Below are 175,544 nucleotides of genomic sequence, written 5' to 3' on the forward strand. Positions count from 1 at the left end.
GCGCACACGGGCCGCGCGCACACGGGCCGCGCGCACACGGGCCGCGCGCACACGGGCCGCGCCCGACGCGGGCGGCCCACCCGGAGCGGTCGGCACGCGGAACAGCGTCTCCTTCCCTGGTCCCTGCGGGGTCTGGTCCGTGCCACCCCCTTCGATCAGTGAACTTTCCTTCCAGTCCTCCCCGGCCTCCCGGCCCGGCCGGCCGAACCTCGGTGCGACCCCCGCCCGGGCGTGTGATGCACTGGGCGGGCGGGGAACGCACCATCAGCGACCACACGGCAGGAGCGCGCAGTGACCAGCTACCGGCAGCCGGGCCTCGTCCTCACGGATCGCCACTTCACCGTTCCCCTCGACCACGCCGACCCCTCGGGGGAGCAGATAGCCCTCTACGGCCGTGAGGTCGTCTCCAGCAGCCGGGCGGGAGCGGACCTGCCCTGGTTGGTGTATCTGGAGGGCGGACCCGGCTTCGGGGCGCGGCGCTTCCCCGGCAAGCAGGCCTGGCTGGCACGCGCGGTGCAGGAGTTCCGCGTGCTCCTCCTCGACCAGCGCGGCACCGGACTGTCCTCGCCCGCCAACCGGCAGACGCTGCCGCTGCGCGGCGGCCCCGAGGAGCAGGCCCGCTACCTCTCGCACTTCCGGGCGGACAGCATCGTCCGTGACTGCGAAGCGGTCCGCGCACGGCTGACCGGCGGGGCGCGCTGGACCGTCCTCGGCCAGAGTTTCGGCGGATTCTGCGCCACCCACTACCTCTCGACCGCACCGGAAGGGCTGAGGGCCGTCCTGATCACCGGCGGTCTGCCCTCGCTGGACGCCCGGGCCGAGGACGTCTACCGCGCCGCGTACCCCCGCATCCAGCGCAAGAACGACGCCCACTACGCCCGCTACCCGCAGGACGTCGAGCGGGCCCGGCGCATCTCCGAGCACCTCGCCGCCCGGCGGACCGTCCTGCCCGGCGGCTACCTCCTCACTCCCGAGGCGTTCCAGTCGCTGGGGATCCAGCTCGGCACCGGCGACGGCAGCCACCAGCTCCACTACCTGCTGGAGAACGCCTTCGTCCGCACGGCCGACGGGGACGAACTCTCCGACGCCTTCCAGCAGGGCGTCCTCGCCGCGCTGTCGTACGCGGCCCATCCGCTGTACGCCGTCCTGCACGAGGCCATCTACGCCCAGGGCCAGGCCCCCACGGCCTGGGCGGCCGAGCGGGTGCGCGCCGAGTTCCCGCAGTTCGACGCGGAGAAGGCGCTGGCCGGGGACGGACCGGTGCTCTTCACCGGCGAGTCCGTCCACCCCTGGCACTTCGAGACCGACCCCGCCCTGCGGCCCCTTCGCGACGCCGCCGAGATCCTGGCCGCCCGCACCGACTGGCCCGCGCTGTACGACACCGAGCGCCTCGCGGCCAACGAGGTCCCGGTCGCCGCGGCCGTCTACCACGACGACATGTACGTCGACACCGCCCACTCCCTCGCGACCGCCCGCGGCATCCGCGGACTGCGCACCTGGGTCACCGACGAGTACGAGCACGACGGCGTGCGGGCGTCCGGTTCCCGTGTGCTAGACCGGCTGCTCGCCCTGGTCCGCGACGAGGTGTGACGAGAGTGCCGTGACCCGGCCCCGGCGAGCGGGGCGGGAACGGCGGCGGCACGCCCCCCACCGTTGCTCGGAGACCACGCCGGGACGCGAGGCCACTGCGGATACGCTGCCCGTGTGACCGAACTGACCGAACTGACCGAACCTCAGCTCGCACCGGTACCGGACGACTGGCAGCGGGCGCTCGCCGTCGTCGCCCACCCGGACGACCTCGAGTACGGCTGCGCCGCGGCCGTCGCCGGCTGGACCGACGCGGGCAAGGAGGTGACGTACCTTCTCGCCACCCGGGGCGAGGCCGGGATCGACACCATCGACCCCGCGGAGTGCGGGCCGCTGCGCGAGCGGGAGCAGCGGGCGAGCGCCGCGGTCGTCGGCGTGAGCGCCGTCGAGTTCCTCGACCACCGGGACGGCGTCATCGAGTACGGCACCGCGCTGCGCCGCGACATCGCGGCCGCGATCCGTCGGCACCGCCCCGAACTGGTCGTCACCCCCAACCACCGCGACACCTGGGGCCCGGCCGTCGGCGGCGCCTGGAACTCGCCGGACCATCGCGCCGTGGGCCGGGCCGTGCTGGACGCCGCCGGTGACGCGGGCAACCGCTGGATCTTCCCCGAACTCCTCACCGAGCAGGGCCTGCAGCCCTGGAGCGGCGTCCGGTGGGTGGCGATCGCCGGCTCGTCGACCCCGACCCATGCCGTGGACGCCACGGCCGGGCTCGAGCGCTCGGTGCGGTCGCTGCTGCAGCACCGCAGTTACATCGAGGTCCTGACGGACAAGGACCCGGAGGCGTACTGCCGGGAGTTCCTGGTGGGCAACGCGCAGGCGGTGGCGCCCCGGTTCGGCGGGGTGCCGGCGGTGGCCTTCGAGCTCTTCGGCCGGTAGCGGCCGGGCTCCGGACGGGCGGGTCGCCGCCACGGCCCGCCGTGCTCCCGGCCGGGAGGGCGTCGCCCCGCCCAGGCGGCCGGGCACACCGTCTCGCGACGAGGCGGCCGTGGGTGCCGGGCGGTTCCCGCCGCAGCGCTCACTCGGTATCGCGGCGCGGTTCCGAGGCCCGCCCGCCGTTCGCGTCGAGCTTGAACGCCCGCACGAGCAGGACTCCGAGGACGATCAGGGCGATGCCCAGCCAGGCGGGTCCGGAGCCGAGGGCCAGTACGACGATCCCCACGGGCACCAGATAGCCGGCGAAGGGCATGAACAGGGAGCCCACGGACGTCGGGCCGCCGCGGGACGGCTTGCCGCCGTGGATGCGCTCCCGTACGACCGGTGGGTACCACTCGGTGAAGCGGAGGGCGACGATGATCGCCCCGATCTGGACGACCCAGTTGGTCCAGATGTTGTCCGGCTGGCGCAGCACGAGGTCACCGATGAGCCCCGCCACCGCCGCCACCAGGAACGCGAGCCCCCACACGGCGGTGATCACGTAGTTGGTGTGCATGAAGCCGCGGGTGGTCCACAGCGAGCGGTCCACCCGTTCGCGGGCGTACTGCACGGTGAAGGGCTCGCGGACCACGATCGAGCCGAAGGCGATGGCCACCAGGGCGAAGTTGGAGAGTTCCCCGGAGTACGTCTCCAGCCAGCGCAGCGTACCCAACGATGCGACGAGGCCGACGATCGTGAGGGCCGCGAAGAAGGCGACGTCGGAGACCTCGAGGATCTTGACCGAGGTGCCGGGGCGTCTCAGCCGGTCCACGACGAGGACGAAGACGGCGATCGCCAGGGAGACCCCCACGGCGAACTCGAACCGGCCCGGGCCGACCAGGACCGAGAACATGATCCACGGGAGCATCCCGACGACGGGGTTGTCGAAGAATGCGGCGAGACGGCGCCCCGCCCCGGTGTCGGTGATGGCGTTCATGGACACGCCCTCCGGGAGACGGCCTACTGTCCAGCGTGCTCCCGGACCCGCCGTCCCGCGACGGGGCCGAACGGGCGGGCGTGCGGCCCTGGGGCGGGGGACCGGCGGAGGTCCGGACGGTCGCCGCCGTGCGGCGGGGGCTCCAGGCGGGGTGTGGCGGTGGTGGGGTGCGGAGCGGTGGAAGGGGCCGGGGAGAGAGGGAGCGGCCAGCCGGGAACGGGGAGGGGCCGGGGGCCGGGTGCCCCGGCCGGACGCGGCTGTTCCCAGGAGAGCAAGCGACCGCTTAGTATGCGGGGAGCAGTGGTACGCCCTACACACCGCGGAGGCCCGAATGCAGGCATGGCGAGTGCACCGGAACGGCGAGCCGGGCGAGGTGATGCGCCTGGAGGAGACCGGACGCCCGCAGCCAGGCGACGGGCAGGTCCTGCTCAGGGTGCGGGCCGCCGGCGTCAACTTCCCCGACGCGCTGCTCTGCCGCGGCCACTACCAGGTCACGCCGCCGCTGCCCTTCACTCCCGGGGTGGAGATCTGCGGTGAGACCGAGGACGGCCGCCGCGTCATCGCCACCCCGGCCCTGCCGTACGGAGGGTTCGCCGAGTACGCCGTCGCCGACGAGGCCGCGCTGCTGCCCGCTCCCGACGCCCTCGACGACGCCGAGGCCGCGGCACTGCACATCGGCTACCAGACGGGCTGGTTCGGACTGCACCGCCGCGCGAACCTCCGGGAGGGCGAGACGCTGCTCGTGCACGCGGCGTCCGGCGGCGTCGGCAGCGCGGCGGTGCAGCTCGGCAAGGCCGCCGGCGCCCGCGTCATCGGCGTCGTCGGCGGTCCTGAGAAGGCCGCCGTGGCCCGCGAGATCGGCTGCGACCTCGTCATCGACCGGCGTGAGGACGACATGGTCGCCGCGGTGAAGGACGCCACCGGCGGCCGTGGCGCCGACGTCGTCTACGACCCGGTCGGCGGAGACGCGTACGCCAAGTCCGCCAAGTGCGTCGCGTTCGAGGGCCGCATCCTCGTCGTGGGCTTCGCGAGCGGTGGCATCCCCAGCCCGGCGCTCAACCACGCGCTGGTGAAGAACTACTCGATCGTCGGACTGCACTGGGGCCTCTACAACCGGATGGACCCCAGTGCCGTGCTCCGCTGCCACGAGACACTCACCGACCTGGCGGCCGCGGGACTGATCAAGCCGCTCGTCAGCGACCGGGTCGCTCTCAAGGGCGCCGCCGACGCCGTCCAGCGCGTCGCCGACGGCACCACCACGGGACGCCTCGTCGTCCTCCCGGAAGGAGCGGCCGCATGACCGACGCCGCCGAACTGCGTGTGCGCACCCGCGAGTTCCTCGCGGAGCACCCGCCCGCCACCACCGGGCGGACCGACTTCCTCAAGGCCCGCTTCGACGCAGGTCTGGCCTGGGTGCACTACCCGGTCGGACTCGGCGGACTCGGCGCGGCCCGCTCGCTGCAGGCCGTCGTCGACACCGAACTCGAAGCCGCGGGAGCTCCCGACAACGACCCCCGCCGGATCGGCATCGGCCTCGGCATGGCGGCGCCCACGATCCTCGCGTACGGCACCGAGGAGCAGAAGCAGCGGTTCCTGAGGCCGCTCTGGGTCGGCGAGGAGGTCTGGTGCCAGCTGTTCAGCGAGCCCGGCGCCGGCTCCGACCTGGCCGCGCTCGGCACCCGCGCCGTCCGGGACGGAGCCGACGGTGACTGGGTGGTCAACGGACAGAAGGTGTGGACCTCCAGCGCGCACCTCGCCCGCTGGGCCATCCTCATCGCCCGCACCGACCCGGACGCTCCCAAGCACCGAGGCATCACCTACTTCCTCTGCGACATGAGCGACCCGGGCGTCGAGGTCCGGCCGCTGCGCCAGATCACCGGCGAGGCCGAGTTCAACGAGGTCTTCCTCACCGACGTGCGGATCCCCGACGACCGCCGGCTCGGCCCCGTGGGCGAGGGCTGGAAGGTCGCCCAGACCACCCTCATGAACGAACGCGTCTCCATCGGCGGCATGCGACTGCCGCGGGAAGGCGGAATGATCGGGCCCGTCGTCCGCACCTGGCGCGAGCGTCCCGAGCTGCGCACCCACGACCTCCACCAGCGGCTGCTCACCCTGTGGGTGCAGGCCGAGGTCTCCCGGCTCACCGGCGAACGACTGCGCCAGCAGCTCGCCGCAGGCCAGCCCGGCCCCGAGGGATCGGGCATGAAGCTCGGCTTCGCCAGGCTGAACCAGGAGATCAGCGGCCTCGAGGTGGAACTCCGCGGCGACGAGGGCCTGCTGTACGACGACTGGACCATGCGCCGTCCCGAGCTGGTCGACTTCACCGGCCGTGACGCGGGCTACCGCTATCTGCGCTCCAAGGGCAACTCGATCGAGGGCGGCACCAGCGAGGTGCTGCTCAACATCGTCGCCGAACGGGTGCTCGGACTGCCCGCCGAGCCCCGCAACGACAAGGACGTCCCCTGGAAGGACCTCGCGCGATGAGCACACAGCCCGACCTCCTCTACTCCGAGACCGAGGACGACCTGCGGGCCGCCGTTCGCTCCCTGCTCACCGGACGTTCCGACCACGCCGCCACCCTCGCCCGCGCCGAGTCGGGGTCGCCCTACGACGACGGGCTGTGGCAGTCGCTCGCGGCCGGCATCGGCGCGGCCGGACTCCTCGTGCCCGAGGAGCTCGGCGGCCAGGGCGCCGGGCATCGAGAGGCCGCGGTCGTCCTCGAGGAGCTCGGCCGGGCGGTCACCCCCGCGCCCTACCTCACCAGTTCGGTCATCGCCACCGAGACGCTGCTCGCGCTCGGCGGGGCGCGCGACGGGGCCACGGGCCTCCTGAAGGGACTGGCCGCCGGCCGGACCGTCGCGGTCCTCGCCCTCCCGCTCTCCGCCTCCGCCGGTACCGGCCGCCCGGGCGGAACGACCGTCACGGGGGTCGCCGACGCCGCCGCCGCCGATGTGCTCCTCGTGCTCAGGGAAGACGGTCTGCACGCCGTGGAGCGAGGCGACGCCACGGTCGAACCGCTCACCCCGCTCGACCTCACCCGCCCCCTCGCCTCCGTCACCACCGCGGAGGGCTCCGGCACCCTGCTCGCGGACGCGGAGCAGGCTCGCGCCGCGGTGCGCCGTGGACTGCTCGCCGGCGCCGGACTGCTCGCCTCGGAGCAGCTGGGGATCGCGGAGTGGTGCCTGGAGGAGACGGTCCGGTACACGCGCGACCGGTACCAGTTCAACCGGCCCGTGGGCTCGTTCCAGGCACTGAAGCACCGGATGGCGCAACTGTGGCTCGATGTCGCCGGAGCGCGCGCCGCGGCGCGCAACGCGGCGGACGCGCTCGCGACCGGAAGCGCCGAGGTGCCGCTCGCGGTCTCCGTCGCCCAGGCGCACTGCTCCCGGGTGGCGGTGCGCGCCGCCGAGGAGTGCGTCCAGCTCCACGCCGGCATCGGCATGACCTGGGAGCACCCCGCGCACCTGTACCTCAAACGGGCCAAGGCCGATGAGATCGCCCTCGGCACCCCGGGCCGCCACAAGGAGGTGCTGGCGGAACTCGTCTCGCTGCCCGGCCCGAGGTGACGCGCGGGCCCGGGACCAACGGACTCCACCGGCTCCGTCGTCTCCACCGCGGCGGACCGACGCTCCGAGGCGTACGGCCCGGCCGGGAGTCGTCCCCACCGGGCCGTCCGCACACGAGCAAGGGTCAGTGGACCGTTCTCCGCCCAGGCCGGCCTGCGGGGAGCTGACGCAGTGCTCGACGCCTCCGCGACCGCGGCGCTGGTCGCGGTCGCGGAGGACGACGGCGCCGCGCCCGGCGCGGGGCTGGTCGCCGCCGGCCACGATCGCACACTCCTGCGGCGCCGGTGCCCCGTGGAGATCCCGAGCATTCGCCACGCCTTCTACGACGGGCGCCTCGACGACCTCGCCCGGACCGGGTCCCGCCTCCTTCATCCCGCTGGTGTCCGGCAACTGGACCCAGAGCTCCACCTGTCAGGCGACGGGGCGTTCCCGCAAGCCGAGCGCACGCGGCTGAACTCCATCGTCTCCACAGCGCATTCCCGAGGGCGGCGCGTCCGCTTCCGGGGCACCCCGGCGCTCCGGGTGCCGCGCCCGCGACGCCGTGTGGCACGAACCGCTCGCGGCGCGCGTCGACCTCGTCAACACCGACGACCCCGCCGGTCTGCGGCGCTTCCTCCTCGCCCACGACCGCTGGTCCACGACAACGCCCGAAGTCAACAACGGATTTGACGACCACCCGATCGGCGGACACGCCAGTCGGCGGTCCGGCGCCTCGGCTCCGCCACACTGGCGCCCGAATGCCGCACACCGGGTGTGGCGGAGGGAGGCCGGTCCATGGCCGTTTCGGTTTCAGTGGTGCTGCTGTTGCTCGTCCTCGCGGTGATCTTCCTCCGCAACGGCGGGTTGAAGCTCTCGCACGCACTCGTGTGCGGCCTGCTCGGGTTCTTCCTCGCGGGTACGAGCATGGCGCCCACCATCCACGACGGCGTCTCGGCGACCGCCGAGGTCGTCGGCAAGCTCAAGCCCTGACGGTTCGGCCGCACGACGGCGGGCCTCCGTCCGCTCACGGGCGGACCCCCGCGCACGACGGCACTTGCCGGACCCGACCGTTCCGGGGCGGGGGGCGGGGACTGGTGGTCTCGCGTCTCGAGGTGTCGCGCACTCGGGCCGGCCGGCCGCGGCGCGCGGGGAAGCGGATCGCGGCGTGCCCTGCACCGTGGGCGTCGGCGTTCCCAGCACGGTGCGTCAGGGGGTGACGACGGCGAACCGGGGGTCGGGGGTGTCGAGGAGGGAGAAGAGCCGGTTCAGGACGGCGGGGTCGCCGTCGACGGTTGCCCCGTCCAGGCCGCGGCCGTCCAGGACGCGGAGGAGTTGGGGCTTGGTCAGGGTCAGCGTGAGGTCGGCGGGTCGGGCGGGAGTGGCGTTCAGGTCGCGGGCGCGGTAGGTGAGGGCTCCGTTGGAGAGGGTGAGGCGCCAGGCCCGGCTCTGGTCGGTGAGCCGCCAGTCCAGGGTGAGGCGGGTGTCCCAGGCGCGGGGGCCGTTGACGCGGATGGCGAGGGAGTCGATGAGCTGGTCGACGGTGAGGGCCATGGCCATCTCGGGGGCGTTGATGTCAACCGCCACCTTGGCGAGGGTGCCGCGCAGCTCCATGGCGGCGGTGAGGTAGTAATTGCGCCAGGTGCCGTTCTCGGCGCCGTGGCCGAGCCGGTCGTAGACCTCGGCGAGGGCTTCACGGGCCGGGGTGTGGTCGGGGTGGGCGAAGACGGCGTGGTTGAGCAGGGTGGCGGCGAAGCGGAGGTCGCCGGCGGCGGCGTACTGCCGGCCCTTGGCGGTGATCGCTTCGATGCCGCCGTAGTCGGCGGTGAAGCGGCGGGCCTGCTCGACCGGCGGGTGCTGCCACAGGTGGGCGGGATTGCCGTCGTACCAGCCCATGTAGCGCTGGTAGATCGCCTTGACGTTGTGGCTGACCGAGCCGTAGTAGCCGCGTGCGGACCAGGTCCGCTCCAGCTCCGGCGGAAGCGTTACCTCCTCCGCGATCTCCGTGCCGGTCAGCCCCTGGTTGAGCAGGCGCAGGGTCTGGTCGTGCAGGTAGGTGTACAGGTCGCGCTGGGCGGTGAGGAAGGCGCCGATCGCCTCGCGGCCCCAGGTCGGCCAGTGGTGGGAGGCGAAGACCGCGTCGGCCCGGTCGGCGAAAAGCTCCTCGGCCTCGCTGAGGTAGTGCGCCCAGACCCGCGGGTCGCGGACGACCGCGCCGCGCAGGGTCAGGATGTTGTGCAGGGTGTGGGTGGCGTTCTAGGCCATGCACAGTGCCCGGCTCCGGGGGAAGAGGAAGTTCATCTCCGAGGGCGCCTCGGTGCCGGGCGTGAGCTGGAAGACGATCTCCACCCCGTCGACGGTCTCCCGCTGCCCGGTACGGGTGATGTCGACGGTCGGCGCCACCAGGCTGATCGTGCCGGTGGAGGTGGTGGTGCCCAGCCCGCACCCGATCTGCCCCGCCGGGCCCTTGGGCAGCCCGCTGCCGTACATGAACGCGGCGCGTCGCGTCATCGCGGTGCCGGCGTACACGTACTCACCGACCGCGTGTTCCAGGAAGCCGGTCGGCGCCGGCACCGGCACCGACCCGTCCGGAACGATCGCACGGGAACCGCCGAAGTGGTCGCCGTGCGAGTGGGTGTAGATCATCCCGGTGACCGGGCGGTCGCCGCGGTGCTCACGGTAAAGCGCCAGCGCCGCGGCGGCGGTCTCCACCGAGATCAGCGGGTCGATCACGATCACACCGGTGTCGCCCTCGACCAGCGTCATGTTCGACGGATCCAGGCCGCGCACCTGGTAGATCCCCTCCGTCACCTTGTAGAGGCCGCCGTGGTGCTGCGCAACGACACGCTGGTGAGAAACCACGACTACGAGAAGGGCAAGGCGGTCGGCTTCGACGCCCTGCTGGAAGCGGGCATCGCCGTCCTGGTGGACGCCTACGGCAAACCGGCCGTGCAGTGCAGTTGCGGCAACCCGCTCGGTACCTTCGAGCACGACGTCGACAGCGCCGACGTGACGTTCCAGGACAACGGCAAGAAGTGGACGGCATACGACCCCGAGAAGGTCGTCAAGATCGAACCCGTGGCCGAGGAGCGGCCGGTCACGGCGTACGAACTGGTCGACATCGAGGACGAGGACGCGGGCCTGGAACGGCGAGCCGGGACGGACGGCGCGCAGGACATACCGCTGCGGAACGATCCCGGCGCCGATGACCGCCCTCGCGGATGAGACGGTCCGCGAATCCCCCTCGTCCACCAGCCCCGGGGTCAGCTCCGTGGCGGCGGGAGACCGGTACCCGGCAACGTGCTACGGCCACGGCGAAACCACCACCGCTCACGGCTCGACGAGCGCGCTATGGGTGCGGCTCGGGCTCAAGTCCGGGGGCCTGGGCTGGGTCACGGCCACCGCGCTGCAAGAGGACCCGGCCGCCCGGGGACTCGGCCAGTGCTGAACCGGGCCTGATCCCCGTGCCGCCGGGGACCGGCGCAGCGGCCCGTGCTCCGCCTCCCGTCCCTGTCGCCGCACACCGCACGGTCGCACACGCATGGTGCAGGCCGCCCGCGGCCTGCACCATGACCACGCACGAGGGCGACGACACCTCTGTGGCCGGGGCACCCGCGGCCGCACCGGATGGCGGCTCGGACATCCGGGGCCCGGCCGGAGGGCTTCCGGCGCGAGGCCCGCCCCACCACCCATGTCTGCGTCGAGCGGCAGGTCCGGGACGGCCGGGAGCGGCAAGGGCATTCCGCGCATCCGACCCAACAGCGACCGATACGACTTCGGCCAGGTCCGCCTCTGCCTCCGTCGCAGCAGCGACAACGGCGTCCTGTGGTCCGACAAGGGGGCCCGACGAGGCGACCGGGCACGCGGGCTTCGCCGGCGGCAGCTTCGGCATGCGGGCCGACCGGACCGACGCTCCAACCACCGCGGACCGAACGGCGACGCCCAGCGGAAACGCGGGCGGGCCGGCCACGGCCCGCCCGCGGCACGAAGGCGGACCGGGACGGTGCCCCACCCGTGGGAGGGCCGGTTGCCGCGGCGGCCGGTCTCCGGGCGACAGTGCCCCGTTTCGGGCGTTCAATGGTTCCATGCACGCCGCGAAGGGCCTGCGGCCGCGCCGCGGCCGCCCGCTCGCCGCTTCGGGCCTGGCCGTACTGCTCGTCGCGGCGACGGCCCTCACCTCGGGTGCCGTTGGTCAGGAGCCCTCGCCCACCCCCACACCACCGCCGTCCCAGGCCGTACCGAAACCCCCGACGGACCAGCCTCCGCCGCTGCTCACCCGGGCCGACGTGGACCGCGCCGCGGCCCGGCTCGACGGCGTCGTGCAGGGCATGATGAAGCAGACCGGCGTCCCCGGCGTCGCGGTCGGCGTCGTGCACAAGGACCGCGTGCTGTATCTGAAGGGCTTCGGCAAGCGGCACGTCGGCCAGCCCGCGGCCGTCGACCCCGGGACCGTCTTCCAGCTGGCCTCCCTCTCCAAGCCGATCGGCTCGACCGTCGTCGCCGGGGCCGTCGCCGACAAGGACGCGGACGGCCGCGGAGCCGGCTGGGACGAACCGGTCACCCGCCACCTTCCCGGCTTCGCCCTCAAGGACCCCTGGGTGTCCGGGCATGTCACCGTCACCGACCTCATGTCCCACCGCAGCGGCCTGCCCGACCACGCCGGAGACCTGCTGGAGGACCTGGGCTACGACCAGGCGTACATCCTGGGCCGTCTCCGCGACGAGCCGCTCGCCCCCTTCCGCGCCTCGTACGCGTACACGAACTTCGGCTTCACCGCAGGCGCGGAGGCCGTCGCCCGCGCGGAGGGCGTCAGCTGGCAGAAGCTCGCCGAGGACACCCTCTTCCGACCCGCCGGCATGGACTCGACCAGCACCACCTTCGCCGACTACGAGAAGGCCGCGAACAAGGCGGTGACCCACGTACCCGGGCCCGACGGCACCTGGCAGGCCAAGTACGTCCGCGACACGGACGCCCAGGCGCCGGCCGGAGGCGTCAGCTCCACCGCGGCCGACATGATGCGGTGGCTGCGGCTCCAACTCGCCGGAGGCAGGCTCGACGGCAGGCAGCTGATCGACGCGGCGAGCCTGCGGCACACACATCTGCCCGAGATCGTCTCCCAGCCGCCGACGGCCCCCGCGGGCCGCACCGGCTTCTACGGGCTGGGCTGGAACGTGAACTACGACAACCAGGCCCGGTTGCGGCTCAGCCACTCCGGTGCCTTCGAGCTCGGCGCCAACACCAACGTGACCATGCTGCCCGGTGAGCAGCTCGGCATCGTCGTGCTCACCAACGGCAAGCCCGTCGGACTGGCCGACGCCGTCGCCCAGGACTTCTTCGACACCGCCCAGTACGGCAAGCCCACGCGCGACTGGCTCGCCCTGTTCGCCGCGCTGTACACCGAGATGGACGACGCCGGTGTGTCGCCCACGGACTACGCCGATCCGCCCGCCGCCGCCAAGGCCGCCCGGCCCGACGGCGCCTACGCCGGCACGTACGGCAACGCCTACTACGGCAACGCCACCGTCACCACCGGTCCGGACGGTCTCGTGCTCGAACTCGGCCCGGAGCCGAAGCGTTTCCCGCTGCGCCACTACGACGGCGACACGTTCAGCTTCGAGACGGCCGGCGAGAACGCCGTGGGGCGGACGGGCGTCACCTTCTCCTTCGGAGAAGGGAGCACGGCGGCGCGGACGCTGCGCGTCGAGTACCTCGACGAGACGGGTCTGGGCACCTTCACACGCGGCTGAACAGGCCCCTCGCCCGGCCCGGCGTCGTCGACGGCACCCTCGTCGTACCGGACCGCGCCCGCGAACGGCCGGCCTGCCGGGCCCGGCGCACGCGATGCCCGGCACCGGTCGGGGTGCGGTGCCGGGCGTCCCTCCGCGCGTCAGGTGAACGTCGGCATCTCGCCCTCGGTCGTGGTGGTGTCGATGACGGCGAACGGTGCGCCCTGGGGGTCGATCACGGCCGCGAACCGGCCGAAAGGCATCGACATCGGCCCGAACACCAGCCTGCCGCCCAGCTCCTGGACCTTCGCCACCGCGGCGTCGCAGTCCGCGACGGTCCAGTAGACCTGGACGTAGGAGGGCACCTCGGGCGGGAACTCCTCGTCCGTCATCCTCATCCGTCCGAGGACCGGATCGCTGCCCAGGTCGAACACCTTGAAGTCCATCGCGGGGTCCGCCACGGCCTTCACGCCGTAGCCGAAGACCGCGGGGAAGAACGCGTCCGACTTCCCGGGCTCACGGGTGAAGACCTCCGCCCAGCAGAAGGAGCCGGGGACGTTCGTCGCCTCGAAGCCCTTGTGCGTACCCGGTTGCCAGACGCCGAAGGCGACACCGCTCGGGTCCTGCGCGAGGCACATCGTCCCGAAGTCGCCGACCTGCATCGGCTCCATGACCACGGTGCCGCCGTTCTGCCGGATCTTCCCGGCGGTGGCGGCGGCGTCCGGGGACGCCAGGTAGAGGCACCACTGGGAGTGCCCCTCCTGCCCGGGCATGGGCGGCACCACCGCGGCGACGGCCTTGCCGTCCGCGTACGCCTGCGTGTAGTTGCCGTACTCCGACGACGACTCGCCGAACGTCCAGCCCAGGACCTCGCCGTAGAAGGCCTTGGCCCCTTCCAGGTCGGAGAACATCGCGTCGGCCCAGATCGGTGTGCCTTCGGGTGCGTCTGCCATGACGGTGACTCTCTTCTGTGCGGACTGCTGTGCGGATTGTCGGGGGTCGGGGCACCCCGCGAGTCACGCTAGTCACCGCCGCGCCGTCCCGCGCGGTGGCGCGGCGCGGCACCACCGCACGAGCCCCCGACGCCGCCCGGCCCGGGGGAGCCCCCTCCCGGCACGTGGCCCGCCCTCTCCCCGCCGCACCGGGGAGTCGCGGATCAGGCCAGGGGTCAGTGTGTGCCGAGTATCCGGGAGCGGATCAGGAACCGCACGCCCTCGGGGGCCTCAAGCGAGAACCCGCTGCCTCGCCCCTCGACGACGTCGACGATCAGACGTGTGTGGCGCCACGCCTCGTACTGGCTCACCGACATCCAGAAGGGCACCGGTGCGTCGACGCCCTCGACCACGAGCTCGGCCAGCAGTACGTCCGAGCCCCCGGTGCGGAACTCGCCCGCCGGGTAGCACATGGGGGCGCTGCCGTCGCAGCAGCCTCCCGACTGGTGGAACATCAGGGGCCCGTGGGCCGCGGTCAGCCGGCGTAGGAGGCCGGCCGCGGCGGGCGTGAGCTCCACGGGTGCGAGCGCATCCGTTCCGGCGCTCATGACGAGGGAGCCGGGGGCCGAGGTGCCCACCCGCGCACCGGGCGCTCCGTATGACGCAGATACACGTTCCGCCCCTTCCCCGCCGCGGCGCTTCCGCGTGGCGTGGTGGCCGAGTCAACACCCGGGGACGTTGCGACGGGGTTGCGCCGGGGCCGGCACGGCGGCCTCGTCACGTCGCCCGGAGTCCGCCGGAGCACTCGACGACCACGGCCACACCGCGGTCGCGGAGGGCGAGCGCCAGGAACTCCATCTCCACCCGAGTGCCGAAGAGGCCGGGACCGGACAGTTCGCCGGCCCGGGTGCGTGCCTCCGCGACGGTCAGGTCCTCCGTCATGCGCAGTGCCCTGAGTACCGGCACCAGGCCGCTCCGGGCGTCCGCCAGTCCGAGCCTCACCGGTCCGTGCGCCCTCAGCATCGCCGTTCTGACCCGATCGGGAGTCACCGGACCGCGGTCGCGCTCGCACCACGCATGAGCGCAGTGCTCGCACCGGCCCTCGCTGCCCCACCACACCCTTCCGCGGTCGATCCACTGACCCACCTCGTACACCGTGGAGGCCCCGCATTCCGTGCAGAACCCGGTGATCCACGCGCCCTGTGTGATCACGTGGTGCCGTTCGTGCCGTTCGTGCCGTTCGTGTCCTGCGCGTCATCCGACGCCCGGGCCGCGCGCAGGGCGTCGATCAGCTCCCGTTCCCGCGCGGCGCTGAGACCGGCGCGGCGCTCCCGGTCGAGGCCCTTCTCCCGCTCCCAGCCCAGCAGGTCCGCCAGCAACTCCTGCCGAGGCCGGTGACGCAGGCCCGCGGCCCGTGCCGCAGCGCCGCTCCGCGCCGAGAAGCCCTCCCAGCCCGGCTCGTCCAGCCACATCGGGAGGGACTCGTGTCCCATGAACCCGGCCACGTCGTTGGCGAGCAGCCATGCCGCGTCGGCGGTCACCACCGCCGCGGTGTGCCCGCCGACGGCGCGGGACAGCCCGATCCACTCGCCGAACGGAACGACCGGGCCGACGGCGTCGTAGGTGCCGGTCGTCCCCTTCTCCGCGGAGTCGAGCAGCCAGTGCGTCAGGTCCCGCACGTCGACCGCCTGGGTGGGCATGCCCAGCGCGTCGGGAACGAGCATCGGCTCTCGTGGTGCACGGGCTGCCCGGGCCACCCAGTAGCCGGAGCGCCCGCTGTGGTCACCGGGGCCGCCGATCAGACCGGCGCGCGCGATGAGGAGGCGGTCGCCCACGGCGGCCTGCGAGGCCTGCTCGCAGGCGGCTTTCGCCTCGCCGTAGAGCGAGCGGTCCACCTCGTCGCGATCCGTCGGAGGCAGCAGTGCCGCCGACTCGTCCGCGTCGGCGGCGGAGTGCGAGCTGTAGGTGCTGACGGAGGACACGTACGTCCAGTGCCGGGCCCCGAGGGCCAGGGCGTCCAGGGCGCCGCGGACGAAGCCCGGCTGCCACGACACCTCGAAGACCGCGTCCCACTCGCGGTCGAGCAGCGGTTCGTACGCCGAGGGGTCACGCCGGTCGGCGGCCACCAGCCGGGCTCCGTCGGCGACGGCCCCGCTCTCGCCCCGGGCGAGGCAGGTCACCCGATGGCCGCGCTCGATCGCCCGTGCCGACAACTCGCGGCCCACCCAGGCCGTTCCACCCAGAACCAGGATCTCCATGCGGACACCCAAACACCCTCGTCCTCCGGTGCGGGAGGCAGGTTCGCGGAGAGCGGAGAGCGGAGAGCGGAGCCGGTGGCACGCCCGCCACGGCGCCGTTCCTGAACACGCCCCGAAATGCTCAGCCGTCCCGCCCCTCCGGCCGCTCCAACCCCTCCAGCAGCCCTGGCACATCGGCGAAGGAGTCCAGGACGTGGTCCGGCGTCCCCGACGCGTCCCGGTGGGTCTCGGGGCGGTACTTGCCCGTCCTGACCAGGACCCCGGTGAGCCCCTGGCGCTGTGCCGCGAGGACGTCGGACTCGATGTCGTCGCCCACCATGAGCGTCCCGGCGGGATCGGCGCCGATACGGGCCAGGGCCGCGGCGAAGAAGGCCCTCGACGGCTTGCCGAGCACCTCGGCCTCCGTGCCGGCCGCCCGTTCCAGGCCCGCCAGGAACGCGCCCGAGTCCAGCTGGAGTCCCGCGTCGGTCCGCCAGTACAGATTGCGGTGCATGGCGACCAGGCGTGCGCCGCGCTGGAGATGGGCGAACGCGCGGTTCAGCGCCGCGTAGCCGAACTCGGGGCCCGCGCCCCCGACGACGACCACGTCCGCCGGGGCCTCGTCCTCCGGGCTCACGACGGTGACCCCTTCGAGGTCCCCGGCGATGTCACCGCTGTTGAGCAGCAGGCACCGCGCCCCGGGAAACCGCGCGGCGAGATATGCGGCGGTCGCGGCGGGCGCGGTGACGATGTCGTCCGCGGTCACCGGGAAGCCGGCGCCGGCCAGTGCGGCGGCGACGGATTCGCGGGTGCGCGACGTGGTGTTGGTGACCAGCGCCAGCGGGACGCGTCGCTCCCGCAGGCGCTCCATCGCCTCCACCGCGCCCGGCAGGGGCTTCCAGGAGACGGTGAGCACACCGTCGATGTCGATCAGTACCGCGCCGACCCGTTGCATGGGTCCGACGGTACCCACCGGCGCGCCCCGGGGCACCGTGGCATGGGGCCGCGGCGCGAGCCCGGCTCGGGGGTACGGGCTCGCACCGCGGCGTTCCGGATGCCGCCGCTCAGGAGGCGGCGGGTTCGAGCACGACCGGCAGTTCCGTGAGGCCGCGGAAGGCCGGGAACGGCACCTCCATCCATGCCGGCCCGGCCTGCGGGTCGGCGAGTGCGATCCTCGGGAACCGGCCGAACAGGCCGTTCAGCGCCAGTTGCGTCTCCAGCCGGGCCAGCGGCGCTCCCAGGCAGTAGTGACCGCCGTGCCCGAAGCCGATGTGGGCGGCGGTGCCCTGGCGGTGCACGTCGAACGCGTCCGGGTTCTCGAACTTCAGCGGGTCGCGGTTGGCCGAGAGCAGCGAGATCTGCACCAGCGCGCCCTTGGGGATCCGGGTGCCGCCGATCTCCATGTCCTCGGTCGCGTACCGGAACGTCGCGCTCTCGACCGAGCCGTCGAAGCGGACCAGTTCCTCCACCGCCGGGCCCGTCAGCTCCGGGTCCGCCTGCACGGCGCGGAGCTGTGCCGGGTTGGAGAGGAAGTGGTACACGGCGTTGCCGATGAGGTACGCGGTCGTCTTGTGGCCGGCGAACATCAGCAGGAAGGCCGTGGATACCAGTTCGTTGCCGGTCAGCCCGCCCTCCTGGTCCTGGGTCGCGGCGAGCGCGCTGAGCAGGTCGTCACCCGGCCGACTGCGCTTGCGGGCGATGAGATCGGTGAAATAGGCGTGGAGGTTCTCCTCCGCCTGCTGCTGGGCCCGCTTGAACTCCTCGCCGAAGCCCGTCTGCGCCACCGTCGTCGACAGTTCCTGCATCAGCGACCGCTCCTTCGGCGGTACGCCGAGCAGCTCGCAGATCACCGTGATCGGCACCGGGAAGGCGAACGCCGGAAGCAGGTCGAACGGCTCCCCGGCCGGACACGCGTCGAGCAGCCGGTCCACGATGTCCTGGATCTTCGGCCGCAGGGCCTCGACCCGGCGCGGGGTGAACTCGGAGTTGACGAGCTTGCGCAGCCGGGTGTGCTTGGGTGCGTCGGAGTTGAGCATGTTGTCGTCCAGCGCCACCGACGAGTCACCGAAGATCCTCCGGTAGGCGTCCATGGCCCCGTACATGTCCTTGCTCAGCCGGGGGTCCGACAGCGCCGCGCGCGCGTCCTCGTACCGGGTGATCAGGTACGTCTCGATGCCGTGCGGCGGTGTCATCGGGCAGACGGGAGCGGTGTCCCTGAGGTGCGCGTACACCGGGTGCGGGTTCCGCCGGAACTCCGCGGTGCACCGCTCGGCTGCGGCGACGGGGTCGTGCGTCGTGGTCACGGACGGCTCCTGAGGTCGAAGAGGGCCTCGGCGTTGCCGCCGAGGATGCGCTGCTGGGCCGCCTTGTCGACGGGCAGCTTCTCGATCATGCGGATGAGGTCCTCGAGCGGCACGGACAGCGGCGGCGAGTCGGTGCCGAAAAGCATCCGCTCGGGCCCCAGGACCTCGGCGTTGAGGCCCAGGTGCGCCGGGCTGAACGGGCTGGTGTCCACGTACATGCGCTGCAGCGCGGCGCCCGGGTCGGGCGACGCGGGGACGGTCGGCTCGGGGCCCCCCGCCGGCCGGCCGGCCGGGGGCCGTCCGGCCCCCTTCCGGCCGGCCGCCGACGGGGCGGAGGGCGGCGCGCCCCCGCCCCAGTGACGGGGGCGCGCCGCCATCTGGAGACGCTCCGGCAGCAGGGCCATGGCACCGCCGCCGGTCGCGCCGATCAGTCGCAGACCGGGGTACTTGTCCAGCCACCCCGCGAACGCGATCATGGCCATGCCCATGGTGACGTCGCCGAAACGGCCGATCTGCTCGACGAAGGCGATGTTCTCCACCCGCTCCGTGCCGACCGGCTCCGCCGGTGCGTGCACCATGACGGGCACTCCTGCCTCGGCGGCCAGCGCGAAGAAGGAGTCCGCCCGCGGCGAGCCGAGCAGCTCGCCGTGCACGCTGGAAGTGGTGATGAGGCCGACGAAGGCGGGGTCCGCCAGCGTCTCCCGTACCCCTTCCAGATGGTCGTCGTCCCCGAACGGGTTCGCGTAGACGTACCCGCGCAACTGGTCCGGGAACGTGCTGATCAGACCCGACATCCACGCGTGGAAGCCACGCAGCCGGTCGCGCGGTTGCTTGTAGTTGTCCACGCCCGGGACCCGTGCCATCGCCCCGGCGCCGACGGGGCTGCCGATGATGGTGAGGTCGATTCCGGCCTGGGCCCGGGCGGCGAGCATTCCGTCCACGTCGGTCAGGCTGGGGGGCATGGGGAAGCGTTCGGCCGCCTCCGGCGGGGACAGGTGTCCGTGGATGTCGATGATCATTTGTCGGTTCCCGGTTTCCGTGTGAGGGCGCGGGTGACCGCGGCGCAGTCCTCGTCACCGAACCCCTGCTCGATGGCGCGGACATGGGTCTCCGCGGCCGCCGCGGTGAGCGGCAGGCTCAGGCCGGAAGCTGCGGCCTGCTCCGTTGCGAGCATGAGGTCCTTGGCCATCAGCCGCAGCCGGAAGTCCGGCTCCTCGAAGCGGCCCGCGGCGAGGCGCCGGGACTTGAACGACATGACCGGCGACGCGAAGCCGCTGCCCGCTATCGTGCGCAGGACCTGCTTCCGGTCGAGTCCGGAGGCGGCCGCCAGCTCGGCGGCCTCGGCCATCGCCTGCACCTCTATGCCCATCAGCAGGTTGAGGAGCAGCTTCATCCGCATGCCGGAACCGAGTGCGCCCAGATGGACGACCTCCTTGGCCAGCATCTCCAGCAGCGGACGGCCTGCGGTGAAGACCCGCTCCTCGCCGCCGACGAACAGGCGCAGTTCGCCGTCACGGGCGTGGTCGCGGTTGCCGAGCATGCCGACGTCCAGGACGGAGGGTGCGTCACCGGCGAGCCGGACGACCTCGTCGGGAGCGACGGTGCTGGCGCAGATCAGGGCTCCGGGATAGCCGTCCCGTGCCAGGATCCCGTCCGGGCCGCGCAGTACGGTCCGCAGGGCGTCGCCGTCGGCGACGGTGCAGATGGCGGCACTCGTGCCCTCGACCGCCTCGCTCGGGCGGGACGCGGCGAAGGCGCCCGCTCTGGCGAGGGACTCGGCACGCTCCGGGGTGCGGTTCCACACCCGCACCTGTATGCCTTGATCGAGGAGGCGTGAGGCCAGGCCGCTGCCCATGGTGCCGAGACCGAGGACGGCGACGGGGCCGTTCGTGGCGTGTGTCATGACGTCTCCTTCACGGTCTCCTTGACGACCCGGAACCTGAGGGACTGCGTCGAGTCGACCCATTCGCGGAGCGGGGCCACCAGGGCACGGTGGTCCTCGCTCTGCTGCCAGGCGAAGAAGTGTTCGGGAGTCTCCCACTCGCTGGTGATCACCCACTGGCGGGAGTCGTCGACGGGCTCACCGAGCCGCTCGACGATGTGGCCGGGAGTGCCGGCTACGGACTTCCGGAGCTTGTCGTACATCTCCAGGAATCCCTCTTCGCCGCCCTCGATGACCCGGACCGCGAAAACCACGGACAGCCTGTCGCTCCGTCGGCTGTTCTGCACAGTGCCCATGTCTCCTCCTGATGGTGAGAACCGGCGGGACACGCTTTCCAAGGACTCATGGCCCATGGGGGGCTGCAACTCCGAATGGCGGACACCCCAATGGCCGCAGGGGCTCTCGCTCCGTGATTAGTCCATGCGGGTGAGTGACCAAAGGGCCCCGGACGTGGGGTTCGAGGGCGCTCGTGAACCCGTGAACCGGGTTCTGTTCCCCTTATGGCGACCTGTCGCCACAGAGATGGGCGGCCTGCCCACCGTTCGGCCGTACGAAAGACGCCCGATGGGCCAATGTCCGGGCTCGGGCGTCCTCGGTGGGGACGGGGCGGGTGTGGCGTCCGCGCCGGGTGCGAGCGGATCAGCCGCTCGGACGCGTGCGGGGTTCCAGCGGACCGGCCGCCCGGGCGTCTCCGCGTCCGCCCTCCGGCGCTGCACCCGGTTCCCCAGCGCGACGGCGAGGCACAGCGCCGCGGCCGTGGCAGCCAACTGGGTCGGTGCGGCAGTGAAGAGGCCGAGCGGGACGGTAGCGAGGGCCGCCGCCGCGGCGGCGGCCCGCAGCCAGGGGCCGCCCAGGCGCAGGACGCGCCGGAACCACGCGTGCCCGCACAGGAAGAGCGCGAGTCCCACACCCACGTACAGCGCCCCGGCGGTCGTGGCGGGCTCCAGGGCGTGTCCGGGCATCTTCTTCACACCGGCGGCGAAGACGAGCACGCCGAGCAGCAGCGGGATGTGCGCGTAGTTGTACGCGTTCACGGCGGCTACGGCGCGTGCCGTGTCGCACTGACGGGCGAGGGCCGCCTCGGCCGCACCACGTCCGGCCGGAAGTGGATCCACCACAGGCGCGCGGCGACGACCGGCGTCAGCACCGCGGTCGCGACCAGCGAGAAGTCGAACGGCATTCCGGAGGCGCCGATCGCGATGGCGATCAGTGACTCCCCGGACGCGATGATCATGATCAGTCCGTGGCGCTCGACGAAGTGTTCCGGCCGGATCGTGAATCCGGCGAGCCGGCCGTGGAGCCGGGGCGCCAGTGCCTCGATCAGCAGCGCGGCGGTCCAGAGCAGGAACTGTGCCGTGCCGCCGAGGAACGCGCCGAGCAGGACCAGCGCCGCGCTGGTGAGGTTGAACGGCGCGAGCCGCAGGATGGCCCGGCTCGCCGCGGCGCTGCTGGTGCGCGAGAACAGCCCCGCGTGGACGAGCGCGACCAGGGCGTAGCCCGCCGCGAAGACGTTGGCCTCGGCGCCTTGCTCGAGGGCCCGCGGGATGGCGAGCGCCATCACCAGGAACCCGACCATGCTGGTGAAGAGCAGCATCCTGCGGCGATCCGTGCAGGGCGGGAGCTCGTTGGTGAGCCAGACGTAGGCGTTGAACATCCACCGGATCAGGCCGAACACCACGACGGCCCACGCGGCTCCGCCGAAGCTGGTGTCCTCGCCCAGCACCTCGGTCAGCTGGGTGGCGGTGACGACGAAGACGAGATCGAAGAAAGGTTCGATCGTCGTGGCGCCGTGCGGGCTCGACCCCGCGGGTGGTCGCCGACGGAACGGACATCACCACTGCTCGCCGGACCGGTCCCGTACCGCCGGCCCGGGCGGGCCGGGGCGCCCGAACCACCGTCCGGCCAGGGCCGGTTCCCCGGCGAGCCGGAGTGCCGGCGCCGACAGTCGCGCGGCCTGGCGGTCGAGATGGAGGAGGTACTCGTACACCCACCAGGACCGGCATGTGCGGGGCGTGACCCCGGACAGCGCGACACGCTCGTCCGGCGGCCCGCCCGCCGGGTCCCGCACGTCGGTCCGCTCCAGCCGGTCCCCGAGCCGGGTGTAGAACGTGGCGAGCTGCGACGCGAGGTCGCCGAGCCGGAAGCGGTCGGGGTCCTGGTCCAGCACGACCTGCGACTGCCGGGCGAGCCCGCTCGTCGTCATCCGCAGCCAGACGGCGGAGGAGGACAGGAAGCACAGGTCCGCCCGCTCCATCCCGCGGGAGACGGGCTCGGCCAGGAAACCGCGCAGGGAGTCGTGCATGTGGCGGGTCTCGGGCGACGACGAGGTCAGACGCACGCACGGACGGGTGGTGACGAAGCCCAGCGCCCATCCGGTGGACGCGGTCAGGTCCCGGCCGCCCAGTCGGAACACCTCGGCCATGTTGCTCCGCAGGACTCCCGCGGCGCCGCGGGGCCACATGAGCGCCCCGACGAGCAGGCTGACCGCGGCCCCGACGGCCACGTCCTGCAACCGGACGAGCCCCAACTGCCAGCCCGAGGGGGAGATCAGCGTGTAGAGGCAGAGGACGACCACGGTGAATGCCGCCTGGCCGACCGCGTCGGGCAGGGCGCCGGGGCTGAACGCGGCGAGCCACACGACGACGGGGAACACCGCCCACACGACGGCCGAATCGCTGCCCGCGAGACCGATCAGGACACCCCCCACGACGACGCCCGCGACCGTCCCCAGCAGGGCGACCACGGCCCGGGACCCGGTGGAGGCGACGCTCGTGCGCAGCACGGCGAGCACGCCGAGCAGCGCCCAGAAACCCCGGTCGAGCCCCGCCAGGTGGACGACGACGATGGTCAGCGCCATGGCGACCGCCGAGCGCAGCGCGTTGACGAACCAGATCGAGTCCATGGTCGCCGAGTCCCGCCAGGCCGTGACGACGCTGCTGTGGCGCGCCCGGCCGGCCACGTGCCGCAGCGACGACGACCCGCACGGGGCGACGGCCCGGCGCCAGGCGATGTGCGGCCGGTGGGAGGGAGGCCGGCGCACCGCCCGCACGGTCTCCACCGCGGTGGTCGCCGCCGCTTCACCGATGTTGGCGGTGTAGAAGGCGTGGGAGACGAACGTCCCGGACGGCGGGGACTCCTGGTCCATGCAGTCCACCCGCGTCCCGTACGCCGCCAGGAGCCGCCGGAGCTGCGTCACGTCGGGCTCCGGGCTCTCGCCGTCGAGGAAGTCAGCGGTCCTGCACAGCAGTTCGGCGGACGCCTCCAGGAGTTCGGTCTCGGGCCCGTCCGCCCGGCTCAGACCTCCCACGCACCGGTTCGCGGCCTCGCCGATCAGCCCCTTGGCCCAGAGGAGCGCCCCGACCACGTCCGTCAGTGCCCGGTCGGCCGACCTGGTGCCGCTCGGCTGGTGCATCCCGGAGGCGAACTCCGTGAGCATCGTCCCTACGGCCTTCTCCGAGGACCTCGCCTCGTCCGGCCCCGACGTGCCGTCCAGCAGCGCCGACAGATGGCCGCCGAGCGCCCGCGTCGTGCGCGAGACCGCCAATCGGAAGGAGTCCTCGCCGGAGGGGGCCCTCACCAGCAGCGCGGCGATGCCTCCGGCCGCGACCCCGAGGCACCAGCCGCCGACACGCACGGGCAGTTCGGACAGCGGCGCGGGGGTGGAGGCCGCCAGCACGTAGCCCAGCAGCGCGGCCGTCGCGCCCGACCCGCCGTGTGGGCCCTCGATCGCGAAGTAGTAGGCGAGGAAGGCCAGCGGGAGCGTCACGAGCACGGCGGAGGCCAGGCTCAGCGACGCCAGACAGCCGGCGGCCACCATCAGTCCCCCGACCGCGAGCAGCAGGGCGAAGGCCAGGGCCCCGGCACTCCGGGAGCCCGTGAAGGACGCGATGACGAGGGAGGCGAACGCCCCGAATGCCGCGAATCCCGCCAGCTCCGGGTCCCCCACGACCAGCAGACCGAAGGCGAGCACCGCGGGCAGCACGACGGCGGCTCGGAAGCCGCGGAGGACGGCGTGCGCGGGGAACCGGGTGCGCAGGCCCGTCCGGTGGGGCTCCTCAGGCGGTTCCCCGGCGCTGGGCGTGACTGAATGTGCCATCGGACTCCTCTGCGTCCCACGAGGAGGCTCGGTCTCGGCCCGACGACCCCAGTCTGCGCTCCCGCCGGAGCTTCCGCCCGTGCTCACCCGGGTGCTCCCGCGCGGGCCGTGCCGTCCGGACAGGGACCCCGTACGACCGCGAGAACCGGTCCCGGCCCTGATGCCTGCCAGCGCCTCTCCCGGCCCGTACGTCTGCGCGAGCGCCCGCGGAGAGCCCACCCCCGGCACGTGCCCGCACCGGGCGGATGCCCGGAGAGACGCTGTCCCGGCAGGCGGCCGCAGGACCGCGGGCGCATCATGAAGAGATGGCTAAGGCGACGATCCTGACCGTCGACGACGATCCAGGAGTCTCCCGGGCCATCGCCCGTGATCTGCGGCGCCATTACGGCGACCGCTTCCGCGTGCTGCGCGCCACTTCGGGCGACGAGGGCCTCGAAGCCCTGCGCGAGGTCAGGCTGCGGGGCGAGGCGGTCGCCGTGATGATCGCCGACTACCGAATGCCCACCATGAACGGCGTCCAGTTCCTGGAGGCCGCCATGGACCTGTTCCCCCGGGCGCGGCGGGTGTTGCTCACCGCGTACGCGGACACGGGCGCGGCGATCGACGCGATCAACGTCGTCGATCTCGACCACTATCTGCTGAAGCCCTGGAGCCCGCCGGAGGAGAACCTCTACCCCGTGCTCGACACCCTGGTCGACATCTGGGACGCGGCATCCGACCCGGAGACGCCCGAGACGAGGCTGGTGGGCCATCGATGGTCCGCCCCCTCCTTCGCCGTACGGGAGTTCCTCGCGCGCAACCTCGTGCCGTACCGGTGGATGGCCGCCGACGAGCCCGAGGGCGCCCAGCTGCTCGAGGCGGCCGGGCTCACACCGGCGGACGTCCCCCTCGTCGTCACCGCCGAGGGCAAGGCCCTGCACGCGCCCACGGAGGCGGAACTCGCCGCCCACGTCGGCCTGCGCACCAGCCCCGCGGCCGACTTCTACGACGTCGTCGTCATCGGCGCCGGCCCGGCCGGGCTGGGCGCCGCCGTGTACGCCGCCTCCGAGGGGCTGCGCACCGTGCTCGTCGAGCGCAGTGCCACCGGCGGCCAGGCGGGGCAGAGCAGCCGGATCGAGAACTACCTGGGCTTCCCCGACGGGGTCACCGGCGCGCAGCTCACCGACCGGGCGCGACGGCAGGCGTCCCGGTTCGGCGCAGAGATACTCAGCGCCACCGAGGTGGTGGCGCTGGAGGTCGCGGGGTCCGGACGCGTCCTGCGGTTCGCGGACGGCACCTCGGTCGGCGCGCACACCGTCGTCCTCGCCACGGGGGTCACCTACCGGCGCCTCGCGGGCGCCCAGCTCGACGGCTTCTGCGGCGCCGGCGTCTTCTACGGCTCGGCGGCCTTCGAGGCGGCCAGCTGCCGCGGCGACGACGTGTACATCGTCGGCGGCGCCAACTCCGCAGGGCAGGCGGCGGTGTACTTCTCGCGCTTCGCCGCGAGGGTCCATGTGCTGCTGCGCGGCCCGGACCTGACCCACTCCATGTCCGCCTATCTGATCCAGCAGATCGAGGCCGTGCCCAACATCGACATCCATCCGTGCACCGAGGTGGCCGCCGGGGACGGGGAGGGCCATCTGGAGCGGCTGACCCTGCGGGACAACCGCTCCGGGGCCCTCAGGGAGGTCGACGCCACCTGGCTGTTCGTGTTCATCGGGGCCGAACCGCAGACGCAGTGGCTGGACGGACTGGTCGCCCGTGACGACCGGGGATTCGTCCTGACCGGCCCAGACCTCCCCGAGGCGGGCGGACGGTCGCCCCGCTGGCCGCTGGTGCGGGCGCCGTACCACCTCGAGACCAGTGTGCCCGGGGTGTTCGCGGCGGGGGACGTCCGCGCCGAGTCGGTCAAGCGCGTGGCGTCGGCGGTCGGCGAAGGAGCGATGGCCGTCACGCTCGTGCACCGCTATCTGGAGGCCCAATGACCGCCCCGGTCTCACGGGAGGTGCTCACCCCGGACGAGCTGCGCACCCTGTTCCTCTTCGAGGCGCTCGACGACGGCCAGCTGGCCTGGCTTTCCGAGCGCGGACGCGTGGAGGTGCGCGAGGCGGGAACGCCCGTGTACGCCCAGGGCGAGAGCGCGACCTGCTTCTTCGTGCTGCTCTCCGGCACCGTCGCGATCAGCCGCCAGCTCCACGGCGACGAGATCGAACTCACCCGCAGCGAGCAGCGCGGCGCCTACGGCGGGGCCACTCAGGCCTACCTCGGCGACCGCGTGGACCAGGTGTACCCGAACACGATGCGTGCGGTGACCGACGTGGAGCTGTTCGTCCTGCCCGCGTCCGAGTTCGCCACCGCCGTGCGGACCTGGTTCCCCATGGCCCTGCATCTGCTCGAAGGACTGTTCCTCGGGCTCCGGGCCAGCGACATCATCGTCGGGGAGCGCGAGCGGCTGGTCGCCCTCGGCTCGCTGACCGCCGGCCTGACCCACGAGCTCAACAACCCCGCAGCAGCGGCTGTCCGCGCCACCGACACCCTGCGTGACCGGGTGACCCGCATGCGGCACAAGCTGGCGCTGATCGCCGACGGCCGCGTCGACGGCAAGCGCCTCCACGAGCTGGTGGAGATGCAGGACGCCGCGGTGCGGCGTGCCCGGGACGCCCGCCAGCTCACGGCGATCGAGGCGGCCGACGCCGAGGACGAACTGGGCGACTGGCTGGAGGAGGCAGGGCTGGAGAACGCCTGGGACATCGCCCCCACCCTGGTCTCCGGCGGCATCGACGCCGACTGGCTCGCCGAGGCCACCGCGGAACTGTCCGACGGGAACCGCCGGTCGGCGGTGGCCTGGCTGAACTACACGGTCGACACCGAGATGTTGATGGGTGAGATCGAGGACGCGGTCCGCCGCATCTCCGGACTGGTGGAAGCGGCCCGGCAGTACTCCCAGCTGGACCGCGCCGCCCAGCAGCCCGTCGACGTCCATGAACTCCTCGACGCCACCCTGGTGATGCTCAAGGCCAAGATCCCCGCCGGAGTGCGGGTGGAGAAGGAGTACGCCGGGGACATGCCACTCGTCCCCGCGTACGGCGCGGAGCTCAACCAGGTGTGGACGAACCTCATCGACAACGCCCTCTCCGCGATGGACGGCGACGGCACCCTCACCCTCGCCACCTGGCACGAGGACGGCAAGGCGTACGTCGAGGTACGGGACACGGGCACGGGCATCGATCCCGGGATCCGCCCCCGCATCTTCGAACCGTTCTTCTCGACGAAACCGGTCGGCGAGGGGACGGGCCTCGGGCTCGACATCTCGTACCGGATCGTGGTCAACAAGCACGGCGGTGACATCCGCGTCGCCTCGCTCCCGGGCGACACCCGCTTCCGGGTCTGCCTGCCCCTCGTCCGGCCCTCCGGCGGCGAACCGCTCTGACGGCACGGCCCCGTCGCCCCGGAGGGATCGGGGCGCCGGTGCCCGCGACTGGCGATCACCCCCACCCGGCGCGAGCCTGGGGGGGGAACGAGCGCCGGCCGCGCCCACCGGACCGCGCCGGCGGCACCGAGGAACGACCGAGGAGCGGCGCCATGGCGGACGACCGGATTCCCGGGATCGACCCGACCGCACGACCCAGCGGCACCGGCTGCGCCGAGTGCCTCGCCGGGGACGGTCCGGGCTGGTGGATGCATCTGCGCCGGTGCGCCGAGTGCGGGCACATCGGGTGCTGCGACTCGTCCCCCTCGCAGCACGGCACGCGCCACGCCGTCGACGCGGGACACCCGTACCTGACGAGTTTCGAGCCGGGCGAGGACTGGTTCTGGAACGTCCGGACCGAGCAGTACTACGAGGGCGGTCCGCCGCTCGCCGAGCCCACCGCCCGCCCGCTCGGGCAGCCGGTTCCCGGCCCCGCCGGCGCCGTGCCCGCCGACTGGCAGCGGCACCTCCACTGATCCTCCCCGCCGGCCGGCGGGGAGGGCCGCCCCGGCTCAGCCGCGCAGAGCCGCCGCCACCACGGACCGGGCCTCGTCCTGGACCCTCGTCAGATGGTCCGGTCCGAGGAACGACTCGGCGTACACCTTGTAGACGTCCTCCGTGCCCGAAGGCCGCGCCGCGAACCAGGCGTTGGCGGTGGTCACCTTGATGCCGCCGATCGGTGCGCCGTTGCCCGGCGCACGGGTCAGCACCGCGGTGATCGGCTCCCCGGCCAGGGTGTCCGCGGTCACCTGCTCGGGGGAGAGCCGGCTCAGCACGGCCTTCTCCTCACGGGTCGCGGGAGCGTCGACCCGGGCGTAGGCCGGTTCGCCGAACCGCTCGGTGAGCGAGGCGTAGTGGCGGCTGGGCGACACCCCCGTCACGGCCAGGATCTCGGACGCGAGCAGGGCGAGCACGATGCCGTCCTTGTCGGTCGTCCACACCGAGCCGTCCCGCCGCAGGAACGAGGCGCCGGCGGACTCCTCACCGCCGAAGCCGAGTGAGCCGTCGAGCAGCCCGTCCACGAACCACTTGAACCCGACCGGTACTTCGCGCAGCTCCCGCCCGAGGTCGGCCGCCACCCGGTCGATCATGCTCGACGACACCAGCGTCTTGCCGACCGCCGCTCCGGCCGGCCACTGGGCGCGGTGGCCGTAGAGGTACGAGATCGCCGTGGACAGATAGTGGTTGGGGTTCATGAGCCCGCCGTCCGGGGTGACGATGCCGTGCCGGTCGGAGTCGGCGTCGTTGCCCGTGGCGATCTGGAACCGGTCGCGCTGCTCGATCAGCGACGCCATCGCGTAGGGGGAGGAGCAGTCCATGCGGATCCTGCCGTCCCAGTCCAGCGTCATGAAGCGCCACGCCGGGTCCGTGAGCGGGTTGACGACGGTCAGATCGAGGCGGTGCTGCTCGGCGATGCGGCCCCAGTACGCCACGGAGGCCCCGCCGAGCGGATCGGCCCCGATGCGCACCCCCGCGGCGCGCACCGCGTCGAGGTCGAGCACGGACGGCAGGTCGGACACGTAGGAACCCAGGAAGTCGTACCGTCCGGTCGTCGCGGCTGACAGCGCCCGGGCCCAGGGGACGCGCCGTACGTCCTTCAGCCCGCCGGTGATGATCACGTTGGCGCGGTCCTGGATCCAGCCGGTCGCCTCGGAACCGGCGGGGCCGCCGTTCGGCGGGTTGTACTTGAAGCCTCCGTCCGACGGGGGATTGTGCGACGGCGTGACCACCACGCCGTCGGCCAGACCGGAGGCGCGGCCGCGGTTGTGGACGAGGATGGCGTGCGAGACGGCCGGGGTGGGGGTGTAGCCGTCGGCCTCGTCGACCAGCACGGTGACGCCGTTGGCCGCGAACACCTCGACCGCCGTGACCTTCGCGGGTTCGGACAGCGCATGGGTGTCGGCGCCGAGGAACAGCGGCCCGTCGATGCCCTGCCGGCTCCGGTACTCGCAGATCGCCTGGCTGGTCGCGGCGATGTGGTCCTCGTTGAAGGCCGTGGCGAGCGAGGACCCGCGGTGCCCCGAGGTGCCGAAGGCGACCCGCTGCGCGGGGTCCGCCGGATCGGGGTGCAGTGCGTAGTACGCCGTCACCAGCCGAGGCACATCGATGAGGTCCTCCGGCCGCGCCGGCTGTCCTGCGCGCTCGTTCGGCATCCGTTCCACTCCTCCGCATCGGTGGGCGCGATCAGTGCACCTGCCATGATCGCTCGTCAGTCGCCCCTCGTCCGGTTGCCCCTCCGCACGTACGTGCCGGGGGCACCCGCAGTCGGGCATGCCCAGCGTGCGCCCACGCACGCGCCCCGCACCGGCGATTCTCCGGAATCCTGCCCCGTCCCACCCGCGGGCGGCCGCCCGCCCTCCCGAATGTCTCCGCCCGTCCGGGGCGCATCGGCCCTGATCACCTACACTCGCCGGATGGCGAAGTACTTCGACGTCCATCCCGAGAACCCGCAGCGCCGCACCATCAACACCGTGGCCGACACCATCCGGTCCGACGGTCTCGTCGTGTACCCGACGGACTCCTGTTTCGCCCTGGGCTGCCGCCTCGGCAGCCGGGAGGGCATCAACCGGATCCGCTCGATCCGCGACCTCGACGACCGCCACCACTTCACCCTCGTGTGCCGGGACTTCGCCCAGCTCGGCCAGTTCGTGCACGTCGACAAGGACGTCTTCCGGGCGGTCAAGGCAGCCACCCCCGGCAGCTACACGTTCATCCTGCCGGCGACCAAGGAGGTGCCGCGCCAACTGCTGCACCCGAAGAAGAAGACAGTCGGCGTCCGCATCCCCGACCATGTCGTCGCGCAGGCGCTCGTCGAGGAACTCGGCGAGCCCCTGCTGTCCAGCACCCTCCTCCTGCCCGGCGAGGACGAGCCGATGACGCAGGGCTGGGAGATCAAGGAGCGGCTCGACCACGTGGTGGACGCCGTGCTCGACTCCGGCGACTGCGGCACCGAGCCGACCACCGTCATCGACTTCTCCGGTGGCGAACCGGAGATCGTGCGCCGGGGCGCCGGCGACACCGCGCGGTTCGAGTAGGCCCTCGGGGAGTGTTCTGTCTCATTCGATCTTGCCCATCGGTGGAGCTCTGACCAGGGGTGATGCAAGGGCAGGTGAGGCGGGGCTTTGACGGATTCCCATTGCGCCGGCGGGACGTGTTCGCTGGGGACGGCGACCGCTGGGGCGCCCCCCGTGCCAAGCTGCTGGCCGGGGAGAAGCGGACGGCGGCCGAGCCGACGGTGCTCACCGCCCTCAAGCCGGAGAGGGAACAGGCCGGGCGCCTCGCCGAACTCGCCTCTGCCCTGCACGTACGTCCAGGGCGCCGACGGGCTGCCGGGCAACATACCGGCGCATGGTCGGCGCGCAGCTCGACCTGAATAGCCCTCGCGCAGCGCACACTGGGCGGCCTTGCCGGTCAGCCACTTCAGCGACAGCTCGGTGCTGTGCCGGTAGTGGTAGCGGACCGGGAGGGGCAGCAGGTCGTCCGGGCCGTGGGCGATCCGGTGTCGGGTGATCACGGGTTCGACGCCGCGCTTCGCCGGCGCTGAAGACGTTCAGCGGTCCTTGACTGATCTAGCGCGGGCCATGCCGGGCTCACGGCCTGCACGGGCGCCAATCGTCTCCAACAGCAGCAGATCGGCTCCAGACTGGGCGAGACGGTCCTGCAGGAGTCGGTGCGGGAAGGAGAAGCCGCTTCCTAGGCGGTAGACCAGAACATGGCTCTCCGCTTCGTGGAGCAGACGGGCCAATCGCAGTGGAGTACGCTTTCGGGCGACCAGCACCAGCCTGATACTCCAGTGGTACACGGCGGCCGAGCCTCCTACGCGCAGCGCGCGCCCCATGGCCATTGCGGCTCCGAGTAGCACCCCCACCACCGACGCTTGCACCCTCGGCCCGGCAGGACGAGCAACGCCAGTGTCAGTGTCGTGGCCGTGGTCACCAGGGCCAGGGCGGCGAGGCCTGCTGCAAGAGCGAATCGGGTGGATCTGTGGATTCCTTCGTTGGGCACGCGTCTGTGCTCTCGCAGCGCTGGCAGCAGACGGTCACCAGCGGAAGTCGGCGTGATTGCTGGGCACAGTCTTGCCGTGCGGTCATTCCTCAAGGGATGACTTGTTGAGCTTTCTCCTCTGCCCTGCTGCGTGTCTGACGAGACTCTCGTACGTGGGACTGCCCGCGTTCGCGTAGAGCTGCTCCAGGCTCCGCCGAAACCTGCTGACAGCCCTGCCCTCGGCACTCGACATGGCCGGCCTCCGTCGCCAGTCGCGCTCCCGGAAGTCTCCGGAAGACTCCCATTGCGGCTCTGACCGGGCTAAAGGCTGTACCAGCGCTCCGCGGCGAATCGCCGGAAACACCTCCGGAAGTCTTCACTGCCACTACGACGGCAAGTCGTTGTCATGGCACGTCAGTTGAGGAGACGACGTCATGAACGACACTTCTTCACCTCGTACCGGCAAGGGCAGGCAAGACGGACCCGCTCTATGACGCAGTACCTGGTTGAGCTCGGTGCCCTGGTGACCTTGCTGGGCGCGGCAACGACCATGTACGCAGTGGCAGGCGTCGAGGCCTTCTCCATGGTGATCAGCGCTGGAGTGGGGCTCTTTGCCACCTGGCGATCACGATGCTGACCGACGTATCCACCGCTGAACCTGGCAGCGTGGCCACCGCTCGGGTCACGGAAGCGGTGCAAGCGCAGGGTTCGCAACTGACGGGGCTCCCGTGCTGTTGCGAGAGGTGCTCGGTGCCTCAACCACCGGCACAGGAGCCCTGTTGGCTCTCTCCTGCCGCACTCGGCCTCCCGCGCACCCGTCCGTGGGCCAGATGCTCTTCGTCGACCTTTGGGAAGAATAGTCAAGACCTGTGGATTCGGTGTGGTTCAGCGGTACGACGCACTCGCGGTGAGCGCGCTGACCGGCCCCGCCGACGAGCCCCTGCGCTACACCCCGCATGACTTCCGAAGGATCTTCGTCACCGACGCCCTGCGCTCCGGCCTTCCCGCGCACACCGCCGCCCGCATCTGCGGCCACCGGGCCGTCGGCTCCGCGCTCGGGCATGCCCGATTTCCGTGGCGTCGTCGCGCGCATCGACTCCGAACAGCGAAACGAGGATGCGGAGCAGCAGTCATGAGGGCTACAACGAGGGGATGACCGTCTTCCTCTGTTCCAAGTGCGGAACCGCGATCACGCCGGAGCCGGCCGAGCTTGCCGCCATCCCTGACGTCTCCGACGACGAGCGTGACCGGGACAAGGAGACACGCCGGGCACCTTCGACCGTTCCGCGGGGCTGCTACGTGATCGATCCAGAGCCCTGGGGACCTCCCTACGTCGTGCAGGAGGATCAGGAGGACCCGAAGCCGGCTCAGTCGCGCGGACCTGTGGTCTGCCGGGAAGAAGGCTGCGTCATCTCGGCGGGCAGCCGACAGGCAGTGCTGCTGCATCCGGATGACGCCGCCGGCCTGCAGCCACTGCCCAACTGGGAGAACAGCAAAGGGTGCTGCGGACCGACAGGCGACGAGGGGCTCAACCGAGCCTGCCCCTGCGGTGCTCCGGTCGCGACCCTCACGGCCGATTGCTTCGGGCCCTACGAACTGCGCCTCGACCCCGTCCGGACCTACGCGTTCTCCCAGTAGGACCGCGAAGCGCACGAAACGCCCGGCGGAACACGTCCACCTGACTTCTTCGCGATTGCTTTCCGTTCGTGCACTTTGGCTCGCAGACGGATGCGTCGCTGAACTGGGCTGGACAGGGCCGCCAACCGGCGGTAGCCGATGAGGGCTGCGGCTATGCCGACGAAGGCGAGGAAGTGTTCGGCCTTACGTTCGTAGCGGCGGTGCAGGCGTCGGCACCCGGCGAGCCAGGAACCCGTCCTTTCGGCCACCCAGCGGTGGCGGACCAGCCGCTTGGAGGACTCGATGCCCTTGCGGGCCATGCGATGGCGGATTCACCGCTGACGGAGCCATCGACGCAGGTGGTCGTAGTCGTACCCCTTGTCGGCGTGCAGCTTCGCGGGCCTTCGGCGCCGGGGCCGCGGCGGGAGCGGTGGGCGGGATACCGCGCACGAGCGGCTTCGGGCCGTCACGGCCGGGCCTGCTCGTACGAGATGAACCCATCACATACAGAACGGTGGTTCTGCTAGCGTCCTCCACAAGAAGAACAGCTATTCTTTTTGTAGGAGGTGTGGTGCCTCGGCTCACCGACGCGCGCAAGGAACTCCGGCGTACTCAGATCGCCGAGGCCGCTGTTCGTTGTTTCAGCCGCAACGGGCTGGAGCGGACCTCGATCGCCGACATCACCGCCGAGTCCGGCCTCTCGGCCGGCTCGATCTATGCGCACTACCGCAACAAAGCCGACCTGGTCGGGGCCTCCGCCCGCGAGGTGCTTGCCAGGCGCGCCGACGTCCTCGGCGAGTACGCCGCGTCCGACGCCCCACCCGGCCCCGACGAACTGCTCTCCCGCCTGATCGCAGCGATCGACCCCGCCGAGGCCCGGGTCGGCGTGCAGACCTGGGGTGAGGCGACCACCGACCCGGCCATCCACGGCATCGTCGTCGACATGACCGACCGGATGCGCGCGATGCTGCACGACTGCGTCACGGCCTGGCTCATCAAGGTCGAGCACCACGAGCCGCCCCGAGCCCGGGAGCGCGCCGTCCCGATCGCCCACCGGGTCATGGCGCTCTACCAGGCCGAACTGCTGTACACCGCCTTGCGAACACCGACCGAGGAGACAGCGTCATGACCACCCCGACCGCTTCCTTAGCCGCCCGTACCGTTTTCCGGATCGGCTACGGCGCATTGCAGCTCGAGCGCCTGCACGATCGCCGCGGCGAGGCCGTCGCGTTGCTGCGCCGCGCGATCGAGCTGGGCGTCGACCATGTGGACACCGCCCAGTTCTACGGCTTCGGTTTCGCCAACGACGTGATCCGCGAGGTACTGCGCCCCGAGGACGGCGTCCTGGTCGTCACGAAGGTCGGCGCCGACCCCGACCCGGGCGGGGATCTGCCGTTGCGTCTGGCCCAGCGGCCCGAGCAGCTGCGCGCCGGTGTCGAGGACAACCTGCGCAGTCTCGGTCTCGACCGGCTCCCTGTGGTCAACCTGCGGCGCCTCGACTCCGGCCCCGGGCTGCGTCCCGAGGGCGACCAGGTCGTCGACCTCGACGACCAGCTCGCGGTGATGACCGCCCTGCGCGAGGAGGGCAAGATCGGCGCGATCGGCCTGAGCGGCATCACCCTCGACGTCCTGCGCCGCGCCCTGCCGGCGGGCATCGTCTGCGTGCAGAACGCGTACAGTCTCGTCTCCCGCGATGACGAGGACATGCTGCAGCTGTGCGCGTCCGAGGGCATCGCCTGGGTGCCGTTCTTCCCGCTCGGCGGAGCCGTCCCCGGCGTGCCCAAGGTCACCGACGAGCCGGCGGTGCTCGCCGCGGCCGGGTCCCTGGGCGTCACGCCCTCCCAAGTCGGCCTCGCCTGGCTGCTGCACCACGCCCCCAACGTGCTGCTCATCCCCGGCACCGCCAACGCCGCCCACTTGGAGGCCAACGTGGCGGTCGGCGTCATCACCCTCGACGCCGAGACCCTCGCCACCCTCGATGCCATCGAGTCCCGCTCCAGCGAAGTCCCCATCGGCTGACCGGAGCGGCCCGGGCCGCGACCACGCCCCACGCCGGACACCCCTGACGAACCGTCAGGCAATGCCGGGAAACCCCGCTCCACCAGGCTCCAAGGACGGATCATGAAGGCCATCATCTACCGCGACAACGGCGCCCCCGACGTTCTCCGGTTCGTCGACCGCGACCTGCAGGCGCCCGGCCCCGGCGAGGTTCGCGTCCGGGTCGCCGTGTCCGGGGTCAACCCGACCGACGTGCAGGCGCGCTCCGGCGCCGGCCATCCCAAGCGCTTCTCCGAGATCACCCCGCACCTCGACGGCGCCGGCACGATCGACGCTGTCGGTGAGGGTGTCGACCAGAGCCGGGTCGGTCAGCGGGTCTGGCTGTTCATGGCGGCCGCCGGGCGGCCCACCGGCACCGCCGCCGAGTTCACCGTCGTACCCGCCGGCCAGGCCGTGCCGCTGCCCGACGAGGCCGGCTTCGACGTGGGCGCCGCACTCGGAGTCCCCGCGTTGACCGCGCACCGCGCGCTCACCGTCGCCGAGGACGGGCCGCGTCGGCTGCGGCCCGGGGCGCTCGATGGAAAGGTGGTGCTCGCCGCGGGCGGGGCCGGAGCGGTCGGGCACGCGGTGATCCAGCTCGCCCGATGGGCCGGCGCTACCGTGATCAGCACGATCAGCAGCCCGGAGAAGGCCAGGCTGGCCACCGCCGCAGGAGCCCACCATGTGATCAACTACCGCGAGGGCGACCCGGCCGCCGAGATCCGCAGTATCGCCCCGGACGGCGTCGACATCGTCGCAGAGGTGGCGCTGGGCACGAACCTCGCACTGGACCTGGCCGTGCTGCGAACTGGCGGCACGATCTCGACCTACGCCAACGACGGTGGCAAGCCGGTCGAACTGAACGTGCTTCAGAACATGGTGCTGAACACACGCCTCCAGTTCCTGGTGCTCTACACGGCCGGTCCGGAGCCGCGCGCCGCGGCCGCCGAGGACGTCGCCGCCGCAGTGCGCGACGGCGCGCTGCCGGTCGGCGAGGAGCACGGCCTGCGGCTGATCCGCTTTCCCCTCGACCGCACCGCCGACGCGCACCGGGCGGTCGAGAGCCGCGCGGTCGGCAAAGTCCTTGTGGACGTCGGGCCCTGACGTCCAGTCGGCCTCCGCGCGCCCACCCGGCTGCCCCGGGGAACCCGGTAGGGAGCCGCAGGGTGGGCGGTGTCACCTCGACCTCTGTCCGGCGCGCGGCCGGTGCCCACCCCGGGCGGCCGTGGGCCGGTCGGCCGTGACGGCCCGGCACCCGCCTCCGGCCGACGCGGACGCTCCGGGCGCGGACTTCCGCATCGGTCACGCCCGACAGCCGGGCATGAGAGGTGTCCGGCGCGCAGGCCAGAACCCGTCCGTCGCCGGCATCCACCGGGCGCTCGCCGAGCTCGCCGAGCGCGAGGCGTACCCCGAAGCCGTCGAGCAGGCGCATGCCGACTTCGCGGCCCCAGGGCAGGTGAACTCCCCGGCCCGCGAGCCGCCACAGCGGAACCGGCGCGGTGACACAAGGCTGCGTCGACGGCTGCCGCTCGTTCCCGTTCCGGTACTCCCCAAGGGACGAGTGACCGCAGGGGCCCGGACGCCTCCCGGGCCCCGCCCCGCACCGTCCGTGACGCCCGTGCGGCACCGAAACCCCTCCGCGCCCGGGGCTCCCGCACCGGCCACGGTCCCGCGCGCCGCCGGGTGCCGCGCCCGGGGCTCCCGCACCGGCCGGGTCACGCCCTGCCGTGCGCCTTCTGCGAGTGCCGTGCCAACGAGTCGAGGACCACCGCGGCGAGCAGCACACACCCCGTGATCACCGACTGCATCGGCGTCGGGATGCCCAGCAGGACCATGCCCGACGCGATCGACTGGATGACGAGCATGCCCAGCAGCACGGACCATGTCGTCCCCCGCCCGCCGAACAGGCTGACCCCGCCGATCACGGCCGCGGCGATCGCGTTGATCAGGAGGATGCTGGAGCCCGACGTCTGGCCGACCGCGGCCACTCTGGAGGCCAGGAAGAGCCCGCCGACCGCGGCCAGCGTCCCGGACACCATGAACGCCGAGATCCGCAGCCACACCACGTTGACCCCGGCACGGCGGGCCGCCTCGCGACCGCCGCCGATGGCGACGATCTTGCGGCCGTAGAAGGTGCGACGCAACACGAAGTCCAGGCCGACGACGAAGGCCAGGAAGATCAGCAGGGCGAGCGGCAGGCCCTGGAAGCGGTTCAGGACGTACGCGGCGGCGAACGCGACCACCGCCACCGCGGCGGTGCGCACGACGACGACGCTGAGCGGCCGGTACATCACACCGACGGACCGGCGCCGGCGGGAGTCCCGGTACGACGCGAGGAAGAACACGGCCACGCTCAGGGCGGCCAGCCCGTAGGCGACCGCGGTCTCCCGGAAGTAGTAGCTGGTCAGGGCATGGATGAAGCCCGTTTCGGGGAGGTTGATGGTGCCGCTGGCGCCCAGGACGTACAGCATGAGCCCGTTCCAGGCCAGCAGACCCGCCAGTGTGACGACGAAGGCCGGGACGCCGAGCCGGGCCGAGAAGAAGCCCTGGGCGGCGCCGATCGCCGCCCCCACCACCAGCGCCGCGAGTACGGCCGCCCACTCCGGCATGCCCTGGTTCACGTTGAGCACGGCGAACACGGCCGCCGTGAGCCCGCTGACGGAGCCGACGGACAGGTCCACGTCGCCGAGGAGCAGCACGAAGACCAGACCGAGCGCGATCATGCCCGTGCCGACGATGTCGATGCTGAGGTTGGACAGATTGCGCGGAGAGAGAAACTGCTGGTCCAGGCTCTGAAAGATGATCCACAGCAGGGCGACGGCGGCGACTCCCGGGACCGCGCCGAACTCGCCGCTGCGCATCCGGCGGGCGAAGTCCCGGGCGTGGCTCGTGAAACCCCTGTCGGCGTCCGCGCGGCTCCGGTCGGCGCGCGCGGGGGTGCCCCGGGCCGCGCCCCCACCGGGTCCCGTGGCCCCCGTGCGCTCCGACGCCCCGGTCCGCTTCACCGCAGCACCTCCCCCCAACGGTCCCGGCGATGGGTCACGGCGTTGTTCGTGGCGCCGGTCATGGAGGAGACGATCTGCTCCTGGGAGGTGGTCGGCACGCTGAAGAAGCCGTTGTTGCGGCCGAGGTGGAGCACCGCGACCTGGTCCGCGACCGCCTTGACGTCGCCGAGGTTGTGGCTCACCAGGAGCACTCCGAGCCCTCGGTCCCGCAGCCGTTCGATCAGGTCCAGGAACTGGGCGGTCTGTCTGACCCCGAGCGCGGCGGTGGGCTCGTCCAGGATGAGCAGCCTGGGTTCGCCGAGCAGCGCGCGGGCGATGGCGACCGTCTGCCGCTGGCCCGCGGAGAGCGAGGCGACGGGCACCCGGAAACTGGGGAGGCGCGTCGACAGCGACTCCAGTACGTCCAGTTCCTGCGCCCGTCGCTCCATGGACACCTCGTCGAGGATCCCGCTCCCGCCGAGTTCGTGCCCCAGGAAGATGTTGCCGACGACGTCGAGCGTCTCGCACAGGGCGAGGTCCTGGTAGACGCTGGTGATGCCCAGGGCCTGGGCGTCACGGGGGCGGGAGATCCTCACGGGGCGGCCGTTCCACTCGATGACGCCCTTGTCGGCGGGTCCGACCCCGGTGATCACCTTGACCAGCGTGGACTTGCCCGCCCCGTTGTCGCCGACCAGGGCGACGACCTCGCCGGCGTGGATCTCCAGCTCGATGTCGGTCAGTGCCCACACGGCGCCGTACCGCTTGCTGATCCCGCGCATCGCCAGCAGTGGGGGGCTCGGCACGTGAACCATCTCCTTCGCCCGTCCCGTCCGTCGCTCCGGCAGGACGCCGCCCCGGGATACACGGTGCGGTGTCGGGCCGGCTATCCGGTGAGTCCCGCTTTCCGGCAGGCGGCTTCGACCGCCGGGGTGCAGATCTGGTCGACCGTGTAGAGGCCGTTCTCGACCACCGTGTCCTCGATGTTGCCTGCGGTCACGGGCACCAGAGGCCCCAGGACCGCGGGGATGTCGTCGTCGGTGTCGTTGCGCACCCGGTCCTGGGCGACGTCGTCGAGCTTCTCGCCGCGTCCCAGGGCGACGGCCATCTCGGCGGCGGCCTCGGCCTCCGCCTCGAAGGACTTGTAGACGGTCATGTACTGCTCGCCCTTGACGATCCTGCGGACGGCGGACAGGTCGGCGTCCTGTCCGGTGACGGGCGGCAGCGGCTTGACCCCGGCCGCCTTGAGCGCCGTGACGACACCGCCCGCCAGCCCGTCGTTCGCCGACAGCACGCCGTCGATGCGGTCCGGGCCCAGTTCGGCGATCGCGGCGGACATGTTCCGGAAGGCGTTCTCCGGTATCCAACCGCCGGTGTAGTAGGACCTGGCGATCTTCACCTTGCCCTGGAGCACGGACAGCGCGCCCCGGCGCAGATCCCGGGTGTTGGGGTCGGTGGGGTCGCCGTTCATCATCACGATCTGGCCGCCGCGGGCCTTGGGGCCCATCGCCTTGAGGAGTTCCTGGGCCTGGATCCTGCCGATCTCCTCCGAGTCGTAGCTGGAGTAGGCGGAGATGGGCCCTTGGGCGAGGCGGTCGTACGAGACCACCGGCACGTTCGCGTCCCGGGCCCGGGCGATCGAGGACCGCAGTGCCTTGTCGTCGACGGGGTCGAGGATCAGGACCCTGGCCCCCTTCGCGATCATGGACTCGATCTGCTGCTGCTGAGTGGCCACGTCCGCGGAGGCGTAGGCGTGCAGCAGCTTGCAGTCGGGGCACAGCGCCTTGACCTTCGCCTGGATGAGGGGCTTGTCGGCGGTCGCCCAGCGTGCGGTGTGGACGTCCGGGAGCAGCAGCCCGATCGTGAAGCCACCCGCGCCCGAGGTGCCGCCCGCGTCCTCGCCCGCCTCCCCGGCCGTCCCGCAGGCCGTGAGGCCGGCGAGCGCCGCGGCCGCGGTGGCGGCGGCCAGGGCGCGGGCCGGACCGCCGCGCGTCCACGGCGTCCTTCCGCCGCGGCCGCGGCGGCTCTGCGAGCGGTGAGGTGAAACCGGCACATTCCCCAATGTATGGGAAAATATGAAAAACGAGCTGTCGGGCGAGGCGGTGGAGTGGAGCGTCGGGCGCAGTTCCGCGCGGCGTGTGCGGCCGCGATCGGGAAGTGCGTGCGAGCCGAGGAGTCCGCGTTGACCGGCCGTCAGGTGGCTCCGGGGGCGGTCGGCCGGTTCTCGGCGCGGAAGAGATGCACGACCTGGTCGGCGATCGTGTCCAGGACGTCCGAGGCGGCGGTCGCGTCGCCGAGGACCAGGAAGTTCAGGGTGAGTCCGTCGGTCATGACGGCCAGGTAGTGCGCCAGGACCGCGACGGGGACGCTCGGCTCGAGCCCCATGTCGTGCCGCAGCTGGTCGATGAGCTCGGTGAACGCGTCCGTGTACAGCTGGTACTGACGGCGTGCCAGATGCTCGAACCCCGGCTGGCGCAGCGCGTACTGGGTGAGCTCGTAGGTGAGCATGTGTTCACCGGGGTTGGCGCAGACGTGGTCCCAGTAGGCCTGGAACCCCGCGCGGACCGTCTCCCGCAGGGTCGCCTTGGGCCGGATCGCCTCCCGCACCACCGCGACGTAGTGTTCGGTGATCGCCTCGATGACGGACTCCAGCAGTTCCTGCTTGGAGTCGAAGCAGTAGTGGAAGACGCTCAGCGACACATCCGCCTCGGCGGCGATCGAGCGTGTCGTCGTCCTGGGGACGCCGTCACGGGTCATCGCCCGGATCGCCGCCTCGATCAGCTGCCGGCGCCGTGCGGCCGACGGCATCCGTGCCATGCGGTTCCCTCGTTCCTGTGCTGTGCTCTGTTGCCGTGCTTACCGCGCCCCGCCCCGGGGCCTCGTGACGCGTTGCGGGGAAGCGGCCGGGGCCGGCCGGATCGGCTGATCCGGCCGGCCCCGGCCGCTGTGCGCACATCGTCCGCGGCTCAGTCGCTGTAGACACCGACCTCGTGCAGGGAGTAGCCCCACTTGGTACCGCGCTCCAGCCCGTGGATACGCACGTGGCGGGCCGTCGTCCCGTCGAACCGGGCGGTGTCCAGGCCCCCGTCACCTGCCGTCGTGGACCACACCTGCCGCCAGTTCGTCCCGTCCGACGACACCTCGACGCGGTAGGACTTCCCGTAGGCGCGTTCCCAGTCGAGGGTGACCCGCTTCACCGGGGTCGGTGCGCCGAGGTCGATCCGGAGCCACTGGTCGTCGCTCCAGCCGCTCGCCCAGCGGGTCCTCGCGTTGCCGTCGACGGCCCTGGCCGGGGCGTAACTGGTGAACAGGCTCCACTCCGACGAACTGGCCGAGGCCGGTGCGCCTGCGGCGTGGTTCACCCCGGCCCTGTGCCGCTCGGACGCGCCCCAGGTGCCGAGGTAGGACTCCGCGCCCCGGAAGAGGTCGTCCACGACGCCCTGGCCGCCGACGATCCGTACGTCCTCCAGCCAGTCCGGGACGAGGCCGTAGTGCGCCGCGCCGTCGGTGTTGAGGTCCCAGGTGCGCTGGCCCGTGGTCTGCCGGTCGAGCACGGAACCGCCGTCGGCGCTGCGGAAGGGGTAGCGCACGGGGTCGGGGGTGTCGGCACCCCGCGGCCCCGGCCAGCCTCCGACGCCGTTCATGTCGCTGCCGTAGCCGTATCCGACGCCGTACTTCTCGCGCAGCGCGTCCGTGCGCTCGGCCTCCGCGCTGAACTGCTCGGAACCGTGCATGTACTGGGCGATGAAACCGCCGAGCCGGTACACGCGCTCGGTCCAGTCGGTGTCCATCCAGCTGTGCGAGGAGAGCACACCCGGATACGCGTCGGCCTCGAGGATGTCGAGCACCCGCCCCGCGGCCTTGACGCTCATGTGGTCGATCTCGAGCATCATCTTGCGCTTCATCATGCCGCGCACGGCGTACTCGCCGAGTTCGCTGAGTCCGCGGGTGTTGCACCGCGCGTCCGCGGAGTACGACGGCACCTTCACGCCGGGCGGGAGCTCCTTCTCGGCGCCGGGCGCGGCGGCGAGGCCGATGGGGTTGTCGTGCTGCGGGCCCGCGCACTTCTCCGTCTTCCAGAACGTGCCGGTGGACAGGAACTGGCCGACGTTGATCGCGGTGCCGAGCGTGCCCGAGTCGAACCGGACACCGCACAGCGCGTTGTCGAACTTGTGGCAGAGGAACATGCTCCGTACGCCGAGCTCGTGGAGTTCGTCGAGACCGCGGTCGATGTCGTCCCGGCCGCACTGCGGGACGTCCAGGATCTGTTTGCAGCCGAACGGCTCGGAGGTCTCCACCCCGAGGACCACGGCCATTTTGCCCTGCTCGATGACCTGGCGGGCCTGCGCGGAGTCGGTGACGATCCGGAAGAAGCCCTTGCCCGGTCCGCCGTAGATCCTGTCGATGTACGCCTGCATCTCGTAGGTCTTCCGAGCCTGCAGGCGGATGGAGGTCATCTCGTCGCAGCTGCGGTCCTTGAAGAAGTACACCGAGCAGATCACGCCGTTGGTCACCAGGTCGTTGACGAGGACGCGCTGGCCACCGCGCCAGGCCCGCTCGATCCAGGCGTAGTAGTTCTGCTGGTGCGTGAGCGAGTCGTGGGCGGGCCAGTCCTTGAACGTCGGCCAGCCGTTCGGGTCGTGCCGGCCGTCCCCGCCCTTGGTGATGAAGTCGAAGACGGCGAGGGAGCCGTCGGGGTAGTGCTCCGGACAGTCCTTGAGGGCGTCGGCGATGCCCTGTTCCGAGAAGGCCCTGCCGCAGATGAGCCGTCCGCCGAACGCCTCGTTCGACATGATGTGGTTGTGCGCGTCGACGAAGCCGCGCACCTTTCCGTCCGGGCCGGTGCCCTTGAAGGGCTCGCCCGTGACATTGATCCCGGAGTCGGGCGAGGGCCGGGCGGCCGGCACCCACCAGCCGGACTCGGCCGAGGACCCGGGGGCCGTGCCGAGGACCAGGGCCAGCGCGGTGAGGAGCAGGGTCACCACCGCGAGGGGTCCACGGCGGCGACGCGAGAGCCGTTTCATCGTCATCACTCAAGCCTTCGGTGAGCGGACGGCGGGGCCGGGGCCGAGTCCGTCCGGGAGCCGGGACCTTCCGCCGAGATCCCATGTCATGACCCGTACAAGCGGTGGGATGAGAATCGCGACTGTCACACAAAGAGTCAATAGTCCGGGACAGGTGACCTGATGGCCCGGTAACCCGCCAACTGCGAGCAGCTCGTGGGCGGCTCGGCGCACCCGCGATGCCGTGGCGACGGCTCGGTGTCTCAACCCCGCGACGCTGGACCGGTTTTCACCGCGGTGACATCACCATGGCCCGGCGCACCGGTTCCGGCCGGGGGTGATCGAGGTCCACGCCGGTGAGGTCGCCGCCCTGGTGGCAGTGGTTCCAGGTTCGCCGCGCGGACAGGCCCACGAGGACGGACTCGGCACCCCAGCCGCCCTTCGTGCCGGTGCGGCCCGGGTCGGTGCCCGGCCCGTGAGCGGTCACAGAAACTTCACGAACACGGGCGTTCCCCCTGCCCTCCGGCGGCAAAGCGAGCACCAGCCCACGAGGAGACGCCCATGATTCTCACCGCCGTGCTCATGCCGCCCGCGCTCCTACTCCTGATCATCGCGATGGACCGCTTCGAGGACCGCTTGTTCGCGGTCCCGGAATCCCCGCGGCACGCCCGGCCGCGACGCCGTCCACGCCTCCTCCCGCGCCGCCGGCCGGAGCCCGGGCCGGAGGAGGGGGAACAGCCCCTCCCCAGGGCCGCCTGACGCTCTCCGCCCCTGCCCGGTCAGCCCCAGGTGCGCCGCACGCACTCCGCGACGACGTCGCGGAGGTTACCGGCCCGCTCCCGCAGCTCCCGCTGGACCCGCGCCCCGTTGCCCTCGGACAGCAGTACGTCGAGCGCCTTTCGGGCCGCCGCCAGATCAGCCGTGGCGTCGAGGGCGTCCCGTACGTGGTCGAAGAGCGCGCGCCACGGTCCCCGCAGGCTCCGGCCGCATCGTCAGGGGGATGCATCAGCTCGTGCTCGAGCCCGTACCGTCCCGCCTGCCAGGCCGCCATCCGCAGCAACGCCGTCCCGTGCCGAGCGGGCGGCTCGCCCTTGTGCCACTCGCGGGCCGCCGTCTCCACCAGTCCGCGGCACAGGGTCGCGAGCAGCACCGTCGTCGAGGGGGACAGGCACACGTCCGCGACGCGGATCTCGACGGTCGGACAGCGGTGGGACAGTCGGGCGTCGAAGTGGACCATGCCCTCGTCACGGAGCACACCGGTGCCCAGCAGGTCCTGTACCAGCTCGTGGTAGCGCTGCGCCGAGCCGAGGACGTCGACCGGCCCGGCGGACGGCCGGCGTCCCCAGACCTGGCTGCGATAGCTGCCGTACCCGCGTGCCCTTGCCCTGCCGGAACGGGGAGTTCGCGCTCATCGCCATGAGTACGGCCGGCCACGGCCGGATGCGGTCGAGGACCGCCACGCCTTCCTCGTCGGATTCCACCGAGACGTGCACGTGGCAGCCGCTGGTGAGCTGTTCCTGCGCGGTCAGGCCGAACTTCCCGCCCAGCCGGCGGTGCCGCTCGCCGAAGCCCATCGAGGGGCTGACGGGCAGCGGGGACGTGGCCGGCGCGGCCACCCGCTCCGCATGACGCGCGGCCCCGGCCCGCCGGCCCCGGATCTCCTCGGCGATGTCCGACATGGCGACGTGCGGCCGGGTGGCGAACTCCAGCTGCTCCCGGTGCAGTTCCTCCTCGAACACCTCCTCCGTGTCATCACGGACGGCCTCGCGCGAGGCGGTGGCCGGCAGGGCCGTCGACAGGGCCCGGGGCTCACCGCTCTCGGCGTCCACCAACAGCAGTTCTTCCTCGACACCCACACTGCGCACGACGACTGCCCTTCCGCGGCCCGGCCGCTTTCCTCCGTGTGACCCCGGCGGCGGACGGATGCCCCGCGATCGGCCGTCGACACCTCACCGGGGCGGCCCGTCGCGCTCACGGAGCAGCGGACTCCCGGCGGGCGGGGCACCACGTCGCCGGCAGGTGTCCCTCGTGGGCAAGGAGCGCGTACCGGGCGGGCCTCCTCGTACGCGAACGGGCCGCCGAGCGGGCCGCGGGACCGTTCGCTCAGCGCGAGCAGACGACGGTGACCAGGGTGAAGGAGGCGTAGAACGGACCTTCCGACAGGGACGCGAACCAGCTGTGGCCGCGTGCGGCGTCGATGTGGCCCTCCTCGATCGCGCGCCGGGTGTTACGGCCCAGTCCCAGCATGTGGTCGGCGTCCTCGAAGTCCCGGAAGACGGGTGTCGAGGTGAGCACGGTCTGCACGACGAAGCCCGCCCGCTCGGCGAGCCGGGCGAGACTGCGGCCGATGGTGGCGTTGCGGACGACGTCGGACGTCGTGTAGCGCGTGAACGCCCGGCTCGTGTCGAGGTCCTCCGCGTCGACGGCGAGGGTGTCCCAGTCGGGCTCCACGAGCCCGACCAGCGCTCCGGGGCGCGTGGCCGTGTGGAGTTGTGCCAGTACGGCGGCCGGGTCGGCGACGTGCATCAGGACCCGGTCGACCTTGGCGCGGTTCGCCGTGCCGGGCGCCACGGGCAGAGCGTGGGCGTCCCCCTCGCGGAGGTCGACCACCCGCAGGCCGGTCGTGCGCCGCCGCGCCTCGGCGAGCATCGCCGGGTCGTGGTCCACGCCGATCACGGTGCCGGCGTCCCCGACCCGCTCCGCCAGCGTGGGCAGATCCGCACCCGGTCCGCACCCGACGTCCAGCACCGTCTGACCGGGCCGGACGTCCAGCAGCTCGATCAGCTCCTGTTTGTACGCACGCCCGGCGCCGCCGCCTGCTGCCCGCAGCATGTAGGCGGCCGGGTCGGGCCGTGACGCACCGAGAATCGTTGGCATGCGCGAGAGTCAAACACGTGGTCGGCCGGTGGCGCCACGCGTTCGGCAAGGACGACGGCGCTGGACCGCCCGGCCTCCGCCTCGCTCCCGCCGGGTGCGCCCTGCCGCATCTGAGCCCGCCTGTCTGCGGGCCGGTCCGATTCCCGGCTCGGCTTCCGTCTCGTACCGGGCGCACTTCATCCCGGGGGCGGGGCGACCCGGGGCCCGGCCCCGACCGCCCGCCGCAGTCGGCGCGCACACCGTGCCGGGCCATGCGTCCGGCCCGCCTCCTCGCTGCTCGAGCATCCGCGGAACCCGGACATCCGCGTGACGGGGTCCGGCCACGCCCTCTGCGTGAACTCCGTCACGTGCGGCCGGTGGTAGCGCGCCACGACGAGCCGTGGACGCGCACACGTCTGCCGCCCCACCCGTCGGGCCGGTGCACGACGACGAGGGGCCGTGGCACGGGCCGTCGGACGTCGGTCGCCGGGAACACCGCCACGGTGCGTCAGCCCACCGGTCCGGCCGCGGGTCCGGAGCGTGGCCCGGTGCCGCCGACGGCACGGACCCCGATGTCCGTCCGCTGCTCGATCGTCAGTTCCGAGCCGGTCAGCGCCCCGGCCACGGCGTCGCCGAGGACACGGTCCGCCGCACGGGTGGTCATGTGATCGCCGCCGGTCCCCCAGACGACGTCGACCGCATCTCCGTCAGGGCGGACATGGAGGAAGCCGGGAACCCCGGGCCGGTCGGTGAGTGGAAAACCGGACCGCAGCAGTGTGGTGCGTACGGCCGAGGCCAGCGGGGCGCCGTCGGGCCCTGCGGGATCCGTACCGGTACTGAACAGCCGTGCGGTTCCGGTCGTCGCCAGGAGGCGTCCCATGAAGTCGCCGGCCGCCGTGACCAGCACGGTCCGCCCCGAGGCCAGTGCCTGTTCACGCACATCGAGCAGCATGCGCAGCCCGGCGGCGTCGCAGTAGGTCACCTGCGACAGATCGAGGTCCAGTCCTGCCCGGGACCGCTGCAGGGCGGCCACGAGCGTGCCGTCCAGGCCGCCCGCGTCGAGACCGGTGACATGGCCGCGCACCGTCACCGTCGCTCGGCCGTCGCTGTCGTCGGTGACCGCCGCCACCACGGGGGCGGATCCGGTCGGGGCGGGCGACCTGTTCAGACCGCGGCGCCGGCGGGCCTCGAGAGCGTCGGAGCGCCGGCGGGCGGACGGCCCAACCGTCCCGAGGAGCCTCCGCGTCCGCGGCGGCGTGGAGCGGACGAGCCGGTGGACGGGGCCCTCGCGCCCGGGCGTCAGAAGCATTCGCGGCTTCCCCGCTTGAGTCGCATGGTCAGATCGGGGACGTTGAGCGTGGCGGCGGTCGCCCGCACGTCCGTCAGGTCGGCCGACCGGGCCTGCTGGGCGACGCCGTCGGGGTCGAAGTACCGCGAATGCCTGTCTCCCGGGCCGATCGGCCCTTTGTCGACGGCGCCCGCCGCCACGCCGGTGTCGATGTCCTCGAACTCGGCCTGGCCGATCGACAGGGCCTTGGAGTCGATGAACATGTTCCTCGCCTCGGCCCGGTCGCGCTCGCCACCGGTGAGCCTCAGCGTGTAGGGGCCGAGGACGGGGAGGGGGACCACCACGGACTGGCACAGGCCGCCGATCCGGGCATGGCGGAAGCCGGTGACGGTGACGGTGACGGGTACGGGGGTGCCGTTCCTGGTCACGTCGACCATGCCGTAGATGCTGAGCCCCTGACCTTCAGCGAGTCGGCACTGATCTGGAACGTCCGGCCCGAGATCAGGAAGGAAGCGGCGAGGGCTCCTTGCGCCATACCGACGCCCAGGGCCACGGCGGCGGCGACCGAGGGCACCAGCACCGCGGCGAAGCGCTTCCAGCGGGCCCCGCCGTGACTGCGCGACATGGCGGTCTCCAGGGGCGTGGAGCGTCACTGCCGACGCCGGACAGCGAGTGCGCCGGACAGGAGTGGGGGACGCCCCCGTCCGGTGCTGGATCCCAGGCTTACCGATCTTCCGGCCGACGGCACGTGCGCGGGGCAGACGGGTGAGACGCGGGTCCGCCGCGGCCCGCCGGGAGGCAGGGCCATCGACCCCGGGGGTTGCAGGGCCGGCGGCGGGGCAGCGCCCCCGGTGCGGGGCCGCCGGGCCCGTGGGGGCACCATGACCCCGTGCCCCACTGCCCGTCCAGGAGCCCTGACCGTGTCCTCGCCCCGGCCCTCGCGGCCGTCGCCGTGGCCCTGTTCGCCTGGGGAACGTGAGTGGTGCACTGGCCGCTCTCGCGGCGGCCGTGGACCGTGAGTCGCGACCGCGCTCCCGGCAGCCGTACCGAACGCGTGCGCCCGGACGGGCGCGGCCTGTGTCGCGGCGGATGTGGGCGCGGTCAGGCGGGGCCGCCGCCGAACGCGAACTCGTTGCCGTCCGGGTCGCGGTACGTGGCCTTGCGCACGCCGTTCGCGTAGGTCTCGCGCGCCGCGGGCTCGAGACCCCGGTCCGTGACACCGGCGACGACTTCGTCGAAGTCCCCGACGAAGACGGTGTGCATGGCGTGGCCGGCGTGCTCGGGCCGGTGCTCGACGTACACGTACCGGTGTTCCGCCAGCTCCCACACCGCTTCCGTGGCATTGGGGAAGAACGCGGGCGGAGCACCGAGTAGCCGCTCGTACCAGGTCAGAGCAACTGCGTAGTCGTTGACGGGAATGCCTGCGAAGAGGTCGACGGCCATCGGGCCATGGTAAGTCCGGCCTCCGCCCGGGACCGCGGGGAGTTCCCCGGGCTGCCGGGCCGGCGGAACGGCGCCGACCGGGCGCGCGCCGGGGTGCGTGTGCGGTTGCTGCTCGACGGCTTCGGGGCGAAGGAGATCGAGCAGGACCTGCTGGACGCCATGGAAGACGCCGGCGTCCAGGTCGCCTGGTTCCGCAGGCCCGTCCGGCTGTAGCCGTTCCAGCAGAACCACCGATGCCACCGCAAGGCACTGGTCGTGGATGAGCACACCGCGTTCACCGGTGGAGTGGGCATCGCGGAGGAATGGTGCGGGGACGCCCGCAACCCGCGCGAGTGGCGCGACACCCACGTCAAGGTCCGCGGGCCCGCGGTGGACGGCATCGCGGCGGCGTTCGCCCAGAACTGGGCCGAGTGCCACGACGAGATGTTCGACGAGCACGACCGGTTCGTCGAGCACACCCGGCACGGCGACTCCGTGGTGCAGGTGGTCCGCGGCTCGGCGAGCATCGGATGGCAGGACATGCAGACGCTGATCCGCGTCATGCTCACCTCCGCCGAGAAGCGCTTCCGCCTGGCGACCGCGTACTTCGCGCCCGACGCGTTCTTCGTCGACCTGCTGTGCCGGACCGCTCGCCGCGGTGTGCTGGTCGAGATCCTGCTTCCCGGCCCGCACACCGACCAGCGTGCCTGCCAGCTCGCGGGCCGGCACCACTACACGACGCTGCTCCAGGCGGGCGTGCGCATCCGGCAGTACCAGCCCACGATGATGCACGCCAAGGTCATGACGGTGGACTCGGTCGCGTCCCTGATCGGGTCCACCAACTTCAACCGGCGTTCGATGGACCACGACGAGGAGGTGATGCTCGCCATCCTCGACGAGTCCTTCACCGTGACCCTCGACGCCCACTTCGACGAGGACATCGAGCGCAGTGTGGACATCGATCTCGCCCGCTGGAAGCGGCGCGCCGCCGTGCAGCGCCTCAAGGAGGCCTCGGTCGCCCCGATCCGGCGGTTCCTCTGGAGAGGGGCACGGGCCGTCGTTCCGTGGGCCGTGTCGAGGGCCGGCATCGTGAACGTCACCGTCGTCCGGGATGGTTGCCGGGCCCGTCGTCGTTCGGCGCCAGGGGAGTGGGGGTCAGATCGGCGGGTGTCTCACCGCGTTCCAGCAGGGTGTCGGCGGCACCGATGATCAGCGGGTCCGCCTTTCCCGCGGCCTCCGGGTCCTTGTCCGCGTAGTCGGCGCGGAGGAGCAGATGCCGCATCGCCTCCAGCCGGCCGCGGCGTTTGTCGTTGTTCTTCACCACCGTCCACGGCGCGTGAGGGGTGTCGGTCTCCCGGAACATGTCGACCTTGGCCCGGGTGTAGTCGTCCCAGCGGTCGAGCGACGCGAGGTCGGTGGGGGAGAGCTTCCACCGGCGTACGGGGTCGACCTGGCGGATCGCGAACCGTGTGCGCTGCTCACTGCGGGACACCGAGAACCAGAACTTCACCAGCATGACGCCGTCGTCCGTCAGCAGTCTCTCGAAAACCGGTGCCTGGGCGAGGAAGTGCCGATACTCCTCGGGAGTGCAGAAGTCCATGACCCGCTCCACGCCCGCCCGGTTGTACCAGGAACGGTCGAAGAAGACGATCTCGCCCGCGGCGGGGAGGTGGGACACGTACCGCTGGAAGTACCACTGGCCGGACTCCCGTTCGGTGGGTTTGTCCAGAGCCACCACGCGCGCGCCACGCGGATTGAGGCGTTCGGTGAAGCGTTTGATCGTGCCGCCCTTGCCCGCCGCGTCGCGTCCCTCGCACACGACGACCATGCGCCGGCCCGTTTCCCTGACCCACTTCTGCAGCTTCAGCAGTTCGATCTGCAGCACGCGCTTCTCGCGCTCGTAGGCTTTGCGGCTCAGCTTGTGGTCGTAGGGATGGTTCTCGCGCCAGGTGTCGATCGGCGTGCCGTCACCGTCCAGCAGGACCGGCTGCTCGGGGCGGGCGTCGTTGATCCGCAGTCCCCTGAGCAGCGCGGTGTCCGCTCCGGTCGCCCTCGCCCTCGCCCTCGCGCCGGGTCTCCCGGACCCCTCCGGGGTGTACTTCCCCACGCAGTCCCCCGGCTCGTGCGGCTCGTGCGGCTCCGCGGCCCCAGTTGCCGTGGAGGTGTCGTGGCTTTCCCGGTCCATGGCGCGTCCTCCTCGTCCTGCCGGTCCTGTGTCCGGGACCGGTGGGCCGTCTGCCCGGTCGTCCGGTGCGCACAGCCCCCTGGGCACGCCCCGGTGTACGGGGCGTGCCCAGGGGATGGCGTGGTCCGGCGGCTCAGTGGCCGGAGCCGTAGTACCCGCCGATCTGGTCGCGGTAGGCCGGGTCGCCGAGATGCCTGTCCTTGTCGAACTCCGGCGCGGACTTGATCTCGTCCTTCGTGCGGGACACGATGATCCGCCTCTCGTCGTGGTCGACGACCGTGATGGTGCCTGCCGGTAGGAGTACTTCCTTGCCGAAGATCCACACTCCGGTGTCGACGACGATGTACTGGGAGCCGACCTCGTTGGAGTGCTTGTCGACCTTGCCGATGTCCCCGTCGGTCGCCTCCACCCGATAACCCGTCAGGTCGTCGTCGCGGTTGTGCCCGCTGGTCGGTACGTAGGCCCACATGTGTTCACTCACCGGTGCTCCTCACCTCGGGGTGTTCCTCGGCGGCGGACGGGAATTCCGGGAACAAACTCGCTTTTCCCGTCCCCGGTCATCCGCGTGCCCCGCTTTCCGGGCGGCACACCTGGCGGCCGTGCGAGGAACACGCCGAGCCGCCTCACCCGGTCACGGCCCGTCGTCGGAGGGTTCGCCGCCGTCCTCCTCGAACACGACGTGCACCGCCGCCTCCTCCGCGCCGGCGGCTCCCGCGTCGATGCCCACGTCGGAGGCGAAGAGCTGCTTGTCCGTGTCCGGCCGGGTGCCCTCGTCCGGGGCTACGAGCCGCCCCGCGCGCCAGGAGCCGACCTCGTCGTCGATCGGCTCGCCCTCGCCGCCCGGCAGGTCGCCGATGCCGTCCCAGTCGTCCGCTGCGACATCGGGGAGTTCCACCGCCAGCCGCTGGTCGAGCGTCTCGCCCTCGCGCTGTTCCGCCGCGGTCGTGCCCACCTTGTTGACGCCGAACGGCCTCTCCGGCGGGGAGTAGCCCTGGTCGAGTATCTGGTCGTAGTCCGGTTCGTCCAGCGCGTCCTCGAGGTCCAAGTGGGCCGCGTCGCCCTGTTCCTCGTTGTCACCGGTCGGCTGGTAGACGTCGTCCGCCCTGCTGTCGCTCATGATCGTCTTCTCGCTCCGCGGAGCTCCGATCTGCGGAGGACGTGCACTCCGGTCAGAGCGCCTGCTCGTCGTTCACGGCTCGGTGGCCTGCCCTGTGTCCCGCTGCGCGGGCCCGGTGCGCGTTGCGCGTCCCGCGCCCCGGGACCCCCGTGGGTTGCGCGTGCCCTAAGCGCAAGCCTAGGTAACGTCCCGCCCGACGGCCTGTCCATCCCGGAGCGTCGCCGATCCGGCACGCTCTGCGACCGGAGGGGGCCGGATCCTCCGGTATGCCCGTCGTGAGGTGGTGTGCTCCGTGCCGGTGCGGCGGTCGTGCACTCCCGAACGGGACCCTCTGAAGGATCAGATGAAGGGCGGGTTAGCATATGAGCACCGCCTAGCTCGAAAGATAAATCTGTGACTGTCAACGAGGACTCGTTCACAAACTGGAAGCATCGCGAGGAGATCGCGGAGTCGATGATCCCGATCATCGGGAAGCTGCACCGTGAGCGGGACGTCACCGTCCTGCTGCACAGCCGCTCCCTGGTGAACAAGTCGGTGGTCAGCATCCTGAAGACCCATCGATTCGCCCGCCAGATCGCCGGCGAGGAGCTCTCGGTCACCGAGACGCTTCCCTTCCTGCAGGCCCTGACCGAGCTCGACCTCGGGCCTTCCCAGATCGACATCGGCATGCTCGCCGCCACGTACCGGACCGACGGCCGTGGTCTCTCGGTGGAGGACTTCACCGCGGAGGCCGTCGCGGGTGCCACGGGCGACAACAAGATCGAGCGCCGTCAGCCGCGCGACGTGGTGCTCTACGGCTTCGGCCGCATCGGTCGGCTCGTCGCCCGTCTGCTCATCGAGAAGGCAGGCTCCGGCAACGGCCTCCGGCTGCGCGCCATCGTCGTCCGCCGGGGCGGTGACCAGGACATCGTCAAGCGTGCGTCGCTGCTGCGCCGGGACTCGATCCACGGCCAGTTCCAGGGCACGATCACCGTGGACGAGGCGAACAGCACGATCATCGCCAACGGCAACGAGATCAAGGTCATCTACGCCGGCGACCCGTCGGAGGTCGACTACACGGCCTACGGCATCAAGGACGCCATCCTCATCGACAACACGGGCAAGTGGCGGGACCGCGAGGGCCTGTCGACGCACCTGCGCCCCGGTATCGACAAGGTCGTCCTGACCGCCCCGGGCAAGGGCGACGTCCCGAACATCGTGCACGGCGTCAACCACGACACGATCAAGCCGGACGAGCAGATCCTTTCCTGTGCCTCCTGCACCACCAACGCGATCGTCCCGCCGCTGAAGGCCATGGCGGACGAGTACGGTGTCCTGCGCGGTCACGTGGAGACCGTCCACTCGTTCACCAACGACCAGAACCTGCTGGACAATTACCACAAGGCCGATCGTCGTGGCCGTTCCGCGCCGCTCAACATGGTCATCACCGAGACCGGCGCCGCCTCAGCCGTGGCCAAGGCACTGCCCGACCTCAAGGCGCCGATCACCGGCAGCTCGATCCGCGTCCCCGTCCCGGACGTCTCGATCGCGATCCTGAGCCTGCGGCTCGGCCGAGAGACCACGCGCGAGGAAGTCCTGGACTACCTCCGCCACGTGTCGCTGACCTCGCCGCTGAAGCGCCAGATCGACTTCATCACCGCCCCCGACGCCGTCTCCAACGACTTCATCGGCTCGCGCCACGCGTCGATCGTCGACGCCGGAGCCACGAAGGTCGACGGCGACAACGCGATCCTCTACCTCTGGTACGACAACGAGTTCGGCTACTCGTGCCAGGTGATCCGCGTCGTCCAGCACGTCTCCGGGGTGGAGTACCCGACCTACCCGGCGCCGGTGGCCTGACCACCGTGACCTGACCCGGTCGTCCCGTACCCGGCCGTCGGACCCCGGCGGTCCGGCGCCGGCGGACGTCTCGCTGCGTGTCCCGGAAGGCGGACTCCCCGCCTTCCGGGACACGGGCGTCTGCGGTGGGACCGCACGGCGTCCGCGTGCCGGCGCCCGGCGCAGCCCCCGGTGGCGCGGCGGGTCCGGCGTCAGGGCCTCGACGGCCGGCCGTCGCCGTAGAGCCAGACGTCCCACAGCGCGCCGAGGTCCTTGCCCGACATCCGCTCCACATACGCGGTGAAGTCCCGTGTGGAGGCGTTGCCGTGGCGGTGGGTCTCCGCCCAGCCGCGCAGAACGGAGAAGAACACGGTGTCGCCGACCGCCTCGCGGACCTTCTGCAGCGTCATCGCGCCGCGTTCGTACACCGGATCCCCGAGGAGCTGACTGGCCCCGGGTTGGTCGGCGGGCGGGAAGGCCCAGTTGTCGTCGGAGTCGAAGGCGTCCTCGAAGCTCGCCCGGACGGGAGTGTCCTCGAACTCCTCCAGGTAGAGCCACTCCGCGTACGTCGCGAAGCCCTCGCTCAGCCAGACGTCCCGCCAGGTCCTGGGGGTGACGGAGTCGCCGTACCACTGGTGGGCCAGCTCGTGCGCGAGCGTCGCGGGGTCGAACGAGTCCTCCGTGAAGACCGACCGGTTCTGCGTCTCCAGCGCGTAGTCCGCATCGCCCTCGCGTTCGACGATCACGCCGGTGGAGGAGAACGGATAGGGACCGAACTTGTTCACCGACCAGTTCGTGAGCTCGGGGACTCGGTCCAGCAACTCACGGACGCGCCCGGCGACGGTCCTGTCCGTGGCGCTGTACACGGGTATGCCGGCCGTCCCGGGCCGGGATCTGGTGATCTCGTACGCACCGACGCCGACGGTGGCGAGGTACGTGGCCATGGGCTGTGCGGAGTGCCAGGCGAACGTGGTGCCCTCGCCGTCGGCCGTGGGCCGCTGGGAGCGCAGGTCCCCGTTGGAGACGGCGGTCAGGCCGTCGGGGACGGTCACGGTGATGTCGTACGTCGCCTTGTCGCTGGGATGGTGGTTCCCCGGGAACCAGGTCATGGATCCCTGCGGCTGTCCGAGCGCGATCGCACCGTCCTCGGTTCGCAGCCAGCCCTCGCGGGTGCCCTCGGAGTCGATGAGCTCGCCCGGCGCGCCGTCGTAGCGGACGACGGCCCGGAAGACGTCGCCCCGGCGGATGTCGTGGGCGGGCCGGAGGGTCAGTTCGTCGCCGGCCCGGGTGTGGACGGCGGGCGTCCCGTCGACGGCGGCGGAGCGGACGGTCATCCCGTGGAGATCGAGATTGAAGGCGCTGAGGTCCTGGGTGGCGCGCGCGGTGATCTCGGCGGCGCCGGTGAGCCGGTGCGACCCCGGGTCGTAGTCGAGGGTGAGCGTGTAGTGCCGGACGTCGTATCCGCCGTTGCCCAGGGTGGGGAAATAGGGGTCCCGGGCGCCGGCGGCGCCCGGGCTGCCGTGGGTTCCGGAATGGTGTCCGGCCGCGCCGGTCACGGGCGCGCCGCCGAGGACGATCAGGGCGGCGGCCGGAGCGAGGCTGCGGAGACCGAGCCGCGGGTACACAAACGCCATGATAGGGGGCGAAAGTTCAACGTTCCACCGCAGGTTGCGGCAACGGCGGGAACCGAACGCGAGCCCACGAGCGCCGCCGTGGCCACCGGCGCGAGGCAGGGACGCAGGCGTCCACGCGTGCGGCGCACGCGCCCCGGCGCGGCGCCGGGGCGCGTACGGAACGGCCGGCCGCCGCCGAAGCGTCCCGGCCGTCCCGCGCCGGGCATGCCGCCGTGTCACGCCTCGTGTCCGCGCGGGCTCCCCTCGTACACCACCCGGTCCCCGTGCTCCCGGGGCGTGGGCGGTACGGATGACGAGCCGGCCGCAGGCGCGCAGGATGAGAAGGAGCGGCTCATCGGGCGCACGCGTACGCACGAACGCCCGGGTGCGCGCCGGAAGGAGGACTCACCCATGACACACCACAAGCCGAACCGAGCGGTCGAGGGCGACCCGGACCACGGCCACGGCAGGGGAATGCCCCGGCGGCCCGACGAGGACGCGCTCCAACAGCGCACGGCGCGCGACCGGGCGGAAGCGGGTCTGCCTGCCGGGCCGCCGGAGGACCCGGAGGCCGAGTACCGGGCAGCGCAGGACGAGGTCGACCGTGAGGCCGGCACGGGTGAGATCCCCACGGGTGAAGCCGCGAGGAAGGACCGTGATCCCTTCCCGCCCACCCGCTACGAACGCTGATCCCGAAGCCCGGCCGGTACGCCGGCGCGTTCACCGGACCGACTCCGGTCCCCGGGTGGCGAACGCGCGGAGCCTCCGGGGTTCGATCCGGCCGGCACCGCCGGGTGCGGCGGCCACGCCGGACCGGTTCGGCGAACGACGGCGGCCGCTGGAGCACGCGGTGCGGACGCTCCGCTACCGCTGAAGGAACGTCGGCGCCGCCGGGGCGGGACCCAGGGTCGTCGTGCCCGGCGACGCCCGATGGCCCAGACCCGTGCGGTACGCGTCCAGCGCGGCCTCGGTGCGGCCGGCCCGGCGCAGCAGGTCGCCGAGCAGCCGGCACAGATCGGCGAGGTCCCCACTCGCCCCACTGCGTTCGAGCAGCCCCAGGGCGAGGACGTAGTGCTCCTCGGCTGCATCGCCGTCGCCGCGTTCCTCCGCGATCAGTCCGAGCAGCCGGTGCGCTCCGCCCGCGTGCACCGCGCCGTGCCGGTCGCCCAGTTCGAGCAGCTCGGTGAGCAGCGCGGCAGCCTCGTCGAGCCGTCCGAGACGCCGCAGCACATCGGCCAGCTCGACCTCCACCTGTGCGGCGAACAAAACGGCCCGCTTGGCGGCCAGCATGTCCCGCGCGGTGCGCAGCTCCTGCTCCGCGAGGCCGAGTTCGCCGTTCTGCGCCTGGATGTAGCCTCGCATCCAGTGGCAGTGCGCCAGGTCCGTCCGCAGCCGCAACTGCCGGTAGATGGCCTGCGCCTTGGCTAGGGAGGCGTCGGCATCAGCCGTACGGCCCTCCGCGAGCAGGGTGCGGGCCACCTGCCGGTGCATCCCCGCGACCAGCGCCGGATCGTTCACCTGCGGGGCCAGGGCCAGGGCGAGCTCGGCGGCGTGGGCCGCGCGGGCGTGCGCGCCCATGTCGATGTACGGGCCGATGATGGCCGCGTACAGCAGGACCAGGGCCTCGGGATCGGCCAGACCGCTCCCGTTCAGTTCGTCGATCGTCGATTCGAGGAGGTAGCAGGCGTAGCGCAGCTCACCGGCGAGCAGATGCGCGACGGCGCGTCCCCGGACCGCGCGCGCCCGGCGGGGCAGCGGTTCGTCTCCCAGCAGGCGTTCCGCCGCCTCGAAGTGCCTTCCCGCGTTGTCAAGCTGCCCTGTCTCCAGCGCGCACTCGCCGAGCCCGAGCAGTGCTTCGGCCTGTTCGGCGGTGAGTTCCAGGTGCTCCGCGTCGGTGAGGAGCCGCCGGTAGCTCACGGCGGCGTCCTCCGCGGAGCCGGTGGTCAGTTCGCGCTGGGCGTCGGTGAGGGCGAGCCGGAGCTCGGTGGCGAGGTGGACGGGGCGTCCGGTGGACAGTTCCTCGAAGGACGTGCCGAGCCGATCCGCGAGGAAGCGGAGAGCTGCCTCGGACGGCCGGACCTTCCCGGCCTCGAGGGTGGAGATGTAGGCCGGCGTGTACGAGGGTTCGGCCAGCTGTCGCTGGGTCAGGCCGAGGCGCGCCCGCAGCCGCTGCACTCGGCGGCCGATCTCGGCCGGTTCGTCCATCGGACCCCCAGGGTTGCTCGAAGTCCCCATTATTCAGGGGCAGTAGACCATTGCGCAGCCTCCCTGCCCACGCCTAGTTTAAGTACTCTGTTAAATATGCTTGTTCGGGCACTTGATTTGCGTGCCGGGGGGAGGCTTCCATGTGCTCGGTATGGCGCAGGGGCATGGCGGTGGCCGGCGCCGCCGCCGTACTCACCGGGGTGCTGGCCGCTCCCGGGGCCGCCGCCGGTCCGGCGGGGTCCGCCGGACCGGCGGTCGAGGTGGAGATCCCGGGCCCTGAACACGGCGCCGCCGCCGGGTCGGGCCGCGCACGGGTCCCGCGGGGCGGTCGGGACCGGCCCTCCCCGAGGCTCTCGGCGGCGGAGAAGGCCGCGGACGGCACCGTCACGCGACTGCTGGACAACGGCTCCACCGGAGACCGGCTGGACGTCGTCGTCGTCGGCGACGGCTACACGGCCGCCGAACTCGACCGGTTCCGCGCCGACGCGAAGAAGATGTGGGCCGAACTGTCCGACGTCGAGCCCTACACGACGTACCAGGGCCTCTTCAACGTCTGGACGGTCGACGCCGTGTCGAACCAGTCTGGCGTCTCGGGCGACCCCGGACCCGATGCCGTACGGGACACGGCCCTCGGCTCCTACTTCTGGTGCGACGACATCGAACGGCTTCTGTGCGTCGACCAGGCCAAGGTCGATGGTTACGTGGCGAAGGTGCCGGAGGCCGACCTGGTGGTCGTGATCGCCAACAGCGCCAAGTACGGCGGCGCGGGATACAACGAGCCGAGCGAGACGCTGGGTTACGAGGGGATATCGACCGCCTCGGCGGGCAACCAGCAGTCCGGTCGGGTCGCCATCCACGAGACCGGCCACTCGCTGGGCAAGTTGGCCGACGAGTACTTCTACCCCGACTCCCCGGGGTTCGAGGAGTACACGGGCCCCGAGGTCCCCGATGCCAACCTCTCCGTGCTGACCGCAGGGGACATGGCAGGCCGGCGCGCCAAGTGGCACCGCTGGCTGGGGGAGCACTCGCCCGACGGCGGGACGGTGGGCACCTACGAGGGCGGAGGCTATTTCGCCAGGGGGCTGTACCGGCCCACCGACGACTCCCTGATGCGTTCCCTGGGCAAGCCGTTCAACCTCCCCGGCGTCGAGGCGATGATCGCCGGCTTCCACCGGCACGCGCGGCTCGTCACCGCCGTGACGCCCACCGAGCGGCTGCTTCGTCTGAGCGCCACGGCGCGGGTGTCCGTCCCGAGGCTCACGGGCGCCGGTGAACGCCCGCTGAGGACCCGCTGGTACCTGGACGGCCGGGAGCTGAAACCGCTCGCGGGGCGGACCCGGGTACGGGTGTCCGACCTGTTCCCGTGGCTGCTCGACCTGCGGACCCACAAACTGTCGGTCACCGTCGAGAACCCGACGGCCGCGGTGCGCGACCCGGAGATCGCGGGCACGCTGAGGTCCACGGTCGGCTGGGACGTCCGCCTCTGAACTGTTGCCTGGGCCGGGAAATCGGTCGCGCCACGCGAGACGGGCCGTTAACTTCACGCTGGACGTGATGAGTCACGAAGCGTGACCGCGAAGGGGGCCCTCGTCCACCCCATGGCGGAGATCGCGCTGCTGCGCGATCTGTGGCGAGCCCGTTTCATCGCCTCCGCGTAGGACAGGCCGGTTCGGCGTTTTCCGCTGTGCGCAGGGAACTTGCCACAGCGCGCATGCCCCCGAGCAGCCCGGGATCGGCCGCTCTACGCAGGAGTAGCATCACCGAGCGTGTCCACAGTCGAGTACCGGAGGGGCGTTCCATGCCAGATCAGTGCCCGATGGCGATAGACCCGGCGGGCCGGGACATCCACGGCGAAGGCTCTCGGATGCGTGAGCGAGGGCCGGTGGCGCGGGTCGAACTCCCTGGCGCCGTGGGAGCGTTCGCGGTCAGCAGTCCCGCACTCCTCAAGCGGCTGCTCACCGACGCGCGGGTGTCCAAGGATCCGCGCCGGCACTGGCCGCGCTGGATCAACGGAGAGATCTCCCCGGACTGGCCGCTGTTCACCTGGGTCGCCGTGCAGAACATGTTCACGGCCTACGGCGGTGAGCACAGGCGCCTGCGGACCCTGATCTCCAGCGCCTTCACCGCGCGGCGCACGGCCGCGCTGCGACCGCGCATCGAGGAGATCACCGGCAAGCTGCTGGACCGTGTCGCCGAGGTCGGGAGGCACGGCGAGGTGGTCGATCTGCGCGAGGAGTTCTGCTACCCGCTGCCGATCCAGGTGATCAGTGAGCTGTTCGGTCTGCCCCGCGACAAGGCCGTGGACCTGCGAGAGGTCGTGGACAGTCTCTTCCACACCTCCGCGGAGCCCGACGAGGTCACCGCCAACCACGCGCGTCTCTACGCTGTGATGGGGGAACTCGTCGAGGCCAAGCGGGAGTCGCCCGGTGACGACCTGACCACCAACCTCCTCGCTGCCCGAGACGACGTGAGCAGCGCCGGGCTCAGTGAGCAGGAACTGCTCGACACCCTGGTGCTCATGATCGGTGCGGGTCACGAGACCACGGTCAACCTCATCGACAACGCCGTGCACGCCCTGCTGACCCACCCCGAGCAGCTCGCGCACATCCGCGAGGGCCGGGCCACGTGGGACGACGCCGTCGAAGAGACCCTGCGTGCGGACGCGCCGGTGGCCAGTCTGCCGTTGCGGTACGCCGTGGAGGACATCGAGCTCGGTGAACTCGGAGGCCCGGAAGGGACGGTGATCCGCGCGGGAGAGGCCATCCTCGCCGCCTACGCGGCTGCGGGGCGCGATCCCGAGCGGTACGGGAAAGACGCCGATCGTTTCGACGTCACCCGCGTCGACAAGGATCACCTGGCCTTCGGGTACGGGGTGCACCACTGCCTCGGCGCCCCGCTGGCCCGCCTGGAGGCCCGCATCGCACTTCCCGCGCTGTTCGGACGCTTCCCCGGGCTCACTCTCGCCGTGCCCTCGGAGGAACTGCTGCCCGTGGAGTCGTTCATCTCCAACGGCCACCGGTCCCTGCCCGTATGCCTGACCTGATCACTCTCCCCGCCACCAGGCCAGCAGCCGGGCCCAGCGGCTCTTGGGCGCAGTGGCCACCGGCGTACTCCGGCGCCCTCCGGGCGGCGCGGAGGCGTGCCTGCCCGGCCCCGTGGACCCGCCGTCACCCGCAGGCCGCTCATCCTCTTCGGAGCGGGTGACGGCGACGGGCTGGAAACGCACGGGCAGAGCGGCGAGCGCGCGGTGGAAGGGGCCCTGCCGCCACTCGAGATCCCCGACCGGCACGGCGAGTTCCATGTCGGGCAGCCGGTCGAGGAGCTTCTCGATGGCCACGGCGGCGATCAGCCGGGCCGCGCCCTGTGCGGGACAGGAATGCGGGCCGGCGCTCCACGCCAGGTGGGCGCGGTTGCCGGTGCGCTGATCGACCACCAGGGCAGGGTCCGTGTTCGCGGCGGCGAAGCTGATGACGACAGGGTGGCCCTCCTTGAGCAGCGTCCCTTCGTACACGACGTCGTGCACAGGGAAGTGGACGCCGTAGTTCGCCATGGGAGGGTCGGTCCACAGCACTTCGTCGAGGGCGTCCTCCACGGGCAGGCTGCCGCCCGACAGGCTGCCCGCGAACCGGTCGTCCGACAGCAGCAGGCGCAGGCTGTTCGCGATCAGGTTCTGCTCGGGCTCGGTGCCGGCGCCCATGAGCAGGACCAGGGTGTGGACGAGTTCCTCGTCCGTCAGCCGCGCGGGATGGGCGATGAGCCGGGAGGTCACGTCCTTCCCCGGAGTCTCGCGTTTGAGCGCGATCAGGTCGCCGACGGTTCGGGTGAGGAGCTCGTTCGCCTTCTCGGCGTCGACGAGTTCGAAGATGCCGGCCATTCCCTCGACGAGCCGGTCGCCGTACTCGGGTGGGCAGCCGAAGAGCTGGTTGAGCACCAGAAGCGGCAGGGGCCGGGCGTACGCGCCGAGCAGATCCGCCTCCCCGTCCAGGGCGATTCGGTCGATGAGCGTATCGGCGCTCTGCCCGACGTAGCCGCGCAGGGCGCTGGGCTCCACGCCGCCCAGGCTGTCCGTTATCGCCTCGCGCAGCCGCCGGTGTTCCGGTCCGTCGGTCAGCAGGGCGTTCGGCCGGTAGGCCATCATCGGCGCGACGGGGCTGTCCGCGGGCACGGTGCCGTCGGCCATGTCGCGCCAGCGGCGGGAGTCCTTCGAGAACGTCTCGGGACTGCGCAGCACGTGGAGTGCGGCGTCGTAGCCGGTGACGAGGGTGGCTCGCACCCCGGGTGACAGCTCGACCGGGGCGGCCGGTCCGGCCTGCCGCATACGCCGGTAGGCGGCGGCCGGATCCGCTGCGAAGCCGGGCCCGTACAGCAGTTCGTGGCGGGGGCAGCCGGACTCGGGGTCGGGCGCCGATTCAGGGGTCATGCGTGCTCCAGTTCGCTCGTGCGGGTCAGCAGGTGCTCGACGAGGGAGACCAGTGCCCGGGTCGAGGAATCGCGGTCGCGGGCGTCACAGCGGACGAGGGGGGTTTCCGGCAGCAGATCGAGGGCCTCGCGCACCTCGCTCAGCGTGTGCCGGGGTGCACCGTCGAACTCGTTGAGGGCGACTGCGTAGGGCAGGCCGAGTTCCTCCAGGACGCCCATGACGTCGAAGGAATGCTGAAGGCGGCGGGTGTCTGCCAGGACGAGTGCCCCGAGTGCGCCCCGGGTCATGTCACGCCAGAGCTCGGTGAACCGCTGCTGCCCGGGGGTGCCGAAGAGATACAGCACAAGAGAGTCGCTGAGCGTGAGGCGGCCGAAGTCGAGGGCCACCGTGGTGGTCGTCTTGTCATGCGTGCCCGCGAGGTCGTCGACCAGGGCGCCTGCCTCGGTCATCACCTCCTCGGTGCGCAGCGGGCGGATTTCGGACAACGTTCCCACGAAGGTGGTCTTACCGACCGCGAAGTGGCCGACCACCAGGATCTTGACCGCGGTCTGCACGCCCGGTCGGAGGTAGACGTCTTCGGACTCAGAGGCGGGCGCGGAGCCCATCGAGCACCTCCTGCAGGATTCGGGCATCGGACGGCAGGGCGGCCGGGACCGGCGCGAGGGTGACGATGTGTCCGCTGTCCAGGAGGTCGGCCACCAGGACCTTCGTGACGCTGACCGGCAGCGAGAGATGCCCGGCCACCTCCGCCACCGACAGCGCCCCCGGTCTGCAGAGTTCCGCGATACGTCGCTTCTCGGGCCCCAGACCGGCGAGGGACGGCCCCACGGAGGTGATCAGGAGGGTGACGAGGTCAAGGGTGCCGCGGCTCGGGTGAGCACGGCCCTCCGTGACCACGTAGGGCCGTACCAGCCTTCCGCCGGGGCGGCTCCTGGGGGGAGTCATGCCCGGATGCCGGTTCCATGCCGCGCCGGACTGGTCATCTCCTTGCCGAGCCGGTCGACCAGTTTGTGCATGCGGTACGTGACCGCCTCCATGTCCACGTTCTCCGTCGTGGAGACCGCGAGGTAGGCACCCTCGCCGGCGGCGACGAGGAACACGTAGCCGTGGGCGAACTCGATGAGGGTCTGCCGCCAGGGGCTGTCGTCGTGACCGCAGAACTCGGCCGTACTGCGGCTGATGGACTGCAGACCGGAGAGCCCGGCCGCCAGCCGCTCGGCATCGTCCCTGCCGATGTCCGCGGAGTGGGCCCGGAGCATGCCGTCCGCCGAGAGCAGGATCGCGTGCAGGGCCTCGGGCACCTTCAGGACCTCATCGAGCATCCAGCCCACATCGCTGTTCCTGGGCTCGATCATCCTCGGTTGTTCCCTTCGTCTTCGTGGAGCGCGGCCTCGGTGGCACGGCCGTGCAGAGTGCCGCGTGCGAACGCACCGATCCGCCTGGCGGTTTCCTCGGCGGACCTGGTGTCGGGCTCCTCGGCGGGGCCCGGCGCCTGCTGTGCCGTCGCCGGATGCTGCGCGGCGCGGCGGCGTCGCTTCGGCAGTCCCCCCGCGGTTGTCGCCGTGGGGGCCGCCGTCTCGGCCGACCAGGCCGGACCGGACGCGCCGCGGGCCGCGGCCACGGGCGCGGCGGAAGGCCCGTCGGAGGTCTCCGGACGCGTGAGCAGGACGCTCGGGAGGAACACGACCGCTCGTACGCCACCGTACGGGGACTGGGTGTCCACGTGGACGCTAAACCCGTATCGACGGGCGAGGACCCCGATGACCGCGAAGCCGAACTGCGGAGGGTCCTCGAGCCGGGTGACGTCCACCGTGCGCCTGCCGGACAGCAGCACCGAGGCCTTCTCGGATGCCTGCGCGTCCATTCCGACTCCCGCGTCGTCGATCACGACGCAGGCGCCGTTGTGCACTGCCTGGATGCCCACCTCCACCTGGGTGGTGGGTTGCGAGTGGCGCGCCGCGTTGTCCAGCAGCTCGGCGACGGCCAGGACCACGGGCTCCACGGCCCGGCTCTCGACAGCGATGTCGACCTCGCCGCGGATACGGATCCGCCGGTAGTCACGGATCCGCGACGTGGCTCCGCGTACCACCTCGACCAGCCCGGACGCCGTCCGCTGCCGCCCCGGCCAGGATCCGCACAGCACGGCGATGGCCTGGGCGCGGCGGCCGAACTGGGCGTTCGCGTGGTCGACTTCCAGAAGGTCCCGCAGGACGTCGGGGTGGTCGTGGCGGTCCTGCATCTCCGAGATGGCCACCTGCTGTTCGCTGGCCAGGGCCTGGATCGAGCGCATCGAGGACTTCAGTGCCGCCTTCGCCGACCGGTCGGCCCGGGCCTGTGCGTTCTCCACGGCCTCGGCGAACCGTTCGAGCACGCCGTCCAGGCACTTCGCGAAGTCCGTCTCGGCCAGCCGGCTGTCGAGGAGTCCGGCGGCGGGCACGGACTGGCCCGCCGACTCCTCCAGGGCCGGCAGTCGTACGGTGATCAGGTGGCGGAGCTCCTCTTCCCGGGTTCGCAGGCCGTCCGCCAGCTCCTCGTTCCGTTTCCTCCACCGCGCGCTGATCCCGCGCTGCCGCACCAGGAGCACGGCGAGTGCGAGCAGGCCGAGGGCCAGGCACCACACCACCGCATCCGGTATCTGTTCAGTCATGAAGTCCTCAAGACGGCTTGAACCCTGCGGGAGCGCCTGACGTTAGTTCCGGTCGGACGCGTGTACTACTTCTCACGCGCAGAGAACTTGTCGTCAGACGCATTGGGCCTGAAAGGCCCCGGGGCGGGCGGTGGACTGCCCCGGTGTACCCGGGTGGCGCCACGACGGGTACACAATCCGGCCGACTGCACTACGATGCCCGCGCGGATGGCCGCTGGAACCGCCGGATCGGCCGGCGGTGCGGACAAGGACGCGTGACGGCGGAGGGGCGCTTTGCGTGGCGGAACGTACACCGTGGTCGAACAGACAACGGCCGACGTCGAGCCGCGGGAACGGGCCGACTCGTGGAGCGAGCAGGTCGACTTCCACCACACCCGGCTGGACTTCAGGTACGCCCGCCCGGACAGCTTCAGCGGCGAGATGACCAGCCAGCGCAGCGACACCTACGACCTCATCACCTGGCGAAGTGATCGGGTCGAGTACGAGAGAACGCCCCGGCTGGTGCGCCAGGCGCCCGCTCCGGACTACCGGTTCGTGTTCCCGCTCGAGGGCGAGCTGACGCTTCGGCAGGACGGCCGGCAGGTCCGGCTGACCCCGGGCCGCGGAAGACTGATGACGTTGGACGCCCCCTTCGAGTTGCTGCACGACTCGACGCTGAGGGGCGTCATCCTGTCCATACCCGCCTGCGAGATCGAGGGTCCGCTCAACCGGAAGGCCCCCCTGGACACCGGAGTCGACTTGTCCACGGGGCTGGGACGTGTCCTGCACGGCATGGTGGTCGGCCTGCACGACGAGCGCACCCGTCTCGACGCCACGCAGTTCGACGCCGTCACGGACCGTGCGGTCGAGTTGTTGTGCATGCTCGCCGCAGGTGACGACCGCCCGGACGCTCCGGATCATCTGGCCGAGGTCGAGGCGGTCGTCCGCCGTTACGCACGGGGCCATGCCGCCGATCCGGGACTCACCGGTACTTCCATGGCGCGCGCGCTCGGCTGGTCGCTGCGCCAAGTCCAACTCGCACTGCAGCGAGCCGGGACCACGCCGCGCGAGCTGATCCGTGAGGAACGCCTGCGGGTGGTCCGTGATCGTCTCCAATGTGCCGAGTACGCGCACATGACGATCAGTGAACTGGCATGCGCCATGGGTTTCTCCTCCGCGAGTGCCCTGAGTACCGCCTTCCGCCAGCGCTTCGGGACCAGTCCGCGGGAGCTGCGTCGCCGCCACCACCACGTGTGATCCGTACCCGCCCGCCCCTCCGCAGCCGTTGCCCCTCGGGCGCCGAGTTTGCCGCCCGGACCAAAAAACATGTGCAGTTACCTTGCGGTAACTAATGATGTTGTGTCAGATTCCCCGATGCCACCGGCCGGTGTCCCCCACCTCCAAGCCATGCCCGAGGTCCCATGCGGACCAGTCATGGCCAGACATCGGAGTCAGACATGAGACGCACCGCAATGCTCGTCGCAGCCACCGCTGCGGTTCTGGCGCCCCTCGTCGCCGTGCCTCCCGCACACGCGGCGACGCGCAACCCGGTCCTGTTCGTGCACGGCCTCAGCAGTTCGGCCAGCACCTGGAACGACTGGGTCGGCAAGTTCAAGGCGGACGGGTACGCGGCATCGGAGCTGCACACCTGGTCCTACGACTGGAAGAAGTCCAACAAGACCACGGCGTCGCAGCTGGCGGTGAAGGTGCAGCAGGTGCTCGCCGCCACAGGTGCCAAGAAGGTCGACATCGTCGTCCACTCGATGGGTGCGCTGAACTCGCGCTGGTACCTCAAGTACTACGGCGGAACCTCGTACGTCGACGACTTCGTCTCGGTCGCCGGAGTGAACCACGGGACGGACGTCAGCCTGTTCTGCTCCTTCTACACCTCGTGCAGGGAAATGGTCATCGGGAGCAGCTTCCTGAAGAGCCTCAACGCCGGCGACGAAACCCCGGGTGCCGTCAACTACGCCACCCTCTGGTCCACATGCGACGCCGCCATCAACCCGGACGAGTCCGCGAAACTGAGCGGCGCGACCAACACGTCGGTGGGATGCAAGTCCCACAACAGCATGAACGACGACCACGGGAACTACACGAAGGTGCGGGACTTCATAGCCTGACCGGCCAGGTCCGGCCCCGCGCCTCGGCGGGGCCGGACCCGTCCGTCGGAACGGTTCAGCGCGCCGGGCCGAGGCGGACGTCGTCCACCGCCCAGTACCAGTCGTTGCCTCCGCGGTAGCGGAAGCCCACCTGGATGTCGGTGGCGCCCGCGGGCACGTCGATGCGAATCGATTCGCCGGAGGCCAGAGCAGTACGCGTATGGCTCCGGACCGTCGTCCAGGGCCCCCCGTTGAAGGAGACCCGGACCTCGGCCCGCTGGCCGAACCAGTGGCGGTAGTGCGACCGGTAGCTCAGGGTGACCGCTGAACCGCCGGTCGTGGCCCAACGAGGGCTGATGAGAGTGGAGTCGAAGGAGCCTTTCGTTGACCGGTCGGACCACTCGTCGGAATCGGCGACGGCGAAGACGTCGCGGGAGCGGACGTTCGTCTCCCGGTACTGGCCCCACTGCGTCTGTGACCAGAACTCGTCCGTGGCGAACGTCCATCCGCGCCATTCCGCCACGCCACCCCCGCCCATCGCCGAGTTGTCGACACGCCAGCCGTCGGGGGGAGTGTGGGTGAACCCGAGCGTCCCCGCCGGAACACCGGACTCGTCGACGCGGGTGCGCAACAGGGGACGCACGGTGTCGAACGCGTCCTCGCCCGTTGTGTCCAGGGGCCGTCCGTCGAGGCCGTCGACCGCCACGCCGACGTGCGAGAGTGCCGTGGCGGCGACGTCGACCTGCCGTACGTCGTGCCGCACCGAGCCCGGGGCGATGCCAGGGCCCGTGGCGATGACGAAGGTGCCTCGCTCCTTGATGGTGAATCCGCCGTGACCGCCCTTGTCGGTGTGACCGTGATCCGTGGTGACCAGGATCTGCCAGTTCTCCTCGTGGTACTTCGGCCGTGTGGTGACGGCGCCCAGCAGCATCCCGACGTTCCGGTCGGTCCTCGCTATGGCGTCCAGGTACTGCGTGCTGGCGGCACCGTGGCCGTGGCCCGCCGAGTCGATCTCACCGAAGTAGACGAAAGCGGCGTCGGGATCGCCCCTGTGCAACTCCTCGGCCGCTGCGACGGCGACCCTGCCGTCCTCGGTGCGGTTGCCGTTGGTCGAGCCGTCGAGGCTCAGCCGCTTGTCGACGGCGGAGGAGAACACGGGGCCGCCCTTGCGCGACGAAGCCAGAGGTTCCCAGCCCGCAGCGGCATAGGTGGCGAGGGCGGGACGGGAGCGCTCGATGCGGGTCAGGAAGTCCGGGTGGCTGTCGAAGTCCGCGAGGAGGAAGAGGTTGCCCCACACCTTGTGCTTGTCCGGCCACACGCCCGTGGCGACCGTGGACCAGCCGGGGCCGGAGGACGTGAGGGCCATGGGCACGGTGGGAAGGGTGCTCGGGGCGGTCATCCCCTGTGCCATGAGGGAATGGAGGTTCGGAGCGTCGGCGGCCTTGACGCGGTCGAGGTTCGCCCCGTCCAGGCCGATCACCAGAACCCTCCCGGTGGCGGCCGCGGGCACGGTGGCACTGCCCACCGCGGCGTCGGCCCGGGGCGCGGGGACGGCGACCGCGGTCGCCCCGACGAGCACCGCGGTGACCCATGCCACGGTGCTGAACCGTCGGGTGCGGGTGGGTCTGAGTAAGGGCTTCACACGTACCTCCTGGATGACGTCGAGTGGTCCGGCCCGTCCGGGGCGGCGGTCGGTGCCCCGGCGGGGTTCGTGGCCGGCGGCTTTCCGCCGGGGTCTCCCCGGTCAGCTGATGAGCAGCCCGATGCCTCCGAGCGTGTACACGATCATCAGCACCAGGAGGGGGACCTCTCCCGCCAGGGCCCTCTCCGGAGGGTGGACGCGTACCGATCTGTCATGTGCCGCGACGACGCCCAGGACATGTCCGGTGACCACGGACGTCACCTGCAGCGTGGCAAGGCCCTCGGGGCTGAACGGAGGTTCCGGCCCGGGCGGGCCGGCCGCCTCGGAACCCATCGCGGTCAGTACGGTGCGCGGACCCTCGGTGGCGAGGAGTGAGCTGTAGTGGGCGACCAGATAGCCGATGGCGATCGGCAGCAGCGAGTGGGCGAACGTGGTGAGCGGTCGGCGCACGGGCCCGGCCATGAGGCGGGCCGCACCGGCACCGACGACGTAGAGGGCGGCGATGGCGGCCGTGCCGCCCAGAAGCCCGAGCGTGGCCGTGGCGGTACGGCCCAGTGGCGACGTCTGCAGTGTGGTGATCCATGACGGTGTGTCGGACGCGCCGTCGTAGGCGGTGCTGCCGAGCAGCACGCACATGACGGCCACGAGCCCCGGTGCCGGGGGAGTGCCGTCGAGACCGTGCAGCGGGCTCCGCACGACGAGCTGCCCGTCCGCGCGACGGCCGATCGGGGCCAGCCGCGCGAGGAGTCCGGAGTAGGCCTCGAACGCGTCGCACCGGTCGAACCAGTCGCTGCCGAAGACCACGGCGCCTGCGAGATGCACGGACGCGTAAGCGAGCAGAAACGTGAGCAGGGCGGTGGCCGAGGCCGGGGCGGGAGAAGCGAGTTCGAGCCAGGTGAAAGCGAGCAGCCCGGCTGCCGCGGGCCAGTAGCCGAGTCGCTGCGGGAGTCGGCGGAACGGCTCCGCCGGAGAGCGGTGAACCACCCGGCAGCCCAGTGCGTGCAGTGTGCGCAGTGGGTTGAGGAGCCGCCACACGGGGCCGAGCAGGAGCGAGGCGGGGACCAGGCCCACCCAGAACAGGACGTAGACCGTGCCGGGGGCCGGATTGCGTTCGGGGTCGTCCGGGCCGAGCAGAAGATGAAGGAGGACCGTGGCGGTGGCGGCGAGCCCCACTACGCGCAGCCCGGCCCGGAGGGCGGGTGCCCTCGCCCAGCGCTGCACGCGGGCCGGCAGGGGACGGCCGGCGCGGTCGCCCCGGAAACGCGAGCGGGGCCAGAGGAGTCCCAGTGCGAGGAAGGAGACGAGCAGGGCGGCGAACGCTCCCGCATAGGCGTGGAAGGCGGGAATCGGCAGGTCGTGCCCGGCGCCGACGCCGTGGGCGAGGCCGGTCCAACTGCTCATCGGACGGCCAGCTGCGTCAGCACCAGACCGGACCGGTGCATCTCCACCTCGAACAGCCCCGAACGGTCCAGGGCGACCCGGAGTGTGGTGGTGCGGCCGGCCTCGACCTCCGCGGTGCGGTTCACGCCGTGCACGTGCAGTTCGTCGTCCGTGTCGCTGGTGACACGGATGGCGAGCAGGTCGCCCCGTCTCAGCTCGATCCGGCCCGGATCCGGTCTGACGACGCCCGCGGTGATGGTGAAGTCCGCCGTTCTGTCGGGCTGTTCCCCTACCGGACGGTCGTCGGGAGGGGGCCCGGGCAGGGGTGCGGTGGCCTGCACGGGGACCCCGCCGACGGCCCACGCCGTGTGGTCGTCCGCGTACAGCCGGACGGAGAGCGCCTTGGTGCCGGGAGGTACGTCGTCGGCGGACAGATGATGCCAGCGGCCGTACGCGCGTGCGACCTTCTTGCCGTCCGCGAAGAGGTGGGCGTGTCCGCTGCCCAGGACGGCCGCACCACCCACGCTGTCGGGGCTGAAGCGGAAGCGCCCGGCGTCGATGCGGACGTTCCATCCGTCGTCCGCGTCCGCCCGGACGGTCAGGGAGACGGTCGGAGCGTTCGCGGCGGGCACCTGCCGAAGCCGCTCGTGGTGGCCCGTGCCCGGGGTGCCCAGAAGCGTTCCGGCGCCGTCCCCGGCGACATCGTGGCTCGTTCCGGGGCCGTGGTGGGTGGTCGGCCGCTCCGTACAGGCCGATCCCAGGGCGAGGGTCGCGGCCGCCGCCCAGATCACCGCGGCCGTTCCCGGAACGCGACGTGCACCCCCGGCCTTCACGGGGAGACCCGGGCCGGGTCGTCCGCGGGCGGGGACGCGGACCGGCCCCGTCCCACCGGGTGCGCCGCGGCGGCCACCGCCCACAGGACCCATACGAGCCCCAGCAGACCTCGCAGCCACGCCGGACCGAGGGGAGTCCACGGAATCATCACGAAGGCCCGCTCGAAGGCGTCCAGCAGCGTCAGCAGTCCCAGCACCACGGTCGTCGTCCCGAAGGCCCGGCTGCTGTGCCGCAACCCCAGTCCGGTGGCGGTCAGCCAGACCCCGATCAGCAGCAGCGCCAAGGGCCCGGCCACCGTCGGGGCGAGTGCCGTCGTCTCGCTCGCGACGTCGAGGACGAGCCCCGCCGCGCCGAGCGCGGTGGCAACGGTGACCAGGCGGTTCCCGCGTAGTCTGCGCCACCACAGGGCCCCTCCCACCACGGCGAGCACGGTGGCGACGCCGAGCGCGAGTTGCACCTCGATACGGGCGAAGCCCCGGGCCCCGTACCAGTCGCAGCCCGCCGGGAGCCGTCGCGCCTGGACGCTGTAGTCGGAGCAGACCAGCAACTGGACGACCTTCATGGGTTCGCCCACGATCCGGTGCGATCCGCCGAGGACGGCGCCGGTGTCGTCCCGGCACCGGGGCAGGGCTCGCGGGCTGCTGTCCCCCGTGTCCTGCCAGCAGTTGTCCGTGCCCTGGCCGTCCCACCAGACGTCGGTCCGGTTGGGTCTGGACTCGCCGTTCCTCGCCCTGCCCAGATGGTTGTCACGGAACCGGTTGTGGTGCGAGGTGTCGGCCTGACGGGACCAGGCGTCCTCACCGCGCAGGAAGGCGGGAACGGCGTTGAGATGGAACGCGGTGCGCTCGTGTCCGTATATCCAGTTGCCCTCGAACACGTTCCAGTTGCCCCCGGCGACGAGCACTCCGGTTCCGGGAGGGACCGAGGTCTGCGGGCACACGACCCCCTGTTCGTAGCCGCGTTCGGCGGGAGGCTTCGCGCACGTGCCGTCCCTGACGTACCGGTAGTAGTCCTGGTTGTTGTCGTGGATGAGGTTGCGCTCGAATCTGGCGTGGTTCTGGGGGAGGCCCGGATGGCCCGGAAACACACTGTCCATCGACGCGCCGGCCATGTTGTGGTCGAACTCGTTGTCGTGGGCCCACACCGAATCGCCCGCGGTTCCCGAGTAGCCGAGCAGGTTGTGATGACTGCGGCAGCCGGTGATCTCGATGGAGTAGCGCGGCACGTCGTGGCCGCGCCCGCTGTTGATGTCCGACGCGCTGCCCGGGTAGATCCCCGAGTCGCCGTTTCCGTACGACTCGCAGTCGCGGTACAGCCCGTGATCGCTCGCGAAGGTCAGGAAGCCGTACTCGTCGTTCCAGCGGGTGAGTACCCGGTCGATGACGAACCCGTCCACACCGAGCACGTACAGGGAGTTGAAGGTGGTGCGCTGGGCGGTGAAGTTGCGGAAGTAGATTCCGTCGGAGCCGTCGGCCCGGATGGCGTTGAGCTTGCGGTAGCCGGCGTCCACGACCACGTCGAGCGGGCCCGCGCCCGTTCCCTCGATCTGCAGGTTCCGCTTGCCGAGGACGGCCACGAGATTCTGGTTGTGGGGGCACTGCTGCTGCTGTGCGTAGGACAGGATCTGATATCCCAGGGCCGACTTGCGGGCCTTGAGCCGGGCGCAGTCTCCCTCGGGTTCCGGCTGGGAGGGCTCCTCCTCGTAGCGGCCTGGCAGGACGGCGATGCTCATGCCGGGTCTGTCGACGGCGTCCACCGCCTGCTGCAGATGCCGGAATCCCTCGCCGAGACACCTCTCGTAGAGCCGGAGATTCCGCTCGCGCAGGGCAGCGGGGAACCGGGACACGCGCCGCTCGAAGGCCGTCCTGTCGGTCTTGCAGACGAGGAGGTCGGGTTCGCCCTCGCGGTACGCGGGAACGCTTCCCGAGCCGTCGGGGAACGCGACCTCGCGCTCCTCGTGCGCCTGCGCGCCGGGCGGCGCACCCAGTGTCAACGCGGCCGCGAGGCCCAAGCCGACCAGTGTTCGACGTGTCCACGTCATCCACATGCCTGGCAAACTAGAACATGTTTCGAGTATACGGAAGGCACTGGGCGCGAGATGTCCGGTGGACGACCAGCCTTGTCCGGCCCTCGCCGGCGGTGAAACGTCCCTGGCCTGCGCTTCGACCGTTCGGGTCAGGATCCAGGACAGGCCGCGCCCGGGCCGTCATCGGCCAGTGCCTGCTTGCCGTGGGCCGGCCGGCGCGCCGCCACCTGCAGGACGGTCCGCCTACCGATGGAGGAAGCGGAGGGCCGGTTCTGTCGGGCTCGATCAGATGCGGGGTCTCCGGCACGCCCGGCCGAGGACGACCGGCACCGCCTCTACGGCGGGACGCCGGCGATCCTCATCGAAATGCCCTTGATCACGGTTGCGAGCCGGTGTGCCGGCCCGTGCGACTGCGGCGCCGGATCAGAAGGGGAGTGAGGAGCAGGAGGGCGAAGAGCACGGCGACCACGGCCGGCCCGGCTGAATCCAGGACGTCGGCTGCGGCCCGCTGGATGCCGGTCGCCGCATCGATGACCGGGTCCGCGGTGGTGGGGTCACCCAGGGCACGGATCTCGTACCAGCCGTAGTAGGCGACGTAGGCGCCGACCAGGAGGAGCAGGCCGCCGCCGAGGCGCGGGGCGATCGCGCCGAGGCGGCGCAGTCGGGTTACGGCGGCGGTGCGGGTGAGGGCGACGGCCAGGGAGGCGGCGCCGACGACCAGGCCCATCCCGGCGGCGTAGGCCGCGAACAGGGCGATGCCTTCCGTCGTGGAGCCGCTGCGGAAGGAGGAGACGACGATGGCGAGGAAGGGGGCGATCGTGCAGCCGAGGGAGGCGGTGGCAAACGCCATGCCGAACAGCGCCATGGAGGGCACGGAGCGTGTGACGGTGGGAGCGCGACGGAGTTTCGGGGCCGGGGCGGGCAGTTGGCGGCCTGCGAGGAGCCACGCTCCGGCGGCGGTGATGAGCAGGCCGAAGGCGATGGTGAACCAGGGCAGGTGCTGCTGGACCTGGCCGGCGACGGGCTGGATGACGAGTCCGAAGGCGCCGAAGAAGGCGGCGAAGCCGACGGTCATCGCTGTGGTGGCGGCGAGTGCCCGGCCGACGGCGACGGTGCGGCTGGGGGTGTCGTCGCCCATGACGAGCAGGGAGAGGTAGGCGGGGAGCAGGGCGAAGCCGCACGGGTTGACGGCGGCGAGTATTCCGGCGCCGAGCGCGAGAGCGAGGGGCAGGTCGGCCATGACGGGTTCAGCCGGAGAGCGCGGAGAGCTTCTCCGCCAGGCCCTTGCCGCCGGGGAGTACGCCCTCGTAGACGGTCTTTCCCGTCCGGTCGAGGATCACGTAGTAGCTCTGCTGGGTGATCTCGAACCGTTTCCACACCTCGCCCTTCTCGTCGGAGATGTGCGGGATGGCGCCGGTGCCGGTGTCGGAGACGAAGTCGCGCATGGCCGCGTTCTTGTCCAGTCCGGCCACGCCGACGACGTTGACTCTGCCCGCGTTGCTGGCGGCGACCTTGGCGGTCTCGGTGGCCTGGCCCTTGCACGTCGGGCACCACGGTGCCCAGAACCACAGCACCGTGGGCTTGCCCGCGAGCGTCTTCGCGTCGAACGGCTTGCCGTCCACGGTGGTGGCGGTGAAGTCCAGCGCCTCGGGGACGTCTGCGCCCTGCGAGCCGCTGCCGCTGGCGGGGGAGTCGGCGGGCGAACCCGTGGGAGAGGACGCCTTGGAAGGAGGGACACCCGTGTCGCCGGCCGGCGCGGAACCTTCGTCCGAGCCGCATGCGGTCAGAGTGAGGAGGGCGGCGGCAAGGGCGGCGGGGAAGAGGATACGGGCGCGCAAGGAGGACTCCTGAAAGGTCGGTACCGGTGGCGATGGTATTGGTGGCGGCTCGAGCGGGCAGCGGACCGGGGCCTTACGAATCGGTGACGTCGGCCGGCGGCGTCCTCGGACCGGATCTTCGCGTACGAGCTCCGACGGATGACCGTGTCCTCAACCGGCGGGAGAAGCGGCGCCCGACGGGCCGGTGGCACAACGCCGCCCCGTAGCACGGGCCCCTTCACCAGGACGAAACCTTTCTCAGGGGCAAGCGGACAGGGGTGTGGGGGCAGGTGCGCGACCACCCTTGCCCACGCGCCTCCGTGCGGAGCCCGGTTGCCGTAACTCGTCCGGGGTGTGTGTATGGAACTGCCACCAGCGGAAAGAGGCGTCGGATGGGTATCGATGTGACGGCGGAGCGGGTGATCCCGCTGCTGTGTGAGCAGGTGGCGGTGTACGCCATGGACTGGCGCCACGACGCCGAATGGACGCAGGGCATCCGCACGGCGGAGCTGACCCGCGAGTCCGATGCGGGCGGTTTCGGGGTCGGCGCCGAGGTGACGCGGACGGCGTACTTCCTGGGCAGGCGAATCGACTACGTGCTGCGGGTCGCCGCATACGAGCCGCCTCGGCTGCTGGACATGGTCTCGGTCGCCGGTCCGATGCCGATGCACGTGACCTACACCTTCGCCCCGCTCCCGGACGGCGGCACGCGCGCCCGCATCCGCGTACGCGGTGACGCCTCCGGGCTCTACCGAATTGCCGGGCCGATCATGGGGCGCAAGGTGCGCTCGGCACTCGTCAGGGACCTCCAGGACCTTCAACGCCAGGTGAGCCGCCGAACGGGAGGATGAGAACGGTCACGGCGTGCCGTCCTGCCGCTACCACGGCGTGCGTTCGGCGATCAGGAGCGCGTAGCCGAGGACACCGTCCGCGACTGCCGAACGGGCGGCTCCCAGGACGGCGGGGGCAGAGTCGAGATCGACGCCCGCGGCGTCGAGGCGAGCCGGCGCGGTGATGCGCAGCAGGTTCAGCCGGGCCTCGATCTGGTCGATCATCCGCAGCATCGCCTGGTCGTGGCGCTCGGTACGGAGCGTGCGCAGTCCCGCGCCGGCCAGGATCCCGGTGTACTCCTCAAGCGGGCGGGCGTCGGCGATGCAGGCGATCCGGGCGCCGAGGCCGGTGAGCCCGGGCGGAAGCCGGGTGGTGTCGACCGTGACGTCGGTGATGCCGAGGCGGCCGCCGGGCCGCAGGGCGCGAGCGAACTCGGTTGCCGCGCGCGTCTTGTCGGGGAAGGTGCACAGGGCGCACTCGCACACCACGGCGTCGAAGACGCCATCGGGGTACGGCAGGTGCTCGGCGTCCCCGGTGGTGAACCGTGCCCGGTCGGTGAGGCCGGCTGCCTGTGCGGCGCCTTGGGCGAGGGCGGTGTTCGCCGGTGCGTAGTCCACGCCGTCGACGTCGGCGCCGTAGGCGTCGGCCAGGAGCAGGGCGGTGGTGCCGCGGCCGGAGGCGACGTCCAGGACCCGTGCCCGCGGGGTCAGGGCGAGGCCGTCGGCGAGGCGGCGGGTCAGGGTGGTGCCGCCGGGGTGGTAGGACTCGCCGAGGAGCAGGGCGACGATGTCGGAGGAGTACGCGGCGGCGCAGCACTCTTTCAGTTCCTCACCGGTGGGCGGCTGGGTCATGACGGGAGAGTCCCTTCTGCGCCGGGGGTGGTCGCGGTCTTGGAGCCGTACGGCGTCGTGGTGAGGCGTTCGGCGAGTGGCAGGGCGTTCGGCGCGACCGGGGCGACGGGGATGCCGGACATCTGGGCGCGGACCTGTTCGCGGTAGCCGACGGAGTTGTAGGCGCAGAAGGGGATGAGGCGCCCGTCGGGGGTGATCTCCTCGACGCAGCACTTCATCAGCTGCTTGACGTTGAGGGTGTAGGGGTCCTGGAAGTCCTGCACGACCACCATGAACGCCTTGTCGTCGAGGTCCTTCACCGCCTCGGGGAGGTCGATGCCGCAGGCTCCCCCGTGGCCTTCGGCACGGGAGGTGCCCCCAGCACAGCCCAAGGCCTCGGCGGTGGCCCGCAGTTCCTCCCCGGTCGTGGGGGTGCCCATGAACGCGGAGGCCGACCACAGCTTCTCCAGGGCCTCGCGGATCCCGGCGTCGGGCATGACCCGGTTGGTGATGTAGTCGAGGTGGTCCTCGATGTTGAGCAGCCGCGGGATGGGGACGACCGTTCGGTTGCCCGGTTCACCGTCGACCAGCAGATAGGTGACGGAGCGGCAGGTCGGGAAGCAGCAGGGCACGGGGAAGAAGTCGCCCTTCTGGAACCAGTTGGGGAGCTGGGCGTTGATGAGGCGGATCACGTCGGGGTTGGTGAGCCGCTGAAGCGGGTCGAACTCCACGTGCCGGCCGGAGTGGGTGACCGGCTGGAAGGCAACCGAGCGTACGGCGGGATGGTCGATGCCGTACTCGATGATCGCCCCGAGCTCGTGCTCGTTCAGCCCACGCTCCACGGCAGCGACGAGCGTGACGGTCAGCCCCGCCTCGGCACAGTTGTCCAGGGCCCACTGTTTGAACGAACGCAGGTCCCTGCCCCGGATCTCCAGGTGGGTGCGCTCGTCGAAGCCGTCGAACTGGAGATAGACGTTCACCGACCGGCCCGGCACCTGGTTGCGTTTGCCGAGTTCGGCGACGAAGGTCGTGTCCGTGGCCAGGCGGATGCCGTTGGTGTTGAGGTTGACGTTCCTGATCGGACGGGCCTGGGCGAGGTCGATGAAGTCGAGGATGTGCTTGTGGATGGTGGGCTCGCCGCCGGAGAACATCACCACCTCCGCCTCCCCCTCGGACTCCACGAACGCGTCGAGCATCCGGGCGCACTGCTCGCGGGTGATGGAGTAGCCGTCCGGCTGGTGGCCGGAGTCGGCGAAGCAGATCGGGCAGTCCAGGTTGCAGCCGGTGTTGACCTCGACGATCCCCAGGCAGGCGTGCTGCTTGTGCTCCGGGCAGAGCCCGCAGTCGCTGGGGCAGCCGTCCTTCACCTCGGTCTGGAAGACGAGGGGGATGGTGCCGGGCTTGTTGAACCGGGCCGAGGACAGGTACTCCTCGGCATCCCCGTAGACCAGAGCCTCGAACTCACCGTGCGCACCGCACCGCTTCCGCAGATAGACCTTGTCCTCGCGGATGTTGACCTGCGCATCGACGGGTGTCTTGCACAGCGGGCAGATGGACTTGGTGAACTCCACGAACACCTCGTCGCGGTCCGACTTGTGCCGGGGCGCGGGTGCCCGGGTCACGCGGAACTCCTCCATGAAAGGTCTTCCTCCACTCATCGGGGGTCGTCGCGATCGGGCTTCTCGCCCGCCTGCGAGGCGGGTGGGGCCCGAACGGTCGGGAGCCGCTCCTCCGGCCCGCCGCATGCCACGGCAGGCCGCTCACCGCAGAGCCGAGCGTCGCTCCGCCTCTTGCCGGATCGTGCCCAGGGAGGCCAAGACGGTCGCCTCCCACCGTGGGGCGACCAGGCCGCCCCACCATTGCCCGGCCTGCCACAGGTCCGTGGCGAGTTCACCCTCGTAGACCAGCCGCGTACCGGACCCGTGCCCGGTGAGGGTGAACGATTCGGTGACGGCTGGCACCGGCCCGCGCACCAGGCGGAAGTCGACGCGCTCCGGGCGGGTGAACCGCACGGTCTCCACCGTCGTCGCCGTCAGCCGCCCGCCCGCGACCGGGGTGCGATGGGCGGCGAGCACCATGTCGCTGCCCTGCTCCAGCACCGTGACCTTCTCGCGCATCGCTCGGGTGGCCCGCCCCGGACACGGCTGGGCGATGACGTCGAACACCACCTCACGCGGTGCCGCGATGTCGACGGTCTGCGGCCCCAGCGGCCGTGCGCGCGGCCCGACGTCCAGGTCCAGCGGCAGTGCCCCGGTCACCAGCCCGAGATACCCGCCCGCCGCGCCCGCTACGGTCACCGCTCCCAGAGCACCGATCCACGCCATGAGCCCGACCTCTCCACGCGTCCGTTCCCGTCTCACGCACGACGCTAGGCCGTGTTCGTCCGCCGGTCGGTGAGCGCGCTCACCGACCTTCCGGCGCGTCGGCCCGTGCCCTCCGCATCGGACCCGCCGGACGCTCCAGGGCCGCCTCGGAGAGGTGACGCCGCGACAACCGCAACCGCAACCGCAACCGCAACCGCAACCGATCCCGGTCGCCGCGAGCATGCGGGCAGGCTCCGAAGGCCTTCGGCCGAGACAGGGTCGTTCGGTTGACAGACCGGGTGACGCTGAACAGTGCGCACGCCGGTTCCGTAAGAAGGTTGTGCCCTCTCTGCGGGATCACCCTCGGGCCGGGTACGGCCCGGCCGTGCCAGGACGTTCTCGTGCCATGTGGGCCCCCCACCCGGCGTGGGAGATTCGAGGAAGCGAGGCCCTGCGATGACGCGTTCGGACACCGAAGATGAACACATTCCCCGGGAAAGGGCGATCCTCGGTCTCCTCTCGGAGGCCGACCTCGTCGAGCGCCTGCGTTCCGGCACCGAGGGCGAAGGGCCGGCCGTCCGGGAGCTGCGGCGGAGACACCTGACCGTCGTCGTGGGCTACGCGCAGCTCCACACCGTCAGCGACCAGGCCGGCAGACGACTCGCCGACGAGGCGTTCTTCCGGGCCGTGGAGGAAGTCTGTGAAGGGGTCGATCCGTCGGGGACCTGGCGCCATCACGTGCTGACGCACGTAGGCGAAGCCGCGCTCGTCTGGGCCGTGGACGACCGACGGGAATGGCTGAGGCCCGACTTCCTGGCCTGGCTGCGCACGGCGGGCGTCAGCAGCGGATCCAAGCCGTCCAACGCCATGATCAGCGCCTTCTACCAGCTGCCGGAGCGGCTGCGGTCCGCCCTGTGGTACGCGGTCGTCGACGACGAGCCGTACTCCGAAGTCGCCACGCACCTGGGCACCACCTCAGGTGTCGTCCCCGATCTCGCAGCCAAGGCGCAGGTCGCCATGCGGGATGCCTATGCCCAGGAGCACCTGTCGCGCCGCGGCACCGCGGAGTGCCGTGGGTTCAGGCGCATCATCGAAGCCGCCGCGCAGGCCCGGGACGGCGACCGGCACCCGGATCTGGCCGCACATCTGGCACGCTGCACCGACTGCGGGGTCCTGCTGTCCGGACTCACGAGGCTGTCCGGGAGTCCACGGACCCTGTTGGCCGAGGGACTGCTGATGTGGGGCGGCGCCGCCTACACCGAGCACCTCACGATGCGCGGCACCCCGGAGCCGAAGCCGCTCGAGCAGAGCACTGCGGCCGGCGCTGACAGACGGGAGACCCAGCTCGACGATCATGCCGCAGTCGGCGAGGTCTCGAACGGTCCCGGTCGTCCCGGGTCCGCTCGACGGTCCGTCTCGGGACACCGGACCGTCAAGGCCGCCGGCGGCATGGTCGCGGTGGTCGCGGTGGCGGCGGTGGCCGCGGTGACCGCTCACGACGTCATGTCCGGGAGTTGGAACGTCAGCGGTCTCGTGCGCCCCCAGCCGAGCCGGCCGGCCGACCCGTCTCCGTCCTCCACGCCTTCCCGTTCCGCCGACGGATCGCCGGCGGGCGGTCCGACTCCGGGCCCCGGCCGGAAGGCACCCGCGCCGGTACCCGTCGGCAAGCCCTCCCAGATCGTCCATGCGGCCACCGGTCTGTGCCTGGACGTGGAGAACCAGGTGGTGGAAAGACGTGTCAGTGCCGTCGCCGCGCCGTGCGGCTCCGGGGCGACCCAGCGATGGACCTTCGACACCGACGGACACCTGCACAACGAGGCCGACTCCGACTTCTGCCTCAAGGTCGGCGGCGACACCGCGGTCGTCGGGATCCGGCCCTGCACCTCCGACGACCCGGAGAAGCGATCGCGGATGACCTTCGTCATCGGTGAGAACGGGGCGATCCAGTCCAAGCCACTGTCCGACCAGGTCATCGTTCCCGTCGCCACTTCCTCCGACGAAGTGCGGCCGTTGGTGCTCAAGGCGAGCTCCGGGGTGGGCGACGAACGCTGGGGGACGCGGCCGGTCGCGGAGGCCGGGGCGTCAGCCCTCCCCGCGGCGAGTGCCTCCTGACGACGGTGGCCCTCACGCGAGACAGAGGCGGCGGCGTTTTCCCGTCGTCCGGCACGGCAGGCTGCGTGGGTCGAGTGCTGGTCGACCGGAAGCCGCCTGCCCGGAGCCCCGTGGGTGTTCAGGAGGATCAGGGTTCCCTCACGGGCTCGAAGTGGTGGGGCCGGCCATGACGTCCGCGGTCCGGGTGAGGTGCCGGACGAGGACCTCGGATGCGGTGGCGGCGTCGCGGGCGAGTGCCGCCTCCTCCAGCCGACGATGCTCCATGGCCCCGTCCCGGCCGGGGTTGCGGTGCGCCGACCAGCGGCGTGCCAGTTCGCTCGCGGTCCACATCCGGTCGAACGTCTGGAGCAGGACGGGGTTGCCGCAGCCCTCCAGCAGCGTTCGGTGGAAGACCCGGTGGGCCTCGGACCACGCGCTGCTGTAGTACTCGCCCTCCTCCGGCAGGTACGCCGGGGTGCGGGCCAGGCGGTGGTGTGCGGCGCGCACGCGAGCCTCCCACTCGACGTCCCCGCGCTCGATGGACATCCGCAGTACGACGGGTTCGACGGTCCGGCGGGCCTCCGCGATCTCCTGCCAGCGGCGGTCGGACAAGGCCGGGACGGCGAAGCCGCGGTTGGGCAGCCGGTCGGCGAGGCCCTCGCCGACCACCCGTACGAGCGCCTCGCGTACGACGGCCAGACTCACGCCCTGTTCCTTGGCGAGGTCCTGCGGTTTCAGCGGGTCGCCAGGGGCGTGGTCGCCGCGCAGGATCGCGTCTCGCAGGTGGGCGTAGACCTGTTCGGAGAGCATCTGCTTCCCGGCGGGGGCCGAGGTGGGAGCCGTACGAGTCATGTCCACAGCATAGACGATGCCATAGATAATCGATTATCTGTGTTACTGTCGATTCTGTGGTGGTCGGCGGGGCGCCGACGGTGCCGTTCCGTCGCCCTCGGGGCCCGATGGCCGGCCGTACCACCACCCCCAGCACGCAGCTCCGAGAGGAAACGACACGATGAGTGCCAACGACCCCTTCGCCCGCCTCCCCGAAGCGGCCTCCTTCGCCGTCACCAGCGCCACCGTCACCGCCGGGGCCGCCTGGCCGCCGGAGCAGCACGCCTCCGCCCTGCCCGGCGGGAAGGACATCTCCCCGCAGCTGTCCTGGAGTGGCGCTCCTGACGGCACCGAGAGCTATGCCGTCACCGTCTACGACCCCGACGCTCCCACCGGGTCCGGGTTCTGGCACTGGGCGGTGGCCGACATCCCCGCCACGGTCACCGAACTGCCCGAGGGCGCCGGCGACGACACCGGCGCGGACCTGCCCGAAGGTGCCTTCCAACTGCCCAACGACGCCCGCCTGGCCCGCTACATCGGTGCCGCCCCGCCGGCCGGGCACGGCCCGCACCGCTACTTCGTCGTGGTGCACGCCCTCGACGTCGCCTCCATAGGCGTCCCCGCCGATGCCACCCCGGCCGTCCTCGGCTTCACCATGGCCGGCCACACCCTCGGCCGCGCGGTGCTGACCGTCACCGCCGAGACGCCCGCCTGACGTCCGGCATGTCTCGACTCATCGACACCACGGAGATGTACCTCCGCACTCTCCTGGAGCTCGAGGAGGAAGGCGCGGTCCCACTGCGCGCCCGCATCGCCGAGCGCCTGCGGCACAGCGGCCCGACGGTCAGCCAGACCGTCGCCCGCATGGAGCGCAACGGCCTGTTGCGCGTGGCCGGCGACCGGCACCTCGAGCTGAGCGACGAGGGTCGCCGACTCGCTGTGCGTGTCATGCGCAAGCACCGGCTCGCGGAGTGCCTGCTCCTCGACGTGCTCGGGCTGGAGTGGGAGCAGATCCACGCCGAGGCCTGCCGCTGGGAACACGTGATGAGCGAGGCCGTCGAACGCCGCGTCCTGGAACTGCTGCGGCATCCGACACACTCGCCGTACGGCAACCCGATCCCGGGCCTCGCCGAGCTCGGTGAGGAAGGCACCGCCGATCCGCCCCACGCCGGCACCACCGTCAGTCTCAGCGACCTGAGGACCGGGCCGGACGGCATCAGCGCGGTCGTGCGCCGCATCGGGGAACCGGTTCAGACCGACGCCCGGCTGATACACGCCTTGCGGTACGCCGGACTGCGGCCCGGCGCGGTCGTGAGCGTGACGTCGTCGCCGGGCGGTGTGACGGTCGGCAACGGCCGGGTGACCGCCGAACTCCCCGTGCCGACCGCCGCGCACGTCTTCGTGGCCAAGCCCTGAACCAAGCAGGGCTCCGGCCCGTCGGCGCGCCCGGTGCAGGCCCGTGGGCGGCCCTCGGCCAGGATCTGCTGGAGGGCCGCCCACGACCGCCGCGATCCGCGACGCCGCCGACACCACGGCCGGGACGGCGGCGTCGGCCAGACCGGGTCCATCGCCGTTGCGGATCGTCCGCCGGGGAGGTCGGCCGGGACGGTCCCGTCGGAAAGGAGCACTTCGAGGTCGCCCGCAGGTCTGGCTCCGACCGCCGTCCCTGGGCCTGGCGGGTGGCGCGGCGGCGATGCCGATCCGCCGGGACCCGGGGCCGGTAGGTTCACCGGGAGCGTACGAGGGCCTCCAGGGGCTCGTGGACGGTCCTCGCGGGACGGCCGATGGCGGTTTCGAGTGTGGGGTCGGTGGCGTTGAACTCGCCATTGCGTGATGCGGCGAACATCGTCAGGGCGAACTCCGCAGCCGGCTGCGGCATCCCGCCGGCGACCGCTGCGGCCATCCAGTCGTCGTCGTCCATGACGACTCGGGTGATCGTCCGGCCGGTGATGCGTCCGAGGATTTCGGCGACGTCGGCGAAGTCCAGTGCGTGGGGGGCTGTCAGCGGACGTGTGATTCCCTCGAGTGCTCCCTCTCCGGCCAGCGCCAGGGCCGCCGCCTCCGCCAGGTCCTCGTGGGCCGTCCAGGACACCGGGCCGTCCAGCGGCACGGCGAGTGTGCCCGTCTCCAGTGCCGCGCCGATGTGGGACCCCAAGGTGGAGGCGTAGAACCCGTTGCGAAGGGCGGTGTAGGGGACCCCTTGCCGCTTGAGGTGCTCCTCGGTGGCCGCGTGGACCTGCTGCGGCGGGAAGAGCGACGTGGGAGAGGCGGCCTGGTGGCTGGTGTAGAGGATCCTTCGGGCACCCGCTTCCCGCGCCGCGTCGATGGCGGCGCTGTTGGCGGCCAACGCGCCGCCACCCCGGATGGCCGCGGAGACGATCAGGACGCGCTCGGCACCTTCGAAGGCGTGCCTCAGACCGTCGGGTTCGGTGAAGTCGCCCTCCCGGACGCGGACGCCGCGCTCGGCGAACTCGGCGGCCCTGCTCGTATCGCGCACGCTGACGCCGATCCTGTCGGCCGGCAGGCGCTCCAGCAGGCGGTTGACGATCAGCGCCCCGAGGCGGCCGGTGGCTCCCGTGACGATCAGCACGGTTGGCTCCCATCTGATGATGTTTCCAATGGAACTTCATCTACGTTATCAGTGATAATTCCGTTGGCTGCGGCTCTAGTGCACTCCGATGGCGATATGGCTACTCAACGGGTACTTCGAGGATCGCGTGTAGCGAAGGAGTGGCGATGCCGGCGGTAACATCGCTTGTCACGCATGAGCGATATCATCGTCCCCATGGCATCGAACGCGCAGCGGCGCGACATCACCCGGGACCGCATCGTGAAAGCTGCGGCCGGCCTGCTGCGCGAGCAAGGGCCGGCCGCGGTGACCACACGCCGCGTCGCTCACGAGGCCGGGCTGCAGCCTCCCGCGCTGTACCGGATCTTCCAGGACAAGGGCGATCTGCTGGACGCGGCCGCGGAGCGCGTCTTCGCCGAACACGTGGCGGGCAAGCAGACCACCGCGCCCTCCGGCGACCCCGTGGAAGACCTCCGCGCCGGATGGAACATGCAGATCAGCTTCGGGCTGGCCAATCCTTACGTCTTCGGCCTGTTGCTCGACCCGGCCCGCGCACGTGACACACCGGCACAGGCCGCGGGGGTTCAGGTCCTCGCCGAGCGTGTCCACCGAATCGCCGCCGCCGGACGGCTTCGGGTGAGCGAGGAGCGTGCCGTCAACCTCATCCGCTCGGCGGGGGTCGGAGCCGTCCACACCCTGCTGACCCTGCCGCCGGAGCAGAGCGACCCGCACCTGGCCGACGCCGCCTTCGACGCGATCACCCGCGCCATCCTGGTGGATGAGCCCGCCGTCCCCGTCCGGGATCCGGCGGCCGTCGTCGCGGCCTTCCGCACTCTCGTGCCCGAACTGCCCCATCTCAGCGAAGCCGAAGCCGCGCTTCTCGACGAGTGGTTGCGACGCTGATCCGTCACTGTGCCGTGCGGGCCGTGGCCGACGCGGCGGAACGGCCCGGCGGGCGGGCAGTCATGGCGTCCCGCGACGGCCCTCGTACCGCCGGGCGCCCGTCCAGAGCAGCACCGCGGGTACCGCGCAGATCACCGCCCCGACCCCGACACTCATCTGGCACCCCTGCACGAAGTCCTGCTTCGCCGCCTCGACGATGGCATCACGCGTGCCGGGGGAGGCGGCGGGCAGCGGCCGGCCGGGGCCGATCTCGGCGGCGTAGGCATGGGGGTTGGCCTCCTGGACGATCCGGTCGGCGACCGCACGGCGGGCTGAGGCCTCCGGAACGGCCTGGCGGAGATCGTCGCTGAGTGTGTGTCCCAGCCAGATGGCGAGGACGCTGCCGAGGACCGCGAAGCCGAACGTCGAGCCGACAGCCCGCTGGGCGCTGATGATGCCCGAGGCCATCCCGGACCGTTCCGCCGGTACCGCCCCCATGGCCAGGGCGGTGACCGGGGTGGCGACCAGTGCGACACCGATGCCGGAGAGGAACAACCCAGCGATCACGGCTCCCACGGAGAGCGGCATCCCCACTGCCACGACGCTGAGGCCGACGACCAGCAGCGGCTGGCCGGTCCGGGCGACCACCAGTGGCCCGGACCGTGCGGACAACCTGCCCGCGACGGGCGACAGCAGCATGATGGTCAGGGCGAACGGGAGGATCAGCAGGCCGGCGCGTTGCGGGGAGTAACCCTCCACGTTCTGGAAGTACTGCGTGATCACCAGCAGCATTCCGTACACACTGAAGAACGCCGAGAACAGCGTGACGATGCCCACGGCGTAGGCACTGCGGCCGAAGAGGCGGACGTCCATCATCGGGTCCCGGTGGTGGTACTCGTACCAGGCGAAGACGGCGCATCCCCCCACGCCCACGGCCAGCAGGGTCACGATCTCGACCGACCCCCACCCGAACTGCTGGCCCTGGATCAGCCCGTAGGCGAGCGCGCCGACCGCCACGACGAAGAGCACCTGACCGCCCATGTCGAACCCGCGGACCCGCTGCTCACGGGACTCGGCGACGTAGCCGGCGGTCAACAGCAGGACGAGTGCCCCGACCGGCACGTTGACCATGAAGACGGCGCGCCATCCGAAGGTCTCGGTCAGTGCGCCCCCGATCACGGGGCCCGAGGCGGTGGCGATGTTCGCCACACCGATCCACAAGCCGATGGCCTGCGCCCGCTCGTCGTCGTCCGGGAAGGCGGCGCTCACCAGCGCCAACGAGGTCACGGTCACGGTGGCCGCGCCGATCCCCTGCACCGTGCGCGCGATCGCCAGCGCGGTGAGCCCGGGGGCCAGTCCCGCGGCCACGGAAGCCAACGTGAACACGGTGACGCTGCCGGCGAACAGGCGCCTCCGGCCGAACCGGTCGGCCGCGGTGGCCCCGGCCATGATGAAGGACGCCATACCGATGGAGTAGGCGGCGACCACCCATTGCAAGCCCGACTCGCCGACGCCGAAGTCCCGCTGGATGTCCGGCAGGGCCACGTTGGCGATCAGAGCGTCGAGGAAGACCATGGAGATGCCGAGCGCGGTCGTGGCGACCGTCATCGTCTGTCTCCTGGTCCACCGTGTCCTGGGGGGACCCTCTCTTTGACGCACCGTCACACACTATGTCCCCGGCCCGGCGCGCACCGGCCGGGACACGGAGGCCCGCGTGGCCGCCCCGGCCTGGCGTGTCCCGGCCGTCGCCGGGGCCTACGAGCCCGCCACCAGGCGGCGTCCGCCCGCGACCACGCCCGCGAGGAGGAGCACGGTACCGACGTGGAACACGGTACGCAGGCCGAAGTGATGGGCGACCAGTCCGCCGAGGACCGTGCCCACGATCGCCCCGCAGCGCACCAGCAGTTTCTGGGTCATGGTCACCCGGCCCAACAGACGGTTGGGCGTCAGGTTCTGGCGCACGGTGGTCGCGTTGACCCGCCAGGCGGTCGCCGACGCGCCGTAGAGCAGGACGAACACCCCGGCCGGCAGCCATGCGTCGACCAGGCCGACGCCCAGTGACGCCACCGCAGCGATGACCAGCGAGCCGAGGAGAAGACGTTCCCTGCCGAACCGGTTCGCCCAGCGCCCCACCAACACGGAGCCGATCAGCGCGCCCAGACCGAACGTCGCCACCAGCAGGCCGAAGCCGGTGTCGCTCAGACCGAGTTCGGTCCGGGCGAACAGGATGCCGATCGCCACCTGCGACATACCGACCATGTCGTAGAGGGCGCTCAGCAGCGTGATCCTCCGCAGCAGGGGCTGCTTCCACAGGGCGCGCAGTCCGTCGGTGAACTGCCGCCGTACCAGGTGCCCGACCGGGCCGGTGGTCTCGGGCGGTCGCTCGGCGCGGAAGCGTCCGCGGATCGAGAAGATGAGTACCGCGGAGCAGAGGAACGACAGCGCGTCGATACCGAACGGCAGGACCGGATGCATATCGAACAGGAGCGCGCCCAGGGGGTTGCCCAGCAGGAGGGTGGCGGTCACCGACCCCCCGGCCAATGCGGCGTTCGCCCGGTCCCGCTCGAGCCGCTGCACGGTCATCGGGACGATTCCGGCCGCCGCCCCGAGATAGAACCTCTGCCCGAGGTCCAACAGCGCGGTGGCGATGCAGATCACGGCCAGCGTCACATGCTCCAGCCCCACCGTCACGGCCAGCCATGCCGCGACCAGGACACGCGCCGAGTCCAAAGCCACCATGATCCGGCGCCGGTCGAAGCGGTCCGCGGTCACCCCGGCGGCCACCATGACCAGGGGCCAGGGGAGCTGGTCGGCCAGAAACACCAGGGCGATCTTGCGGGGGTCCGACGTCAGGTGCGACGCGAGCAGGGGGAGGGCCACGTAGCGCATGCCGTCACCCAGGCCGGAGACGACCACCGAGAACCAGAGCAACCGGAAGTTGCGACTCGGTCCGAGTGGGAGTCTCCAGCGCACGGATCACGCTCCTGGGATCGGCTGTGAGTTCGTGTCACTCTAAGTGGTCACCCGGGAAGGATCCCGGAGGTTGCTCCCCCGGCCCGGCTCCTCGCCCCCGGGGCGGACGGGTCACGCCAGGGGGACACAGCCGGTGCCGCTGTCGTCCGCCGCGATGAGGCACCGTGGGTGACGGCGAAGTCCAGGGGCAGGACACTCAGTTCGGTGTCCCGTCTGGAGGCACCCGCGCGAAGGCCCGCGCTGCTACGACCGGGCCCGGGGGCCACATCGGCGTCGACGGACACCGCCACCTGCTCTCGCCGCCGCAACCACACCGGGCGGCGGAAGACGCCGCCGTCGTCCCGCCCAGGAACACCACCCTCTCTCCGCGGCCCAAGCTGTGACGCTTCGTCACCTACGTCCGGCCGGCATGAGGGGATACTGCCCGACTTTTCGTTTAGTGCTCATTGAGTTTCTTATCTCGAGCCTACGCCCGTGCGATGCGCGTCACTTTCCTCCATCGCCGTGCGTGCACCATATGTTCTCTTTGGCTTACCGGTTATTCCGGGGGGAGTTGCAATGGGGCCTACGGAACCCGTTAGGATCACGGCATGATTACGGCGCGGTCGCCCATCGGTGTGCCACGGGCCGGGAACTCCCGCGGTCCGCTGCACATGCTCTGGCTGGCCCTGCTCATCGTGGGGCTGGTGTACGCGCACGGCGTGAGCACCGAGAGCGCCGCCCATCACCTCTCCAACGGCACTTCCTTCTCGGTGTCGATGTCGCATCTCGCGCTCGACGGTCCTGCTGCTCCCCTGGGGGAGCCGTCGCCGGCGGCAGGGGGCGAGGAGCGTGACAGCGCCCCCCACCCGGCCGAGGACTGCATGCCCGTGCAGCCGCAGCAGGGCGCACCCTTGCACACTCCCTGTGTGAGCGTGTCGGGTCACACCGCGCTCGCGGACCACGCGCAGTACCGGTCCCTCCTGGCCGAAGGCCGGGGAGGAGGCCTGCCCCCGGCAGGCGCGAGAACGACGGCGATCCTGCGGACCTAGGACTCGGATCCCCCTCGAGCCGTTCGGCGGACGGTTGAACCACGTGGCCGATACGGGTCCCGCGGCACGCCCGATGAATTCGGGCCGACCGTCCCCGTAAGGTCCACGAAATTCGAACGGGCCACCGGCGGCATTCCCTGAGTGACCGATCTCTGTCCCTGCTTCCTTCTCTCCAGGGCCTTTTCGAGAAGGAAGGTCCACGGAGGAACTGTGTCGTTCCACCCACTCGAAACCCTCGGTGCCACCGGCGCTCGAATGCGCGCCGTCCTCATCGCCTGCGTTCTCGCCGCTCTGGCGATCGTCGCCGTCACCTGCGCCGACCATTGTCATGCTCACGAAGAAGGCCACGCCCACACCGAGACCGCGACGCTGACGCAGAAAACGCCTGCCGCCGACGCACTCACCGACAACCGGCCGGCGCTGCCCCATCCCGCGGAAGTGTGCCTTGCAACGGCCCCGACCTCGAGGGCGGGGCAGGAAACGCCCTCGCTCAGGGCGGCAGCCGACGCTCCTGCCCTCGTGACCTTCGTCGGCGCCCTCGGTGCGGCGCCTCCGGTTGCTCAGCGGTCTCGGTCCGGACAGCACGCCGTACCCAGTGGTCGCCGCATGCTCGCCAACGTCTGCTGCTGGCGGATCTAGAACTCGTCCGTGCGGCCGGGACGACCGGCCGCCGCCCGACGCTGCCCTCCTCGAGCAGGACTCTGCCCGGTGAGCACGGCAGGCGAGATGCGACCCGATCAGCCATCTACGAACGAGAGCTCACAGATGTCCACTCCCGCTCAAGCTGCGACCACACCCCCCACGCGCAACGCCCTGTCCGGACTCGTCGGCAACACGCCCCTGCTCCGGGTGGCGGAGCCCTTCACCCAGGACGGACGCGGCTTCTGGGCCAAGCTCGAAGGCTTCAACCCCGGCGGCATCAAGGACCGTCCCGCGCTTCACATGGTCGAGCGCGCCCGTGCCCGGGGCGAACTGCGACCGGGCGCAAGGATCATCGAATCCACCAGCGGCACCCTCGGTCTCGGGCTCGCGCTGGCCGGCATGGTTCACGGCCACCCGGTCACCCTCGTCACCGACCCCGGACTGGAGATGTCGATGACGCGGCTGCTGGCCGCGTACGGGGCGCAGGTCAACCTCGTGTCCGAGCCCCATCCCACCGGGGGCTGGCAGGAAGCCCGACGCGAGCGCGTGAAACAGCTGATGGCCCAACACCCCGGCTCCTGGTGCCCCGACCAGTACAACAACCCGGACAACACCACCGCCTACACCCCACTCGCCCTGGAACTCGCCGCCGATCTCGGCCACATCGACGTGCTCGTGTGCAGCGTGGGCACCGGCGGTCACTCCGCGGGCGTCTCACGCGTCCTGCGCCAGCTGTACCCCGGACTGACGGTCGTCGGCGTGGACACCGTCGGATCGACGATCTTCGGACAGCCCGCCCGGCCACGGCTGATGCGCGGCCTCGGCTCGAGCATCTACCCCCGCAATGTCGCCTACGGCAACTTCGACGAGATCCACTGGGTCGCTCCGGCGGAAGCGGTGTGGACCTGCCGGCAGCTCGCCGCCTCCCACTACGCGACCGGAGGCTGGAGCGTGGGCGCGGTCGCCCTGGTGGCCGGATGGCTTGCACGCACGCTGTCGGGGGACGCGCGGATCGCGGCCGTCTTCCCCGACGGCCCCCAGCGCTACCTGGGCACCGTGTACGACGACGACTACTGCGCCGCGCACGGCCTTCTCGAAGGCCCGCCACCCCTGGAGCCGGAAGTCGTCGGGCGGGCGGACGAGAAGGAATTCTCCCGCTGGACCCGCTGCACGACGGTCGTGGATCCCCTGACGCTGCCGGCCGGCCCCGCGCATACGAAAGACGTCCTTCCGGCCCATGCGTCCATCGCGCAGGACGAGGCAGAGGACGAGCGACAGTGAAGGGCACCCTCGCACAGGTCCGTTCCTACGAACGGAGCGTCCAGCTGTTGATGGTGAATCAGTTCACCATCAACCTCGGCTTCTACATGCTGATGCCGTACCTCGCCACTCACCTGTCCGGGACGCTCGGGCTGGCCGGATGGATCGTGGGCCTCGTCCTGGGGGTACGGAACTTCAGCCAGCAGGGCATGTTCCTGGTCGGCGGCACCCTCGCCGACCGGTTCGGCTACAAGCCGCTGATCGTGGCCGGCTGTGTCCTGCGCACCGTCGGTTTCGCCACCCTCGGCCTCGTGGACTCCCTGCCCGCCCTCCTGGCCGCCTCCGCAGCGACCGGCCTGGCGGGAGCACTGTTCAACCCGGCCGTCCGCGCCTACCTCGCCGCAGACGCCGGGGAACGGCGTGTCGAAGCCTTCGCGCTGTTCAATGTGTTCTACCAGGCGGGCATCCTGCTCGGCCCGCTCGTCGGCATGGTGCTGACCGGCGTCGACTTCCGGGTCACATGCCTGGTCGCGGCCGGAATCTTCGCGCTGCTCAGTGCCGTGCAGATCCGCAGCCTGCCCGCACGTCGGGCGGATGAGGCGAAACGGACGAGCGGCGGGCGGGGCGTGCTCTCCCAGTGGCGTGGAATTCTGGCCAACCGCCCCTTCCTGCTGTTCTCCGCAGCCATGATCGGCTCCTACGTCCTGTCCTTCCAGGTCTATCTGGCGCTGCCCCTCGAAGTGCGGCGGCTGGGCGGACAGGGCGCGTTCGGTACGGGCGCGGTCGCGGTGCTCTTCGCCGTCTCCGGCCTGAGCACGATCCTCCTCCAGACGAAGGTCACCGCATGGTGCAAAGCCCGGATGGCACCCGGCCAAGCACTCACCTGTGGATTGCTCACCATGGGCGCCGCGTTCGTCCCTCTGGTGCTCGCCACCGCCGTGCCCGTACCCGAAGGCGGGCCGGCCCTGTGGTTGCTCGCCACGGTGCCGCCGACCCTTGCCGCGCTGCTGCTCGCCCTCGGCACGATGATCGCGTATCCGTTCGAGATGGACACCATCGTCCGCCTCTCCGGTGACCGGCTCGTCGCCACCCACTACGGGCTCTACAACACCATCTGCGGTATCGGCATAACACTGGGCAACCTGCTCACGGGAGCCGCGCTGGACGCGGCCCGCGCGGCCGGCATGTCGGCTCTGCCGTGGATCTCCCTGCTCGCCCTCGGTCTGGTCTGTGCCGCAGCCCTGTACGGGCTGCACCGCACCGATCGGCTCTCACCGCCCGTGCGCGAAGCGCACGCCGAACCGGCAACAGCCTGACGAACCAGCCCTGCCGAGAGGGGCAGGCACCCGATGCCCGCCCCTCCTCGGCCGCGTCCGCTTCCCCCAGGAGCCCCCATGCCCACTCCCGCCCAGCCGTCCGTCCCCGGGGTGCGGCTCCGGCCATTCCGAGCCGTCCGCTACAACCCCGCGACCGCAGGGGATCTGGCCCACGTCCTCTGCCCGCCCCACGACGACGTCGGCCCCTCCCGTGCCCGTGCACCGCGCCACCGTCGCCACCACCTGGCGCGGCTCGTGTACTCGCCGGATCCCGGGACCGCCGCCAGGCAGCGGTTGGAGCGCTGGATGCACCGCGGCATCCTCGTCCGCGACCAGCGCCCCGCCTTCTACGTCTACCAGCAACACCTCGGCGCGAAGATCCTGTTCCGCGGCGTCATCGGCGAACTCGACCTGCCGACCGCCACCCCTGCCGCAGTTCTTCCCCACGAGGACGTCCAGGCCCACGTGGTCGGGCAGCGAGCAGCCCACATGCAAGGTCTGCGAGCACAGCTCGAACCGCTGCTGCTCACCTACCGTGCCCCGGGGTCCCCGGCACCGGCCGCCATGGACGACATCACCCGACGCCCGCCACTGGCCACCGCCCGCATCGGCCTGATCACGCACACCGTCTGGGCCTGCACCGACCCCCGTGAACAGGCCGCCGTAGGCCGTCATCTGGGCGGCGCCGGCGCGCTCATCGCCGACGGCCATCATCGCTACGCGGCCTGCCTCCGGCTCAACGACCAGCACCCGGGCGGACCGTGGGCACGAAGCCTGGCGCTGCTGGTGGACCAGACGGCGCACCCGCTCCAACTGAAGGCGATCCATCGGGTCGTCCCCGGCCTGGAACCCGACAAGGCCGTCGCCGCGGCCGCGGAGGCGATGCGCGTACGCCCACTGCCCGAGGGAGTCCGGCGCCCGATGCCCGGCGAACTTCTCATCACCGCAGAAGGCAAGGCCTGGAGCCTCACCGCCCCAGACCCGCGATCCCTCGACGAGGCACTTGAGGGGCGGCCCGCCGAATGGCGGGATGTGCCCACCGCCGTGTCGGACCACCTCCTGATGGACCTGACCTGGTCGGTACTCGACCTCCCCGGAGGCGTACACCACGTGCACGACACGCGTCAGGCCGTTGCCTCCACGGCGACACCAGGCAGCGGAATCGCCGTCCTGCTACCCGCGGTCAGAGAGGAAACCGTCCGCACGCTCGCCGCTGCGGGCGTACTACTGCCCCACAAAACCACCTCATTCGGCCCCAAACCAACCACCGGACTCGCCCTGCGCGTCCTCGACGCCCCCTGATCCCCGGTCGGCCGGGTTGGTTCTCAGTCCGCCGGCCGGATCGTGCCGGGGGTTTCCGGTCCGGTGCGTGGCGGGTCCTGGATGCGGTGGCGACGCCATTCGCGCGGAGTGACACCGTAGGCCGCCCGGAACCGGCGGGTGAAGTGGCTGGGGCTGGTGAATCCGCAGCGTGCCGCCACGGCCGACACGGGGAGGCCGGCGTGCCGCGGTGAGGTCAACAGGCGGCAGGCCGCCTCGAGGCGCTCGGAGATGACCCACTGCTCGAGTCCGATGCCTGCCCTGCCGAGGATCGCGTACAGCTGGCGTCTGGAGATGCAGTGTGCGCGTGCGATGCGGTCCGGAGTGAGTTCGGGGTCGGTCAGGTGTCGGCGTGTGTAGGCCAGGATCCGGTGGGCCAGGGAGTCGTCCATGGCCGCCCGGACGCGCCGGTCGTCTTCGTCGTGCGCCGCCGAGGTCAGCAGGGCCCGCACCAGATCGGTCGTGGCGTTGCCGAGGGCGGCGGCGCCCGGGTCCGTCTCCAGGCGTCCGGGGTCCCGGCGGAGGGAGCGCAGGTGTGCCAGGACCAGGTCGTGCATCGGACTGGTCCGCAGCCGCACGGATGCCCTGACGACGGTGTCCACCGGCACCCCGAGGTGGACCATGTCGATGGTGACGGCCCAGGAGGCCCCTTCCCCGGACCAGCCGTAGCGGCGGGGGGCGAGCTCGTGGAAGACGGCGATGTCGTCCGGACCCAGGACGTATCGCTCGCCCGCGTTCTCGGCCCGGTGGACGCCCGTGGTCTGGAGAGAGACAGAGACCACGGGGCGGTCGCGGTGCCGTCGCACGTGCCTCGCGGTCCGCCGGACCTCCATCCCCGTGCTGCGGACGTCGAAGAGGTCCAGCGAGCCCACCCGCCACGTCTCGAACCGGGCCCGGATCCCGGTTTCGGGTGAGTCGTGCACGACGTCGTTCGGTACGGAGGAGTCGTTCATCGCGTGGTGGAACGCGTCCACCCGGTCCTCCGGCGCGAAGGTGTCCAGATCCAAGAGCAGCACGAAGTCCCGCCTCCACCAGTCCCGTTGAATGTCGTCGGCGTCATCGTGGGGCAGGTGCGGGCCGTCCTGAACAGGTTCTGCACGCAGGGGCCAGATCCGTGCACCCAGAGGCGACCCGCCCCGCTCGATCGCGTCTACCTTTCGGAACGGCTCCCGCAGTTGCGGTGCGGGAGCCGTGTCCGGCGGCGTACTCGCCACCGCGACGCGCCCGTACCGAGTGAGAGGCCGGATCATGTCCGACCAGAATCCGTTCACGCCAGTCCGCCCCGTCCTGGAGCCGGCCGCGGCGGATTTCGCCCAGGCGACAGCCGAGCCGCCGTTCCTCTTCCAGATGCCGCCGGTCGAGGGCCGCAAGGCCGTCGACGAGGTGCAGTCCGGCCCGGTCGACCTGCCGGCCGTGGACGAGGGTTGGGTGACCGTGTCCGGTGGTCCCACCGGTGAGGTCCGGGCCCGCGTCGTGCGCCCTGCCGGTGCCGTGGACCGGCTCCCGGTCATCGTCTACATCCACGGCGCGGGCTGGGTGTTCGGCAACGCCCGCACCCATGACCGTCTGGTGCGCGAACTCGCCGTCGGCGCCGGCGCGGCCGTGGTGTTCCCCGAGTATGATCTGTCCCCCGAACACCGCTACCCGGTGGCCGTCGAGCAGAACTGGACCGTCGCCCGCTGGATCGTCACCGACGGCGCCGCCCACGGCCTGGACGCGTCCCGGATCGCCGTGGCCGGTGACTCGGTCGGCGGCAACATGAGCGCCGCCCTGACCCTGATGGCCAAGGAGCGCGGCGGCCTGCCGCTGCTCCAGCAGGTGCTCTTCTACCCGGTCACCGACGCCTCCTTCGGCACCGGCTCCTACCACCAGTTCGCCGAGGGCTACTTCCTGCGCCGGGACGCCATGCGGTGGTTCTGGGACCAGTACACGACCGACGAGACCGAGCGGGCCCAGGTGACAGCCTCCCCGCTGCGGGCCACCACCGAGCAACTCGCCGGCCTGCCCCCGGCCCTGGTCGTCACTGCCGAGGCCGACGTGCTGCGCGACGAGGGCGAGGCGTACGCCAACAAGCTGCGCGCCGCCGGAGTGCCCGTCACCGCCGTCCGCTACCAGGGGATCATTCACGACTTCGTGATGCTCAACGCCCTGCGCGGCACCCACGCCGCGCAGTCCGCCATCGACCTGGCCGTCGGCACGCTCCGGCGAGCACTGGCCGATGCCTGAGGCGACGGCGGATCCGGCCGCCGGAGACGATCCGCTCGGCGGCGGCCGGCGCTTCGAGCCCGACCTGCGCCGGATGGCCCGGATCAACCTGCGCCCCATCGCCTCGCCCATGCCGCTGGGCTTCTACACCGTGGCCATCGCCTCGGTGATCGTCGGATGCTTCCAGTTGGGTGTATTCGAGGAGGACGCCCACCGGGCCGTGGGCCTGGCGATCCTACCCGCGTTCGTACTGCAACTGCTGGTGGGCTGGTTCGCGTTCGGCGCCCGTGACGTGCTGGCTGCCACGCTGATGGCCTGCTTCTCCGGCCTGTGGCTGGCGTCCTCACTGACCCTTGCGCTGGATCCGCCGGGCGGGATGCGCGTACTGGGCGTGCTCAACGCCGTGTTCGCCCTGTTCGCGTTGCTGATGGCTTCGGTGGCGGGCCGCAAGCGCGCCCTGTGGCTGGTGCTGTGCACCGCCGTGCCCCGGTTCGCCGTGGCGGCGCTCGCCAATCTCACCGGCGCTTCGTGGCTGGGCACCGTCTCCGGGCTGCTCGGGCTGCTGCTGGCGGCCGTCGCCCTGTACACGGCCTTCGCGCTGATGCTGGAGGACATGCGCGGCGAGCAGGTCCTGCCCATCGGCCGCAGCGGCCCCGCCCACCGCGCCGTCGAGGGGGACCTGTCCGTGCAACTACGCGACCTCGAACGCCAGGCCGGCGTACGGCGCACGCTCTGACCTGGACGTCCGACGCCGAGGGCCGCATCGGACGCTCGGCACCCGACCTCCGACGTCATGACCGAATCGAAAGCGAGCACCATGACCAGCATGCCCGTCGGCGGGATCTCGGCCGCCCACGGTTCACCTGACGGGGGATACGCCGAACTCGTCCTGCGCAACGGGAAGATACACACGCAGGACAGCGCCCGGCCCGCCGCGACGGCGCTCGCCGTCCGCGACGGCCGGATCACCGCTCTCGGCGACGACGGCGACATCGCCGGTCTCGTCGGACCCGGCACAAGGGTCGTGGACGCCCTCGGCCGCCGGGTCGTCCCCGGGCTCAACGACTCCCACCTGCACGTCATCCGCGGCGGCCTGAACTACGTGCTGGAGCTGCGCTGGGACGGAGTTCCGTCGCTGCGCCAAGCCCTGGCCATGCTCCGCGAGCAGGCCGGGCGTACTCCGAGGGGCCAGTGGATCCGTGTCGTGGGCGGCTGGACGGCGGACCAGTTCGCCGAACGTCGGATGCCGACGCCGGCCGAACTGACCGCCGCCGCACCGGACACCCCGGTGTTCGTACTGCACCTCTATCAGTCCGCGATCCTCAACCGCGCCGCCGTACGCGCCGCCGGGTTCACCCGGGGCACCCCGGACCCCAAGGGCGGGCAGATCGTCCGGGACCGCACCGGCCACCCCAACGGCCTGCTGCTGGCTTCCCCCAGCGCTCTCGTCCTGTACTCCACGCTGGCCAAGGCGCCGACCCTCGACGAGAGCGACAAGAAGGTCTCCACCCGGCACTTCCTGCACGAGCTGAACCGATTCGGCCTCACCTCCGCCGTGGACGCGGCGGGCGGGTTCCAGAACTTCCCCGAGAACTACGCCACCGTCACCGAACTGGCCCGGTCCGGCGAGCTCAGCGTACGCATCGGCTACCACCTCTTCCCGCAGACCGCAGGCCAGGAACTGGCAGACCTGCGCCGCTGGATCGAGACCGTCCGCCCCGGCGACGGCGACGCCTGGCTGCGCCTCAACGGCGCGGGGGAGAACCTGACCTGGGCTGCCGCCGACTTCGAGAACTTCTCCGAGCTGCGGCCGGAGCTCACGGACGGCTACGAGGACGAGTTCGAGCAGGCGGTGCGGCTGCTGACCGAGCACGGCTGGGACTTCCGGCTGCACGCCACCTACGACGAGACCATCCGCCGGGACCTGGCCGTCTTCGAGAAGCTCGCCGCTGAGGGGCTCTTCCCGGCGGGCCGGCGCTGGCTGTTCGACCACGCGGAGACCGTGTCGCCGGACAGCCTGGACCGGATCGCCGCGCTCGGCGGCGGGATCTCGGTCCAGAACCGGATGTCCTTCCAGGGCCGAGCCTTCGCCGAACGGTACGGCGCACCGGCCGCCGGCACGGCCCCGCCGATCGCGGACATGCTGCGCGCCGGAATCCCCCTCGCCGCCGGTACCGACGCCACTCGCGTCTCCTCGTACAACCCGTGGGTCGCCCTGCACTGGCTGGTCACCGGCCGCACCGTGGGCAACCTGGAGCTCCGCCCCGCCGAGCAACTCGTCTCCCGCGAACAAGCCCTGGAGCTGTACACGGTGGGCGGGGCACGGCTCACCGGGGAGGAGACGGACAAGGGAGTCCTCGCGGAAGGGCGGTTCGCTGATTTCGCGGTCCTCTCGCACGACTACCTCACCGTCCCGGCCGGGGACATCCCGCACATCGAGTCCGTCCTCACCGTGACCGGCGGGCGGATCGTGTACGCCGCGGACACCTACGAGGGCCTGGACGAGGCGCTGCCGCCCCTAAGCCCGCCCTGGAGCCCGATCGCCCACTACGGCGGCTACCAGGCCACGATGCCGCCCTCCGCGGCCGGGGCCCGCCAGGCCGACCTGCTGGCCGAGGCCGCCGCCGAATCCGAACGGCACCGTCAGTGGCGCGTCGCCCGCGGATTCGCCCCCGAGGAGCCGTCACCGGCCTTCGACCCCTGCTTCGTGCTCTGAGCCGACGACTTCCTGTCCTCGTTGCCGACCACCATCGGAAGGAATCCCCTCATGACCGACTTCGTCCTCGACCTCGACGCCGTCCAGGCCGCCCCGAGCCCGGACCTGCTCACCCCCGACAACGCGATGATGCTGTTCGTCGACCACCAGCCGCAGATGTTCTTCGGCGCCGGCAGCACCGACCGGGTATCCGTCATCAACGCCACCGTGGGCCTGGCCAAGGCCGCCAAGGTCTTCGACGTCCCGGTCGTCCTGTCCACCGTCGCGGCCGAGTCGTTCTCCGGGCCGCTCCTGCCGCAACTGCGCGATGTATTCCCCAAGCACGAGGTAGTCGACCGCACCTCCATGAACGCCTGGGAGGACCCTGCCCTGGTCGAGGCCGTCAAGGCCACCGGCCGCAGCAAGGTCATCCTGTCCGGGCTGTGGACAGAGGTCTGCCTCGTCCTGCCCGCCCTCTCCGCCCTCAACCAGGGCTACGAGGTGTACGTCGTCGCCGATGCCTCCGCTGGCGTGACCCCGGCGGCCCACGAGCACGCCATGCAACGGATGACGGCCGCCGGCGCCGTGCCCGTCACCTGGCTGCAGGTGCTGCTGGAGCTCCAGCGTGACTGGGCCCGTACCGACACGTACGCCGCGACCACCGACGTTGTCAAGGAGCACGGCGGCGCCTACGGGCTGGGCGTGGTGTACGCCCACACCATGATCGACCCGCACGCCGCGGGCTGAGCGACGGGACCGACATCATGGACACCGGTCTGCTGATCCTCCGCCTGATGGCGGGCCTTCTGATAGCCGGACACGGCGTGCAGAAGGTCAGCTTCCGACTGGGCGGCAGCGGCCTGGCCGGCGGGATCGAGGAGTTCCGGCACGACGGCTTCCGCGGCGGGTCGCTCACCGCCCTCGCCGCGGGAGCCGGCCAGATCTGCTCCGGCCTGCTACTCGCCGCCGGGGCCGTGACCCCGCTCGCCGCCGCCGGGGCGATCGGCGTGATGACCGTCGCCCTCACCGTCAAGTGGCCCAACGGCCTGTGGGTGCAGAGGGACGGCTACGAATACCCGCTCGTCCTCATCACCGTTGCAGCGGCCCTGGCCTTCACCGGCCCCGGGCGTCTCTCCGCCGACCGGGCCCTGGACCTGCTGCCCTGGCCCGCCTGGTGGCCGGTCACAGCCGTTGTCGTGGGAACGGCCGCCGGACTGGCCACCCGGGCCCTGCTGCACCGCCCCGCCCCGCCCGGCCCCGAAGCCCCCTCCGGAGGAGTCCACTCCCGATGACCACGCACCCCACCCCCTCCCGGCGCGCCGCCCCGCTGCACGGTCGGCCCGATGCCGTCGTCTCGTTGATCCGTGCCGCCGCCCGGAGCGTCTGACACCCCGTCCACCCCGCAAGGGAGCCCACATGAGCACACCGTCGCCCAGCGCCCCGTACGCCCGCGACCTCGCGCAGATCGAGGCCGCGAACGCCTCCGGCCGGATCCCCGTCGTCTTCGTCCACGGCCTGTGGCTGCTGCCCACGAGTTGGGAGCGATGGGCCGCCGTCTTCGAGGAGGCCGGCTTCGCGCCCGTACTGCCGGGCTGGCCCGACGACCCCGCGACGGTCCGCGAGGCCAACGCCCACCCGGAGGTGTTCGCGGGCAAGAGCGTCGGACAGGTCGCCGACCACTTCTGCGACCTGATCGGCAAGCTGGACCGCAAGCCCGTCGTCGTCGGGCACTCCTTCGGCGGCCTGATCACCCAGATCACCGCCGGACGCGGCCTGTCCCGGGCGTCCGTCGCCATCGACCCGGCCCCCTTCCGCGGGGTACTGCCCCTGCCGCTGTCCTCGCTGCGGGCCGCCGGCGCCGTCCTCGCGAACCCGGCCAACTACCACCGGGCCGTACCGCTGACCTACGAGCAGTTCCGCTACTCATTCGCCAACGCCGTGAGCGAGGAGGAGGCCCGCGAGCTGTACGACGCCTTCGCCGTCCCCGCCCCTGGAGAACCCCTTTTCCAGGCCGCCGCCGCCAACCTCAACCCCTGGACCGAGGCGGCGGTGGACACCACCGCCGCCGACCGCGGCCCGCTACTGATCATCTCCGGGGAGAAGGACCACACCGTCCCCTGGGCCATCGCCAACGCCTCCTACAAGAAGCAGGCGCACAACGAGCACGCCGTCACGGAGATCACCGAGATCCCCGGCCGCGGTCACTCCCTCACCATCGATCGCGGCTGGCGCGACGTCGCGGACACGGCCCTTGCCTTCCTCCGGCGGTTCGCCGACCCCGCCGCCTGAGCCGGCCGCCCGTAGCGCGGGCGTCGTCACTCGCACGCACTCACCCACCGAACAAGGAATTCCGTATGCCCGACCCCTTCCCGTCCCATGTCGACCTGATCCGGCGGGGATCCCGCCGGATCACCGGTCTCCTCCTCGCCCTCGCCCTGTCGGTCGGGATGCTGAGTGCGGCCGCGTCCACCGCGCACGCCGACCCCGACCGGCCGCTCACCGTGGTCGACTGGGACATCACCGGTCTCGAGAACGGCGGCCAGGGTCAGCACGACCGGTACTGGAACATGATCGACCGGATGCACCGGATCAGCGGCCACGACTTCTACCGGGTCCTGGACGAGACCACGACCACCCACAACCAGCTGATCCAGGTCCGGGTGAACCACGCCGGCCGGCACGTGGTGTCCCTGTACTTCTGGGCCAACACCCTCTACCTGGCCGGGTTCTACCAGCCCGGGCAGGCCAACGGCACCGGGAACCGCCACTACGTGTTCCCAGACGGCTACGTCGACGCCTTCAACGGTGTGCTGGGCGTCCGGGCCGAGACCCTCCCCTGGAACGGCAGTTATGCCAACCTCCCGAACGGCGGACTCCGTGACCAGCGGCGGCTCAGCCCGCAGAACCTCCAGAACGCGCTCCTGACGCTCGGCAACGCGCAGCAGCTCCTCGGCTCGGGGCACGGCCAGCACACGGTCGGCTCCTATCTCGTGGACATCATCGGTGCGACCGCCGAAGCGGCCCGCTTCGGGTACCTGTTCGACATCGTCAGAGGGAACATCAGGAACCACACGTCGAACCCGATCGGCCGCTTCGGCGCGGCCCTCCAGACCAGCTGGGGGCAGCTCTCCACCTGGGTGTACGCGCGGCTCAACGATCCCACGGGGGGAGGTTTCACCATCGGGGGAGCTGGCTACAGCAGGTACTACCCGACGGTCGCAGCACTCATCGCGGACCTGGGCTACATCGAGCTCAACGGCCACAAACGCCGTCGCTGAACCGGCGACCGCGGGGTGGCACCGGGATCCCCGATCCGCGCCCGCTATCCGGCGGCGGGCAGAGGGTCCCGGGCCGCCGCGCAGGAATCGCGCCAGGCCCGCGGCGACATCCCGTACCGACTCCGGAACACACGGCTGAAGTGGCTCGCGCTGACGAAACCCCAACGGCCGGCGATGACCGCGACCGCGTCGCCGCGGCCGGGCCGTGCGAGTTCCCGGGCCGCCTCCGCCAGCCTGCGCTCCCTGATCCATCCGCCGACCGTCACTCCTTCCTGCGAGAACAGCCAGTGCACGTGGCGGACCGAGACATGGTGTGCGGCGGCGATCGAACCAGGTGAGAGCTCCGGGTCCGACAGGTGCAGGCTGATGTGAGTGCGGATCCGGGACGCCAGGTCCCGGGTCGCCGCCGTACCGCCCTGAGTGCCCGTGCCCGCCAGGCGGCCGGATTCCGTGGCTGCGGACGCCGTCGGTGTGCGAACACCGACGGCGTGCTCGGCGATCAGCGTGCCCAGCATGTCGGCAACGTGCCCGGCCATGCGGTCCCGGACGGATCCGGGCCAGTGCGCTGCGGACCGGGCGACGGCGGACAGGAAGGGGGAGGCCACCGCGCTCAGACCTGCCGGGGGGCGGACCGGGGCCGCCAGTACGGACGAGACGTCGCCCTGAGGTACGGGGAGCACGAGGCGCGGGAGCCTCAGCAGGTGGACCCGAGAAGGTTCGGGGAACGTGAGCGTGAGCCCGCCGCAGGCGGCGAAGAGGGCCGTGTCGCCCGGTTCCAGAAGCGTCCGCCTTCCGTTCTGCGACAGCAGCCCGCTGCCCGAGGCCAGGACCAGCACGAAAGCGTGCCTGCGGTCCCGGTCGGCCGGGCGGCCGCCGACCCGGATCCGGTGCGGTGAGGCGTCGAGGGTGCAGGTCCGCACGTACCCGCAGTCGCCGGGCGCGATCTCGCCCGTGAACCGTTCGGGTTCCTCCAGGTGCACTGCCACCGGTCCCAGCACGTGGCCGACCTCTTCGGCCCACCACCCGGCTCGACCCGCCGACGTCCCGGACGCGATGCCGAACCGCTGGGCGGGTCTCCCGGGCGGAGCAGCCCGCCGCCGTTGTGGACGGTGCTCGGACTCTCCGTCGTTCCGGAGGAGGGGGGCGGGGGCTGCGACGATCGCGCCTGTGTTCGCGTGCATACCGGGAGCGTGCTGGGGAGCACCCGGCTTCGAATCCAGGAGAGTCCCCAGTGGTCAGCCGATCTCCCCAGCCGTTTCGGAGGTCCGCCCCGGCAAGGCTCATCCGTACCCAGGGATTCGGGCCCGATCACCTGCCCCTGCCCTCCGTGTCGGCGCGCCGTGAGTATCCTCATCTCGTGATCTTGAGGGGGCGGGAGTCGGAACAGGGCCTGCTGAACGGGCTGATGGACGATGCCCGCGCCGGCCTCAGTGGGGCGCTCGTGCTGCGGGGTGACGCCGGCATGGGCAAGACCGCCCTGCTGGACCACGCGGTGGCGTCCGCATCCGGCATGCGCGTCACCAGGGTCGCGGGCATCGAGGCCGAGCAGGAACTCGGCTTCGCGGCGGTGCACCGCGTGCTGCTGCCGTTCCTCGGCCGCCGGGCGGACCTGCCCGAACCCCAGCGCGCCGCGCTCGAAACCGCGTTCGGCATGGTCGGCGGTCCGGCGCCCGACCGCTTCCTGGTGGGGCTCGCCGTGCTCACACTCCTGGCGCGGTCCGCTCGCGACCGGCCGTTGCTGCTGGTCTGCGACGACGCCCACTGGGTGGACCGCGAGTCGCTCGATGTCCTCGCCTTCGTGGCGCGCCGCCTCCACGCCGACGGCATCGTCGCCCTCTTCGCCGTACGCGACGAGGCCGAGGCCCTGCCGCCGCTGGCAGGGCTACCCGGACTCCGGCTCGGTCGGCTGCCGGAAGCCGACGCCCTGGCCCTGCTCATGGACCACATCGGCGCGGCTCCGGTCGACCAGGTCGTGGTCGAACAGATCATCGCCGCCGCGGCGGGCAACCCTCTGGCCCTGCGCGAGCTGTCCCAGGGACCCGCTCTGGCAGAGCCGGGCTTCGGCGAGCCGCCGGCCATCGGACGTCGGCTGGAGGCCCGTTTCCTGCAACGTGTCCGCGATCTGCCGGCCGAGTCCCGCACAGTGCTGCTGGTACTGGCCGCCGACGCCACCGGCGACCGGTACCTCGTCAGGAGAGCGGTCCGGCACCTGCTGGGGGCCGAAGGACAGTCCATGGCCGAGGCGTTCGAGCAGGTCGAACGGGAAGAACTCGTGACCCGCCACCCGGTACCCGGCACCTCCCCGTTCCGGCACCCGCTGATCCGCTCGGCCGTCTACAGCGGTGCGTCTCGGGCCGAACGCCGCTCCGCGCACGCCGCCCTCGCCGCAGTGACCGACGTACACACCGATCCCGAACGGCACGCCTGGCACGCGGCCGCCGCCGCGGAAGGCGCCGACGAACCCGTGGCATCCGCCCTGCAGCACTGCGCCGAGCGGGCCAGGAACACCGGCGGGTACCTGGCCCAGGCCGCCTTCCTCCAGCGCTCTGCGGAGCTCACCGAGGACCCCGCCCGGCGCACCGCGCGGCTGCTGGAGGCATGCGCGGCCGCGCTCACGGCTGGGGCTCCCCACCGGGCCGAGGAACTCCTGCGGCTCCTGCCCGCCCCCGGCCCTGCGGCACCTCTCCTCGGCGCGCATGCCGACCGGCTGCGCGGACTGGCCCGCCTGATGCTGGGCCGGGAGGGAGCCGTACGCCTCCTGCTCGACGCCGCCCTCGTCCTCGCGCGGCACGAACCGGCGGCCGGACGCGACGCGCTGCTGGAAGCCGTCGATGCCGCGATGGTCGTTCCACGGACCGGATCCGACGCGAAAGCCCTCGAGGTTGCCTCCGCCGCACTCATCACCTCCGCCCGTCTCCCGGGCCCGACGGATGCGGACGCCACTGTGCCGGATCTGCTCCTGGCCGGTCACGCCCGCTTGGTCGCCGCCGGTCACCAGGAGGCCGCGCCGACCCTCCGGGCTGCGCTGGCCGCGATGAGACAGCCCGGAGCGGAGGAGCGGGGGGCGGTCCGCTGGAGCCTGCTCGGGATGGTTGCCGCGGTCGAGATGTGGGACATCGACGCACTCGGGGAGTGCGGCAGGCGCTACGCGGATGCCGCCCGCCGTCACGGTGCCCTGCGCATGCTCCAGATCAGCGCGCACGCCAACGCGACCTCGGAGGTCTTCCGTGGCAATCTGGGCACTGCCGAGTCGCATTTCGCGGAATTCAAGGACATCGCGGACGCGACCGGTGCCGACCCCCGGTTCTCCCATCCCACCGACGTCATGCTCCACGCCTGGCGCGGTGACGAGGCCGCAACCCTGTCGGCCGTGCAGGCACAGCGGGAGCTCTACCCCGAGCTGCCCGGCGGGATACAGGTGCAACTGGCCCGTGCCGCGTCGGTCGTACTGGAGCTGGGCCGACGCCGCTACCCCCAGGCCCAGGCGGCAGCCCAGGCCGTTCTCGACGACCCGCCGCCGCACTGTGGGGGACTCACCCTGCCCGGCCTGGTCGAGGCCGCCGTCCGCAACGGCGATCCGGACGTCGCCCGGCGGGCCTTGCGCATCCTCGCCGAGCGGGCCACCGCCAGCGGCACCCCCTGGGCCCTCGGCCTACTGGCCCGTAGCCGTGCCCTACTAGCCCGGGACACCGAGGCGGAGGACCTCTTCCAGGAGGCAACCGCCCTCCTGGAGCCGACGCCACTGCGCACCGAGAGAGCGCACACGGCTCTCCTGTACGGGGAGTGGCTGCGCCGACAACGGCGCAAGTACGACGCGCGGATACGGCTTCGGGACGCCCACGCACGGTTCACGTCGATGGGCGCCGGCGCCTTCGCCGAGCGTGCCCGACTGGAACTCCGGGCCACCGGCGAGCGGGCGCCCAAGCGGGGAGCGGGAACGGATCACCAGCTCACGCCGCAGGAGTCCCGGATCGTACGGATGGCCGCTCAGGGTGCCACCAACCAGGACATCGCCACGAACCTCTTCATCAGCGCGAGCACCGTGGAGTACCACCTTGCCAAGGCCTTCCGGAAGCTCGGGGTCACTTCCCGCCGACAACTCTCCGCGGTGCTGGAGCAGCGCAGCCGTTCAGTTCCGGACTGAGCTGCACCCGGTTGCGTCGCGCCGGGCCGAGGGGCGGCCCATGCCACCGATCGAGCAGGTTCGTGCCGAGTCGGGCGACACCTGGGTGCCCCCTGATCTCCGGACTCGGGCGCAGGGGCGTCGACGTGGCCCGCTGGGCGTCCCGTCGGGTTGCCTGGAGCGCAACGAGACGTCCAGACAACCGTCTTGAGGTTCTAGAAGAAGCCCAGCTTCCTCGGCGACTACGACACCAGCAGGTTCTTCGTCTGCTGGTGGTACACGCCTTGCGTGGCCGCTGACCAGTGGAAACGGCCATGATTCGGCCAAGCTGCAGGCGGCTGGTCCGCGTGTGGCCCTGATCTTGGTCGGCACAGGGGGCCCCTGATTCTGCCCATGGCGGCGGCGAGTCGGCGCACAAACGACGGGCGGGCCTCCAGGTCGGCTGGGGCTGTTCGACGGCATGACTGACCATGATGCCGATCTCGGCCATGCGGTTCGCGACGCCGGCACCAGCGTGCGGCCCGCCGTCGGGCAGAACGACGAGGGTGCTGCCCCTGAGGCCGTACGGTTCCGAGCTCGTCGACAACTGCACGGGCCGTCCGTCGGTGAGGAACTTGTACACGGTACGGACGGGCAGGAGGTCCCCCTCGGCGACGCCAAGCCGAGCCGCCAGCCCACCACGACCCACCACGAGATCAATTCATCAGACACGGCCTGGCGCCCGCACTGCGGGCCCCAGTTACTCGTCGTCCTCCTCGTCTTCGTCGTACCAGCCTTCGATCATGCCGACGAGTCGTTCGTCGATCGGGTTGTCGAACTCGTCTTCGGTGGCGAGGAGTCGGCGCAGCGTGTTCAGGGGGTACCAGTCTTCGCCGGGCTTGGCGTCGGGTGCGCCGACGCAGGGGGTGTCCAGGTATACGGAGTCCGGGACCGCCGGATAGAACGCCGGGAGCAGGCCGAAGGTGACGTCCGGTTCGAACTTCCATACCCAGCCCTCGCGCCGTCGGCGCAGGGTCTCGCCGATGTACCACACGGCACCTTGGACGAAGGGGGAGCGGCGCTGTGCGGTGATCTCATCCGACTCGGCGAATTTCTCCTTGACCAGGCCTTCCAAGGCATCGAGGGAGGTGTCGGAGAAGTCGAACCTGTCGACGCCGCCGGCTTCCCGAGCCCAGCGTTCGAAGCCGGCCTGGCGATCGGTGAGCCAGACCAGGAGGTCGGGGTGGCGGGTGGAGTCGTAGTCGGAGTGGGGTGTGGTCATGGCCAGAACCTACCGAAACGCGCTGTCACACACGCAGGATCTTCGCGGAGTCATCACACGGAGTGTCAACAACGCGTTGTGCATGAGGAGTTGACGGCCTCTAGTGTGGTGGGTCGGCAGGAGCGGGCACGATACGGGGGCCCCTTGTCCGGCCTGCCCTCGCAGTCTTGAGTCCCGTGGCCCCCACGACCAGGGACACTACGTGAGCACACCTATACGACAGCGTCTGAAAAGGCGCTTATCTGCCGCGCTGGCGGTCGTTTCCTCAGCGGCGGTGCTGCTGGTCGGCCTGCCGTCGGTGGCGTCGGCTGCGCCCGGGGACTACGCGAAGATCACCGGCGGTAAGCGGTGCGATCAGATGCACCTGAAGAGGATCATCCCGCGTACGCCGAACAACTCGGGTGCGCCGACCGGTCAGCACCACTGGACGAAGTCCGGGCCGGACGAGGAGTACTACTACAACAACGCGTTCAAGGGCTTCGAGAACGTTCCCGCGCCCACTGCGGCCGAGCTGGGGCAGGTCACGGGCAGCCGCGCGGACATCGACAAGTGGGACAAGGCGTATGCGGCCTCCAAGAACCCGGAGGACATGCGCAAAGCGATCTACTCCCGCTATAAGCGGCATCGGAACGAGTCGAACAACCCCAAGCCGTTCGGCAACTGGAAGGTCAACCTGATCAGCGCGCAGGTCAGCAAGCAGAAGGGGGGCGTGTTCGAGGTCAAGGCGGTTCAGGACTTCAACATGGTCGGCCCTGACTGGCTGTGCGAGGTCACGATCGAGATCTTCGACAAGGACGGCAAGAAGATCGCCTCTCGGCGGTACGACTCCTACAACCAGCGCACCGGTGAGCTGGGGGAGTTCAAGTCCGACGGGAAGCGCAAGCCGGCCCAGCTGCGGGCCGACAGGATCATCCTGCGGCACAAGGACGCGAAGTACGACTTCACCCGGCACCGCCTGACGATGTTCACGTCGGAGAAGCCTAACGGTGCCACCGTCCGAGACTACAAGGCCGAGAACGACAAGCTCCGGGTGGAGCGGGGGACGGGGAGCAACCCGATCCGGATCGCGGAGCGCCGGGCGACCGCGAAGGGCTTGTGGCCGCAGACAAAGTACACGAAAACGTACAACGTGTTCAACCCGCTGCCGAACCGCGGCACCCAGGGCCCGGGCGCCTCGATGGCCTACGGGTCGGGACAGAACCCGGTTCAGGCCCGGCAGTTGCAGAACGAGTACCTGGCGAACAACGCCCGGTCCGCGCTCGGCCGGGGCCCGGGCGGGGTGGACTTCTCCACCCTGGAGCTCCAGTACGTCGGCAACCCGGTCAAGGGCAAGGCTCTGGACTACTCCATGAAGGCCGACTTCATGCCCGATGAGGACAACAATCCGGGCTGGGGCGGACAGGCGAAGCTCGAACTGGCCTCCGATGCCCTGTTCACGTGGCTGGCGCTCACCCCGGACCGGCAGTGGGTGAACCTCAACCCCGACCAGCCCGACACCATCATGGACAAGGCTTTCGGTGAAACCGACGCCGGCCGTGTCCTCCTCGTAGCCGACATGGAAATGAAGCGGGACTTCTCCCGCGCCATGGACCCCAAGAAGTCCCCGGGCAAGGAGTTCATGGACGCCGCCCCCAAGGTCGACGGGGTGCCGTGTTGGGGATCGGGACGCAACTGGATCGTTCCCGGCCGGGCGAAGGTCCGCGAGCAGGACGGCGGGATCTACATCCTCGACGCCCCGCTGGAGGTCAACCACGCGGCAATGGACTTCACCACCCCCGTACAGGGAGAGGACTGCTCGAAGAAGCTCAGCAAGGGTGAGAAGGAGCGCAGCCACCGGCTGATCACCCGGTACCTCGTCCCGCACGTCGAGAAGCAGATCAACACCGACCCCAAGTACGCCGACCTGCGCCGCGTCTACAAGTCCCGCGTCGCGGCCGAGTGGATCCGCCAGCAGGACGCGAAGAAGGCCACCGACTTCCGACCCGTCATCAACAGCAACAACCTGAAGCGATGGCCGCTGCGCGGTGAGAACGCCCACTGGGACAAGCGGACCGTGTGGCAGGAGATGGTGAAGTCCTTCACCAAGGGTGACTTCACCTACGAATGGCCCCTCGGCGACGGCCGGATCTACACGTTCTTCGTCGGCGGCATCGACTTCGCAAAGGTCCCCAAGCGAAACATCACCGGTGTCGAGTTCACCGCCCAGCACCGTGAACTGCCCCGCGCGACGAAGGACTCCGTGCGCACGGAGACCTCCGCCCGCGACAGCGACACCGCGTTCCTGGGCGGCAACGGCGCCGCCCTGACAGATGACGGGGGGCCCGACCCGACGCCGACGCCGACGCCGACCGACCCGACCGATCCGCCCACGTCGCCGGGCCCGGACCCGACCAAGCCCGGCAACGGTGACACCGGCGGCAGTGGGGGCGTGACGCCTCCGGCCAACCGGCCGGACCCGGACGGCGGCCTCGCCGACACCGGATCGGACACCCCGATCGGCCTGATCTCCGGCATCGCCGCGGCGATCGCCGCCACCGGCGCGGCCCTGGTGTGGCGGATGCGGCGTCGCCGAACCGCCCAGGAGTAGCCTGAACGAGCAGCGCAAACGGGAAGGACCCCACCCCAGTTCGTCCCGGGGTGGGGCCCTTCCCATGTGTGCTGGGTGACGGCTGACCAGACGCCCACGCGGGACCGACGTCCGGTCGTGGGCCCGAGGGCTGCTCCAAGGTCCGGGGAGTCGGACGGCCGTGGGCCGGCGTCGAACGAGATGAAGCAGGCTCCGCATCTCTGTGGCCTTAAGAAGAGCTGACACCATGCTCGGACGCGCCGGTAGGGGGACTGTAAGACGTTCGGCCCTGTCTCACTTTCGGTGGTGACGGAGAGTGCTGCTATCCGAGGAGGATGCGGTGGCGAAGCAGGGTGAAGCCTGCTCGTCCGTGCATCTGGCGCGCGATCCGCTTGGTTTTGGTGTTGACACCCTCGGTGGGGCCGTTGCTGTACGGAAGTGTGAGGGCGGCGTTCACGGCGTCGCGGTCTCGTTCCAGTCCTCGGGCGAAGGCATGCAGGTGGGGCAGGTCGGCGCCGCGGACCTGGACGATCCAGCGCGAGAGTGCGTCGGCATTGTCGGCGTGAGGCGCAAGGAGCGGGGCGAAGTCGCTGATATCTGCGGCCAGTTGGGTCATCTCGGGGCAGGCGGCGGTGAGCTTGGCCAGGAGCTCGTGGTGCTCGGTCTTGAGGTTGTCGGGCATGGTCAGCAGCATCCGGGCGAGTCGGCGTGGGGAGATGTGACTGCGGTCGGCGTCCGCGCGGCCTTGGTTGATGTACTTGTGCAGGAGGTTCAGGCAGCCGGTGAAGCCCAGGGCTTTGATCTCGTCGAAGAGGTGCTTGATGGGGACGCCAGGGTCCTCGGCCCGGCGTTTGCGCAGGTGCTCGCGGTAGGGGTCGACGAGGCTGGCGCGGTATTTGGGGACGCGGAGCATCCGCTCGGGCCGGTCGGCACGGGCATAGCGTTTGACGGTGTTCAGGGCCAGTTTCAGGCGGCGGGCGCATTCGAGCAGGCCCACGCCCTGGTCGAGCAGACCGTGGACCTGGTGCCAGCGTTCCAGGGTGGTCTGTGCGCGGGGTCCGTCGTAGATCGGCGTGTCCAGTACGGCGGCCCAGCACGTGCTGTGCGCCTTGACCTCGCTCAAGACGGCTTCGCACAGGTTGTGCCACAGATGCCACCGATCACCGACCTGCACCGCGTTGGGCAGTGCGCGGCGGATGGCCTCGGCGTAGGTCGCGGAGCGGTCGCGGCACACGACCTCGATGCCCGGATGTTCGCGTAGCCACGCCTCCAAGGTGTCCGCCGTGCGGTCGGGCAGCACATCGATCCGCTCATGCGTCCCGGCATCGATGATCACGGTGGCGTAGCGGTGCCGTCGGCGCAGAGCGAAGTCGTCGACGCCGATCACGCGGGGCGTCCGCCCTGCGGGCAGCGGGATGCGCAACAGAGTACGCAGAGCCGTGTGACGCGAGACGCCCGCCGCGAGTATCGCCAGCAAACGTGCCCCCGCCCGGCCCGCCAACTCCTTGACCACCACCTTGACGTGCCTGGTCAGGCGTGTGGTGCGTCGCTGGTATCGGTCCAGGACTCCGGGCACCTGCTCGCGGAAGGTATGTCGGCAGCCGCGGGTGGGGCACACGAGACGCCGCACCCGCACACGGACCACCACCCGCCGCCCGTCGACCGGCACGTCAGCCACAGTCCGCCGGTGATAGCCGTGCACCCGTCCCGACGACACCCCGCACACCGGACACGGCGCCATGTCCTGCGGCGTTCGCGCCCGCACCACGATCCGCTCACCCTCGTCGAGCACGTCGTCCATGACCAGCGGGAGCAGGCCCGAAAACACCATCTGGACAAGCTCGTTGACATCCCTCACCCGCATGTCAACGACGCGTCACGACGCTCCGTCACCACCGAAAGTGAGACAGGGCCGTTGATTAGACACTCCCGCCTACAGCTGCGCCGAATGCGTGCAGACCTATGTCCGGCGCCACGCCGACGACACCATGACGCTCCACCTGCGCCCGGATGCCCCGGCACCGACGTGGAAGGAGCTCCGCGGCCGGTCTTCGATGTCGAACTGGCAGAACACCCAGTCGATGCGGCCGTTCGGCGAGTTCATGAAGGAACAGCGCCTGATGGAGGACGACGACTACTGGGTCGACCTCGACGGATTCACCGCACCCACTCCGTAACCGGCATGAGAAGTGCCCCCGGCCGTTCTTCGGTTCCGGGGGCACTTCCGTTTCGCGACCTCACAGCCTCACGACCAGACAAGTCGCCCTTCGGCAACGGAACAGACCGGATAGTCCCCCGCGCCGATCCTCGTCAGCATCTCCGCCACGGAGTCGAAGCAGTGGGCCAATGACGCGTACTCGCCGGTGACCGTGGGCGCACCCACGAACCATCTGCCGATACGTCCGTCCCTCGCGTCGATGAACTGTCCCATCCAGCCGTCCCGGTCCGACTGGAACGGGATCCACTCCTCGCGCCATTCGCCCCCACCGGACAAGGGGTGATTCGCGTAGAGCTTCTCCATCGCCCGGATGCCCAGAAAGAAGCTCCCCTCGTCCGGGAACCCGGCGTAACCGCAACAGGCGACGTCGTCGTCCACATCGTCCTCGGGAAGATCCAGGTTGTTCTGCAGCAGCCACGCCCGCAGTTCCTGAGGCAATGAGACACCCATGCGCTCCTCGGCGGCCGTGAGTATCCGCTCCGGGGCCGGGCCGGGCAGGTCCGCGTGATCGGCCGGAGCATGCTCTCGGAGGAGATTCATTACACGAGACCAGCTCTCCACCACACTCATTCCCTGCTGCCCCTCTCTGTACGGATTCGCTATGCCACTCAACGGGCTCACCTACCGTAGCCGGACAGCGGGTCTTCGAATTTACGACCTCACCCGCGATTGATCGGGGTGGGGCCGTGACATGGGGATGGCCGCGCGGGTTCTTCATGTGTGACCAAGAAGTGGGCCCGCGCGGCCTTGTCCCATCCTGCCTTCTGCGGCGTGAGTCGCCAACACCTCGGCGAGTTGCTAGAGGAACTCGAACCCCAGTGGCAGGCACGCTGTGAGTGTGGGCGCCATGACCGGCGCGGTGGTGCCCGCCGCAGGCACGCTGGTGCAGGGCCAAAGTACACACTCACCTTCCATGACCGTCTGGTCGTCACGCTCGTCCACCTGCGCACCGGCCTCACCCGGGAAGCACTGGCGGTGGCCTACGGTGTCGGCTCCTCCACTGTCGGCCGGGCGATCGGCGAGGTCCGATCCGTGCTTGCTGCCCGTGGCTTCGCCGTGTCCGATCGTTCCGGTCTGCGGCTGCGGACCCTGGAGGACGTGTTCGCCTACGCCGAGGCCGAAGGCATCGAGCTGCGGATCGGTGGTGCCGAGACACAGGTTCGCCGCCCACAGGCCGGTAGGCCTGGACGCCGGGCGTTCGTGCCGGGCAAACGCAAGCAGAACACCATCAAGACCACCATGTTCAGTGACGGGCAGGGCAGGTTGCTGTTCTCCGGTGTGGAGCGGCCCGGCCGGATGCACGACCAGACCGCCGTGCGCAGCGAGGGCGTCGCTGAACAGTTGCGTCGGCGTCCCAAGGTCCAGGCCACGGTCGACGCCGGCTACCAGGGCCTGGCCAATGAGTTCCCCCACCAGATCACCGCCCCACCGAAGAAGCCCAAGGACGATGCCTGTGACGGCGACAAGAGGGCCTGGCGCGAGGCCAGACGCCGGCAGTCCTCGACTCGGATCTGCGTCGAGCACACCAACGCCGAGCTACGGCAATGGGCGCCCATGCGCAGATCCACCCAACGCCGCGAAACCTACGCGCAAACCCAACGAGCGATCGCCGGCCTGATCTCCGACCGGGCAGCCCAACGACCCACTCACCGCGCACACAGCACTGAACTCGTACTCGCGCGCAGCACGACACACTGACCAACCACCAGCCGAGCCGCAGCCCAGCACATTCACACCTCAATCGCGGGCGAAGTCGTTAGCCGACCCCGCCCCCAAGCAGCGTCGGTCCCCGCAGGGCCGCGTCCACGTCGTCCAGCACGGCGACGCCCACGAGACGCAGGCGATCTGGATGACCGACGTCGACGTCGTCAACTGGCTCACCGACCCGCAGGACCCGGCGAGGACTGTGCTGACCGTGGGTGAGACGGGTGAACCCAGATCCACGCCCCTCGTGCCAGAGTCCTGCGGCCGGGCCACATCCCTAGCATGCGCGCATGACGAAACGCTCCAGCCACGATCCATGGCCTCGTGACGACACCGCGGCCGACCGCGGCTTCGTGGCCGCGCTGTCCCCCGCGCGGATCACCCATGAGGACGGGCAGGTGGTCTGGGACTCCGACGCATACGCCTTCCTCGATACCCCCGACTGCCCGGACACCGTGCATCCCGGTCTGTGGCGTCAGAGCCGGCTCTGCGCCAGACAGGGCCTTTACGAGGTGACCGAGGGCGTGTACCAGGTCCGCAATCTCGACCTGTCGAACATGACTCTCATCGAGGGCACCGACGGTGTGATCGTCGTCGACCCGCTCATCTCCGCCGAGACGGCCGCGGCCGCACTCGCACTGTATCGCGCTCATCGAGGCGAGCGCCCCGTCACCGCAGTGATCTACACCCACAGCCACACGGATCACTGCGGCGGAGCAGGCGGTGTACTGCCCGGCGGCACCGGTGACGTCCCCGTGATCGCCCCGCGCGGATTCGTCGAGCACCTGGTCAGTGAGAACGTCTACGCCGGCCCCGCGATGTCCCGTCGCGCCTCCTACATGTACGGCATTCTGCTGGACAAGTCCCCCACGGGTCAGGTCGGCTGTGGTCTGGGCATGGCCGTCTCCAAGGGCACCATCACCTTCATTCCGCCCACCCGTGACGTCACCCGAACTGGGCAGGAGGAGGTCATCGACGGCGTCAGGCTCGTGTTCCAGCTCACGCCGGACACCGAGGCCCCGGCGGAGATGAACTTCCTCCTGCCGGAGCGGCGCGCGCTGTGCATGGCCGAGAACGCCACCCACACCATGCACAACGTGCTCACCCTGCGCGGCGCCGAGATCCGCGACGCGCGCCTATGGGCCCGCTACCTCGACGAGGCACTGAACCTGTTCGCCCCGGAGGCGGACGTCGCCTTCGCCTCCCACCACTGGCCCACCTGGGGGGCCGATGCCATCGCCGAGTTCCTCACGGCCCATCGGGACCTGTATGCCTATCTGCACGACCAGACGCTACGTCTGACCAACAAAGGGCTGACCGGTACCGAGATCGCCGAGCAGGTCAGGCTGCCACCGTCGCTCGAGGCCGTCCGGTCCGTACGCGGCTACTACGGGTCGGTGAGCCACAACGTCAAAGCGATCTACCAGCGCTACATGGGCTGGTACGACGGCAACCCAGCCCATCTGTGGGAGCACCCACCCGTCGATCTGGCCCGCCGCTACGTCGCCGACTACGGCGGTTCCGCCGCGGTGATCGCTCGCGCCCGGGAGTACGCGGCCCAGGGCGACCTGCGCTTCGCCGCCACGCTCCTCAACCACGCGGTCTTCGCCGAACCGGACTGCGTCGAAGCGCGGGAAGCCCTGGCCTCCGTCTACGAACGGCTCGGCCAGGGCGCCGAGAACGCCACCTGGCGCAACATCTACCTCACCGGCGCCCTGGAACTGATCTGCCGTCCCGCCCCCGCCACCCTCCGCTCCCGGATGGCTACAGCCCTGACCGTCGACCAGATCCTCGACACCATGGCTGTCCGCGTCGACGGCCCCCGAGCCTGGGACGAACACCTGGTGCTGGACCTGCGGGTGACGGATGAGCAGCAGACGTGGCGCCTGACGCTCTCCCACGGCGCCCTCACCCACCGCAGCACACCGCCCGACCAGCCGCCCGCTGGCGACGCACCCGCCACCCTCACCCTGTCCAGGCTCCAGCTCCTCGCGCTCGCCAGCGGCGAGCAGGAAGACATCGTCACCCAGGGCGATCCCGGGGTACTCCCGCGCCTCCTGGGGCTCCTGGACACCCCGGACCTCCACTTCGACATCGTCACCCCCTGACCCCGCAAGGCGACGCGCTCACCATGCTCGGGAAACGTCCCGGCCCCGTCGGGCCACCGAAGCGCCTGATGGTGCTGCTCACCGCCGTCGCAGGCTGGGTGGACGCCGCCGCGTACACGGGGCCCAGCCGGGTCTTCGTCGCGAACCAGACCGGCAACGCCGTGTTCCTCGCCGCCCGCCTCACCGAACGCTCCCTGCATCAACCGGACCTGGGGCGGGCCGTGGCCGAGACGAGCGGCCCGCTGGCCTCGATCTGCGGATTCTGCGCCGGAGTCCTTCTGGCGGCCGTGCTCGGCCACCAGAGCCTTCTGGGGCTCGGCAGGGCCTGGCGGGCGCTGGCGGCCAACCGCTGGTTCCTGCTCGTCGTGGAAGCGGCCCTGCTTGTGATCGCCGCGGCCACCGCCGCTCCCCATCAGGTGCCCGTGCTGCTGATCGCGGCCGCCATGGGAGTGCAGAGCCTCTACGCGGCGCGGGTCGCTCTGCCAGGGGTGCCCACGACGACCCTGACCAGCACCCTGGTCGCCTTGATCACCCGTGCTGTCCAGGACCGCGGACGCGCCGCCCGTCGTGGTGTGCGGCTGCTCTCCCTGGTCTTCCTCGCCTACATGCTGGGGGCCGCAGGAGGTGCTGCCGTCACGCTGACCTGGTCGTACTCCACCGCTCATGCGATCGCCGCCGTCGTGCTGACAGCCGCAGCAGCCACTATCGTGCGCGCCGACCTGTCCGGACGGGGGACGACCGACGACACCTCGGGGTGAGGTGCCCATTACCTTCTTTGTAGGGCCCGGTTCGGGCTCGTGGCCTCCGGGGCCCGGTATGGCTCTGCACCTCCCCTCCTATCTGTGGAGACCGTGATCGAAGGGATAGTTGGGGGTCATGGCATCCAGGAAGCGCGTCTACGACGCTGAATTCCGTGAGGGGGCGGTGCGGATCGTGACGGAGACCGGGAAGCCGATTCCGGAGGTGGCCGAGGATCTGGGCATCCATCCCGGGACGCTGCACAGCTGGGTGTCGCGGGCACGGCGCAACGTCGTCGCCGTCGGACCGGCCGGCGGCCGAGCCCTCTGGTGGCCGGCTGCGGGAGAGTGAGCGGGCGGAGCTGGAGCGGCTGCGGACCGAGGCCAGGGAGAAGGACAAACGCATCCGTGAGCTGGAGATGGAGCGTGATGTGTGCAAGCGATTCGCGGCCTTGTGGGTGAAGTAGATGAGGCGGACCCGGCCGTGGCGGTCGGAGTGGTCAGCAGTTGCAAGGCCGAGGAGGGCATACCGCATCGCGTCGCCTGCCGGGCTCTGGGGGTGTCGGAGTCGTGGTACTACAAGTGGCGTCACCGGCCGCCGACCGAGCGGGAGATGCGCCGGCAGCACCTGGCGGAGGAGATCGAGGAGTTCTTCCGCGACTCCGGGGGCACCTACGGCTCGCCGAAGGTGTTCATCGAACTGGTGCGCCGGGGCTGGCGGGTGTCGGTGAGCACCGTCGCGAAGCTGATGGCCGAGCTCGGGCCGGCCGGAAGGTCAAGCGCCGCCGGTCGCTGACCAGGCCAGGCAGGCGGCCGGCCGCCCCGGACTTCGTCCGCCGGGACTTCACCACCGAGGAACCGGATCTCGTCTGGGTGGGTGACATGACCGAGATGGACACCGGCGAGGGCACGCTCTACCTGGCAACGGTGATCGATCTGTTGTCCCGTCGGCTGCTCGGCTACGCGATGGGCACCCGGCACGACGCCGAGCTGGTGGTGGCCTCGCTCAACATGACCGCGGCAACCCGGGGCGGCGACGTCCGCGGCGTGATCATGTACACCGACAGGGGCGGCGAATACACCTCGGCCCGATTCCGAGACCGAATAGGCGAGTTGGGGCTCCGGCAAAGCTGTGGACGCGCCGGATCTTGCTTCGACAACGCCGCCGCGGAGAGTTTCTGGGCCCTACTCAAAGAAGAGATCGGCACCCGCGTCTGGCACGACCGGGCTACCGCCCGTGCCGACGTCCTCGACTTCATCGAGACGTTCTACAACCGCCGCCGGCTGCGCAGACACAAAGTCTTCGGCTACCTCACCCCGGCCGAGACCCGGAAGCGGCACCGACACGCCCTCGCGGCACAGCCATCAAGCGTCCAAGATCACGGGCAAAAGCGCAGTGGGGACAGCAGCCCCACGGGCTGAGCCGCCATCTGGCCCGCGTATGGCCCGGAACTGCTGGTCAGGACTGGGACACGGGTGGGATGAACTGGGAGAACAGGCGTATTTCGACGCCTCCCCATGGGGAGGGCCGGGCGCTCCCAGAAGGCGCCTGATCGGGGAGAAGCCCCAGGTCAGGCGCCTTCTTTCGTGCTGCTAGAAGAAGCCCAGCTTCTTCGGCGAGTAGCTCACCAGCAGATTCTTCGTCTGCTGGTAGTGATCCAGCATCATCTTGTGCGTCTCACGGCCGATGCCGGACTGCTTGTAGCCGCCGAAGGCCGCGTGCGCCGGGTACGCGTGGTAGCAGTTCGTCCAGACCCGGCCCGCCTGGATCGCCCGGCCGGCGCGGTAGGCCTGGTTGACGTCGCGCGTCCAGACGCCGGCACCGAGGCCGTACAGCGTGTCGTTGGCCGTCTTGATCGCGTCGTCGAAGTCGGCGAACGAGGTCACCGCGACGACCGGACCGAAGATCTCCTCCTGGAAGACACGCATCCGGTTGTCGCCCTCGAAGATCGTCGGCTGTACGTAGTAGCCGCCCGCCAGCTCACCGTCGTACTCGACGCGCAGGCCGCCCGTGAGGATCTTCGCGCCCTCCTGCTTGCCGATGTCCAGGTACGAAAGAATCTTCTGCAACTGGTCGTTGGATGCCTGCGCGCCGATCATCGTGTCCGTGTCGAGGGGGTGACCCGGGACGATCGCCTCGGTACGGGCGATGCCGGCGTCCAGGAACTCGTTGTAGTGGCCGCGCTGGATCAGCGCCCGCGACGGGCACGTACACACCTCGCCCTGGTTGAGGGCGAACATCGTGAAGCCCTCCAGGGCCTTGTCCCGGAGGTCGTCGTCGGCCGACCAGATGTCGTCGAAGAAGATGTTCGGCGACTTGCCGCCCAGTTCCAGAGTGACGGGCCTGATGTTCTCCGCGGCGTACTGCATGATCAGCCGCCCCGTGGTGGTTTCGCCGGTGAACGCGACCTTCGCCACCCGGGGGCTCGAGGCGAGGGGCTTGCCCGCCTCCACACCGAAGCCGTTGACGATGTTCACGACGCCCGGCGGCAGGAGGTCGGCGACGAGGCTCATCCAGTAGTGGATTGACGCGGGCGTCTGCTCGGCGGGCTTCAGCACCACCGCGTTGCCGGCGGCCAGCGCCGGGGCGAGCTTCCAAACTGCCATCAGGATGGGGAAGTTCCACGGGATGATCTGCGCGACGACGCCGAGCGGCTCGTGGAAGTGGTAAGCGACCGTGTCGTCGTCGAGTTCGCTGAGCGAGCCCTCCTGGGCGCGCAGCACACCGGCGAAGTACCGGAAGTGGTCGATGGCCAGCGGGATGTCGGCCGCCAGGGTCTCGCGGACCGGTTTGCCGTTCTCCCAGGTCTCCGCGACCGCGAGCTCCTCGAGATGGGTCTCCATCCGGTCGGCGATCCTCAGCAGGATGTTGGCCCGGGCGTCCGGAGCCGTGCGCCCCCAGGCGGGCGCCGCAGCGTGCGCCGCGTCCAGGGCGCGCTCGACGTCCTCGGCGGTGCCGCGGGCGATCTCTGTGAACGCCTTGCCGTTGACGGGGCTCGGGTTCTCGAAGTACTGGCCGCGGGCAGGCGGTACGGACTCGCCGCCGATCCAGTGGTCGTAGCGGGACGCGTACGTGACGATCGCACCCTCGGTGCCGGGCGCGGCGTAGCGGGTCATCTCGGAGGCCTCCCGGGTTCGCCGCCGTCCGCCGTCGGACGGCGCTTCGACGCCGAACCTAGGGAGACGGACGTTGCAACCCCGTTGCGCTCGTCCCCTCTGCCCGGCACCCGGCCCCGGGCCCCCGGGCGACGGCCTCCGGCCCGGCGGCGGAGGGCCTGCCAGGGGTGCCGCCCCGGGTCAGTGGGGCTCGGTGGCGCCGGCCGCCTCACCTGCGGTCTTCGCCTCCGGGCCGCCCACCTCCGGTGCGTTCTCCTCCGGGGTGCAGACGACCTCGTCGCGCGGCGTGTAGTGGGTCGTGAAGTTCTCCCGGCCGACCTCGCGGCCGTCCTTGACGAAGTGGCGTCCCACGGAGACGTCGAAGCCCTCGAGCGGCGTCTGGACCTCGCACTCCGGGCCGCTGCCCTTGCGGGTCCCCGGCTCCTTGACGTTGGTGCGCGGCCCCTTGGTCGCGCGTATCTCGTCGTACTTCTTGGTGCCGAGGAACGAGATGGTGACCGAGGTGTCCGTGGACTCGGCCTTCACATAGACGGCGTTGCCCGAGTCGTTGAGCCAGCGCATGTCGAGCGTGCCCCACGCCACCGTGGCCTCGCGGCCCTCCGGATAGCGCTCGATGTAGAACGAGTGGGCCCCGTACTCCACCGGCTTGACGCCCGCGAAGAAGGCTGCGTTGAACATCGTCGTCGCGACGGCGGAGACGCCCCCGCCGGGGGACTTCACGTACTGACCGTTGTTGATCATGATGCCGTCGACGAAGCCGTTCTCCTTGGTGCGCTCCCCGACCGTGCGGTTGAAGCTCCACGCCTCGCCCGGCAGGACGACGGAGCCGTCGATGCGCTCCACGGCGCGGGCGATGTTGGTGACCCGGTAGGGCGCCGCGGGGAACTCGACGGTGAACGAGGAGACCTTCTCCTTGATGCCGAGGCGGCGGGCCGAATCGCCGGTGAACTCCGGCTGGACGGCCTTCGCCGGGATCTCGCCGGTCCGCGCCGCGCCCTGGCGGGTCAGCAGGGGGAGCACGGCCCTGCCGAGCGCCTGCTCCTCGACCTCGTGGCCCGCCCGGGCCTCCTCGGTCACGACGACCCGGTCGCCGTCGAGTCCGAGTACCGCGTTCCGCGGGCCCTGCGCGGCCTGGCGTACCTGGCCGGAGACCTCGGGGTCGCCGAGCAGCCCCTTGGCGTCGAGGACCGGGGCGAGCCGGCCGTCGGCTCCGGGCTTCATGGTCAGATGGCGGCCGAGGGCCGGGGGACCGACGGTGACGGCCCTGCCGTCGAGGGTGAGCGTGACGGGACCGGACATCGCGGGCCGGGCGAAGTCGTTCATGGCCCGCTCGGTCTCGGCGCGGTCTGTGCGCGGCGGCGTCTGCTTCACGGGCATCACGACGGGCGAGCGGTCCGCGCGCAGGTAGCCGTCCCGGAGGGCGTCCGGGGCACGGTCCTTCACCAGGGACGTGCCCGTGACCGGCGAGACGGCCGTCGCCTGGCCGTTCTCGAAGGATATGGTGCCGTCACGCACCTTCCGATCGGCGGCCGCGCCCATGCGCGCGACGGCGTCCCGGTTCTTCTCCTCGTCGACGCGCACCACGGGCTCGATGTCGCGGTTCTCCGCGCTGAAGAGCCTCCCGATGACGCTGACGGGGTCGAGCGACTCGTTCACGGCGTTCCCGGCGGTCGCCGCCGTGTCGACGGACAGGCCGAGCGCGGCGGGATCGGCCTTCTCCACCCGGTCCCCGATCCTCAGCGTGAGAGGGGCGGCGAAGGTGCCCGCGAGCTCGCGGTCCAGGGTCCGCTGGGCCTCCGGCCGGCTCATCCCGCCTATGTCGACGCCCCGCACCCGGGTGCCGTCGGGGACGTCGCCGGCCGCCAGCCCCACCGCGTACAGACCGCCTGCGGCGAGGACGACCGCCCCGCCCGCGACGGGCAGAGCGAAGCGCCGGTTGTCCGTTGCGCGGGTTCCGCGTGCCATGAGACTCCCTCGGCGTCGGCCGGTCGCAACGGCGCCCCGGCGGGCCGCCGGTACAGCCCGGTGAACGTGGTCGGACTTACCACCATCCACTAAAACGGGCTAAAAGCGACCTAAATGTGACTGCTTTCACGAACCGCTCCTCGGGTGGTCCGGCCCTCGCCCGAGGACCGGAATCCGCAGGTCAGGCACGGGTGCCGCGGGGGCGGGGACGAGGGAGGCGTCCCCCGCCCTGGACCGCGTCCCGGACCCCGACCCCGACCCCGACGCCGGCGACCGGCGCCCAGCCCTTCAGGTTCGCGGGCGTCGCCGCGCGGGAGGGCGCAGGCGTATGTCCCCCTGCCGCGGCCGGCCAGTGGAGCCCACGGACGAGGCTGTGCCCGACGCCGTCACCACTGCCCCCCGAAGGCGGCACGCGCCCCGTTCCCGTACTCCCGGTCCAGAGCGCGGGCCCGTGCCTGCGCCGCGGCACGCCGGTCCTCGGGGAGTGCGGCGGCCAGGGCCCGCCACGCGGGGAGGTCGCCCTCGCCCCACGGGCTGTAGACCCAGTCCGCCAGCAGGCCCGGGTCGCCGCGGGCGATCAGGGCGCTGCGCAGCTGGTCCCGCAGCCGCTCGCGGAGCCGGGCGACTCCCGGCGCCCGCGAAGCGGGCAGCAGTGGCCCGGTGTACTCGCCGAGCGCCGCCGCGACCGCGCCCGACGCGAGTCGGCGCCCCACCGTGCCGAAGTCGGCGTCGACCGGTACGGCCAGCCGGTACGGCCGGGACCCCAGCAGCCGAGGGCCCAGCAGGGCACGCAGCCGGGACATCTCGGCCCGCAGTGTGACCGGGGTGATGTGCTCGTCCTCGTAGAGCTCCAGCAGCAGCTCGTCGCCGCTCAGCCCCTCCGGGCGGTGGGCGAGGACCACGACGATCTCGCTGTGCCGCCGGCTCAGCCGCAGCTTGCGGCCCTCCGCGGCCAGCAGGGCCTCGTCCCGGCCCAGCGCCGTCAACTGCGCCGCGTCGCCGGAGGGCCGCGGCGACAGGAGCGCCAGATGCGACTCGGCGGCCCGCGCCACCGCTCCGACGAACGCCAGACTGTGGGGATGCGCCAGCCGGTTCCCGCCCGTGATGTCCACCGCGCCCAGCAACCGGCCGCTGTGGGGGTCGTGGACCGGGGCCGCTGCACACGTCCACTCCTGCACCGGGCGCTGGAAGTGCTCCGCCGAGAACACCTGCACCGGCCGGTCGACCGTGAGTGCCGTGCCCGGCGCGTTCGTCCCCGCCACCGCCTCCGCCCAGCGCGCCCCTTCCACGAAGTTCATCCGCCCGGCCCGCTCCCGCGCCCCGCGGTGTCCCTCGACCCACAGCAGCCTGGCCTGTGCGTCGCACACCGCCACCAGGTGTTCGCCGTCGACGGCGTACGCACCCGTCAGCTCCCGGATCACCGGCATCACGCGCGACAGCGGATGCCCCTCGCGGTAGACCGCCAGTTCGTCGTCGCCCAGTTCCACGCTCGCCCGGCCCTCCGGGGCGACCCTGGCCCGCGCGGAGCGCCGCCACGACTCGGCCACCACGGGCCGGACGCCCGCCGCCACCCGGCCGGCCGTCGTGAACTGCTCGTACGCCCGGCGCAGCACACCGACGCGCCGCCCGGCGTCGCCCCCGGGCTCCAGCGCCACCCATGGGTCCGTCAACTCGGCCTCCCGGTCCCCGGTCCGCGTCCGTGCCCATCGTCGTGCGGCCCGGCGCCCCCGACAAGGGCCACGCAACGACGGCGCACCGTCACGGCTCCCCGGCGCCCCCCGCGGACGAGGCGAGGTCGTCGGGCACCGCGCGGATCACCGCATCCGATGCCCCCGGCGGCGGCCCGCCGGAACCCGGGCCCGGCCCCGTCGGCGACGCCAGTGCCGAGGCCGGGTCGGGAGCCGGCGGGCCAGCCGGGGACCACGGTGCGCGGCCTGCACGGGTGAAGACCCACCAGCGTCCGTCCGCCCCCACGCGCAGTTGCGTCCCCGGCCGCACGCTCCACCGCCCCGTCCCGGCCGCGCGCAGCGAGGGGCGTGCGCCCTCGTCCCAGTCCTCGGTGCGGCGCAGGTGCGCCGCCGCACGCGCGAGGACGTCTTCCGCGACGGGCCCGCCGTCCAGTACGGCCAGTCCCGCCGCGCCGCCGTACCGCCAGGCACGTACGGCGACCTCGAAGCCCGCCCGGCCCCGGCCGGAACCGGCCGCGAGCCGCTCGGCGACCGCCGGCGGAAGACCGCCGCGCGCCGTCGCGGCCAGGCGCACCGCGTCCTGACCCACCGACAGCCCCGCGGCGAGCCCGGCCGTGACCCTCGCCGCTCCCGCCGCGCACGCGTCCGTGGCGCCGACCGCGGAACCGGCCGGGGCGCCCGTCCCGAGGTCCCGCCGCCCACCGCCCGCGGACAGCGCCTCCGCCAGCATCCGCCGCGCCCGTACCGCCGCGTCCGCGGCCAGGAACTCCAGTGCCTCCGGGTCGATTCCCTCCGGTGCGTCCGTCCCGGTGTCCAGTGACGGCGGCAGACCCGGCGCCTCGGGCAGCGGCGGCGCGGCGAGCGGTGCCGAGGCGGTGCTCCCCGCGGCGACGGCCACCCCCGGCGCGCGCCCCGCAGCGGCATCGGCGGCGAACGCCTCCACCGCGGGCACCCCCGCGACGTCGGGCACGCCCCCGGACTCCGGCCCGGGCCGCTCCGCCCGCGCCGCGCTCCGTACCTGCAACGCGTCGAGAAGCCTGCGCTTCCCCCGCCCGCGCAACAGCAGCAGGACGAACGGGTCCTGGTCCAGCAGCCCTGCCACCTGGTAGCAGAGGGCCGCGGTGTGCGGGCACAGGTCCCAGACCCCGCAGGTGCACTGCGGTTCCAGATCCCCGATGCCCGGCAGCAGTGCGACGCCCGCCTCCGCCGCGTCCTCCACGAGGTGCGGCGGCATGTCCCGGTCCAGGAGGGCCGCGATGTGCCCCGCCCGGTCCACGGCCGTGTCCAGGAACCGTTCCCACGCTTCCGCGGTCAGCTCCGGCAGCAGCACATCACTGCGGTGTCCCGTGCCGTCCCGGTCCCTGACCACCGCCGTGATCCTGCCGGGACGAACGGACACGGCACCGACCGCCCCGTCCCGTGCCCGCCTGCGCCCCTTCCTCAGCTGCTCCCTGTCCAGGGCACCGTCCTCCAGGGCCTTCACCCACGCCCGGCCCCACCAGGTCACGGCGAAGCCCCGGCTCCGCGCGGGCGGCAGCGCGACGAACGTCCGCCCGTCCTGGTCCTGGTCCTCGTACGCGTCGTCCGTCATCGTGCGCCTCCTCGCAGTTCGACCAGTTCCGCCAGTTCGGCATCGGTCAGTTCGGTCAGCGCGGTCTCGCCGGAGCCGAGCACCGCGTCGGCGAGTTCCTTCTTCCGTTCGATCATCGCGGCGATGCGATCCTCGATGGTCCCCTCGGCGATCAGCCGGTGGACCTGCACCGGCTGGGTCTGGCCGATGCGGTGGGCCCGGTCGGTGGCCTGCGCCTCGACGGCCGGGTTCCACCAGCGGTCGTAGTGCACGACATGACCGGCCCCGGTGAGGTTCAGCCCGGTGCCGGCGGCCTTCAACGACAGCAGGAAGACCGGCACTTCACCGTCCTGGAAGCGCCGGACCATGGCCTCGCGACCGGGTACCGGCGTCCCGCCGTGCAGCAGCTGCGTCCGTACGCCCCGCGACGCGAGATGCCGTTCGAGCAGCCGGGCCATCCGCACGTACTGGGTGAAGACGAGGACGCCCGCTCCCTCGGCGAGGATGGTGTCGAGGAGTTCGTCGAGGAGTTCGAGTTTCCCGGAGCGGCCCGCGATCCGCGGCCGCTCCTCCCCGAGGTACTGGGCGGGGTGGTTGCAGATCTGCTTCAGCGAGGTCAGCAGCTTCACGACGAGGCCGCGCCGTTCCATTCCGCCGGCGGCCGAGATCGCCTCCAGGGTCTCCCGGACGACCGCCTCGTACAGGCCCGCCTGCTCCGCGGTGAGAGAGACCGCGCGGTCGGTCTCGGTCTTCGGGGGCAGTTCGGGCGCGATGCCCGGGTCGGACTTGCGGCGGCGCAGAAGGAACGGCCGGACCAGGGCGGCCAGCCGCTCGGCGGCCGCGGGGTCGCCGCCCTCGACGGCCTGCGCGTACCGGGACCGGAAGGTGCCGAGCCGGCCGAGCAGACCCGGCGTCGTCCAGTCGAGGATCGCCCACAGCTCGGAGAGACTGTTCTCGACGGGGGTGCCGCTGAGCGCGACACGCGCCTTCGCGCCGATGGTGCGCAGTTGCCTGGCCGTCGCCGCGTAGGGGTTCTTGACGTGCTGGGCCTCGTCGGCGACGACCATGCCCCAGGCCGTCTCCGCGAGCTCCGCGGCGTCGAGTCGCATGGTGCCGTACGTGGTGATGACGAACTCCCCGTCCGCGAGGCCGTCCAGGCTCCGGGACGGACCGTGGAAGCGCCGCACGGGAGTGCCGGGGGCGAACCTCTCGATCTCCCGCTGCCAGTTGCCGACCAGGGAGGCCGGACAGACGACGAGGGTCGGGCCGGCGGCGGACGGCTCGGTCTGCCGGTGCAGATGCAGGGCGATCAGCGTGATGGTCTTGCCCAGTCCCATGTCGTCGGCGAGGCAGCCGCCGAGGCCGAGCGAGGTCATCCGGTGCAGCCAGTTCAGCCCGCGGAGCTGGTAGTCGCGAAGCACGGCGGCGAGCGCGGCGGGCTGGGTGATCTCCGGTACGCCGCCCTCGGGGTCGGTCAGTCGCTCCCGCAGCCGTTCCAGCCATCCGGACGCCTCGACAGCGACCCTGCGGCCACCGCTCTCCACGGACCCGGTGAGCACCGTGGCCAGCGCCTCGAAGGGCGTCACCCCGTGGCCCTGTCGTGCGCGGGCCAGCCGGGCCTCCTCGGGGTCGACGAGTACCCAGCGGTCGCGCAGCCGCACCACGGGCCTGCTCGCCTCGGCGATCCGGTCCAGTTCCGCACGGCTCAGCTCGCGGTCGCCGAGCGTGAAACGCCAGTTGAGGGCGAGCAGAGCGTCCGAGGAGAGGAACGACGGCATCGTCGATCCGGCGGGATCCGCACCGGTGGCCCCCTCCACCCCCTCGGGCGGCCCGATCACGGCCCTGGCGGTGAGGGTGCGGACGAGTTCCCGGGGCCAGTGGACCTGCACCCCGGTCGCTGCCAGGGCGTGCCGGGCGTCGCCGAGGAGCTCGGCGACGTCCTCGTCGGCGAGGTCCACGGCGACGGGCACGGCCGCGGACAACAACGGCGCGAGGGGTGCCCACGCCCGTGCGGCGCGGCGCAGGGCGAGCAGGGCGTCCGTCCGGGCACGCGGCCCGAACACGGTGTCCTGCCCTCCCGCCCACACGCTCGCGGCATCCGCGACCAGCGCGGGGCCGCTGACGCAGTGCAGCTGCGGCACGGCCCGGAACGACGGTCCCGCCCGGTGCCCGGCCGTCGTCTCGCTCGGCGCGTCCCCCACGGTCGGCTCCAGCACGTCGATGCGCAACGACAGTCGCACGCCCGAGTCATGACCGGTCGCCACCTCGTGCGCCCAGGTACGCGCCTCGGGCAGGTGCTGCGGCTCCTCCGCGGCGAACGCCCCGGAGCCCGCGGCGAGCGGGGCGGCGGGAGTCCGCGGCAGTACGTCCGCCACGGCGTCGAGGAAGGCCCGCAGCTGCCGCTCGGGTCCGGGAAGCAGCACCGGTGAGGCCCCGGCGTCGACGGGGACGGCGTGTGCGGTCGCCGGCATGGATGCGGCGAGGCCGCGTATCCGGTCCATGTCCTCGGCGGTCAGCGGTCCGACGCGCCAGGCGTCGTGGCCGCTCGCGCCGAGGCCGGGCAGCAGCAGTCCGCGGGCCGCCAGGTGGAGCGCCAGCACGGTGGCCGCGCCCCAGAACACCGTGGCGGGCGAGGCGCCGTCCGCCACCCGGGCGTGCAGGAGGACCGGTAGCGCGTCCCGTACCGGCAGTGCCCGGGCGGGCACGGCGTACGTCCGGCCGCCCTGGCCGGCGACGGTCAGCTCCGTGGGCGTGCCGGGGCCCGTGGGGGGCCGGGTGCCGTCCGGGTGCCAGAACGCGAACCTGCCCGCGCGGGGCGGGTCCGCCGGCAGGAGCACGGCGGAGCAGCGGACGAGCCCGGAGTCTTCGGAGGGAGTTGCCGCGGAGAGCCTGTGGACAGCGATGACGGAGTCCTCAAATTTGACTAGTGGGGTCGGAGCGGCCGAGGATACCCCAGGCGTACCCCCGGCGGGGCCGGTACTGCACCGCCGCCCCGGCCGTCTCCCTCACGGTCGGGGCGCGTGGTCCGGAACGGGGGGAGCGGCTTCCCGGGGTCCGGAGGACACCGCGGCCGCCTGAGGGAACCGACGGGTCCGTGGACACGTTGTCACAGCAGGGAGCGGCGGCCCGTGGGCCGCGAAGGAGGCTGCGAAAACTATGTCGACAGGTGCGAAGATCGCCGTCGGGGGAGTGGCCATCGGCCTTCTCCTGATCCCACTGATCGGATTCTGGATGTCGCTGCTGGTGATCGTCGGAGTGCCCGCCGTGGCGTACTTCGCGCTCGACCCCTCGCAGCGCCGCCGGCTCCGCCGGATCAACAACCGCAAGCAGATCGGGCGCTGAACGGTCGGGTTCGCCCCGTTCCGGCGCGGGATACCGGGCACCGGCGTCCGCCGCCTCGATGTCGAACGGGCCGCCGGTGCTGCGGTGAGTGGCGGGCCGGACGGACCCGCGGTGAGAGCCCGAGTCGTCAGCTCAGCGCGCAGGAGTTCACCACATCGCCGTCCGCGGGCCTCGGAATCCTCCGGTCCGCGGGCGGTGCCGTGCCCTTCTCCACCCAGTCGGTCAGCGCCGCGAATGCCGACCGGTGGCACGGCAGGATCGGACGCAGCCGGTCGGGATGGCTGTCGTACAGGGCGTCCGTGTGGGTGCCCGCCTCGGAGATGAGTGCGTCCGTGGCGTACTGGCGGCGGGTGCCCGGGGCTCCCGTGACCACCAGGCCCACGTTCCACCGGTCGGGAACCTGATCACGAACTGGGCGTCGTGGTTCCAGCCGTGCGTCGCGTTCGCACGTGAGCCGTCCGGGAAGTAGCCGTCGATCCGGACGCCCGGCACCCCTGAGGGTTGCGTGTGCCGGCCGCCGCCAGTCCCGCCTGGTCGGCCATGTCGGTGTACGGCGTTCCCGCGAGCCCGGTCGTCGTCAGATCCCCGAGACAGGCCGACCGCCGGTGCGCGGCGCCGGGCACGTCGAGCCGGTCCTGACCGGCGCAGTGGCCGGACGCTGCCCCGTGCCGTGCCGTGCCGGCGCCGGCGAAGGACGTCGAGGCGAGTGCCAGGAGCAGCGGGGCGAGTACCGGTGCTCGCCTGGACGTACGGGACAGACGCATGGCCGCGGCCTCCGAGTCAACGGCAGGAGGGTGGGTACGCCGCCCCAGCGTGCTGTCGGCATCGTGGCCCGGCCACAGGCGCGGCCCGCACCTCGGGCACCTCGGCTGTGTGGGAGGGCTCCTCGGGAGCTCCGCCCGTGTGCCCGCTCGCGACCGTCTTGCGTACGGCCCTCCTCAGGCCGGCCGTACCGCCATCCTGTCCAGGGCCTCCAGCAGCCCGGGCAGTTCGGGACCACGGCCCACCGGCAGTACCTCTCCGGGCTCCTCGTCCAGCAGCACGAAGGCGATGTCGTCGGTCCTGGCCACCAGCGACCAGCCGGGCCCGTCCGCCCTCAGCATCCGCGCACCGTCCGGCGCGAAGCTCGATCTCACCCGCCCGAGCGGCGGCGCGTCGTCGACATAGGCGTGGAGCTCCTTGAGCACCCGCCGCACCCCCTCGTGCGGCGTCGCACGCTCCTCCTCCGGGGCGTCCGGCTGCGCGAACGTGATCTGCTCGGCCACCTGCCCGCGCCAGACGGCCCACTGCAGCGCGACCTCGTCCGCGCCGAGCCGCCGCTGCGCGGGACCCCACTCACTCGTGTCGGGTGGGCACAGCGGCGGGCCGCCCGCCTCCTCCTCGCCGGGATCGTGGGGCGCGGGCACACCCGGCGCGACCGTGGCGACGGCCAGCGGCCAGCCGGGCAGCGCGGCGACCACCGAACGGTCGCTGGGCGAGAGGTCGTACTCCATCCCGCAGTCCCACGACGCGATCGCCACGGCCACCAGGGACACGTCGTCGATCACGACCGTCCAGCGGGCGCCTGCTCCGTCCTGCCCGAGGACCAGCCCGTAGCCGCCGCTCCAGGGTTCGAGTCCCAGGGCGGCGCACGCCGCGGGGTAGTCGTCGCCGAGCACGCTGGGGAACTGCGCGGGTGTGAGCAACTGCGCAGTCAGCACAAACAGCGCGTCGTCGTCGGCCGCTTCGTCCGTCCCGGCCACGGCATCCTCCCCATCGGATCGTTCGTCGGCGCACCTTAACCAGTGGGTAACCCCGGCGTCGAGGGTTCGCGGCAGGAAACTGGGGCGACACCTTCCGCCCTCCGGCCCCGGGGGAGCGGACTCCGCCGCGCCGGTTCGGGCCCCGCCCCTCTGCGGCGGGGCCCGTGCTGTCAGGCGACGGGCAGGCCGAGCAGACCGCGGGCCACCGTCCGGGGCGACTCGTCGCGCTCGCGCGCCAGGGCGATCACGGCCCGGCAGGCCAGCTCGTTCACCCCGAACGACAGCGCCTCGGGCGACACCCAGCCCGACGCCTCCTCGATTCCCTGCTGGTCGTCCTCGGCGCACGCGGAGACATACGCCGCCGCGGCCTCGAAGAGGTTCGGCTGACGCTGCCGGACGACCTTCGCCGGCGGCGTACCCGCATCGTCCGCGGCGTCGCCCGCCCTCCGCGCCGCGAGCCTGCGGATTCCGTTCATGACCTTGTCGAACACCCTGGCCCCCTTTCATCACACCGTCACCCTTCCGGTGTACCCCGCCGGTATGACAAGTCTTCCTGCGTGCTCCTGCGGGGGCGTCCTCACCGGGTGCCTCCCGCGGACGGGTGAACGGCTTCCCGGAGCGGTCCGGGCCGCTGCGCTCGACCGTCGCTGCCGCCGACCGGCCGCCGCTGCCGCCTGCGGAAGGGCGGCTGCGCCGGATCGCCGGCTGCCGTGGCGGAACGCGCCGCCTGCCCGGTGTGTGGACGGATCACTCCGGTGCCGGGTCAGTCCTCCCTGACCGCCAGCGCGAGGAAACGCTCCTCCTCATCGCGGTACGAGATCAGCCGCCATCCCGAACCGGCCAGCAGCGGGCGGAGGTTGGACTCGGCGCGCAGGTCGTCGGGAGTCAGCCGGCGCTTCTGGCGGGCCGCCAGTGCGGCCCTGCCGATGGGGTGGAAGAGTGCGAGACGTCCGCCCTGACGCACCACTCTGGCCAGTTCACACAGGTCGCCGGCAGGATTCGGCAGGTGCGCGACCAGCCCGGAGGCGAACACCGCGTCGATCGACGCGGTGCGCAGCGGCAGCCGTGCCGCGTCCGCCTGGAGCAGCGCGGCATCGCGGTCGCGCCCGGCGCCGACCGCGGCCTTCAGCATCTCGAGCGTCAGATCGGCGCCGACGACCGTACCGGCCGGACCCACCGCCTCGCGCAGGACGGGCAGCGCGCGTCCGGTGCCGCAGCCCGCGTCCAGGACCGCGTCGCCGGGGGCCAGATCCAGTGCCGCGACCCCCGCGACGAACGCGGGCACGTCGTCGGGAAACCGGACGTCCCAGTCGGCGGCCCGGGCGCCGAAGAACTCCTGCACATGCATGTGGTCGTCGGTCATGCGCCCATGATTCCGCAGTCCCGGGCATACTCGCCGATCCACCACCGGAACAGAGGTGCGGTGCACGCGTTCGACCTCGGCACGATCGTTCTGAAACATCGGCTGTCATATTCCGGCAGCTTTCGAAATGCGCCCCCGCCCCGCGCGCCCATCGCGACTACCGTCCCTGATCCATGGGACACCTGGACCACGCCACGTTCGGCTGGCTGACCCCCGTGCTGTCGTACGCGATGGCCTGCATCGGCGCCGCCCTCGGGCTGCGCTGCACCGTGCGCGCACTCGACGCGACCGGCCGCTCCCGCCGCAACTGGCTGCTCACGGCGGCCTCCGCCATCGGCACCGGCATCTGGACGACGCACTTCGTCGCGATGCTCGGATTCGGTGTCACCGGCACCGACATCCGCTACAACGTCCCGCTCACCATCCTCAGCCTGGCCGTCGCCATGGCCGTCGTCGGCGCGGGGGTCTTCGCCGTCGGCCACAGCCGCGACCGGGTCCGCGCCCTGCTCCTGGGCGGGCTGACCACCGGACTGGGTGTCGCCGGCATGCACTACCTCGGCATGGCGGCCCTCCGGCTGCACGGCGACGTCACCTATGACCCGCTGCTCGTCGCCCTCTCCGTCGCCATCGCCGTGGCCGCCGCGACCGCCGCCCTGTGGGCCGCGCTCAACATCAGGTCGTCGCGCGCGGTCGCCGTCGCCTCCCTCGTCATGGGCGCGGCCGTCAGCAGCATGCACTACACCGGCATGCTCGCCGTGAGCGTGAACGTCGCGCCCTCGGACGCGGTGCTGCCCGGGGCCACGACGATGCAGTTCATCTTTCCCCTTGCCGTCGGCCTCGGGTCGTACCTCTTCCTCACCTCGGCCTTCGTCGCCCTCACCCCGACGGCACACGAACGAGCCGCCTACGCGTCGGCCGAGCGGACCACCGAGCCCGAGCCCCGGGTGGCCGCACCGGCGCCGACCAGTTCGTAGGGCGCCCCCGCCCCCGGTACGCCCCGGACCGGTCCGCCATCCCGGACCAACCGCCCGCCCCGCACGGCCGTCCCACTGCGTCCAACACCCCGTACCCGGAACGAGGAGGCCATGCGCACACCTCGCAGCAAGCCCGGCGCCGAGACGCCGCCCCCGTGGCCGGCGGCGGCAGTCGGCTCCCCGTCCGTCCGCGGGCGCCGTGCCCACGCAGGGCCGCCTGCGGACGAACGGGCCGGCCCCGGCTCCGCCCACGGACCGGCCGACGCACACGGGCAGGCACCGCGCCCGGGGGAGCGCCGGCGGCTGCGCCCCCGGACCGTACGCGCCAAGATCATCTCCCTGCTGATGGTCCCGGTGGTCTCCCTGCTGGCCCTCTGGGGGTTCGCCACCGTCACCACCGCGCAGGACATCGCGCGGCTCCGGCAGCTCCAGGACGTCGAGGACCGCGTCCGCGGACCCGTCGCGGAGACCGTGAGCGCGCTCCAGGCCGAACGGCGCGCAGCCCTCCGGCAGATCGCCGCGCCCGACGGCTCGCGCGCCGCCGAACTCCGGCAGCAGGCCAGGGGCACCGACGCCGCACTCGCCGGTCTGTCCCTCGACCCGTCCCACACCGTCGCCGACGGGGGCGTTCTGCCCCGTGACGTCGCCGGGCGGCTGGCCGCGTTCGTCGCCCAGGGTCGCGGACTCGCCGCCCTCCGCGTATCGGTGCTCGACGGCAGCACCGACTGGGACAGTGCCTACGAGCACTACACGACGGCCATCGGCACCGGCTTCGGCGTCGCCGGCGCCCTCGCCGGCGTCCAGGACCCCGGCACGGGCTCGGACGCCCGGGTGCGACTCGAATTCGCCCGGGCCGGCGAGATGCTCGCCCGCGAGGACGCACTGCTCACGGCCGCCCGGGCAGCCAGGTCGTTCACCGCCGACAGGCTGCGGCGGTTCACCGGCGCCGTGGAGACCCGTCGTGCGCTCACCGAGTCCGCCGTCGCCGACCTGCGGCCGCGTGAGCGGGACGCCTGGCGCGAACTCGCGGCGCAGAGCGCGTACCGCGACCTCCGGTCCGCCGAGGACGCCACCGCCGCCGCGCCTGCGGGCCGCCGCGCGGCCTCGGCCGTGCCCGTCACCACCTGGGACACCGCCCACGATGCGGTCCGCGCCGGGATGCGGGACATCGAGGCGAACGCCCGGCGCGGAGCGGCGGACCGGGCCGACCCGGTCGGACGGGGCATGTTCACCGCCGCCGGTGCCGCGGTCCTCCTCGGCCTGGCCGCGGTGGCCGCCTCCCTCGTCATCTCCGTACGCATCGGCCGCGCCCTCGTCGTCGAACTCGTCACTCTCCGCAACACGGCCCTGGAGATCGCCCGCCACAAACTGCCCCGCGCCATGCGCCGCCTCCGGTCCGGCGAGGCCATCGACGTCCGGGCCGAGGCGCCGCCGGGGCCGCCGCCGCAGGACGAGATCGCCGAGGTCGGCGAGGCACTGTCGACCGTCCACCGCGCCGCCCTCAGCGCCGCCGTCGAGCGCGCCGAACTCAGCAGGGGCATCTCCGGTGTGTTCGTCAACCTGGCCCGCCGCAGCCAGGTCCTGGTCCACCGGCAGCTCACCCTGCTCGACGGTATGGAACGCCGGGCCGAGGACCCGGGCGAGCTCGGAGACCTCTTCCGCCTGGACCATCTGACGACCCGTATGCGCCGCCATGCGGAGAGCCTGATCATCCTGTCCGGCGCGGCACCGGGCCGGGCCTGGCGGGTGCCCGTGCCGCTCACCGACGTCGTCCGCGCCGCCGTGTCCGAGGTCGAGGACTACGCGCGGGTCGAGGTACGGCAACTGCCCGAGGCCGCAGTGGTCGGGGCGGCGGTCGCCGACCTCACCCACCTGCTCGCCGAACTCGTCGAGAACGCGGCACAGTTCTCGCCCCCGCACACCAAGGTCAGGGTCAGTGGCGAGCCCGTCGGGAACGGCTACGCACTGGAGATCGAGGACCGGGGACTGGGCATGGGCAGGGAGGCCCTCGCGGACGCCAACCGCCGTATCGAGCAGTCCGAGGCGCTCGACCTCTTCGACAGCGACCGGCTGGGCCTCTTCGTCGTCAGCCGGCTGTCGGCGCGGCACGACATCAAGGTGAAACTGCGGACCTCGCCGTACGGAGGGACCACCGCGGTCGTCCTGCTCCCCACCGCTCTGCTGCAGAGCGCCCAGCCGGCAGGTGCCGCCCCGCCGCCCGGCCACCACGAGTCCGAACCCGGCACGGCGCCGCGGCCCGTGACGCACTCCGCCCCCTTCGCCGTGCCGGACGCCGCACCGCGTCCGGCCCCCGACGACGACCGGTCGCCGACGGCTCGGCCCGGTCGGCAGGGCACCGAGGCCCGGTCCCGGGAAGCGGCCCCGACGCCCGGGGTCATCGCCCTACGGCTGCGCGACCGTGCCCCGTCACCACCCCCCGAGGGTCCCCACGCGGGACGCCCCGGCGTCCGGCCGCCGGCCCAGGGCGACGCCGCCCGCGGAGACCACTCCGATCCCGAGGACGCGGGCGCCCTGCCGCGCCGCGTGAGGCAGGCCAACCTCGTCCCGCAGTTGCGCGAGGCGGCGCGGCCCGAACAGCCGGACCCGGCCGGACACGCCCCGGACGAGGCACCGGAACGCACCCCGGAACAGGTCAGGGACCGGATGACCGCCTATCGCGCCGGCTGGGCACGCGGTGGTGGCGCCGCCCCGGGCAGTCCCACCCACAGCAGCGCTCACAGCAGTGAAGGAGACCACGCATGATCGACCACGAGAGGACCCTCCACCCCCGCTCCGGAGAACTCGACTGGCTGCTCGACGACCTGGTGCTGCGGGTGGGCGAGGTCCGCCACGCGGTCGTGCTCTCCAGCGACGGCCTCGCCGTGGGCGCGTCCGGCGGCCTCACCCGGGAGGACGCCGAGCACCTCGCGGCCGTCTCCTCCGGATTCCACAGCCTCGCCAAAGGCACGGGACGCCACTTCCGCACCGGAGGGGTCCGGCAGACGATGGTCGAGATGGACGACGGGTTCCTCTTCGTCGCCGCCGCCGGGGACGGCTCCTGCCTCGCCGTCCTCAGCTCCGTCACCGCCGATGTGGGCCTGATCGCCTACGAGATGGCGCGGCTCGTGAAGCGCGTCGGCGAGCACCTCGGCACCCCGCCGCGCATGTCCGCGACCCCGCCCGCCGGCGGCTGACCCGCAGGGAGACTCCACCGACATGAACGATGCCGCCGACGGCGGCCCGGATCTCCGGGGCAGCCGCTGGTACGACGCCGAGGCGGGCCCGCTCGTCCGCCCGTACGCCATGACCGGAGGCCGCACGGAGCCGGGACCGAGCTCCGGGCGCCTCGACCTCATCGCGCTCGTCGACGCCGCCGCCGAGGCGGCGGACCGGGCCGCGGAGTGCCTGCTCGGGCCCGAGCACCGGGCACTCCTGGACCTCTGCCGCACCGAGACCCAGTCGGTCGCGGAACTCGCGGCGGACGCCGATCTGCCCGTCGGAGTCGTCCGGGTGCTCGTCGGCGATCTGCTGGAGGGCGGGCACGTCACGGTCTCCATGCCCGTACCGCCCGCGCAACTGCCGGACGAAAGGATTCTGCGGGAGGTGATCGACGGCCTCAGAGCCCTCTGAGACATCCACCGGTGACCGAAGGTCGGGAGGACGCGGACCACGAGTCGGGAGGGTGGGGGCAGGGAATCCCAGAGGTGTGGCGGGCGGAGGCCGCGGAGGCAACGAGGGCCGATCGCAGGTCCGGGTGGAGCAGACCGGGCGTCCTCCTCCGGGGCACACTGGTGGCGTCGTTCCCCGCAAGGCCCGCCGTTCCCCGCAAGGCCCGCCGTTCCCCGCAAGGCCCGTCGTTCCCCGCAAGGCCCGTCCGTCCCCGTGTCCGCGCCGGTACCGGCCGGCGTGGTACCGGCGCCACCCCATACCGCCGGCGCGCTCCAGCGCCGCCGCCGACGCCGAGGAGCAACGTGTCCGTACCGATCATCCTCGACTGCGACCCCGGGCACGACGACGCCGTCGCCATCCTCCTCGCCGCCGGGGATCCCGCGATCGACCTGCTCGCCATCACCACGGTCGCCGGCAACCAGGTGCTGGAGAAGACGACGCTCAACGCCCGTCGCATCTGCACCGCCGCGGGCATCACCGACGTGCCCGTCGCCGCCGGCTGCGCCCGCCCCCTCGTCCGGGAACTCCACGTCGCGGACGACGTCCACGGCGAGTCGGGCATGGACGGGCCGAGCTTCGGCGAACCGACCGTCGGCACCGTGCCCGAGCACGCCGTCGACCTCATGCACCGGCTCCTGACCCGGCATCCGGAGCCCGTCACACTCGTCCCCACCGCCCCGCTGACCAATATCGCCCTACTCCTCACCCGCCATCCCGACGCGGCGGAGCACATCCGCGAGATCGTGCTCATGGGCGGCTCGACGGAACGCGGAAACCGCACCCCCGCCGCCGAGTTCAACATGTACGTCGACCCGGAGGCCGCCGACGTTGTCTTCCGCAGCGGGCTGCCCGTGACCATGTGCGGGCTCAACGTCTCCCACCAGGCACTCGTCACCCCCGACGTGCTGGCACGGTTGGAGGGGCTCGGCACGGACCTCGGACGCATCTGCGCGGAGCTGATGACGTTCTTCGCCGCCGCCTACCGGCGGCTTTGGGGGTTTCCGGCGCCACCCCTGCACGATCCGGTGGCGGTGGCCCGGGTCATCGACCCGGAGATCGTGGACTGTGTCGACGCGAGCGTCGCCGTCGAACTCCGCGGGGAGTTCACGCGCGGGGCGACCGTCGTGGATCTGCACCGCTACCTCGACCGGCCGGTCAACGCCCGTGTCGCGGTGGGCCTCGACCAGGAGAGGTTCTGGGACCGGGTCGTCGGTGCCGTCGACAGGCTCGGACGGCGGGTGGCCGGCCCGGCGGGCGCGGGACCGGACGGCCCGCGCACGGAGGACGGCCCCGGATGACCTGCGGGGCGCCCGCCGCCACCCGCCGGGCGTGCGGAGGCCCGCCGGGGGTGGGGTGCCGGCATGGGTGCCGGCCGGCCCCGCCGCCAACCCCTCGCGGGCACAAGGGGACCACCGGGCGAGGGCCCACGGTCGTACCCGCCCTCACGCGGCGCCCGTCGCGGCGATCACTGCCGCGAGGAGCAGGGCCTGCGCAGTGCCCGGCGGCGCGCGGGGCGCCGGAGCGGCGGCCGAGTGTCGCAGCCGGCCGCCACCGCGTCGCGCAGGATCTCGTCCCGCAGCCGGCTGCAGCAGCGGTCGATCAGGCGGGAGACGTGCATCTGCGAGATGCCGAGGTCCTCCGCTATGCCCCTCTGCGTCATGTCCCGGAAGAAGCGCAGATAGAGGATCCGCCGTTCGCGGTCCGGCAGCCCGTCCAGACGGGGCCTGACCGCCTCGCGGTCGATGACGACGTCGAGCGCCGGATCGGGGCCGCCCATCGCGTCGGCCAGCGTGTAACCGTCCTCGCTGCCCTGCACCTCCGCGTCGAGGGAGAGGGCACTGTAGCTGTCGAGGGCCTCCAGACCCGCCCCGGCCTCCTCCTCCGTCATACCCGCCTGCCGCGCGATCTCGGCGGTACTCGGCTCACGGCCGCCGACGGTCTGGTCGAGCTCCTGGCGGGCGGTGCGGACCCGGTTGCGCAGGTCCTGCACCCGTCGCGGCACGTGCACGGTCCACGTGTGGTCGCGAAAGTGCCGCTTGATCTCCCCGTTGATCGTCGGGACGGCGAACGACTCGAACGCGCCGCCGCGGTCCGGGTCGTACCGTTCCACGGCCTTCACCAGTCCCAGCGCGGCGACCTGGCGCAGATCCTCCAGCGCCTCGCCCCGGTTGCGGTAGCGCCCCGCCAGCCGGTGGGCCATGGGCAGCCAGGTGCGTACCAGTTCCTCCCGCAGCGCGGTCCGCTCCGGCCCGTCGCCGAGCCGGGCCAGCCGGGCGAAGGCGGCCGCCGTGTCCGGGGCGTCGTCGTGGGGATGCCTGCCGCTCCCATGTGTCTGCCTGCTCACTCTCAGCTCCTCGTGCGGTGCTGACGGTGTCGATCGCCCGGAGCCGAAGGCGGCCTGGGGCGTGCAGGGCACGCAAGGGCTCCGAAGCACGTGTGAGCGCCTGCCCGGGGGCCCTCCCGGCAAACGCCCGCAGAAGGGCGGGGCCGGACTCGAACGGCCTTCCGGATGGGGAAGACTGGACGGTGACATCCCGTTCGCACCACGGAAACGGAAGAGGCAGGGCTCAGTGACCGAAGCGCACCAGGACGCGGCACCCCCTCCCGGCACCTCGGCGCTGCGGGCCGACTGCGGTGACTGCTTCGCCCTCTGCTGCGTGGCACTGCCCTTCTCCGCCTCGGCCGACTTCGCCGTCGACAAACCCGCGGGCCGGCCCTGCGGCAACCTTCGCGACGATTTCCGCTGCGGTATCCACACCCGGCTCCGGGACGGCGGATTCCCCGGCTGCACCGTGTACGACTGCTTCGGCGCGGGCCAGAAGGTCTCCCGGGTGACGTTCGCGGGGCGGAGTTGGCGATCGGCCCCGGGCAGCGCCTGGCAGATGTTCGACGTCTTCCCCGTGATGCGCCAACTGCACGAGCTGCTGTGGTATCTGACCGCTGCTCTGGCGCTGCCGCCCGCCCGTCCGGTGCACCCGGCTGCACGTGCTCTCCGCGATGAGATCGAGGCGGTGACACTGCGGGACGCCGAGGAACTGCTCGGGACCGACGTCGCCGCGCTGCGCGGCCGTACGGGCGAACTGCTGCTCAGGGCGAGCGCGCTGGCGAGGGCCGGGGCCGGGCCGGGCCGGGGGAAGAACCGCAGGGGGGCTGACCTCCTCGGGGCCGGGCTCGCGGGCGCCGACCTCCACGGCGCGGATCTGCGCGGAGCCTGCCTGATCGCCGCCGACCTCCGCGGAGCCGATCTGCGTCTGGCCGATCTCCTCGGCGCCGACCTCAGGGACACCGACCTCTCGGGTGCCGACCTCACCGGCAGCATCTTCCTCACCCAGCCGCAGCTCCAGCAGGCGAGGGGAGACGCGGCGACGCGGCTGCCGTCCGGACTCCACCGTCCCGCGCACTGGATAGCCTGAGCGGGCCCTCGGGTCGTCCGGTTGCGGACGACCCGCCCGGCGTCCGCCGGTGACGCGACGGACCGACCGACGGATGCAGCGGAAACCGGGCGGGGCCCGGCGGACGCCGGGCGGCGCTGTCGCCGTACCGGTCCCCGCATAACGGGCACACGGACGGGTACGTTCACCGCCGGACAGGGCCGGACCCCGGCAGCGAGCCGGCGCCGGAGGCTGACGACCCGCGCCGGAGGGCACGCAGGGCCCACCCGCCCGGCCCGTCCCGGGACCCGAGGCCGTGCCCGCGCGAGCCACCCGCGCCGACTCCGGCGCGGGAGCGCGGATCGTGGACGCCCGGCGTGGGTCCTATGTGCCCGCCGCGTCGAGGAGCACCTGGGCCAGCTCGTGCGGTCGGGAGAACATCGGCCAGTGCCCGGTGTCCAGCTCGACCAGCCGCCAGTGCTCGCCGCGCAGCAGTCGGGCCACATCGGGGCCCGGCTCCTCCCCGTCGAGCAGGCACTTGACGTACGTCGCCGGCAACTCGCCGAGCGCCCGTCCGAGCACCGCCGGTTCGGTCAGCGTCGCGCCGGGGTGCGGAGTCGCTCCTGCGACGAGTCGCCCCGCCTGCTCGTCACCGAGCCCCTGCCCGGTGCAGTCGGCCGTGGTCAGCGGTGCCCAGAAGCCACCGGTCGCGGCTATCGAGGCCTCGATGGCCGCCCGGCCGTCGGGCCACGAGGACACGAACGACTCGCCGTCCACCGGGACGTTCGAGTCGACGAAGACCACGCGCCGCAGCCGGTCGCCGATCCGCTCGGCGGCCTGACCGACCGGGATCCCCGAGTAGCTGTGTCCGACGAGCACGACATCCCGCAGGTCGTGCTGCTCGATCGCGTCGACGACGTCCTGGACGTGGGTCTGCTGCCCCGCCGGCACGCCGCTCTTCTCGGCGAGGCCGGACAACGTCACCGGACGTACGCCGTGACCGCCCGCACGCAGCTCCGGTACCACGTCGTCCCACGCCCACGCACCGAGCCAAGCGCCCGCCACCAATACGAAGTTCACCATGCCCGCACCGTAGCGAAGGGGTACGACAATCGAGTCCGGCCCGCGTCCGGCCCGCGTCCGGCCCGCGTCCGGCCCGCGTCCGGCCCGGCCGGCCCACCGGGTCGCCCGGGCCCGGCACCCGTTCGCCNGCCGGCCCACCGGGTCGCCCGGGCCCGGCACCCGTTCGCCCGGCCGGTCCACCTGCCCGGCTTCGCCGTCGGGTTCCGCGGCCGGACCAGCGGTCTCCGGACCGTGCCTCCACCGCGTGCGGCGAGGGCCGCCCGCCGGTTCAGCGGCCGGGGTACGGAGGCGCCTCCGTGATGTCGAGGAAGACCTGGTCCGCCTCCGGCCAGCGGTCCAGGACCGCCGCCTTGATCCTCTCGCTCACGAGTTCGATCTCCTCGCTGTCCAGCCCCGGCGCCAGATCGATCCTGGCGGCGAGGAGCACGGAGTCGACCCCCAGACGCATCGTCAGCAGGGCCGCCACGTTGTCGATCTCCGGCTGCTCGTCCAGCATGGCGCGGACGGCGCGGCGCATGCCGGGATCGACGGCGACACCGATGAGGAAGTCCCGCGCCTCGCGCCCCAGCCGGTACGCGACGTACACCAGCAGCAGGCCGATCGCGAGGGACGCCGCCGCCTCCCACGCGACCCTGCCGGTGACCAGGTGCAGTCCCATGCCGGCCATTGCGAACAGCACCCCGACCACGGCGGCGCCGTCCTCCGCGATCACGGTGCGGTGCGCGGGGTCCCGGGCCTCGTCCCCCTCCCTGCGGTACTGGTAGAGCGCGCGGACGAGCGACGTCCCCTCGGCGAGCAGCGCGACGCCCAGCACGGCGAGCCCTGCCGCGTAGTGTCCGGCGGACACCGGCCGGTCGCCCTCGCGCAGTGCCTCGAACGCCTGGAAGAACGAGAAGCAGCCGCCCATGACGAAGATGCCGACGGCCGCGAGCAGGGACCAGAACCAGCGCTCCTTGCCGTAGCCGAACGGGTGCCGGCGGTCGGCCGGCCGACGGCTGCGGCGCAGGGCGGCGAGGAGGAAGATCTCGTTGAGGCTGTCGGCCACCGAGTGCGCCGCTTCCGACAGCAGCGCGGGCGACGACGCCAGGAGACCGCCGACGGTCTTGGCCGCCGCGATGAGGAGGTTCGCGGCGAGCGCGACGAGAACGGTCAGCCGGGTCCTGCGGTCCGAGCGGTGCCCGCGTCCGCCGTGCTCCCGGTTCACGACCACTCACCCCCGGGGCCGGTCCGGCGACCGGCACGGACGGTTGTGGTGCTCATGGCTCGCGGGTACCCCGTACCACCGCCGGCAGACACCGGCACGGCCGGAAGGGGCACTCACGGGTCCGTCGGCGGGCCCGGGTGCCTCAGTGGGCGACGACCCTCTTCACGAGCAGCTTCACGGCCGCCGCGATGGACTCCGCGTCGATCCCGGCGGCGTGCAGTTGCTCCTCCGGCGTCGCGGAGAGGGGCATGTCGCGTACGGCGAGGCGGGCGAGCCTGGGCGCGGGACGCCCGTCCGAGAAAGCCTCCGCGACCGCGTCGCCGATCCCGCCCTCGGGCCGGTGGTCCTCCACCGTGAGGACGCAGCCCGTGGCCCCCGCGGCGTCGTTGAGCGTGTCCACGTCCACGGGCTTCACCGAGTACAGGTCGACGACCCGGACCGGAATGCCGTCCGCCGCGAGCGCGTCCGCCGCGCGCAGGGCCTCGTGGACCGTCACGCCCGCGGCGACGATCGTCGCCTTGTCGCCCCCGCCGCCGCGCAGCACCTTGCTGCCGCCGATCGGGAACTCCTCGTCGGGACCGTAGATGACGGGCGTCTCGCCCCGGCTGGTGCGCAGGTAGCGGACCCCGTCGAGATCCGCCATGGTCGCCACCAGCCGCGCCGTCTGGTTGGCGTCGCACGGGTACAGCACCGTCGACCCGTGGACGGACCGGAGCATCGCCAGATCCTCGAGGCCCATCTGCGAGGGCCCGTCCTCGCCGATCGACACGCCGGCGTGCGAGCCGACGAGATTGATGTCGGCACGGCTCACCGCGGCCATCCGGACGAAGTCGTGGGCGCGGGTCAGAAACGCGGCGAACGTCGAGGCGTACGGCACCCAGCCGCACGTCTGCAGGCCGACCGCCCCGGCCACGAGCTGCTGCTCGGCGATGTAGAACTCCAGGTACCGGTCGGGGTGTTCCTTCCCGAAGTACTCCGTGCGCGTGGAGTCCCCGACCTCGGCGTCGAGCGCGACGACGTCGCCGCGCGCGGAACCCAGCGCCGCCAGGGCGCGCCCGTAGGCGGTACGGGTGGCTTCCTCCGTGCCGGTCTCGAACCGGGGGAGTTCCAGCCGTCCCAGGTCCCGGTCGCGCCGGGCGCCCGTCGCGGGCGGCGGCTCGACCTGGACCGTGACGCACCGCGGGCCGCCGAGTTCCTCGATCGCCGCCTCCGCGTCGGGAAGCGGCTTGCCGTGCTTGCCCTCCCGGTCCTCGACGGCGGCGACACCGCGGCCCTTGCGGGTGGCCGCGATGACGGCCGTCGGTCGTTCGTCCACCTCGACCGCCTCCGTGAGGGCCTTGTCGACGGCCTCGACGTCATGGCCGTCGACCTCGACGGTGTGCCAGCCGAACGCCCTGAGCCGCCGCGCGTAGGCGTCGAGGTCGTGCTGATGGCGGGTCGGCCCGCGTTGCCCGAGCCGGTTGACGTCGATGATCAGCTTCAGATTGGCCAGTTTCTCGAAGGAGGCGTGTTCGACGGCCTCCCAGACGGAGCCCTCCGCCATCTCGCTGTCCCCGGAGAGCACCCAGACCCGGTACGGGAGGCGGTCGAGGTACTTGCCGCCGAGGGCCATGCCCACCCCGACCGGCAGCCCTTGGCCGAGCGAGCCCGTGGCGACGTCCACCCAGGGCAGCCGCGGCGTCGGATGGCCCTCGAGACGGCTGCCCCGCTTGCGGAACGTCAGCAGTTCCTCGTCGTCGATCGCGCCCGCTGCCTTGTAGAGCGAGTACAGCAGCGGCGAGGCGTGGCCCTTGGAGAAGACCAGCCGGTCGTTGGCCGGGTTCTCCGGGTCGGAGAAGTCGTAGCGCAGATGGTGGGCGAGGAGCACGGCGGCGAGATCCGCCGCCGACATCGAGGACGTCGGATGCCCCGAGCCCGCGGCATCGGCCGCCCGTACGGAATCCACCCTCAACTGCCGGGCCAGTTCGGTCAGTTCTTCGTTGCGCATGTCACTCCGTTCGCAGGCGGTCCGGTGACCGGTTCGCGTGTCGTCGTGCGGCCGTCACTTCCGGTTCCGGCCGGGCAGCCGGGCCAGTTCGGGCGACGAGGTGTCGAGCGGCACCGACCAGGAGCTGACGAGGCCGAGCTGCACCGCCTGGCGCGGCAGCGCGGCGTCCAGCAGCCAGTCGGCGGCCACGCGTACCCGGTTGCCCGGCATCGCCGCCAGGTGGTAACCGCGGGTCACCGCGCCCGCGAGCGGTCCGGACAGCGGAACGCCGAGGGGGTTGGCCGCCGCCTGGACACCGCCCAGGTCGACGGCGAAACCCAGGTCGTGGTGGCGGTAGGCGCGTGCGGTGCCGTACCCGAGCGACGCCGCGACGTTGTTGGCCGCCACGTCGCCCTGCCGCGTCGCGTGCTGCGCGGTCATCGGGGTCAGCTCGTAGCCGGTTCCGTTCCCGTCGTCCGCGCCGTCGCCGCCCGGCAGCGGGCGGGTCAGATCCGGTACGGCGGCGGCGTCCCCGCAGGCGAACACGTCGGGATGGCCCGGCACGTTCAGCTCGGCGGTCACCCGCAGCCTGCCGCGGTCGACGGGCAGCCCGACGTCGGCCACGAGCGGATCCGGCCGCACACCGACGCACCACACCAGGGTCCGGGTCGGGACGAACTCGCCGTCGTCCAGCAGCACCCCGTCGGGCGTAGCCTCCTTGATGGAGGTACCGGTGCGCACCTCCACGCCCCGGGCGCGCAGCACCCGGTCCGCGGTCTCGGACAGCCGCCGGTCGAGTTCGGGGAGCACCCGGGGCGCGATGTCGAGGAGCAGCCACCGCGGCCGGGTGTCCGGAGAGCGCCAGGCCGGGCCGAACGGTTCCTCCGGCCGCGACATCTGGGCGTGCAGCTCGTCCGTGAAGATCTTGCCCTGCGCCGCCACCTCGGTGCCCGTGTACCCGGCGCCGACCACGACGAAGGTGCAGCGTGCCCCGCACTCGTCGGCGTGCGGCGCCGCGCCCGCCATCTCGACCTGCCGGACGACGTGGTCGCGGAGGTAGAGCGCTTCGGGCAGTCCGCGGAAGCCGTGCGCGTACTGGCTCACGCCGGGGACGGGGAGCAGCTTGTTGACGCTTCCGACGGCGAGTACGAGCCGGTCGTACGCGAGCTCCCCGGGCGAGCCCTCTGGGTCCGTGTAGTGCAGGCGGCGCCCGGCGAGGTCGACCCGCGTCGCCTCGCCCAGCACGAGCCGCACCCGCGGGAGGGTGCGCACGAGGGAGACGGTGACCCTCCGCGGCTCCAGGATCCCGGCGGCCACCTGGGGCAGCAGGGGGAGATACAGAAAGTAGTCGGTGGGATTGAGCAGAACGATCTCGACGCGTTCCCTGGCCAGGGAACGGGACAGGGCTCGGGCCGTACGGTGGCCGGCGAACCCGGCTCCGACGATGACGATCCTGGTCACGCCGTCCCGCTGTGGCCGTGACCGGCCCTGCCGGGGCGTGGTGTGCGGGGCCTGCGCGTGAGGGGTCCGGATGTCGTCGGCCTGCACGGCGAATCGCCTCCCGTGGGGAAGTAGGGCATGCGACGGACGGGACGTTCCGAGTGCCCTGCCGGCGCGGTGCCAAACGCCGCCGTCGCCGCCGTCGGAGAACGTCGTCGCAATAGCGTCCGTACAACCAGCCTCCCCCCGTCGAACTGTCGCGGCCACACGAAATTCGCATGGATTCGCACACTGCTTCAGTCCGGAACAATCACATCGCGCAAAAAGCGGTCCACGCGCCCCACCTGTGGTTCCGATTGCCATACTGCTCACGTTCGCAGAACAGATGTGCTGGCGTCGGCCCTCTCGGCCGGCCTTCCCCGAGGCGGCCGGGACGACCGCGACCTGGGGTTCCCCCCGCCACTTGTCGGCGCACACCCACGGAGAGAAGTGATCGATGGCCCCCGAACTCTCTGGCGGCATCGGCGGAGACGCCGCCGCTCTCGCGCTGAAAATACTGGTCGCCGGCGGGTTCGGCGTCGGCAAGACGACGCTCGTCGGAGCGGTCAGCGAAATCCGGCCACTGCGCACCGAGGAACGGCTCAGCGAGGCGGGCGAGAGCATCGACGACACCGGCGGAGTCGACCAGAAGACGACCACCACCGTCGCCATGGACTTCGGGCGCATCACGATCCGCTCGGGACTGTCCCTCTATCTCTTCGGCACACCCGGTCAGGACCGCTTCTGGTTCCTGTGGGACGAGCTCTCGCAGGGCGCGCTCGGCGCGGTGGTCCTCGCGGACACCCGCCGCCTCGAGGACAGCTTCCCGGCCGTCGACTACTTCGAGCACCGGCGCATCCCGTTCGTCGTCGCCGTCAACTGCTTCCCGGGCGCGCGGACCTACGGGGCGCACGAGGTCTCCCGCGCGCTGGACCTCGACCGGGGGACGCCGGTCGTGCTGTGCGACGCGCGCGACCGTGATTCGGGGAAGGAGGTGCTGGTCCGGCTGGTCGAGTACGCCGGACGGATGCACACCGCCCGGCTGCTCGACTCGGTGGGGTGAGGAAGGCGCGGGTTGGGGCGGTGGAGGCCGCGGGCCCGTGGGCGGGGCGCGGTCGGGTCAGACGTCGTCAGCCGGCGACGTCCGCCACGGCCCGGACCTTCTCGACACGTACCCGGACCAGCAGTTCTCCGGGCACCCCGTTGCGCGCACCGTACTCCTCGGCGCGGTCCTCGCCCATGTAGCGTGCGGCGATCCGGGTGGCCCAGTACCGCAACTGCTCAGGGTCCTCGCCCAGTTCCGCGCGGCCCTGGACGACCACGAACGAGAACGGCGGACGGTCGTCCTCCACACAGAGGGCGACTCTGCCGTCGCGGGTCAGGTTCCGGCCCTTCACCGTCTCCTTCCCGGTGTTGAAGACCACGTCGTCACCGTCGAGGAGGAACCAGACCGGTGCGATGTGCGGGCCGCCGTCCGCGCTGACGGTCGACAGTTTCGCGGTGCGGGTGCCCTGGGACACGAACGCCCGCCATTCGTCCTGAGACATCTTTCTCGCCATGGGAACCATCCTCGGACGCGACCCGTGGTGAGGGAAAGCCAACTCTCCGCTGCCGTGCGCCCTTGATGACTCCTTGCCGGGACGGGGACAGTGCGCGAGGCTTACCCGCGACACGGGGGAACGCGAACACACGAACGGGGAGGAACGCCATGGCAGCGGACAAGGGGCTCGACTGGCTCCTGGACGACCTGACCAAGAGGGTCTCGTACATACGGCACGCGCTCGTCCTGTCCAACGACGGCCTGGTGACCGGGGCGAGCACGGGACTCGCCCGGGAGGACGCGGAGCACCTCGCCGCCGTCTCCTCCGGACTGCACAGCCTCGCGCGCGGCTCGGGCAGGCACTTCCGTGCGGGCCGGGCGAGGCAGACCATGGTGGAGTTCGACGACGCGATGCTCTTCGTCACCGCCGCGGGCGACGGCAGTTGTCTGTGCGTGCTCAGCGCCGCGGAGGCCGACGTCGGCCAGGTCGCCTACGAGATGACGCTGCTGGTGAACCGGGTGGGAGAACACCTGGCGGTGGCCGCGCGGCAGCCGGGGCGGATCACGGTCGCCGAATTCTGAGGCCCGCGCCTCAAGGCCCTGCGCCGCGCCCGGCACCTGTCCGGGGACCGTCGCCCGGGACCGCCTGACGGCCGTGGTCGTGTCCGCACGTCGTGGCCCGGGTCGGCGGTTGTCCACAGGCAGAGCGAGAACGTGCCACACGGGGTTACGGTCGTCACTGAGAGTGTTCGTCTGTACGGGGGAGGTCGCGATGAGCGACGACATGACCGCAGGCATGCCCAGGACGGTCACGGGCGCGCCCCGGCGCGGGCCGACGGTGGACCGGCCCGGCGTCGCGGCGGGTCCGGAGCGCGTTACCGGTCACGCCGGCCGTGGAAGGGTGTCCACGGACACCGTGCCCCGGGGGCGCGCCGCGGTGGCCCTGGAGCTGAAGCGGGGCGAGTTCGAGCTCGCGGTCCAGCTCGGCCATGTCCGTACGGCGCCGGGCGGCAGCCCGGGGCGGAGGCGGGTGCCCCGGGAGGAGATCACGCGACTCCGAGAGGCCGTCGGATTTCCCGAGGTGCTGCGCGAGCGGGTCCGGACCCTCGGTTCGGTGGATGCCGCCCGGCTCGTGTCCACGACCGCCGTCCGCTTCACCGGACTCGCGCGGACCGGGCACCTCACTCCGGTCCGCCTCCGGCTGAACCGCTACAGGGCCGTCGTGTGGCTCTATCTGGCCTCCGAAGTCCGGGAGTTCGCCGACAGGAATCCCGATCTGCTGGTGGGGAAGCTGCCGTCGAGGCTTCGCGCCGGACTCGACGAGGGCGAGGACTGGCGTGCCCGCAACTGGCGAGGACGCCACCTCGGCACCCTGCTCCGGCTGGCGGACGACCCCTGGGCGCGCGCGGCCGCCATCGCATCCCTCCTCGATGCCTCCCCGCTGGCGGAGGTCGTGGACGACCCGCACGAGCGGGCGTATCTGGAACGTCTGCGCCCGGAACGACCCTTCGGTCGCACGGAGTCGTCGGCCGTGCGCGAGATCACGGACCGGCTCCTGCTGGCGGAAGCTCCCGAAGAGATCCTCTGGCACCGGATGAGTCTGACGTTGTCCCTGGACGAGGCACGTGCCTCGCGCCCGGCGCCTCGCCCGGCCACCGGCCGGCTCCGCCCCGGCGCTCCTTCTGCCGGCGGTCCGCTCCGGCCACACCCGAGGGACGCCCCACCCGGTGTGGGTCGGGACGGCCCGCCCGGAGCCGGCTCCGGGCGGGCTTCCGGAGCACTGCCCCGGCCCCGTTCCGTCCCGGAGTCCCGTACCGGACCCGAGGTACGCGCCCTGTCGGAGGCCCGCCCCAGGCCCGAGGCCCGTTCTCGTGCCCAGGCCACGGTTCCTCGGCGGTCCCCTTCCGGCGGGGAGGCCGCTATGCGGCTGCCGGCCGGCCCCGCTTCGAGGAGTTCCGGGCGGCCCCGGTTCCGGGCCGACGGGAGTCCCCGTCTCCCCTCGGACGGGGACGGGGACGGGGCGGCCCGGCATCGCGCGCCGTCCGGGCGGGCGCCCAAGCGCTGCCGGCCCGGTGGGGCCGGCTGACGGCCTCCCCGTCACACGCGGCTGACGGCGCGTCATGAACGGTTCCGCCGGGGAGGCCGTCGGCGTCCCGGGGCCTACCGCTGTGACTGGGTGCCGCCGGCGGTGCCACGGGGCACGACGCTCGACAGGACCGAGGGCAGTGTGTGCCAGTCCGACGAGACCACGCTCGCGTGCCTGCCGGCCAGCAGAGCGACGCGGTCGCGGGCCTGTGCCTCCGTAGGGCTGGTGCTGTCGATCGCGGGCGGCACGCTGTGGGCGCTCGTCATGAGGACGAGGTAGTGGTTCCGGTCGTACCACGCGGTGTCGATCGAGCCGCCCGCGTAGAGGGAGGCGCCCCCGTCGAAGACGACGAACCACGGGCGGAGGGAGGCGTCCGAGTAACGGCCGCGCGGGTCGCCGGCCTGCGCACCGAGTACGGCGGGGAACGCCGAGGCCTCGGGCAGCCGGCCGGCCGAGGCGAGGTTCCGCAGATGGGTGGCGTACTCCCGGTCCGTCCACAGCGTGTCGAACGGGTTCCCCTGCTCGACCGTGCCGGGGATGAGTTCGACGATGAACTTCCCCGCGAGGTCGGTGCGGGAGGGCCAGCCACGCGCGCGTACGGCGGTGTCCAGGTCCGGGTGACCCGCGGCCAGCTCGGCGGGCCGGTACAGCGCGTCACCGAGCCTGGCGGTGAGCAGTGCGTCCAGCGCGGCGGGGCCCCGGCCGTACTTGTTCTGGAAACCGTCCTTCATCTCGACCTTGAGCAGGATGGGTCGGTGTCCGGGGTTCGCTTCGTGCCAGGTGCGGATGTCGGAGAGGCAGCCGCTGAGATCCCTGTTGCGGGACTTGGTGCGCAGCTCGGCGGCGGTCGAGGCGTTCACACAGTTGTTGTCGTTGCCCACCGGATTGTCGTGGGCCACCCGGAAGGATCTGCCGAACACATTGGTCCACACGTCGATTTCGAGCATTCCCGCACCCGAGTCCAAGGCGTCGGCGAAATAGGGGTACTTCGCCTTCTCGTACGCGTTGTGGACGCCGACCGAGGTCGTCGACGAGTACGCCGGTTCCGTCACCTCGGTGCCCGGCGCGGCCGCCGCGGGTGCCTGTGCCGGTACGAGGGCCAGACCCAGTGCGGCGGCGGCGACTGATGCCGCTGTCATGCGCGAGAGCTTCCTCATGGTCCCCTGCCTGTGTCGGAAGTGGAGCAAATCCACGGCAGGGTAGGGGAGTTGGGCGAAGGATGGGAGATGTCCAAGCGGCGAAGAGGGAATCTTCCGGAACTTCCCCGTGATTCCGGGGGTGAGCGAGTGGCGGCCGTGCGACGGCTGGGAGCGCACGCGGTGGACGGACGCGTCCGTGCCCGCCCACCGCGTGCGGCCACCGGGTGTCCGTGGACGGGGAGGAGGCTCGTGCCGCAGGGGCCGCGTCCGCCCCGAGTCCCGTCGTGCCCGGTGCGTCCCTGCGCCGGTCGTGCGAAACCCGCCCGAGCGGTCCAGACCGCGGAACCCCAAGACCCCAAGGCTCCTGAACCCCTGAACCCCTGAACCCCGACCGCGCGAGCGCTCGGGTTCGCGCGCTTGCCGGTGGCGTGGCACACCGACCCGGCCCCGTCGCCCGAGCGAGGCCCGATTCGCCCGCCGTCCCGGTCGCACGGCCCCGACCGGGGTCGCCGGCGTGCGGACCGGGGTCGCGGCGGGCACGATGGCCGCATGCTGCTGGCCCGCCTCGCCGATGTGTCCCGGCAGATCGCTGCCGAGCCGTCACGCACCCGGAAGATCGAAGCCCTGGCGTCCCTGTTCCGCGACGCCCGGCCGCAGGAGGCCGGGCTCGTCATCTCCTATCTGGCCGGACGGCTTCCTCAGGGGCGGCTCGGCGTCGGCTGGAGCGTCCTCGGCCACCGGCCCGAGCCGGCCGGGGAGCCCGTCCTGACCGTCGAGGAGACCGACGCTGCGTTCACGGCACTCGCCGGCGTCGCGGGGCCCGGTGCCCAGGCGGAGCGCAGGCGGCTCGTCGGCGGTCTGATGGCCGCCGCGACCCCGCCCGAGCAGGAGTTCCTGTTGAGGCTGCTGACGGGCGAGGTGCGCCAGGGCGCCCTCCACGCGGTGGCACTCGAGGGCGTCGCCAAGGCGGTCGGCGCACCGGCGGGGGACGTCCGGCGGGCGGTGATGCTCGACGGTTCACTTCCCCGGGTGGCCGAGGCGGTACTGGCGGAGGGGCCGGCGGTACTCTCGTCCTTCCGGCTCCGTGTGGGACATCCCGTACAGCCCATGCTCGCCCACACTTCGGCGTCGGTGGCCCAAGCGGTCCGGGCTCTGGGCGCCTGCTCCGTGGAGGAGAAGCTCGACGGGGTCCGTATCCAGGTCCATCGCTCGGCCGGGGAGGTGCGTGTCCACACGCGGTCGCTCGACGACATCACCACCCGGCTGCCCGACGTGGTGGAGACGGTGCGGGAGCTGCCGGGGGACCGCTTCATCCTCGACGGCGAGGTGATCGCACTCGACCCGGCGGGCAGGCCGCTGCCCTTCCAGGACACCGCCTCCCGTGTCGGTTCCCGCACGGACGTGGCCGCCGCCACCGCGGCGGTCCCGCTGTCACCGGTCTTCTTCGACATCCTCGCCGCGGAGGGCAGGGACGTCCTCGATCTGCCCGGGCGCGAGCGCCACGCGGAACTGGCCGCGCTGGTTCCCGAGGCCATGCGGGTCCGGCGGTACGTCGTCGAGGATCCCGCGTCCCCCGTCCAGCTGGAGGGCGCCGAGGGTTTCCTCGCCGCCACGCTCGACCGCGGCCATGAGGGCGTCATGGTCAAGGGACTCGACGCGCCCTATGTGGCGGGGCGTCGCGGCCGCTCCTGGCTCAAGGTGAAGCCCGTGCACACGCTCGACCTGGTCGTGCCGGCCGCCGAGTGGGGCCACGGCCGCCGCACGGGACTGCTGTCCAACCTTCATCTGGCGGCACGGGGCGCCGACGGGGGGCTCGTGATGCTCGGCAAGACGTTCAAGGGGCTCACCGACGAGATGCTCCGCTGGCAGACGGAGCGGCTGCTGGCGCTGGCGGTGGAGGACGACGGCTTGGAGGTGCGAGTCCGGCCCGAACTCGTCGTCGAGATCGCCTACGACGGTCTGCAGCGGTCTTCGCGCTATCCCGCCGGCGTCGCGCTGCGGTTCGCCCGCGTCCTGCGCCACCGTCCCGACAAGCCGGCGGCGGAGGCCGACACGATCGAGGACGTCCTGGCGGCCACGCCCGTGGTGCTTCCGTCGGAGGGCTGACGCGCTGAGACGTGCTGCCCGGAGCAGCGGGGAGGAGGCGCGTCGAGGAGGAGATGGCCCCGGCCGGTCGGGGGATGCCGGCCGGGGCCGTTCACGGGGTGGGCGCACCGTCACCGATGGTGCGGTCTGCGACCACGCCTATATGAACGATAAACCATCTTAGAGCGTTCCTCGAAATTCCGTCGAGAGCTGATCGGGCCTGCTCCCGGTCCTCCCGGTCGCTCCGCTCCTCGAACGGTTTCCGGCACCGAGGGCCCGTACCCGAGATCCGCCGCCGACCGCGTCCGGGGAAGGGCTCCTGAGGCCGGGGGCTGCGGTGCGGTCCACGGTGGCCGGACTTGCGTTCGAGGGTGGTGATCGTGATGGGATGAGTCGATGCGACCCCCCACACGCATGACCGCGCATTCCCGCAATCCGTATGAGGAGCTTGCCCAACTGGCCGACCCGGAGCCGGAGTTCGCCGAGCACGGTGATTCCGCGGCCCGCGCGTACGGTGGTGCGCCCGCCCGCGGCATCCCGTCGGACGAGACGCCCGACGAATGGTCGCCGCCCAACCATCGCGGCAGGAGCCGGTTCGGAGCACTTCCGGTGGCGCTGAAGCTCACCGTCGGCGCCGTCGTGTGCGCCACGCTCCTCTGTGCCGGCGACCGGCTGACCCTCGCCTACGCCGAGGACAAGGCCGAGGAGAGGATCCGCGACTCGCTCGGTCTCGGCGCGCGCCCGGACGTCGACATCGCCGGCTTCCCCTTCCTCACCCAGGTGCTCGGACAGCGGATCGACCGGGTCGGCGTCACCCTGCCCGACGTGGCCGCCGACAAGGTCTCTCTCGCGGAGGTCCACGTCACCGCGCGCGACGTCCGGATCGTCGGCGATCTGCCGAGTTCCCTGCGGGGCGCCGTCGTCGACCGCATGGACGGCGACGTCCTGCTCTCCTTCGACGACCTGAACCGTGAACTCGGCTCGTCCCGGGTGAAGTTCACCAGAGCGGGTCCGGGCGTGGTCCACATGGCCGGGTCGCTGCCCGTGGCCGGCAGGGAGATCACGGTCCGGGCGGAGGCCCGCATCGAGCGGGACGGGCAGCGGGCCGTGTCGACCACCGTCGAAGGGATGCGGCTCGACGTCCCAGGGCTGTTCAGCTACCGGCCTGGCCAGGACCCCGGGCACTCCGGCCTGCACCTCCACCGCGAGGCCGCGGCGCGCATCAGCCGTGAGGCCGCCCGCGTCAGGGCCCTGCTGGCCCTGCCGGCCGTGGTGAAGCGGCTGGGGCTTCCCGAGTCCCAGATCGAACGCGCGCTGCGCAGCGAGAAGGAACTCAGCCGGCTCACCGGAACGCCGCGCTTCCTCCAGCGGCTGATGAAGGTCAACCTCGTCGATGTCGTCGTCGACCATCCCTGGCTGCTGGAGAAGGCCGGCATCGATCCCCGGCTGGTCGGCGCCCTGCTGGAGCTCCGGCCACCGCAGCTCTCCGACCGGCTGTCGCTGTCGTTCGAACTGCCGAGGACGACAGCCGGGGACATCCGGCTCGAGGACATCGCCGTGGAGCGCGAGGGCATCCGTGCCGACCTGACGGGGACCGGTCTTACCTTCGGCAAGCACTCCGCCGGCCGCCCTTCGGCCACCGGGCCTGCCGAAGCCGGCCCCGGCCACGGCCGCCCCACCGGCCCAGACCGCGAGAGCCCGGCCCCGACCGCCGCCTCCGGCGTGCCCTCAGCCGTCGAGGCCGGTGCGGGGCGCGATGCGGTGGTGGAACGCGACCGCCCCGGGGTCGACGACCGTCACCCCTCCGTCGACGGTCAGCGTGGCGCCGTTGACGAACGAGGCGGCGGGTGACAGAAGCCAGGCGACCGCCTCGGCGACCTCGGCCGGATCGCCGGGCCGGCGTGCGGGGATGAGCCGGGCGGCTTCCTCGTACGCCTTCTCGGTGCCGTCGGCGGAACCCGCGCCCGGCAGTCCGGCCTCCTCGGCGAAGCGCGCCATGCGCCGGTCGGCCATGTCCGTCCGTACCCAGCTCGGGCAGACGGTGTTGGCCCGCAACCCTGCGGGCCGTAGTCGACGGCGACGGAACGGCACAGCTGCAGCAGCGCTGCCTTGGACGTCGCGTAGGCGGCGTTGGCCTGGCCGTTGCGCAGTGCGGACACCGAGGCGACGGCCACGACGGCGCCGCGTGACCGGAGCAGATGGGGGAGGGCCGCGCGGAGGAGCAGGAACGGGCCGGTCACATTGGTCCGCATGACCGCCTCCCAGTCCTCGTCCGGCAGATCGCCGACGGCACCGCTGCGGGCGATGCCCGCGTTGAGCACGACGCCGTCCAGGCGACCGTAGGCCGTGACCACCGCCTCGACCAGCCCCTCCACCGCGTCGCGGTCGGCCGTGTCGGCGGCGTGTGCCAGTGCCCCCGTCTCCCGCGCGATCTCCTCCAGCGGGCCGGGGCGCCGCCCGGAGACGGCGACACGATGGCCGTCCGCCCGCAGCCTGCGCGCGGTGGCGGCGCCTATGCCCGTCCCCCCGCCGGTGACGAGGTGGACTCCGCACTCGGCAACTCCTCGATCGATCATGGCTCCTGACTCTACGCGTCACGGTCCCTGCACGGCGGCACCGTACCGGCGCACTCGTCCCGGGAGGCGCGCACCCTGCCGGCCGCCCGGGCGGACCGGTCCGAAGGCATGGCGATACTCGTCCGGGACTGCGTTCGTACACCAGGCGACGGTCGGCCGGGTGTCCGGGCGGATGAAGTGGCAGCTGCTTCGAGCCGGTCGTCGCCGTCGGGGGAGGGTAGGCGGCGATGGCGGGCCGTGGAGGCCGCTGCCGCTCCTAGAGCCGATCTGATGGGTCGTGGTGCGGGTGCGGGTGATGAGCCGGTGGTCAGTGCAAGTCCACCTGGAAGGCGTGACGGTGGTCAGCGGGGCAGGTGAAGATGCGCAAGTCTCCCCACCGGCCGACGACAACCTCTGTCTCGTCGTCGCTGGCCACGGTGAACAGGAGCGTCATGGCCGTGCCACAGTCACCGCAGGGAAGGACTGTGGGGTGCGTCAGGTGCCAGGTTGGCCAGCCGCCGAGTTTCCAGCCGGCAAGGCAGGTGATGACGTCACCGCCGTCGCCGGTCTCGCGGACCAGTTCCTCCAGCCGCGGACGGAGTTGTGCCGGCAGCTCCTCACGGAAGGGGAAGTCGGTCACGTGCCCAGCGGTGATGGCGCACGGCTGGGGCAGGTAGCCGTCCTCGTCATAGCGCGAGGGAGACGGCGGGGTCGTCAACTGGCTGGTCACGTCAGCGGCCCGACGCCATCGAACTTCGATCACAGGGCTGACGTCTGCCTGCTGGGCCGGAGGATCCCAGTGTTCATTGGGACACCAAAGAATCTGCAGGAGGTCGATGCCAGCGGGCCACCAGGGTCCCGGCGCGTCGCGCCGGAAGATCTGTGCGACCGGCACCATGGCCGTGGCAGGCACACCGGCGGGGCTGCCTTCGTCGGGCAAGGAGCACTCGGGCCACGGTTCATCATCCGGCCATAGCAGTGGTCCGCCGATCGAACTGCTCCGGCAGTCCGGCTCTGCCCGCTCGGGACGGAGCACGGCTGCTTCGCGCGCGTGGGGGGCGAGTTCGGGAAGCACGGCGAGTATCGCTTCGATCGACGGTCTGAGGGTGCGCGTCATCGTGCCTTCCGGTCAGCTGGTCGTTGAGCGCTCGCAGTGTATGGGCCTGCTGTGACAGCGTCCCACTCGCGGATCATGAGCGGAGCCACAGCCGAATCGCGGCAGCCGTGACAGTGCCGTGATGGATGTACGCCCGCTTCTCGTACCCGGCCGTTGCAGCGCGGAAGCCCTTGAGCGCCAGGACGGTTCGCTCCGCTTCATTTACGTGCCGTCCGCCGATCAGCGCCTATGCCTGTCGTAGATCGTCTTCCAGCTCCCAAAGCGCGCGGGAAGGTCACGCCGTGGCACACCGGTCCGGAGCCTGAGGAGGATCCCGTTGATGACGATCCGATGATCCTTCCACCGGCCGCCTCTGCTAACAGCCTTCGGCGGATGCCCTTCCAGGCGAGACCAGTCGCGGTCTGACAGATCACCCCTCCCCACGCCGAACAAAACGGGGGAACGCAAGCCTCGGTCACCGACCCATCGGACGGGCTCTGGCCGTGCAAGGGGACGTTCACCTGGACGGTGAGCTTGTCGGCGTCCGGGCTGCGGGGGCGACGCCCGCCCGCCGGTGGCGTCATCGACAGGGCGGGTGGCGAGGTAGACGAACATGCCGCCGTGCTGCGGAGCGGCCTCGAACCAGCGCACGGTGGGGCCAGCCAGGCGGAGGTCACCGGCGGCGGCGTCCCCAGACGGCTTGCCACTCTATTCTCCCCTGAGGGCCCTGACGGCCCTGACGGGCGGATCAGCCCGGGGCCGGGCGTGCCCGTACGTGCATCCGCTCCCCCTGCGGCCCGAACAGCGACAGGAACTCCACGGGCCGGTCTCCGGCGTTGGCGAAGCCGTGCGGCGTGCGGGTGTCGAACTCCGCGGCCTCGCCCGCGCCGAGAACGAGGTCGTGCTCGCCGAGTGCCACCCACAGCCGTCCGGTGAGTACATAGAGCCATTCGTAGCCCTCGTGCACCTTCTGCTCGGGGCGCGCGCTTTTGTCCTTCGTCCGCGGCGGCACGATGTGCTTGTAGGCGTGCATACCCCCGAGGTAGCGCGTCAGCGGTACGTACGTCTGCCCGTTCCGGGTGAACGGGCGCTGCCGGATGCGCGCGTCACCGACGGCGGGGGCGTCGACCAACTCGTCCAGCGGCACGCCGTACGCCTGAGCCAGCGGCAGCAGCAGCTCGAGTGTGGGCTTCCGTCCGCCGGACTCCAGCCGTGACAGGGTGCTCAGCGAGATCCCGGTCGTCTCGGCGATCTGGGCCAGCGTGCTGCCGCGCGCCTGCCGCAGGGCCCGCAGCCGAGGTCCCACGGCCGTGAGCACCTCGTCGAAATCGTTCTCCGCCATGGATCCATTTGCCGCTATGGCAAACGGATTCGTCAAGTGGAGACTGTCCGGAAAAGGCCGCCCGGGCGTGCCCGTCCGGGCGGCCGAGGACGCTTGGATGGTCCCCATGACCGAAGCAGCCGAGCACGACGCACCCCTGGACCCCGCCCTGCGGCGGATGATGCGGACCAACGAGGCCAACTGGGACGCCCGCACCCCCGTGCACCTGGCCAGCGCGTTCTACGGGCTCACGGGGAAAGGGCAGCGGGACGCCGACCCCGACCGCTGGTTCGGCGACTTCGAATGGGTGGATCTCGGCGATCTGAGCGGCCGTGACGTGCTGCACCTGCAGTGCCATATCGGCACCGAGACGCTCGCCTTCGCCCGGCGCGGCGCCCGCACCACCGGGCTCGACATCTCCGGGGCGTCGGTCGCCGCGGCCCGCCGCCTCGCCTGCGACGCCGGTCTTCCGGTCGACTACGTCCAGGCCAACGTCTACGACGCGGCCGAAGCACTCGGCACCGAACGGCGGTTCGATGTCGTCTACACAGGCAAGGGCGCGCTGTGCTATCTGCCGGACCTCGACCGCTGGGCCGCCACGGCCGCCGCGCTGCTGCGCCCCGGCGGCCGGCTGTACCTCGTCGAGTTCCACCCGCTGCTGGGCTCCCTCGGCCCCAAGCCCGCGCCGGGTGAGGGCTCCGAACTCCTGCTGCGCCACGACTACCTGGGCGGACGCGGCGCGATCCGCCGGGACTCGACGTACACGTACACCGACGGGCCGGCCGTGCGGGGGACGACCGAGAGCTTCGAGTGGATGCACGGGATCGACGAGATCGTCAACGCCGTCACCGGGGCCGGCTTCGGGATCACCAGGCTGCGGGAGAGCGACGAACTCCCCTGGCCGCGCTGGCCGGAGATGGTTCGCACGCCCGGCGGCTGGTGGCGGCTGCCCGACGGCTCGCCCCGGATCCCGCTGCTTCTCGCCCTGCTCGCGACCCGCACGGACTGACGGTCAGCGCCGTCGGCGCCGGACGGCCACGGCCACCGCGGCGGCGGCCGCCACGGCCAGTGCCACCGGGACGATCCTCCTGGTGACCGGCAGGCCCGCGGTCCGCAGGAGATCGATGGGCTCGGCGGCTTCGGCCGGCGCTGCCTCCGCACGCGCACCGGCCCCGGCCGGGCCGCCGGGTTCCACCACGGCAGCCGCAGGTGCGGGCGGCTCCCCGGCTCCCGCTACTGCGGGCCCGGCCGCGGCCGGGCCGGCCCCGGCACCCGCGCGGGGCGCCCCGGCGAGCTGCTCGGACAGGCAGTCCGCGAACCGGCCCACGAGCCTGTCGCCCACCTCGGCCATCACACCCCGCCCGATCTGGGCCGGCCGGCCGGTCACGGCGAAGTCGGTGCGCACGGACACGGCCGTCCCCTCGTCCGACGCGGTGAGCCCGGCCGTGACGGTCGCCCGTGCCGTCCCCTGCCCCCGCATCTCCTTGCCGTTCGCCTTCAGCACCATCCGATGTGCCGTCTCGTCCCTCTCCTCGAAGACGGCGGTGCCCCGGTACGTCAGCGTGACCGGGCCCACCTTGACCTTCACGGTGCCGGTGACCTTCTCGCCGTCGAACTCCTGCACGGTCGTGCCCGGCAGGCAGGGCGCCACCCGCTCGATGTCGAGGAGTGTCCGCCACGCCTCCTCGACCGGTACGGGGACGGTGAACTCGTGCCGCAGTTCCATGCTCAGCTCCGTTCCTCGTCACACTCCGGCGGACCCCGCCCTCGTCCCGGCGCCGCCGGGACCCGACCCGGCCGGATGGATCGCGCCGGCCGTCTCCGTCAGCGGCGCGCCGCTCCCGCCCCACCGCAGTGCCACGATCTCCGCCGCCACGGACACGGCGACCTCCTCGGGAGTGCGGGCCCCCAGGTCAAGGCCGACCGGCGAGCGCAGCCGGGCCAGTTGCTCCTCGCCGAGCCCGGCCTCGCGCAGCCGCTTGGCGCGGTCGTCATGGGTGCGGCGGCTGCCCATGGCGCCGATGTACGCCGCCGGCCGGCGCAGGGCCTGCTCCAGCAGCGGCACGTCGAACTTCGGATCGTGCGTCAGTACGCAGACGACCGTGCGCGCGTCGGTCTCGGTCCGGTCCAGATAGCGGTGCGGCCAGTCCACGACGACCTCGACGCCCTCCGGGAACCGCTTCGGCGTGGCGAACACCGGACGCGCGTCGCACACCGTCACCCGGTAGCCGAGGAAGTCGCCGATCCTGGCGACGGCGGCCGCGTAGTCGATGGCCCCGAACACCAGCATCCTCGGCGGCGGAGCGAACGAGTGCAGGAAGACCGCGACGTCGTCCTCACGTCGCTGTCCCCGCGGCCCGTAGTGTCGTACACCGGTCGAGCCCTGCGCCAGCTCACCGCGCGCGTCGGCCACGACGGCGGCGTCCAGCCCCTCGGAGCCGAGCGACCCGGCCACCTCGTCCGCCCACACCGCCAGGGTGGCTCCGCGCGGTGCGGGGCCGTCGGTCACGGTCGCTACCGTCACCGGACGGTGCGCGGCGACCGAGTCGGCCACCGCCCCGAACACCGCGTCGGTGGCCGGCGAGACGGCCCGCACCAGCAGTGTGATCTCACCACCGCAGGTCAGCCCGACCGCGAACGCGTCCTCGTCGCTGTACCCGAAGGTGTGCAGCCGCGCCGCACCGTCGGCCAGGACCTCCTGCGCCATCTCGAAGACCGCGCCCTCCACACAACCGCCGGACACACTGCCCACGACCTCGTCGTCCGGGCCCACGGCCATCGCCGCGCCGGGCCCGCGCGGCGCGCTGCGGCTCACCGACACGACCGTGGCCAGTCCGAACGGCTCGCCCTGGGCGTACCAGCGGCTCAGGGCGGGCAGGATCTCACGCATCCTCGGCTCCTCTCACCACCGCGGCGAGGTGCTCCAGCGCCGCCAGACTGTGTCCCTCGACGAACGCGTCGACGCTGGGCAGGGCCGCCGCCATCCCGGCCGCCAGTGGCGCGTATCCGGGCCGGGCCTTGCGCGGATTGGCCCACACGACCCGGTGCGCCAGCCGGTGCAGCCGCCGCATCTGGGCGGCGAGGAGAGCCGGATCGCCGCGCTCCCAGCCGTCGGACAGCACCACGACGACGGCGCCCCGCGCCATCCCGCGCTGGCCCCACCGGTCGAGGAAGGCCCTCAGCATCTCGCCGAGCCGGGTGCCTCCGCGCCAGTCGGGGACGGCGGCGGCGACCGCCGCCAGCGCGGTGTCCGGATCTCGGTGCCCCAGCGCGGCGGTCACCCGCGTCAGCCGGGTGCCGATCGTGAACACCTCCGTGGCCGCCCTCGACGCCGCGGGACCGCCGTGCGCCGCGGCGTGCGCGAACCGCAGCAACGCGTCCGCGTACGGGGCCATCGACCCGCTCACGTCCACCAGCAGCACCACCCGGCGGGGGCGTTCGGCACGCGCCCGCCGGCGCAGCCGGGCCGGCTCCCCGCCGCGGCGAAGCCACTCCCGCACCGTTCGCCGGGGGTCGACGACACCCCGCCGGGCCGGGCGCAGCCGTGCGGAGCGACGCGGCTCGCCCCGCAGCGCGAACGCGGCCAGCAGTCGCCGCACCTGCTCGCGTTCGGCGGCCGTCAGTGCTGCGACATCGCGATGTCGCAGCACATCCACCGGACTGGCGAGGGACGCCGCCGCGGCCGGCCGCCGGTCCTCCTCCCCGCTGCCGCCGGGGACGCGGTCCGTCTCCCGTACGGCGAGCCGCGGCGGCGGGGCGGCCGGCGGCAGCGGCCGGGCGCGCGGCGCCGGAGGGCGGTCGCGCGGCCCGAAGTAGACGCCGAACACGCGGTCGTAGCGGTCGAGGTCGTCCTGGCCGCCGCACAGCGTGAGCCTCCCCGCCCAGTACACGTCGGTCCGCCGCCGAGGTCCCAGGACGTCGAGTGCCCGCAGGAACGTCTGCACCCGGTCCGGCCCGGCGTCCAGTCCCGCGGCGCGCAGCGCGCGCGCGAATCCCACCAGCACCGCGGTACCGCCGTCCAGGGCCGCCATCCGACTCACGCCCCCGCCGCCCGCAGCGCGAGGATCGCGGACAGGTCCATGGACCGGGCCCGCTCCGTGTCCTCCCGGTACTTCAGCACCGAGCCGAGCGTCGCCACGGCCAGCTCCGCATCCAGCTCCGTGGCTCCCAGCGCGTCCAGCGCCTCGGCCCAGTCGATCGTCTCGGCCACTCCCGGCGGTTTCACCAGCTCCTCCGACCGCAGGGCCTGGACGAGGGCGGTGACCTGCTCGGCCAGCCTGGCCGACACCGCGGGCAGCCGGCTGCGGACGATCGCCAGCTCCCGGGCGAAGGCGGGGTGGTCGAACCAGTGGTACAGACAGCGCCGCTTGAGCGCGTCGTGCACCTCTCGGGTCCGGTTCGACGTCAGCACCACCACGGGAGGGGTTTCGGCGCGCAGCGTGCCCAGTTCGGGAACGGTGACCGAGTACTCCGACAGCAGCTCCAGGAGGAACGCCTCGAACTCGTCGTCCGCCCGGTCCACCTCGTCGACGAGCAGTACCGAGGGCTGGGTCCGCAGCGCCTGCAGCAGCGGCCGTTCGACGAGGAAACGCCGGTCGTACAGTTCCGCCTCCAGCCGGTCCACGTCGGTGACCCCGGCCGCCTCCGACGCGCGCAGGTGCAGCAGCTGCCGCGGGAAGTCCCAGTCGTACAGGGCCTGCGAGGCGTCGATCCCCTCGTAGCACTGCAACCGGATCAGCGGCGCTTCCAGCATCCTGGCGAGCGCGCCGGCGAGCGAGGTCTTTCCCACGCCCGCGTCACCCTCGCAGAACACCGGGCGGTGCAGCCTCAGCGCCAGGAAGCAGGCGGTGGCGAGGCCCTCGTCCACGAGGTAGCCGACCTCCTCCAGCCGCCGCCGCACCTCGTCCGGCCCCCGGGGAAGGACGGCGGTTGCTCCGGCGACCCGTCGCGCCCCGCCGTCGCCGGCCTCCCCCGCGGGCCCTGTCGCCGTCTCGCTCATCGGTGCGGCCACCCGTCACGACGGCCCGGCCGCGGCGAGCACCGCCCGCCGGGTGAGTACCCGGGCCAGGTGCTCGCGGTACTCGGACGAACCCCACAGGTCCGTCGAGGGGCTGGTGCCCTCGGCCGCGGCCTCCGCGGCACGTGCCACCTCCTCGGGGCCCTCCGCTCCCGCGAGCGCCGCCTCGGCGGCGGCGGCCCGCAGCGGGGTCGGCCCCATGTTGGTGAGCCCGATCCGGGCTTCGGCGATCCGCCCGCCGTCCGAGCGGACCAGGACCGCGACGCCGACCGCCGCCCATGCCTGTGCGGCCCGGTGGAACTTCTCGTACCGGAATCCCCAGTCTCCGCACTTCGGGAGCCGTACCTCCACCAGCAGCTCGTCGGGGCTCAGCGCGGACTGCAGGTAGTCGGTGAAGAAGTCCCGTGCCGCGATGGTGCGCCGGCCTTCGGGGCCGGCGGCGACCAGTTCGCCGTCGAGTGCGAGGACGACCGCGGGCAGGTCCGCGGCCGGGTCCGCGTGGGCGAGGGAGCCGCCCAGCGTCCCCCGGTTGCGCACGGCGGGGTCGGCGACCGTCTCCGTCGCCGCGGCGAGCAGGCCCGCGTGCCGCCGCACCAGCGGGTCGGCCAGCACGTCGTGATGCGTGGTCATGGCCCCGATGACGAGGGTGTCCGCCTCCTCGCGGACTCCGCGCAGTTCGTCGATCCTGCCCACGTCCACCAGCAGTTCGGGGAAGGCGAGCCGCAGCCGCAGCATCGGGAGCAGGCTCTGGCCGCCGGCGAGGACCTTCGCTTCCTCACCGCCGTCCGCCAGCGCGGTCACGGCCTGGTCCACCGACTCCGGCCGCCTGTAGTCGAACGCCGCGGGGATCATGCCAACCCCTCCTCGCCCGGGGCGGGCGCCTGGCCCGTCGTCGGTGCCGTGCCCTCCGGCCGTCCGTCGGCTGGGACGGCGCCTTCCTCGCCCCGGGCCTGCCGGATGGCCCGCCACACCCGCTCGGGGGTGCACGGCATCGGCACGTCCGTCACACCGAGGGGGCGCAGCGCGTCCACGATGGCGTTGACGACCGCCGGTGTGGAGGCGATGGTCCCCGCCTCCCCGACGCCCTTCACACCCAGCGGGTTGGTGGTGGCAGGTGTCTCGGTGCGCTCGGTCGTGAACTCGGGCAGGTCCGCCGCCGAGGGCACCAGGTAGTCCGCCATCGTCCCGGACGTCAGGTTCCCTTCGGCGTCGTACACGGCCTCCTCGTAGAGCGCCTGGCCGATGCCCTGGGCGAGGCCGCCGTGCACCTGGCCCTCGACGATCATCGGGTTGACCACCCGACCGACATCGTCGACGCACACATAGGAGCGGATCCGGGTGTGGCCCGTCTCCGTGTCGACGTCCACGGCGCAGAGGTGCGTGCCGTGCGGGTAGGAGAAGTTGTCGGGGTCCACCACGTGGTCGGCGTGGATCGTGGGCTCCATGCCCTCGGGCAGGTCGTGCGAGGAGAACGCCTCGAACGCGATCTCCTGGATCGTCCGCCGCGCGTCAGGGGAGCCCTTCACCGAGAACACGCCCTCGGCGAAGTCGAGGTCGTCCTCGCTGGCCTCCAGCAGATGCGCCGCGATCTTCCGTGCCTTCGCCACGACCTTCTGCGCCGCCTCGTGCACCGCCGTGCCACCGACCACGAGGGAGCGCGAGCCGTAGGTGTCCATCCCCTGGGGCGCCGCCCGGGTGTCGCCGTGCACGACCTCGACGTCCTCGAACGGCACCCCCAGCACGTCGGCGGCGATCTGGCTCCAGGACGTCACGTGGCCCTGGCCGTGCGGGCTCGTGCCCGTGACGACCTCGACCTTGCCCGTCGGCAGCATGCGGACGTTCGCCGTCTCCCAGCCGCCGGCCGCGTACCGCATGTCCCTCAGCACCCGGCTCGGCGCGACCCCGCACATCTCGGTGTACGTCGAGATGCCGATGCCGAGGCGCACCGGGTCGCCGCGCCGTACCCGCTCCTGCTGCTCGGCCCGCATCCCCTCGTAGCCGAACAGCGCCAGCGCCTTCTCCGTCGCCGCCTCGTAGTCGCCGCTGTCGTAGGTGAGCCCGGCGATCGAGGTGTACGGGAACTCGTCGTGGCCGATCCAGTTGCGCCGGCGCAGCTCCAGCGGGTCCATTCCCAGCTCCGCCGCGAGTTCGTCCATCATGCGCTCGATCGCGAACGTCGCTTCCGGGCGGCCCGCGCCCCGGTAGGCGTCGGTGGGTGTCCGCGTGGTGAAGACGCCGGTACAGGTGAAGGCGTAGGCGTCCATCTTGTAGATCGCCGGGTACATGAACGCGCCGAGCAGCGGGGTCCCCGGTGTGATCAGCATCAGGTACGCGCCGAGGTCGGCGAGCAGGTCGACCTTCAGTCCGAGCAGTTTCCCCTCGCGCGTCGCCGCGATCTGGACGTCCTGGATCTGGCCCCGGCCGTGGTGGGTGGCGAGATAGCCCTCGGAGCGCGACTCGGTCCACTTCACCGGACGGCCGAGCGCGCGCGCCACGGCGAGGGCGACTGCCTCCTCCGCGTACACCTGGAGCTTGGAGCCGAAGCCGCCGCCCACGTCCGGGGCGATCACCCGCAGCTTCTGCTCGGGGATGCCGGTGACCATGGCCATCAGCACCCGCACGATGTGGGGGATCTGGGTGGCGGAGTACATGGTGTACTCGCCGGACGCGGCGATCGGCATGACGACCACGGCTCGCGGTTCCATCGCGTTGGGGATGAGCCGCTGCTGGAGGAACCGACGGGAGACCACCACGTCCGCCCGGGCCCGCGCGGAGTCCCAGTCCTCACCGGTCGTCAGCGGCCAGACGTAGCACCGGTTCGTGCCCTTGTCCGCGTGCACGAGCGGTGCGTCCTCCGCGAGCGCCGCCTCCAGGTCGAGCACCGGTTCCAGCGGGGTGTAGTCGACGTCCACCGCCTCGAGCGCGTCGGCCGCCGCGTAGCGGTCACGGGCGATCACCACGGCGACCGGGTCACCCGCGTAGCGCACCTCGTCCACGGCGACCGGCGGGTGGTCGGGCATCACGATGTCCTCGGTCACCGGCCACACGCACGGCATCGAGGCGAGACCGTCGGCGAGGTCGCGTCCGCTGAACGCCGCGACGACACCGGGCCGCTCCAGTGCGGGGGACACGTCCACCCGGTCGATCCGGGCATGGGCCATGGGACTGCGCAGCACGGCCATGTGGAGCATGCCGGGCACGCTGACGTTGTCGGTCCAGGTGGTCTGACCGGTGACCAGGTGCGCGTCCTCCTTGCGGGCCCGGGCGCGGCCGACCTCCCGCTGCGTCCGGTCCGCGGGCTGCGCGGTCATGTCGTGGCCTCCTGCTCGTGGCGGGCGGCCGCCAGCACCGCATGGACGATGTTCTGGTAGCCCGTGCACCGGCAGAGGTTGCCCTCGAGGGCGTGGCGGACCTCGTCGGGAGTGGGGTCCGGGTTGTCCCTCAGCAGTTCCCGGGCCGCCATGATCATCCCGGGGGTGCAGTAGCCGCACTGGAGGGCGTGCTTCTCGTGGAAGGCCCGCTGGAGGGAGTCGAGGCCCCCGGTGGGGGAGCCGAGCCCCTGCACGGTGGTCACCTCGCCTCCGTCGGTCTGCACCGCGAGCACCGAGCAGCTCTTGACGCTGTGCCCGTCGAGCTCGACGGTGCACGCGCCGCAGCTGCCGGTGTCGCAGCCGACGGGGGTGCCGGTCAGTCCCAGGCGCTCCCGCAGGTAGTGGACCAGCAGCAGACGCGGTTCCACGTCGTCCTGGTAGACAACGCCGTCCACGGTCACCGAGATACGGTTCATCGGCCCTCCCAGGGACCGGGCAGGGGATACCAGATGGTTTTGTCTGGTATGTCCAACACTAGATCGGTGCAACACGCCCCGCGACCGTGCCGCTTGACGGCGTCCTCGGCCCGCTCGGGCCGGTCAGCCCGTGGTGTCGCGCACGTCCGTGAGTACGCCGACCCGGTCGATCCGGTGCTCCGGGTTGTTCCGGTCGTCGCGCCAGAAGTTCCCCGCGGCGTTGTCCTCCGGGGTGGCGCAGGTGGAGATCGTGATCATCGGCTGTGTGGCGGTCCTGCCGGGGAAGCCGGGCACGGCGGCCCGCTGCTCGGCCAGTGACCGGGCCGATCGGAAGGATGTCCTCCGGTGCTCCGTGATCCGGTACTCGTAGACCTTGCCTCCCGAGGCCACCACGACCGGTTCGCCCACTCCGAGGGACGGCAGGTCCCGCAGTGGCCCGCCGGCGGACAGCCGGTGCGCGGTGACGAGGTAGTTGCCGACCTCTCCCGGTCCGGCCCCGCCCCGCTCGCCGTACGGGCTGGCGGCCACCCCGAGGTCCTGGATGCGCGTTCCCGGCCAGTCGTCGGTGGTCCCCTGGTACGGGACGACGCGCAGGTCCACCAGGCCGATCGACGGGATGCTCAGCGTGGCCGGCCGGGTGCGCGCGCTGCCCGGCGGCTCCGGGGTCCCGCTCGCGGACGGGGCGGACGCGGGGGCGAAGGCCGTTGCCGGCGGGGCGGAGGCGGACGGGTGTGACCTCGGGGTCTCGGTCGCGGCGGGCGAGGTCCCCGGGGCGGCTGCGGGCCTGTCGGACGTCCGGGCACCGCCGGCCGCGGGGGAACAGGCTGCCAGCACGGCGACGAGGGCTCCGGCGAGAGCGGTGGGAACGGCGCGGGAAGCGTGCATGGGGGCATTCGGATCCGTAGCGGGGGCGCGGCGGGCCACGGTCGGTACTGCTGGGCCGCGGCCGTCTTCACGACGGTAACCGATCGTCTGTTCCCGTGCCGTCACTCCGTGCGCCGCCCGTCCGTGGCGCCCTTCCGTGGTCGGGGCCGCCCCGTACACGCGACGGCGCTCAGTCGACCGGCCAGGTGTGCGCGGGCGCGTTGAGGTGCATGTAGTCGATGTACTGCCTCGTCATCCGCCGGAGTGCCTCGTGGCGGGTCACATGGGTGGTGCTGTCGATGTGGTGGAACATCTCCGCCTGCCAGACGGCGCCGTTACGGCCCGTGACGCAGCGCTGCTCGATGATCCCGAGCATGGGCTCCCGCCACTGCGCGTCCATCCCGGACAGCTCCAGACCTCGGTGCGCCAGCGGCAGCAGTCGCCGCAGCACCAGCTCGGCGACCGGTACCTCGCCCATACCCGGCCAGTACAGCCGGGCGTCGATCCCGTGGCGGGCGGCCGTGTGCAGATTGTCCTCGGCGGCCGAGAACGACATGCGCGACCACACCGGGCGCTCCTCCTCGACCAGTGCGCGGGTGAGTCCGTAGTAGAACGCGCCGTTGGCCAGGACGTCGGCGACCGTCGGCCCGGCGGGCAGTACCCGGTTCTCGACCCTGAGGTGGGGCCGGTCGTTGGTCACCGCGTACACCGGGCGGTTCCAGCGGTAGATCGTCCCGTTGTGCAGCGTGAGTTCGGCGAGTTCCGGGGTGTCGCCACCCTCCAGGGTCTCCCCCGGGTCCTGGTCGTCGCACAGGGGCAGCAGTGCGGGGAAGTAGCGCAGGTTCTCCTCGAAGAGGTCGAAGACGCTCGTGATCCAGCGCTCGCCGAACCACACCCGCGGCCGCACGCCCTGCACCTTGATCTCCTCGGGGCGGGTGTCGGTCGCCTGCTCGAAGAGCGGGATACGGGTCTCCCGCCACAGCTCCTTGCCGAACAGGAAGGGGGAGTTCGCGGCCAGGGCGATCTGCACGCCCGCGACGGCCTGCGCCGCGTTCCAGTACCCCGCGAACTCGTCGGGCGAGACCTGCAGGTGGAACTGGGTGCTCGTGCAGGCGGCCTCGGGTGTGATCGTGTCCGCGTAGGTCCGCAGCCGGTCCACACCGTCCACGGCGATCCGCAGGTCCTCCCCGCGGGCGGCGAACACCTGCTCGTTCAGCAGCCGGTAGCGCGGGTTCTCGGACAGTGCCGCCTCGCCCACGTCCTTCTGCCGCAGCGTCGGCAGGATCCCCACCATCGCGAGGTGCGCACCGACCTGCGCGGCCCGGTCCTCGGCGTGGTTGAGCGCGTCCCTGATCTCCTGCTCCCAGGCGTCAGGGCCGCCGGCCGTCAGCCGGCGCGGTGGGATGTTGATCTCCAGGTTGAACCGGCCCAGCTCGCTGGACCAGGCGGGATCGGCGATCGCCTCGAGCACGTCGGTGCTCCGCATCGCCGGTTCGGCCGCGCCGTCCACGAGGTTCAGCTCGATCTCCAGGCCGACCTGCGGCCGCTCCGACTCGAACCGTGACTCGCTCAGCATCTGCGCGAAGGTGTCGAGACAGTCCTGCATCTTGTTCCGGTACCGACGGCGGTCGTCACGGGTGAAGACCAGCGCCGGGACGTCTCGTCCCATCGGCCCTCCCGAATCTCCTCGGGCCCGATCCTCTCTCAGGGTGCCACCGCCCGTCGGACTCGACCAGCGAGCGGGACCGCGGGCCGGGCGGTCCGGAGCGCCCGGCCCGCGGACGTGGTCTGTTACACGTCGCCGCGTCCGTGCCGCCCGGCGGGTGGGGTGGCGTACGGGGTGGCGAGAGAGGACGGCAAACGCTTGTTGTTGATGCTTGTACGGGTCGCTGTGCGGTGCAGAAGGTTTGTCGGCTCACGTTGCCGTTGTTCATGCCGTATGCAGCTGAGAGTTACGGAAATATCCGTATTTCGTAACACGGGGTGGTTTGGGTGCTTATGGGAGTCGCTGTCCGGCGAGTGTGTGCGACCTCGGCACAGGCCGAGAGCATGGTCCGCCCGCCGGCCCCGCAGGCCGGGTGGGCACTGAAGTGAAGGGCATCCACATGTCTGCTTCCCGCAACGTCCGTCGTCTCGTGGCGGCGGCCCTGGCGTCCGGCGCGATCGTCGGCGCGATGGCCGTGCCGGCTTCCGCGGACAACGGGCACGACCGCCGCGACGGGCGAGACCGTCACGCCGGCCACAGCCGCCACCACGACGACCGGAACCGCTTCGACCGCGACAGATTCGACGGTGACCGGCGCGGTGACCGGTTCGGCCGGGACCGGCGTTCCTCGGTCGTCATCGGCCAGGTCCAGCACAACGGCCCGCGTCGTGACTTCCGCTCCAACCGCAGCCTGAACGCGGAGTGGGTCGAGGTGACGAACAACGGCCGCCGCGCCGTCGACCTCGACGGATGGACCCTGTCGGACAGCGACGGCAACCGCTACCGCTTCGACGACCTGCGCCTGCCCGCCCGTTCCAGCGTCCGTGTCCACACGGGCCGCGGCTTCGACACCCGCCACGACGTCTACCAGGGCCGCCGGAACCACATCTGGGACAGCCGGGACACGGCCACGCTGCGCGACGGCCGCGGCCGCGTGGTCGACTTCGAGTCCTGGGGGCGCGGCTTCCCCCGCCGTTAGTGCCTGATGCGGCACCAGCGCGTCCCGGCGAGCCTGTCCCGTCGCCGTCCGGCACGCGTCCCTCGCAGCGCGGGCCGGAAGCCCCGACAGCTCCGTCACGAGGGCTTCCGGCCGCCTTGCGGTCGCATGCACCGGACGCCCCCTCGACGGGCAGCCATCGCCGGGCGTGGCACCGGCCCACCGTCGCGGCCGCACCGCGACGCACCGAGGCGGCCGCTGTGCCGTTCAACCCGATGCGGGCCGGGCCGGGGTCCGGCCCGCATCGGCTGTCATGACTCCGGCCCGTCCGTTCCGTCCGGATCCGTACGGAACGGACGGGAGGCTCCGGCCTCCGCCCGGGCCACTGCCGGAAGGCGCGGCTCCCGCCCGAGCGGCTCCAGCCCGGGGCGCCGCCCGTCCGGCTCCCGCCCGCCCGTCCGGCTCCCGCCCGTCCGGGCGGCGCGCCCCGTGGTCCGTGACGACCTCACGGACGACGTGCCTGGCGGCGGCCGCCGTCCTCGGATTCGTGTCCCGGCAGTGCCGCAGCCCCATCAGCGCGATCGACAGCGCCCGTCCCCGCCCCCTCGTCCACGCCGCCTCGTCGACGCCCGGCCGTTCCGCCGCCGCCGGTGCCGACGCCGCCCCGGGGGCGTGACTCGCTGAACGGACGCACGTCCTGCCGGCAGACGGTCCCCGCCGGGGGGAGGACGCCGTCGACGAGGTAGCGGCGCTCGTGGTCGTCCACGCACAGACTCGGGTTGAGGACGGACGAGTGCCCGTACCCCTCGACGGTCAGCAGGCGTGCGTGGGCGAGCTGCCGGGTCATTGCGAGCGCGCCCTGGTACGGGGTCGCGGGGTCGTACACGGTGTTCACCACGAGCACGGGGTTCGCCGTGGGACGGTTCCACGGGCCCGCGTAGCGGGAGGCGGCCGTCGCCGGCCAGGTGGCACACGGCTCGCTCGCCCAGGCGACGGCCCGGCCGAGGTCACCGGCGCGGCCGTGGCTGAACTCCGCCAGTTCGGGGAAGCGCCGTGGATCGCGCGGATTGGGGCTCTCGGAACACCGGATCGCCTCGATCTGTTCGAACGCCGGGTACGGCAAGGGGCCCTCCGGCGCGACGGGTTCCTGCGGGGGCCGCCACGCCCAGAGGTCCTCCAGCGTCCAGGCCAGGTCGTACCAGCCGGGGTCGATGGCGTAGAGGCCGCTGAGCACCGTGGTGACGGTCCTGGCGTACGTCCACGACCCCTGTGCATGCTCCTGGAGGCGCGTCATAAGCCGTTCGAATTTCGCACGGGTCGCCTCGGGGCTCCCGGCGGAGAAGGCGCAACGGTCGGCACCGGTGCGCCCGCAGTGGTCGAGGAACTGACGCAGGGTCGCGGCCGACCCCAGGTCGACGTCCTCCCTGAGGAACGTCGTCAGCCGCGGGTCCGCACCGACGGCCCCGTCCACCCAGGCCCTCGGGTCTATGTTGCTGTCCAGGACCATCGCCCGGACCCTGCCGGGGAAGAGATTGGCGTACGTGGCACCGAGGAACGTTCCGTACGAGACCCCGAGGAAGCTGAGCTTCTCGTCGCCCACGGCCTGCCGGAGCCGGTCCAGGTCGCGTGCCGTGTCGGTGGTGGAGACGTGCCGCAACAACTCCGGGTCGCGCTGCTCGCAGAGCCGGCCGAGGTCGGAGTAGGCGTCGACCCAGGCCTCCGTCTCGCTCTCGCCGACGGGGAACCCGAAGGGTATGCGCTCCAGCCACTCGTACGCCTCGTCGGTGGTGGGGAAGCAGTGGACCGCGGTGCTCCCGCCGACCCCGCGCGGGTCCCAGCTGGCGATGTCGAAGCGCTGCCGGAGTTCCTCGGGGAAGAGCTCGTACCACTGGGGCAGGGCCCGGGTGCCCGCTCCGCCGGGGCCGCCGGGGTTGAAGAAAAGGGTGCCGAGGCGCGGTGCGGGGCCCGTCGCCCGGTGTCTGATGACGGCGAGATCCACCGCTCGCCCCGCGGGCCGCCGATAGTCCAGCGGTGCCTTCGCGGTGGCGCAGTCGAAGCCGGGGGCCTCGGCGCAGGGGCTCCAGGCGAGGGCCGGAGCCGCGTCCGCCGGGGCCGGTCCGTCGGCCGGCCCCGGGACGGGGGAACGGGCGGGGGCCGGGGCGGGGGCCGGGGCCGGGGCACTCAGCACGCAGGCGCAGATCGCGGCGGCGACGGCGACCGCGGCGAATCGCCCGCGGCCGACGGGGGATCGGGGTATGTGCATGGTCATCCTTTGCCGCCGCGACACCGGGCGTCGTCTGCGTCAGGAGCGTTCGTCCCGATACGACGCCGGGCCCACCGGGCCTGCAACCCGCACGCCGCCGAATGGCCGTCACCCGTCGGGCGGGGCGGGGCTCCTGAAGAACCGCCACCTCGGCCGCCGAGGGGAGGGCCGAAAGGCTCCGGCTCCAGACGGAGCCCGACCTCGGCGGTGCCGGGCGACGACCGCACAGCCGCCGTCGGCGACCTCGGCGGCGGCCACGGAGCCACGGGCAGCCTGAGGGTCCGCACGGCATTGGCGGATGCGCCGCGGCCCGCCTACCGTGACGTGCCGGCGTTCCACCGCTGGTCTGCGTCGCCGTCCAGCCGGTCGAACCCCAGGGAACCGGCGTGGGGTTCGAGGGCGAAGTCCGGGTCGATCCGCGGGCTGACCACTCCCGCGCCGTCGACGTCGAACAGCAGATTGAGGCCGTTGCGGCCGTCGACGGACGAGCACGACCAGATCCCGGCGCCGCGGTCGGTGTCCCCGCGCGAGTCGAGGCAGAAGCCGGGATCCGCGCTGTTGCGCAGCAGGCCGTTCGACTCGAGCCGCCACCGCTGGGTCGTGGCGCCGTTGCACTTGGTCGTGATGACGTCGGTCCGGTTGGCCATCACCCCGTCCTCGACGTCGAGACACAGACCCGTGCCCGCGTTGACCACCGGGTGGTAGCCCGCTCCGGGGACGATCGGTGCCGGAATCGCGACCGCGCTCCTCGTCGGCGCGGGTTCCGGGGGTTCGGCCGGGGGCGGTGTCCGCGTCGGAGACGGCGTGGGCCGTGCCACGGGCGACGCACCGGGGCTCGTCGGCGAGGTCGGAACCGGCGGCGGAGCCTGGAGGGTGGGGAACGCGCCCTGCGCCGTGGGTGCCGACGCCGCCGACTCGCGCGACCCGCCGGAGTCCCCGGACGAGGCCACCAGGGAGGTCCCCGTGGCGGCGGAGCCCAGGACCACCACGGCGGCGGCGACCAGCATGACTGTCCGGGAGCGAAGGCGCGTGCCCCACCCTGGCGCCGTGCCGGCGAGCGGCTGCGGGGGACGCCCGGGGGCCGACGCCGTCGTCTCGCCGGCCGCGAACGCCGGCCCGCTCCCCGGCGCGGTGCCCTGGTCGGGCACGGGCCCGGGCGTTCCGGCAGCGGGTACCGTCCCGGGTATCCCGGGTATCCCGGGTATCCCGGGCACCGTGCCCCGTATCCCGGACACCGGTAGACGTGCGGTGTACTCGGCGCCGCCCCAGCCCAGCAGATGCTCGGCGAAGACCATCCGGGGGTTGTCGGTCATCCGGGTCAGCTCGGCGACCACCCGGGTGCAGCGCGGGCACTCGGTCAGATGCAGCGTCAGATCCTCGCTCCGCCTCCGGTCCACGGTCCGGGCCGCCGCCTCGATGATCCTGCGGTAACCGAGGCACCGCTTGTCGCCCCGCTCCAGGTACGCCTGGAGAAAGGCCTGGCGCATGGACTCCGGCGCCCGGAGCCGCAGATCGGGGACGAGGTCGGCGCGGACGCCCAGATACCCGGCGGTCGTGGAGTCCGGTTCCTGGTCCACCACGGCGTACCAGAGCGCTCCCCGGGCCGGGGCGGGCAGCCGGCAGAAGGCGGTGAGCACGGCGGCGGAGACCTCCGGCGCTGCGCCGGCCGCCGACCGGCCGGGGACGGCGGCCGCGGACGTCCCCACGGCCGGGACCGCACCGGTCCCGGTGTCGTCGGTCTCGTCGATCCAGGCGGCGAAGTCGGCCGAGAGCCTGTCCCGGCGGCCGTCGCGGGCCCAGTCCGTGCCCACGCGCCGGACGAGCACCAGCAGATGGTGGCGCCACAGCCCGCGCGGCTCGATGCCCCGACCGGCCTCCTCCGAGGCCAGCCGCAGCGCCTGGCCGGCCAGCTGGTTGCCGGCGGTCTGGTTCCGGCCGCAGAGCCGGGCGTAGGCGAGGACCGCGGGCAGGTGCCGGCGTTCGAGCTCCTGGATCGCCGGATGGGCGCGCGGGGCACCGGACCGGATCCGCTCCCCGAGCTCCGCGTCCGACAGGGCGGATTCGTCCGGCTGCCCTTGTGCGCGCAGCGGACGTGCGTTGTGGAGCTCTGGCACCCTTGTGTCTCCTCGTCCCCCGAGGCATGGCCGACCCGCCCCGCACGGGGCACGCCGGTTCACTGGCCGGTAACAAATGCCCATGGTGGATCAGCGGGACGGGCCGGGAAAGGTGTTTCCGCGGGTAAGTCGTCGTGGTGAGGGCGTCGGCGGGCCGCCCGGCAGCCGGCCCGTCCCACGCGGGCGAGGACCAGCACCGTGTCGTCGTGCGGCGGTCCGGGCAGCAGCCGGGCCAGGATCCGGTCCGCCGCCTCCTCCAGCGGGCCCGTGACGCGGGCCAGTTCGGCGCCGAGCCGCGCGGCGTCCTCCCCCGACCGGCGGAAACCGCCGACGGTCACGCCCCGGACGCCGGGCGTGATGCGCCGTCGGACTCAGCGCACGTCCGGCAGATCCGCCAGTTCGGCAGCCTGGCGCAGCACCCCCACGAGCATGGGGAAGGTGAGCCGGCCGGTGAAGGTGTTGCGCTGACTCGGGTGGTAGCTGCCCAGCAGGTGCAGCGGAGGCGCAAGACCGTCGCCCGCCGGCAGGACGACGTGCACTCCGTGGCCGAAGGCGGGACGCGGCCGCGGTAGCGGCCGCCCGGTTTCGCGGATCGCCGAGAGCAGGGCCTGCCAGCCGAAGCCGCCGAGCGCGACCACCGCACGGAGCCGGGGAGCCAGCAGGCCCAGCTCGGCCGACAGCCAGGGACGGCACGCACTGCGCTCGTCCGCCGTCGGCCGGTTCTCCGGTGGGGCGCAGTGCACGGGGGCGGTCAGCCGCACGCCGCGCAGCGCCAGCCCGTCGCCGGTGTGCCGCGAGGTGGGCTGCGACGCGAGGCCGATCTCGTGCAGGGCGGCGAAGAGGAAGTCACCGGTCGCGTCGCCGGTGAACATCCGTCCGGTGCGGTTCGCCCCGTGCGCGGCCGGGGCGAGTCCGACCACGGCGAGGGAGGCGTCCGCGGGACCGAATCCGGGGACCGGGCGCCCCCAGTACTCCCAGTCCTGGAACGAGGCGCGCCTGACCCGGGCCACCTCCTCGCGCCAGGCGACGAGCCGGGGGCACGCCCGGCACCGTGCGACGAACTCGTCCAGCTCTCCCAGGCGGGTGCAACGAGGCGCGTGGCGGGCCGGGAACGCCGGGTCGTCGGCACCAGGGCCGGTGCCTCGGTCGAGCGGTCGCTCCATCCCTCCACGCTACCGGGCCCCCGCGGTGCCATGGCCTCCCGGCGGTCGGCGCACGCCGCACGGACAGGGAGCGGTGTGGCGCCGCGTGGGCGGACCCGCGGTGGCACCGGTGACCGGCGGTCGGCGCCGGGGGAGGGGTGCCCCACGACGTGCGCCGGGGACGGACGGCATGCCCGCAGCCCGGACGGAACCGGGTACGCCCGGGCTGCGGGCGCGCGTTCCGCCCCGCTACCGCTACCGCTACCGCTACCGCTACCGCTACCGCTACCGCAGCCGGGTGCGCCCCAGCACCCTTCCCGACGCCGCGGACGCGGTCCCTGGAGCCGGGGCGCGGAAAATCCCGGGCGCCCGCCTCCCGGGGCTCTCTACACTCGGCTCACACGCCGCCACGTCAACGTGGCGCGCACCACCAGGAGTTGGACCGAGTGAAGGGGGGCCGGACGTGCGCTGCCGCACCACCGCCTTCGTTCCCCGGTCACGGTACGACGTGATCCTGGTGTCTCCGGCCCGCCGGTGACGGCTGCGCGGCCGCCACCGGACCCCGCGACGACCACCACCGACCGGTGCCCGCCCGGGTAGCCCGCTGTCCTGGGTGACCCGTGGCACGGTCGCGCCGCCCCTAGGACGCCTCAGGCCGTCCACAGACGTTGCGTCAGGGGACGGCGAACCCCGGCCTCCGACAGGCCGTCCCGTCCGGGAATCGCGCAGCCCCGAACCACTACCTCTCGATCACCGAAAGGCCCCGGGCCGTGCGCAACGACCTCCGACCCCTAGATGAGTGAGTCCGATGTGTGTGCTGGTCGCAACCATGGCGAAGGGCGCCCGTTGGTCAGTGTGTGAAGACAAACCTGGACGCCCTTCTGGCGGCACTGTACGTGTTCATCGACGACCATGTGGCGCCTTGTCGCCGGATCGGGCGACCCC

148 protein-coding genes and 7 pseudogenes are annotated in these 175,544 nt (G+C 72.0%); 66 read left to right on the forward strand and 89 right to left on the reverse strand.

The window, feature by feature from the left end:
* The first annotated feature begins 291 nt into the window (after positions 1 to 291).
* A complete protein-coding gene (locus QMZ92_RS04210; protein ID WP_283295874.1) occupies positions 292 to 1,590 on the forward strand; it encodes an alpha/beta fold hydrolase in 1,299 nt (432 codons plus the stop codon).
* A 132-nt stretch (positions 1,591 to 1,722) separates the two neighbouring features.
* Positions 1,723 to 2,469 carry a PIG-L deacetylase family protein gene (locus tag QMZ92_RS04215; protein ID WP_283296014.1) on the forward strand — a complete coding sequence of 249 codons (747 nt, stop codon included), beginning with the start codon at positions 1,723 to 1,725 and terminating at the stop codon, positions 2,467 to 2,469.
* A gap of 139 nt (positions 2,470 to 2,608) precedes the next feature.
* Here the strand turns inward: QMZ92_RS04215 and QMZ92_RS04220 are convergent, their stop codons facing one another.
* Positions 2,609 to 3,442 carry a hypothetical protein gene (locus QMZ92_RS04220; RefSeq protein WP_283295875.1) on the reverse strand — a complete coding sequence of 278 codons (834 nt, stop codon included), beginning with the start codon at positions 3,440 to 3,442 and terminating at the stop codon, positions 2,609 to 2,611.
* Between the two features lie 331 nt (positions 3,443 to 3,773).
* Here QMZ92_RS04220 and QMZ92_RS04225 point away from each other — a divergent pair, with 331 nt between their 5' ends.
* The 4 genes from QMZ92_RS04225 (at position 3,774) to QMZ92_RS04250 (ending at position 7,977) form a co-directional block, all read left to right on the forward strand.
* Entirely contained in the window at positions 3,774 to 4,742 is a 969-nt protein-coding gene (locus tag QMZ92_RS04225; RefSeq protein ID WP_283295876.1) for an NADPH:quinone oxidoreductase family protein, read from the forward strand.
* Positions 4,739 to 5,926, forward strand: a complete 1,188-nt coding sequence (locus QMZ92_RS04230; RefSeq protein WP_283295877.1) for an acyl-CoA dehydrogenase family protein — start codon at positions 4,739 to 4,741, stop codon at positions 5,924 to 5,926. Before QMZ92_RS04225 ends, QMZ92_RS04230 begins: the two co-directional genes overlap by 4 nt.
* On the forward strand, positions 5,923 to 7,008 hold the full coding sequence (locus tag QMZ92_RS04235) for an acyl-CoA dehydrogenase family protein (RefSeq protein WP_283295878.1): 1,086 nt from the start codon (positions 5,923 to 5,925) through the stop codon (positions 7,006 to 7,008). The genes QMZ92_RS04230 and QMZ92_RS04235 overlap by 4 nt, the downstream gene beginning before the upstream one ends.
* 774 nt (positions 7,009 to 7,782) lie before the next feature.
* On the forward strand, positions 7,783 to 7,977 hold the full coding sequence (locus QMZ92_RS04250; RefSeq protein ID WP_138051660.1) for a hypothetical protein: 195 nt from the start codon (positions 7,783 to 7,785) through the stop codon (positions 7,975 to 7,977).
* Positions 7,978 to 8,193: 216 nt separating this feature from the next.
* Here QMZ92_RS04250 and QMZ92_RS04255 read toward each other — a convergent pair.
* Positions 8,194 to 9,807: pseudogene (locus QMZ92_RS04255) on the reverse strand (alkyl/aryl-sulfatase); the annotation flags it as partial.
* A gap of 3 nt (positions 9,808 to 9,810) precedes the next feature.
* Between QMZ92_RS04255 and QMZ92_RS04260 the strand changes: the two are divergent.
* The 3 genes from QMZ92_RS04260 to QMZ92_RS04270 all read left to right on the forward strand — a co-directional run bounded on the left by QMZ92_RS04260 (position 9,811) and on the right by QMZ92_RS04270 (position 12,731).
* Positions 9,811 to 10,209 (forward strand): DUF6777 domain-containing protein, encoded by a 399-nt coding sequence (locus tag QMZ92_RS04260; protein WP_349307703.1) that lies wholly within the window; start codon positions 9,811 to 9,813, stop codon positions 10,207 to 10,209.
* A complete protein-coding gene (locus QMZ92_RS04265; protein ID WP_283295880.1) occupies positions 10,190 to 10,432 on the forward strand; it encodes a hypothetical protein in 243 nt (80 codons plus the stop codon). The genes QMZ92_RS04260 and QMZ92_RS04265 overlap by 20 nt, the downstream gene beginning before the upstream one ends.
* Positions 10,433 to 11,069: 637 nt before the next feature.
* Positions 11,070 to 12,731 (forward strand): serine hydrolase, encoded by a 1,662-nt coding sequence (locus QMZ92_RS04270; RefSeq protein ID WP_283295881.1) that lies wholly within the window; start codon positions 11,070 to 11,072, stop codon positions 12,729 to 12,731.
* 140 nt (positions 12,732 to 12,871) lie between these two features.
* Here QMZ92_RS04270 and QMZ92_RS04275 read toward each other — a convergent pair whose 3' ends face one another.
* The 12 genes from QMZ92_RS04275 to QMZ92_RS04330 all read right to left on the reverse strand — a co-directional run bounded on the left by QMZ92_RS04275 (position 12,872) and on the right by QMZ92_RS04330 (position 24,220).
* The gene (locus QMZ92_RS04275) at positions 12,872 to 13,663 is read right to left on the reverse strand and encodes a VOC family protein (protein WP_283295882.1); all 792 of its coding nucleotides are present in this window, start codon (positions 13,661 to 13,663) and stop codon (positions 12,872 to 12,874) included.
* 215 nt (positions 13,664 to 13,878) lie between these two features.
* A complete protein-coding gene (locus QMZ92_RS04280) occupies positions 13,879 to 14,250 on the reverse strand; it encodes a DUF779 domain-containing protein (protein ID WP_283295883.1) in 372 nt (123 codons plus the stop codon).
* Between the two features lie 169 nt (positions 14,251 to 14,419).
* A complete protein-coding gene (locus tag QMZ92_RS04285; protein WP_283295884.1) occupies positions 14,420 to 14,854 on the reverse strand; it encodes a hypothetical protein in 435 nt (144 codons plus the stop codon).
* Entirely contained in the window at positions 14,851 to 15,900 is a 1,050-nt protein-coding gene (locus tag QMZ92_RS04290) for an NAD-dependent epimerase/dehydratase family protein (protein WP_283295885.1), read from the reverse strand. The genes QMZ92_RS04285 and QMZ92_RS04290 overlap by 4 nt, the downstream gene beginning before the upstream one ends.
* A 121-nt stretch (positions 15,901 to 16,021) precedes the next feature.
* The gene (locus QMZ92_RS04295) at positions 16,022 to 16,834 is read right to left on the reverse strand and encodes a TIGR01458 family HAD-type hydrolase (RefSeq protein WP_283295886.1); all 813 of its coding nucleotides are present in this window, start codon (positions 16,832 to 16,834) and stop codon (positions 16,022 to 16,024) included.
* A gap of 109 nt (positions 16,835 to 16,943) precedes the next feature.
* Positions 16,944 to 18,182 (reverse strand): cytochrome P450 family protein, encoded by a 1,239-nt coding sequence (locus tag QMZ92_RS04300; protein WP_283295887.1) that lies wholly within the window; start codon positions 18,180 to 18,182, stop codon positions 16,944 to 16,946.
* Entirely contained in the window at positions 18,179 to 19,201 is a 1,023-nt protein-coding gene (locus QMZ92_RS04305) for an amidohydrolase family protein (RefSeq protein ID WP_283295888.1), read from the reverse strand. Before QMZ92_RS04305 ends, QMZ92_RS04300 begins: the two co-directional genes overlap by 4 nt.
* Positions 19,198 to 20,085 carry an NAD(P)-dependent oxidoreductase gene (locus tag QMZ92_RS04310; RefSeq protein WP_283295889.1) on the reverse strand — a complete coding sequence of 296 codons (888 nt, stop codon included), beginning with the start codon at positions 20,083 to 20,085 and terminating at the stop codon, positions 19,198 to 19,200. Before QMZ92_RS04310 ends, QMZ92_RS04305 begins: the two co-directional genes overlap by 4 nt.
* Positions 20,082 to 20,420: an antibiotic biosynthesis monooxygenase family protein gene (locus QMZ92_RS04315; RefSeq protein ID WP_283295890.1), complete on the reverse strand. Its 339-nt coding sequence runs from the start codon at positions 20,418 to 20,420 to the stop codon at positions 20,082 to 20,084. The genes QMZ92_RS04310 and QMZ92_RS04315 overlap by 4 nt, the downstream gene beginning before the upstream one ends.
* 117 nt (positions 20,421 to 20,537) lie before the next feature.
* Complete coding sequence (locus QMZ92_RS04320) at positions 20,538 to 21,158, reverse strand: low temperature requirement protein A (RefSeq protein WP_283295891.1); 621 nt, start codon at positions 21,156 to 21,158, stop codon at positions 20,538 to 20,540.
* A gap of 5 nt (positions 21,159 to 21,163) precedes the next feature.
* Complete coding sequence (locus tag QMZ92_RS04325) at positions 21,164 to 21,901, reverse strand: low temperature requirement protein A (protein WP_283296015.1); 738 nt, start codon at positions 21,899 to 21,901, stop codon at positions 21,164 to 21,166.
* Positions 21,902 to 21,955: 54 nt separating this feature from the next.
* Positions 21,956 to 24,220: an FUSC family protein gene (locus tag QMZ92_RS04330; RefSeq protein WP_283295892.1), complete on the reverse strand. Its 2,265-nt coding sequence runs from the start codon at positions 24,218 to 24,220 to the stop codon at positions 21,956 to 21,958.
* A 305-nt stretch (positions 24,221 to 24,525) separates the two neighbouring features.
* Here QMZ92_RS04330 and QMZ92_RS04335 point away from each other — a divergent pair, with 305 nt between their 5' ends.
* The 3 genes from QMZ92_RS04335 to QMZ92_RS04345 all read left to right on the forward strand — a co-directional run bounded on the left by QMZ92_RS04335 (position 24,526) and on the right by QMZ92_RS04345 (position 28,144).
* Entirely contained in the window at positions 24,526 to 26,184 is a 1,659-nt protein-coding gene (locus tag QMZ92_RS04335) for an NAD(P)/FAD-dependent oxidoreductase (RefSeq protein WP_283295893.1), read from the forward strand.
* Complete coding sequence (locus QMZ92_RS04340) at positions 26,181 to 27,629, forward strand: ATP-binding protein (protein WP_283295894.1); 1,449 nt, start codon at positions 26,181 to 26,183, stop codon at positions 27,627 to 27,629. Before QMZ92_RS04335 ends, QMZ92_RS04340 begins: the two co-directional genes overlap by 4 nt.
* 152 nt (positions 27,630 to 27,781) lie before the next feature.
* Positions 27,782 to 28,144, forward strand: a complete 363-nt coding sequence (locus QMZ92_RS04345; protein WP_283295895.1) for a UBP-type zinc finger domain-containing protein — start codon at positions 27,782 to 27,784, stop codon at positions 28,142 to 28,144.
* 36 nt (positions 28,145 to 28,180) lie between these two features.
* On the opposite strand, the gene pgm is transcribed toward QMZ92_RS04345, so the two are convergent.
* Positions 28,181 to 29,821 (reverse strand): phosphoglucomutase (alpha-D-glucose-1,6-bisphosphate-dependent), encoded by a 1,641-nt coding sequence (gene pgm / locus QMZ92_RS04350; protein ID WP_283295896.1) that lies wholly within the window; start codon positions 29,819 to 29,821, stop codon positions 28,181 to 28,183.
* Positions 29,822 to 30,082: 261 nt separating this feature from the next.
* On the opposite strand from pgm, the gene QMZ92_RS04355 reads away from it, so the two are divergent.
* From QMZ92_RS04355 to QMZ92_RS04370, 4 genes are all read left to right on the forward strand, one after another.
* Positions 30,083 to 30,703, forward strand: a complete 621-nt coding sequence (locus QMZ92_RS04355; RefSeq protein WP_283295897.1) for an L-threonylcarbamoyladenylate synthase — start codon at positions 30,083 to 30,085, stop codon at positions 30,701 to 30,703.
* Between the two features lie 116 nt (positions 30,704 to 30,819).
* Positions 30,820 to 31,041, forward strand: coding sequence for a hypothetical protein (locus QMZ92_RS04360; protein ID WP_283295898.1), 222 nt, complete (start codon positions 30,820 to 30,822; stop codon positions 31,039 to 31,041).
* Positions 31,042 to 32,142: 1,101 nt separating this feature from the next.
* Positions 32,143 to 32,289, forward strand: coding sequence for a hypothetical protein (locus tag QMZ92_RS04365; RefSeq protein WP_283295899.1), 147 nt, complete (start codon positions 32,143 to 32,145; stop codon positions 32,287 to 32,289).
* A gap of 515 nt (positions 32,290 to 32,804) precedes the next feature.
* The gene (locus QMZ92_RS04370) at positions 32,805 to 33,290 is read left to right on the forward strand and encodes a hypothetical protein (protein ID WP_283295900.1); all 486 of its coding nucleotides are present in this window, start codon (positions 32,805 to 32,807) and stop codon (positions 33,288 to 33,290) included.
* A gap of 128 nt (positions 33,291 to 33,418) precedes the next feature.
* On the opposite strand, the pseudogene QMZ92_RS04375 reads toward QMZ92_RS04370, so the two are convergent.
* A pseudogene (locus QMZ92_RS04375) lies at positions 33,419 to 33,760 on the reverse strand (transposase); the annotation flags it as partial.
* Positions 33,761 to 33,840: 80 nt separating this feature from the next.
* Here QMZ92_RS04375 and QMZ92_RS04380 point away from each other — a divergent pair.
* The 3 genes from QMZ92_RS04380 to QMZ92_RS04390 all read left to right on the forward strand — a co-directional run bounded on the left by QMZ92_RS04380 (position 33,841) and on the right by QMZ92_RS04390 (position 36,410).
* Positions 33,841 to 34,398, forward strand: coding sequence for a TetR/AcrR family transcriptional regulator (locus QMZ92_RS04380; protein WP_283295901.1), 558 nt, complete (start codon positions 33,841 to 33,843; stop codon positions 34,396 to 34,398).
* Entirely contained in the window at positions 34,395 to 35,288 is an 894-nt protein-coding gene (locus QMZ92_RS04385; protein ID WP_283295902.1) for an aldo/keto reductase, read from the forward strand. Before QMZ92_RS04380 ends, QMZ92_RS04385 begins: the two co-directional genes overlap by 4 nt.
* Positions 35,289 to 35,390: 102 nt before the next feature.
* The gene (locus tag QMZ92_RS04390) at positions 35,391 to 36,410 is read left to right on the forward strand and encodes an NADPH:quinone reductase (RefSeq protein ID WP_283295903.1); all 1,020 of its coding nucleotides are present in this window, start codon (positions 35,391 to 35,393) and stop codon (positions 36,408 to 36,410) included.
* A gap of 611 nt (positions 36,411 to 37,021) precedes the next feature.
* Here QMZ92_RS04390 and QMZ92_RS04395 read toward each other — a convergent pair.
* The 6 genes from QMZ92_RS04395 to QMZ92_RS04420 all read right to left on the reverse strand — a co-directional run bounded on the left by QMZ92_RS04395 (position 37,022) and on the right by QMZ92_RS04420 (position 43,777).
* Positions 37,022 to 38,167 (reverse strand): sugar ABC transporter permease, encoded by a 1,146-nt coding sequence (locus QMZ92_RS04395; protein WP_283296016.1) that lies wholly within the window; start codon positions 38,165 to 38,167, stop codon positions 37,022 to 37,024.
* Between the two features lie 140 nt (positions 38,168 to 38,307).
* On the reverse strand, positions 38,308 to 39,102 hold the full coding sequence (locus QMZ92_RS04400; protein WP_283295904.1) for an ATP-binding cassette domain-containing protein: 795 nt from the start codon (positions 39,100 to 39,102) through the stop codon (positions 38,308 to 38,310).
* 71 nt (positions 39,103 to 39,173) lie between these two features.
* Complete coding sequence (locus tag QMZ92_RS04405; RefSeq protein ID WP_283295905.1) at positions 39,174 to 40,340, reverse strand: sugar ABC transporter substrate-binding protein; 1,167 nt, start codon at positions 40,338 to 40,340, stop codon at positions 39,174 to 39,176.
* A 140-nt stretch (positions 40,341 to 40,480) separates the two neighbouring features.
* Positions 40,481 to 41,104, reverse strand: coding sequence for a TetR/AcrR family transcriptional regulator (locus tag QMZ92_RS04410; RefSeq protein WP_283295906.1), 624 nt, complete (start codon positions 41,102 to 41,104; stop codon positions 40,481 to 40,483).
* Positions 41,105 to 41,253: 149 nt separating this feature from the next.
* Positions 41,254 to 43,311: a discoidin domain-containing protein gene (locus tag QMZ92_RS04415; protein WP_502961988.1), complete on the reverse strand. Its 2,058-nt coding sequence runs from the start codon at positions 43,309 to 43,311 to the stop codon at positions 41,254 to 41,256.
* A 268-nt stretch (positions 43,312 to 43,579) separates the two neighbouring features.
* Positions 43,580 to 43,777: a hypothetical protein gene (locus QMZ92_RS04420; RefSeq protein WP_283295908.1), complete on the reverse strand. Its 198-nt coding sequence runs from the start codon at positions 43,775 to 43,777 to the stop codon at positions 43,580 to 43,582.
* Positions 43,778 to 43,851: 74 nt separating this feature from the next.
* Here QMZ92_RS04420 and QMZ92_RS04425 point away from each other — a divergent pair, with 74 nt between their 5' ends.
* Positions 43,852 to 44,049, forward strand: a complete 198-nt coding sequence (locus QMZ92_RS04425; RefSeq protein ID WP_283295909.1) for a hypothetical protein — start codon at positions 43,852 to 43,854, stop codon at positions 44,047 to 44,049.
* Between the two features lie 20 nt (positions 44,050 to 44,069).
* Here QMZ92_RS04425 and QMZ92_RS04430 read toward each other — a convergent pair.
* The 6 genes and pseudogenes from QMZ92_RS04430 to QMZ92_RS04455 form a co-directional block, all read right to left on the reverse strand.
* Positions 44,070 to 45,155 (reverse strand): annotated as a pseudogene (locus QMZ92_RS04430) (glutamate--cysteine ligase).
* A 238-nt stretch (positions 45,156 to 45,393) separates the two neighbouring features.
* A complete protein-coding gene (locus QMZ92_RS04435; RefSeq protein WP_283295910.1) occupies positions 45,394 to 46,167 on the reverse strand; it encodes a methyltransferase domain-containing protein in 774 nt (257 codons plus the stop codon).
* A gap of 487 nt (positions 46,168 to 46,654) precedes the next feature.
* Positions 46,655 to 47,455 carry an STAS domain-containing protein gene (locus QMZ92_RS04440; protein ID WP_283295911.1) on the reverse strand — a complete coding sequence of 267 codons (801 nt, stop codon included), beginning with the start codon at positions 47,453 to 47,455 and terminating at the stop codon, positions 46,655 to 46,657.
* On the reverse strand, positions 47,446 to 47,871 hold the full coding sequence (locus QMZ92_RS04445; protein WP_283295912.1) for a DUF6230 family protein: 426 nt from the start codon (positions 47,869 to 47,871) through the stop codon (positions 47,446 to 47,448). Before QMZ92_RS04445 ends, QMZ92_RS04440 begins: the two co-directional genes overlap by 10 nt.
* Positions 47,859 to 48,059, reverse strand: coding sequence for a hypothetical protein (locus tag QMZ92_RS04450; protein WP_283295913.1), 201 nt, complete (start codon positions 48,057 to 48,059; stop codon positions 47,859 to 47,861). The genes QMZ92_RS04445 and QMZ92_RS04450 overlap by 13 nt, the downstream gene beginning before the upstream one ends.
* Positions 48,060 to 48,535: 476 nt before the next feature.
* Positions 48,536 to 48,877: a VOC family protein gene (locus tag QMZ92_RS04455; protein ID WP_283295914.1), complete on the reverse strand. Its 342-nt coding sequence runs from the start codon at positions 48,875 to 48,877 to the stop codon at positions 48,536 to 48,538.
* Positions 48,878 to 48,949: 72 nt separating this feature from the next.
* On the opposite strand from QMZ92_RS04455, the pseudogene QMZ92_RS04460 reads away from it, so the two are divergent.
* Positions 48,950 to 49,894: pseudogene (locus QMZ92_RS04460) on the forward strand (phospholipase D-like domain-containing protein); the annotation flags it as partial.
* Positions 49,895 to 49,952: 58 nt separating this feature from the next.
* Here the strand turns inward: QMZ92_RS04460 and ppk2 are convergent.
* From ppk2 to QMZ92_RS04475, 3 genes are all read right to left on the reverse strand, one after another.
* Positions 49,953 to 51,041 (reverse strand): polyphosphate kinase 2, encoded by a 1,089-nt coding sequence (gene ppk2, locus QMZ92_RS04465; protein WP_283295915.1) that lies wholly within the window; start codon positions 51,039 to 51,041, stop codon positions 49,953 to 49,955.
* Positions 51,042 to 51,174: 133 nt separating this feature from the next.
* Positions 51,175 to 51,522, reverse strand: a complete 348-nt coding sequence (locus tag QMZ92_RS04470) for a ribosome maturation factor RimM (protein ID WP_283295916.1) — start codon at positions 51,520 to 51,522, stop codon at positions 51,175 to 51,177.
* Between the two features lie 150 nt (positions 51,523 to 51,672).
* Positions 51,673 to 52,158 carry a DUF5709 domain-containing protein gene (locus QMZ92_RS04475; RefSeq protein ID WP_283295917.1) on the reverse strand — a complete coding sequence of 162 codons (486 nt, stop codon included), beginning with the start codon at positions 52,156 to 52,158 and terminating at the stop codon, positions 51,673 to 51,675.
* Positions 52,159 to 52,551: 393 nt separating this feature from the next.
* On the opposite strand from QMZ92_RS04475, the gene QMZ92_RS04480 reads away from it, so the two are divergent.
* Positions 52,552 to 53,997, forward strand: a complete 1,446-nt coding sequence (locus QMZ92_RS04480) for a glyceraldehyde-3-phosphate dehydrogenase (RefSeq protein WP_283295918.1) — start codon at positions 52,552 to 52,554, stop codon at positions 53,995 to 53,997.
* Positions 53,998 to 54,188: 191 nt separating this feature from the next.
* Here QMZ92_RS04480 and QMZ92_RS04485 read toward each other — a convergent pair whose 3' ends face one another.
* Positions 54,189 to 55,610, reverse strand: a complete 1,422-nt coding sequence (locus tag QMZ92_RS04485) for a M1 family metallopeptidase (protein WP_283295919.1) — start codon at positions 55,608 to 55,610, stop codon at positions 54,189 to 54,191.
* Positions 55,611 to 56,000: 390 nt separating this feature from the next.
* On the opposite strand from QMZ92_RS04485, the gene QMZ92_RS04490 reads away from it, so the two are divergent.
* Positions 56,001 to 56,279, forward strand: coding sequence for a hypothetical protein (locus tag QMZ92_RS04490; protein WP_283295920.1), 279 nt, complete (start codon positions 56,001 to 56,003; stop codon positions 56,277 to 56,279).
* A gap of 174 nt (positions 56,280 to 56,453) precedes the next feature.
* Here the strand turns inward: QMZ92_RS04490 and QMZ92_RS04495 are convergent, their stop codons facing one another.
* Positions 56,454 to 57,794: a helix-turn-helix domain-containing protein gene (locus tag QMZ92_RS04495; RefSeq protein WP_283295921.1), complete on the reverse strand. Its 1,341-nt coding sequence runs from the start codon at positions 57,792 to 57,794 to the stop codon at positions 56,454 to 56,456.
* A gap of 140 nt (positions 57,795 to 57,934) precedes the next feature.
* Here QMZ92_RS04495 and QMZ92_RS04500 point away from each other — a divergent pair, with 140 nt between their 5' ends.
* The gene (locus QMZ92_RS04500) at positions 57,935 to 59,281 is read left to right on the forward strand and encodes a M64 family metallopeptidase (RefSeq protein ID WP_283295922.1); all 1,347 of its coding nucleotides are present in this window, start codon (positions 57,935 to 57,937) and stop codon (positions 59,279 to 59,281) included.
* Between the two features lie 311 nt (positions 59,282 to 59,592).
* The gene (locus QMZ92_RS04505; protein WP_283295923.1) at positions 59,593 to 60,837 is read left to right on the forward strand and encodes a cytochrome P450 family protein; all 1,245 of its coding nucleotides are present in this window, start codon (positions 59,593 to 59,595) and stop codon (positions 60,835 to 60,837) included.
* Here QMZ92_RS04505 and QMZ92_RS04510 read toward each other — a convergent pair whose 3' ends face one another.
* From QMZ92_RS04510 to QMZ92_RS04530, 5 genes are read right to left on the reverse strand one after another with little or no spacing between them, the layout of a single operon-like run.
* Positions 60,838 to 62,214 (reverse strand): cytochrome P450, encoded by a 1,377-nt coding sequence (locus tag QMZ92_RS04510; protein WP_283295924.1) that lies wholly within the window; start codon positions 62,212 to 62,214, stop codon positions 60,838 to 60,840.
* A complete protein-coding gene (locus QMZ92_RS04515; protein ID WP_283295925.1) occupies positions 62,211 to 62,819 on the reverse strand; it encodes a GTP-binding protein in 609 nt (202 codons plus the stop codon). The genes QMZ92_RS04510 and QMZ92_RS04515 overlap by 4 nt, the downstream gene beginning before the upstream one ends.
* The gene (locus QMZ92_RS04520) at positions 62,797 to 63,159 is read right to left on the reverse strand and encodes a DUF742 domain-containing protein (protein ID WP_283295926.1); all 363 of its coding nucleotides are present in this window, start codon (positions 63,157 to 63,159) and stop codon (positions 62,797 to 62,799) included. The genes QMZ92_RS04515 and QMZ92_RS04520 overlap by 23 nt, the downstream gene beginning before the upstream one ends.
* Complete coding sequence (locus QMZ92_RS04525; protein ID WP_283295927.1) at positions 63,156 to 63,569, reverse strand: roadblock/LC7 domain-containing protein; 414 nt, start codon at positions 63,567 to 63,569, stop codon at positions 63,156 to 63,158. Before QMZ92_RS04525 ends, QMZ92_RS04520 begins: the two co-directional genes overlap by 4 nt.
* Positions 63,566 to 64,861, reverse strand: a complete 1,296-nt coding sequence (locus tag QMZ92_RS04530; protein ID WP_283295928.1) for an ATP-binding protein — start codon at positions 64,859 to 64,861, stop codon at positions 63,566 to 63,568. The genes QMZ92_RS04525 and QMZ92_RS04530 overlap by 4 nt, the downstream gene beginning before the upstream one ends.
* Positions 64,862 to 65,155: 294 nt before the next feature.
* Between QMZ92_RS04530 and QMZ92_RS04535 the strand changes: the two genes are divergently transcribed.
* A complete protein-coding gene (locus QMZ92_RS04535; protein ID WP_283295929.1) occupies positions 65,156 to 66,097 on the forward strand; it encodes an AraC-like ligand-binding domain-containing protein in 942 nt (313 codons plus the stop codon).
* Positions 66,098 to 66,297: 200 nt separating this feature from the next.
* Entirely contained in the window at positions 66,298 to 66,963 is a 666-nt protein-coding gene (locus tag QMZ92_RS04540) for an esterase/lipase family protein (RefSeq protein WP_283295930.1), read from the forward strand.
* A 55-nt stretch (positions 66,964 to 67,018) separates the two neighbouring features.
* On the opposite strand, the gene QMZ92_RS04545 is transcribed toward QMZ92_RS04540, so the two are convergent.
* The 6 genes from QMZ92_RS04545 to QMZ92_RS04570 form a co-directional block, all read right to left on the reverse strand.
* Positions 67,019 to 68,584, reverse strand: a complete 1,566-nt coding sequence (locus tag QMZ92_RS04545; RefSeq protein WP_283295931.1) for an alkaline phosphatase family protein — start codon at positions 68,582 to 68,584, stop codon at positions 67,019 to 67,021.
* A 102-nt stretch (positions 68,585 to 68,686) separates the two neighbouring features.
* A complete protein-coding gene (locus tag QMZ92_RS04550) occupies positions 68,687 to 69,985 on the reverse strand; it encodes a hypothetical protein (RefSeq protein WP_283295932.1) in 1,299 nt (432 codons plus the stop codon).
* A complete protein-coding gene (locus tag QMZ92_RS04555) occupies positions 69,982 to 70,755 on the reverse strand; it encodes a hypothetical protein (RefSeq protein ID WP_349307704.1) in 774 nt (257 codons plus the stop codon). The genes QMZ92_RS04550 and QMZ92_RS04555 overlap by 4 nt, the downstream gene beginning before the upstream one ends.
* Before the next feature lie 38 nt (positions 70,756 to 70,793).
* Positions 70,794 to 72,839 (reverse strand): right-handed parallel beta-helix repeat-containing protein, encoded by a 2,046-nt coding sequence (locus tag QMZ92_RS04560; RefSeq protein WP_283295933.1) that lies wholly within the window; start codon positions 72,837 to 72,839, stop codon positions 70,794 to 70,796.
* Between the two features lie 361 nt (positions 72,840 to 73,200).
* Entirely contained in the window at positions 73,201 to 74,064 is an 864-nt protein-coding gene (locus QMZ92_RS04565; RefSeq protein WP_283295934.1) for a cytochrome c biogenesis CcdA family protein, read from the reverse strand.
* 7 nt (positions 74,065 to 74,071) lie between these two features.
* Positions 74,072 to 74,662: a redoxin family protein gene (locus tag QMZ92_RS04570; RefSeq protein WP_283295935.1), complete on the reverse strand. Its 591-nt coding sequence runs from the start codon at positions 74,660 to 74,662 to the stop codon at positions 74,072 to 74,074.
* 371 nt (positions 74,663 to 75,033) lie between these two features.
* Between QMZ92_RS04570 and QMZ92_RS04575 the strand changes: the two genes are divergently transcribed.
* Complete coding sequence (locus QMZ92_RS04575; protein WP_283295936.1) at positions 75,034 to 75,492, forward strand: SRPBCC family protein; 459 nt, start codon at positions 75,034 to 75,036, stop codon at positions 75,490 to 75,492.
* Positions 75,493 to 75,519: 27 nt separating this feature from the next.
* Here the strand turns inward: QMZ92_RS04575 and QMZ92_RS04580 are convergent, their stop codons facing one another.
* The 3 genes from QMZ92_RS04580 to QMZ92_RS04590 form a co-directional block, all read right to left on the reverse strand.
* Positions 75,520 to 76,323 carry a class I SAM-dependent methyltransferase gene (locus QMZ92_RS04580; RefSeq protein ID WP_283295937.1) on the reverse strand — a complete coding sequence of 268 codons (804 nt, stop codon included), beginning with the start codon at positions 76,321 to 76,323 and terminating at the stop codon, positions 75,520 to 75,522.
* Positions 76,320 to 77,939, reverse strand: coding sequence for a radical SAM protein (locus QMZ92_RS04585; protein ID WP_283295938.1), 1,620 nt, complete (start codon positions 77,937 to 77,939; stop codon positions 76,320 to 76,322). The genes QMZ92_RS04580 and QMZ92_RS04585 overlap by 4 nt, the downstream gene beginning before the upstream one ends.
* Before the next feature lie 123 nt (positions 77,940 to 78,062).
* Entirely contained in the window at positions 78,063 to 78,626 is a 564-nt protein-coding gene (locus QMZ92_RS04590) for an SRPBCC family protein (RefSeq protein ID WP_283295939.1), read from the reverse strand.
* Positions 78,627 to 79,061: 435 nt separating this feature from the next.
* On the opposite strand from QMZ92_RS04590, the gene QMZ92_RS04595 reads away from it, so the two are divergent.
* Positions 79,062 to 80,717 (forward strand): ricin-type beta-trefoil lectin domain protein, encoded by a 1,656-nt coding sequence (locus tag QMZ92_RS04595; protein ID WP_283295940.1) that lies wholly within the window; start codon positions 79,062 to 79,064, stop codon positions 80,715 to 80,717.
* Between the two features lie 138 nt (positions 80,718 to 80,855).
* Here QMZ92_RS04595 and QMZ92_RS04600 read toward each other — a convergent pair whose 3' ends face one another.
* Complete coding sequence (locus QMZ92_RS04600; protein ID WP_283295941.1) at positions 80,856 to 81,548, reverse strand: GntR family transcriptional regulator; 693 nt, start codon at positions 81,546 to 81,548, stop codon at positions 80,856 to 80,858.
* Positions 81,549 to 81,708: 160 nt separating this feature from the next.
* On the opposite strand from QMZ92_RS04600, the gene QMZ92_RS04605 reads away from it, so the two are divergent.
* A complete protein-coding gene (locus QMZ92_RS04605) occupies positions 81,709 to 82,242 on the forward strand; it encodes a YbhB/YbcL family Raf kinase inhibitor-like protein (RefSeq protein WP_283295942.1) in 534 nt (177 codons plus the stop codon).
* A gap of 8 nt (positions 82,243 to 82,250) precedes the next feature.
* Positions 82,251 to 82,943, forward strand: a complete 693-nt coding sequence (locus QMZ92_RS04610) for an iron-dependent transcriptional repressor DtxR (RefSeq protein ID WP_283295943.1) — start codon at positions 82,251 to 82,253, stop codon at positions 82,941 to 82,943.
* A gap of 310 nt (positions 82,944 to 83,253) precedes the next feature.
* Here the strand turns inward: QMZ92_RS04610 and QMZ92_RS04615 are convergent, their stop codons facing one another.
* Positions 83,254 to 84,117 (reverse strand): NmrA family NAD(P)-binding protein, encoded by an 864-nt coding sequence (locus QMZ92_RS04615; RefSeq protein WP_283295944.1) that lies wholly within the window; start codon positions 84,115 to 84,117, stop codon positions 83,254 to 83,256.
* Between the two features lie 195 nt (positions 84,118 to 84,312).
* Here QMZ92_RS04615 and QMZ92_RS04620 point away from each other — a divergent pair, with 195 nt between their 5' ends.
* Entirely contained in the window at positions 84,313 to 84,999 is a 687-nt protein-coding gene (locus tag QMZ92_RS04620; RefSeq protein WP_283295945.1) for a TetR/AcrR family transcriptional regulator, read from the forward strand.
* Positions 85,000 to 85,059: 60 nt separating this feature from the next.
* Here QMZ92_RS04620 and QMZ92_RS04625 read toward each other — a convergent pair whose 3' ends face one another.
* On the reverse strand, positions 85,060 to 86,586 hold the full coding sequence (locus QMZ92_RS04625) for a DHA2 family efflux MFS transporter permease subunit (RefSeq protein ID WP_283295946.1): 1,527 nt from the start codon (positions 86,584 to 86,586) through the stop codon (positions 85,060 to 85,062).
* Between the two features lie 147 nt (positions 86,587 to 86,733).
* Positions 86,734 to 87,951, reverse strand: coding sequence for an MFS transporter (locus tag QMZ92_RS04630; protein ID WP_283295947.1), 1,218 nt, complete (start codon positions 87,949 to 87,951; stop codon positions 86,734 to 86,736).
* A gap of 590 nt (positions 87,952 to 88,541) precedes the next feature.
* Here QMZ92_RS04630 and QMZ92_RS04635 point away from each other — a divergent pair.
* From QMZ92_RS04635 to QMZ92_RS04650, 4 genes are all read left to right on the forward strand, one after another.
* Positions 88,542 to 88,982: a hypothetical protein gene (locus QMZ92_RS04635; RefSeq protein WP_283295948.1), complete on the forward strand. Its 441-nt coding sequence runs from the start codon at positions 88,542 to 88,544 to the stop codon at positions 88,980 to 88,982.
* 765 nt (positions 88,983 to 89,747) lie between these two features.
* Entirely contained in the window at positions 89,748 to 90,905 is a 1,158-nt protein-coding gene (locus tag QMZ92_RS04640) for a PLP-dependent cysteine synthase family protein (protein ID WP_283295949.1), read from the forward strand.
* Entirely contained in the window at positions 90,902 to 92,200 is a 1,299-nt protein-coding gene (locus QMZ92_RS04645; protein WP_283295950.1) for an MFS transporter, read from the forward strand. The genes QMZ92_RS04640 and QMZ92_RS04645 overlap by 4 nt, the downstream gene beginning before the upstream one ends.
* A 78-nt stretch (positions 92,201 to 92,278) precedes the next feature.
* Positions 92,279 to 93,502 carry a DUF1015 family protein gene (locus QMZ92_RS04650; protein WP_283295951.1) on the forward strand — a complete coding sequence of 408 codons (1,224 nt, stop codon included), beginning with the start codon at positions 92,279 to 92,281 and terminating at the stop codon, positions 93,500 to 93,502.
* Positions 93,503 to 93,525: 23 nt separating this feature from the next.
* On the opposite strand, the gene QMZ92_RS04655 is transcribed toward QMZ92_RS04650, so the two are convergent.
* Positions 93,526 to 94,536 carry an AraC-like ligand-binding domain-containing protein gene (locus QMZ92_RS04655; RefSeq protein ID WP_283295952.1) on the reverse strand — a complete coding sequence of 337 codons (1,011 nt, stop codon included), beginning with the start codon at positions 94,534 to 94,536 and terminating at the stop codon, positions 93,526 to 93,528.
* A gap of 232 nt (positions 94,537 to 94,768) precedes the next feature.
* Between QMZ92_RS04655 and QMZ92_RS04660 the strand changes: the two genes are divergently transcribed.
* The 7 genes from QMZ92_RS04660 (at position 94,769) to QMZ92_RS04690 (ending at position 101,698) form a co-directional block, all read left to right on the forward strand.
* Entirely contained in the window at positions 94,769 to 95,746 is a 978-nt protein-coding gene (locus QMZ92_RS04660) for an alpha/beta hydrolase (RefSeq protein ID WP_283295953.1), read from the forward strand.
* Positions 95,739 to 96,461, forward strand: a complete 723-nt coding sequence (locus QMZ92_RS04665) for a GPR1/FUN34/YaaH family transporter (RefSeq protein ID WP_283295954.1) — start codon at positions 95,739 to 95,741, stop codon at positions 96,459 to 96,461. Before QMZ92_RS04660 ends, QMZ92_RS04665 begins: the two co-directional genes overlap by 8 nt.
* An 81-nt stretch (positions 96,462 to 96,542) precedes the next feature.
* A complete protein-coding gene (locus QMZ92_RS04670) occupies positions 96,543 to 98,441 on the forward strand; it encodes an amidohydrolase (protein ID WP_283295955.1) in 1,899 nt (632 codons plus the stop codon).
* Between the two features lie 51 nt (positions 98,442 to 98,492).
* Entirely contained in the window at positions 98,493 to 99,167 is a 675-nt protein-coding gene (locus tag QMZ92_RS04675; protein WP_283295956.1) for a hydrolase, read from the forward strand.
* 17 nt (positions 99,168 to 99,184) lie between these two features.
* Positions 99,185 to 99,712, forward strand: a complete 528-nt coding sequence (locus tag QMZ92_RS04680; RefSeq protein ID WP_283295957.1) for a DoxX family protein — start codon at positions 99,185 to 99,187, stop codon at positions 99,710 to 99,712.
* A 124-nt stretch (positions 99,713 to 99,836) separates the two neighbouring features.
* The gene (locus QMZ92_RS04685; protein ID WP_283295958.1) at positions 99,837 to 100,709 is read left to right on the forward strand and encodes an alpha/beta hydrolase; all 873 of its coding nucleotides are present in this window, start codon (positions 99,837 to 99,839) and stop codon (positions 100,707 to 100,709) included.
* A 65-nt stretch (positions 100,710 to 100,774) separates the two neighbouring features.
* Positions 100,775 to 101,698 carry a ribosome-inactivating family protein gene (locus QMZ92_RS04690; RefSeq protein ID WP_283295959.1) on the forward strand — a complete coding sequence of 308 codons (924 nt, stop codon included), beginning with the start codon at positions 100,775 to 100,777 and terminating at the stop codon, positions 101,696 to 101,698.
* 44 nt (positions 101,699 to 101,742) lie between these two features.
* Here QMZ92_RS04690 and QMZ92_RS04695 read toward each other — a convergent pair whose 3' ends face one another.
* Positions 101,743 to 102,879, reverse strand: coding sequence for a helix-turn-helix domain-containing protein (locus tag QMZ92_RS04695; RefSeq protein ID WP_283295960.1), 1,137 nt, complete (start codon positions 102,877 to 102,879; stop codon positions 101,743 to 101,745).
* A 176-nt stretch (positions 102,880 to 103,055) separates the two neighbouring features.
* Between QMZ92_RS04695 and QMZ92_RS04700 the strand changes: the two genes are divergently transcribed.
* Complete coding sequence (locus tag QMZ92_RS04700) at positions 103,056 to 105,842, forward strand: helix-turn-helix transcriptional regulator (RefSeq protein ID WP_283295961.1); 2,787 nt, start codon at positions 103,056 to 103,058, stop codon at positions 105,840 to 105,842.
* 418 nt (positions 105,843 to 106,260) lie between these two features.
* On the opposite strand, the pseudogene QMZ92_RS04705 reads toward QMZ92_RS04700, so the two are convergent.
* Both QMZ92_RS04705 and QMZ92_RS04710 read right to left on the reverse strand, forming a co-directional pair.
* Positions 106,261 to 106,494, reverse strand: a pseudogene (locus QMZ92_RS04705) (hypothetical protein); the annotation flags it as partial.
* A 66-nt stretch (positions 106,495 to 106,560) separates the two neighbouring features.
* On the reverse strand, positions 106,561 to 107,082 hold the full coding sequence (locus QMZ92_RS04710; RefSeq protein WP_283295962.1) for a hypothetical protein: 522 nt from the start codon (positions 107,080 to 107,082) through the stop codon (positions 106,561 to 106,563).
* A gap of 274 nt (positions 107,083 to 107,356) precedes the next feature.
* Between QMZ92_RS04710 and QMZ92_RS04715 the strand changes: the two genes are divergently transcribed.
* Entirely contained in the window at positions 107,357 to 109,669 is a 2,313-nt protein-coding gene (locus QMZ92_RS04715) for a hypothetical protein (protein ID WP_283295963.1), read from the forward strand.
* A gap of 301 nt (positions 109,670 to 109,970) precedes the next feature.
* Here the strand turns inward: QMZ92_RS04715 and QMZ92_RS04720 are convergent, their stop codons facing one another.
* Positions 109,971 to 111,512 (reverse strand): ISL3 family transposase, encoded by a 1,542-nt coding sequence (locus tag QMZ92_RS04720; protein WP_283295964.1) that lies wholly within the window; start codon positions 111,510 to 111,512, stop codon positions 109,971 to 109,973.
* A gap of 88 nt (positions 111,513 to 111,600) precedes the next feature.
* Between QMZ92_RS04720 and QMZ92_RS04725 the strand changes: the two genes are divergently transcribed.
* Positions 111,601 to 111,825 (forward strand): hypothetical protein, encoded by a 225-nt coding sequence (locus tag QMZ92_RS04725; RefSeq protein ID WP_283295965.1) that lies wholly within the window; start codon positions 111,601 to 111,603, stop codon positions 111,823 to 111,825.
* Between the two features lie 68 nt (positions 111,826 to 111,893).
* Here QMZ92_RS04725 and QMZ92_RS04730 read toward each other — a convergent pair whose 3' ends face one another.
* Positions 111,894 to 112,406 carry an SMI1/KNR4 family protein gene (locus QMZ92_RS04730; protein ID WP_283295966.1) on the reverse strand — a complete coding sequence of 171 codons (513 nt, stop codon included), beginning with the start codon at positions 112,404 to 112,406 and terminating at the stop codon, positions 111,894 to 111,896.
* A gap of 180 nt (positions 112,407 to 112,586) precedes the next feature.
* Between QMZ92_RS04730 and QMZ92_RS04735 the strand changes: the two genes are divergently transcribed.
* The 6 genes from QMZ92_RS04735 (at position 112,587) to QMZ92_RS04760 (ending at position 117,837) form a co-directional block, all read left to right on the forward strand.
* Complete coding sequence (locus QMZ92_RS04735) at positions 112,587 to 113,564, forward strand: transposase family protein (protein ID WP_283295967.1); 978 nt, start codon at positions 112,587 to 112,589, stop codon at positions 113,562 to 113,564.
* Positions 113,565 to 113,860: 296 nt separating this feature from the next.
* The gene (locus tag QMZ92_RS04740) at positions 113,861 to 115,678 is read left to right on the forward strand and encodes an alkyl/aryl-sulfatase (RefSeq protein WP_283295968.1); all 1,818 of its coding nucleotides are present in this window, start codon (positions 113,861 to 113,863) and stop codon (positions 115,676 to 115,678) included.
* Positions 115,679 to 115,701: 23 nt separating this feature from the next.
* On the forward strand, positions 115,702 to 116,436 hold the full coding sequence (locus QMZ92_RS04745) for a YoaK family protein (RefSeq protein WP_283295969.1): 735 nt from the start codon (positions 115,702 to 115,704) through the stop codon (positions 116,434 to 116,436).
* Between the two features lie 118 nt (positions 116,437 to 116,554).
* Positions 116,555 to 116,767 carry a transposase gene (locus QMZ92_RS04750; protein ID WP_283295970.1) on the forward strand — a complete coding sequence of 71 codons (213 nt, stop codon included), beginning with the start codon at positions 116,555 to 116,557 and terminating at the stop codon, positions 116,765 to 116,767.
* 102 nt (positions 116,768 to 116,869) lie between these two features.
* Positions 116,870 to 117,211, forward strand: coding sequence for an IS3 family transposase (locus QMZ92_RS04755; protein ID WP_283295971.1), 342 nt, complete (start codon positions 116,870 to 116,872; stop codon positions 117,209 to 117,211).
* Positions 117,208 to 117,837 carry an IS3 family transposase gene (locus tag QMZ92_RS04760; RefSeq protein WP_283296018.1) on the forward strand — a complete coding sequence of 210 codons (630 nt, stop codon included), beginning with the start codon at positions 117,208 to 117,210 and terminating at the stop codon, positions 117,835 to 117,837. The genes QMZ92_RS04755 and QMZ92_RS04760 overlap by 4 nt, the downstream gene beginning before the upstream one ends.
* Positions 117,838 to 118,008: 171 nt before the next feature.
* Here the strand turns inward: QMZ92_RS04760 and exaC are convergent, their stop codons facing one another.
* The 5 genes from exaC to QMZ92_RS04785 all read right to left on the reverse strand — a co-directional run bounded on the left by exaC (position 118,009) and on the right by QMZ92_RS04785 (position 127,658).
* Positions 118,009 to 119,532, reverse strand: coding sequence for an acetaldehyde dehydrogenase ExaC (exaC, locus tag QMZ92_RS04765; RefSeq protein ID WP_283295972.1), 1,524 nt, complete (start codon positions 119,530 to 119,532; stop codon positions 118,009 to 118,011).
* Positions 119,533 to 119,712: 180 nt separating this feature from the next.
* Positions 119,713 to 121,497: a VanW family protein gene (locus QMZ92_RS04770; protein WP_283295973.1), complete on the reverse strand. Its 1,785-nt coding sequence runs from the start codon at positions 121,495 to 121,497 to the stop codon at positions 119,713 to 119,715.
* 386 nt (positions 121,498 to 121,883) lie between these two features.
* Positions 121,884 to 123,167 (reverse strand): GAF domain-containing protein, encoded by a 1,284-nt coding sequence (locus QMZ92_RS04775; protein ID WP_283295974.1) that lies wholly within the window; start codon positions 123,165 to 123,167, stop codon positions 121,884 to 121,886.
* 88 nt (positions 123,168 to 123,255) lie between these two features.
* The gene (locus QMZ92_RS04780; protein WP_283295975.1) at positions 123,256 to 124,776 is read right to left on the reverse strand and encodes an SWIM zinc finger family protein; all 1,521 of its coding nucleotides are present in this window, start codon (positions 124,774 to 124,776) and stop codon (positions 123,256 to 123,258) included.
* Positions 124,773 to 127,658: an SCO1167/SCO6262 family helicase gene (locus tag QMZ92_RS04785; RefSeq protein ID WP_502961989.1), complete on the reverse strand. Its 2,886-nt coding sequence runs from the start codon at positions 127,656 to 127,658 to the stop codon at positions 124,773 to 124,775. Before QMZ92_RS04785 ends, QMZ92_RS04780 begins: the two co-directional genes overlap by 4 nt.
* 253 nt (positions 127,659 to 127,911) lie before the next feature.
* Between QMZ92_RS04785 and QMZ92_RS04790 the strand changes: the two genes are divergently transcribed.
* On the forward strand, positions 127,912 to 128,097 hold the full coding sequence (locus QMZ92_RS04790; protein ID WP_138051580.1) for a tail-anchor membrane protein: 186 nt from the start codon (positions 127,912 to 127,914) through the stop codon (positions 128,095 to 128,097).
* A gap of 127 nt (positions 128,098 to 128,224) precedes the next feature.
* On the opposite strand, the gene QMZ92_RS36265 is transcribed toward QMZ92_RS04790, so the two are convergent.
* The 4 genes from QMZ92_RS36265 to QMZ92_RS04810 all read right to left on the reverse strand — a co-directional run bounded on the left by QMZ92_RS36265 (position 128,225) and on the right by QMZ92_RS04810 (position 131,202).
* On the reverse strand, positions 128,225 to 128,470 hold the full coding sequence (locus tag QMZ92_RS36265) for a hypothetical protein (protein WP_502961987.1): 246 nt from the start codon (positions 128,468 to 128,470) through the stop codon (positions 128,225 to 128,227).
* Between the two features lie 565 nt (positions 128,471 to 129,035).
* Positions 129,036 to 129,839, reverse strand: coding sequence for a hypothetical protein (locus QMZ92_RS04800; protein WP_283295977.1), 804 nt, complete (start codon positions 129,837 to 129,839; stop codon positions 129,036 to 129,038).
* Positions 129,840 to 130,009: 170 nt separating this feature from the next.
* Positions 130,010 to 130,330 carry a hypothetical protein gene (locus QMZ92_RS04805; RefSeq protein ID WP_283295978.1) on the reverse strand — a complete coding sequence of 107 codons (321 nt, stop codon included), beginning with the start codon at positions 130,328 to 130,330 and terminating at the stop codon, positions 130,010 to 130,012.
* A gap of 272 nt (positions 130,331 to 130,602) precedes the next feature.
* A complete protein-coding gene (locus QMZ92_RS04810) occupies positions 130,603 to 131,202 on the reverse strand; it encodes a class I SAM-dependent methyltransferase (RefSeq protein ID WP_283295979.1) in 600 nt (199 codons plus the stop codon).
* A 173-nt stretch (positions 131,203 to 131,375) separates the two neighbouring features.
* Between QMZ92_RS04810 and QMZ92_RS04815 the strand changes: the two genes are divergently transcribed.
* The 5 genes from QMZ92_RS04815 to QMZ92_RS04835 all read left to right on the forward strand — a co-directional run bounded on the left by QMZ92_RS04815 (position 131,376) and on the right by QMZ92_RS04835 (position 137,143).
* Positions 131,376 to 132,176, forward strand: coding sequence for an MHYT domain-containing protein (locus QMZ92_RS04815; protein WP_283295980.1), 801 nt, complete (start codon positions 131,376 to 131,378; stop codon positions 132,174 to 132,176).
* Between the two features lie 111 nt (positions 132,177 to 132,287).
* A complete protein-coding gene (locus QMZ92_RS04820) occupies positions 132,288 to 134,939 on the forward strand; it encodes a sensor histidine kinase (RefSeq protein WP_283295981.1) in 2,652 nt (883 codons plus the stop codon).
* Positions 134,936 to 135,370 carry a roadblock/LC7 domain-containing protein gene (locus tag QMZ92_RS04825; protein WP_283295982.1) on the forward strand — a complete coding sequence of 145 codons (435 nt, stop codon included), beginning with the start codon at positions 134,936 to 134,938 and terminating at the stop codon, positions 135,368 to 135,370. Before QMZ92_RS04820 ends, QMZ92_RS04825 begins: the two co-directional genes overlap by 4 nt.
* A gap of 22 nt (positions 135,371 to 135,392) precedes the next feature.
* Positions 135,393 to 135,806 carry a DUF742 domain-containing protein gene (locus tag QMZ92_RS04830; protein WP_283295983.1) on the forward strand — a complete coding sequence of 138 codons (414 nt, stop codon included), beginning with the start codon at positions 135,393 to 135,395 and terminating at the stop codon, positions 135,804 to 135,806.
* Positions 135,807 to 136,147: 341 nt separating this feature from the next.
* Positions 136,148 to 137,143, forward strand: coding sequence for a nucleoside hydrolase (locus tag QMZ92_RS04835; protein ID WP_283295984.1), 996 nt, complete (start codon positions 136,148 to 136,150; stop codon positions 137,141 to 137,143).
* Between the two features lie 167 nt (positions 137,144 to 137,310).
* On the opposite strand, the gene QMZ92_RS04840 is transcribed toward QMZ92_RS04835, so the two are convergent.
* The gene (locus QMZ92_RS04840) at positions 137,311 to 138,195 is read right to left on the reverse strand and encodes an RNA polymerase sigma factor SigF (RefSeq protein WP_502961990.1); all 885 of its coding nucleotides are present in this window, start codon (positions 138,193 to 138,195) and stop codon (positions 137,311 to 137,313) included.
* A 220-nt stretch (positions 138,196 to 138,415) separates the two neighbouring features.
* Here QMZ92_RS04840 and QMZ92_RS04845 point away from each other — a divergent pair, with 220 nt between their 5' ends.
* On the forward strand, positions 138,416 to 139,258 hold the full coding sequence (locus QMZ92_RS04845) for a pentapeptide repeat-containing protein (RefSeq protein ID WP_283295986.1): 843 nt from the start codon (positions 138,416 to 138,418) through the stop codon (positions 139,256 to 139,258).
* A 342-nt stretch (positions 139,259 to 139,600) separates the two neighbouring features.
* Here the strand turns inward: QMZ92_RS04845 and QMZ92_RS04850 are convergent, their stop codons facing one another.
* From QMZ92_RS04850 to QMZ92_RS04865, 4 genes are all read right to left on the reverse strand, one after another.
* A complete protein-coding gene (locus tag QMZ92_RS04850) occupies positions 139,601 to 140,299 on the reverse strand; it encodes an alpha/beta fold hydrolase (protein ID WP_283295987.1) in 699 nt (232 codons plus the stop codon).
* 268 nt (positions 140,300 to 140,567) lie between these two features.
* The gene (locus tag QMZ92_RS04855) at positions 140,568 to 141,509 is read right to left on the reverse strand and encodes a cation diffusion facilitator family transporter (RefSeq protein WP_283295988.1); all 942 of its coding nucleotides are present in this window, start codon (positions 141,507 to 141,509) and stop codon (positions 140,568 to 140,570) included.
* Positions 141,510 to 141,645: 136 nt separating this feature from the next.
* Positions 141,646 to 143,490 carry a transketolase gene (locus tag QMZ92_RS04860; protein WP_283295989.1) on the reverse strand — a complete coding sequence of 615 codons (1,845 nt, stop codon included), beginning with the start codon at positions 143,488 to 143,490 and terminating at the stop codon, positions 141,646 to 141,648.
* 54 nt (positions 143,491 to 143,544) lie between these two features.
* The gene (locus tag QMZ92_RS04865; protein ID WP_283295990.1) at positions 143,545 to 144,930 is read right to left on the reverse strand and encodes an NAD(P)/FAD-dependent oxidoreductase; all 1,386 of its coding nucleotides are present in this window, start codon (positions 144,928 to 144,930) and stop codon (positions 143,545 to 143,547) included.
* Between the two features lie 475 nt (positions 144,931 to 145,405).
* On the opposite strand from QMZ92_RS04865, the gene QMZ92_RS04870 reads away from it, so the two are divergent.
* A complete protein-coding gene (locus QMZ92_RS04870) occupies positions 145,406 to 146,011 on the forward strand; it encodes a GTP-binding protein (RefSeq protein WP_283295991.1) in 606 nt (201 codons plus the stop codon).
* Between the two features lie 67 nt (positions 146,012 to 146,078).
* On the opposite strand, the gene QMZ92_RS04875 is transcribed toward QMZ92_RS04870, so the two are convergent.
* Positions 146,079 to 146,507 (reverse strand): PPOX class F420-dependent oxidoreductase, encoded by a 429-nt coding sequence (locus QMZ92_RS04875; protein WP_283295992.1) that lies wholly within the window; start codon positions 146,505 to 146,507, stop codon positions 146,079 to 146,081.
* Between the two features lie 149 nt (positions 146,508 to 146,656).
* On the opposite strand from QMZ92_RS04875, the gene QMZ92_RS04880 reads away from it, so the two are divergent.
* Both QMZ92_RS04880 and QMZ92_RS04885 read left to right on the forward strand, forming a co-directional pair.
* On the forward strand, positions 146,657 to 147,070 hold the full coding sequence (locus QMZ92_RS04880; RefSeq protein WP_283295993.1) for a roadblock/LC7 domain-containing protein: 414 nt from the start codon (positions 146,657 to 146,659) through the stop codon (positions 147,068 to 147,070).
* 319 nt (positions 147,071 to 147,389) lie between these two features.
* Positions 147,390 to 148,574 carry a DUF6397 family protein gene (locus QMZ92_RS04885; RefSeq protein ID WP_283295994.1) on the forward strand — a complete coding sequence of 395 codons (1,185 nt, stop codon included), beginning with the start codon at positions 147,390 to 147,392 and terminating at the stop codon, positions 148,572 to 148,574.
* A gap of 74 nt (positions 148,575 to 148,648) precedes the next feature.
* Here the strand turns inward: QMZ92_RS04885 and QMZ92_RS04890 are convergent, their stop codons facing one another.
* Positions 148,649 to 149,731, reverse strand: coding sequence for a phosphatidylinositol-specific phospholipase C domain-containing protein (locus QMZ92_RS04890; protein WP_283295995.1), 1,083 nt, complete (start codon positions 149,729 to 149,731; stop codon positions 148,649 to 148,651).
* 531 nt (positions 149,732 to 150,262) lie between these two features.
* Between QMZ92_RS04890 and QMZ92_RS04895 the strand changes: the two genes are divergently transcribed.
* Together QMZ92_RS04895 and QMZ92_RS04900 are read left to right on the forward strand one after the other, a co-directional pair.
* Positions 150,263 to 151,819 (forward strand): ATP-dependent DNA ligase, encoded by a 1,557-nt coding sequence (locus QMZ92_RS04895; protein WP_283295996.1) that lies wholly within the window; start codon positions 150,263 to 150,265, stop codon positions 151,817 to 151,819.
* A gap of 393 nt (positions 151,820 to 152,212) precedes the next feature.
* Positions 152,213 to 153,649 carry an LmeA family phospholipid-binding protein gene (locus tag QMZ92_RS04900; protein ID WP_283295997.1) on the forward strand — a complete coding sequence of 479 codons (1,437 nt, stop codon included), beginning with the start codon at positions 152,213 to 152,215 and terminating at the stop codon, positions 153,647 to 153,649.
* Here QMZ92_RS04900 and QMZ92_RS04905 read toward each other — a convergent pair.
* The 4 genes and pseudogenes from QMZ92_RS04905 to QMZ92_RS04920 form a co-directional block, all read right to left on the reverse strand.
* Positions 153,542 to 154,374: pseudogene (locus QMZ92_RS04905) on the reverse strand (SDR family NAD(P)-dependent oxidoreductase); the annotation flags it as partial. The gene QMZ92_RS04900 and the pseudogene QMZ92_RS04905 sit on opposite strands and share 108 nt — an antisense overlap.
* A gap of 307 nt (positions 154,375 to 154,681) precedes the next feature.
* A complete protein-coding gene (locus QMZ92_RS04910) occupies positions 154,682 to 155,470 on the reverse strand; it encodes a hypothetical protein (protein ID WP_283295998.1) in 789 nt (262 codons plus the stop codon).
* A gap of 222 nt (positions 155,471 to 155,692) precedes the next feature.
* Positions 155,693 to 155,893 (reverse strand): annotated as a pseudogene (locus QMZ92_RS04915) (transposase); the annotation flags it as partial.
* A gap of 304 nt (positions 155,894 to 156,197) precedes the next feature.
* Positions 156,198 to 156,791, reverse strand: a complete 594-nt coding sequence (locus QMZ92_RS04920; RefSeq protein ID WP_283295999.1) for a helix-turn-helix domain-containing protein — start codon at positions 156,789 to 156,791, stop codon at positions 156,198 to 156,200.
* Between the two features lie 106 nt (positions 156,792 to 156,897).
* Between QMZ92_RS04920 and QMZ92_RS04925 the strand changes: the two genes are divergently transcribed.
* On the forward strand, positions 156,898 to 157,779 hold the full coding sequence (locus QMZ92_RS04925) for a class I SAM-dependent methyltransferase (RefSeq protein WP_283296000.1): 882 nt from the start codon (positions 156,898 to 156,900) through the stop codon (positions 157,777 to 157,779).
* 3 nt (positions 157,780 to 157,782) lie between these two features.
* On the opposite strand, the gene QMZ92_RS04930 is transcribed toward QMZ92_RS04925, so the two are convergent.
* The 9 genes from QMZ92_RS04930 to QMZ92_RS04970 all read right to left on the reverse strand — a co-directional run bounded on the left by QMZ92_RS04930 (position 157,783) and on the right by QMZ92_RS04970 (position 168,107).
* Positions 157,783 to 158,496: an SRPBCC family protein gene (locus QMZ92_RS04930; protein ID WP_283296001.1), complete on the reverse strand. Its 714-nt coding sequence runs from the start codon at positions 158,494 to 158,496 to the stop codon at positions 157,783 to 157,785.
* 18 nt (positions 158,497 to 158,514) lie between these two features.
* Complete coding sequence (locus QMZ92_RS04935) at positions 158,515 to 159,660, reverse strand: XdhC family protein (RefSeq protein WP_283296002.1); 1,146 nt, start codon at positions 159,658 to 159,660, stop codon at positions 158,515 to 158,517.
* Positions 159,653 to 160,801, reverse strand: a complete 1,149-nt coding sequence (locus tag QMZ92_RS04940; protein WP_283296003.1) for a vWA domain-containing protein — start codon at positions 160,799 to 160,801, stop codon at positions 159,653 to 159,655. Before QMZ92_RS04940 ends, QMZ92_RS04935 begins: the two co-directional genes overlap by 8 nt.
* A 5-nt stretch (positions 160,802 to 160,806) precedes the next feature.
* Positions 160,807 to 161,769: an AAA family ATPase gene (locus tag QMZ92_RS04945; protein ID WP_283296004.1), complete on the reverse strand. Its 963-nt coding sequence runs from the start codon at positions 161,767 to 161,769 to the stop codon at positions 160,807 to 160,809.
* Positions 161,770 to 161,784: 15 nt separating this feature from the next.
* On the reverse strand, positions 161,785 to 162,639 hold the full coding sequence (locus QMZ92_RS04950; protein ID WP_283296005.1) for an FAD binding domain-containing protein: 855 nt from the start codon (positions 162,637 to 162,639) through the stop codon (positions 161,785 to 161,787).
* A complete protein-coding gene (locus tag QMZ92_RS04955) occupies positions 162,636 to 165,098 on the reverse strand; it encodes a xanthine dehydrogenase family protein molybdopterin-binding subunit (protein WP_283296006.1) in 2,463 nt (820 codons plus the stop codon). The genes QMZ92_RS04950 and QMZ92_RS04955 overlap by 4 nt, the downstream gene beginning before the upstream one ends.
* Positions 165,095 to 165,574, reverse strand: coding sequence for a (2Fe-2S)-binding protein (locus QMZ92_RS04960; protein WP_283296007.1), 480 nt, complete (start codon positions 165,572 to 165,574; stop codon positions 165,095 to 165,097). Before QMZ92_RS04960 ends, QMZ92_RS04955 begins: the two co-directional genes overlap by 4 nt.
* A gap of 123 nt (positions 165,575 to 165,697) precedes the next feature.
* Positions 165,698 to 166,459, reverse strand: coding sequence for a class E sortase (locus QMZ92_RS04965; protein WP_283296008.1), 762 nt, complete (start codon positions 166,457 to 166,459; stop codon positions 165,698 to 165,700).
* Positions 166,460 to 166,628: 169 nt separating this feature from the next.
* Positions 166,629 to 168,107, reverse strand: coding sequence for a glutamate-cysteine ligase family protein (locus tag QMZ92_RS04970; protein WP_283296009.1), 1,479 nt, complete (start codon positions 168,105 to 168,107; stop codon positions 166,629 to 166,631).
* A gap of 436 nt (positions 168,108 to 168,543) precedes the next feature.
* Between QMZ92_RS04970 and QMZ92_RS04975 the strand changes: the two genes are divergently transcribed.
* Positions 168,544 to 169,122, forward strand: coding sequence for a lamin tail domain-containing protein (locus QMZ92_RS04975; protein ID WP_283296010.1), 579 nt, complete (start codon positions 168,544 to 168,546; stop codon positions 169,120 to 169,122).
* Between the two features lie 463 nt (positions 169,123 to 169,585).
* On the opposite strand, the gene QMZ92_RS04980 is transcribed toward QMZ92_RS04975, so the two are convergent.
* From QMZ92_RS04980 to QMZ92_RS04990, 3 genes are all read right to left on the reverse strand, one after another.
* Positions 169,586 to 171,343, reverse strand: a complete 1,758-nt coding sequence (locus QMZ92_RS04980) for an alpha/beta hydrolase (RefSeq protein WP_283296011.1) — start codon at positions 171,341 to 171,343, stop codon at positions 169,586 to 169,588.
* Between the two features lie 314 nt (positions 171,344 to 171,657).
* On the reverse strand, positions 171,658 to 173,457 hold the full coding sequence (locus QMZ92_RS04985; RefSeq protein ID WP_283296012.1) for an RICIN domain-containing protein: 1,800 nt from the start codon (positions 173,455 to 173,457) through the stop codon (positions 171,658 to 171,660).
* Positions 173,458 to 173,828: 371 nt separating this feature from the next.
* Positions 173,829 to 174,620 carry a uracil-DNA glycosylase gene (locus QMZ92_RS04990; protein WP_283296013.1) on the reverse strand — a complete coding sequence of 264 codons (792 nt, stop codon included), beginning with the start codon at positions 174,618 to 174,620 and terminating at the stop codon, positions 173,829 to 173,831.
* Between the last annotated feature and the right edge of the window lie 924 nt (positions 174,621 to 175,544).

The sequence above is a fragment of the Streptomyces sp. HNM0645 genome, assembly GCF_030056615.1.
In the GTDB taxonomy this organism is placed as follows: domain Bacteria; phylum Actinomycetota; class Actinomycetes; order Streptomycetales; family Streptomycetaceae; genus Streptomyces; species Streptomyces marianii.

Coding starts and splice junctions, on each gene's coding strand:
- QMZ92_RS04220 (WP_283295875.1), bottom strand. CDS start 3,442: ATGAACGCCATCACCGACACCGGGGCGGGGCGCCGTCTCGCCGCATTC.
- QMZ92_RS04225 (WP_283295876.1), top strand. CDS start 3,774: ATGCAGGCATGGCGAGTGCACCGGAACGGCGAGCCGGGCGAGGTGATG.
- QMZ92_RS04230 (WP_283295877.1), top strand. CDS start 4,739: ATGACCGACGCCGCCGAACTGCGTGTGCGCACCCGCGAGTTCCTCGCG.
- QMZ92_RS04235 (WP_283295878.1), top strand. CDS start 5,923: ATGAGCACACAGCCCGACCTCCTCTACTCCGAGACCGAGGACGACCTG.
- QMZ92_RS04250 (WP_138051660.1), top strand. CDS start 7,783: ATGGCCGTTTCGGTTTCAGTGGTGCTGCTGTTGCTCGTCCTCGCGGTG.
- QMZ92_RS04265 (WP_283295880.1), top strand. CDS start 10,190: ATGACCGCCCTCGCGGATGAGACGGTCCGCGAATCCCCCTCGTCCACC.
- QMZ92_RS04270 (WP_283295881.1), top strand. CDS start 11,070: ATGCACGCCGCGAAGGGCCTGCGGCCGCGCCGCGGCCGCCCGCTCGCC.
- QMZ92_RS04275 (WP_283295882.1), bottom strand. CDS start 13,663: ATGGCAGACGCACCCGAAGGCACACCGATCTGGGCCGACGCGATGTTC.
- QMZ92_RS04280 (WP_283295883.1), bottom strand. CDS start 14,250: ATGAGCGCCGGAACGGATGCGCTCGCACCCGTGGAGCTCACGCCCGCC.
- QMZ92_RS04290 (WP_283295885.1), bottom strand. CDS start 15,900: ATGGAGATCCTGGTTCTGGGTGGAACGGCCTGGGTGGGCCGCGAGTTG.
- QMZ92_RS04295 (WP_283295886.1), bottom strand. CDS start 16,834: ATGCAACGGGTCGGCGCGGTACTGATCGACATCGACGGTGTGCTCACC.
- QMZ92_RS04305 (WP_283295888.1), bottom strand. CDS start 19,201: ATGATCATCGACATCCACGGACACCTGTCCCCGCCGGAGGCGGCCGAA.
- QMZ92_RS04310 (WP_283295889.1), bottom strand. CDS start 20,085: ATGACACACGCCACGAACGGCCCCGTCGCCGTCCTCGGTCTCGGCACC.
- QMZ92_RS04315 (WP_283295890.1), bottom strand. CDS start 20,420: ATGGGCACTGTGCAGAACAGCCGACGGAGCGACAGGCTGTCCGTGGTT.
- QMZ92_RS04330 (WP_283295892.1), bottom strand. CDS start 24,220: ATGGCACATTCAGTCACGCCCAGCGCCGGGGAACCGCCTGAGGAGCCC.
- QMZ92_RS04335 (WP_283295893.1), top strand. CDS start 24,526: ATGGCTAAGGCGACGATCCTGACCGTCGACGACGATCCAGGAGTCTCC.
- QMZ92_RS04340 (WP_283295894.1), top strand. CDS start 26,181: ATGACCGCCCCGGTCTCACGGGAGGTGCTCACCCCGGACGAGCTGCGC.
- QMZ92_RS04345 (WP_283295895.1), top strand. CDS start 27,782: ATGGCGGACGACCGGATTCCCGGGATCGACCCGACCGCACGACCCAGC.
- pgm (WP_283295896.1), bottom strand. CDS start 29,821: ATGCCGAACGAGCGCGCAGGACAGCCGGCGCGGCCGGAGGACCTCATC.
- QMZ92_RS04355 (WP_283295897.1), top strand. CDS start 30,083: ATGGCGAAGTACTTCGACGTCCATCCCGAGAACCCGCAGCGCCGCACC.
- QMZ92_RS04365 (WP_283295899.1), top strand. CDS start 32,143: ATGACGCAGTACCTGGTTGAGCTCGGTGCCCTGGTGACCTTGCTGGGC.
- QMZ92_RS04370 (WP_283295900.1), top strand. CDS start 32,805: ATGACCGTCTTCCTCTGTTCCAAGTGCGGAACCGCGATCACGCCGGAG.
- QMZ92_RS04385 (WP_283295902.1), top strand. CDS start 34,395: ATGACCACCCCGACCGCTTCCTTAGCCGCCCGTACCGTTTTCCGGATC.
- QMZ92_RS04390 (WP_283295903.1), top strand. CDS start 35,391: ATGAAGGCCATCATCTACCGCGACAACGGCGCCCCCGACGTTCTCCGG.
- QMZ92_RS04395 (WP_283296016.1), bottom strand. CDS start 38,167: ATGCGCAGCGGCGAGTTCGGCGCGGTCCCGGGAGTCGCCGCCGTCGCC.
- QMZ92_RS04400 (WP_283295904.1), bottom strand. CDS start 39,102: ATGGTTCACGTGCCGAGCCCCCCACTGCTGGCGATGCGCGGGATCAGC.
- QMZ92_RS04410 (WP_283295906.1), bottom strand. CDS start 41,104: ATGGCACGGATGCCGTCGGCCGCACGGCGCCGGCAGCTGATCGAGGCG.
- QMZ92_RS04415 (WP_502961988.1), bottom strand. CDS start 43,311: ATGAAACGGCTCTCGCGTCGCCGCCGTGGACCCCTCGCGGTGGTGACC.
- QMZ92_RS04425 (WP_283295909.1), top strand. CDS start 43,852: ATGATTCTCACCGCCGTGCTCATGCCGCCCGCGCTCCTACTCCTGATC.
- QMZ92_RS04435 (WP_283295910.1), bottom strand. CDS start 46,167: ATGCCAACGATTCTCGGTGCGTCACGGCCCGACCCGGCCGCCTACATG.
- QMZ92_RS04440 (WP_283295911.1), bottom strand. CDS start 47,455: ATGCTTCTGACGCCCGGGCGCGAGGGCCCCGTCCACCGGCTCGTCCGC.
- QMZ92_RS04445 (WP_283295912.1), bottom strand. CDS start 47,871: ATGGTCGACGTGACCAGGAACGGCACCCCCGTACCCGTCACCGTCACC.
- QMZ92_RS04450 (WP_283295913.1), bottom strand. CDS start 48,059: ATGTCGCGCAGTCACGGCGGGGCCCGCTGGAAGCGCTTCGCCGCGGTG.
- QMZ92_RS04455 (WP_283295914.1), bottom strand. CDS start 48,877: ATGGCCGTCGACCTCTTCGCAGGCATTCCCGTCAACGACTACGCAGTT.
- ppk2 (WP_283295915.1), bottom strand. CDS start 51,041: ATGGACCGGGAAAGCCACGACACCTCCACGGCAACTGGGGCCGCGGAG.
- QMZ92_RS04475 (WP_283295917.1), bottom strand. CDS start 52,158: ATGAGCGACAGCAGGGCGGACGACGTCTACCAGCCGACCGGTGACAAC.
- QMZ92_RS04485 (WP_283295919.1), bottom strand. CDS start 55,610: ATGGCGTTTGTGTACCCGCGGCTCGGTCTCCGCAGCCTCGCTCCGGCC.
- QMZ92_RS04490 (WP_283295920.1), top strand. CDS start 56,001: ATGACACACCACAAGCCGAACCGAGCGGTCGAGGGCGACCCGGACCAC.
- QMZ92_RS04495 (WP_283295921.1), bottom strand. CDS start 57,794: ATGGACGAACCGGCCGAGATCGGCCGCCGAGTGCAGCGGCTGCGGGCG.
- QMZ92_RS04500 (WP_283295922.1), top strand. CDS start 57,935: ATGTGCTCGGTATGGCGCAGGGGCATGGCGGTGGCCGGCGCCGCCGCC.
- QMZ92_RS04505 (WP_283295923.1), top strand. CDS start 59,593: ATGCCAGATCAGTGCCCGATGGCGATAGACCCGGCGGGCCGGGACATC.
- QMZ92_RS04510 (WP_283295924.1), bottom strand. CDS start 62,214: ATGACCCCTGAATCGGCGCCCGACCCCGAGTCCGGCTGCCCCCGCCAC.
- QMZ92_RS04515 (WP_283295925.1), bottom strand. CDS start 62,819: ATGGGCTCCGCGCCCGCCTCTGAGTCCGAAGACGTCTACCTCCGACCG.
- QMZ92_RS04520 (WP_283295926.1), bottom strand. CDS start 63,159: ATGACTCCCCCCAGGAGCCGCCCCGGCGGAAGGCTGGTACGGCCCTAC.
- QMZ92_RS04525 (WP_283295927.1), bottom strand. CDS start 63,569: ATGATCGAGCCCAGGAACAGCGATGTGGGCTGGATGCTCGATGAGGTC.
- QMZ92_RS04530 (WP_283295928.1), bottom strand. CDS start 64,861: ATGACTGAACAGATACCGGATGCGGTGGTGTGGTGCCTGGCCCTCGGC.
- QMZ92_RS04540 (WP_283295930.1), top strand. CDS start 66,298: ATGAGACGCACCGCAATGCTCGTCGCAGCCACCGCTGCGGTTCTGGCG.
- QMZ92_RS04550 (WP_283295932.1), bottom strand. CDS start 69,985: ATGAGCAGTTGGACCGGCCTCGCCCACGGCGTCGGCGCCGGGCACGAC.
- QMZ92_RS04560 (WP_283295933.1), bottom strand. CDS start 72,839: ATGACGTGGACACGTCGAACACTGGTCGGCTTGGGCCTCGCGGCCGCG.
- QMZ92_RS04565 (WP_283295934.1), bottom strand. CDS start 74,064: ATGGCCGACCTGCCCCTCGCTCTCGCGCTCGGCGCCGGAATACTCGCC.
- QMZ92_RS04575 (WP_283295936.1), top strand. CDS start 75,034: ATGGGTATCGATGTGACGGCGGAGCGGGTGATCCCGCTGCTGTGTGAG.
- QMZ92_RS04580 (WP_283295937.1), bottom strand. CDS start 76,323: ATGACCCAGCCGCCCACCGGTGAGGAACTGAAAGAGTGCTGCGCCGCC.
- QMZ92_RS04585 (WP_283295938.1), bottom strand. CDS start 77,939: ATGGAGGAGTTCCGCGTGACCCGGGCACCCGCGCCCCGGCACAAGTCG.
- QMZ92_RS04590 (WP_283295939.1), bottom strand. CDS start 78,626: ATGGCGTGGATCGGTGCTCTGGGAGCGGTGACCGTAGCGGGCGCGGCG.
- QMZ92_RS04595 (WP_283295940.1), top strand. CDS start 79,062: ATGACGCGTTCGGACACCGAAGATGAACACATTCCCCGGGAAAGGGCG.
- QMZ92_RS04600 (WP_283295941.1), bottom strand. CDS start 81,548: ATGACTCGTACGGCTCCCACCTCGGCCCCCGCCGGGAAGCAGATGCTC.
- QMZ92_RS04605 (WP_283295942.1), top strand. CDS start 81,709: ATGAGTGCCAACGACCCCTTCGCCCGCCTCCCCGAAGCGGCCTCCTTC.
- QMZ92_RS04610 (WP_283295943.1), top strand. CDS start 82,251: ATGTCTCGACTCATCGACACCACGGAGATGTACCTCCGCACTCTCCTG.
- QMZ92_RS04620 (WP_283295945.1), top strand. CDS start 84,313: ATGGCATCGAACGCGCAGCGGCGCGACATCACCCGGGACCGCATCGTG.
- QMZ92_RS04625 (WP_283295946.1), bottom strand. CDS start 86,586: ATGACGGTCGCCACGACCGCGCTCGGCATCTCCATGGTCTTCCTCGAC.
- QMZ92_RS04635 (WP_283295948.1), top strand. CDS start 88,542: ATGATTACGGCGCGGTCGCCCATCGGTGTGCCACGGGCCGGGAACTCC.
- QMZ92_RS04640 (WP_283295949.1), top strand. CDS start 89,748: ATGTCCACTCCCGCTCAAGCTGCGACCACACCCCCCACGCGCAACGCC.
- QMZ92_RS04650 (WP_283295951.1), top strand. CDS start 92,279: ATGCCCACTCCCGCCCAGCCGTCCGTCCCCGGGGTGCGGCTCCGGCCA.
- QMZ92_RS04660 (WP_283295953.1), top strand. CDS start 94,769: ATGTCCGACCAGAATCCGTTCACGCCAGTCCGCCCCGTCCTGGAGCCG.
- QMZ92_RS04665 (WP_283295954.1), top strand. CDS start 95,739: ATGCCTGAGGCGACGGCGGATCCGGCCGCCGGAGACGATCCGCTCGGC.
- QMZ92_RS04670 (WP_283295955.1), top strand. CDS start 96,543: ATGACCAGCATGCCCGTCGGCGGGATCTCGGCCGCCCACGGTTCACCT.
- QMZ92_RS04675 (WP_283295956.1), top strand. CDS start 98,493: ATGACCGACTTCGTCCTCGACCTCGACGCCGTCCAGGCCGCCCCGAGC.
- QMZ92_RS04680 (WP_283295957.1), top strand. CDS start 99,185: ATGGACACCGGTCTGCTGATCCTCCGCCTGATGGCGGGCCTTCTGATA.
- QMZ92_RS04685 (WP_283295958.1), top strand. CDS start 99,837: ATGAGCACACCGTCGCCCAGCGCCCCGTACGCCCGCGACCTCGCGCAG.
- QMZ92_RS04690 (WP_283295959.1), top strand. CDS start 100,775: ATGCCCGACCCCTTCCCGTCCCATGTCGACCTGATCCGGCGGGGATCC.
- QMZ92_RS04695 (WP_283295960.1), bottom strand. CDS start 102,879: ATGCACGCGAACACAGGCGCGATCGTCGCAGCCCCCGCCCCCCTCCTC.
- QMZ92_RS04710 (WP_283295962.1), bottom strand. CDS start 107,082: ATGACCACACCCCACTCCGACTACGACTCCACCCGCCACCCCGACCTC.
- QMZ92_RS04720 (WP_283295964.1), bottom strand. CDS start 111,512: ATGCGGGTGAGGGATGTCAACGAGCTTGTCCAGATGGTGTTTTCGGGC.
- QMZ92_RS04730 (WP_283295966.1), bottom strand. CDS start 112,406: ATGAATCTCCTCCGAGAGCATGCTCCGGCCGATCACGCGGACCTGCCC.
- QMZ92_RS04740 (WP_283295968.1), top strand. CDS start 113,861: ATGACGAAACGCTCCAGCCACGATCCATGGCCTCGTGACGACACCGCG.
- QMZ92_RS04745 (WP_283295969.1), top strand. CDS start 115,702: ATGCTCGGGAAACGTCCCGGCCCCGTCGGGCCACCGAAGCGCCTGATG.
- QMZ92_RS04750 (WP_283295970.1), top strand. CDS start 116,555: ATGGCATCCAGGAAGCGCGTCTACGACGCTGAATTCCGTGAGGGGGCG.
- exaC (WP_283295972.1), bottom strand. CDS start 119,532: ATGACCCGCTACGCCGCGCCCGGCACCGAGGGTGCGATCGTCACGTAC.
- QMZ92_RS04770 (WP_283295973.1), bottom strand. CDS start 121,497: ATGGCACGCGGAACCCGCGCAACGGACAACCGGCGCTTCGCTCTGCCC.
- QMZ92_RS04780 (WP_283295975.1), bottom strand. CDS start 124,776: ATGACGGACGACGCGTACGAGGACCAGGACCAGGACGGGCGGACGTTC.
- QMZ92_RS04790 (WP_138051580.1), top strand. CDS start 127,912: ATGTCGACAGGTGCGAAGATCGCCGTCGGGGGAGTGGCCATCGGCCTT.
- QMZ92_RS04810 (WP_283295979.1), bottom strand. CDS start 131,202: ATGACCGACGACCACATGCATGTGCAGGAGTTCTTCGGCGCCCGGGCC.
- QMZ92_RS04815 (WP_283295980.1), top strand. CDS start 131,376: ATGGGACACCTGGACCACGCCACGTTCGGCTGGCTGACCCCCGTGCTG.
- QMZ92_RS04820 (WP_283295981.1), top strand. CDS start 132,288: ATGCGCACACCTCGCAGCAAGCCCGGCGCCGAGACGCCGCCCCCGTGG.
- QMZ92_RS04825 (WP_283295982.1), top strand. CDS start 134,936: ATGATCGACCACGAGAGGACCCTCCACCCCCGCTCCGGAGAACTCGAC.
- QMZ92_RS04830 (WP_283295983.1), top strand. CDS start 135,393: ATGAACGATGCCGCCGACGGCGGCCCGGATCTCCGGGGCAGCCGCTGG.
- QMZ92_RS04850 (WP_283295987.1), bottom strand. CDS start 140,299: ATGGTGAACTTCGTATTGGTGGCGGGCGCTTGGCTCGGTGCGTGGGCG.
- QMZ92_RS04860 (WP_283295989.1), bottom strand. CDS start 143,490: ATGCGCAACGAAGAACTGACCGAACTGGCCCGGCAGTTGAGGGTGGAT.
- QMZ92_RS04870 (WP_283295991.1), top strand. CDS start 145,406: ATGGCCCCCGAACTCTCTGGCGGCATCGGCGGAGACGCCGCCGCTCTC.
- QMZ92_RS04875 (WP_283295992.1), bottom strand. CDS start 146,507: ATGGCGAGAAAGATGTCTCAGGACGAATGGCGGGCGTTCGTGTCCCAG.
- QMZ92_RS04880 (WP_283295993.1), top strand. CDS start 146,657: ATGGCAGCGGACAAGGGGCTCGACTGGCTCCTGGACGACCTGACCAAG.
- QMZ92_RS04890 (WP_283295995.1), bottom strand. CDS start 149,731: ATGAGGAAGCTCTCGCGCATGACAGCGGCATCAGTCGCCGCCGCCGCA.
- QMZ92_RS04895 (WP_283295996.1), top strand. CDS start 150,263: ATGCTGCTGGCCCGCCTCGCCGATGTGTCCCGGCAGATCGCTGCCGAG.
- QMZ92_RS04900 (WP_283295997.1), top strand. CDS start 152,213: ATGACCGCGCATTCCCGCAATCCGTATGAGGAGCTTGCCCAACTGGCC.
- QMZ92_RS04910 (WP_283295998.1), bottom strand. CDS start 155,470: ATGACGCGCACCCTCAGACCGTCGATCGAAGCGATACTCGCCGTGCTT.
- QMZ92_RS04920 (WP_283295999.1), bottom strand. CDS start 156,791: ATGGCGGAGAACGATTTCGACGAGGTGCTCACGGCCGTGGGACCTCGG.
- QMZ92_RS04925 (WP_283296000.1), top strand. CDS start 156,898: ATGACCGAAGCAGCCGAGCACGACGCACCCCTGGACCCCGCCCTGCGG.
- QMZ92_RS04930 (WP_283296001.1), bottom strand. CDS start 158,496: ATGGAACTGCGGCACGAGTTCACCGTCCCCGTACCGGTCGAGGAGGCG.
- QMZ92_RS04935 (WP_283296002.1), bottom strand. CDS start 159,660: ATGCGTGAGATCCTGCCCGCCCTGAGCCGCTGGTACGCCCAGGGCGAG.
- QMZ92_RS04940 (WP_283296003.1), bottom strand. CDS start 160,801: ATGGCGGCCCTGGACGGCGGTACCGCGGTGCTGGTGGGATTCGCGCGC.
- QMZ92_RS04945 (WP_283296004.1), bottom strand. CDS start 161,769: ATGAGCGAGACGGCGACAGGGCCCGCGGGGGAGGCCGGCGACGGCGGG.
- QMZ92_RS04950 (WP_283296005.1), bottom strand. CDS start 162,639: ATGATCCCCGCGGCGTTCGACTACAGGCGGCCGGAGTCGGTGGACCAG.
- QMZ92_RS04955 (WP_283296006.1), bottom strand. CDS start 165,098: ATGACCGCGCAGCCCGCGGACCGGACGCAGCGGGAGGTCGGCCGCGCC.
- QMZ92_RS04960 (WP_283296007.1), bottom strand. CDS start 165,574: ATGAACCGTATCTCGGTGACCGTGGACGGCGTTGTCTACCAGGACGAC.
- QMZ92_RS04965 (WP_283296008.1), bottom strand. CDS start 166,459: ATGCACGCTTCCCGCGCCGTTCCCACCGCTCTCGCCGGAGCCCTCGTC.
- QMZ92_RS04970 (WP_283296009.1), bottom strand. CDS start 168,107: ATGGGACGAGACGTCCCGGCGCTGGTCTTCACCCGTGACGACCGCCGT.
- QMZ92_RS04975 (WP_283296010.1), top strand. CDS start 168,544: ATGTCTGCTTCCCGCAACGTCCGTCGTCTCGTGGCGGCGGCCCTGGCG.
- QMZ92_RS04980 (WP_283296011.1), bottom strand. CDS start 171,343: ATGCACATACCCCGATCCCCCGTCGGCCGCGGGCGATTCGCCGCGGTC.
- QMZ92_RS04990 (WP_283296013.1), bottom strand. CDS start 174,620: ATGGAGCGACCGCTCGACCGAGGCACCGGCCCTGGTGCCGACGACCCG.